We start from the raw sequence: 228,598 nt of genomic DNA on the forward strand, positions 1-228,598 counted from the left end.
TGAAAGTGAAGCCCTTCACTACTAATACACATCACAGTTCGCCGGCTGACTTGTTCGTAGGCGTGACTGCTAATAGCAAATATGGTCTCCGCCCGCTTGCCTGCAGGGGCCTGCTTGTTGACGGCGCTTAGATTTAGCGCCCTATACTGCTTATAGCCCGTACCCGTCGCCTTTCCTGACGAAGCGCAGCAGCATGTCTCACCGAAATTCACTGCTGATACGAGAAAGCCCCGTCAGACCATGCTACACGGAGCTTTCGGGCATTGAAATCGGCTCAGATCCATTCGGAACTGCTTATAGTGCACTCAGCCCCTACTCCTCCGAGTAGAAATCGCCATGATCGAGCGCCTGATATCGAGATAGCTTCCTCTCATAGGCGACCAACGTCCGACGCAGCTGACGATTCTCGCTGGCGATGCTGCGAATCTCAGCAAGACGCTCCTCGACCTGTAAAACGAGGCGACGGTAAGGGAACTTAACAAACTCAAACGAGGAAGCCGGGTATTTGTACTTGCCGTTGCCTTTAGGAATAGTCAGGGGTGCGAAATTATTTTTTTGCCCTTGCAATGGCACCAATCTGCACCAGTAAATCGAGTACGCGTTCGGGCTCGTTTGCTTGATTGACACAGCAGCCACGACAGATTTGACCCCAGTCTTTTTGTATATCTTCATGGACGCTTCGATGTAGCTTGCGGCCAGGCGTCTCGCATCCGCAAGCAGCTGCTCGTACTGCTGATCCAGGAGGGTGACTATCGTTTGTGCTTCTTTACTCATCATTAAGGCTCTCTTCGCTATAAGAGCCAAAATGGTGACCGATCGCTGAGCACGCGGAATTCGATTTCAGACCGTTCTGCCGTCGGAAATCTACCGAAAGGGGGTAGTCTGGCTCAGGCCGTCACCCTACGTCGCGCCAAGATGATAGACGGATGACTACATGTCAGCCGCAGAAAAACATAACGTGCAAATGATGCACAACAGATGACGACGGCAGCCTCGCCCCTGGCGGAACAAGATCAACATGTTGGAAGCAGTCCTTCGATTGCTGTCTGTAGCGCGCTGGAGGCAAATCGAAAGGAACGCTGATCAGAGAGCGAAGTAGGTGTAGAAAAAGAAGTGCAGCTACCACCTAGGTACGTTCAATTACCGGCGCGGTAGGGAGCGCATGTGCATGCACACGGTTTCCCATTGCCCAAACCGGAAACGGTTGTACTGGCGAACCAGGACAACTTTCCCATGATCGGTCATGGCGTATTCTCCATCTGATCTCAGCGGGCCGCTGATAGCCTTTACACACCAAGTGCAAAGCGAGCAGATGAGTGCCAGGCAGGAAGGAGAGCCCTTTGGTGGTAGCTGCAGGCCAAATGCTATCAGTTGATGCCGAACACGGAAAGATCAGCGCTCATCAATTCCGGGCCATCCGGTCGCTCCCGGTAGAAGGAGCGATCACATACGCGTTGACGCAGCCCTCCCAGAATGCATGGTTAGCTATGCCATCATCTTGTCGAAGTGAGATTCGAAATTGGTTCTGATGAACACATCCTTAAAACGCGCGACGAAGATCGCCGGATCGATCTCGCCGAAATCAGTGAGGTTAACCGAGTCAGCATGTGATTCACGGTTGATGTATCGGTAAAGCGCTCTGTACTCTGGATTCTCCTCGCTAAGATCAGTCAACGCCTGGCGCAGGCTGTGCGTCTGATGCACGAAGCTAAAGTAGTACTCTAAGATATTGCGCATCATGTTCGGAATCACATTAGGGGAAGTTCGGCCTTGTAACGCGTCCTTGATGGTTTGCCAGAAGGCTTGGTAGTCGTTCTGGATTTCGCGCTCCTCCATGGCCACGACCGAGCTATATTCGGACTTGGTGATCCGGAACATTGCCAAGGATTTTTCTCCGTCATCCTTCAAGAGCTTGACCATTTCGTGGAAGAAGAAAAGGTTGTGCGTCAGGATGATCACCTGCTTGAACCGGTCTCTCGGGATGAGCACCTGCCGCCTGATCAGCGATGCAATATCATAAACATAGTTATGGGAGAGGCTCGATATTGGGTCATCAATGACGATGACGCGATCACGCTTGAGCCTCCCACTAGCTGTGTCCAGCTCGCCATTGCAGACCTCAAGAAAGTAAAGAAACGAGATCAGCGTTTTCTCGCCCTCACTTAGGGTTCTGAACACCCCTTCAGTCTGGCCAGGGCGCTCAAGACGATACTGCGGCACCAGGCCCTCTTCTTTAATCAGCGCGAAGCCCTTCAGGCCCAGCACCCGCAACCAATTATTGATGCTCTCGACCGACTGGTCGATGTTCGTGATAGCCGCCCTGGATTGGGCAATGATATCGCGTTGTGCTTGAATGCGATCCCGCAGAGACTGAACCTCATCCTTGGCGGCCTGGCGTTGGCGCCCCTGCTGCTTATCGACCTTTTCGAATGCCACGAAAGCCGCTTCGCACGAAGCTCTGTACCAGCTCCAGAAGCGTCGCTTGACGTCCTCCTCATGCTGCTTCTTGTTTTTTATCCTCGCATTGATAACGTCGATTTTCAGTTGCTCAGCCGCGATCTCACTGTTCAACTCGGCTACCAATGTTGCAGTGGACTCCAGCGTAACCGTGAGGGATGGACTGGCGAGCTTCGTAGCAAGGGATTGCAGGTTCTTCTGGAACACAGCGTGAAGCCTGGTGATACGGAGCTTTATGGCTTGCAGCTGATATTCCGGAGCCTCGCACCTTCGCAGGAATTGATCCGCCGCGTCTCGGTATCGGCTTTCGAGTTGTTGCAGCAAACCAAGGCGCTGCTCATAGGTCTTATCGAAAACTTTACGAATTTCAGCATAGAAATCCTGCCCCCGGTGTCAGGATAGTTGTCGCCTCGCCAGATTTACCTGAAACCAGACCCCGGGGGCGGAAAGAGAGCCGTTGTGCCGTACTATTCCTCTGAGCGCAAAGCCGAACTGCTCAAGATGCTGGGTCCTCCACTCAACCTGACGATGGCCGAAGTCGCCAGGCGCGAGGGCGTTACTGAAATGTCGCTGTATACCTGGCGCAAACGAGCCAGTGCCGAAGGATGTGTGGTGGTGACTGATCCCAAACACCCGACCGAGAATTGGTCGGCAGAAATGAAATTCGCAGCTGTAGCCGAATGCGCCAGCTTGTCCGAGATCGAGGTGGGTGAATACTGCCGTCGCAAAGGCTTGTATCCCGAGCAGCTTGCTGCCTGGCGGCAAGCGTTCCTGAGTGGGATGGCCCCTCCAAAAGCGCAGCCTAAGGTTGATCGGGAGCAGGCCCGTTAGGATCAGAAACGCATTAAACAGCTTGAGCGCGAACTGCGCCGCAAGGATAAGGCGTTGGCTGAAACAGCCGCGTTATTGGTGCTGCGAAAAAAGCTCAACGACTACTGGGGAGTAGACGACGAGGACAATTGACTGCTCTGCCGGAACGGCAACTGCTGGTGGCTTGGCTGACTGAGGCGATTAATTCCGGAGCTCGGAAATTGACGGCATGTCAGGAAGTTGGCTTGACGCTCAGAACGTTGCAGCGCTGGACTCAAACGGAAGAAGTGGCGGCGGATGCACGTACAACTACAGTTCGCGCAACCCCACCGAACGCGCTGAGCGAACACGAGCGACAAGCGATTCTCAACCTGTGCAACAGCGCTGAATATGCTCACTTGCCACCTAGCCAGATCGTGCCGAGGCTGGCCGATAAGCAGCTCTATATAGGCTCGGAGTCGACCTTTTACCGGGTGCTTCGGGCTGCTGGACAGCAAGAACGCCGAGGGCGTGCTCAACGCCCTGGGCGTCATGCCGAGCCGACAACGCATGCTGCCTGCGCACCTAACCGGGTGTGGTCGTGGGACATCACATACTTGCCGTCTTCGGTGCGTGGAAAATACTACTACCTGTACCTGATCGAAGACATCTACAGCCGCAAGACTGTGGGCTGGGAGGTACACGAGAACGAAGACGGCGCCAAAGCTGCAGTGTTGCTGCAGAGAAGTGTAATCAGCGAACAGTGCTTGAGAGAGCCGTTGGTGTTGCACTCGGACAACGGCACGCCGATGAAATCGGCCACTTTGCTGAGCAAGATGTACGAGCTGGGCATAACACCGTCCCGTGGCAGGCCGCGTGTCAGTAATGACAATCCATACTCGGAGGCGCTTTTCAGAACATTGAAGTACTGCCCGCAATGGCCGACCAAGGGTTTCGAGACCTTGGATGCTGCACGATGCTGGGTGCGTGATTTTATCCGTTGGTACAACCACGAACACCGACACAGCCGAATCCGCTTCGTCACGCCAGCAGAGCGTCATCGAGGTCAGGACAGGCAAATCCTTGCCCTGCGCCACGAACTCTATGAGCGCGCTCGAAGCAAGAATCCGGAGCGATGGTCAGGATGCACTCGCAACTGGGAGCCGATTGGTACCGTGCTGCTGAACCCTGATCGAGAACAACAGCACGTGAAGCAAGCCGCATAGTTGGATGGTTGACGCGACAACTACCTTGAAAAACGCCGTAAAACAATAGTTTAGTAACGCATTTAAAATCCCCCCGGCTCCACCAAACAACCCTTACAAATCAGGCACTTAGCGATTATCGCAAGTGCCTTTTTTGTGCCTGGATGGGCCGTTTTGGCTGGGGAATGCCAGCTTTATGACAGCCTGCAAGACCACTATTCCAAAGCGGTAAAGCCATGGACGAAATTGGAAATCCACTAAAAGAACTGCATGAGATGATGCGGGCGGCCGTTGCCATGTCGCCTGCGACTACCACTCTGGACGTCTGGGCTGCTGTACTGGAATGCTCGTCCTCGAACTCGATTGAGATGACACAAGGGCTGAACAGAATCATTGCGCTCATAGAGCGGTCCCGCAGAGCGATTTCGTTCATCCCTGGCGACAGGGAAAGGTTCGTGGCGCCGATCCAGAAGCTCGAGACAATGTTCCAATCCCAGAAGCTGTCGAATCAATGGAATGACTACAGGAGTTATCTGGACGCTTCGACCCTGACAGCCCTCGATTTTGGGGGTTATGCACTGTCTCAATTTTCCCCAGGGTCGTCCCCGGAGAAGTCAGCTGCGATAAGTGAGTATATCGAGAAGCTGGACGATCTCCTCGCGGAAGCTTTAGACGCAGACCTCTCGGACCCGATCAAGAAATTGTTCATCAAACACCTTGAGGCGCTTCGCACTGCTCTTCTCCGCTACAGAATGGAGGGACCCGAGGCATTGGAGGCTGCCCTTGACGGTGCCGTTGGAGCCCTTCATCGCAACGGAGCCAGCATCCGAGATGAGCCAGAAGAAGGCCAAGAGCTGTTCCATCGGTTTTGGGACATGCTTCCAAAGGTCAACGAGTTAGCTTCGGGAGTTGAAAATGCGACCGCACTGCTGGGGTTTGTATCCCCACTGTTGCTGCCTCTAATTGCCAGCAGTATCTAGTGAAGGGGCGGCAAATCTTTGCCGCGGGCTTTAGCTATCACCCGAAGCTGGTAGTCGGATACCACCTGAAACAACGACTCGGCCAGTAGGCGCAGGCGCTCGACCTCCTCAGGTGGTGCGCCATTGTCCTGGGCCTGGTGATACTCGCGCATGGCATCGACGGCCTGCTGAATCAGCGGCTCGCCGGCCTCGACCATGCCAATGAAGGTACGCTTGTCCACTGCCCTATTCCTATCACTTGATCAGGGCATTGTAGGACGATTCGCAGGCGAGCCCCGCTATTCGGGCGCGGTCATAAGCTTGCGCCAGGTCTCGATTCGTAGCGACAGACCGTTCGAGCAGGTCGGAGAGCACCATGGCGGCGCGGGTGGCTGCGTGGCCTCTGGCAACAGCGGCGGTATCCGGGCCGTGGCAACTAACGGCGGCGGCGAACTTGGCTCTTTCATCGAGCAGCCGCTGGATAGCAGCGCCAGCATCGGCAACCTTCGTTTATCCATAACCATGAACCCTTTCATCCCACTGGGCCTGGACCCGCCAAGATGCATGTGCGGATTAGCAGGAGTATTGGAAAAGGGGGTTTTAAAGGCTTTCAGGGGCCATAAATCCCCCTGATTCCCCCATAAAAAACCTGTTTGGTACAAAAAGTGGTACGAGCATTCCGCACCACTCATCGCGCATCCAATTCATCTACGGACCTAAAGCCCGGGATTCATTGCGTCACGACCTTGGCTTAACCCGGTCTTCATCGGTTGGCTTCCCGCTGCTTATCGCAGAGGATATTTTCGCCCCGAAGTGGGTGATGAATGTGGCAACCAGATGCCCATGGTAGAAGCCGTAGACCTCCGGAGGGACCTCTTTACCCTTCGGGTTTAGAACGGTAAACGTCAGCTTGCCATCCTTCACTTGAGGCCTCATCCAAGCTTTGCTCTTCCACTGCTCAGCTTTGTGGGTAACATCCCCATCTGAGTCCAAATCCCATGTGGTTATTTTCCCTTCCTGCTCATCTTGTTTAATGCGCTTTTTGAAGTCATTCAGCAATACAGACGGATTGGTAGTAATAAAATCGACTGCCATGTCAGCACCTAGCTCAAAAAATGGAATCAAATTGATATCAACTTTGATCCGGTGCGGTCAACCTCAATGCGCGCCAGCTCATCCGTAGCTGCTCAGTGCTCTGGCGTCGTTTTCCCTCATGGGTTGAGCTTACCTACAAACCGATACAGCGGCCTCAAGTAGCCCCTCATAGCCGATCCGCTGCCGACGCTCTGCCAACAAAGCCCGCACCTTCACCTCCAGGCTGTCGGTCTTGCGCAGGCCGGCAGCAGCCCACGCTGGCGCCGCCACTTCCGACGCGCGGCACGGCACTTGGACGGGCAACTCCACGCGAACATATTGGACGTGCGGCTCGACCTCCCCTGCACGCCCCTACAGGCGAGGTCACGGACTACGTGGCTTGCGACATGGAAACAAGCAATTCCGCAAGGTCGTGCAAGCCAGTGTGGGACATTACAACATCAGCTTCTTGCTGAACTTAGTCTCCATGACAATATGCGAAGCCGTATGGGTCACCCCCTTGATCATGTTGATCCGGGTCAGCTCGGCATTCAGCTCGCCCAAGGTGTGAGTGGTCAGGTGGATGATGAAATCCATTTCTCCCGACACCGCATATACCGCCTGTACACTGTCCATCTTGCGCAGGGTGGTCATCACGTCGGTGTAGCTTTTGTTGCTGCACGAGGTCATGGTGAAACAGTTGATCACCTGCTGCAGCTTGTCCTGGTCAATGCGCACGCTGTAGCCGGTGATCACACCGGCGTTTTCCAGGCGGTTGATTCGTTCCTGCACGGCCGAGCGAGACACGCCGAGCTTTCGCGCCAGCGAGGCTGTGGGCTCGCGGGCATTGGCCTGCAGTAGGGCCAGCAGTTGCCGGTCTTTCTCGGTCAGTTTGAACAGAGCGCCGGGGGGCAAGGCATCCATGGCGATTCCTAGTGAGTGCTAATTATTGTAACGCGCGCGGGCTTCCTGGAACTTGTCCATCAGCTTCAGCCCGGCATACACCGCTTGCGCCGCCGCCGACCCGAACGGCCCACCGTTCCACTCCAGGCCGTAGGCATCGAACAGACGGTAACGGTCGCTATCACCGCAGACCGCTTCGGCGACTACCCGCGCGCCCACGGGCGCGGTGTTCATACCATGGCCCCCAAATGAAGTACAAGCCCACAACCCCGGGCCCAGCGGGCCGATTTGCGGCATCTTATGGCGGGCGTAGCCCATCAATCCGGACCAAGCCTTGGCAATCTTCAAACCCTGCAACTGCGGGTACACGCCTAGGATGTCGCGGGTCAGCAACTGCCCCAGGCGGTGTTCATCCTGCAGGTTGTGCGTGGTGATATGGCCACCCCAGAGCAGGCGGTCGCCCTCGACGATTCGGTAGTAGTCAGAAGCGCGGCGGTTGTCACCGACCGCATCCGGGGTACGTACTACTTCATGCAGCTGTTCACCCAGGTGTTCGGTCAGCACCACATAGGTGGCAATTGGCAGGAAAGCCCGGTGTAACCTGCCAAACTCGGGGCCGCCATAGCCGCCGCAACAGTACACCACATCGTTGCAAATGACCGCGCCCTGGGCGGTGATCACCCGGTGGTGACCGTGCTTGCGCTCAACCCGCAGCATGGGCGACTGTTCATGCAGGCGGCCGCCGGCAAGTTCGACCAGCTCGGCCAAGCCCAGGCAGTAGTTCAAGGGGTGGAAGTGAAAACCATGGCTGTCGCGCAGCCCCTGGAAGTAGCGGTCGGTGTTCAGCCGGCTGCGCAGTGCCTGGGTATCGAGATACTCCATGTTGAAGTCGAAGTCGCGGGCCATGCGGTCGCGGGTGCGCTGCAGGTTGTCGGCGTCATCGTAGCGCACAACGCTGAGCTTGCCGGTGGTGACGGCGCAACCCGGTAGCTGGTGGCGCGCAATGGTGTCGCGGACAATATCGACGCCCTCTAGCGAAAGGCGGAACAGTGCCGCTGCGGTCTGCTTGCCACAGCGGCGCTCGATCGCCGACAGCCCCTCTGACCAGCCCTGCAGCACGAAACCGCCATTGCGCCCGGAGGCACCCCAGGCCACCCGTGCCGCCTCCAGCAATACCACCGAGCGCCCGCGCGCCAGCAGTTCACGGGCCACGCTAAGGCCGGCTAGACCGCCACCGATCACGCAGACATCGGCCCGGGTTTCGCCGCTTAAACTGGCGCGCTGCGGGGCAGGGCGCATGGTTCCGGTGTAGTAGTTGTTGCTGTAGCTGGACATCGGCAGGGTCATCCTCTTACTGGGCGCTGCAGGTTTTGCGGGCATGGGGGTGCCGCACGCCCTTCAGTTAAAGGGCGTTGGCATTCGGGTCCAGGGTTACTGCACTTGCGTGAGGTCGACGCCGTACCACTTCTCGGACAGCTGCTTGAGCGTGCCGTCGGCCTTCATACTTTCGACGGCCTTGGCCAGCGCGGCATTAAAGGCGTCGTCGCCCTTGTCGGTGGCGATGGCCAACGGCTCGTAATAGGCGGGCTTGCCCTGCACCGGGGCGATCGGGTAACCGGCCTTGATTGCCCCCATGATGGTAGGCAGCGCCGACAGGGTGGCGTCCAGTCGAGTGCCATTGCCCATGCGCAGGTCGTCCAGCGGACCCATGCTGTCGCCGTAGGTTTGCACATCGCCCGGCTCGACTTCATAGGTGAAGGCTGGCACGTCCGCAGCGTCGATCTTCAGGCGGCGGTTGATGTAGTCCTCGGAGGTGGTGCCGGCTTCTACGCCGATGGTCTTGCCATTGAGGTCGGCCGCGCTGGCGCCAGCGGCGTCCCTGTGTACGGCGAACACGTACGGGGTGTAATAGTAAATAGCCGGGAAATCGAGCACACGGCCACGCTCGGTGGTGGGGGTCATCGAGCCGACCGACAGGTCCCAGCGGCTGGCCCAGCGCCCGGCGGTGATGATGCCGTACTCGGGAGTGACGAATGCCACCTTGCTGCCCAGGCGCTTGCCAATCTCGTTGGCCACATCGATGTCGAAGCCCTTCAGGGTGTTGTCTTCGCCGAGGAACGACTGCGGTGGCCAGTTGGCGGCGGTGGCCACCTTCATCACCTTGCTCTGGTGGATGCGGTCTAGGGTGGCCCCGGCCCAGGCGGCACCGGCAATCAGCGTCAGGCTGCCGGCAACGGCGGTGAGTGCAAACAAGCGTGCGACTGGGTTCATTCAGTAAGTCTCCGGACTGCGATTGTTGTTTTGGTGTTGGCACAGCGGTAGACACAGACCTCAGTGGCTGAGGATCTGCGAAAGGAACTCTCTGGCGCGCGGATGGCGCGGGTTGTCGAAAAACGCGTTCGGTTGGCCCTGCTCAATGACCTGGCCCTGGTCCATGAAGATGATGCGATCGGCAACCCGGCGGGCAAATCCCATTTCGTGGGTAACGCAGAGCATAGTGATGCCGTCCTGGGCCAGTTCGCCCATCACGTCGAGCACTTCCTTGACCATTTCCGGATCAAGCGCCGAAGTTGGTTCGTCGAACAGCATGATGCGCGGCTTCATGCACAGAGCACGGGCAATGGCTACGCGCTGTTGCTGCCCCCCGGAGAGCTGCCCTGGGAACTTATTGGCCTGGCTGGCGATGCGGACGCGGTCGAGGTACTCCAGGGCCAGAGCGCGAGCCTGGGCCTCGTTCAGCTTGCTGACCAGGCGCGGGCCGAGCATCAGATTTTCCAACACGGTCAGGTGCGGAAACAGATTGAACTGCTGGAACACCATGCCGACCTGGCGGCGGATCGCGGCCACGCTGGCAGCATCACGGTTCAGCGGGTTGCCGGCGATCAGCACCAGGCCTTTCTGGAAGTCTTCCAGCAGGTTCAGGCAGCGGATCAGCGTGGACTTGCCAGAGCCGGACGGGCCACAGACCACCACGATCTCGCCGCTGGCGATTTCCAGGTCGATGCCTTTGAGTACGTGAAACTCGCCGTACCATTTCTCCAGGCCGCGGATCGATACGGCGGCCTGGGTGGCAGCAGGGGTGAAAGGCTGGTTCATCTTCAGGCTCCTCGATCAGCGGTGGGCGCGGTCGAAACGTTTTTCCAGGCGCGACTGCACAGTTTCGAGCAGGATCGACAGTACCCAGTACAAGACAGCGGCGGTGATCAGCATTTCCAGGTGACGGAACTCGGCACGGCCCTGGGTACGGGCGAGGAACATCAGCTCCCACACACCGATCACCGACACCAGCGAGCTGTCCTTGAGCATGGAGATGAACTGGTTGCCGGTGGGCGGGATGATCAGGCGCATCGACTGCGGCAGGATCACCCGGGTCATGGCCTGAAATGGGGTCAGACCAATCGCTCGCGACGCCTCCCATTGCCCGCGCGGGATGCTGCTGATCCCGGCACGGAAGATCTCGGTCATGTAAGCGCCATAGCACAACGACAAGGCCAGGATGCCTGCCGGAACAGCTCCAACCACATAGCCGAGCTGGGGGATACCGAGGTAGATCAGGTAAATCTGGATCAACAGCGGCACACCACGAAAGAACGAGGTGTAGAAGCTAGCAATGGCGATGGCGAAGCCGTTGGAGGACAGCCGCGCAGTGGCCCCCAGTAGCGCAAGGACGAAGGCGATGGCGATCGAAATGGTCGACACATAGACGGTGGTGAACACCCCCTGGGTGATCATGAAGCCGACTTTGCTGGCAATGAAACTGTAGGACAGGTCGAAGGTGTCGAAGAACAGCAGGAACAGCAGCAACAGCTCGCACCACACCGTGATCACCTGGGCCCGCAGCGGGAAGCGGCCAAGGATGAACAGGTTCAACACCAGGGTGACAGCGAGAGTGCCAGCCACGGCGATGTTGCGCAGCAGCGGTGCCTGCAAGTCGAGCACGATCGGGCCCATCAGCTTGGCTAGGCTGCCCTCACCCACGCCATAGAACAGGGCGAGGGCGAAGATCACGGCCGCGACTAGGCACATAAATGCCGGGTTGTCGGTCGCGCGCGGTTTGACAATGTGGTCTCTGTACATGGGGTTCGTGCCTCACGGAGCTGGGCTCGTTTGTTGTTGTGGGGTCATTGTAGGGAGGCGAAGAGAAGGTAAGAACCTGCTGGAATGCAAAAAATGAACGGTTTTTACTGACATTTGAATGGTTTTCATCCCGACAAATGCAGATCGATACCTGGCAGATTGCTGGCCTACTACCGAGTCGAGTACAGATGTAGCAGTCGAGTAACCTTGGGCCCTTGGGTATTTTCTGGCCGGGCCTTGTACGTTCCGTACTCGGCAAATGACGTGACCACGCGCCACCAGACGCTGTCGGTCACTTCGCGGCCCGCAGCGGGCAGCAAGTCGCCCGCCTGCGGGTCCGGTACGGCGCGGCCAGCAGCCGGCACCACGGTGATGCGCTGGGTCATGGTTCGGGATCTCCGGAGAATTTCACTTCGATACGCCCGTCTGGGCCTGGGTACTGCAGGTTGCGGTCAGCCGGGTCGATGCAGTCCATGTTGATGGTGGCCCCGGTGAAGGGTGGCAAGCCGTCGAGCTCATGCTCGAGCCAAGTCTCGGCGGGATCCGTCGACTTGTTGCGACCGAGCTGGAACGCCGCCGAGAAACTGAAGCGGTAGACCACCCGAGCACGATTGATCAGCACCAAGCCGCCGCCGTCGTAGACGATCGGGTCGTATTCTTCTCCCGGTCGCCAGCCGACCAGGGCACGCCATAGTTCCCTGCGGAAGTCGTGCAACAGGTCGCTGGCCTGCTGGCCGCGCTCGTCCTTGGTGTCCATGGCGAGCACCACCTCGAAGCGGTCCTCGATATCCTGAATCACGGCATTCGTAGCCTTATTGTCGCCCGCCTTGTCATCGGCAGCGATCACGTAGGCCGAGGGGTTCTTCAACAGCACCGACTCGCTAACAGCATCCAGGTCGATGCCGCCCGATACCCTGGCAGCCAGGCTCGGGCAGTTCTCGCGCAGGTGCGCGATGATGGGGGAGATTTTCATGGTGAGGTTCCGGCCCGTCGGGCCTGATGGTCAGGGAAGTGCGGCAGCGAACGCGGCGGACAGGATCGCTTGCACCTTGGCCCTCTCATCCTGCAGGGCGTCTTCCATGTAGTTGGCCCGAGGCGCGATGCGCCAACCGCTGGATGCACGTTGTGCCAGGGCTGCGGCCCGCTCTCCTTTGGCGCGGCGCTTGCCAGATGCCAGCCCGCGAACACGCCCACCCTGCTTCACCCCGTAATGCAGGTAAGCCGGGTAGTAATCCTTCATGTCTGGTCTTGTGCTCGTGCACCTCGTCGATCAACGCCATGTGGGGCCTTGGACCAGACTGACCATCGTCCGAACTGATCGGGCGGAAGAATGATCCCGACTTGAGATAAGCCAAGTTCCAGATGTTCTGGCCGGTGCCGCTGCAGACCAGGCGCTTCGTCAACTCCGGCGATTGTTGCACCATCGCCACCGCATCATCGTGCTAGGCGACAAAGGCGAAAAGAGCGCGTTAGCACTGTTCGAAAACTACTCCAACGGTGTGAAAACTCAGCGTGATGCCTGGGCCTTCAATTCCAGCAAAACCAAGCTGGAAACCAACATGAGCAAAATGATCGGCTTTTACAACGCCGAAGTAGAGCGCTTCAATGCGGCTTATCCTGAGCTGGACGCAAAAGTACGCCAGACGAAGGTGGACGGCTTCATCAATACCGACCCAGCTCGTATCAGTTGGACTGTCAATTTAAAGCAGGATTTGGGGAAAAACAGCAGCTATGCCTGCGAAACTGAATGCATTACGCGTAGCTTGTATCGCCCCTTCACTAAGCAATGGCTCTATTACAACCGTCGCCTCAACGAAAGGGTCTACCAGATGCTGCGCATTTTTCCAGGCGCTGGGAGAGACAACTTGGCGATAAATACAACTTCAGCAGGCGGTCTGTTTTCTGTTCTCATAACCGACACCCTGCCAAGCAAATTTGTTGGCGAGGATGTTGCGCAATGGTTGCCACTCTATCTCTATGAAGAGTCCGCAAAGACTGCCAAGGACGAGCTGTTTGCCGAGCCCGTTGAAGGTGGCTTGCGCCGCCGCGATGCCATCACCGACGCTGGCCTGGCCCATTTCCAGAGCGCTTACCCTGGCGAGCAGATCTGCAAGGAAGACCTGTTTTACTACGTTTACGGCATCCTCCATTCGCCGGACTACCGCGAACGCTTTCCCATTTGCGTAATGAACCGCATTGCATTCGAACAGCAGCGAGGCAGTGAGGGGTAGCGCGTTACCGTCACCACCCGCTACGCGACACAGGTACCAGCTAGGTCGACACCTACCAAAGATTATTTTATGAAAGTGAAGCCCTTCACTACTAATACACATCACAGTTCGCCGGCTGACTTGTTCGTAGGCGTCACTGCTAATAGCAAATATGACCTCCGCTCGCCCGCCTGCAGAGGCCTGCTGGCTGACGGCGCGTAGATTTAGCGCCCTACACTGCTTATAGCACGTACCCGTCGCCTTCCCTGACGAAGCGCAGCAGCATGCCTCGCCGGAGTTCACTGCTGATACGAGAAAGCCCCGCCAGACCATGCTGCACGGGGCTTTCGGGCATTGAAATCGGTTCAGATCCGTTCGGCACTGCTTATAGTGCACTCAGCCCCTACTCCTCCGAGCAGAGATCGCCATGATCGAGCGCCTGATATCGAGATAGCTTTTTCTCATAGGCTACCAACGTCCGACGCAGCTGACGATTCTCACTGGCGATGCTGCGAATCTCAGCAAGACGCTCCTCGACCTGTAAAACGAGGCGACGGTAAGGGAATTTAACAAACTCAAACGAGGAAGCCGGGTATTTGTGCTTGCCGTTGCCTTTAGGAATAGTCAGGGGCGCGAAATTGTTTTTTTGCCCTTGCAATGGCACCAGTCTGCACCAGTAGATCGAGTACGCGTTCGGGCTCGTTTGCTTGATTGACACAGCAGCCACGACAGATTTGACCCCGGTATTTTTGTATATCTTCATGGACGCATCCATATAGCTTGCGGCCAGGCATCTCGCGTCCGCAAGCAACTGCTCGTACTGCTGATCCAGCAGGGTAACTATCGTCTGTGCTTCTTTACTCATGGCCAAGGCTCTATTCTCTGTAAGAGCCAAAATGGTGACCGTTCGGTGAGTTCCCGGAATTCGATTTCAGACCGTTCTACCGTCGGAAATAGACCGCCATGGTCAGCGTATTGCGCGCGTCTCGGCGTTATTCAGGCCGGAATGTACGCGTCGATGTTCAAAGCTCTGCAACCAGGCCAGAACGAACAGGCTGTCACGCTCTGCATCGGGCAACATTGAGCGACGGGGTCTGTGGCTTCCGGGTTCTGGAAAACGCCATTTGGGGCGTATCTTGTATGATCAGCTCGGCCGTTGTGACACAGCCCTCTCAACCCTAACGGAAGGACCCTTATGACAAACCCATTCCAGGACCGCGAGCCACACATCGAGAACAACGAACGTATCCGCACCCCCCAGAAGGGTGTTTTCCTCGCCCTGAACGAGGTTTTCGGGGCGGGTGGCGAAGAGCGTGAGTTCGCGGTCATACTGCCGGTCGGATGTGGTAAGTCCGGGAGCATCACGATATCGCCTTTTGCCTTCCGCTCGCGGCGGACGTTGGTGGTCGCGCCAGGCGTGGCCATCGCTCAGCAGTTGGCCAGTGATTTCGACCCGTCCAATCCCAATATGTTCTACCAGAAGTGCGCGGTGCTCGTCGGGGCGCCCTATCCTGAACCTGTCGAAATCCGAGGGATGACGACCAACCGGGCAGACTTGGACGAGGCGCACGTCGTCATTACAAATATTCAGCAGCTCCAGGGCGGCGACTCAAACCGCTGGCTGCGTCAACTGCCGGCCGACTACTTCGACCTGATTCTGGTCGACGAGGGTCACCACGGCGTAGCCGAGAGCTGGCAGGCCCTCAAGGCTCAGTTTCCCGAAGCGCAGATCGTCAACTTCAGCGCGACGCCGATGCGCGCCGATGGCCAGCTCATGGAGGGGCGCGTCATCTACACGTACCCTATCTTCGAAGCGATCCGCGAAGGCTACGTCAAACGCCTTAAGGCCGTGCAACTGAACCCGCGCACGCTCCGTTACGTGCGCCGCGAAGACGGTCAGGAGATCGAGGTAGGGCTTGCCGAGGTACGCAGGCTGGGCGAGGAAGACGCCGATTTCCGGCGCAGCATCGTAACTTCTACCGAAACGCTGAACACCATCGTGGATGCGTCTATTCGTGAGCTACGCCGGCTGCGCGAGGAAACTGGCGAAGTCCGACTGAAGATTATCGCCTCGGCTCTCAATTACGAGCACTGCCGGCAAGTCGTCGAAGCCTACGTCGCACGGGGCCTGCGCGCCAGCTACGTGCATTCGCGAGAGAATGCGCCGGCGAACCAGAGAGTGATGCAGCGGCTGGAAAGCCACGAGCTCGATGTGATAGTCCAGGTGCGCAAGCTCGGCGAAGGGTTCGACCATCCGTACCTGTCCGTGGCCGCCGTGTTCAGCATCTTTAGCAACCTGTCCCCGTTCGTTCAGTTCGTCGGCCGCATCATGCGCGTCATACGGCAGAACGCTCCCGGCGACGTCCTGAACCAGGGCGTCGTCGTATTCCATGCTGGCGCGAACATCGCCAGACGCTGGGCTGACTTCCAGGAGTTCAGCGAAGCCGACCGCGACTATTTCGACCAGTTGCTGCCAGTGGAGGAAGTCGATCCAGATCATGCCCCCGTCGAGCGACAGGTGGAGCCGATTCCCCATGATTTGGACGGCGTGGAGGTGCGCAGCCAGTCCGATGTGCACGTCGAGGAAATTCCACTTCTGCTGGACGATGAGGCTCTGGCGGCCCTTCGCGTGCTGCAGGAGCGCGGATATACAGCGAACGACGTTGCGGCTGCTTACCAGACCCTGCAGCCACTGCCGACAACTCGTGTACGCGAGCGGCAGGCGATGCGTGACGGGCTTCCGATTCGAGTTCGAACGGCAGCTGGACGGATTCTCGGTGAGCGGGACATCAACCCGAATGGTCGCGAGCTCGATATGCGACGTCTCGGTAGGACGAACTTGATCGTTATGATTGCTGCCATCAACAGTCAGGTAAATACCTTTGTCGGTATGGGAACGGGACAACGGCACGAGTTCTCGCGCGAGATGCACGAGCGGATTGACCAAGGATTTGACGGCATCCTCGCGGCAGCCGTAAGGGAGGTGTTCGGTGGCAATTAAGTCGCTCGTTACCCATGTCGAAATAGATACCGCTGGCAAGGCCCATAACTGTCAAGCGAGTGCCAAGCACCGTATCGAGAAGGGCGATGTGCGCCTGAAGGTCAGAAACGGCCGGAGTTGGGATCACTACTGCCTGGACTGTGCGAAGAAAATAATTGGACGGGACATAGAGAAGCTTCAGGCGATCCAAGACATGCAGCCTCCTACCTAGCTGTTATCGAAAGGGGCCGGTTGGAATCGGGGCAACGCATATGGCCTATGACGGCAACGAGAACGGGCGCTATCGGTATCGAGTTGGACCGGCCGGGGACAGGCTGATCCGAAGCGCCATGAGTAGGTTGTCGCACAGCCCAAGTCTGCAGCCCCATCCGCCTACGCGACAAACAGGGGCGCATGACCGATATCCAACTAGCATTGCAGCCGGGCGATATCGCTAACCAAGAGCGATATCGCCAAGGGCCCAAGTCGTGTTCAATCTCATAATCTGGTCATGGCAAGGTTAGCTTGGTTTCGACTGGCAGCCACAGAATTTAGGATGACTGAATCCGTTCTTGACGGCTTCAGTTGCCCGCTACTTGGCAAACTGTCTCGTGAATGGAGGAATGATGACGCATGATATTGACGTAATTGGAGAGTTCGATCCCGAGTCCTCTATTCTCTTCTTAGGCTCTGGGTTCAGTCTCGGCGCGAGCAACATCGCGAATGGTACCCCGCCCAACGGCAGGGGGTTGCGGCGGCACTTTATTGAACAACTCAACCTTCCAGCGGATACCGACTACGATCTACAAGTCCTGAGCGAGGAATTTGCCGAGCATGACTCTGAGAAGCTTCGTGAAGAGCTCTATAGGATTTTTCGGCTGACCGAGCTAACTGCTGGACAAACGGCTGTTTTGAATGAGCCTTGGCGACGCATCTACTCGACCAACTACGATGACGCGGTCGAGTTGCATCGGTTAAAAAAGAAAGTGACGCCGAATGCCTACGATGTCTCGCAGCCAGTTCCGAACAAGCTTCCTCACGGCGCAGTAGTGCACCTCCACGGCAGCATCCGACTGATCACGCCTGATAATGTGATGAAAAGCCTGGTTCTCGGCGAAGGGTCTTACGTGAACCAGTATGTCGTGCGATCACGCTGGTACGACCAATTTCAGCGCGATCTGGCTTTCGCAAGCACCCTGTATATCGTTGGATACAGTCTCGCCGATTATCATATTGCAGGCCTACTGATGGCCAACCCTAAGCTTGCCGAGCGAACTATCTTCATACAAGGGCCCACCGTCGACGAAACGTTCCTGCGACGCACTGCACAGTACGGGCGCACTATGTTTATAGGCACCGACGGCTTCGCCGAGATTCTAGCGCGCGCTCCACGCTCAGTTGCTCCTTCACTGGATAACCTGCGCTCTTTCCGCTCGCTGTCACCCGTACGAGATAAGAAGGCAGTCGCTCGTCCGACCGCTACCGAGGTCTTTGATCTTCTAGTCTATGGCGATTTCGATCCTGGTCGCCTTGCTCGCTCGCAACCCAGTGAGGAGTACGCGATTGCTCGGGCGGATTCAGTGCGCGCGGCGGCGGATACTGTTGAGAGTAAGGCATCGCTCGTTGTAGATGGTCGTCTTGGTAACGGCAAATCGATTTTTCTTCATCTGCTTGCGTTCGAGCTTTCGTCGAGAGGATGGACCTGTCTACAGCTCCAACTCGGCCACCCAGACCTTCAGCGTGAGGTTGCGGCGCTGGCCGGGGTCGAACGATTGGTCGTGTTTGTCGACCAATATTCGGCCGCACAGGACAGTTTGCGCGGCCTTCGCGATGCTCTTCCACAGGCTAAGCTCGTGGTGGAAGTGCGGACGGGGACGTTCGAGGTCCGCTTTCACGAATTCGTAAAGCTTCTGCCCCAACCGTTTGACCGGGTGAGCCTTAACGCTCTCACACGATCCGAAATAGCCTCGTTTGGCCGGTTGTGCGAGAGTGCGGGGCTTCGTGCACCTGATCTCGATCACCGTGGCGATCTACGCGACCTTTTGCTTGATCTTTTCGAAAACGCCGCAGTCCGCGACCGAGTGAAAGAGGCTCTAGCCCCCCTGTTTGAAAATAGGGCTACTCGGCGAATTTTGACTATGACTATGTTGATCGCCACTCATCAAGGCTCCGTCGGTGCCTCATTCGTGAGAAGCGTAGTCGGCGAGGATCCCTTTATGGTGCTCAAACCGCTGGAGGATCTATCGCATGAAATTTTCGAGACGTCAGCTGATGGTTTCAGGGCTCGATCGTCTATCTTCTCCTCGTTTGTGATCGCAGCGTTCATCGGGCCAGAGGAGATCGCTGACGCTGTTGTCGAGGTGACGCTGGCCGCTGCCCAGCGGCGAAGCGAGCGATCGTATCGAATTCTCATGTCGAGCATGATTGCGTATTCGAGCTTGCGGAGAACCCTGCGCGGCAAGGGAGATCCGGACACCCTCATTGCCAGCATCTATGAACGTCTGCGATACGACGAGCGGGTGAATGGTGAGCCGCTCTTTTGGCTTCAGTATGCGATCGCGATGGCGGAAAAAACTCGGCTCGATGCAGCCGACGAATTCATCGCCACGGCCTACAGAAAGGCCGAAGAGCTTCCCGGCTTCCAAACCTACCAGATTGATACCCAAGCTTTCCGCATCGCTCTGATGCGCGCGATAGAGGAGAGCTCGGGTCAGGCTATTTTCAACATTGATGCGGTTCTTCTTGGGATTGAGCGGATTGATGCCATGCTCGGCGACGGGAGCCACCGATTCTACGCTGTGAAAGTGCTTGAATACGTTCAGCCGTTTGTGACGGCACGGCTTGGAGATTTGGTGAATGGCGAGCGGACCGCTTTGCAGTTCTGGCTTCTAAAGGTGGAAAAGTCGCTCTCTTTGCTGCCAGATGACTTCAAGGCAGCAGCTGGTTCTGAGGTAGTCCGCAAGAGCGTCGAGGCGGCTGCCAAGATGTTTATCGACCAACGTTAATCTTATGTGTGTCCGGCAAACCTCGAGTTTTTCTACCACCTTGCGCCGGACGCTCTTTATCGCACCGCCCCGAAAAGGGGACAGATTTTTAAAGGGGTCACAGTCTGCTTTTGGCCGATTGCTGCCTCCCACAGCATGATCACCGGTCAGCAATCAACAAACCAGTTGTAAAAATGGTATCCCGCGCTAACCGACACAGCACATGTGCCCAGCGTCAATAGAGGCCACCGTCCTTCGATACCAAGCCACCACTGCACCTTGAACAGAAGAGCTCCCACCAACACGCAGGCCAGAACACCGAGAGCCAGGCCAACCAAAGCGAACAGCCGAGCCCCTAACCCTGGATTTCCGCCGTGCCAGTTCTCACTCAGGCAAAAGGGGCAATGATTGGACGAAGGCGAATACCCCCAGAAACCACGGCTATATGACGCTCTCGGAACCATCGCTTTGCCACAGTTGTGGCAGGTAACCATCGAGTGTCTCATACCGCACCTCAGCTCAAATCGTCCTAGATGAGCCCATGGTGCGCTGCCGCGGAGAAAACCCAACCGCGTGACCTGACATCTACCCAGCACACGGTCTGAGCTGGACATCAAACCCTCCTGGCCACATAACCGAGGTTATGCTGTACACGACCGACTCTATTGAATGCTCCCTGGTGGGTGGCTGGCGTCGCCCGGTCGCAAAACGAAATTCAGGACGCCAGTTCAACTCCTCAAAAAGCCGCTCATCGGAAATACGTGCACGGGGGCACTTATGGGGGCACTTAAGAATAAACCTATCAATAAACTCATTTGAAACAAGAGGTTATGCATATATTTTCAATCCCCCCGGCTCCACCAAATTCCAAAGAAGAAGACGCCCTCGGGCGTCTTTTTTTGTGCCTGGTTTTTTGAGTTGAGCGAGCCCGGAAAATCAGATTTAACCCCTTCCGCGTAGGACGTTTCCCAAAGATACTCCCAGCGCCTGTTTTCCGTTGCGGTCGTTTTTTCAGAGTTTTAGTCTCGTCGGGTCGTTGTACATCAACGACCAGCTTTGACAGGCTGATGACGACCAAGCACACGGTTTTGCCTATGGCGGCTGTGTGTGGGGCACCTCGTGTGCGCCGGTTTGGTCTTCACCGGTCTGTCAACCCATACACGGCTGCCACCACTTGTTTGACAGCAAGCGCTGGTCGCTCCACTGAGGACCAAAAATGCTGAAAATAGTCCCCGATCCACCCCACCTTCCCCTTTCCTTGGAAGACACCATCATGTTGGCCTCGGACTACGCACTCTGTGCCGAAGCCGTAGCCCGGCAGGCAATGCTGATGCAGCCGCGATCGCCTGCGTCATTGTTGATCATGGCGTCAACGCAAGAGCTTGAAGCTCTGCGCAAACTTCTAGAGTCAGCGCTGGCACACATACACAAGCCAGCGGGCCCGCAAGCCGTGCACTGAATCACTACCAGGGAGATCGATCAATGGACATCGAAGACACCAAATGCACAGTCGGTAAAACCATCTTCTACCAAGGTGAAAACCAGACTCACCCACTGTTCCGCATCGAGTCCGGCATTCCCTGCCAGAACGCCCGCGAGCAAGCTTCGGAACTGATGGGCTATGCGCGGGACCTGACCATCGACGGTTTGATGGAAGACAAGCCAAAACTGATCTGGGCCGCGCATTACCTTTGCGCTTTGGGCAAGGCGCTGCTGGATGATGCGGAGCTGGGCATGATGCGCTAGCCATCTCACTTCAGCCAGCGCAGCTGCAGAGCAACCAGTTCACAGACGGGTTCGCTCATTACCCTGCGGTTTTACTCGCGAATAATCCAACGCGGTACATGGCACCGGCTGCGCCGGTGTTCGCGGATGAAACCGCACAAATTATCCGCCGAACAGTGCGTTATGTGGATTCGGTGACTGATCCGGATAGGTCAGCCGCCGATTGCTTTGCTATGGTTCCCAATTAGCGGGAAAGAGGTCTTAGTCTGCACTGGTGTGCAGCTTTGCTCCCGAATGAGAGAGTGTCCAAATGACATTGGCATTAGTACCTGTCGGCACAGCTTGCTGTGACTACATCGTATAAAAGAGCGAACACTTCGCCGCCATTGACCCCGCGCACCTGTTTTTCTTTGGTAAGAACTGTGGTTACTTTTGTTTGATAGAAGCGCCGTCCTTGGGATACCCGTCGCCCTAGAGCTTAGCGGCACGCTCAGCCAAACCATTCAGCTTTTGCGTGTAATCCAGCAACTCATCAATCTCCGCAAGCTCGACTTCACTCCAGAACTTCATATGCCGACCGTACAAGGTCCATTTGATAGCGTGAGCGCCATTCCAGAAAAGCCCCATCCACGCCGCATAGTTCAGGTTTAAAAGATTTTGCGTGGCGTACATCCGCCCGGCATTCACCGCGCTGCTGGCACCGTAGGCAAGCGCTAACATGATGCGAAAGCGCGGGTTCATTCTTCCGGGCAGCGTGTCCAATAATGCATCTGCAATAGTGGCCCCGTTGACCGCAACCTGTTTGACTACGTAGAACACCCTCATGATGACTTCCATGATCGCAGCCGGGATGCTCGTCACAAGGAACTGTCTGAAATCGTAGCCTTTCACGTACATCCACTCGATCTGCTTGCCGAAGGATTCGCCGTTGATGTTCACGTTCTCGAACATCCGCAGCAGCCCCATGAAGGGGGCCGGTAAGCCCATCCCTCGGTTCCCCTTGGCTGAAGGGGCATTTACATCGGAAAGCAGATGGCCAAACATTCTTCCCAGCAGCTGGAACAGGCCTCCCTCAGTCGGCCCCTTCGTGCTCGGGATCTGGCGTACCTCGCCGTTGACCACCACGGTGCAAGTTCCATGAATCATGTCATACACCCCGTAGAAAAAACCGAGAACGGGGTCATGAGCCAACGAACGAAGTCGGTGGTTGATCGGGTTGAGGACCTTATCCGGGGCACCAATAAGATCAGTCCAGACAGAGCTGTCCGGAGCGCCGATCTTGTATTTCTCACCTAACTTTTTGGAAAGCTCTGGAGGTAGCCAAGTGTTCAAAGTGTCTTGTACCCATTTGTTGAAGGTACCGTCTACCGGCGTATCCCATTTCGTTCCAGGTTTAGGCGGAGGCCGCACAAAAAGCAGATCGAGCACTCCCGCTAATAACCCGCTGCAACCCGCTATCGCATAGTCCCACTCATCGAGATTGTACTTCGCATTGAATGCGCCTAAGCGAGCGGTGAGTCTTGCGTCGATAGCATCAAAATCGCTTTCGTCCAGAACGTCCTTGAGCCTGGCATCCGGATGGTTCTGACGCGCTTGCGCATAGATATCATCCAGTGTGATCGGCTCACTGGAAGCTATAACAGTGAGGGGTATTTCGGTCACGACAGTGTTCAAACTATCAGTCGTGGTATCCAACGTACCGGCAAGTGCCAACAATTGTGCCTGGAGGAGCTGTATATCGGTGGCAATCTCTGCATGTGACGTTTCAATCGCCTGCGAGCGCTGATTCAACAAGGCAAGAGCGCTCAATTCATCCTGATACAGCTCATTACTCACGACGGTTTCTTCCGAGTAAGCATTTCGATGGTTTGCTTGATCATGGCAATTTCAGCCTTGAATGTCTCGGCGTTACTCAGCAAGCGCTCCTGAATGTTATAGAGCTTCGCGATAGCTTCGCCCAAAGACGCCGCAAGCTTCGCGTTTTTACGTTTTTTCATCAGCGCATAACCACCCACACCCAGCAGGGCAATGGGGGCTGCCAATACACCGATACCCGCTACCATCCCACCGCCCACCAAGGCACCTGCAGTAGCAAGGCCGGAGCTGATGCCTGCCGCAGAAAGGCCTGTATAGCCAAGCAAATACAAGGCACCCAGTGAACCTGCAGCACCCGCTGACGAGCCCAGTGCCGCTGCAAGCCCTTCCGTAATCCCTGGATAGTCATTCTCAAGCTGATCCAGAATGTTTTTAACCTGGCGAGAAGCTTCAGTCTTGACTCGATTGATCTCAACGTTGTCCATATGCATCCTTGGCTGAAATGTTGCGGGAGACTAAGAAATACCCTATGGCAAGGCAAAATGCCATCACCCCCTACCATAGAATTGAAAATATGATCCTTTGACTCATCCAAGCCTGTTGATAAGGTCCCTACCCTTTTTCTGCAGCGACTAGGCTCTGCAACAACACCAACTTGCGCTGCAACTGCGCGATGTGCGCCTGGTCGGCACGCCGCGCCGAACGCAGCTCACGGTTTTCCATCTCCCTAATCCGTGCCCATCGTGCGTTGTGACGGCATGCCAGGGCCAGTTGCCAGAGCTCACGCAACTTCATGTACTGCATCAGGAGCACCGCCAGGATTACCCCAATCAACACCAACGCCCCTGTCGAAACCGCTTCAGACATAGTCATGTCCACTTTCCTTTGCTGACTTCAATTCGTTTCAAAGACAGCGACACGATATGTAATGTTAAACGACAGGTCTAGAATGTAGACTTATACAGGTAAAGTAATCGCGCACATGGAGAGGGTATGAAACGCAAGCAATCCATCGAGCAGGTACGCTGGGACCTGGCACTTCGCTATCGCTTGATCGAGACCGTTGCCTGGTGGGAAGGCCGGCTGACCACGGGCCACCTGATACAGAGCTTTGGCATCAGCCGCCAGCAGGCGTCGAAGGACATCAATACCTACATCACCGAACATGCGCCCAAGAACTTGACATATGACAAGCAGCTAAAGGGCTATGTACCGAGCAAGCAGTTCAAGCCGCTGTTCATCGACGACAGCGCCAGCGCCTACCTGCACCTGCTTTATCAGAACAATGAGCGGGCCCCGCACATCGACGGGCTGGCACTGGCCTACGCGCATACCCGGGTGCTGGAAGTGCCGGACCGCCCCATCCGACCAGAAGTCCTGCGTCCCTTGCTCAAGGCCTGCCGTGAAGGCCTGCGCCTGGAAACCGAATACGTGTCCTTCAATACCCCCAACGTGGAAGTGCGCCTCATCGCCCCGCACACGCTGGTCTACACCGGCATGCGCTGGCACGTGAGGGCTTACTGCGAAAAGAACGGCCAGTATCGCGACTTCGTCCTCAGCCGCCTGCGTGGGCAACCAGACTTGCTCGACCAATCGCCGAACACACGCGAGCAGGACGAAGACTGGAATGTCGAGGTGCCGATCATCTTCGAACCTGACGGGCGATTGAACGCGGCGCAGAAGGCAATCATCGAAACCGACTTCGGCATGACGCAGGGGCAACTGGTGGTGCCCAGCCGCAGGGCACTGGTGAAGTACGTGTTGCAGCGTTACCTGATCGACCACCGCAACCTGGCAGTACTCCCCGAGGCGCAGCAACTGGTGGTGAGCAACCTCAAGGAACTGAAGCCATGGCTGTTGAATGACTGATTGTCGAATGCCGCGTCGAGGGGCTTGATGCCCCAGTCGCTGTGTCGTGATGCCCCGCCGCCCGCTTCATGACTGCCTCTCAGCCAGCAACACTTCCGGCACGGCCGGCAGCGACCGGCTCAGCAACACGCCAACCAGCATCGCGAACAGCAGCGCCGCCACACCGGCGACCTGCAACACGGCTTCGAAGCCCCCGATGAACGCCTGGCGGGCCAAGGGTGCCATCGTTTCCCGCAACCTGGGCTCAAGCAACGCCAACGCCGCCTGCAAATCACCCGCAGCAACCCGGGTAGTCATCGCGGCAACCTGGCCCGATTGCCCAGGCGCCACCGCAGCCATTGACTCATACAGCAACTGCCCACTACGCGCAGCCAGCACCCCCCCCAGCCCTCCGATTGCCAGCACAATCGCCCCGAACCGCGTGGTTGTACTCAACCCCGAAGCCATGCCGGTGCGCTCACGCGGCACGCAAGCCATGATGTTCTTCTGCGTATCGCCATTCAGCAGCCCGGCGCCAGCACCCAGCACCAGGCTGGCCAGGGCGAATGCACCGTAACCGCCCTGCTGCGTTGCCCAGGCACACAGCAGGTTACCCGCCCCGACCAAAACCAGGCCTAGCGCGAACACCTGCGCCGGGCTCAAGTGTGCAGCCAGACGCATGCCCAGGCGTGGCGTCAGCAGCATGGCCACGGCAAACGGCAGCATGCCCGCCCCTGCGGCCAGGGCCGACAGCTGCAGGCCGTTCTGCAAGTAAAGCGGTAGCAGGGTCATCATCACCTGGGCGCAGGCAGCATAGGCAAACATCCCCAGCAAGGCGCCAACGAAGCGCCCGCTGCGCATCAGCCGCAGGTCGATCATCGGCCGTTCCTGGCTGCGCTCGACCATGACGAACAGGCCGAACAGGAAGGCGCTGATCACCAGCCGTCCCAGGGTTTGCGCACTGCCCCAGCCCACCTGGTTGGCATCGATCATTGCCCAGATCAGGTAACCCAGGCTGCCGGCGAAAGTCAGGCTGCCCCATGGGTCGAGCCGGGCCGCAGCGGTGTCGCGGGACTCTTCGACACTGCGCAACACCATCACTGCGAGCACTGCCACCAACGGCAGGTTGATGTAGAAGATCCAGCGCCAGCCAAGGGTGCTGGCGATCAACCCGCCCAGCAGCGGCGCAAAGGTGATGGTGGCGCCCATGCAGGTGCCCCAGAAGGCCCAGGCGCGCATGCGTTCCTGGGGTTGGTGGAAGCGGTTGCCGATCGCGGCCAGGGCCGAGGTCAGCAGCAATGCCGCGCCAACGCCCTTGGCTGCCCTGGCCAGGTCGAGGAACAGCAGGTTGGGCGCCGCGCCACAGGCCAGCGAGGCGATGCCGAACAGGGCCAGGCCGAGCAGCAGCATGCGGCGGCGGCCAAAGCGGTCGGCCAGGCTGCCAGCGGGCAGCAGGCAGGCGGCAAAGGCCAGCAGGTAGGCGCTGACCACCCATTCGATATCGGCAAACGAGCCGGACAGGTCGCGGGCGATGCTGGGCAGGCTGACCGCGACGATGTTGGTGTCGAGGATGATCAGGGCACAGACCAGGGAGGCGGTGAGCAGGGTGAAACGCGCAGAGGGCATGGTGAGGCTCCAGATGCAGGGCTGGTTAGTCAAATCGCCGGGGCTGCCTTGCAGCCCATCGCAGGCAAGCCAGCTCCTACAGGGACCGCACCGCCTTCAAGGATTGCGCAATACCTGTAGGAGCTGGCTTGCCTGCGATGGACCGCAAAGCGGTCCCCTGCAATTCCCAGGCAGCCTTTGCCGCCAAGCCACCAGCCTTGTAGTGTTGCCTCACCATAACGCCACCAGCCCCCAGGCTTGTTAGCCACGGCGGCTCGCGTCATTACCCTGCAGGTAACACCCATGGAAATCCGCCATTTCCGCTACTTCCTCTGCGTCGCCCGCCACGGTCATTTCACCCGTGCCGCCGAACAGCTGGGCATCGCCCCGCCCACGCTCAGCCGGCAGATACAGGACATGGAGCGCGAACTGGGCGTGCGCCTGTTCGAGCGCAACCAGCGCGAGGTCAACCTCACCGCAGCGGGCCAGGCGCTTTTGATCGAGGCCGAACATGCCGTGCGCCAGTTCGATGCTGCACAACTGGGCGCGCAACGGGCCGCCCGAGGCGAAAGCGGGCGCATCGAACTGGGCTATGTGGCTTCGGCCGCGTACTCGGGCATGCTCCAGCAGCAAGTCAGCCGCTACAGCGAAACCTGCCCCCGCGTACGCCTGAACATTCGCGAACTGCCCATGGCCGAACTGCCCGGCATGGTCCGCGACGGCCTGCTTGACCTTGCCTATGTGCGCTCACCGATGGAGCTGCCCGAGGAACTCGAAGCTATCGCCTTGCACCAGGAAGGTTTCGTCCTCGCCCTGCCCGCCAGCTCACGGATAAATGAAGTGCCGCAGATCCCGGCCTCGCGCCTGGCCAATGAAACCTTCATCCTGCCCGAACAGATCTCCGGCACGCTGGAAGTGGCAGCACAAGGTGGTTTCGTCCCGAGGCTCGGCCCCCAGCCGGGCAGCCTGGTGGCGGTGATCACCCTGGTGTCACTCGGCCAAGGCATCGCAGTGGTGCCAGAATCGGTGGTGCAGCGCATCAGCCTGCCGCAGGTGCACTACCGGCGTATTGTCGACTGCCAGGCCAGCTCGTGGCTTAGCCTGATCCACCGGCGCTTCGAGAAAGCGCCGGCGGCAATCAGATACATCAAGATGATGAAAGGCTGAAAAAACAAAGGGCACCCATCCACTGGTGCCCTTTGCCCTACCGCCAGGTGAACTCAATCACCCCATCGAACGCACCCCCACAGGCTGCGCATTGCCCCGCGTGGTCACGATCCCCAGGAAGGAAATCACGATCGCCAGGCCCAATGTCGAGCTCACTTCCGCCCGGTGTTCAGGCGTGAACATCATGACCGCCAGTGCCCCGCCAATGAAAAGGATCACCGCCCAGGTCAGGTACGGGAACAGCCACATGCGGAACTTCAGCTCGGTGTTTTCCCGCTCCAGGCGACGGCGCATGCGCAGCTGCGAAATGGCGATGACCATGTACACCAGCAAGGCAATGGCGCCGGAGCTGGCCAGCAGGAACTCGAACACGCCCTTCGGCGCGAAGTAGTTGAGGATGGCAATGGCCGCGCCGATCAACGTGCTGCCGAATACCGCAGCGCGTGGCACACCGACCTTGGAGGTCTTGTTGAGCATGGCCGGTGCGTCACCGCGCTTGGCCAGCGAGTACATCATCCGCGAGGCAATGTAGATCGAAGAGTTCATGCAGCTGGTCACTGCCACCAGCACCACCAGGTCGACCATGAAAGCCGCGTTGGGGATGTTCATGATCTCCAGCGCACGCTGGTAAGAGCCCACCACCGCCAGCTGCGGGTCGTTCCACGGCACCACCGAAATGATCACGAAAATCGACAGGATGTAGAAGGTACTGATGCGCCAGATCACCGAGCGAGTGGCCTTGGCGATGTTGCGCGACGGGTCGCTCGATTCGGACGCGGCGATGGTCACCGCTTCGGTGCCGATGAAGCTGAACATCACGGTGATGAACGCACCAACCACGGCCGACCAGCCCTTCGGCGCGAAGCCGCCGTGCTCGGCCATCAAGCTGCTCAGGCCACTGACCTCGCGGTTGGGCAGCCAGCCCATAAGTGCGGCGAAACCCAGGCCGATGAAACCGAAAATGGCCGTGACCTTGAGAATGGCGAACCAGAACTCGAACTCACCGTACTTGGCCACGCTGAACAGGTTGGTACCAGCCAGCAGCAGCACCGAAGCCAGGGCGAATATCCAGCTGTCCACCTGCGGGAACCAGGCGTTCAGCACATGCCCGGCGGCCAGCGCTTCGATCGGGATTACCAGTACCCAGAACCACCAGTACAGCCAACCGATGGTGTAGCCGGCCCAGCGGCCGATGGCCTGCTCGGCGTAGGTGGAAAACGATCCGGTGTCCGGGTGTGCCACGGCCATTTCGCCAAGCATGCGCATGACCAGTACCACCAAGGTCCCGGCCACGAAATAGGAAATTATGGTAGCTGGCCCGGCTGCCGCGATGGCGTGGCCAGAGCCGACGAAAAGTCCGGCGCCGATGATGCCGGCGATGGACAGCATCGTTACGTGACGTGGCTTGAAACCTTGTGCAAGGTTGCCATCAGATCCCACGGTGTTCATTGATGTTGTTCTCTTTTTACTGACACAAGGATGGACGGGCAGGTGTAGGCGAAAATATCTCCTTTGAAATCAATAAGTCGACACGTTACTCGCGCTCTGTTGTTGATATTTGGCACGCGTCACAGAGCAACGTGTCAGTGCAGGTCGGGCTTCATTTAAGCCCCGCAGGGCTGTGGGAAATTACACGAGAACGCCCCGGAACTGTTCGATCACGACAGGGCATCCCCATTAACGTCAGAAGTCGCGAATGGCATACCCGATCCCGTCACCAGGCCGTCTGGAGCTTTTGTTTTTCATTTGGGTGTGTTGTGGCTGTACGGGCCCTTTCGCGGGCTCGCCCGCTCCCACAGTTACTCCACGCCCCTCAAACCTGTGGTGTACCTGTGGGAGCGGGCAAGCCCGCGAAAGGGCCGGTGCAGCCATCACCACTTTCTGCCAGCCACAAAAAAGCCCCGGTCTCCCGGGGCCTCTGTTGCCAGGCGTCTGCCTACGCCTGCCCGGTACGCTCGAAGCACCGGACTAGCAACAGGAATCGCGAAAGGGCCCTATGCCTCAACGCACCAGGCAAGGCCGCTTGTTATCGAAGCTCCACCCCGGAATCAGGAACTGCATTGCCACGCTGTCATCCCGCGCGCCCAACCCCATGTTGCGGTAGCACTCATGCGCCTTGGCCAACTGGTCTTCATCCAGCTCCACCCCAAGCCCCGGCCGCGCCGGCACGTGCACATGCCCGTCGACGATGCGCAGTGGCTCGCGGGTCAGGCGCTGGCCGTCCTGCCAGATCCAGTGGGTGTCGATCGCAGTGATTTCCCCCGGCGCCGCAGCCGCCACCTGGGTGAACATTGCCAGCGAGATATCGAAGTGGTTGTTGGAATGCGAACCCCATGTCAGCCCCCAGTCGTTGCACATCTGCGCCACCCGTACCGAACCCTGCAAGGTCCAGAAGTGCGGGTCGGCCAGCGGAATGTCCACCGACTGCAACTGGATCGCATGGCCCATCTGCCGCCAGTCGGTAGCGATCATGTTGGTGGCGGTGGGCAGGCCGGTGGCACGGCGGAACTCGGCCATCACCTCACGGCCCGAGTAGCCGTTCTCGGCACCGCATGGGTCTTCGGCGTAGGCCAGCACATCGTGCTTGTCGCGGCACAGGGCAATGGCCTCCTTCAATGACCAGGCACCATTCGGGTCGAGGGTGATGCGGGCTTCGGGGAAGCGCTCGGCCAGCGCCGTTACCGCTTCCATCTCCTCCTCGCCGCGCAACACCCCGCCCTTGAGCTTGAAGTCGCTGAAGCCATAGCGCGCCTTGGCGGCCTCGGCCAGGCGCACCACCGCGTCCGGGGTCAGGGCCTTTTCGTGGCGCAGGCGGAACCAGTCATCCTCGGCATCGGCTTCGTTGCGGTAGGCAAGGTCGGTCTGCTGGCGGTCGCCGATGTAGAACAGGTAACCGAGCATCTTCACCGCCTCGCGCTGCTGCCCCTCGCCCAGCAGTGCCGCTATCGGCACGTTCAGGTGCTGGCCGAGCAGGTCGAGCAGCGCCGACTCTATGGCCGTCACCGCATGCACGGTGATGCGCAGGTCGAAGGTCTGCAGGCCGCGACCAGCCGAGTCACGGTTGGCGAAGGTCTGGCGCATGGCATTGAGCACGCGCTGGTAATGGCCGATCGGCTGGCCGACCACCAGGCTGCGGGCGTCCTCCAGTGTCTGGCGGATCTTCTCGCCGCCGGGCACCTCGCCCAACCCGGTATTGCCGGCGCTGTCACGCAGCACCACTACGTTGCGGGTGAAGAACGGGCCATGGGCACCACTGAGGTTGAGCAGCATGCTGTCGTGCCCGGCGACGGGGATCACGCGCAGATCAGTGACCACGGGGGTGCTGGTGTGAAGGGTCTGCATGTTCATGGTTGTTGTCTCGCAGTCATCAATGGCTCTGACCCAGGGCCGAAGGGGCCTTGAGGTCATCGGAAGGGACGCCCTTTGGGCGAGTGCGTACGAAGAAGATGGCAATGGCCGCCAGCACCGAGGTCACCGCCAGGCCGTACAGGCCGCCCTGGATCGAACCGGTCTGCTGCTCCAGCAGGCCGAAGGTGGTGGGGGCGACGAAGCCGCCGAGGTTGCCGACCGAGTTGATCAACGCGATCACCGCTGCGGCGATGCGGGCATCCAGGTAGCCCTGCGGGATCGGCCAGAACAGTGACGACGCCGACTTGAAACCGATGGCCGCGAAGCACACCGCGACAAAGGCGAACACCGGCCCACCCGTGGTGGACATGAACATGCCGATGGCAGCGATCACCAGCGCACCTGCGACCCAGGCCTGCTGGAACTTCCAGCGCGCCGAGCCGGCGGCGAAGGCATACATGGCCAGGATCGAGATCAGCCACGGGATCGAGTTGAAGAAGCCGACCTGCAGGTCGCTGAGGTCACCCATGCGCTTGATGATGCTCGGCAGCCAGAAGGTCGCGGCGTAGATGGTCAGCTGGATGCAGAAGTAGATCAGGCAGAACAGCAGGATCTGGCGGTCCTTGAGCAGGCTCCAGGCCGATGGCCTGACCGCGCCGACCGCTTCGCGCTCAAGTTGCTCGCGATCGATGGCGGCCACCAGTGCTTCCTGCTCGGCCTGGCTCAGCCACTTGGCGTCCTGCGGCCTGGAGTCGAGCCAGAAGAACACGAAGAAGCACAGCGTCACCGAGGCCATGCCTTCGATGAACAGCATCCACTGCCAGCCATGCATGCCCAGGCCCTGGATCTGCATCAGCGCGCCGGCCAGCGGCCCGGAAATCAGCGACGCCAATGCCGAGCCGCTGAGGAAGATGGCAATCGCCTTGCCACGCTCGGCGGCCGGCAGCCAGCGGGTGAAGTAGTAGATCACCCCGGGGAAGAAGCCCGCTTCGGCAACCCCCAGCAGAAAGCGCAGCACGTAGAACTGGGTTTCGTTCTGCACGAAGGCCATGGCCGTGGCCACCACCCCCCAGGTGAACATGATGCGGGTCAGCCACAGCCTTGCGCCGACCTTCTGCAGCAGCATGTTCGAGGGCACTTCGAACAACGCGTAGCCAATGAAGAACAGGCCGGCGCCAAAGCCATAGGCCGCGGCGCTGATGCCCAGGTCGCTTTCCAGATGGGGGCGGACGAAGCCGATGTTGACGCGGTCCAGGTAGTTGACGATGAACATGATGACGAACAGCGGCAGGACGTGGCGCTTGACCTTGGCCACGGCGCTGGCCAGGGCGTCGCCTTCATTCCGGGCAGACGGAGCGAGGGTATCGTTCACTTGCGGATCTCCCACTAATTGTTTTTGTGCGGGTCGAGGTTGTCTGACATGGCAGTGGGGAGGAGCATATGCGCAGCGAAGTTGTACGACAAGATCAACAACATCGGCAAAATCACAAAATACAAGCTGAAGAAAAGCCTATATGCGCCGATCTTGCAAAAATATACAAACTACTCGCTTGCTTGACCGCAGGAAAAATCGGCAAAAAATATTTTTATCGATTAACTTGTCGTACAAGTACAACAACATTCGGATCACACCATGGCCACCGAACAAGCCCACAAACGCGGCCACAGCCGTGCCCATGACCTGGTCTCCAGCCTGACCCAACAGATCTTGCTGGGTACCTTCAAGCCAGGCGACAAGTTGCCCTCGGAAAACAGCTTGGTGCGCGAGCATGGGGTCAGCCGCACCGTGGTCCGCGAGGCCCTGTCGAAATTGCAGGCCTCGGGGCTGGTGGAGCCACGCCACGGTATCGGTACGTTCGTGATGGAGCGCCAGGCCCACGCCGGCCTGCGCATCGCTGCGGAAAGCGCGGCGAATGTGCGCGACCTGCTGGAGCTGCGCATCGGCCTGGAAGGCCAGGCCGCCGCCTTGGCCGCGCTACGTCGTGATGAGGGGCACCTGAGGCGCATGCGCCAGGCGCTGGATGACTACCAGGACCTGGCCGCCGCTGGCGACAGCTGCATCGAGGCCGACCGGCGCTTTCACCTGTTGATTGCCGAGGCCACTGGCAACCTGTACTTCACTGAAATGCTGTTGCAGCTGGGCAACGGCCTGATCCCGCGCAACCGCATGGCCCTGGCCGAACGCAGCGGGGCGAAGCTGGCGCGGCAGGCGTACCTGGCCAACCTCGAGCATGAGGCGATCCTCAATGCCATCCGCCGGCAGGATCCGGACGCGGCGCGGGCAGCGGTGTGCCTGCACCTGTCCAATAGCCGCGACCGACTACTGCCCGAACAGGCCTGACACGATCCCCTTTAGGAGCGGCCTTGTGTCGCGAAAGGGCTGCACAGCAGCCCCTCGATTTCAGCTACAGAATTGCAGGCCGGGGGCCGCTTTGCGGCCCTTTCGCGACACAAGGCCGCTCCTACAAAGAGAACCGCATCAGGCCCTGTTACCAGGTCAGGCAGATTTTACCGAAATGCCGGTTGCTCTCCTGATAACGGAACGCCTCGACGATCTGCTCCAGCTCGAAATGCTTGTCCACCACCGGCCGCAGGCCGTTGGCATCGATCGCCCGCACCATCGCCTGCTGCTGGGCGCGGCTGCCCACCAGCACGCCTTGCAGGCGTATCTGCCGCACCAGCGCCTGCACCAGCGGCAACTGCCCGGCCACGCCGGTGAGGATGCCGATCAACGACACGTGCCCACCAATGCGCGCGGCAATCATCGATTGCTCCAGCGTCGCCGCGCCACCCACTTCGATCACATGATCGACGCCGCGGTTGCCGGTCAGCTCGCGCACTTTCTCACCCCACGCCGGGACGCTCTTGTAGTTGATCAGGTGGTCGGCACCCAGGGCCTTCAGGCGCTCCAGCTTGGCGTCGCTGGAAGAGGTGGCGATCACCGTCGCGCCGGCCAGCTTGGCAAACTGCAGGGCGAAGATCGACACACCGCCGGTGCCCTGCACCAGCACCGTATCGCCGGGCTTGAGGTGGTCGTCGCACATCAGCGCGCGCCAAGCCGTGAGACCGGCCGTGGTCAGCGTGGCAGCTTCTGCATGGCTGAAGCCCTTGGGCGCCAGGGTGAAGGCGGTGGCGCGAGCGGTGACCTGTTCACGGGCGTAACCATCGATACCGTCGCCGGGCACCTTGGCGAAGCCTTCCACATTTGCCTGGCCGTCGAGCCAGTCGGGGAAAAAGGTACTGACCACATTGTCGCCGACCTGAAACTCGGTGACGCCGCTCCCCACCGCGACCACTTCGCCAGCGCCATCGGCCATGGGGATGCGCCGCTCGCTCGGGCCCCACATGCCGCTGACAACGGCGAAATCGTGGTAGTTGAGAGAGCTGGCGTGCAGGCGCACGGTGATCTCGCCGGCCTCGGGTGAAGAGGCCTCGCAGGTGCCGACCTCGACCTTGTCGTAGCCGCCGCCGGGTTTTACGTAGATGGCCTTGCTGGTCATGGATAGGTCTCCGTTCAGGGAAAAGATTGGGGTTCAGCATAGACAGGTCCGGCCCTATCGCCGGCAAGCAAGCTCCCACAGGTATTACACAAGTCTCAGCTCTAGTGGTGTCCCTGTGGGAGCTGGCTTGCCGGCGATAGGGCCCACATTCCCAACACAAGATTCAGCCCAGCATCACCTTCAGCGCCCGGCAATCGGCCGCATGCCAATCCACCAGCTCCGGCCACGGATTGTCCGGCAGGTTCACCAGCACCGTGCGCGCCCCTGCGGCACGCCCACAGTCCAAATCAAACCGGTAATCCCCCACCATCACCAACTCACCCGGTGTCACACCCCAGGCATTGGCAATCTTCAGCAGCCCATCCGGGCTTGGCTTGGGCGCTGCTTCGTCACGCCCCAGAATGTGCTCCACCGGGAAGCAGTCCGCCAGGCCGATGGCCTCCAGCGTCACATGCGCCAACTCACGGGCATTGCGGGTCAGAATGCCCAGCCGGCAACCACGCTGGGCCAGCTCGCGCACCAGTTCCACCGCCCCGGTGGCCGCCGTGGAGGCAATTGCCAGATCACGCTCGTGCTCCAGCAGCCAGGCATGCTTGGCCGCCGCCTCGTCCGCCGGCAAAGCTGCCAGGTGGGTGAGGATGTCGTGCTCGGCCGGGATATCCAGCGCCACGCGGATGGCGGCAAAATCGTGCACGGCCACGGTCAGGGTGCCGTCCATGTCGAACACCCAGTTGCGCACCTCGCCCAGGCTCATGCCCAGTCCTTGCGGTGGCGAATCAGGCCTTCCTGGCACGACGACGCCACCAGTTGCCCGGCCTGGTTGAAGATGCTGCCGCGGCAGAAGCCACGGGCATTGCCCGCCCAGGGGCTGTCGGTGGCGTACAGCAGCCACTCGTCGGCACGCAGGTTGCCATGGAACCACAGCGAATGGTCGAGGCTGGCGATCTGCATGTCACGCTGCCACACCGATTTGCCATGGGGCAGCAACGCAGTGGTCAGCAGGCCGAAGTCCGAGGCGTAGGCCAGCATGTATTTGTGCAGGGCGGGGATATCGGGCAGGTTGCCGTCGGCGCGGAACCAGGCGTACTTCACCGGGTCGCCAGGCTGGGGGTTGAACGGGTCGCGCTCGGTGACCGGGCGGATCTCGATCGGCTTGGCGCACAGCACCTTGTCGCGAATGCGCTCAGGCAACTGGTCAGCCATGGCCCGGGCCAGCTCGACTTCAGTGGGCAGGTTCTCCGGGCCGACCACCTCGGGCATCTGCGCCTGGTGCTCGAAACCTTCCTCGTCGTACTGGAACGAAGCGCTGCAGGTGAAGATCGGCTGGCCCTTCTGAATCGCAGTCACCCGCCGGGTGCTGAAGCTGCCGCCATCGCGCACGCGGTCCACCGAATACACCACCGGCAGGCTGGCATCGCCAGGGCGCAGGAAGTAGCCGTGCAACGAATGCACATGGCGTGCATCCTCGACCGTCTGGCTGGCCGCCGACAACGATTGGCCCAGTACCTGCCCGCCGTACAGCTGCCGGAAGCCCAGGTCCTGGCTGCGGCCACGGAACAGGTTCTCCTCGATGGACTCGAGGCTCAACAGGTCGACCAGGTCGTCCAACACATGACTCATCGGGGGTTCTCCGTAGGAGCGAGTCTTGCTCGCGATGCGCCGTCCAGGCGGCGCTCGATCTCATAGGCGCTGAACATCTTGCGGCAAGCGCCCTCCATTAGGGAAATGATACAGGGTTTGTCATTCGCGCCGGGCATGGCCATGCATTCAGGCGCGCAGGGTACGCTCCCAGTGAGCTCGATCGATGCGGTACAGCACATGCGGGCGCAGCGGATGGCCCACGGGCAGGCGCGGGTGTTCGAAACTGCCATTCAGGTCCTGCTGCATACCGATGGCCTGCATGACCTTCTGCGAGGGCAGGTTGCTCTCGCTAGTGAACGACACCACTTCCTCCAGGCGCAATTGGGCGAAAGCACAGCGCAGGCATGTCCACGCCGCCTCGCTGGCGAAACCCAGGCCCCAGTGGCGGCGTGCCAGGCGCCAGCCGATCTCCACCGCCGGCGCAAAATCGGCATCGAAGCCCACGTGCAACAACCCGGTCATGCCGATGAAGGCACCACTGTCCTTGCGCTCCAGGGCCCACAGGCCAAAGCCGTACTCATTGAAATGCCCGCGCACGCGGCCGATCAGCGCGGCTGCCTCCAGGCGTGTCAGCGGCGCCGGGAAGTAGCGCATCACCTGCGGGTCGGCACACAGGGCGGCGAACTCGCGCAGGTCGTCGTCGTGCCATTGGCGCAGTACCAGCCGCGCGCTTTCCAGTTGCAGGATAGGGGTCATCGGGCGTGCTCCGGTTTTACCGTCTTGCAGTTTACAGCGTAGGCGCGGGTGCAGGTTTCACCTAGCCGGCGTGCCCGAATGCAATTTTCACACGCCCTTCACCGCCCCCCGACAGGCCTGTTGGCAGGATGCCAGCCAACACCGCCGCGCCAGCCGCGACCATGCCAACGGAGCAACGCATGCTATCGAGCAACACCCTGGGGCACCCTGCCATCCACGCCCGGCGCAAGCGACGCCTGACCCGCAAAGCCCTCGGTGCCGCCCTTGGCCTGTGCATGGTCGTGGCGGCGTTGAGCACCTGGCTGGCGACGAGGACGCACATCGTGGACCTTGGCAACGAACGACAATTGAGTGACAGCGGCCTGCTGCAGGACTGGGCCGACGGTGCGGTGATCGTGATGATCCGCCACGCCGAGCGCTGCGACAGCGCCCCCGGCCCGTGCCTGGGCGACCCCACCGGCATCACCGTGGCCGGTAGCCAGGCCGCCGGACGTGTTGGCCAAGGGCTGCACCAGCTGGGCCTTAACACCGCCGATATGCTCAGCAGCCCGAAACTGCGCACACGGCAAACCGCGCATTTCATCCTTGGCCAGGCGGTGGCCAGTGAGGGCTGGCTGGAAAGCTGTGACAGCCAGTTCGCCAGCGAAGCGCTGGCACACAAACGACCGGGGCATAACCTGGTGCTGGTGACCCACAACGGCTGCATCGACCATTTTGCCCGCCAGCAGAAAGTTGCGGGGGGTGAGCGTGAGAGCGGCTATGCCAGTGCGCTGTTCGTTTCGGTGGATGGCAATGGCAAGACGCGCATCCTCGGCCGCCTGAACGAGCCGGATTGGCAACGGGTGCTGGCCAGTACCACGAAATAACACGCCAATCGTCCAGGTTGTCGCTACTCCGTGCAGGAGCAGCCTTGTGCTGCGAAGAGGCCATAGCCGCCACAGAACATTGTCCTGCATGCCGGCCCTTTCGCAGCACAAGGCTGCTCCTACACGTGATCGGCCAGCAAGCTCATGGCAAGATCAGCACTGGCCCCGATTGCGACCCCACCCATGCCGTTGCCGCTGATCTACCACGAAGACTACAGCCCGGAGTTCCCTGCCGAACACCGCTTCCCCATGGACAAGTTCCGCCTGCTGCACGACCACTTGATCGACAGCGGGCTGACCACCGACCAAGCCCTGCTGCGCCCGGACATCTGCCCCAACGACATCCTCGCCCTGGCCCACGACCGCAGCTACATCGAGCGCTACATGAACGGTGACCTGTCACGCGAGGACCAGCGCCGCCTCGGCCTGCCCTGGAGCGAGGCCCTGGCCCAGCGTACCGTGCGCGCCGTAGGCGGCTCGCTGCTGAGCGCCGAGATGGCGCTGCAGCACGGCATCGCCTGCCACCTTGCCGGCGGCACCCACCACGCCCATTACGACCACCCTGCCGGCTTCTGCATCTTCAACGACTTGGCCGTGATCAGCCGCTACCTGCTGGAGGCTGGCCGGGTACACCGGGTGCTGATCTTCGACTGCGATGTGCATCAGGGTGACGGCACCGCGCGCATCCTGCACGACACACCAGACGCCATCACGGTCTCGCTGCACTGCGAACAGAACTTCCCGGCGCGCAAGGCGCAAAGCGATTGGGACATCCCCCTGCCCCGCGGCATGGGCGACATGGCCTACCTGAAGGTGGTGGACGACGCCCTCAACTACCTGCTGCCACTCTATCGACCCGACCTGGTGCTGTACGACGCCGGGGTCGATGTGCACAAGGACGACGCCCTGGGCTATCTGCAACTGACCGATGCAGGCGTTGCCGCCCGTGACGAAGCGGTGCTGCGCCACTGCCTGGGCCGCGACATCCCGGTGGTGGGCGTGATCGGCGGTGGCTACAGCAAGGACCGCGCAGCCCTGGCCAGGCGCCATGGCATCCTTCATCACAGCGCGGCACGCGTCATCGGTTGTTCACAATGACTGTGGAACCGCTTGTGGATAACCTGCGGGAAAGGCGCTGCAGCCCTTTACAGGCAAGGCCTGCAAAGCTCTGATCATTTTTTGAGCAGTGCTTCCACAGGCCGCGCTGCGCTAGAATGCGCCTCTTTTCCACAGCCTGCTGCCCACCATGCCTGATCTGAGCCCCGCCTCCCCTCCCCTCGCAGTCGTCATTGGCGGCGGCCCAGCCGGCCTGATGGCCGCCGAAGCACTGGCTCAGGCGGGCCTGGCGGTCGAGGTGTTCGATGCCATGCCTTCGGTGGGTCGCAAGTTCCTGCTGGCGGGTGTCGGTGGCATGAACATCACCCATTCCGAGCCCTATCCGGCGTTCGTCAGCCGGTATGCCGAGCGCCAGGGCGAAATCGCCGCGCTGCTGCACGACTTCGATGCCGACGCCTTGCGCCAGTGGATTCACGGCCTGGGCATCGAAACCTTCGTCGGCACCTCGGGCCGGGTGTTCCCCACCGACATGAAAGCCGCGCCACTGCTGCGCGCCTGGCTCAAGCGCCTGCGCGACAACGGAGTAGTTATCCACACCCGTCACCGCTGGCTGGGCTGGAATGCCGAAGGTGCATTGCGGGTTGCTTATCCACAAGGCGAGCGGCTGGTGAAGGCTGCCGTGGTGGTGCTGGCGCTGGGTGGCGGCAGCTGGGCGCGACTGGGCTCGGACGGTAGCTGGCAGCCGCTGCTGGCCGAACGGGCTGTGGATATCTCACCCTTGCAGCCCAGCAACTGCGGTTTTGAAGTGGCAGGCTGGAGCGCGCTGCTCAAGGACAAGTTCGCCGGTGCGCCGTTGAAGAACATTGCCCTTAGCGTTCCTGGCAGCGTGCCGCGCAAGGGCGAGTTCATCCTCACCGCGCAGGGTGTGGAAGGCAGCCTGGTGTATGCATGGTCAGCGCCGGTGCGCGAGGCCATCAACCGTGAGGGCCACGGGGTGTTGCTGCTCGACCTGTTGCCGGACAAGCCTGTGGACAAGATTGCCCAGGCGCTGGCCAAACCACGGGGTTCGCGCTCCATGGCCAAGCACCTGCACAGCCAGCTGGGTATCGATGGGGTCAAGGCTGCGCTGCTGCGCGAGCTGACCGATCAAGCGACCTTTGCCAACCCTGATGCCTTGGCGAAAGCGATCAAGGCCTTGCCGATAACACTGGTACGCACGCGGCCGCTGGATGAAGCGATCAGCAGCGCGGGTGGGGTGCGTTTCGAGGGGCTGGATGAAGGCTTGATGGTCAAGGGGATGCCGGGGGTGTTCTGTGCAGGCGAGATGCTGGACTGGGAGGCGCCGACTGGGGGGTATCTGCTGACAGCGTGCTTTGCCAGCGGCTTGCGCGCCGGGCGGGCGGCGGCGGATTGGCTCAAATCCAAAGGTTGACACTGTCCCCTGTGGGAGCGGGTTTACCCGCGAACACGGGCGAAGCCCGTGCCATGCACCGAGTCGCATTCTTCGCGGGTAAACCCGCTCCCACAGAGACCGCGTACACTTCAAATCTACGGCTTACGCTTGCGCGCCCCACCATTGAAGCTCGGCACCTTGCGCACCGCCTTCACCGCCGGCTCCGCACTGCCTGATTCAGCACTGTCCATCCAGCGCCCCAACCCGCGCTTGGCGCTGTTTTCCTTGGGCTTCTTGGGCTTCTTCGGCTTCTTGATCACCTGGCCACTGGCGTCGGTCATCGGCACCCGGTGGTCAGGGATGAAGTCCGGCTCTTCATGACGCGGCAGGGTCTGCCGCGTCAGCACTTCGATCGCCGCCAGCAGCTGCACTTCATCGGCACACACCAGCGAGATAGCCTCGCCCTTGTTGCCCGCCCGCCCGGTACGCCCGATGCGGTGCACGTAATCCTCGGCAACGATCGGCAGGTCAAGGTTGACCACCAGCGGCAAGTCATCGATATCCAGGCCGCGGGCCGCCACATCGGTCGCCACCAGCACCTGGATTTCGCGGGCCTTGAAGCTGTCCAGCGCGCGCTGGCGAGTGGCCTGCGGGCGGTCACCGTGGATACCGTCGGCATTCACACCCTCGGCCAGCAAGCGCTCCACCAGTTGATCGACGCCATTACGGGTCTTGGCGAACACCAGCACCTGCTTCCAGCGCTGCTTGCGCAGCAGGTGGCAGAACAGGTCGACCTTGCGTTTTTTATCCACAGGCACCAGCCACTGCTTGACGCTGGTGGCCGTGGCATTGCGCGGGCTGACTTCGATGCTCAGCGGGTCGTTCAGGGCCAGCCCCGCCAGCATGCGGATCTGGTCGGAAAAAGTGGCGGAGAACAGCAACGTCTGGCGCTTGCGTGGCAGCGCGGCGTACACCGACTGCAGCTCTTCGGCAAAGCCCAGGTCGAGCATGCGGTCGGCTTCGTCCAGCACCAGGGTCTGCACCTGGTTGAACTTCACGGCGTTCTGCCGGAACAGGTCGAGCAAGCGCCCCGGGGTGGCCACCAGCAGGTCGACGCCACGGCGCAGGCGCATCATCTGCGGGTTGATGCTGACCCCGCCATACACCGCGTAGGTGCTCAGCGGCAGGTTCTCGGCGTACTCGCGCACGTTGTTGTGCACCTGCTCGGCCAGCTCACGAGTGGGCACCAGCACCAGCGCGCGGATCGAGTTGCTGGCCACCTTTTCGCCTTCCAGCGCCAGGCGCTGCAGCACAGGCAGGGCAAAGCCCGCGGTCTTGCCGGTGCCGGTCTGGGCCGCGGCCATCAGGTCGCGGCCGGCCAGCACGGCGGGGATGGCCTTGGCCTGCACCGGGGTCGGGGTGGTGTAGTCCAGTTGCTGCAGGGTGCGCAGCAGCGGTTCGATCAGGCCGAGTTTGGCGAAATTCATGGCAATACCGTCAGGGGGTTCAGCGAAGGCGGCAAGTTTACCGCATCACCCCTGCCTACTTGCAGATTTCGCCTTTCAATGGCTGCGCCGGCTCAGGTGCCTTGCGCCACTGCGGCAGGCCGATCAGCACCACCGCGCCGATGATCACCGCCATGGCCACACACTCTTCGGCACCAATCTGCTCACCGGCAAAGACGATACCCAGCAGCACGGCCACTGCCGGGTTGACGTAGGCATAGCTGGTGGCAGCTGCCGGGCGCACGTGCTTGAGCAGGTACATGTAGGCACTGAACGCCAGGATCGAACCGAACAACACCAGGTAGGCCAGTGCCCCCCAGCCGGCAGCGGTCGGCATCTGCGTCATGCGCTCGCCAGACAGCGCGCTGCCGAGCAGCAGCACAGCGCCACCAACGAGCATTTCCGCGGCGCTGGCCATGGGCCCCTGGGGCAGCGGCAAGGTCTTGCTCCACACCGAGCCGAACGCCCACGACGCCGCCGCAAAGATGATCAGCGCCGCGCCAATCGGGCTTGCCTGAAGGTTGGAGCCCAGGTTCAGCAGGCCGATACCCACCAACCCGAGGGCGATCCCCGCCCACTCCAGCTTCGAATTGCGGTGCCCGAACAGCAGGCCGAACAGCAACGTGAACAGCGGCACCGTCGCCACCGCCAGCGCAGCGACGCCCGAGGCCACACCGGCATGCTCGGCCACGGTCACGCCACCGTTACCACAGCTGAGCAGCAGGAAACCGATCGCCCCCGCAGCCCGCCACTGCGGCCAGGTCGGTGCCGGCACACCGCGCCAGCGCAAGAAGCCATACAGCAGGCCCCCGGCAATCAGGAAGCGCACCCCGGCCATGAGCATCGGTGGCCAGCTCTCGACGCCTATGCGAATGAACAGGTAGGTGGAGCCCCAGACCAGGTACAAAGCCAGGAAAGCGCCAATGAGCAACAACGGGAAGCGACGGGAGGCAGGCATGGGAAACACTCGAAATCCGTTTACGGGTGGCTTAGTTTAGAAAGGCCACCGTGTAAACTTAAGTTACAAAACAGCTTTAAATTACCCGAACACTTTGCATTGCATGGTTATTCGGATGCTTTTCAATCGAATCGAAACCAGGCAGGAATAACCCATGGACAAGTACGACCGCATGCTGCTCGCCGCCCTGCTCGACAATGGCCGCGCCACCTTCGCGCAACTGGCGCGCCAGGTGAACCTGTCGGCGCCGGCGGTGGCCGAGCGGGTGGCCAAGCTCGAGGCCAGCGGGGTTATCACCGGCTACCAGGCCAAGGTCGACATGAGCAAGATCGGCCTGCCGATCCAGTGCGTGATCGAACTGCGCCTGGCCAGCCACGGCAACCAGCAGGCCTACGAAGCGTTGACCCAGATCCCCCAATTGACCGAATGCCACCGGGTAACCGGCGACCCCTGCGTCATCATGCAGGCAGCGGTGGGTTCGATGCCGGAGCTTGAAGAGCTGATCAACCGGGTCGCGCAGTTCGGCTTCAGCAAGACCTCGATCATTCTCTCCAGCGCTGTGGAGCGGCGGGTGCCGCTGGCGCAACTGGAGAAGAAGCCCTAACAGAACCTGGCCAGGGTTTCACGAACCTTGGCGGCCGGGGTTTTCTGCAGGCGGCAGAGCAGGTCGTGCGAGAGTTGCTGTACACCATGGCCCTGGCGCAGCACACCAGCCAGGTGTTGCAGCAGGTTGGCGGCCATTTCGGCATCGGCCATGGCCCGGTGCGCGGTACCGGTATCCGGCAGCCCGGCCCAGCGGGTCAGGGTGCCCAGTTTGTGGTTCGGTGCCGCCGGCAACAGGCGCCGTGACAGCAGCAAGGAGCAGGCGAAGGCCTGGCTGCGGCTACGGCCGATGCGGCCCAGTTCGTAGTCCCAGAACTTCTGGTCGAAGGCGGCATTGTGTGCCAGCAACGGGGTGCCACCAACGAACTCGGCCACTTCGTTCATCACCTTGTCCACCGGCGGCGCACTGCGCAGCATGGCGGTGGTGATACCAGTGAGCCCGGCGACGAATGCCGGTACCGGCACACCCGCGTTCATCAGGCTCTGGTAGCGCTCGACGATGCGCCCGCCCTCCAGCATCACCACCGCCACCTCGGTGGCGCGGCAGCCGGCGCCGGGGCTGATGCCGGTGGTTTCAAAGTCGATGACAGCGATACGTTCCATGCAGGGGCCTCAGTGTTTGAGCAACAGCGCACCCTCGATGGGCACATAACGGGTGGCGGCACGGATCAGCGACAGTGCGGTAAGCCCGGGCACACCATACACCACTGCCTCGGTGCCATGGCGCTGTATCACCCGCTCCAGCAGCAGGTCGAAATCGCCATCGCCGGAGGCCAGTACCACTTGGTCGACGCGGCTGGCGGCGTCGATCACATCCAGGGTAATACCCACATCCCAGTCACCTTTGGCCGAGCCATCGCTGCGCTGGATGAAGGGTTTGAGGCGCACATCGAAACCGAGGTTGCGCAGGATCTGCTGGAACTGTTGCTGTTTGCTGTCGCCACGGTCGATGGCATAGGCCACGGCCTCGACGATCTGACCTTCGCTGCTGACATCGGCCCACAGGGCGGTGTAGTTGAAATGGCAGCCGTGGGCCTGGCGCACGGTGTAGTAGAGGTTCTGCACATCGGCGAACAGCGCGATCTTTTTCACCTTGGAACCCCTTGGTCGGCCTGGAATGCTGGGGGCTGCATTGCAGCCCTTTCGCGACACAAGGCCGCTCCTACAGGGGTTCGCGTACCCTTGTAGGAGCGGCCTTGTGTCGCGAAAGGGGCGCAAAGCGCCCCCAAAATTGCCAGCAGTATGCCAGACCTGTCAGACGTACGAATCGTCGTCCGAGAAGAACCCGCCATCATCGCTGCCATAATCGCTGTCGGCATAACCACCCTGGTCGCTGCCCCAACCACTGTTGTCAGCCACCTGCTGCTGCGCCCCCGAGTCGTTCCAGCCACCGCTGTCGCTGGCCGGCGCCGGCTCTTCCTTGATCACCTCTACCACCTCCTCCGGCTGCGAGTTGTGGTTGAACAGGCTGCTGATGCCCTGCGCCAGCAACACACCACCCGCCACACCGGCCGCAGTCTGCATCGCGCCGCCGAGGAAGCTGCTGGCACCACTGCGGGCCGGCGCAGCGCCAAAGCCAGGCTGCTGCGCTTGTGGCTGGGAGAAGCCCGGCGCCGACGGCTCACGCCAGCCACCGCCAGATGCCACGGGGGCTGCAGCGGGACGCTGCGGTTGCACGGCCGGGGCCGCATTGCGCCCAGACGAACCAAAGATGCTGGACAAGAAACCACCACCGCCATTGCTCGGCGCGCTGCCGGCACGGGCGGCCTCGGCCTGGGCACGGGCCTGCTTCAGTTCGGCTTCCAGTTGCTTGTTCTGCTCGTCGAGGCGCTTGATCGCTGCCTCCTGCACCAGGATCGCCTGGGCCATGTAATAAGGCGCCGCCGGCTGCTGACGCACATGCGCCTCGATGCATGCCTGGGCCTGCGCATCGCGTGGCTGGCTCGGGTCCTCGGCTTGCTTGAGGCGGCCGAACAGGCCGTCGATCAGGGTTTGTTCTTCAGTATTCATGGGGCGACCTCGTGGGGTAGCGGACAACGGACAGCGTCAAAGATGGGGCGTACAGGCGTGGGATTCAATCACCGGCGGCGTGAAACTTTTTTCAGCAAGTGACAGCCCCAGGCCTGCTTTGGGCTAAAGTTATGCCCCTGTTTTTACTGCCATGCGATGTAGACTGATGAATCCGCTGAGCGTCCTGCGCGACTCCCTGTACTTCTTCCGCCGCCACCTGCCGAGCATCCTCCAGCTGTGCCTGCCGCTGGTGGTGCTGGAAGCCTTGCTCACCCAGCTGCTGTACCGGCAGATGGGCGACCAGGCATCGCCGGCCTACGGCATGCTGATCAGCCTGCTGTTCTACCCGCTGTACAGCGCCGCGCTGATCCTGTACCTCGACACCCGCAGCAACGGCCAGGAAATCGCCAAGCGCGACCTGTTCGCCCGCGCCGTGCAACTGTGGCCGCAGCTGGCCCTGCTGATCCTGATCAGCTCGCTGCTGATCATGGCCGGCCTGGCGCTGTTCATCTTTCCGGGCGTGTGGATCATGATCAACCTTGTGTTCGCCGAGTACCTGCTGGTACTTCGCGGCCGGCCGGTGGTGCAGTCGATGCGCGACAGCGCAAGCATGACCACCGGCCACTTCATGCGCATCATGATCTGTGTCGTAGGTGTGCTGGCGCCGATCTGGCTGATCGACGGCCTGCTGCTGATGGCCTTCCCCGAGCCATCGCCCGGCATGGAGCTGGCCATGGACAGCCTCAGCGGCTTCCTGCAGTTGTTCAGCACCTTGGTGCTGTATCGCCTGTTCATGTTGCTGGAAGGCGAAGCCGGGACGTGATGCCCAGGCTCATCGCTTGACCGGGAAACGCTGTTGTCACGTCCCTCGAGGCTTGGCCCGAGCGGTGGCTTCGGCCACAAGCGGATCATCCGGCCAGTAATGCTTCGGATAACGCCCCTTCAGATCTTTCTTCACCTCGGCGTAGGTCGTACGCCAGAAGTTGGCCAGGTCCTGGGTCACCTGCACCGGGCGGCGTGCCGGTGACAGCAGGTGCAACTTGACCTGCTGGCGGCCATTGGCGATGCGTGGAGTTTCGGCCAGGCCGAACAGCTCTTGCAGGCGCACCGCGAGGATCGGCGGGTTTTCGCTGTAGTCCAGGCGGATGTTCGAGCCGGACGGTACCGCCAGGTGCGCGGGGGCCTGCTCCTCCAGGCGCTGCGGCAGCGGCCAGGGCAACAGGTTGCGCAGCATCGACGGTAAGTCCAGTGCGGCGAAATGGCTGAGGCGCGACACCTTGCCCAGGTAGGGCTGCAACCAGTCTTCCAGGCTGGCGAGCAAGGCCTCGTCAGCCAGGTCGGGCCATTCGCTGTGGCCGTCTTTGGCCAGGTCCAGTTGACGCAGCAAGGCCACGCGCGCCTGCCATTGCCGCAGCTCGGGGGTCCAGGTCAGCAGGTTCAGGCCTTTGCGCCGGACCAGCCCAAGCAGTGCGCGAGCCCGCGCTTCGTCATCCAGGCCGGGCAGCGGTTCGCGGCTGAGCACCAGCTCGCCGACTTTGACCTGACGTTCTGCGCGCAACACCTGCTCGCGTTCGTCCCAATCGAGGATATCGACCCGCTCGACCTGCTCGGCCAGCACGCCCTCGAACAGCGCCGGATCGAACTCGGCGGCCAGATAGATGCGTTCTTCGCGCTGGCCCTGGCGGCTACCCAGGTCGGCGATCACCAGCCACGGGCACTTCATCAGTGCATCGACTTCGGCAAACAGCGCCGCCCGGCCGTTGGCCAGCCGGTATTCCGCACCGCCCTCGCGGCGCTGCTGGGCGACGCGGTCGGGGTAGGCCAGCGCCAGCAGCGCGCCCAGCCAGCGCGGGTGATCGGGGTCCGCAACCGGCACGCCTGGTTTGCCACGCAGCATGCCACGGTACTGGCGGGACAATTGGCGCGCACGCTGCACACCACCGTGGCTGCCACGGGCGGTCCTGCTCTCGCCACTGACCAGCGCCAGCCGGCTGTGCAAGTCGGCGCCACCGCCGCGCTGGATATCCCGCTCGCCCAGCAGCGCAGCCACATCACAGGCCATCTGTGCCAGGCCCAGGTCCTGGCCGCGCAACAGCAAATGCGCAATACGTGGATGCGCGGGCAGCTCGGCCATGGCCAGGCCGTGTTCGCTGAGGTTGTCACGGCTGCCGGGCTTGAAGGCATTGAGCCGTGCCAGCAGGTCCTGGGCCTGGGTGAAGGCTGCAGTGGGGGGCTGGTCGAGCCAGCGCAACTGCTCGGGCGTAACGCCCCAGCGTGCCAGTTGCAGGGCCAGGCCGGCCAGGTCGGCCTGCATGATCTCGGCGCTGCCGTGGGCGGCCAGCTGGTCATGTTGGGCCTCGGACCAAAGGCGATAACATACGCCGGGTTCCAGGCGGCCGGCGCGACCGGCGCGCTGGGTAGCACTGGCGCGGGAGATGCGCTGGGTGTCCAGGCGGGTCATGCCGCTGCCGGGGTCGAAACGCGGTACCCGGGCCAGGCCTGCGTCGATCACCACGCGCACGCCGTCGATGGTCAGGCTGGTCTCGGCAATGTTGGTGGCCAGCACCACCTTGCGCAGGCCCTTGGGCGCCGGGTCGATGGCCGCACGTTGGGCGTCGAGATCGAGCTCGCCATGCAGCGGGCAGAGCAGGACCTCGGGACGCTCGCCCAACGCTTCCTGCAGGCTCTGGTGCACCCGGCGGATCTCGGCCTGACCCGGCAGGAATACCAGCAAACTGCCGGTCTGGTCAGCCAGTGCCTGCAACACGCTGTCCACTACCCGAGGCTCGATGAACTCACCCGGCTGGAAAGGCCGCCCCCAACGGATGTCGACGGGGTACATGCGGCCTTCGCTGCTCACCACCGGGGCATCATTCAGCAGCCGCGAAAGGCGCTCGCCCTCCAAGGTCGCGGACATCAGCAAAACCTTCAGCGGCGGGTCGTCCCGCAGCAACTCCCGGCCATTCAGGCTCAATGCCAGGGCTAGGTCGGCATCAAGGCTGCGCTCGTGAAATTCGTCGAAAATCACCAGCCCCACACCCTCCAGCGCCGGGTCGGCCTGCAGGCGGCGGGTGAGGATGCCTTCGGTCACTACCTCGATGCGGGTTTTCGGCCCGACCTTGCTGTCCAGGCGGATGCGATAGCCCACGGTCTCGCCGACCTTTTCGCCCAGCTCGCTGGCCAGGCGCTCGGCCGCAGCCCGCGCTGCCAGGCGGCGGGGCTCGAGCATGAGAATGCTCTGCCCGGCCAGCCACGGCTCGTTGAGCAGCGCCAGCGGCACGCGGGTGGTCTTGCCCGCGCCAGGTGGCGCCTCGAGCACCGCTTCGTCACGGTTTTCCAGGGCCTGGCGCAGGGCGGGCAAGACAGCATCGATCGGTAATGAAATCATGGTGGTCCTCGAACAGTCCCGCGAGTATAACGGCGAACCCAGCCTGCTCTATCATGGTCTTAGCTTCAGGTGCAGGCGCTTCGCTTGCCCTGCTGGATACCTTTTCGGAGATTTACATGCGCATCCCAACCCGCGTCATCGGTGGCGCCCTCATCGTCACCTTGCTGACCCAACTGACCGCCTGCGGCACCATTCTCTACCCGGAACGGCGCGGCCAGATCGGCGGCAAGATCGACCCAGTGGTTGCCGCAATGGATGCGATCGGCATCCTGTTCTACGTGATCCCGGGGCTGATCGCCTTCGGTATCGACTTTGCCACGGGCGCCATCTATTACTCGGGCGGGCGATCCGCCCAGGTCGACCCGGTCAAACTGCGCGAGGCCGTGAGCCCCGATGGCAAGGTCGACAACCTGAAGTTGCAGGCCATTCTGGAAAGCGAACTGGGCCAGCGCCTGCCGCTGAACGACCCACGGCTGATCCAGCATCGCGGCAGCATCGAGCAGTTGGCCAGCCTGGGCCTGGTGCCGGCAGCCTGAAGCACAAGGACACTGCCCACGGATGATGACCACCTCGGCTGAACACCAGCGCCTGCTACGCCTGGCCACGCGCGCATCGCTGGCGGTGGCCAGTATCCTGGTCCTGAGCAAGGCGCTGGCCTGGTGGCTGAGCGGCTCGGTCAGCCTGCTGGCCGGGCTGACCGACTCGGCACTGGATGCCGTTGCGTCGTTCCTCAACCTGCTCGCCGTGCACTATGCCCTGCGCCCGGCCGACGACGACCACCGATTCGGCCATGGCAAGGCCGAAGCCCTGGCCGGTATGGCGCAGGCGCTGTTCATCGGGGTCAGTGCGGTGCTGATCGGGGTGCAGGCGGTTGAACGCCTGCACACCCCGCAACCCTTGGGCGATACCGCCGTCGGTATCGGGGTAATGCTGCTGTCGCTGGTGCTGACCCTTGCCCTGCTGGCACTGCAACACAAGGTCATCCGCCTGACCGGCTCCACGGCGGTGCGGGCCGACTCCCTGCACTACCGCTCGGACCTGCTGCTCAACGGAAGCATCCTGCTGGCCCTGCTGCTGGCACGCTTTGGCTGGCCGCAACTGGATGCGCTGTTCGGCCTGGGCATCGCTGTCTATATCCTTTGGAGCGCGCTGCAGATCGCTCGGGAAAGCACGGCCATCCTGATGGATCAGGAACTGCCCGGCGATGTCGGCGAGGCCATGGCTGCGCTGGTGCTGGCCATTCCCGGGGTCAAAGGCGTGCACGACCTGCGTACACGGGTGTCGGGCAACCAGTGGTTCGTGCAGTTGCATCTGGAGATGCCGGGGCAGTTGCCGCTGCATGAGGCGCATGCCTTGTGCGTGGAGGCCTCGAAGGTGATCCGCCAGCGTTATCCACAGGCGGATGTGATGGTGCACGCGGATCCGGTGTGAACCTGCAAGGGCCCTATCGCCGGCAAGCCAGCTCCCACAAGAACCGCACCGGCCTGAAGGCATGCGCAATACCAGTGGGAGCTGGCTTGCCAGCGATAGGGCCGGGACAGGCAGTTCCAACAGGCACTACACATGGCTTCAGGCCGGTGCAGTTCCTGTGGGAGCTGGCTTGCCGGCGATAGGGCCGGGACAGGCAGCACATCTGGCTCAGTTGATGCTGTAGCCTCGGCCGCTGAAACAAGCGCCCAGCGCCCGCCGGTAGTTGTCCGCCACATTGGCCGGCGGCGCGTAAGCCGCCGTCGCCGGGTCGAAGCCTGACTGGCTCACCGCCCAGCGGTGGCACTGGTAACGGTCCTGGTCCTGCTGCTCCTGCCCTTGCCCATACATCGGGTAGGCCACCACGTCATACCCACCGCCTACAGGTGCCGGCGCCGCAACCGGCGGGTTGACCACCACGTACTCGCGGCTGTCGGCCAGGTACTGGTAATAGGTATCGGCCACCAGGAAGAACAGCGCCCCGCCCAACCAGACTTCCCGCGCATAAGGCGGCAGGTAGTCGACCCGCACGCCGTAGGGCGGGCTCACCACGACATAACGGCCACCATGGGGGCGATACCAGTAACCACCGGAGTAGAAGTAGTCATCGCCACGGTAGGGCACTTTCCAGTAGCGGTCCGGGAAATGATCGATGGTGTGCCCCGGGCGATACTGCGGCCCCGGCCCCCAGCCATTGCCATGACCATCCGGGCGCCCTTGCCAGTCACCGCCGGGCCGTTGCCCCGGGCCACCGGCTTCCCCATGGCGGTTATCGCCATGACGGCGGGGAATATCCTGGTAATAGCCCTGTCGTGGCGGCTGGGTCTGCTGCACTTCGTCACGCGAATTGAGCGAGCGGCCCGGCGCCCCCTCGCCCGGCCCTTCGGCCATGGCCCCAAGGCTGATGCTCAACCCCAACACACCAACACCTGCCAACTGCCAGATGCGCGACTTCATGCTGTTCCTCTCGGTAGAAAATACGGCAACCACAGCCAGTCTACCGCGCCTGTCACGCACGCCAATTAAATTCCGGACATGAAAAAAGGGAGGCCACAGGGCCTCCCTTCAGGAATTGTCGTCCGTGCTCGGCACTTGTGGCGCCGGCTCACCTCACACCGTCTTCTGGAAGGTATGTAGCCCGGGGGCCTGCAGATCCTGTTGGATGGCTGGCCGCGACCGCCCGCCTAGGGCGCGTCGCCGTGGACTGATGTCCGGGCAGTGATTCTGTGGATAAAGATACCGGACAGGTTGCGACAGATGATTGCGAAGATTGCTCAGATAAATAGCACTTGCGCAATTTTTCACCCTGGATTGATAATTCATCGCAATCTGAACAGAAAAGGCATAACCCATGAGCAAACTTGACCGCTACGACCTGAGTATCCTCGCCGAATTGCAGCGCGATGCGCGCATTTCCAACCAGGAACTGGCCGAACGCATCGGCCTGTCGCCTTCGCCATGCTCTCGTCGGGTCAAGCAACTGGAGGACGATGGCTACATCTCGCGCCAGGTAGCCCTGCTCGACCGCAAGAAGCTGGGCCTGAGCCTGACTGCCTACGTGCTGATCGGCATGGACCGCCACACCCCGGAACGTTTCGAAACCTTCGAGGCGGCCATCCGCAACCTGCCACAGGTGCTCGAATGCAGCCTGGTCACCGGCATGGATGCCGACTACCAGCTGAAGGTGGTGGTGCCCGACATGGACCACTACCAGAAACTGCTGCTAGGCAGCCTGACCCGCATTGAAGGCGTCACCAGCGTGCGTTCGAGCTTCGTGCTGAACCAGGTGCTGGCCAGCACCGAGCTGCCCTTGACCCACCTGCGTTAATTGCCTGCGCCAGCAGGCGTATAATCGGACGCTCAACCCGCCTGGAGAACACCGATGGATCCCGCCGTATTCGAAGAGTGGATGATGATCATCCTGGTCACCGTGTTGATCGGTTTCATGGGTTTCATCGTCTGGGACCTGGCGAAAAAGTCCAAGGCCGGGCGGTTCGGGACGCTGATCCTGTTCTTCGTACTGGGGCTGGGGGTGTTGGCCTTTATCATCAAGAGCGTGGTGGTGGGGTTTCTCGAAGGGGTGTAAGGCTCAAGAAAGCCGGGAGCGCTTTGCGCTCCTTTCGCGACACAAGGCCGCTCCTACAGGGATCGCACAATGCCTGAGTTCGCGCTGCACCTGTAGGAGCGGCCTTGTGTCGCGATGGGCAGCAAAGCGGCCCCCGCTAGCGCTGCAACTTCGCCGGGACTTCGCGCCAGCAGCCCTGTTCCAACCCATCCAGCGCCCAGTCGCCAATCCGCACCCGCACCAGGCGCAAGGTCGGCAACCCCACCGCCGCCGTCATCCGCCGCACCTGGCGGTTACGCCCTTCGCGAATAACCAGCTCCAGCCAGCTGGTCGGCACGCTCTTGCGAAAACGCACCGGCGGGTTGCGCGGCCACAGCTCGGGCTCGTCCAGGTGCCGCGCCTCGGCCGGCAAGGTCGGCCCATCGTTCAGTTCCACGCCATCGCGCAAGCGCTGCAACTGCTCCTCGCTCGGCTCCCCCTCCACCTGAACCCAGTAAGTCTTGGCCAGCTTGTGCTTCGGGTCGGCAATGCGCGCCTGCAGGCCGCCATCGTTGGTCAGCAGCAACAGGCCTTCACTGTCGCGGTCCAGCCGCCCGGCCGGGTACACGCCGGGGATGTCGATGTAGTCCTTGAGCGTCGCGCGCCCGTCGCCGTCGCTGAACTGGGTCAGCACGTCGAACGGTTTGTTGAACAGGATCAGGCGCGGCTCGGCCGGTGGCGCCTTGGGCTGGCGACGCGGGCCGGCGGCAGGCCGCGCCTGGGGGCGGCGCGGCTTGGAACGGGGTGGCAGTGACATGGATCCTCAGCGGAACGGCGGCTCATCGAAACTGCGCAGTTTACGCGAGTGCAGCGAGTTGAGCTCGGTGCGCAGCAAGTCGAGGGCGGCAATGCCGATCTTCAGATGCTGGCTGACCGCCCGGTTATAGAAGGCGTTGGCCGAACCCGGCAGCTTGATCTCGCTGTGCAGCGGTTTGTCGGACACACACAGCAAGGTGCCGTACGGCACGCGCAAGCGGTAACCCTGGGCGGCAATGGTACCGCTTTCCATGTCCACCGCCACGGCACGCGAGAGGTTGATCAGCGGCCGCTCCTGGGCCCAGCGCAGCTCCCAGTTGCGGTCGTCGTAGGTCAGCACGGTGCCGGTGCGCAGGCGCTTCTTCAGCTGTTCGCCACGCTCGCCGGTGACCTGCGCGGCGGCTTCCTGCAAGGCCAGCTGCACTTCGGCCAGGGCCGGAATCGGGATGTTCGGCGGCACCACCCGGTCAAGAATGCCGTCACGGCGCATGTAGGCGTGTGCCAGCACATAATCGCCGATGGTCTGCGACTGCCGCAGGCCGCCGCAGTGGCCGATCATCAGCCAGCAGTGCGGGCGCAGCACGGCCAGGTGGTCGGTGATGTTCTTGGCATTGGACGGGCCGACGCCGATGTTGACCAGCGTGACGCCGTCGCCATCAGCGGCGATCAGGTGGTACGCCGGCATCTGGTAGCGGTGCCAGACCACGCTTGCCACCAGGGCCTGGGTTTCACCGTGGTCCATGCCCTTTTCGATCACCACGTTGCCCGGCAGCACCATGCGCACGAAGCGTGGGTCGTCACGCAACTGGTCGAGGCCGTGGCTGATGAACTGGTCGACATAGCGGTGATAGTTGGTCAACAGGATCCATGGCTGCACATGGCGCCAGTCGCTGCCGGTGTAGTGCACCAGACGGCGCAGCGAGAAGTCGACCCGCGCGGCATCGAACAGCGCCAGCGGCAGAGTCTCGGCACTGCCCCAGTCATACAGGCCGTCGGCGATGTTGTCGGTCGCAGCCGACAGGTCGGTGCTGGGGAACACCCGCGCCAGCTGCGCGGCGGTGATGCCGCTGCCGGCCAGTTCGTCGCCCTGGTCGACCACGTAGGGGTAAGGGATGTTCTGTTCACTGACGCCGACCTCTACCGTGACGGTGTAGTCGTGCATCAGCGGGCGCAGTTGCTCCAGCAGGTAGCCACGGAAAGCAGCCGGCTGGGTGATGGTGACGCTGTAGGTACCGGCCACCTGGACCTTGGCGTAGGCCCGCGTGGTAGCGGCGACTTCACCATGGCTGTAATAGGTCAGGCGCAGCGCCGGGTAGCGGAACAGGTCGCGCTCTTCGGCGCCCGGCTCGGTACGGTCCTTCAGGTAACGCTTGAGGGCCTGGCTAAGGGCCCCGGTGGCCTGGTCATGCAGGGCCGCCAGACGGTCGACGGCCTGTTCGGGGGTATCAACGACTACAAAAGCTTGGCTCACACTGTGCTTCCTGTCTGGACATGCATGTGAACCATCTTGCCTGCCTTCTTGGCTAAATACACCCCCATTGATCGGTGTTAATCAGCAGGCCTGCGCTGGTCCCTGTAGGAGCGGCCTTGTGTCGCGATAGGGCTGCAAAGCAGCCCCGGCAATTTGTGCATCTGCGCTGATCCCCTGGGGCTGCTTCGCAGCCCTATCGCGACACAAGGCCGCTCCTACAGGTCCTGTGTTGGCGTAGCCCTGGCCACCAATGCCTCCACATCCACACCCCGCGGCAACGCCCCGTACACGCGCCCGCCCCCCGTCAAGCGGCTGTCGATAAACGCATCACTGACCACCGCATTGCCCGCCTCCAGCAATAGTTTGGCCTGCAGCGCCAGGGCAATATCCTCGGTCAGCTGCCGCGCGCGGTACTGCATGTCGCCAGTGTCGGCAAACGCCCCCTTGAGGTTGCCGATGTGCGCCGCCAGGCGCGGGTCCCCGTGCCCATCGCCCAGCTCGGCAAACAGCGCATCGAGCACCCCCGGCTCCTTGGACAAGGCCCGCAGCACGTCCAGGCACTGCACATTGCCCGAGCCTTCCCAGGTGGAGTTGACCGGCGCTTCGCGGTACAGCCGTGGCAGGATGCTGTCTTCCACATAACCCGCCCCGCCCAGGCACTCGGCGGCCTCGTTGATCATGGCCGGGGCGCGCTTGCAGATCCAGTACTTGCCCACCGCCGTGACCAGCCGGGCGAAATGCGCCTGCTGCGGGTCTTCCAGCTGCTCCAGCGCCTGCCCCATGCGCAGGCTCAGGGCCAGCGCGGCCTCGCTTTCCAACGCCAGGTCGGCCAGCACGTTCTGCATCAACGGCTGCTCGCTCAGCAGCCGCCCGCCGACCTTGCGGTGCGCGCAATGGTGGGTCGCCTGGGTCAGCGCCTGGCGCATCAGGGCGCTGGAGCCGACCATGCAGTCGAAGCGCGTCATGGCCACCATTTCGATGATGGTCGGCACGCCCCGCCCTTCTTCCCCGACCATCCAAGCCAGGGCACCGCGGAATTCCACCTCGCTGGAGGCGTTGGAACTGTTGCCCAGCTTGTTCTTCAGGCGCTGGATATAGAACTGGTTACGGCTGTCATCCGGGCGGTGACGCGGCAGCAGGAAGCAGCTCAGGCCTTTTTCGGTCTGGGCCAGGGTCAGGAAGGCATCGCACATCGGCGCCGAGCAGAACCACTTGTGCCCAACCAGTTCGTAGGCCTGGCCCGGGCCTGCGGCGCCGACTGGATAAGCCCGGGTGGTGTTGGCCCGTACATCGGTGCCGCCCTGCTTCTCGGTCATGGCCATGCCCAGGGTGACTCCGGCCTTGTGACGGTCGCCGACGTTACGCGGGTCGTACTCGCAGGCGAGGATTTTCGGCAGCCAGTATTCGGCCAGTTCGGGTTGCAGCCGCAGCGCTGGCACGGCGGCGAAGGTCATGGTCAGCGGGCAGCCGGTACCGGCCTCGGCCTGGCTGTGCAGATAGGTCATCGAAGCCCGTGCCACATGGGCGCCTGGGCGGGGTTCGGCCCATGGCAGCGACGGCAGGCCGTGCTCGACGGCGGTGCGCATCAGTTCGTGGTAGGCGGGGTGGAACTCGACCAGGTCGATGCGATGGCCGTAGCGGTCGTGGCTACTGAACTCCGGCTTGTGCGCATTGGCCAGAAAGCCCGCCTGCATCAGCGGGCCGCCGGCCAGTGCCCCGTAGGCATCGATCCGCGATTCGGCCCAACCCGCACCGAAACGCCGCGACCATTCCTGTAGCGGAAGGTCGAGACGGTACAGGTTGGCACCGTCGAGGGGCGGTGGCTGGTTGGTGACTTCGTGGGTTTCAGCGTACTGGTGCAGGTTCATCGGGGGCTCCTGGATCCGGGTAGCTTGAGAGCCCCAGTGAAGCACTCCCCGTGGGTCAGTCAAAGTGACATTAATGACTAAACATGTGGTGGGGGGCGCATATGTTGAGGATGCAGCGGGGCTGAGAGGTGTTTGCCACAACCAAATGCCATGCCTTCACAGCGACTGCCGCGCCTGCAGTATGTGCGGGCTCATCTGCACCTGCGCAATAGCCATGTTCAAACTCAACTCGAAGCGGCTGCCCAACCCCCGCGTCGATTCATGCGACAACTTCGCCCCCAGCAACTCCCCCATCTGCCGACAAATCGACAAACCAATCCCCAGCCCGCCATAACGCCGGGTCATCGAGCCATCGACCTGGAAGAAGCGCTGGTACAGGGTCGCCTGATCGAGATCATCGAAGCCGATACCGCTGTCGCTGACCATGAAGGTCAGCGCCAGGTCGTCCGGCCCCACCCGGCGCCCGCGCACCTGGATCATCACCCCGCCCTGGTGGGTGAACTTCAAACCGTTGTCCACCAGGCACCCCAGGCAGCGGGCCAGCTTCTGAGCATCGCCCTGCAACCCGTCCGGCACATCGGCCGGGATGTCCAGGCTCAGGTACAAGCCTTTGCCCAAAGCCTGCCCGGCATAACCGGCACGTACGCCCTGCAGCAGGTCACGCAGGCTGAATGGCGCCGGCTGCGCGCGCAGACGGCCGGCCTGTAGTTCGGAGAGGGTAAGTATGGCATCGACCATATCCATCATGCCCTGGGCCGAGCCCACCGCCGTGCGGTGGTACTGGGCCATCTCGGCCTCCATCGGCAGGGTATGCATCAGCTCCAGCGAGCCGATAACGCCATTCATCGGCGTGCGCAGCTCATGGGTAACGCTGGCCAGGAATTCGTCTTTCAGCCGGTTGCTCCTGGCCAGTTGCAGGTTCAGTTGCTCCAGCGTGCGCCCGGTTTCACGCAAGGCCTGCGCCTGCTGCTCGCGCAGGCTGTTGATGCGGTCAGCCAGCGCCAGCGACAGCAAGGCAACCTCGAGCGCCGACCCCAGCTGGCTGGCATACATGGTGATGAACACGTTCGGCAGGTAGCCCAACACCATCAGGGTGTTGACCAGCCCACCGAGCAGGAACGCAGTCCAGGCGATGATGAACCAGCGTGCCACGCGCAAGCCACGCCACCAGGCATACAGCCCGGCAGCGAAGATGCTCACGGTAAACAGCAACGCCAGCACCGTGGCCATGCGCAAAGCGACACCGTAGCGCATGGTCACCGCCAGCACCATGACCAGCGCGCCACCCAGCATCAGCAACTGCAGCAGCCGATCGAAAGCACGGCTGATGCTGCCAAGTTGCAGGAAATGCCGGGCGAACTGGCAACCGAACAGGCCTGCGGAACCGATGAACAATGGCGTCGAGGCATTTGCCCACCACGGGCTGTCCGGCCAGAAGTAGGCCACACCGGCGCCATTAACCGACACCTGGTAAAAGCCGAACGAGGCGATATAGAGGATGTAGTAGAGGTAGCTGACGTCGCGCACGCTGAGGTAGATGAACAGGTTGTACACCAGCATCACCAGCAACACGCCGTAGATCATCCCCAGCACATACAGGCGCGTGGGCTGCTCCTCCATGTAGGCCTGGGCAGACCAAAGCGCCAGCGGCGCCTGCACCGAGCCCTGGCTGTGCAGGCGCAGGTAGGCGGTGGTCACCTGGCCAGGCTGCAGCTGCAGTTCGAACAGATAGTTGTTCTGCAGTATTTGACGGCTGTGGTAGGGCAAGGCGTCGCCGGTGCGCCGGGCCAGGCGGTAACTGCCGCTGCCGTCGGGCAGGTAGAGCTCGAGGTGATCCAGCGGCGGGTAGGCCAACTCCAGCAGCCATTGCCGTGGGGCGGCGTCAGGCGCGGCGACAGGGCGCAGTTCGACCTTGAGCCAGAACACCGAGGTGGAATAACCGGCGTTCAACACGTCTTTGTGGTGGGGGCGAAAATGCTTGGCGAAATCAGGGGCACTGACCTGGGTGATGCTGGCACTGCCATCAGGGTCTTCATAAACCTGCATGGCCTTGCCCAGCGGAAGATGCCGGGTAGCTGCGTCGAAATCGACTGCCCCGGCCAGCACGGGCAGCAAGCCCAGAAGCACAATCAGCAAATAGCGCATACAGCCCCAGCATGGCCTGTCCAGTCGAGTCGCGGTTGCCTCCCATCCGTTTGAGACGACACGATCCGGCAGAACCCGTTTGTAGAGTTATCCGAGCACTCTAGCATAGCTTCGCAAGCTGGCAATCGACCATATCCAATCACAAAGAAAAGGCTCTAAATCAATACTTTCAGAAATTCAACCGGCAAAAATCTGACCTTATGATCAACAAAACTCATTTGTAGGACGATCCGCCCAAACAGGATTGGTGGTAAGCTCGCCGACCATGAATATCTACAGCTCCCGCCCCGTTGTCCTCTGTCTCTCCGGCCACGACCCCAGTGGCGGCGCCGGCCTGCAGGCAGATATCGAAGCCCTGATCGCCCAAGGCTGTCACGCCGCACCCGCAGTGACCGCCCTGACCGTGCAGGATACCGTCAACGTTTCCGACTTCCGCGTGCTCGACCGCGAGTGGGTGCTGGCCCAGGCCAACGCCGTGCTGGCCGACTCTACGGTGGCCGCCGTCAAGCTCGGCATGCTCGGTTCGATCGAAATGGTCGACACCGTCGCCGAACTGCTGGCCGCCCACCCGCACCTGCCACTGGTCTGCGACCCAGTGCTGCGTGCCGGTGGTGGTGGCCGCCTGGGCAAGGACGAAGTGGGCTACGCCCTGCGCGAACGCCTGCTGCCGCTGGCGACCATCGCCACGCCGAACCTGCCCGAAGCCCGCATCCTTGCCGAACTGCCCGAAGGCACTGCCGACGAGTGTGCCGAGAAACTGTTGCCGTTCTGTAGACACCTGCTGATTACCGGCGGTCACGGCGACGAAGACGAAATTCACAACCGCCTGTACAGCCGCGACGGCCAGCACCACACCTGGACCTGCCAGCGCCTGCCGGGCAGCTACCACGGTTCGGGCTGCACCCTGGCCAGTGCCCTGGCCGGCCGCCTGGCCCTTGGCGAGCAGCTGGAAAGCGCCGTCCGCAGCGCCCTGGACTACACCTGGCGCACCCTGCGTGACGCCGAACAGCTGGGCAAGGGCCAGTTCGTGCCGCGCCGCCTGCCGCTGGATTTCTGCTCCTGACACGAGGCCTCCAATGAAGCTACGCGGTCTGTACGCCATCACCGACAGCCAGCTGCTCGCTGGCCGTTTCCTGTCCCATGTCGAGGCGGCACTCGAAGGCGGCGTATGCCTGCTGCAGTACCGCGACAAAAGTGACGACGCGGCACGCCGCCTGCGCGAAGCTGAAGGGCTTATGCAGCTCTGCGAGCGCTACGGCACTCAGCTGATCATCAACGACGACGCCGAACTGGCCGCGCGCCTGGGCGTCGGCGTGCACCTGGGCCAGACCGACGGCCCGCTGACCCCGGCCCGCGCATTGCTCGGCCGCCAGGCGATCATCGGTTCCACCTGCCACGCCAGCCTCGAGCTGGCCGCGCAGGCTGCCAGCGAAGGCGCCAGCTACGTGGCCTTTGGCCGCTTCTTCAATTCCGTCACCAAGCCGGGTGCACCCGCTGCCAACATCGAACTGCTGGAGCAGGCCCGCGCCCAGGTGAAACTGCCGATCACGGTGATCGGCGGCATTACCCTCGACAACGCCGCCCCGCTGGTCGCCCATGGCGCCGACCTGCTGGCGGTGATCCACGGCCTGTTCGGTGCCGACAGCGCGCAGGAAGTCACCCGCCGCGCTCGCGCCTTCAACGCCTTGTTCGCATCCTGATTCGAGAGAACCCCCATGTCCCGTTCCGAAGCCCTGTTCGCCCAAGCCCAGAAGCACATCCCCGGTGGCGTCAACTCACCGGTCCGCGCTTTCAAGAGCGTTGGCGGCACGCCGCTGTTCTTCAAGCATGCCGAAGGCGCCTACGTCGTTGACGAGGATGACAAGCGCTACGTCGACTACGTCGGCTCCTGGGGCCCGATGATCCTCGGCCACGGCCACCCGGAGGTACTGGACTCGGTACGCAGGCAGCTGGAGCACGGCCTGTCCTATGGCGCCCCGACCGCCATGGAAACCGAGATGGCCGACCTGGTCTGCTCGCTGGTGCCATCCATGGAGATGGTGCGCATGGTCAGCTCGGGCACCGAAGCCACCATGAGCGCCATCCGCCTGGCCCGTGGCTACACCGGCCGTGACGCCATCATCAAGTTCGAAGGCTGCTACCACGGCCACTCCGACAGCCTGCTGGTAAAAGCCGGCTCCGGCCTGCTGACCCAGGGCGTGCCAAGCTCGGCGGGCGTGCCGGCGGACTTCGCCAAGCACACCCTGACCCTGCCGTTCAACGACATAGCCGCCGTCGAGAAAACCCTGGCCGAAGTCGGCCAGACCGTAGCCTGCATCATCGTCGAGCCGGTAGCCGGCAACATGAACTGCGTACCGCCGGCGCCAGGCTTCCTCGAAGGCCTGCGCGAGCAGTGCGACAAGCACGGCGTGGTGTTGATCTTCGACGAAGTGATGACCGGTTTCCGCGTTTCGCTCGGCGGCGCCCAGGGCCACTACGGCATCAAGCCGGACCTGTCGACCTTCGGCAAGATCGTCGGCGGCGGCATGCCGGTCGGCTGCTTCGGCGGCAAGCGTGAAATCATGGGCTGCATCGCCCCGCTCGGCCCGGTCTACCAGGCCGGTACCCTATCGGGTAACCCGCTGGCCATGGCCGCCGGCCTGACCACCCTGAAGCTGATCAGCCGCCCGGGCTTCCACGCCGAGCTGACCGACTACACCAGCCGCATGCTCGACGGCCTGCAACAGCGCGCCGATGCCGCTGGCGTGCCGTTCGTCACCACCCAGGCCGGTGCCATGTTCGGCCTGTACTTCAGCGGCGCCGACGACATCGTCACCTTCGAAGACGTGATGGCCAGCGATGCCGAGCGCTTCAAGCGCTTCTTCCACCTGATGCTCGATGGTGGCGTGTACCTGGCGCCGAGCGCGTTCGAGGCCGGCTTTACCTCCATCGCCCATGGCGACAAGGAGCTGCAGATCACCCTGGATGCGGCTGAAAAGGCCTTTGCAGCCCTGAAATAGCGCGCAGCACCGCGCTTTTGTGGGAGCGGCCTTGTGTCGCGAAAGGGCCGCAAAGCGGCCCCAGCACTTCAGCAGTAATGCACAGATTGCTGGGGCTGCTTCGCAGCCCTTTCGCGACACAAGGCCGCTCCCACAGAGGCCGGCACAGGCAACAAATACCCATGCACAATCAGCTGACTTCCCCAACCAAGCAGAAAATCGAGTAAAACTTTGTAAGGTTGGCGCTGCTTATCCCATAATGTGCCACCAGAGACATTGGCCGCAGCTTTGCAGAGGTAAGTCGATCCCCATGAACCGCACCGGCCGCGCCCTGACCCTGGGCTGCCTGTTGCTTCTTCAGCCCCTGCTGGCCCTGGCGGAGGGCGGTAACTCGTTGCTGATTCCGGCGACGGGCCGCTGCACCTTGAATGTCCAGCCTGAAGACCTGGCAAACGCCCTCAAGGCTTGTGAGCAGACGGCAACGGCGGGGGATGCCCAGGCGCAATTCGAACTGGGCGAGTACTACTACACGCAAACGCCGAAAAACCTGGGCAAAGCCCTGAACTGGTTCGAAAAGGCCTCGCTGCAAGGCCATGCCGAGGCCCAGTATCGCCTGGGCGCCATGTTCTTCCGTGGCGAAGGGGTCAAGGCCAACAATGTGCAGGCCTACATCCTGCTGAAGATGGCCGCGGTCAACGGCGCCGAGGATGCGCTGGACATGGCCGACGAAGTGACCGAGCAAATGCCCCGCGACGAGCTGGAGCATGCCACCCAGGTGCTTGGCCAGATCTTCCGCAAGTACCTGCTGGAACTGCAGAACGCCGAAGGGCGCACGCCGTTCTCGCCACTCCCCTGAGGGTTACTTTTCCGGCATCGGCATGGGGAACGGCATCACGTTGCCGCCGCCCTTGGCTTCGCTGATCTTCGCCGTACCCAGGCGCTCCACCTCGTCTATGCGCACGATCGAGTGCATCGGCACGAAACTGCGGATCACCCCATCGAACTGGCTCTTGAGCTTCTCCTCGCTCGGGTCCACCACCAGCTGCGAACGCTCGCCGAACACGAACTCCTCGATTTCCAGGAACCCCCACAGGTCGCTCTGGTAGATCTGCTTGGCATACATCTCGAAGACCTGCCCCTGGTTGAGGAAGATCACTTTATAGATGGCAGGTTCGCGTTTGCTCATGTTCGTCGGGATAACACATGCGTAAGAAAAGGCGGGCATCATAGCAGACAGGTTTGCTGATCTGTGTTGCCTGTCCCGGCCTGATCGCCGGCAAGCCAGCTCCCACAGGTACTGCGCAAGCTTCAGGCCTGTGCAGTATCTGTGGGAGCCCGGCTTGCCGGCGATAGGGCCGGAACAGGCCATACATACCGTTGAACGTTTCAGTGCTTTCGCCACTGCCATTCAAGGGTTATTCTTGAGTTCACATCCATTGCCGTCGAGCGGCTAAAAACGACCTTGAACGCACCCATACAACCCCATCGCTTCATCCTCGAACCCTTCGAGGCCCACCGTTTCGCCAACTTGTGCGGCCAGTTCGACGAGCACCTGCGCCTGATCGAACAGCGCCTGGCCATCGAGATCCGCAACCGCGGCAATCAGTTCGAACTGATCGGCGAACCCAAGACCACCTCCGCTGCCGAACAACTGCTGCGCCGTCTCTACCGCGAGACAAAGGCCAGCGACCTGTCGCCGGAAACCGTGCATCTGTACCTGCAGGAATCGACCGTCGAGAACATCGACAACTCGGCCGTCAACGAGGTCAGCGTGTCGCTGCGCACGCGAAAGGGCAACATCCGCCCGCGCGGGGTCAACCAGCAACGCTACGTCAAGGAAATCCTGGCCAACGACATCAACTTCGGCATCGGCCCGGCCGGTACCGGCAAGACCTACCTGGCCGTGGCCTGCGCCGTGGACGCGCTGGAACGCGAACAGGTGCGCCGGATCCTGCTGGTGCGACCTGCGGTAGAGGCGGGCGAAAAGCTCGGCTTCCTGCCCGGCGACCTGGCCCAGAAGATCGACCCGTACCTGCGCCCGCTGTACGACGCCCTGTACGAAATGCTCGGCTTCGAACATGTGGCCAAGCTGATCGAGCGCCAGGTGATCGAGATCGCGCCGCTGGCCTACATGCGTGGCCGCACCCTGAACAACAGCTTCATCATCCTCGACGAGAGCCAGAACACCACGCTGGAACAGATGAAGATGTTCCTTACCCGTATCGGCTTTGGCTCCACCGCGGTCATCACCGGTGACATCACCCAGGTTGACCTGCCCCGCGGCACCAAGTCAGGTCTGGCACACGTCATCGAGGTGCTGAAGGACGTTCCGGGTATCAGCTTCACCCACTTCCAACCCAAAGATGTGGTTCGTCACCCACTGGTGCAGCGCATTGTCGAGGCCTACGACCGCTTCGATGCCCGCCAGGCCAAGCCCGAGGCGCCCGGCAAAGATGCTTGAACTCGATATTCAACGGGCCACGGATGCTGCCGCCCCGGATGACACCGCCTTTCGCCGCTGGTGCGAACTGGCCCTGCGCCAGCGCAGCGCCGATTCGGAAATGACCATTCGCCTGGTCGACGAAGCCGAAGGCCGCGAGCTGAACCACACCTACCGGCACAAGGACTACGCGACCAATGTGCTGTCGTTCCCGGCCGACGTCCCCGACGACCTGCTCGATATCCCGTTGCTGGGCGACCTGGTGATCTGCGTGCCAGTGGTCGAGCGCGAAGCCGCCGAACAGGGCAAGTCGCTGGAAGCGCACTGGGCGCACCTGGTCATACACGGTTGCCTGCACCTGCTCGGCTACGACCACATCGAAGATGAGGAAGCCGAGGAAATGGAAGGCCTGGAACGGGAATTGCTGGCAGAACTGGGTCATCCAGACCCGTACGCCGACGATGAAACCGACACCATCACACACTGATACACGAAGGATCACGAGAACCGCCATGAGCGAAGATCGATCGAGCAACGGGCAGAAGTCCTGGCTGGGTAAACTGACCCAGGCTTTTGCCCATGAGCCGAAAAACCGCCAGCAACTCCTTGAACTGCTGCGCGAAGCCCATCAGAACAAACTGCTGGACAGCGAAGCGCTGACCATCGTCGAAGGCGCCATCCAGGTGGCCGACCTGCAGGTTCGCGACATCATGGTGCCGCGTTCGCAGATGATCAGCATCAAGGCCAGCCAGTCGCCCCGCGAGTTCCTGCCGGCGGTGATCGACGCCGCGCACTCGCGCTACCCGGTGATCGGCGAAAGCCATGACGATGTGCTCGGGATCCTGCTCGCCAAGGACCTGCTGCCGCTGATCCTCAAGGAGAATGGCGACAGCTTCAACATCAAGGACCTGCTGCGCCCGGCCACTTTCGTGCCCGAGTCCAAGCGACTGAACGTGCTGCTGCGCGAGTTCCGCGCCAACCATAACCACATGGCCATCGTCATCGACGAGTACGGCGGCGTGGCCGGCCTGGTCACCATCGAGGACGTGCTGGAGCAGATCGTCGGCGACATCGAGGACGAGCACGACGTCGAGGAAGACAGCTACATCAAACCGCTGCCCAGCGGTGACTTCCTGGTCAAGGCGCTTACCCCGATCGAAAACTTCAACGAGTTCTTCGACAGCGAATTCTCCGATGACGAGTTCGACACTGTCGGCGGCCTGGTAATGAGCGCCTTCGGTCACCTGCCCAAGCGCAACGAGACCACCGAGATCGGCCCTTACAAGTTCCGTATTCTCAATGCCGACAGCCGGCGGATACACTTGCTGCGCCTGACACCGATCACCCGTTAAGGACAAACATGCGTTGGATCACCCGCCCCGGCTGGCCCGGTAACCTGCTGGCCCTGGCGGCCGGTGCCTCCACCCTCCTGGCCCTGGCGCCTTTCGACATCTGGCCCCTGGCCGTGTTGTCCATCGCCCTGCTCTACCTCGGCCTGCGCGAGCTCAGCCCGCGCCAGGCCATGTGGCGCGGCTGGTGGTTCGGCTTCGGCCTGTACGGTGCCGGTACCTGGTGGATCTACGTCAGCATGAACACCTACGGCGGTGCCTCGCCGCTGCTGGCGATCCTGCTGCTGCTGGCCTTCTTCGCCGCCCTGGCCTGGTTCTTCGCCCTGCCCACCTGGCTGTGGGCACGCTGGCTGCGCCGCACCGAAGCACCACTGGCCGACGCCTTGTGCTTTGCCGCCCTGTGGCTGCTGCAAGAGGCCTTCCGCGGCTGGTTCCTGACCGGCTTCCCCTGGCTCTACGCCGGCTACAGCCAGCTGGACGGCCCGCTCGCCGGCCTGGCACCGCTGGGTGGTGTGTGGCTGATTTCCTTCGCACTGGCCCTGACCGCTGCCCTGTTGTGCAACGTGCACCGCCTGCGCGCCCGCCCCTCGTTCCTCGCGGTGGGCTGCCTGCTGTTGCTGGCCCCGTGGGTGCTGGGCCTGGCGCTCAAGGGCCATGCCTGGACCAAGCCGGCGGGCGACCCACTGAAAGTGGCGGCCATTCAGGGCAACGTCGAGCAGGACCTGAAATGGGACCCCGCGCACATCGATGCGCAACTGGCGCTGTACCGTGACCTGAGCTTCAGCTCCAGGCCGGTAGACCTGCTGGTGTGGCCGGAAACCGCGGTGCCGGTGCTCAAGGACCAGGCCCAAGGCTATATCGACGTGATGGGCCGGTTTGCCGCCGAGCGGCATTCGGCGCTGATTACCGGCGTGCCGGTGCGTGAAGTGGTGCATCACCAGCGCCGCTACTACAACGGCATCACTGTCACTGGTGAAGGCGATGGCACCTACCTCAAGCAGAAGCTGGTGCCTTTTGGCGAGTATGTGCCGCTGCAGGACATGCTGCGTGGCCTGATCGAGTTCTTCAACCTGCCCATGTCGGACTTCGCCCGCGGGCCGGAAGACCAGCCGCTGCTGCAGGCCAAGGGCTACCAGATTGCGCCTTACATCTGCTACGAAGTGGTCTACCCCGAATTCGCCGCAGGCCTGGCGGCCCGCAGCGACCTGCTGCTGACCATCAGCAACGACACCTGGTTCGGTACCTCGATCGGCCCGCTGCAGCACCTGCAGATGGCACAGATGCGCGCGCTGGAAGCCGGGCGCTGGATGATCCGCGCCACCAACAATGGCGTGACCGCGCTGATCGACCCGTTTGGCCGCATTACCACGCAGGTACCGCAGTTCCAGCAGGCGGTGCTGTATGGCGAGGTGGTGCCGATGCAGAAGCTGACGCCGTACCTGCAATGGCGGTCGTGGCCGCTGGCGATTGTCTGTGCATTGCTGCTGGGTTGGGCGTTGCTGGCTGGGCGAATAGCCAAGACTGTTTAACCAGGCGACGCAGATCACTGTAGGAGCGGCCTTGTGTCGCGATAGGGCCGCAAAGCGGCCCCGGCATTCCCGGCATAGAAGCTGAAATCTGGGGCTGCCATGCAGCCCATCGCGACACAAGGCCGCTCCTACAAGGGATCGCGTAAGCCGGTAAATCAGTAGAACAGCCGATACCCCACCAACCCAGCCACTTCATTGAGCAACTGCCCGCTCTGCCACATCGCCCGGCTCTCCGGCAGCAACCCGCCGAACGGCCGCGCATGATCGCGCCCGAGGAACCCGACTGGCGCCGGCACCACCTCGAACCCCGCCTGCTCGAAGCTCCAGCGCGAGCGCTGCATGTGCCAGGCCTGGGTCACCACGACCACCCGGCGAATCCCCAACGGCTGCAGCACCTTGGCCGTCAGCCGGGCATTTTCCCAGGTCGTGCGGCTGCCCTCCTCTCGCCATTTCACCTCGACACCGAAATCTTCACGCAGGCGATCAGCCATCAACTGCGCCTCGCTCGGCGGCGAGTCATAGTGCAACCCGCCACTGGTCAACACCGGCAAGCCCGAAGCCTTGGCCAGCCGTGCGGCAAAGCGCATGCGCTCCAGCGCCGTGGCTGTGGGCTGGTCGCCACCACCCCAGGCCGGGTCACCCCGCTCACGCCCCGCGCCCAGCACCACAATGGCATCTGCCCGGCTTGCCAGGCCTGTCCAATCGCTTACCGCCAGTGGCGCTTCTGTCTCGAGCACACGAGCGGTTTCCTGCACCACCAGCGGCAGGCTCATCAGCCACAGGCCACCAAGGCCCAGGGCAAAGCACAGCGCTGCCAGCCGGGGCCGACGGCGGCGCAGCCACCATGCCACAAGCAGCAGCAGGAACAGGACGCCTGGCGGCATCAGCCATTGTTTGACGAAGAATCGGATCGACATTGGCCACACCTCCTTGGCAGGCGTGCAGCCTAGAAGGATCGACGCCGGTCAACAAGGGTGTGGCCGGCGCCGATCGTGAGCTGTGCAAAATTTAAGAACCGGCGCGCGATAGCCTGCGCCTGGCGTCCTGAACGGCTAGCGATGCGGCAGCGTCCTGGATCTCGCCGTGCTGGCGGGGCGTTTCTTGTCCTTGAGCCAGATGATCTTGGCCGATGTCGGCTCCGCTTGTGGGTAACTGCCGACACAGGCATTGTGGCGCTCCGGGAGGGAATCCAGGTAGGCCTTGATCAGTTCGAACTCTGCGTGGCTCAGGCCACGCAACTCCAGCTCGGCTGGCATTTCGTCGCGCAATCGCACCGAGGTCCTGGCCACTTCCAGCGCCAGGCCAAGCCGGTCGATCAGGCGTTCGTATAGCTCCGGTCTGATTGCGGGTAGCTGCGTCTCTCCCATCCGTTCACCTCATTGAAGATAAGAATATCTCCCCCCACACCTGAGCTTAGCGTCGTTGAAAAAAGCAGCCGTGTGCCGCGACCAGCGGGCATTCGCAACGAAGGTTTCCCACGATGCGCGGCGCTGCTGTATGCTACGGCGTTCACTCTAAACGACACCGGAGTGCCGGACGCAGCGAGGTTCCGCTGCCTGGAACAAGGTCTCTTCCCTCTCAGCAAAAAGTAGCCATGCACGAACAATACACGCCCCGTGATATCGAAGCCGCCGCCCAGAAGTTCTGGGACGAGCAACAATCGTTCGCTGTTACCGAACAGCCAGGCAAGGACACCTACTACTGCCTGTCGATGTTCCCGTACCCGAGCGGCAAGCTACACATGGGCCACGTGCGCAACTACACCATCGGTGACGTGATTGCCCGCTACCAGCGCATGCTGGGCAAGAACGTCCTGCAGCCGATGGGCTGGGACGCATTCGGTATGCCCGCGGAAAACGCGGCGATGAAGAACAACGTCGCCCCGGCCAAGTGGACGTACGAAAACATCGACTACATGAAGACCCAGCTCAAGAGCCTGGGCCTGGCCATCGACTGGGCACGTGAAGTCACCACCTGCAAGCCCGACTACTACCGCTGGGAGCAGTGGCTGTTCACCCGCCTGTTCGAGAAAGGCATCATCTACCGCAAGAACGGTACCGTGAACTGGGACCCGGCGGACCAGACCGTACTGGCCAACGAGCAGGTCATCGACGGCCGTGGCTGGCGTTCGGGCGCGCTGATCGAGAAGCGCGAAATCCCGATGTACTATTTCCGCATCACCGACTACGCAGACGAGCTGCTGGAAAGCCTGGACGAGCTGCCGGGCTGGCCTGAGCAGGTCAAGACCATGCAGCGCAACTGGATCGGCAAGTCGCGCGGCATGGAAGTGCAGTTCCCGTACGACATGGCCAGCATCGGCCACGAAGGCACCCTCAAGGTGTTCACCACCCGTCCCGATACGCTGATGGGCGCCACCTACGTCGCCGTCGCCGCCGAACACCCGCTGGCCACCCAGGCCGCCCAGGGCAACCCGGCGCTGCAGGCGTTCATCGAAGAGTGCAAGAGCGGCAGCGTTGCCGAAGCCGACATGGCCACCCAGGAGAAGAAGGGCATGGCCACTTCCCTGCTGGTCGAGCACCCGCTGACCGGCGAGAAGCTGCCGGTATGGGTCGCCAACTATGTGCTGATGCACTACGGCGATGGCGCCGTAATGGCCGTGCCGGCCCACGACGAGCGCGACTTCGAGTTCGCCCACAAGTACAACCTGCCGGTCAAGGCCGTGGTGCGCACCAGCGCTGGCGACGAAGTCGGCAGCGAGTGGCTGGCCGCCTATGGCGAGCACGGCCAGCTGATCAACTCCGGCGAATTCGACGGCCTGGACTTTGCCGGTGCCTTCGACGCCATCGAAGCCGCCCTGATCCGCAAGGAGCTGGGCAAATCGCGTACCCAGTTCCGCCTGCGTGACTGGGGTATCAGCCGCCAGCGCTACTGGGGCTGCCCGATCCCGATCATCCACTGCCCGTCCTGCGGCGACGTACCGGTGCCGGAAGACCAGCTGCCGGTCACCCTGCCGGAAAACGTGGTGCCGGACGGTGCCGGTTCGCCACTGGCGCGCATGCCTGAATTCTACGAGTGCAGCTGCCCGAAATGCGGCACCGCGGCCAAGCGCGAAACCGACACCATGGACACCTTCGTCGAGTCGTCCTGGTACTTCGCCCGCTACGCCTCGCCGAACTACGAAGGTGGCATGGTCGACCCGAAAGCGGCCAACCACTGGCTGCCGGTCGACCAGTACATCGGCGGTATCGAGCACGCCATCCTGCACCTGCTGTACGCGCGCTTCTTCCACAAGCTGATGCGTGACGAAGGCCTGGTCACCTCGAACGAGCCGTTCAAGAACCTGCTGACCCAGGGCATGGTGGTCGCCGAAACCTACTACCGTGTGGCCAGCAACGGCGGCAAGGACTGGTTCAACCCGGCCGATGTCGAGGTCGAGCGCGATGCCAAGGCCAAGATCATCGGCGCCCGCCTGAAGACCGACGGCCTGCCGGTGGAAATCGGTGGCACCGAGAAGATGTCGAAGTCGAAGAACAACGGCGTCGACCCGCAATCGATGATCGACCAGTACGGCGCCGACACCTGCCGCCTGTTCATGATGTTCGCCTCGCCGCCCGACATGAGCCTGGAATGGTCCGACTCCGGCGTCGAAGGCGCCAGCCGCTTCCTGCGCCGCGTCTGGCGCCTGGCCCAGGCTCATGTAGCCCAAGGCCTGCCGGGCAAGCTGGATGTCGCCGCCCTGGACGACGCGCAAAAGGTCATCCGCCGCGCCATCCACGCCGCCATCAAGCAGGCCAGCACCGACGTGGGCCAGTTCCACAAGTTCAACACCGCCATCGCCCAGGTGATGACCGTGATGAACGTGCTGGAAAAGGCCCCGCAGGCCACTGAACAGGACCGTGCCCTGCTGCAGGAAGGCCTGGAGGCCGTCACCCTGCTGCTGGCGCCGATCACCCCGCACATCTCCCACGAGCTGTGGCAACAGCTGGGCCACCAGCAGGCCGTCATCGACGCCAGCTGGCCAGCCGTCGACGAGGCAGCCCTGGTACAGGACACCGTCACCCTGGTGGTGCAGGTCAACGGCAAGCTGCGTGGCCAGGTCGAAATGCCGGCCGCCGCCAGCCGCGAAGAAATCGAAGCCGCCGCGCGCAGCAACGAGAACGTCCTGCGCTTCATCGATGGCCTGACCATCCGCAAGGTCATCGTGGTTCCGGGCAAGCTGGTCAACATCGTCGCCAACTGATGGCAACGCCCGCCCGCAGGCACTGCGGGCGGGCGAACAGGCCCACAAGGGAGCAACAACATGATCAAACGCAATTTGCTGGTAATTGGCCTGGCGGTCATGCTCAGCGCCTGCGGTTTCCAGCTGCGTGGCACCGGCTCCACCGAGCTGAGCGTGAAGGAAATGGACGTAAGCGCACGCAACGCCTACGGCCCGACCGTGGTCCAGCTGCGTGAAGTACTGCAGCGTAGCGGCGTCAACGTGCACGCTGGCGCACCGTACCGACTGGTGCTAACCAACGAGCAGGAGCGCGAGCGCTCGGCGACCTACAACAGTGGCAACCGTACCGCCGAGTACGAGCTGACCACCGTGCTGAACTACAGCATCCAGGGCCTGAACAACCTGGAGCTGATGAGCGACAAGCTGGAAGTGCGCAAGATCTACTTGCGGGACGGCTCGAACATCACCGGCTCCGAACAGGAAGCCAACCGCGCCCGCGAAGAAATGCGTCGCGACCTGGTCAACGCCATGGTCGTTCGCCTGCAGATGCTGACCCCGTCCCAGCTGGACGAGCTGCAGCGTCAAGCCGACGAGCGTGCCAAGGCCGAAGCCGCTGCGCTGGAGGCCGCTCGCCGCCAGCAGGCCGAGACGCCTCAGCAGTCGCCACTGGAAGTACCGGGCAACTAAGCCCGAGCGGGGTACCTTCGGGTACCCCGCCTGTTTCCCATGAAGCTCGCTCCCGCCCAACTCAACAAGCACCTGCAAGGCGCCCTGGCACCGGTCTACGTGGTCAGCGGCGACGACCCGCTGCTGTGCCAGGAAGCCGCCGACGCCATCCGCAACGCCGCGCGCCAGCAGGGCTTCGACGAACGCCAGGTATTCAGTGCCGACGCCAACTTCGACTGGGGCACCCTGCTCCAGGCTGGCGCCAGCCTGTCCCTGTTCGCCCAGCGCCGCCTGCTGGAATTGCGCCTGCCCTCAGGCAAGCCTGGTGACAAGGGCGCTGCTGCGCTGATGGAATACTGCGCCAACCCTGCCGAAGACACCTTGCTGCTGGTCAGCCTGCCCAAGCTGGACGGCAGCGCGCAGAAGACCAAGTGGGGCAAGGCCCTGATCGAAGGTCCCCATTGCCAGTTCATCCAGATCTGGCCGGTGGATGTGCACCAGTTGCCGCAGTGGATCAACCAGCGCTTGCAGCAGGCCGGCCTTTCTGCACAGCGTGACGCCGTCGACCTGATCGCCGCACGCGTGGAAGGCAACCTGCTGGCTGCCGCGCAGGAAGTCGAAAAGCTCAAGCTGCTCGCCGAAGGTAACCAGATCACAGTGGAGACCGTGCAGGCCGCCGTCGCCGACAGCGCCCGCTTCGATGTCTTCGGCCTGGTCGATGCCATTCTCAACGGCGAAGCCGCGCATGCCTTGCGCATGCTCGAAGGCTTGCGCGGTGAAGGCGTTGAGCCACCAGTGATTCTCTGGGCCCTGGCCCGTGAGCTGCGCCAGCTGGCCGGGCTGGCCCAGCAGTTCAGCCAGGGTGTACCGCTGGACAAGGCCTTCAGCCAGGCCCGCCCGCCGATCTGGGACAAACGCCGGCCACTGGTCAGCAAGGCCCTGCAGCGCCTGTCGGCGCAGCGCTGGGCGCAGTTGCTGCAAGATGCCCAGCGTATTGATGCACAGATCAAGGGCCAGGCAGAGGGCTCGCCGTGGACCGGCCTGGCGCGCTTGTCGCTGCTGATGGCCGGCCAGCGCCTGGCACTGCCTCCCGAGTAACTGGGGCCGCTGTGGGGGCATGCCCGCGAATCAGGCGACACGGTGGATGGCACCGGCTTCGCCGGTGTTCGCGGGCACGCCCGCTCCCACAGGGCTGCAATGTCCCCAACATCTCGAACCATAAACACAATCAATTGGCCCCACCCTGCCCCAAGCCCTACAGTGCGCCGCGAAACCCACCCAACCCGGGAATCCCGCCATGAGCAAAAAGCCGAAAAAGCACGGCCCCAACAAGGCCAAGTCGATCATCGCCCAACCGCTGTTCCGCTGCCGCCAGGAACAGCCGAACAAGGGCAAAGGCAGCTACCGCCGCGAAGCCTTCCAATCGAGAGATTGGGAGGCTTCCTACTTTTTGGCTGCATGAAAGCATCGAAAGCGCAGGCATGGTATGGTCATCACCTGACCTGCAATTCTGGATCTGTGAATGCTCCTCAGTCTTCTCCCCCGCTGGAAAACCCGTCAGCTGATCGCGGCCTCCAGTTTCATCCTGCTCGTGGCCTGCGCAGAAAAGCCCACCGCCGCCGATGCCCTGCCGCTGGCCCCCGCCCAGCCTGCCCCGGTGGTGACCCTGCCCGGCACGACGCCCGACACCAACACTGAAATCCAGCCTCTGCAAACCTTCGCGCAATGGCAAGCGGGCTTTCGCCAGCAAGCCCTGCAAGCCGGCATTTCGCAGGACACCTTCGACCGCGCCTTCCTCGGCGTCACCCCCGACATGGACGTGATCAAGGCTGATCGCAGCCAGCCGGAGTTCACCCGCCCGGTATGGGAATACCTCGAAGGCGCCCTGTCGCCCCTGCGTGTACGCAACGGCAAGAAGCTGCTGGAGCAGAACGCCGAACTGCTGACCCGCATCGAGCAACGCTATGGCGTCGATCGCCAGGTGCTGGTCGCGGTATGGGGCATGGAGAGCAACTTCGGCCAGTTCCAGGGCAGCAAATCGGTGATCCGCTCGCTGGCCACCCTGGCCTATGAGGGCCGCCGCCCGCAGTTCGCCCAGGACCAGCTGATCGCTGCGCTGCAGATCATCCAGCATGGCGACATCCAGCCTGAGGCCATGCGTGGCTCGTGGGCCGGCGCCATGGGCCAGACCCAGTTCATCCCGACCACCTACAACACCCATGCCGTGGACTTCGACGGCGATGGCCGCCGTGACATCTGGAACAGCACGGCAGACGCCCTGGCATCGACCGCGCACTACCTGCAGAGCTCGGGCTGGAAACGTGGCCAGCCGTGGGGCTTCGAGGTCCAGGTGCCGCCTGGCTTCGATTACTGGCAGGCCGATGGCGCCCTGCGCAAGCCGGTGAGCGAGTGGCTGGCGATGGGCGTGAAACTGCCTGCCGGTACCCAGTTGCCAGTGGGCAGCAACCAGCTGTCTGCCGCCCTGCTGCTGCCAGCGGGCGCGCGTGGCCCGGCGTTCCTGGTGCTGGACAACTTCCGCGCCATCCTCAAGTACAACAACTCGTCATCCTACGCGCTGGCGGTAAGCCTGCTGGGTGATCGCTTCACGGGCTGGGGCTTCATTGCCGGCAGCTGGCCGAAAGAAGACCTGCCGCTCAGCCGCAGCGAGCGCATGGAGCTGCAGAACCTGCTGAACAGCAATGGGCACGAAGCCGGCAATGCCGATGGCATCATTGGCGCCAATACCCGCAAGGCGATCCGCAATGCCCAGCAGGGGCTGGGGTGGCCGGCAGATGGGTATCCGACGCACAAGCTGCTCGAGAGCCTGCGTCAGCAGTGAGAATCTTGGGGCCGCTGCGCGGCCCATCGCGACACAAGGCCGCTCCTACAAGCGATCGCGAACCATCGGGGTAACGCGGTCTCCTGTAGGAGCGGCCTTGTGTCGCGATGGGCTGCAAAGCAGCCCCGACAATCTCAAGCCTGGAAAAGATCCTGCTCCAGCAGCAAGCTCTGCCGATCACTGTCCAGCCTTACACGAGCCCCCAACGGCAAGCACACATTCGGGTCACAATGCCCACTGCGCCACCCGGCCAGCACCGGCACACCCAGCGGCGCGAAGATATCCTCCAGCAGGGGCGTCAACGCCGCAGTGGTAATCCCGGCAAAGTCCCCCACCAGCACACCCTTCACCCCCTCCAGCTTGCCTGCCAGGCGCAGCTGGGTCAGCAAGCGATCCACCCGGTAAAGCGGCTCGTTGACGTCCTCGATGAACAGGATGCAGCCCTGCGTATCCAGCTCGGCAATCGTCCCCAGGGTCGCGCCCAGCATCGACAGGTTGCCGCCCAGCAGCGGCCCGCTGGCCACCCCATGCAGCACGCTGCTCAATGCGAAGTCAGCAGGGTGCACGATCTGCTCACCTGCCCGCACATGCCCACCCAGCTGCGCCAGCAACGAAGTCTCGGTTGGCGGCAACTTGGCCCCCAGCAGGTCGGCATTGAGCATCCCGCCATGGAAGGTGAGCAGCCCGGCATGCCGGTAGATCGCCGTGTGCAGCGCGGTGATGTCGCTGTAGCCGATCAGAGGCTTGGGGTTGCGCCGAATCAGTTCGAAATCGAGCTGGTCGAGCAGGCGCATGCTGCCGTACCCCCCACGCATGCACAGAATGGCGTCGATAGCCGGGTCGGCAAAGGCATCATGCAGGTCCTGTAACCGCTGCCGGTCCGGCCCCGCCAGATAGCCCTGAGCCTGAAGGGCTCCCGGATAGATGCGGCAGCTGTAGCCTCTATCAACGAACCACTGGTTGACCTTGTGCGTATCCAGCCGCGCCGCGCCCGCCGGGGCGACAATGGCAAAACAGGCATCACGCGGCAGCGCGGCTGGCAGGCTGGGTTGGAAGGTTTCGGCGCAATTCATCGCGGCTCCTTGCAGCGCGTGTGGCACAAACAAAAATGCCGATGCGGCCCTTCGGCGCGCATCGGCATGCGTGGCTCTGTGCTTGGCTCAGAGCTTGATCTTGGCTTCGTGAGCCTGCTGGTCAGCGTGGTACGAAGAACGCACCAACGGGCCGGAAGCGACGTTCTTGAAGCCCATCTTGTAACCTTCCTCGGCGAACCAGGCGAAGGTGTCCGGGTGAACGAAACGCTGCACCGGCAGGTGGCTGCGCGACGGCTGCAGATACTGGCCGAGGGTGAGCATGTCGATGTCATGCTCGCGCATGCGGTGCATCACTTCGATCACTTCCTCGTCGGTCTCGCCCAGGCCGAGCATCAGGCCCGACTTGGTCGGTACGTGCGGCACCAACTGCTTGAACTTCTGCAGCAGGTCCAGCGACCAGTCGTAGTCCGAACCCGGGCGCGCGGCCTTGTACAGGCGCGGTACGGTCTCGAGGTTGTGGTTGAACACATCCGGCGGCTCTTGCGCGGTGATCTCCAGGGCAATATCCATGCGCCCACGGTAGTCCGGCACCAGGGTTTCCAGCTGTACGCCCGGCGACAGCGCACGGATTTCGCGAATGCAGTCGGCAAAGTGCTGGGCACCACCGTCACGCAGGTCGTCGCGGTCCACCGAGGTGATCACCACGTACTTCAGGCGCAGGTCGGCGATGGCGATGGCCAGGTTCTTCGGCTCGTCCAGGTCCAGCGGTTTCGGCCGGCCGTGGCCAACGTCGCAGAACGGGCAACGACGGGTGCAGATGTCACCCATGATCATGAAGGTGGCGGTACCACCGGAGAAGCACTCGCCCAGGTTCGGGCAGGATGCCTCTTCGCATACGCTGTGCAGCTTGTGCTTGCGCAGCAGCTGCTTGATGCGGTCTACCTCGGGCGACACCGGGATACGCACGCGGATCCAGTCGGGCTTCTTCGGCAGCTCTTCGGTGGGGATGATCTTCACCGGGATGCGCGCCACCTTTTCGGCACCACGCAGCTTGACCCCGGCTTCCACCTTCTTCGGCGCTGGGCGCGGGGTGGCATCCTGGGTAGGTATCAGGTTCGGCACGGCTTCTTGCACAGTTGTCATATTCAGTCGATTCCGCCCGTGAGGGTCGTCTGCTCAGCGTAGTCGAGGTGCTTGACCAGCTGTCCGCGCAGCCTTGTCCTGACCTCGTCGAGTTCGATCGGACCTGCCAGGTCGCGCAGCTGGGTCATCGCCAGCCCCGCATAGCCGCAGGGGTTGATTCGGCGGAATGGCGCGAGGTCCATGTCCACGTTCAGGGCAAGGCCGTGGAACGAACGGCCGTTGCGGATTCGCAGGCCGAGGGAGGCGATTTTCGCTCCGTCGACATAGACGCCCGGGGCATCGGGCTTGGCCGCGGCCTGGACATCGTAACTGGCGAGCAGGTCGATGAGGGTCTGCTCGATACGGCTGACCAGCTCACGCACGCCAAAGCCCAGCCGGCGCACATCCAGCAGCAGGTAGGCCACCAGCTGCCCGGGGCCATGGTAGGTCACCTGGCCACCGCGATCGGTCTGCACTACCGGGATGTCGCCCGGCACCAGCAGGTGCTCGGCCTTGCCGGCCTGGCCCTGGGTGAAGACCGCGGGGTGCTCGACCAGCCAGACTTCATCCTGGCTGTCCGGGCTGCGCTGCTCGGTGAAGCGACGCATGGCCTCCAGCACCGGTTCGTAGGGCTGCAGGCCAAGCTCGCGAAAACCGAGGCAGGCGGACATCAGAGCACCATTTTCACGATGCCGGTAGCGCGCAGGGCGCTGTTGATATCGTGCAGCTGGTTCTCGCTTTCGGCAACGATGTGCAATTGCACGGTGGTGTACTTGCCTTCCTTGCTCTGGCGCTCGGCCAGGGTGGAAAGGTCGACCTTCGCGTGCTTGCTCAGGATCTCGATCACCGTGTCCTTGAAGCCGACAACGGTGTCACCGATGACCTTGATCGGGTAATCGTCGCAGGGGAATTCGATCTTGTGCGACTTGACGTCTGGTTCGCTCATGGCGGAAACGGCCTCGTAAGCCGTGGCAACAACAACGCCCCCGCTGGATACGCGGGGGCATGCAGGTCACGTATCAGTTGAACAACCCGTAGAAGAATAGACGGATGCTATCCCACATACGGCGGAAGAAACCACCTTCCTCGACGCCATCGAGGGCGATCAGGTCGGCGCTGTGAACCACTTTCTCGTCCAGTTTGACTTCCACTTTGCCGATCACGTCACCTTTGGCGATTGGCGCGGTGAGCTGCGGGTTCATGGTCATCGAAGCCTGCAGGCGCTTCAATTGGCCTTTAGGCATAGTCAGGGTCAGATCGTTGGCCAGGCCAGCTTTCACTTCGCCAGTCGCGCCTTTCCAGACCGGCGACTTGGTCAGCTCGGTACCCTTCTGGTAGAAGGTCTGGGTTTCGAAGAAGCGGAAGCCATAGGTCAGCAGCTTCTGGGTCTCGGCAGCACGCGACTGCTCGCTGTTGGTGCCGAAGACCACGGCGATCAGGCGCTGGCCATCGCGAACGGCCGAAGCCACCATGCAGTAGCCGGCTTCGTCGGTGTGGCCGGTCTTCAGGCCGTCGACAGTCTTGTCACGCCACAGCAGCAGGTTGCGGTTTGGCTGCTTGATGTTGTTCCAGAAGAACTCTTTCTGCGAGTAGATGGCGTAGTGGGCCGGGTCGACATTGATGATCGCACGGGCCAGGGTAGCCATGTCGTGGGCCGACGAGTAATGGTCCGGGTGCGGCAGGCCGGTCGGGTTCATGAAGTGGCTGTTGGCCATGCCCAGGTCGGCAGCGGTCTTGTTCATCATGTCGGCGAAGGCGTCTTCGCTGCCGGCGATGTGCTCGGCCAGGGCGACCGAGGCGTCGTTGCCGGACTGGATGATGATGCCGTGCAGCAGGTCGCTGACGGTCACCTGGCTGCCCACCTTGATGAACATGCGCGAACCGCCGGTCCGCCAGGCGTTTTCGCTGACGGTAACCGGGTCGTTTTCACCGATCTGGCCGCGACGGATGTCCAGGGTGGCGATGTAGGCCGTCATCAGCTTGGTCAGGCTGGCAGGCGGCAGGCGCTCGTCACCGTTGTTCTCGACCAGCACGTTGCCGCTGGACGCATCCATGAGTACGTAGGACTTGGCTGCCAGTTGCGGTGGCGCCGGCGTCATCTGCTCAGCCGCGAAGGCGGCAGGCGTGATCATCAGCAGTACGGGCAGGCAAAGTCGTTTGGCAAGGTTGGTGATGTTCATCCGTCTCTCGAAAATCGCTAATGGTCTGATGTTCCCTGGGCAAGATCATGTGCCCAGCGCCAGTCAGTCTAGTTTTTGCGGCCGTAGGCCTGGCTCGCAATGTGCGGCTTTATGTCGCTGCGGGCAAAAGCCGACATTGTACATGCCCGCGCCCGTCAATTCATGACAAAACCGACAGTTTGGTGTTGCCTTCTTCGCGGGCGCGCCCGCTCCCACAGGGTTTCGCATGCCCTGTGGGAGCGGGCGTGCCCGCGAAGAAGGCAACGCGGTCAGTCAGCTGTGACCAGCTTGGCCTGCCCAAGGTTCGCCAGGCGGATGCTGTCCTGCGCTTGCTGGATCTCGCCCTGGCTGTTGATCGGCCCGAGGCGCACGCGGTGCAGGGTCTGCTGGTTACGCACGATCGAGCTGATGAACACTGGCGCGCTGACCATGCTGCTGAGCTTGGAGCGCAGCAGTTCGGCGGCGTCCGGGTTGGCGAAGGCACCCACCTGCAGGAAGCTGCCGCCACTGCCGGCCGGCACGTTGTTGCCGGCCACCTGCACCGGCACCACCGGCGCTGCATGCTGCTGGGGCGGCGGGGTCCATTGCTCGACGCGCCCGGTACTGGCCGGGATCGCCTGGGTCTGGGCCACCTGGGGCTCCTTCAGCACCATCGGTGGCGTCTGGCCACGCTGGGCCCACCACTGCTGCGGGTCGATACCTTCGACGCGCACGTGCGCGGTGCCAATCTCGGCATAACCGAGCTTTTTCGCCGCGGCATAGGACAAGTCGATGATGCGGTCCGAATAGAACGGCCCACGGTCGTTTACCCGCAAGATCACGCTACGGCCGTTGGCCAGGTTGGTCACCCGCACGTAGGCCGGCAGCGGCAGGGTCTTGTGCGCCGCGCTCATGCCGTACAGGTCGTACAGCTCGCCGTTGGCGGTGTTCTGGCCGTGGAACTTGGTGCCATACCACGACGCGGTACCTTCCGCGCGATAATTGCGCGAGTCCTGCATCGGGTAGTAGGTCTTGCCCAATACCGTGTACGGGTTGGCCTTGTAGTTGCCGGTGTGCACGGTTGGCGTGGCGTCGGGGATCTTGTTCACATCCACGTCCCACCACGGCGCGCCGTCCTTGTGCGCGCGGTTGATGTCCAGGCCCGGCTGGGTGCGCACCACGTTGCCACTGCTTTGCTGGGGCGGGCGGTTGGACGAACAGCTGGCCAGCACCACGCCCACGGCGAGGCAGGTGAGCAGCTTGAAAGATTTGCCAGAGATGATTGCGCGCATTACTTGACGCCCCGTGCTTGAACCAGCTGTTCCGATAGCTGATGCACCGCCATGGCATACATCACGCTGCGGTTGTAGCGAGTGATCGCGTAGAAGTTCTTCAGGCCCATCCAGTACTCGGGGCCATTGTCGCCCTCGAGACGGAAGGCGGTAACCGGCAGATCATCGCGCAACGAATCATGGACCGACCAGCCAAGCGTGCGCAACTCCCCAACGGTTTTTACCGGCTCGATGCCGGTGGTCAGGCCTTCGTCGGCGCGCCCACCGTCCACCCAGGCGCGGCTGACCACACCTTCGCCGGGCACCCAGCCGTGGCGCTTGAAGTAGCTGGCCACGCTGCCAATGGCATCGTCCGGGTTGTTCCAGATATTGATGTGGCCGTCGCCGTCGAAGTCCACCGCGAAGTTGCGGAAGCTGCTCGGCATGAACTGCGGCAGGCCCATTGCACCAGCGTAGGAGCCTTTGAGCGTCAGCGGGTCGAGCTGTTCCTCACGGGCCAGCAGCAGGAACTCGCGCAGCTCCTTGCGGAAGAATTCCGCCCGTGGCGGGTAGTCGAAGCCCAGGGTCGACAAGGCATCGATCACCCGGTAGTTACCGGTGTTGCGGCCAAAGAAGGTTTCCACGCCGATGATGGCAACGATGTACTGCGCCGGCACGCCATATTCCTGCTCGGCACGGGCCAGCACCGCTTCGTGCTGGCGCCAGAAGTCCACACCGCGGGCAATACGCGCGTCAGTGATGAACATCGGCCGGTAGTCCTTCCACGGCTTTACCCGTTCGGCCGGGCGCGAAATGGCGTCGAGGATCGACTGCTTGCGCTGCACCTCCGCGAACACACCCATCAGCTGCTCAGGGGCAAAGCCATAGTCGCGGCTCATTTCGCCAACGAACTGGGCCACCTGCGGCGAGCCCTGATAATCGCCGGCATGGGCCAGCTGTACAGCGCCGAACAGGCCCACCGCGCCGATCCACGGCGCACAACGGGCAGCCCAGTTACGCACTGCTTGCATGAAATTCTTCACCTTATTCAAACCTGAGCGATCCATTTGCGGTGCGTGTGGATCGACATCAGAACGCCAAACGCTGACAGCAGCGTCACCAACGAAGTTCCGCCATAGCTGATGAAGGGCAGCGGCACGCCCACCACGGGCAGAAGGCCGCTGACCATACCGATATTGACGAACACGTACACAAAGAAGGTCATGGTCAGGCTGCCCGCCAGCAGCTTGCCGAACAGGGTCTGCGCCTGGGCGGTGATCATCAGGCCACGGCCGATCAGCAGCAGGTAGACGATCAGCAGCAGGCAGATGCCGACCAGGCCGAATTCCTCGCCGAGCACGGCGATGATGAAGTCTGTGTGGCTTTCCGGCAGGAAATCCAGGTGCGACTGGGTGCCGAGCAGCCAGCCCTTGCCGAACACACCGCCCGAGCCGATCGCCGCCTTCGACTGGATGATGTTCCAGCCAGTGCCCAACGGGTCGCTTTCCGGGTCGAGGAAGGTCAGTACCCGTTGCTTCTGGTAGTCATGCATGACGAAGAACCACATCGCCACCGCCACTGGCACCGCAGCCGCCAGTACGCTGAGGATCCAGCGCCAGCGCAGCCCGCCCATGAACAGCACGAAAGCCCCGGAGGCGAGGATCAGCAGCGCCGTACCCAGGTCGGGCTGGCGCACGATCAGGATGAACGGCACGCCGATCAGCACCAGGCTGATCGCCACATGCTTCAGATGCGGCGGCAACGTGCGCTTGGACAGATACCAGGCGATGGTCGCCGGCATGATGATCTTCATGAACTCCGAGGGCTGGAAGCGGATCACCCCGGGGATGTTGATCCAGCGCGTGGCGCCCATGGCGTTGTGGCCCATCACGTCCACCACCACCAGCAACAGCACCCCGGCCAGGTAGGCCAGCGGCACCCAGCGAGCCATGAAGCGCGGCTCCAGCTGGGCGATGATGAACATCGACACCAGGCCGATGCCGAACGAGGTGGCCTGCTTGAGCAGCAGGTCCCAGTTCTTGCCACTGGCCGAATACAGGACGAACAGGCTGCCGGCCGCGAGGGTCAGCAGAATGATCAGCAAAGGGCCGTCGACGTGGATGCGCTGCAGAAAGCTGGCGCGCCGACGCATCACATCCTCGCTGGAGAGCATGCGATCGAAATTGTTCATCACAGGGCTGATTCCTGGGTAACCGTGGCAGGCGCGAACTCGGGCTTGAGCCGGCCGTTTTCGTCGAGCAACCAGGCGTCCATCACCTGGCGCACCACCGGGGCGGCGACGCCCGAGCCGGACTCCCCGTTCTCGACCATCACCGAAACCACGATCTTCGGGTCCTCGGCCGGGGCGAAGGCGACGAACAGGGCGTGGTCGCGGTGGCGCTCCTGAAGCTTGTTGCGGTCGTACTTCTCGCCCTGCTTGATCGCCACCACCTGGGCGGTACCACTCTTGCCGGCAATGCGATATTGCGAGCCGATGGCCGCCTTGCGTGCGGTACCGCGGGCATTGTGCATCACCTGCTCCATGCCATGGGTAACCTTGGCCCAGTCGGACTTGTCACGCAGTACGATGTTTTCCATGGGGTTGTCATCCACCGGCGGCTGGCCTTCGATGGTCTTGGCCAGGTGCGGGCGGTTCCACAAGCCCTTGTTGGCGATCAGCGCAGTGGCCTGGGCCAGTTGCAGCGGCGTGGCCTGCATGTAGCCCTGGCCGATGCCGAGGATCAGGGTTTCGCCGGGGAACCAGGCCTGGCGGCGGGTGGCGCGTTTCCATTCACGCGATGGCATCAGCCCGGCGGATTCCTCGAACATGTCGAGGGAAACCCGCTGGCCGATGCCGAACTTGTTCATGTAGCTGGACAGCCGATCGATGCCCATCTTGTGGGCGAGGTCGTAGAAGTAGGTGTCGTTGGAGCGCATGATCGCGGTGTCCAGGTCGACCCAGCCATCGCCCGAACGGTTCCAGTTACGGTATTTGTGGTCGTAGTTGGGCAGCTGGTAGTAGCCCGGGTCGAACACCCGGCTGCCGGCATTGACCACGCCGCTGTCCAGGCCGGCGATGGCCACCGCCGGCTTGATGGTCGAACCTGGCGGGTACAGGCCGCGCAGCACGCGGTTGAACAGCGGTCGGTCGATCGAGTCGCGCAGTTCGGCATAGGCCTTGAAGCCGATGCCGGTGACGAACAGGTTGGGGTCGAAGCTGGGCTGGCTGACCATCGCCAGCACCTCGCCGGTACGCGGGTCGAGCGCCACCACCGCACCACGCCGGCCCCCCAGGGCAGCCTCGGCGGCCTCCTGCAGCTTGATGTCCAGGCTCAGCACGATGTCCTTGCCCGGTTTCGGGTCGGTGCGCTTGAGCACCCGCAGCACACGGCCTCGGGCGTTGGTCTCGACTTCCTCGTAGCCCACCTGGCCATGCAGGTCGGCTTCGTAGAAGCGCTCGATGCCGGTCTTGCCGATGTGGTGGGTGCCGCTGTAGTTCACCGGGTCGAGGGTTTTCAGCTCTTTCTCGTTGATCCGCCCCACATACCCCACCGAATGGGCGAAATGCGCGCCCTGCGGGTAATGGCGCACCAGCTGGGCCACCACTTCCACGCCCGGCAGGCGGAACTGGTTCACCGCCACACGGGCGATCTGCTCTTCGTTGAGTTCGAACAGGATCGGCACCGGCTCGAACGGCCTGCGGCCCTGGCGCATGCGCTTCTCGAACAGGGCGCGGTCGTCAGGCGTCAACTCCAGCACTTCGACGATGGTATCCAGCACTTCCTGCCAGTTACCCGCACGTTCGCGGGTCATCGACAGGCTGAAGCTGGGCCGGTTGTCGGCGACGATCACCCCGTTGCGGTCGAAGATCAGCCCGCGGGTCGGCGGGATCGGCTGCACATGCACCCGGTTGTTCTCCGACAGCGTCGAGTGATAGTCGTGCTGGATGACCTGCAGGTAGTACAGACGCGCAATCAGCACGCAGATAAGCAGCATGATCGCGACTGCGCCGACCACGACGCGGTTGCGCACCAGGCGGGCGTCTTTCTCGTGGTCCTTGAGACGGATCGGCTGCGACATCGGACTGCTTACAGGCTCATTTATGGTAAGGATGCCCGGACAGCACGGTCCAGGCGCGGTAGATCTGCTCGCCGATGAGTATCCTTACCAATGGGTGCGGCAAGGTCAGCGGCGACAGCGACCAGCGTTGCTCGGCGCGCGCACAGACCTCGGGCGCCAGGCCTTCCGGGCCGCCCACCATCAAATTCACCGTGCGCGCATCCAGGCGCCAGCGGTCCAGCTCGGTCGCCAGCTGCTCGGTACTCCAGGGCTTGCCATGGACCTCGAGGGTGACGATGCGTTCCCCTGGCTGAACCTTGCTCAGCATGGCTTCGCCCTCCTGACGGATCAGGCGGGCGACGTCGGCATTCTTGCCACGGGTGTTCAGCGGGATTTCCACCAGCTCCAGCGACAGCTCGGCGGGCAGGCGCTTGGCATATTCATGCCAGCCTTCCTCGACCCACTTCGGCATGCGCGAGCCGACCGCGATCAGGCGCAGACGCACAGCGCTTTCCTTATTCCCGGTCCTTGAGCTTATCGGAGTACTCGTGGGCATGGTCCGGGCTGTGGTGCTTGCCATCGGCGGCACGGCTTTGCTCGGCACCCTGCCACAGGCGCTCCAGGTCGTAGAACTGGCGGGCAGCGGCGGTCATCATGTGCACGATGACATCGTTCAGGTCCAGCAGCACCCAGTCGCTGTCGCCCTTGCCTTCTTCACCCAGCGGCTGGGCACCCTTGGCCTTGACCGCTTCGCGGACCTTTTCCAGCATCGCATTGATCTGGCGGTTGGAAGTACCGGTGGCGATGATCATGTAGTCGGTCAGGCTGTGCTTTTCGCGCACGTCGATGACCTGGATGTCCTGGGCCTTGACGTCTTCCAGCGCTGCCTTGGTCAGGGCAACCAGTTCTTCGCCGTGGATTTTCTGCTTGGTCATATAAAACTCGTTCAACTCGTTGGATGAGGCGCCAGAGGCACCGTCAGTTAGGTGCACGATACAGTTCGTGCGCCTCGATGTAGGCCAGTACGGCGTCCGGCACCAGGAACCTCACCGATTTGCCGCTGGCCAGCAGCTGTCGGATCTGTGTAGCCGACACCGCAAGCGGCGTCTGCCAGACGAACGAAATGTTTCCCGCCGGGCCGGACAAGGCGGTGGGATCGCTCTCCGAGCGCGCAGCCAGCAGGTTGCGCAGCTCGTCAGGGGGTTCTACGTCGGCATCCGGGCGTTGCAGCACCAGGATGTGACAGTGTTGCAGCAATTCTTCCCAGCGGTGCCAGCCGGGCAGGCCACAGAAGGCATCCCAGCCCAGCACCAGGAACAACTGGTCGTCAGCGGCCAGTTCGGCGCGGATCGATTCCAGCGTGTCGATGGTGTACGACGGTTTGTCGCGCGCCAGTTCGCGGGCATCCACGCTCAGGCAGGGCACGCCCTGTACAGCGCCTTGCACCATGGCCAGGCGGTCCTGCGCGGCCACCTGCGGGGTGTCGCGGTGCGGCGGCCGGGCGTTGGGCAGCAGGCGCAGTTCGTCCAGCCCCATGAACTCGGCCACTTCCAGCGCGCTGCGCAGGTGGCCGATGTGCACGGGATCGAAGGTGCCGCCAAGAATGCCGATGCGCCGGACTGCCTGGGCCTTGCTCAACTCAGCAGGACTCCTGGCCGCGCAGCTGGCCGTCACCGATCACCACGTACTTCTCGCAGGTCAGGCCTTCCAGGCCGACTGGGCCGCGGGCATGCAGCTTGTCGGTGGAAATGCCGATTTCCGCACCCAGGCCATACTCGAAGCCGTCGGCGAAGCAGGTCGGGGTATTGAGCATGACCGACGCCGAGTCGACCTCGGCCATGAACTGGCGGGCTTCAGCCTGGTGTTCGCTGATGATCGAATCGGTGTGGTGCGAGCCATAGTGGTTGATGTGCTCGATGGCCTGGTCCAGGCCGTCGACCACACGGATCGACAGGATCGCGTCCAGGTACTCGGTGTGCCAGTCGGCCTCGGTGGCCGGTTTGGCCTCGATGATCGCCCGGGTGCGCTCGCAGCCACGCAGCTCGACGCCCTTCTCCTGGAAGCGGCGGGCCATTTCCGGCAGGAAGCGCTCGGCCACCTGCTGGTCGACCAGCAGCGTTTCCATGGCGCCACAGATGCCGTAGCGGTAGGTCTTGGCGTTGAACGCCACACGCCAGGCCTTGTCCAGGTCGGCATGCTGGCTGACGTAGACGTGGCAGATACCGTCCAGGTGCTTGATCACCGGCACGCGAGCATCGCGGCTGATGCGTTCGATCAGGCCACGGCCACCGCGCGGCACGATGACGTCGACGAATTCCGGCATGCTGATCAGCGCGCCCACGGCTTCGCGGTCGGTAGTCTCGACCACCTGCACCACGGCTGCCGGCAGGCCGGCGGCGGCCAGGCCACGCTGGATGCAGGTGGCGATGGCGCGGTTGGAGTGGATGGCTTCGGAGCCGCCACGCAGGATGGTCGCGTTACCCGACTTCAGGCACAGGCTGGCGGCATCGATGGTCACGTTCGGGCGCGATTCGTAGATGATCCCGATCACCCCCAGCGGCGTGCGCATCTTGCCGACCTGGATACCGGATGGGCGGTAGCTCATGTCGCGGATGGCACCGACCGGGTCCGGCAGGCTGGCCACCTGGCGCAGGCCGGTGATCATGCCGTCGATACGCGCCGGGGTCAGCGCCAGGCGGTCGAGCAGCGCGGGCTCCAGGCCATTGGCACGGCCGGCGGCCAGGTCCAGCTCGTTGGCAGCGGTCAGCTCTGCACGAGCGGCGTCCAGCGCATCGGCGGCAGCTTGCAGGGCGCGGTTCTTCTGCGCGGTGCTGGCACGGCCGATCACCCGGGAAGCCTCACGGGCAGCGCGACCCAGGCGGGTCATATAGTCAAGAACGGACTCAGTCATGGGTTCGGTGTCTTGGCGAAGGGGAAATCGGCTGATTATAACTGGCGCGCAGGTGTACGCCCAGCGGCGGGTGGCGGATGGTAGAAAATGGCTGGGGCATTGTGTAGGAAAGATGTAACCGGGGTTATCGAAATTTCTATCTCCTGTCAGTGCCCTTTCACGGGTAAACCTGCTCCCACAGGGATTGCACAAGGCCTGGGACCTCCGAGGTACCTGTGAGCGGGCGAGCCCGCGAAAGGGCCGGCACTGCCAACATCCCACTCGATTCAGCCTCGATTAAGCTATTCATTGCTATCATCCCCGCCGTCCCAGCCACGAACCGCCCGCATGCCAGCCTTGCCCGACAGCTTTTTCGACCGCGACGCCCAGACCCTGGCCAAGGCCCTGCTGGGCAAAGTCATCCGCCATCGCCACGGCGACCTGTGGCTGGCCGCGCGCATCATCGAGACCGAGGCCTACTACCTCACCGACAAAGGCAGCCACGCCTCGCTCGGCTACACCGAAAAGCGCAAGGCGCTGTTCCTCGATGGCGGGCACATCTATATGTACTACGCGCGCGGCGGCGACTCGCTGAACTTCAGCGCCCACGGGCCAGGCAACGCGGTGCTCATCAAGTCGGCCTATCCTTGGCAGGACGCCCGCTCGGGGCCGAACAGCCTGGCACAGATGCAACTGAATAACCCCGATGCCAGCGGCAACCTCCGCCCGCCCGAGCGCCTGTGCGCGGGCCAGACCTTGCTGTGCCGGGCCCTGGGCCTGAAGGTGCCGCACTGGGACGCCCAGCGTTTTGACGCCGAGCGCCTGTACGTGGAGGATTGCGGCAACATCGTGCCACGGGTGATCCAGGCCGCCCGCCTGGGCATCCCGCATGGCCGCGACGAGCACCTGCCCTACCGTTTCGTCGATGCTGAGTACGCCCGTTTCTGCACGCGGAACCCGTTACGTCGCGGCCAAGTCGAAGGCCGCGACTTCTTCATTCTGGAACAAGGAAGCTGAACCATGGGCCAATGGCTCGACAGCCTGACTGGCTGGCTCAGCGCCAACCCGCAGTGGCTTGGCCTGGCGATATTCCTGGTGGCCTGCATCGAGTGCCTGGCCATTGCCGGCATCATCGTGCCAGGCACCGTGCTGCTGTTCGCGGTCGCGGTATTGGCCGGCAGCGGCGCCTTCAGCCTGGGCGAAACGCTGCTGCTGGGCTTTCTCGGTGGCCTGGTGGGCGATGCGTTGTCGTACACGGTGGGCAAGTACTTCCACCAGAACATTCGCAGGCTGCCCCTGCTGCGCCACCATCCGGAATGGATCGGCAGCGCCGAGGCCTACTTCCAGCGCTACGGCATCGCCAGCCTGCTGGTAGGGCGCTTCATCGGGCCGCTGCGGCCTATGCTGCCAATGGTCGCCGGCATGTTCGACATGCCGCTGCCGCGCTTCATCGCCGTCAGCCTGGTGGCCGGTGCCGGCTGGGCAGTGGCCTACCTGCTGCCCGGCTGGGCTACCGGCGCAGCCATGCGCCTGCCCTTGCCGGAAGGCTTCTGGCTGGATGCCGGGATCATCGCCGGCACCCTGGCAGTCATCATCGGGCTGAGCCTGAACACCAGCATTCGTGATCAACGCCACGGCACCCGGCTGATCGCAGGCATGAGTTTCCTGGCCTTGACCGGGGTCTTCCTCGGCTGGCCCTACCTGCACGAGTTCGACCAGGGCGTGATGACACTGGTGCAGGAGCACCGCAGCCAGGCCATCGATGGCGCCGTGGTGCTGGTGACCCGGCTGGGCGATTTCCGCACCCAGTTATTCCTCGGCGGGCTGCTGACGGGCCTGCTGCTGCTTGCTCGGCAGTGGCGGCATGCCATGTTCGCTGCGGGCGCACTGATGGGTACGGCGTTTGCCAACGGCACGCTGAAGTGGCTGTTCGCCCGGGCCCGCCCGGAAGTGCTGAGCGACCCGCTGACCAGCTACAGCATGCCCAGTGGGCACAGTTCGGCGTCGTTTGCGTTCTTCCTGGTAATGGCAGTGCTGGCCGGTCGCGGGCAGCCGCCGCGGATGCGCCTGACCTGGGTGATGCTGGGCTGTATTCCAGCGCTGGCGATTGCCCTGTCACGGGTGTACCTGGGGGCGCACTGGCCGACCGACATCCTCGCCGGGGCCTTGCTGGCGTGCTGTGTGTGCGCGCTCAGCCTGGCACTGGTGCAGCGTCACCAGACCCTGCCAGCCTTGCCGCTGCGGGTGTGGTGGCTGGTGTTGCCGGCGTGTGTCGCGTTGCTGGCGTTCTTTGCCATGCATGCGCTGCCGCAGGCTTTGCTGCGGTATCAATATTGATGTCGCGTTTACCGGCCTCTTCGCAGCACAAGGCTGCTCCTACAGGGCTCTCGTCAGCCTGTAGGAGCAGCCTTGTGCTGCGAAGAGGCCGGCACTGGCAACACAGCAGTATCAGGCAAACAATTCACCCTGAATCCGCTCCAGCAGCTTCTGGATCTCCCCCAACCGCTCCTGCGGCGAGTCGAGGCTCAGCAAATCCAGCTTGTCCTCTTCCATGAACGGCAGCAGGTACGCCAACTGATTGGACAACGCCTGGCGCCCATCCACCGGGCGCGGCATGTCTAGCGCTTCGACCATGGGGTGCTCGCCCAGGGCCACCAGCAACGCCAGCAGGTCTTCGTCCGCCTCCAGCAACGGGCTGTCCGCCTGCTCCGCCAGCCATTGCACCTGCCCCACCAGCAACTGGTCCTTCTGCACCTCGGTACTGTCCAGGTTGAAGCGCCGCACACCTTCGACGCGGATCCCCAGCAAGCCGTTATCCTGCTGCACGAAGTCACGGATCACTGCCTCGCAGCCGATCGAGGCGACCACCGGCGGCGCCTTGCCGACCTGCTCGCCTTCGAGGATGCACACCACACCAAAACCTTCGCCCCGCTTCATGCAGCGCCCGATCATGTCCAGATAGCGTGCCTCGAATATCTGCAAATCGAGGAAACAACCAGGAAACAGCACGGTATTGAGAGGAAACAGCGGTAGCGTCATCACAAGTCCTCAAGCCACCAGGCTGACCGCCAGCGGCAGGAACACCGCCGTGGCCACCCCCATCAGGCTCATCGCCAGCGCGGCAAAGGCGCCGCATTCGTCACTTTCCTGCAGGGCCACCGAAGTGCCCACTGCATGCGCGGTCACGCCCAAAGACATGCCACGGGCCTCGGGGCTATGCACGCCAAAACGGCTCAGCAGCGCCGGACCGAAGATTGCCCCGATAACCCCGGTAATCAGCACGAACACCGCCGCCAGGGCAGCCACGCCGCCAATCTGCTCAGCCACCAGCATGGCGATCGGCGAAGTGACCGACTTCGGCGCCATGGTCATCAGGATCATGTGCTCGGCACCGAACCACCAGCCCAGCAACAGGCAGCACAGCGTGGCGAACAGGCCTCCGACTACCAGCGTAGTAAATGTGGGCCAGAACAGCTGTCGGATACGCCGCAGGTTGAGGTAGAGCGGCACAGCCAGGGCTACGGTGGCAGGCCCCAGCAGGATGTTCATGATTTCGGTGCTCTTGCGATATTCGCTGTAGTCGATGCCACACACCAGCAACACGCCGATCACCAGCAGCATCGAGACCAGTACCGGCTGCAGGAAGATCCAGCGGGTCTTCTCGTAGGCCGCCAGCACCACCTGGTAGGCCCCAAGCGTGATGCCGATACCGAACAAGGGATGATGAACGACCGCATCCAGTGCGCCTTGCCAGTCGAGCATCATGGCTGCTCCTCGCTCCGGCCCTGACGGTGGATGAGCTTTTGCATCAACACGCCGACGAACACCAGGGTCACCAGGCAGGAGATCAGCAAGGCACCGGCAATGGCCCAGAAGTCGGCGGCGATATCCCTGGCATACACCATCACCCCCACCGCTGGCGGCACCAGCAACAGCGGCAGGTAACGCAGAAGGCTGCTGGCGGCCTCGTTCAGCGGCTTGCCCACCTCACCACGGGCCATGAGGAAGAACAAAAGCAGCAACAGGCCGATGATCGGCCCCGGCAGAAACGGCACCAACAGATGGTTGATTGCCGTCCCCAGCAGCTGGAACAGCACCAGCCAGGTCAAACCACGCAACAGCATAAGCATCTCCCTCGGGCATGGCCGCCATTATAAGCATGTGCCGTCATATACCGATATTCGTCGAAAAACGTGCAACTTGACTGAAACGGTTCGCCGTGCTGATCTTGCACTTTCGTACCAACTGACAGCCCGGAGAGTCCGCGATGCCCCATGTACCGGTTACAGAGCTTTCGCAGTACGTTGGTAAGGAACTGGGCCGCTCGGCCTGGCTGAAGATCGACCAGCAACGCATCAACCTGTTCGCCGAAGCCACGGGCGATTTCCAGTTCATCCATGTTGACCCGGAAAAGGCGGCAAAAACCCCGTTCGGGAGCACCATCGCCCACGGTTTCCTGACATTGTCGCTGATTCCCAAGCTGATCGAGGACATCCTGGTTCTGCCGGAAGGGCTGAAGATGGTGGTGAACTATGGGCTGGACAGCGTGCGGTTCATCCAGCCGGTCAAGGTCGACAGCCAGGTACGGCTGAAGGTGGACCTGGCCGAAGTGACGGAAAAGAAACCAGGGCAATGGCTGCTAAAGGCGATTGCCACGCTGGAGATCGAGGGAGAAGAGAAGCCTGCTTATATAGCTGAGTCGCTTTCCCTCTGTTTTGTCTGATGCATTCCGGGGGCGCTTCGCGCCCTATTCGCAGCACAAGGCTGCTCCTACAGGGTTATGTGATCTCTTGTAGGAGCAGCCTTGTGCTGCGAACGGGCTGCACAGCAGCCCAGATCCACAAATCCCCCGCACTCGCGTAAACTGCCAGCCTTCGCGCAGCCTAGGGCTGCCCCTGTCGATTTACCAAAGGTGCCCGCCATGCCCTGGCTGCAAGTACGCCTGGCCATCAGCCCGGAACAAGCCGAAACCTACGAAGATGCCCTGCTCGAAGTGGGTGCCGTCTCGGTCACGTTCATGGATGCCGAGGATCAACCGATCTTCGAGCCAGACCTCAACACCACTCCGCTGTGGTCGCACACCCACCTGCTGGCCCTGTTCGAGGCCGATGCCGATCCTGAGCAGGTATTCGCCCACCTGCGCCTGCTGACCGCTGCCGAACTGCCCGAGCACCAGGCCGAGGTGATCGAGGACCAGGACTGGGAACGCAGCTGGATGGACAACTTCCAGCCGATGCGCTTCGGCCGCCGCCTGTGGATCGTGCCAAGCTGGCACGAGGCCCCGGAACAGGACGCGGTGAACCTGCTGCTCGACCCCGGCCTGGCGTTCGGCACCGGTACCCACCCCACCACCGCACTGTGCCTGGAATGGCTCGACGGCCAGCAGCTCGAAGGCACCCAGGTGCTGGACTTCGGCTGCGGCTCCGGCATTCTGGCCATCGCCGCGTTGCTGCTGGGCGCCCGTGAGGCGGTCGGTACCGACATCGACGTACAGGCCATCGAGGCTTCGCGCGACAACGCCCAGCGCAACGGCATCGCCGACGAGAAGCTGGCGCTGTACCTGCCAGAGAACATGCCGGCCATGCAGGCCGATGTGCTGGTCGCCAACATCCTCGCCGGCCCGCTGGTGTCGCTGGCACCGCAACTGTCCGGCCTGGTCCGCCCAGGTGGCCTGCTGGCGCTGTCGGGCATCCTCGCCGAGCAAGGTGAGGAAGTGGCCGCAGCCTATGCCGCCGACTTCGAACTGGACCCGATCGTCGTTCGCGATGGCTGGGTGCGCATCAGTGGTCGCCGCCGTTAAGCGGGCCTAGAATACTTTTCTGCACAGCTCCCGGATTGCCGCATGACCGACAGTTTCGTCACCCAGTGCCCGCATTGCCAGACCAGCTTTCGCGTCACCCACCACCAGTTGAGCGTGGCCCGCGGTGTAGTGCGCTGCGGCCACTGCCTGCAGGTGTTCAACGCCGCCAGGCAGCTGCTGGAGCAGAACCGCGCCAGCGGAGCCAGCGCACCTGCGGTGCCGATGCCAGCTGCACCTGCCGAACCGCTGGTCGAACCGGCGATCGCACCCCAGCCAGTCGCCAGCGAGCCCAGCGCCCCCTCGGACGAGGACTGGGCGCTCACCACCCAGGCGCTGGAAGCGCTCGACCTCGACATGGAACTGGAGCGCCTGGAGCGCCGCGGCCAACCGGCCTCGGCTCGCCCGGCAAGCCAGGACGACGGCCTGCAGGCGAGGCGTGACGAACTGCACCCGGACGAACATGCCGACGACCTGTTCGGTACGGCAACCGATGAGCCGTTCGAGCCGCAACAGGCAGTAGAACCCACGCCCGTGCTGCGGGAGCCGGAGCCCCTGGAGCTGGACCTGGAACCCGCCCCAGGCGCGCGTACCGAGCCGACGTTAGGTGGCAATCTTGACCTGGACATCGACGACGAACCACCGGTACACCGTACCGCCGCAATCGATGACCACCCCGAATTCAACGAACCGCTGCGGGCCGCCGATGATGAGGCCCCTGTACGGGGCCTGAGCGCCCGCGACGACGAGCCACTGGAGCTGCACCTGTCAGCGCGCGACGACGAACCTGTCGAGCCGCTGCCCGGCGAACGTCTTGAACCAGGCCTAGCCGGCAAAGCCGAGCGCCCGGCGCGCAAGGAGCCGCTGGTAGATGTGGTCGACGACCCCCTGCAACTAGGCTGGGAACAGCCCGCACCCAACTGGGGCAAGCGCTTGTTGTGGGGCTTCCTGACACTGCTGGCCGCTGGCTTGCTTGCGTTCCAGTACGTCTGGTTCCATTTCGACGAAATGGCCCGCCAGGACCAATACCGGCCGATCTTCCAGCAAATCTGCCCGTTGGTCGGCTGCGAGGTGCCGACCCGCGTCGATATCGCCCGAATCAAGAGCAGCAACCTGGTGGTTCGTAGCCACCCGGACTTCAAGGGCGCTCTGATCGTCGATGCGATCATCTACAACCGCGCGCCGTTCGCCCAGCCGTTCCCGCTGCTGGAGCTGCGCTTCGCCGACCTCAATGGCCAGCTGATCGCCAGCCGTCGCTTCAAGCCCAGCGAATACCTGTCCGGCGAACTGGCCGGGCGCGGCGAAATGCCAAGCCAGACCCCGATCCATATCGCCCTGGACATCCTCGACCCAGGGCCGAAGGCCGTTAATTACAGCCTGAGCTTCCGTTCGCCGGAATAACCAGCAGCCCTGTGGGAGCGGGCGTGCCCGCGAACACGGGCGAAGCCCGTGCCATCCATTGCGCCGCCTGCTTCGCGGGCAGGCCCGCTCCCACAGGGGCCGCGCAAGGTCCTGGACCTCACCCATACCAAAAGTCATAAGCCGACAACTGTTCAGATTTTATCCAAATCCATCTTTATCCGGTCACCGAGAGCGGGTATCATGCCAACCCTTTTTCGAACTCCAAGATTCGGCCCCACAACAGGGATCACCTATGTCGGCGGTACGCATCGGCCCATACACACTACGCAACAACCTGATCCTCGCGCCCATGGCCGGGGTCACGGACCAGCCTTTCCGTACACTTTGCCAGCGCCTGGGCGCCGGCATGGTGGTGTCGGAAATGGTCTCCAGTGACATGAGCCTTTGGAACAGCCGCAAGTCGAGCCTGCGCCGCATCCATGAGGGTGATCCCGAGCCACGCTCGGTACAGATCGCCGGTGGTGATGCGCAGATGATGGCAGCGGCGGCAAAGGCCAACGTCGAAGCAGGCGCCCAGATCATTGATATCAACATGGGCTGCCCGGCAAAAAAAGTCTGCAACAAAGCCGCAGGCTCTGCTTTATTGAGAGATGAAGCCTTGGTCAGCGAGATTCTCCACGCCGTGGTCGGCGCCGTGGACGTCCCGGTGACCCTGAAGATCCGCACCGGCTGGGACCGGGCGAACAAGAACGGCCTGAACGTGGCGAAGATTGCCGAGCAGGCCGGCATCCAGGCGCTGGCGGTGCATGGCCGCACACGCGCCGACCTGTACACCGGCGAAGCCGAATACGACACCATCGCTGCCATCAAGCAGGCGGTGTCGATCCCGGTTTTTGCCAACGGCGATATCACCTCGCCAGAAAAGGCCCGGGCGGTGCTGGACGCCACCGGGGTCGATGGCCTGTTGATCGGCCGGGCCGCCCAAGGGCGGCCATGGATCTTTCGCGAGATCGAGCATTACCTGCGCACTGGCGAACACCTGCCAGCGCCGCAGCTGGAGGAAGTGGAACGCATCCTGCTGGAGCACCTGGCCGCGCTGCATGCCTTCTATGGCGATGTGATGGGCGTACGTATCGCCCGCAAGCACGTTGGCTGGTACCTGGCAACACGACCCGGCGGCAAGGAGTTTCGCTCCCGGTTCAACGCTTTGGAAGACACACAAGCGCAGTGCGCCAACGTTCGCGCGTTTTTCAGCGAACGTCGACAGAGCCTTGAGACAGAGGACGGACAAGGGGTGGCCGCATGACGATGATGACCGAGACATTTGTGAGTGGAACAACGCCCGTGAGCGACAACGCCAACCTGAAACAGCACCTCAACACGCCGAGCGAGGAGGGCCAGACCCTTCGCGACAGCGTCGAGAAGGCGCTGCACAACTACTTCGCCCACCTGGAAGGCGCGACCGTGACGGACGTGTACAACCTGGTGCTCTCCGAAGTCGAGGCGCCCCTGCTCGAAAGCGTGATGAACTACGTGAAGGGCAACCAGACCAAGGCCAGCGAGATGCTCGGGCTGAACCGAGGCACCCTGCGCAAGAAGCTCAAGCAGTACGACTTGTTGTAAGCCAGAATCCCAACCAGAAAAGGCGGCTCCCTGAACAGAGGCGCCTTTTTTGCTGACTCCACCGCGTTATTGGAACCCGAAATGACCGACCAGACTACCCGCCTGCCAGTCCGCCGCGCCCTGATCAGCGTCTCCGACAAGACCGGTATCCTCGAATTTGCCCGTGAGCTGCAGCAGCTCGGTGTCGAGATCCTGTCCACCGGCGGCACCTACAAGCTGCTCAAGGACAACGGCGTCAACGCGGTGGAAGTGGCCGACTACACCGGCTTCGCCGAAATGATGGATGGCCGGGTCAAGACCCTGCACCCGAAAATCCACGGTGGCATCCTCGGCCGTCGCGGCACCGACGACGCCATCATGAATGAGCACGGCATCAAGCCGATCGACCTGGTAGCAGTCAACCTGTACCCGTTCGAAGCCACCATCTCCAAGCCTGGCTGTGACCTGCCGACCGCCATCGAGAACATCGATATCGGCGGCCCGACCATGGTCCGCTCGGCTGCCAAGAACCACAAGGACGTGGCCATCGTGGTCAACGCCAGCGACTACGCCGGCATCATCGAAGGCCTCAAGGCCGGTGGCCTGACCTACGCCCAGCGCTTCGACCTGATGCTCAAGGCGTTCGAGCACACTGCTGCCTACGACGGCATGATCGCCAACTACATGGGCACCATCGACCAGGCCAAAGAAACCCTGAGCACTGAAGGCCGCAGCGAGTTCCCGCGCACCTTCAACAGCCAGTTCGTCAAGGCCCAGGAAATGCGTTACGGCGAAAACCCGCACCAGAGCGCGGCGTTCTACGTAGAAGCGAAGAAAGGCGAAGCCAGCGTTTCCACCGCCATCCAGCTGCAGGGCAAGGAACTGTCGTTCAACAACGTGGCCGACACCGATGCCGCGCTGGAGTGCGTGAAGAGCTTCGTCAAGCCGGCCTGCGTCATCGTCAAGCACGCCAACCCGTGCGGCGTGGCCGTGGTACCTGAAGACGAAGGCGGCATCCGCAAGGCCTACGACCTGGCCTACGCAACCGACACCGAGTCGGCGTTCGGCGGCATCATCGCCTTCAACCGCGAACTGGACGGCGAAACCGCCAAGGCCATCGTCGACCGCCAGTTCGTCGAAGTGATCATCGCCCCGAAAATTTCCCAGGCTGCCCGCGAAGTGGTTGCCGCCAAGCAGAACGTACGCCTGCTGGAGTGCGGCGAGTGGCCTGCCGAGCGCGCTGCCGGTTGGGACTTCAAGCGCGTCAACGGTGGCCTGCTGGTGCAGAGCCGCGATATCGGCATGATCACTGCCGATGACCTGAAGATCGTCACCAAGCGTGCGCCAACCGAGCAAGAGATCAACGACCTGGTGTTCGCCTGGAAAGTGGCCAAGTTCGTCAAGTCCAACGCCATTGTCTACGCCAAGCAGCGCCAGACCATCGGCGTCGGCGCCGGCCAGATGAGCCGCGTCAACTCCGCGCGCATTGCTGCAATCAAGGCCGAGCATGCCGGCCTGCAGGTGCAGGGTGCAGTCATGGCGTCGGATGCGTTCTTCCCGTTCCGTGATGGCATCGACAATGCGGCTAAAGTGGGTATCAGCGCCGTGATCCAGCCGGGTGGTTCGATGCGTGATGCCGAGGTGATTGCTGCCGCTGACGAAGCCGGCATCGCCATGGTCTTCACCGGTATGCGCCACTTCCGCCACTAAACAGATGCAGGGCCGATCGCCGGCCCTTGTAGGAGCGGCCTTGTGTCGCGATAGGGCCGCAAAGCGGCCCCAGCAATTTCTGCTGTGAAGCTGAAAACCTGGGGCCGCTACGCGCCCCTTTCGCGACACAAGGCCGCTCCTACAGGAAGCGGGATCGGCCAGACAAAATTCGAGGTTTTGACATGAAAGTTTTGATCATCGGCAGCGGCGGCCGTGAGCACGCCCTGGCCTGGAAAGTCGCCCAGGACCCACGCGTCGAGAAAGTCTTCGTTGCCCCGGGCAACGCCGGCACCGCCATTGAAGCCAAGTGCGAGAACGTCGCCATCGACGTGTGCGCCCTGGAGCAACTGGCTGACTTCGCCGAGAAGAACGTCGACCTGACCATCGTCGGTCCGGAAGCACCGCTGGTCATCGGCGTGGTCGACCTGTTCCGCAGCCGCGGCCTGGACTGCTTCGGTCCGACCAAGGGCGCGGCCCAGCTGGAAGGCTCCAAGGCTTTCACCAAGGACTTCCTGGCGCGACACAAGATCCCGACCGCCGACTACCAGAACTTCACCGAAATCGAGCCGGCGCTGGCCTACCTGCAGGAAAAAGGCGCGCCGATCGTGATCAAGGCCGATGGCCTGGCCGCGGGCAAGGGCGTGATCGTCGCCATGACCCTGGAAGAAGCCGAAGCCGCCGTGCGTGACATGCTGGCCGGCAACGCCTTCGGCGATGCGGGCTCCCGCGTGGTGATCGAGGAGTTCCTCGACGGCGAGGAAGCCAGCTTCATCGTCATGGTCGACGGCCAGAACGTGCTGCCCATGGCCACCAGCCAGGACCACAAGCGCGTCGGCAACCAGGACACCGGCCCGAACACCGGCGGCATGGGTGCCTACTCCCCTGCCCCGGTGGTCACCGCCGAAGTGCACCAGCGCGTGATGGACCAGGTGATCTGGCCGACCGTGCGCGGCATGGCCGAGGAAGGCAACGTCTACACCGGTTTCCTCTACGCCGGCCTGATGATCGACAAGGCGGGCAACCCCAAGGTCATCGAGTTCAACTGCCGCTTCGGCGACCCTGAGACCCAACCAGTCATGCTGCGCCTGGAGTCTAGCCTGGTACTACTGGTAGAGGCCGCCTTCGCCAAGGCGCTGGACAAGGTCGAAGCACAGTGGGACCCGCGCCCGAGCCTGGGCGTGGTACTGGCTGCCGGCGGCTACCCGGGCGACTACGCCAAGGGTGACGTGATCAATGGTCTGGACGCTGCTGCGAAGATCGAAGGCAAGGTGTTCCATGCCGGTACCGCACTCAAGGATGGCAAGGTGACTACCAACGGCGGGCGCGTGCTGTGTGCCACCGCCATGGGCAGCACCGTTGCCGACGCGCAGCAGCAGGCTTACCGCCTGGCCAAGGAAATCAGCTGGAACGGCAGTTTCTACCGCACCGATATCGGCTACCGGGCCATCGCCCGCGAACGCGGTGAGCACCAGCAGTAAGTTGTACCGGGCTGCCGCAGTGCGCTCCAGCACCTTGCGCCTGCGGCATCCGGCTCGTCGACAGGGCCCAAAGGGGCCTTGCCTTCGACTTGGCGCGCCGCGCATAGTTAATACCCGGCACCTAGGCTAAGAAGGGATTTCGTAGTGCGTCGGCTTCGGATTGCCTCAGCTCTGATCGTCAGCTTGCTGACCTTGCTCTGCATGTTCCCGGCGGCGGCCGAACATGACGGAGGCTGGGCCGTTATGCTCGACGAACAGGCCAACCTGCAACTGAGCGACGTGCGCTCCGAACGTTACCGCAACCAGTTCAGCCCGCTGGTACTGGCCGACCTGGATGCCGCTCCTGCGGAACAGGCCCTGTGGCTGCACTACCGCCTGGAGCCCGGCGAGCAGGAAAAACTGCTGCGGGTTTTCGCCCCAGACCTTTCTGGCCTGGACCTCTACGCCCTCGAGGGCGACAAGCTTCTGCGTCAGCTGCACCACGGGCGCCAGGCCGGCAATGCCAGCCCGACCCTGCGTGGCAGCGACCATGTACTACCCCTGCCCAACAGCAAGCAACCCCTGGATATCTACCTGCGCCTGGTTTCCGAGCACCAGCTGCGCCCGGCCATCAGCCTGGAGCCTGCGGCCGTGGCAGCCTCCGACCAACGCCAGCCACTGCTGTTCGGCATGCTGTTCGGCGGCCTGGTGATGCTGATCATGCACAACCTGATCCGCTTCCTCTACAGCCGCTCCAGCACCACCCTGATTCTGGCGCTGTACCACGGCCTGATGCTGCTCAGCGGCCTGATCCTGCTGAACCTCAGTGGCCCCTGGTGGCACGTTTGGCATAGCGCGCAAACACCCGCCGCATACCTGACGCTGGTCCTGGCCGGCCTGGCGGGGCTGGGTTTCACCCAGCATTTCTTCTCGCCATGCAACTCGCCACGGCTAAACCGTCTGCTGCAGGGCGAGATGCTGCTGGTCGGGGTGAGCGGGTTGGTGCTGCTGTTCGTCGACACCCTGCCCCTCAACCTGATGACCTACGCCCTGATGGCCCTGGGCAGCGTGAGCATGCTGCTGGTCAGCAGTTACCACTGGTACAGGGGCTATGCGCCCGCACGTCTGTTCAGTCTGGCCATGGTGGTGTTCAACCTCGGTGGCCTGGTGCTGCTGCCAGCGCTGCTGGGCCTGACCCGTACCTCGACGCCCTGGCTGCTGTGCATCCTGCTGGGCCTGACCGTGGCCAGCGGCCTGCTGCTCAACCTGGCCGTCAGTGAACGCCTGCGGCGCATTAGCGAGGAGCGCTTCAGCGCCAGCCGCGCACTGGCCGCCAGCGATGCCGAAATCAACGCCAAGGCCGAGTTCCTGGCCAAGATCAGCCACGAAATCCGTACCCCCATGAACGGTGTGCTGGGAATGACCGAGCTACTTCTGGGCACGCCGCTGTCGGTCAAGCAACGCGACTACGTGCAGACCATTCACAGCGCCGGCAACGAACTGCTGACGCTGATCAACGAGATTCTCGACATTTCCAAGCTCGAATCCCGGCAGATCGAACTCGATGACGTGCAGTTCGACCTCAACGCGCTGATCGAAGATTGCCTGAACATCTTCCGCGCCAAGGCCGAACAGCAGAACATCGAACTGATCAGCTTCACCCAACCGCAGGTACCACGGGTGATCAGCGGCGACCCGACGCGCCTGCGCCAGGCCTTGTCGAGCCTGCTGGAGAATGCCCTGAAAAACACCGACCAGGGCGAGATCCTGCTGGTAGTGGCGCTGGACCAGCGCGGCGAGGTACCGCGCCTGCGCATCGCCGTGCAGGACAGCGGCGAACCGTTGCCGGCCGCTGACCGCGAAGCCTTGCTGCAGGCCGAGTTGCACAGCCACCACTTCCTGTCCAGCAACAAGCTGGGCGGCCACCTGGGGCTGGTCATCGCCAAGCAGCTGATCGGGCTGATGCAGGGCGAGTTCGGCATCAAGAGCAGCAGCGGCATGGGCAATACCCTGTGGCTGACCCTGCCGCTGGACCCTTCGCGCCTGGAACAGCCACCGGCCGACCTCGACAGCCCGCTGCGTGATGCTCGCGTACTGGTGGTGGACGACAACGACACCTGCCGCAAGGTGCTGGTACAGCAGTGCAGCGCCTGGGGCATGAACGTCAGCGCGGTCCCGTCGGGCAAGGAAGCACTGGCCCTGCTGCGCACCAAGGCCCACCTGCGCGACTACTTCGATGCCGTGCTGCTGGACCAGAACATGCCGGGCATGACCGGCATGCAGCTGGCCGCCAAGATCAAGGAAGACCCGAGCCTGAACCACGACATCCTGGTGGTGATGCTCACCGGTATCAGCAACGCGCCGAGCAAGGTCATTGCGCGCAACGCAGGGGTCAAGCGGATCCTCGCCAAGCCGGTGGCCGGGTACACACTGAAAACCACCCTGGCCGAAGAGCTGGCCCAGCGCGGCCGCGAGCAAGCCGTACCGGCCAGTTTGCCTGGCATCCCCCAGGCACTGGACCTGCCCGACGACTTCCGCGTGCTGGTCGCCGAGGACAACAGCATCTCGACCAAGGTGATCCGCGGCATGCTTGGCAAGCTCAACCTCGAGCCCGACACCGCCAGCAATGGTGAAGAGGCCTTGCAGGCGATGAAGGCGCAGCGCTATGACCTGGTGCTAATGGACTGCGAAATGCCGATACTCGACGGTTTCTCGGCCACCCAGCAGCTGCGCGCCTGGGAAGCCGCCAACCAGCGCCAGCGCACCCCGGTGGTGGCGCTGACCGCGCACATACTTGCCGAACACAAGGAACGCGCCCGCCTGGCGGGCATGGACGGGCACATGGCCAAACCGGTGGAACTGTCGCAGTTGCGAGAGCTGATCCAGTACTGGGCCAACCACCGGGAAGCCAAGGTGGATCCGGTGCATAGTTCCTGACCTGTACTGCCTGTACTGGCCTCATCGCCGGCAAGCCAGCTCCCACACCGACCGCACCGATCTCAAGATATGCACAGTACCTGTGGGAGCTGGCTTGCCGGCGATTAGGCCAGTGAAGACAACCACGATCCTACTGATACACTTCCCCTCACCTTTCCTGCCAGGGGCTTCCCCATGCTCCATGAGTTGTTCAGCGTCTACCTGAAAATGCTCGTGCTCTACAGCCCGTTCTTCGTGCTGTCGTGCTTCATCAGCCTGACCCGCGGCCATTCCAGCAAGGAGCGCAAGCAGCTGGCATGGAAGGTGGCCATCGCCGCACTCATCGCCAGTGTCCTGCTGTACCTGTTCGGTCGGGCGATCTTCGGCATCTTCGGCATCACCGCCGACGCCTTCCGCATCGGCGCTGGCAGTGTGCTGTTCATTTCGGCACTGGGCATGGCCCAAGGCAAGTCTGCGGTACAGGCCGACAACGTCCAGCAGGATGTCACCATCGTGCCGCTGACCATCCCGCTCACCGTCGGCCCGGGCACCATCGGTGCACTGCTGGTAATGGGCGTCGGCCACCCGCACTGGGACGACAAGCTGTTGGCCATCATCAGCATCGCCCTGGCCAGCTTCACCGTCGGCCTGGTGCTGTACTTGTCGCACCGTATCGAGCGCATACTAGGCGACCAGGGACTGCAGATCGTCAGCCGGCTGATGGGGCTGTTCGTCTGCGCCCTGGCTGCGCAAATCATCTTTACCGGTATCAAAGGCTACCTGGCGCCATAGCCATTGCCTAATGCAGGTCGAACCGATACTCCCCTTGTGCATCCTTGGTTTTCATCAATGCCTCCAGCTCATCTCGCTGGTGTTGGAAACGCCCGTTATCCAGCTGCAAGGAAACGCCATTGAACCCGGCTTCACCCTCCAGCGCCTTTTCGACCAGCAGCATGTCCTGGGGTATGCCGGCGATCGGTGCGTCGAATTGGAAGGTAATACTGCAAAGATCGAGGACCGGGCCCGGCTTGAGCAAGCCAAGCTCGATCACCAGTTGCGAACCCTGCGTGCTGAACTTCAGCTGGTGACGAAAACCTTCGATCGATCGGCCCAGGCCACTTCTTACTGCAGCCAGCACAGCCTCATGACGGATCGAGCGCATCTTCAGCCACGCCTCGAGTGGCTGTATCTGCGCGCTGCGCGCGGGCTGCCCCAGCTGTTTCAAGTCATGCGTACTGGCCAGCTTGATCCAGCCCAGTTGCCGGTATGCCTCGCGATAGGCGTCATACCAGGCTTCATAGTTGTCAAAGCGTGACCCCGCATTCCTGTTGGCCACCAACTGGGCGTAAAGGATGGAGTCGAAGGCAGCCTGGCGTTGAATCTGGCCAGCGTCCGCGCGATACAGTAATGCCGTCCCGCCAATCAACATCAGTTGTTCAGCTGTTCTGTCCATTGCATTGCCTCGTCACAAAGAGCCGAACAAGGCGGCGTTGCAACAACGCCGCCCTGCAATCAGATGTCGTACTGGAGAACGTTCTCGACGCTGCGCACGCCGAGTTTGTTTTCCACGGTTTCGCGGACCTTGTCGTAGACGAAAGTGTTGAGGGTGAGCACAGCCATGCCGGCGTAGTACTCGGTCTTTTCCAGCTTCCACTGGATACCCAGGATGTCATCCTCCAGTTTGGGGGCAGAAGCCTGGATGCAGCTCACCACCATGACCACATCGTTGTTGTCGGTTTCGACGCAGGCGGCCATCCCGACCATGCCCCTGACCTTGTTCTTGCGCTTGTGATCGACCACCTTGACGTCATTTTCGACGGTGGTGAGTTTGTCGAAAGCCGCCTTGGCCAGCACACCCAACTTGGTACCACCCAGCACTGCATTGCCGACCGCACCGATCGCCCGTATAGCGACAGCGCCTATGGTGACAGACAACTCGGCAGAGGTTTCCAGCTCGAAGGTGCGACGAGGGATGGTAAAGCCAAGATCACGCATGACATCGATGAACCGGTCGTACCACTCCCTGCTCTGTTTTTCGGCATCGAAGGACTTGTCAGCCACCAAGGTGGCAAAGTGGAAGGCGTTCTTTACGTCATGACGGCTTTGCGAAGACATGCCTGCGCCGCAGGCCAGCAGGTTGCCTTCGACCAGGATGGCTGTGTCGGTCGCAGTGACTTGTGTTTCTGTGGACATGTGGAAACTCCTAGATGGTTGCCCCCCGAGTCAGGGGCGACCACCTTAGCCAGCGCGCCCAGGATGCAGCGCGCTGAAGGGTTTCCGGTGCAACTAGTCAGCCGACGGGTACCAACGCGGGGTGTAGGCCCACGCCCCGCCCGACAAGCGAGGAAACACGCAGGTTGTAGATGAGCCGACAAGCACCATGGTGCGCATGTCGACCATTTCCGGCAGCAGTTCGGCCAATGTGACGACCTTCAGCGTCTGCCCCGGCCTACCGATGTCACGGCCAAGGACTACAGGCGTGTTACCCTCGCGGTGCCGGCGCACGACCTCCAGCGCTACCCCGAGCTGGTGCGGCCTTGCCTTGGAAATCGGGTTGTAGAACGCCAGCACCAGGTCAGCCTGGGCCGCCAGGTCCAGGCGCTTTTCAATGATCGACCACGGCTTGAGGTTGTCCGACAGCGACATCACGCAGAAGTCATGCCCCAGCGGCGCACCCGCCTGGGCGGCGGTCGCGAGCGAGGCCGACACCCCCGGCAGGATCTCGAGATCCACCCGGTGCCAGGCCGGGTCCGTGGACGCGTGCAACGCTTCAAGTACCGCAGCTGCCATGGCGAACACACCCGGGTCGCCCGACGACACCACCACCACCGAACGGCCCTGGGCCGCGAGTTCGAAGGCATGCCGGGCACGCTGCATCTCTTCACGGTTGTCGGTGCAGTGCAGCACCTGGTCGTCACGGAACGGCCCGGCCATGCGCACGTAGGTTTCGTAACCGAGCACATCCTCGGCTTGCGCCAGCTCGGCCTTGACCGCCGGCACCATCAGCTCGGCTGCACCCGGCCCCAGGCCGATGACCGCCAGACGACCCCGACGACGACCGATCTGCGCCACCTCGACCGGGGCAGGCGCCACCGCGATGACCACGTCTGCCACCTCGATCAGCTGCGCAGCAGGCAATGCCGCAGCAACCATCCCGGCCAGATCATGCGTCCTGGCAGCAAAGCGCAAGGCAACACCCAGGGTCTGTGCGGCCTCATGCAGGGCGCTGTCGGCCATGGCTTGCTCATCGGCCAGCAGGCAGGCCACTGCAGGCTCGGCGATGCCGGCCTGCTGCAATGCCGCCCGGATACTGGCCAGGCTACCGCCAGCAACACCCACTACCACCGAACGCGGGTGGATCAGCAGCTCGTCGCGGCTGGCCGGGCGGGCCTGGTGCCCCACATGGATGGTACGCCGAGCCGCCTCGCTGGCAGGCAACTGCGCCTGTTGCAGCCACGGCGCGTCACCTTCGATGCGCACCGCCTCGCCAGCCAGCAGGTCGGAGACAAAGCGCTTGCCTTGCTCGATATCCGCCAGCGCATAGCCCTGTGGCGGGTTCAGCAGACAGGTGCCGAAACGCAGCTCGCCACTGGTGGTGATGGCCGCAGCAACGCCCAGTGCTTCAGCGATTTCGCGCGCCATCACGTTCACACCGCCAAGGCCACCAAGCAACGGCACTACGGCACTGCCGTCTTCGGCCACGGCCAGTACCGGTGGCTCGACACCTTTCTCGCTGAGCAGGCTGGCCAGGCTGCGGATGACGATACCCGCCGCGCACAGGGCGATGATCGGCGTGTTCTGCTGGTACAGCCCACGCAGGGTATCGCCGAACGCGGTGTAGCAAAGGTCGGCACCCTCGACCCGGCCTTCCAGGCCATGGATCGATGCTTGTGGATAACACTGCTGGATACGCTGCGCCGTGGCCAGGCTGCCCTGGCCAAGGATGACGATCGCCGGTGCCTGGTGCATGTTCAGCCTTGCCATTTTTCACCCGGCACGATGATCAGCGAGAAGTACGGCGACGACTGTGGGTCGACCTGGTCCAGCGGCACGATCTTCTGGTTGGCCATGGTCGCCCGCTCCACATACAGCGCACGCCCGTCCAGGCCCAGTTCGGCCAGCACTTCGCGCACCTTGGGGAAGTTGCGGCCAAGCTTCATGATCACCGCCGCGTCGGCGTCGGCCAGGCGACGCTTGAGCTCTTCGGCCGGCAACACGCCAGACAGCACCGACAGGCTCTGGTTGCGGTACACCAGCGGCGCGCCCAGTACCGAGGCGCCACCGAGCATCGAGCAGACGCCGGGGATCACTTCGGCCTCGTAGCGCTGCGCCAGGCGGTCGTGCAGGTACATGTAGGAACCATAGAAGAACGGGTCGCCTTCACAGATAACCGCCACGTCGCGGCCGGCATCCAGGTGCTCGGCTACCTGCACGCTGGCCTCGTCGTAGAAGTCGCTGATCACCTGTTCATAGGACAGCGGCGCTGGCAGCGCTTCGGTGGTTACCGGGTAGACCAGCGGCAGCAGGGTCTGCTCGGGCTGCAGGTGCGCCTCGATGATGCCGAAGGCGTTGCCGCGCTTGCCCTTGGCCACGAAGTAGCCAACCACTGGCGCTTCACGCAGCAGGCGCAGGGCCTTGAGGGTAATCAGTTCTGGATCGCCAGGGCCCACGCCCAGGCCCAGCAGACGTCCACGCGGCGCCATCATTCCACCTCCGTGGCCAAGGCGTTGACCGCAGCTGCGGCCATCGCGCTGCCGCCCAGGCGGCCCTGCATGATCACGAACGGCACGCCACGGCTGTCGGCGGCGAGCATCGCCTTGGACTCGGCGGCACCGACAAAGCCGACCGGGAAGCCGAGGATCAGTGCTGGTTTCGGGGCGCCGGCGTCGAGCATTTCCAGCAGATAGAACAGTGCGGTAGGCGCATTGCCGATCACCACCACACTGCCTTCCAGGTGCGGCCGCCACAGTTCCAGGGCCACGGCGGAACGGGTGTTGCCGGCGTCTTTCGCCAGGCCCGGTACGCTCGGGTCGCGCAGGGTGCAGATGACCTTGTTGTCGGCGGGCAGCCGGGCGCGGGTGATGCCTTCGGCGACCATGTGCGCATCGCACAGGATCGGCGCGCCGTTCAGCAACGCCTCGCGCCCGGCCCGGCCGGCGCCTTCGGAGAACTGCAGGCCATCGATGGCGTCGACCATGCCACAGGCGTGGATCACGCGCACGGCGAGCTTTTCGAGGTCTGCGGGGATCCGCTCGAGTCGGGCTTCCTCGCGGATGATCCGGAAGGAATTGCGATAGATCTCCTGACCATCGCGGATGTAGTCAATCATCAAGGTGCTCCGTCGGCAGGTCGAGCATGGCGCCTGCTTCATTCAAGGTAAGGTCGGTGGCGCGCAGGGCGCCGAAGCCCGGCTGGCGCGCATCACGCAGGTACAGGTCGTAACGGCCCGGCGCGCGGGCCAGCAGGGTGGCCGGGGCAACATGGGCCACGGCGCAGGATCGGGGGCAACCGGACAAGTGCACGCTGCCGGGCACACCAGGGCCGAGCAGTGCGGCCAGGGTGACGGCGTCGGCCTTGGTCTCGCCCAGGGCCTTGGCACAGCCACTGGCGCCGGTACAGGCGCTTATGCGTGCCAGTGGCTCATGGTCATGGCATAGCAGGCCCAGTGCGGACAACCCGGCCTGGGCGTGGTCGATGTGTTGCGCTTGCAGGTTGGTCAGCACCAGGCTTTGCCAGGGGCTCAGGCGCAGGCTGCCATCGCCATGTTCACGGGCAACGCGCGCAGCGCCACGCAGCATGGCCGGGGTCAGGCGCCCCTGCGGCGGGGCAACGCCCAAGGCGATGCCCTGCGCCTGGGGCAGAACGCCCAGCCACGAGGCGCTGCGCGGTTCACGTCGCCATGCGAGCACGGCGGCATCGCGGCGGATGGCCAGGCCGAGCCCGTCGATGAAATCGGTTGCCGAACATACCTCGAGCAACTGGCGCATGCGCGACTGTGCCGGGGTGGCCAGGTCGAGGAAGCGCTCCAGCACCGCACGCACCAGCACCAGGCCTTGGTCCGCCGGCACCGCACCGAGCACCTGGCCGTCTGCCGGGCAACCTGCCAGGCCAAACGCCAGCCAGGTCTGCTGCCCCAGGCGCAGGGCAGACAGCCACAGGTCATGGGGGTGTTCGAGCATGGCCAGGTTTTCGCCGGCATCCAGCTGCACGGCGAACTTGGCCGACAACTGGTGAAAACGCGGGGTGCCCTCCAGCAGGTCGAGGATCTGCCCGGCCAACGGTCGAGCGTCCAGCAGCATCGCCGGGTCATGCCCGGCCAGCGGGCTGAGCATCAGGTTGCGCACATCGTCACCGGCGGCATCACGTGGGCCCAGGCCGGCAGCGAGCAGTGTCTCGACCAGGCCGCGATGGTCGCTGCCGATGCCGCGAATCTGCAGGTTGCCGCGGTTGGTGGCCTCGATCACGCCACCGGCGAAACGCTCGGCAGCCGCCGCCACTGCGTCGGCCTGGTCGGCCAGCAGCAGGCCGCCCGGCAGCTTGATGCGGCAGATGCCGCCATCACGGGCACTGACGATGCGCCACAACCCCGGGCAGGCCGAGGGACGGGGCGATACATGGGAGGCATGGGCCTGGGTCAAAGGGGCGTCCGGCAATCTGTGAAAATGCGCTTGAGTGTAGAAGGCGCGGTATTATGCCTGCTTTGTCCGGCGGCATGAAAAGCCGGTGGTCGAGCATCATTCGAGTTTGAGCAGAAATTTTGGGGGCGCTGCACACCCCATCGCGACACAAGGCCGCTCCCACAGGGATCACCATTCCCTGTGGGAGCGGCCTTGTGTCGCGATGGGCTGCACAGCAGCCCCAGGGTCTTGAAGAGGTATCCATGGCACCCTGGCTGACAGTAGTAGGTATCGGCGAAGACGGCTTCAGCGGCCTGGGCAAGCAAGCCCGGCGCGCGCTGCTGGGCGCTGCGCGGATCTTCGGCAGCCCGCGCCAGCTGGCCTTGCTGCCACGCTGCGTGGCCGGCGAACGGCTGGGCTGGCCAAGCCCGTTCTCGCTGGCCCCGGTCCTGGCTCTGCGCGGTGAGCCAGTATGCGTGCTGGCCAGCGGCGACCCGATGTTCTACGGCGTCGGCGCCAGCTTGGCGCGCCAACTGCCCGCCGCTGAAATACGCGTGCTGTCGATGCCCTCCTCCTGCGCCCTGGCCGCCGCCCGCCTGGGCTGGCCACTGCAGGACGTGCAGGTGGTATCGCTGGTCGCTCGGCCCCTGGCTGCGCTCAATGCCCACCTGCACAGCGGCGTGCGCCTGCTGGTGCTGAGCAACGACGGCGACAGCCCGGCAGCAATTGCCACGCAGCTGCGCGAGCGGGGCTTCGGGCCAAGCCGCCTGCGAGTCTTCGAACACTTGGGTGGCGTGGACGAACGTGAGTTGGCCGGCACCGCCCAGGACTGGCCGCACAGCGATGTCGCCGCGCTCAACCTGGTAGCCATCGAGTGCCTGGCCACGCCCGAGGCCCCGCGCCTGCACCGACTGGCCGGGTTGCCGGACAGCGCCTTCCGGCATGACGGCCAACTGACCAAGCGCGATGTCCGCGCCATCACCCTGGCCCGCCTGGCACCACAGCCCGGCGAGTTGCTGTGGGACGTGGGCGCCGGCTGCGGCTCGATCGGCATCGAATGGATGCGCGCCCACCCGGCCTGCCGCGCCTTGGCCATCGAGGCCGACGAAGGCCGCCAGGGCTTCATCGAACACAACCGCGATGCGTTGGGTGTACCCGGCCTGCAACTGGTCCGCGGCAAGGCACCAGCGGCGCTGGAAGGCCTGGAGCAACCGGATGCGATCTTCATCGGTGGCGGCGTCACCCGCGAAGGTGTGCTCGACCTGTGCTGGGCAAGCCTGCGCCCCGGCGGCCGGCTGGTAGCCAATGCGGTGACCCTGCAAAGCGAACTGGCCCTGGCGCATTTCCGTGAACGCCACGGTGGCGAGCTGACCCGCATCCATGTCGCCCATGCCCAGCCATTGGGCTCGTTCGACACTTGGCGCCAGGCGCTGCCGATCACCTTGCTGGACGTGGTGAAACCCGCCGATGCGTGAAGAAACCCGCGAACAGCCCGCCCCCCTGCGCAGCGGCCTGACCACCGGCAGCTGCGCCACTGCCACCAGCCTGGCGGCAGCGCGCTTGCTGCTGGGAGGCGAGAGCAGCGACGCCGTCAGCATCACCCTGCCCAAGGGCAAGGTGGTGCAGATGCGCCTGGAGTTCTGCCGCCTCACCAGCCAAGGTGCCGAAGCGGGCACGCTCAAGGACGCCGGCGACGACCCGGACGTGACCCACGGCGCCCTGCTCTATAGCCAGGTGCGCCTGCTGGCCGAACCTGGCATCCGTTTTGTCGCCGGCACCGGCGTCGGCACCGTGACCCGCCCGGGGCTGGTGCTGGCGGTGGGTGAGCCGGCCATCAACCCGGTGCCACGGCGCATGATCAGCGACCACCTGCAACGCTTGGCAGACGAATGCAGCTACCCCGGCGGTTTCGAAGTCACGGTCAATGTGCAGGGCGGCGAGCAACTGGCCCTGAAGACCATGAACCCGCGGCTGGGCATCCTCGGCGGTCTGTCGATCCTCGGCACCAGCGGCATCGTGCGGCCGTTTTCCTGCGCGGCCTACATTGCCTCGATCCACCAAGGCATCGATGTCGCCCACACCAACGGCTACACGCATATCGCCGCATGCACCGGGAACGCCAGCGAAGACACCATGCGCCGCGTCTATGGCCTGCCGGAAATAGCCCTGATCGAAATGGGCGACTTCGTCGGTGCGGTGCTCAAGTACCTGCGCAAGGTACCGGTGCCACGCCTGACCCTGTGCGGCGGTTTCGGCAAGATCAGCAAACTGGCTGCCGGGCACATGGACCTGCACAGCCGTCATTCCAGCATCGACCTGCCGCAACTGGCCGGCTGGGCGGCGGACATCGGCGCCGACGCAGCGCTGCAGGCATCGATCATTACTGCCAACACCAGCCAACAGGCCCTGGCACTGGCCCATGCAACCGGCATTCCCTTGGGTGACGCGGTGTGCGCCTACGCCCTGGCCTTCGCCCGCAGCGTGGTGCCGGCGCAGGTGCAGGTGGAGGTGTTCGCCATCGATCGCCAGGGTGGCATCGTCGGCCGGGCGGGTGTGCAATGAACGGGCGCATCCTGCTGCTGGGCGGCGTCACCGAAGCCCTGGCCATCGCTCGCCGCCTGGGCCCGCAGCATGTCTACAGCCTGGCGGGCATCGGCCGGGTGCCGCAGGACCTGCAATGCCAGGTTCGGGTCGGCGGCTTTGGCGGTGCCGAAGGGCTGGCGAACTACCTGCACGATGCAGGCATCACGTTGCTGATCGATGCTACCCATCCCTATGCCGCGCAGATCAGCCGCAACGCGGCCAACGCCGCACGCTTGGCCGGTATTCCGTGCTGGGCCTTGCGCCGCCCGGCCTGGCAGACACAAGCGGGGGACGACTGGCGCGAAGTCGAGAATTGGGCGGGGTTGATCGAGGCACTCAAGCCGTTTCGCAGGCCATTGTTCACGCTCGGGCGTGAGCCGCTGCAACATCTGGACGAGATACCGCTGGAGCAGTTCTGGACCTTGCGTGCGTTGGAAACGTGCCCTGGCAACGATCGCTGCGAAGTGATTGGCGCGCGCGGGCCGTTCCATATCGAGGATGAGCGGGCGTTGTTCCAGCGCCGCAAGATCGATGTGCTGATCAGCAAGAACAGCGGCAGCGTAGCGACCGAACCGAAGCTGGAGGTGGCGCGGGAGCTGGGGATACCTGTGCTGATCCTGAAGCGACCGGCTTTGCCGGATGTGGACCGGGCATTCGATTCGCCAGCCGACCTGGCTGCGGCACTCGACCTGCAGTAACAAATGTCGCAAGCACACTGCAGCCCCCCTGTGGCCTACAGTATGTTCGGACTTTTCTTGCAAACCATGAAGTGGCCATGTGCCGCACTGCTGCCTTAAACTCGGCACTCTCCCCCGGAAGGCGCTACCCATATGGAAATGCAATGGTGGATCTGGCTGGTCTTCGGCATCGCGCTGATCCTGCTCGAACTGGTCCTGCCGACGTTCTTCATCCTCTGGTTCGGCATCGGCGCCGTGCTGGTATCGCTCATTTCGCTGGCCGCCCCAAGCCTGCAACTGGACATGCAGGTGCTGCTGTGGGTTTTGATGTCGTCAGTCACCACGGCACTGTGGTTCAAGCTGTTCCGGCGCAAGCAACCAGACGTGCGCTGGACCGCAGAAAGCGTGATCGGTGAAGTGGGGCTGCTGACTGCTGGTGTCTCGGAGTTCCAGAAAGGCCGTGTGCGCTTCCAGAAGCCTATCCTCGGCAACGAGGAATGGACCTGCATCGCCGACAGCGAGATCGCGGCCGGCGAGCGGGTACGCCTGACCGCCATCGAAGGGAACACCGCCCGGGTCATTCGGGCCTGAATCCGCACTAAAAGGAATTTCGCATCATGACCAGCCTCATCGTCGTCGTCGCCATCGCCCTGTTCGTCCTGATCACCGTGTTCAAAGGGGTGCGCATCGTGCCCCAGGGCGAAGAATGGGTCGTCGAGCGCCTGGGCCGCTACCAGAGCACGCTCAAGCCCGGCCTGAACATCGTCATCCCGTACATGGACGTGGTCGCCTATCGCCTGCCTACCAAGGACATCATCCTCGATGTGCAGCAGCAGGAAATCATCACCCGGGACAACGCCGTGATCGTCGCCAACGCCCTGTGCTTCGCCAAGGTGGTCGACCCACAGAAGGCCTCCTATGGCGTGCAGGACTTCTCGTTCGCCGTCACCAGCCTGACCATGACCTCGCTGCGCGCCATCGTCGGGGCCATGGACCTGGACGAAGCGCTGTCCAGCCGCGAGCAGATCAAGGCGCGCCTGCGCGAGGCGATGTCCGAGCAGACCGAAGACTGGGGCGTGACCGTACGCTCGGTGGAAATCCAGGACATCAAACCCTCGGAGAACATGCAACTGGCCATGGAGCGCCAGGCGGCAGCCGAGCGTGAGCGCAAGGCCGACGTGACCCGTGCCGAAGGGGCCAAGCAGGCGGCGATTCTGGAAGCAGAAGCACGCTTGCAGGCTGCCAGGCTGGATGCCGAAGCGCAGATCAGCCTGGCCGAGGCCTCGGCGCGGGCGATTTCGCTGGTCAAGGACGCGGTCGGCAACGAGACCGTGCCGGCGATGTACCTGTTGGGCGAGCGCTATGTGGGGGCCATGGAGAACCTGGCGGGCAGCAGCAATGCCAAGGTGGTGGTGCTGCCGGCAGACCTGCAGGAGACCGTGCGTGGGTTGATGGGCCGCAACAAGGCTTGAGGGTACCTTGATCTTCATCGCCGGCAAGCCAGCTCCCACAGGTTTAACACAGGCCCTGAAATCTGTGCGGGTCCCTGTGGGAGCTGGCTTGCCGGCGATTGGGCTGCAAAGCTGCCCCTCGAAGGGCCCGGCCTGCGTCACTTCACCGCACCCCGCCATTTTTACCTATACTCCGCCTTACAATACCCACCACGATTCCTGACCGGATCTCTCCATGCCCCCACGTCGGCACATCGCCTGGATAGCCTGCCTTGCAGTGCTGTTCAACCTGCTGGCCATGCCGCTGTCTTCCGCCGCGCCCAAGGGCCCGGCCGAGCAGCTGCTGTGGGGGGCCTTCTGTTCCAGCATGGCCAACAAGGCCAAGGTCGACGTCCAGGCCCTGGCCAAGATCGACCTCGGCCCGCAAAGCGACGACAGCGCCAGCATGATGAATTGCTGGTGCTGCTCCGGTGCCGCGCCACTGCTGGCCTTGCCCGGCTACCCGCCGCAGCTGCACAACCCGCCGATACTGCTGGCCGGCCTGCCGCCACCACCCGCCGACTACCACGCCACGCCGCGCCAACTCTGGCCGGCGCTCAACCCCCGTGCCTCTCCGCTGGCCTGAGTTCTTCACGCTGTCTGCCTGAACCTGAACAGAAACGGAGATTCACCATGCTCAAGCACGCCCTCGTCATGGCCGCCCTGTTGCTGCCCGGCGCCTTTGCCAATGCCCACGAATACAGCGTGGGTGACCTGCACATCGCCCACCCCTGGTCACTGCAACTGCCCCCCAACGCCCCCAACGTCGCGGCGTATTTCGTGGTGCACAACAATGGCCAGGCCGACGACCGCCTGCTCGGTGTCGACAGCCCCATCAGCGATGACGCACAACTGCACGAGCATGCCATGAGCGCCAGCGGTGCCATGAAGATGCAGCAGATACCCAGCGTGGTGGTGCCCGCCGGCAAGGACTTGACCTTCGCCCCCAGCGCCTACCATGTGATGCTGATGCAGCCCAAGGACCGCAGCCTGCTCAGCGACGGCAAGCGCTTCCCGTTGACCCTGCACTTCGAAAAGGCCGGCGATATCACCGTCGATGTGGCCGTGCAGAAGCAGGCGCCGACGGACCAGCCGCAAGCCCACGAACACGCGCACTGATCAGCCGCTGAAAGGCACTCGCCATGAGCCTGCCGCGCAACAGCATCAGCCGTACCACTCGCCCTGACCGCAGGCGCGCCGGTGGCGGATGGCTGAGCCTGTTCGCCATGTGGATGATCTTCATCGGCCCGCTGATTTCCCAGTCGATGCCGATGGACCACCACGCCGGCATGAGCATGCCGATGGACATGCCGATGGCCACCGCCCATCAGCATGGCGGCGACACCCATCACGGCCAGACTGGCGATGGCCAGCTGCATGTGATGTGGGAAAAGTGCGGTTACTGCAGCCTGTTGTTCAACTGCCCGGCCCTGCCCCAGGCCCTCAGCCCGCTCAGTGCCAGCAGCGTCGTACCCACCACCCACCTGTTCGCACCCACGCGCCAGGGCCATGCCCGGCAGGCTGTATTCCCCGGCGCGCGCAGCCGCGCCCCACCTTCCTCGATCAACGTCTGAACCCACACTTTTTGCGCACGAAGCCAGGAGGCTTCGCGCTGACTCATGACTGATCGACTGGAATCATTATGTCCGGCTGCACCCCTGTTTTTGCCTTGTCCCTGCGTGGGACCATCGCCGCCGTGTGCGGCTCGCTGCTCGCGCCCGTGGCCCTGGCCGCCGACCCAGGCCATGAAGGCCATGCACACGACGCCCCCGAGCTGAGCCCGACGGTGATCACCGCCGTGGCCCCGAGCTCGCCGCTGACCGTGGTCACCAACCCGAAAGACCCGCGCCAGCCGGTGCCGGCCAGCGACGGCGCCGACTACCTGAAGACCATCCCCGGCTTCTCGGCCATCCGCGCCGGCGGCACCAACGGCGACCCGGTACTGCGCGGCATGTTCGGTTCGCGCCTGAACATCCTCACCAATGGCGGCCTGATGCTGGGCGCCTGCCCCAACCGCATGGATGCCCCCACGTCGTACATTTCGCCGGAAACCTACGACCGCCTGACCGTGATCAAAGGCCCGCAAAGCGTGATCTGGGGCCCGGGCGGCTCGGCGGGCACCATCCTCTTCGAGCGCGAGCCGGAGAAGTTCGGCACCCTCGGCAGCCGGGTCAACGCCAGCCTGCTGGCCGGCTCCAACGGCCGCTTCGACAAGGTGCTGGACACCGCCGCCGGCAACGACCAGGCCTACGCCCGCTTCGTCGGCAACCAGTCGCGCTCGGACGACTACCATGACGGCGATGACAACACCGTGCCGTCACGCTGGGACAAGTGGAATGGCGATGTCGCCCTCGGCTGGACCCCCGACCAGGACACCCTGCTGGAACTCACCGCCGGCAAGGGCGATGGTGAGGCCCGCTATGCCGGGCGTGGCATGGACGGCTCGCAGTTCAAACGCGAAAGCCTGGGCCTGCGTTTCGAAAAATCCAACCTCGGCGAGGTGCTCGACAAGGTCGAGGCGCAGGTCTACTACAACTACGCCGACCACGTGATGGACAACTACAGCCTGCGCACGCCTTCGGGCAGCGGCATGATGGGCATGCCGATGGTCAGCAACGTCGACCGCCGCACCATGGGCGCACGCATCAAGGCCACCTGGCGCTGGGCTGATGTGCAACTGATCGGCGGCATCGACGCGCAGACCAACGAACATCGCAAACGCGGCGGCATGGGTGTGGACGCGCACAAGGGCCAGGCCTGGACCAAGGACGCCGACTTCCACAACTACGGTGCCTTCGGCGAGCTGACCTGGTACGTCAGCGGTGAGGACCGCATGATTACCGGTGCCCGCCTGGACCGCGCCTCGGCCCGCGACTTCCGCGCAACCAGCGCCACCAACGGCGACACCCGCGCCGATACCCTGCCCAGCGGTTTCGTCCGCTACGAGCACGACCTGGCAGCCATCCCGGCCACCACGTACATCGGCCTTGGTCATGCCCAGCGTTTCCCCGATTACTGGGAGCTGTTCTCGCCCAAGCTGGCACCACCCGGTGCGGCCAATGCTTTCGACGGTATCAAACCAGAGAAGACCACCCAGCTCGACTTCGGTGTCCAGTACCGTGACGAGCGCATGGAAGCCTGGGCATCTGGCTACATCGGGCAGATCCGCGACTACATCCTGTTCGACTACCAGGGAATGAGCTCCCAGGCTCGCAACATCGACGCCCGCATCATGGGCGGCGAACTGGGCGCGGCCTACCAGCTGACGGAAAACTGGAAGGCCGACGCCACGCTGGCCTACGCCTGGGGCAAGAACAGCAGTGACGGCACAGCACTGCCGCAAATGCCGCCTCTGGAAAGCCGCCTGGGCCTGACCTACAGCCGCGATGTCTGGAGCGTCGGCGCATTGTGGCGGCTGGTGGCGGCGCAGAACCGCATCGCCGAGAACCAGGGCAACGTGGTCGGCAAGGACTACGACAACAGCGCCGGCTTCGGCGTGTTCTCGATCAATGGCGCCTACAAGGTAAGCAACCACCTCAAGCTCAGCGCGGGGGTCGACAACCTGTTCGACAAGACCTACGCCGAGCACTTGAACCTGGCCGGGAACGCCGGGTTCGGCTACCCGGCTAGCGATCCACAGCCGGTCAACGAGCCAGGCAGGACCTTCTGGACCAAGGTCGACTTCAGCTTCTGACAACAACAACGGGCGCGGCGCAGGTCGCGCCCATCTGCTGGTCAAACAGGAGGTTCCCATGAGAGGAACACGCATCAACTTCTACAACCTGGCCTGGCGTTGGCACTTCTATGCGGGGCTGTTCGTGGCCCCGTTCATGATCCTGCTGGCAATCACCGGGATCATCTACCTGTTCAAGCCGCAGCTCGACCCGCTGCTGTACCGCGAGCTGATGGTGGTCGAAGCCGGCCACCACCGACAGGGCGCGGACACGATGCTGGCCGAGGTGCGCAAGGCCTACCCCAAGGGCCACGTTGGCCAGTACCTGCCGCCGCTGGACGCCGAACGCAGCGCACAATTCGTGGTGCATGACGCCGGGCGCGAACTGAACGTGTTCGTCGACCCCTACAGCGGCAAAGTCCTCGGCGAACAGGATGGCAAGCAGAACCTGCAGGCCATCGCCCGCGCCCTGCATGGCGAACTGATGGTCGGCACGGTCGGTGACCGCCTGGTAGAACTGGCCGCGGGCTGGGGCATCGTGCTGGTGGTGTCGGGCCTGTACTTGTGGTGGCCACGCGGGCGCAATGGCGCTGGCGTGCTGTGGCCACGGCTGTCGGCACGCGGTCGACTGTTCTGGCGCGACCTGCATGCGGTGACCGGTTTCTGGGGCTCGGCCTTGTTGCTGCTGATGCTGGTCAGCGGCATGACCTGGACCGGCCTGTGGGGCAAGCAGTACGCCGACTTGTGGAACCGCTTTCCGGCGGCCATGTGGAACGACGTACCCAAGTCGGACCAGCAGGCGGGTGAACTCAATAGCTCGCACCGCCAGACCGTGCCCTGGGCGATGGAAAACACGCCGATGCCGCAGTCCGGTGCACACGCCGAACATGCCGGGCATCACATGATGTCGAGCGCGCCGGCAGCGCCACAGATAAGCCTGCAGCAGGTCGAAGATATCGCTACCGCGCGCCAGGTCGAACCGGGTTACAGCATCACCGCGCCGACCACGGCCGATGGCGTGTTCACCATCGCCGTATTCGCCGACGACCCGCGCAACGACGCCACCCTGCATGTCGACCAGTACACCGGCAAGGTGCTGGCCGATGTGCGCTGGCAGGACTACAGCCCGGTCGCCCGTGCCACCGAGCTGGGTGTGATGCTGCATGAAGGCAAGATGTTCGGGGCGTTCAACCAGATCATCATCCTGCTGGTGTGCCTGATGATCTTGCTGGGCTCGGTGAGCGGGCTGGTGATGTGGTGGAAGCGCAGGCCGGCCGGCGGGTTGGGTGTGCCGCCGCTGCGCCATGACCTGCCGCGCTGGAAGGTAGCGGTGGGGGTGATGCTGGTGCTGGGGTTGATGTTCCCGCTGGTGGGGGTGTCGATGGTGGTGATGTGGCTGGTGGATAGCCTGGTGGTAAGGCGCGGCCGGGTGCTGGCCAGCGCTTGAGCCTTGCTTCGTCTGTGCCGGCCCTTTCGCGGGTAAACCCGCTCCTACAGTTTCTGCGCCAAGCCTGAGGGCAGCGCGGTCCCTGTGGGAGCGGGTTCACCCGCGAAGAGGCCGGCACAAGCACAACTCTGCTCCCCAAAAGTCGAGTCGATCTGTCGCGCCCCGAACTGGAACGCGCGTGTTAGCCTAGCCGGCTACCTCTGACAAGACGACCGTCCAAGGGAATGCAGCCTATGACGCAAACCTCACCCACAGCGCCAGATGAACAGCATCTGCAGCGCAACCTGACCAACCGCCACATCCAGCTGATCGCCATCGGTGGCGCGATCGGTACCGGCCTGTTCATGGGCTCGGGCAAGACCATCAGCCTGGCCGGGCCGTCGATCATCTTCGTCTACATGATCATCGGCTTCATGCTGTTCTTCGTCATGCGCGCCATGGGCGAACTGCTGCTGTCGAACCTCAACTACAAGTCGTTCATCGATTTTTCCGCCGACCTGCTCGGCCCCTGGGCAGGCTACTTCACCGGCTGGACCTACTGGTTCTGCTGGGTGGTCACCGGCATCGCCGACGTGGTCGCGATCGCGGCGTATACACAGTTCTGGTTCCCCGAACTGCCGCAGTGGATACCGGCGCTGACCTGCGTAGGGCTGCTGCTGTCGCTGAACCTGGTGACGGTGAAGATGTTCGGTGAAATGGAGTTCTGGTTCGCCCTGATCAAGATCGTCGCCATCATCGGCCTGGTCGCCACCGGCCTGTACATGGTCATCACCGGCTTCACCTCGCCCAGCGGGCGCACCGCACAACTGGCCAACCTGTGGAATGACGGCGGCATGTTCCCCAATGGCCTGATGGGCTTCTTCGCCGGCTTCCAGATCGCCGTGTTCGCTTTCGTCGGCATCGAGTTGGTGGGTACAACCGCCGCCGAAGCGAAGAACCCGGAGCGCACCCTGCCGCGGGCGATCAACTCGATCCCGGTACGCATCATCGTGTTCTATGTGCTGGCGCTGATCGCGATCATGGCCGTGACCCCATGGCGCGACGTGGTGCCAGGCAAGAGCCCGTTCGTGGAGTTGTTCGTGCTGGCCGGCCTGCCGGCGGCGGCGAGCATCATCAACTTCGTGGTGCTGACCTCGGCGGCTTCGTCGGCCAACAGCGGCGTGTTCTCCACCAGCCGCATGCTCTACGGCCTGTCCCAGGAAGGTGACGCGCCCAAGGCCTTCGAAAAACTGTCGAGCCGCTCGGTACCTGCCAACGGCCTGTATTTCTCCTGCACCTGCCTGCTGCTGGGTGCAGTGCTGATCTATTTGGTGCCGAACGTGATCGAGGCATTCACCTTGGTCACCACCGTTTCGGCGGTGCTGTTCATGTTCGTCTGGACGCTGATCCTGCTGTCGTACCTGCAGTACCGCAAGCACCGCGCGGCACTGCACCATGCGTCGAAGTACAAGATGCCCGGCGGGCGTTTCATGTGCTACGTGTGCCTGGTGTTCTTTGCCTTCATCCTGGTGTTGCTGAGCCTGGAAGACGATACCCGCGCGGCATTGCTGGTGACGCCGATCTGGTTTGTGCTGCTGGCGGTGACCTATCAGGGGGTGCGCAGCAAGCGTCATCCGCGCACGGCTGTGCGTAACGGCTGATGCCCCTGGGGGCTGCTCTGCAGCCCTTTCGCCGGCAAGCCAGCTCTCATAGAACAACACATGACTCATTGGTTCGGCGAAGTCCTGTAGGAGCAGCCTTGTGCTGCGAAGAGGCCGGGGCTGACAAAGCCTGTCTATTGGCTTTACCGGCCTCTTCGCAGCACAAGGCTGCTCCTACAAAGGACGCGTCAGACGAGCGATATTGGTTCTCTGCGCGACAGCGCAGCCCAAAGGGCTGGGCAATCTCCCACAGGGACAGCGCATGGCTCGAGGCCGATGCGGTCTAGGTGGGAGCTGGCTTGCCGGCGATGGGCCGCGCAACGGCCCCAATCCTGTGCACATAAATCCATCAGGCACCAACCTGGATCCAGCCAACGCCCCAACACCTCGCACAACCCCTCTATTGCGCACCTTCCGCCGTTAGGCACACCCCTTGCAACACCCCTCCCCGCTTGCCCAACACATAAAAACTCAGCGGAGAGAGCACATGAAGCGACGCAGTCTGATCAAGGCCTTCACCCTTAGCGCATCGATCGCCGCAATGGGCCTGAGCTGGAGCATCCAGGCCGCCGAAACCATCAAGGTCGGTATCCTGCATTCGCTTTCGGGGACCATGGCCATTTCCGAGACTTCGCTCAAGGACATGGCGCTGATGACCATCGAGCAGATCAACGCAAAGGGCGGCGTGAACGGCAAGCTGCTCGAGCCGGTGGTGGTCGATCCGGCCTCCAACTGGCCGCTGTTCGCCGAAAAGAGCCGCCAGCTGCTAACCCAGGACAAGGTGGCAGTGGTGTTCGGTTGCTGGACCTCGGTGTCGCGCAAATCGGTGCTGCCAGTGTTCGAAGAGCTCAACGGCCTGCTGTTCTACCCGGTGCAGTACGAGGGTGAAGAGATGTCGCCGAACGTGTTCTACACCGGCGCCGCGCCCAACCAGCAGGCCATCCCGGCCGTTGAGTACCTGATGAGCGAGGACGGCGGCAGCGCCAAGCGCTTCTTCCTGCTGGGCACCGACTACGTCTACCCGCGCACCACCAACAAGATCCTGCGTGCCTTCCTGCACAGCAAGGGCGTGGCCGACAAGGACATCGAAGAGGTGTACACCCCGTTCGGCCACAGCGATTACCAGACCATCGTCGCCAACATCAAGAAGTTCTCTGCTGGCGGCAAGACAGCCGTCATTTCCACCGTCAACGGCGATTCCAATGTGCCGTTCTACAAGGAGCTGGCCAACCAGGGCCTGAAGGCCACCGATGTGCCAGTGGTGGCCTTCTCGGTGGGCGAGGAAGAACTGCGCGGCATCGACACCAAGCCTCTGGTGGGCCATCTGGCGGCGTGGAACTACTTCGAGTCTGTGGATAACCCGGTCAACCAGAAGTTCGTCGCCGACTGGAAAGCCTACGCCAAGGCCAAGGGCCTGCCAGGCGCCGACAAGGCGGTGACCAACGACCCGATGGAGGCCACCTACGTGGGCATCCACATGTGGGCGCAGGCGGTGGAAAAAGCCAAGTCCACCGATGTCGACAAGGTGCGCGAGGCACTGGCCGGGCAAAGCTTCGAGGCGCCGTCCGGTTTCACCCTGACCATGGACAAGACCAACCACCACCTGCACAAGCCGGTGATGATCGGCGAGATCCAGGATGACGGGCAGTTCAGCGTGGTGTGGGAGACCGAGCAACCGCTGCGGGCGCAGCCATGGAGCCCGTTCATTCCCGGCAACGACAAGCGCCCTGATTACGCCGTGAAAGGTAACTGAGTGCACTGGGGCTGCTTTGCAGCCCATTCGCGGGCACGCCCGCTCCCACAGGGACCGCACAATTTTCAAACTGTGCACCGTACCTGTGGGAGCGGGCATGCCCGCGAAGAATCCACCGCCGATTTCCAGGATTACCCGCATGCTCAGACTGCTGCTCACCCTGCTCCTGCTGATGCCCTTGGCAACCCAGGCCAGCGAGGGCGAATTCTTTCTCGCTGCCAAGCCCGCCGAGCAAGCCAGCCTGCTCGAAGGCTGGGCCGCACAACCCGATACCGCACGCCTGGCCCTGTTGGACAACCTGCGCCAAGGCCGCATCGCCGCCGACGACACGCGCAAGGTGCGCCTGAACAACCGCCTGCGTGGCCTGATCGACAATGCCTTGGCCAGCCACCAGTTGCTCAGCGACAACAGCGACATCCGCCTGGCCGCTGCCCAACAACTACAGAAAAGCGCGCAACCGGCGCAAATGGCCTTCCTCGACCGGCGCTTCGCCAGCGAACCGGATGCCGCCGTGCATGCCGCCCTCGGCCTGGCCCTGGCCAACCTGCAGCTGGGCGCCAGCGAACCGGCAGTACGCCTGGCCGCCGTTCGCCTGCTCGGCGAAACCGGTGACCCGCTGGCCCGCACCCGCCTCGAAGCCTTGCTGCAACCCAACGCGGAAACCGACCCGGGCGTGCGCACCGCCGCCGAAACCAGCCTGGCCCAGGTGCAGCGCAAGCTGCTGGCCGGCGAACTGCTCGGCCAGGCCTTCAGCGGCCTGTCGCTGGGCTCGATCCTGCTGCTGGCAGCCCTTGGCCTGGCCATCACCTTCGGCCTGCTCGGGGTGATCAACATGGCCCACGGCGAAATGCTGATGCTCGGCGCCTACAGCACCTACATGGTCCAGGTACTGCTGCAACGCTACGCCCCTGGCGCCATCGAGTTCTACCCACTGATCGCCCTGCCGGTGGCCTTCACCGTCAGTGCCGGCGTCGGCATGGCGCTGGAGCGCACGGTAATCCGCCACCTGTATGGCCGCCCTCTGGAAACCCTGCTGGCGACCTGGGGAATCAGCCTGATCCTGATCCAGGCCATCCGCCTGCTGTTCGGCGCGCAGAACGTCGAAGTCAGCAACCCGGCCTGGCTGTCGGGTGGCATCCAGCTGCTGCCCAATCTGGTACTGCCATACAACCGCCTGGTGATCATCGGCTTCGCCCTGGCCGTGGTACTGCTCACCTGGCTGCTGCTCAACCGCACGCGGCTGGGCCTGAACGTGCGCGCGGTCACCCAGAACCGCAACATGGCCGCCTGCTGCGGCGTGTCCACCGGGCGCGTCGACATGCTCGCCTTCGGCCTCGGCTCGGGCATCGCCGGGCTTGGTGGCGTGGCCCTGAGCCAGGTCGGCAACGTCGGCCCGGACCTGGGCCAGAGCTACATCATCGACTCGTTCCTGGTGGTGGTGCTCGGCGGCGTCGGCCAGTTGGCCGGCAGCCTGTGGGCAGCCTTCGGCCTTGGCATCGCCAACAAGCTGCTGGAGCCGCAGATCGGCGCCGTGCTCGGCAAGATCCTCATCCTTGCGTTGATCATTCTGTTCATCCAGAAGCGCCCGCAAGGCCTGTTCGCCCTCAAGGGACGGGTAATCGACTGATGAACCAGCCACTGCTTGTCACCGCTACGCAAAAGGCCGGGCCACGCCTGACCCTGGCCATCGGCGCCGTCGTCGTCCTGTTGCTTGTGGCCCTGCCGCTGCTGTCGCTGCTGCCGGCGGACCATGCCCTGCAGGTGTCGGCCTACACCCTGACCCTGGTCGGCAAGATCCTCTGCTACGCCATCGTCGCGCTGGCCCTGGACCTGGTCTGGGGCTACGCCGGGCTGCTGTCGCTAGGCCACGGGCTGTTCTTCGCCCTCGGTGGCTACGCCATGGGCATGTACCTGATGCGCCAGGCCGCGGGTGACGGCCTGCCAGGGTTCATGACCTTCCTGTCGTGGAGCGAGCTGCCGTGGTACTGGGCTGGCACCCAGCATTTCGCCTGGGCCCTGTGCCTGGTGGTGCTGGCGCCCGGGCTGCTGGCGCTGGTGTTCGGCTGGTTCGCCTTCCGCTCGCGGATCAAGGGCGTGTACTTCTCGATCATGACCCAGGCGCTGACCTTCGCCGGCATGTTGCTGTTCTTCCGCAACGAAACCGGCTTTGGCGGCAACAACGGCTTTACCAGCTTCCGCTCCATCCTTGGCTTCGACATTGCCGCCCAAGGCACCCGTGCAGTGCTGTTCCTGCTCACCGTCGGCCTGCTGCTGGCCAGCCTGTACCTGTGCTGGGGCCTGACCCGCAGCAAGTTCGGCCGCCTGCTCACCGCCGTGCGCGACGCCGAAAACCGCCTGATGTTCTGCGGCTACGACCCACGTGGTTTCAAGTTGCTGGTGTGGGTGCTCAGCGCCGTACTGTGCGGCCTGGCCGGTGCGCTGTACGTACCGCAGGTGGGCATCATCAACCCCAGCGAGATGTCGCCGACCAACTCCATCGAAGCCGCCGTGTGGGTGGCCCTGGGCGGGCGCGGCACCTTGATCGGCCCGCTGCTCGGCGCCGGTCTGGTCAATGGCATGAAAAGCTGGTTCACCGTGGCCTTCCCGGAGTTCTGGCTGTTCTTCCTCGGCGCGTTGTTCATCCTCGTCACCCTGTACCTGCCCAAGGGCGTGGTCGGCCTGTTGAAGAAAAGGAGCCAGCCATGAGAGGCGTGCCCCCGGTACACCCGGAATTCATGCTCGAACCGGTGTTCGACAACCTCGGCGCCAGCCGCGACGCCATCGGCCTGGGCCAAAGCCGCAAGACCGGCCTCGACACCCGCCACGGCACGGTGCTGAGCCTGGAAGACATCAGCGTCAGCTTCGATGGCTTCAAGGCGCTGAACGCGCTGAACCTGTACATCGGCGTGGGCGAGCTGCGTTGCATCATCGGCCCCAACGGTGCCGGCAAGACCACGATGATGGATGTGATCACTGGCAAGACCAGGCCTGACAGCGGTACGGCCTATTTTGGCGACACCCTCGACCTGACCCGCATGAGCGAATACCAGATCGCCCAGGCCGGCATAGGCCGCAAGTTCCAGAAGCCCACGGTGTTCGAGGCGCTGACGGTGTTCGAAAACCTGGAGCTGGCGCTGAAGACCGACAAGTCGGTATGGGCCAGCCTGGCAGCGCGCTTGGGTGGGGAGCAGCGCCAACGCATCGAGGAGGTGCTGGGCACCTTGCGCCTGCTGCCGCTGGCCCAGCGCCAGGCGGGCTTGCTGTCGCATGGGCAGAAGCAGTTCCTGGAGATCGGCATGCTGCTGGTGCAGGAGCCGCAACTGCTGTTGCTGGACGAACCGGTAGCGGGCATGACCGATGCCGAGACCGAGTTCACCGCCGAGCTGTTCAAGGGGCTGGCTGGCAAGCATTCGCTGATGGTGGTGGAGCACGACATGGGGTTTGTCGGCAGCATTGCTGACCATGTGACCGTGCTGCACCAAGGCAGCGTGCTGGCGGAAGGGTCGCTGGAGCAGGTGCAGGCGGATGAGCGGGTGGTCGAGGTGTATCTGGGCCGCTAGACATGGATACCTGCGCCGGCCTCTTCGCGGGTAAACCCGCTCCCACAGGTACGGCACAGGCCTGAAGAGCTGCGCGGTCCTTGTGGGAGCGGGTTTACCCGCGAAAGGGCCAGCACAGGCAAAGCAGATTTCCCAGGAACCACACATGCTGAAAATCGACACCCTGCACCAGTATTACGGCGGCAGCCACATCCTCCGGGGCCTGTCCTTCGAAGCCAAGGTCGGCGAAGTCACCTGCCTGCTGGGCCGCAACGGCGTGGGCAAGACCACCCTGCTGCGCTGCCTGATGGGGCTGGTCCCGGCCCGCGACGGCAGCATCGAATGGGAAGGCAAGCCGATCACCAGCCTCAAGCCCCAGCAACGGGTCCACGCCGGCATCGCCTACGTGCCCCAAGGCCGCGAGATCTTCCCGCGCCTCACCGTCGAGGAAAACCTGCTGATGGGCCTTTCGCGCTTCCCCGCCCGTGAAGCTCGGGAGGTACCGCCCTTCATCTACGAACTGTTTCCCGTGCTGGAACAGATGAAGCAACGCCGTGGCGGTGACCTGTCCGGCGGCCAGCAGCAACAGCTGGCAATCGGCCGTGCCCTGGCCAGCCGCCCGCGGCTGCTGATCCTCGATGAGCCCACCGAGGGTATCCAGCCTTCGGTCATCAAGGAAATTGGGGCTGTCATCCGTCGCTTGGCAGAGCGCGGTGACATGGCCATCCTGCTGGTGGAACAGTTCTACGACTTCGCTGAGGAGCTGGCCGACCAGTACCTGGTGATGGCCCGTGGCGAGATCATCCAGCGGGGCCGTGGCGAAAACATGCAAGCCGAGGGTGTGCGTGGGCTGGTAACCATTTAATCTGCAAGCAACGACCCTGCGAGACGCTGTCATGAGTCATGAAATCCGCGACGCCCTGCCTACCGACGTGCCAGGCATCCTCGACATCTACAACGACGCGGTGCGCAACACCACGGCGATCTGGAACGAAACCCCGGTGGATTTGGCCAACCGCCTGGCCTGGTTCGCCGCACGGGCGCAGCAGGGCTACCCGATCCTGGTGGCAGTGGATGGGAGCGGTGTGCTGGGCTATGCGTCGTTTGGCGACTGGCGGCCGTTCGAGGGCTTTCGCAACACCGTGGAACACTCGGTGTATATCCGTGGCGATCAGCGCGGCAAGGGATTGGGGCCAGTGCTGATGGCAGCGCTGGTCGAGCGTGCGCGCGAGTGTGGCAAGCATATGATGGTGGCGGCCATCGAGAGCGGCAATGCAGCGTCGGTGCGCCTGCACGAGCGGCTGGGCTTCGTGGTGACCGGGCAGATGCCGCAGGTGGGGGTGAAGTTTGGCCGGTGGCTGGACTTGACCTTCATGCAGCTGGTGCTGAACCCGGGGGCAGAACCCAGTTGAGAAACCAGGCCTCACACGATCCCTGTAGGAGCGGCCTTGTGTCGCGATGGGCTGCGAAGCGGCCCCAGATCTTTGCTTCATCTCAAGATTGCCGGGGCTGCTGCGCAGCCCATCGCGACACAAGGCCGCTCCTACAGGGGTTAGCCGCAACGGCCTACATCTGGGTAAACCTGCCCAACCGCTGCCTCAGCATGCTGTTCTCGCTGCGCAGCTGCCGCACTTCCTGCAGCAGCTCCAGCGCAAGCGCCACCCCTTCCCACTCCAGTTCCAGCTCCTGATGCAGCTTCGCCGCGCGTTTGGCCAGCAACGGCGCCTGATCGTCGAACAACCAGTCCTCCGGCGTTCGCCCGGAAGGTTCGACAATGCCGTGCTCGACGATTTCGATCACGCAGTCAGCCGTGAGATCGGCCTCCTGACACAAGGTACGCATGTCCAGTTGAACGATCAGGGTGCTGCTCATGATCACTTACTCCATTGTGTCCTCGGGTTGAACGCAGCCTTCTCGGAAAGCTTGGTCCACAGTTCGCGGGCAGACTCGTCGGATGCTGGTGGCATGACCACTTTCAGTTGCGCGTAAAGGTTGCCACGCTCGCCACTCTTGTTGGCCAAGCCCTTGCCCGGTACGCGCAGGCGCTGGCCGCTCTGGCTGTCGGGGCGGATGGTGAGGTTGATCTTGCCGTCCAGGGTCGGCACGGCCACCTTGGCGCCCAGTGCTGCCTCCCACGGTGCCAGCGGCACGGTGATGATCAGGTCATGACCTTCGACATCGAACAGCGGGTGCGGTGCCATGCGAATGGTCAGGAACAGGTCGCCATTGGCCCCGCCACCACTACCCGGCGCGCCCTGGCCCTTCAGGCGGATACGCTCGCCGTCGGTCACACCGGCCGGGATCTTCACGTTCAGGGTCTTGGTAGTGAAGCCGGTGCGCTGGCCCATGGCATTGGTCTGCGGCACCTGGAAGCTGATCTGCTTGGACTCCTTGCTCAGGGTCTCTTCAAGGAATACCGCCAGTTCTAGCTCCACGTCCTGCCCCCGCCTGCCGGCGCTGCGTTGCTGCTGCCGGGCACCACCGAACGGGTTGCCCCCCCGGCCACCAAAGATCGAGCTGAAAAAGTCGGAGAAATCGCCGCCTTCGAAGCCGCCACCACCGCCACGGTTCTCCCAGCCCGGTGGCGCCTGGAACGGCCGGCCATGCTGGCCACCGTACTTGCGGATTTCATCGTACTCGGCACGTTTCTGCGCGTCGCCCAGCACTTCGTAGGCCTCGTTGGCCTCCTTGAATTTTTCCTCGGCGTCGCGCTCCTTGCTGACATCGGGGTGATACTTGCGCGCCAGCTTGCGGTACGCGGCCTTGATCGCCTTTTCGTCCGCCGCGGGCTCTACGCCGAGTATCTTGTAATAGTCTTTGAAGTCCATCTATGGATCACCAATGTGAATGTGCGTGTTGCAAGAGAAGATAGGGGTCAAGCATAGCCTTTCAAGACCACCTTGGGGTTGCTCCATGGCAGACGATCGGTCTTGATTCTGTAGCCAACTGGCATACACTGCGCGGCCGTTTTGCCTCCGGAAGCTCATTCCCCATGTCTGACGTATCCCCGGCCCGCGCCCTGGGCATCGACTTTGGCACCTCCAACTCCACGGTCGGCTGGCACCGCCCAGGCGCCGAGTCGCTGATTGCCCTGGAAGACGGCAAGATCACGTTGCCCTCGGTGGTGTTCTTCAACATCGAGGAGCGTCGCCCGGTATATGGCCGCCTGGCACTGCACGAATACCTGGAAGGCTACGAAGGCCGCCTGATGCGTTCGCTGAAAAGCCTGCTGGGCTCCAAGCTGATCAAGCACGATACCAGCGTGCTGGGCAGCGCCCTGCCGTTCAAGGACCTGCTGGGCATGTTCATCGGCGAGCTGAAAAAACGCGCCGAGGCCGCTGCTGGGCGGGAGTTCGAGCAGGTGGTGCTGGGCCGTCCGGTGTTCTTCGTAGACGAAGACCCAGCAGCCGACCAGGAGGCCGAGGACACCCTGGCCGAAGTGGCGCGCAAGATCGGCTTCAAGGATGTGTCCTTCCAGTACGAGCCGATTGCCGCGGCCTTCGACTACGAGTCGAGCATCAGCCGCGAAGAGCTGGTGCTGATCGTCGACATCGGCGGTGGTACCTCGGACTTCACCCTGATCCGCCTGTCGCCCGAGCGCCACCTGATCGCCGAGCGCCAGAGCGACATCCTCGCCACCGGCGGTGTGCACATTGGCGGTACCGACTTCGACAAGCAGCTGAGCCTGCAGGGCGTGATGCCGCTGTTCGGCTACGGCAGCCGCATGAAGAGTGGCGCGCTGATGCCGACCAGCTATCACCTCAATCTCGCCACCTGGCACACCATCAACGCCCTGTACTCGCAGAAGTCGCAGCTGGCGCTGGGCAGCATGCGCTATGACATCGAGGACACGTTGGGCATCGACCGCCTGTTCAAACTGATCGAAGAGCGTGCTGGCCACTGGTTGGCGATGGAAGTGGAGGCCAGCAAGATCGAGCTGACCGAACAGCAGAGCCGCCACGTCGACCTAGGCCGCATCGAGCGCGATCTGGGCGTGGACCTGTCCCGAGCGCTGTTCGAGGGGGCTATCGAAGGGTTGCTGGAGCGGGTGCGTGGTAGCGTGAGCGAACTGCTGGCCAAGGCTGGAGTGAGCGAGACCCAGGTCGATACGGTGTTCTTCACCGGCGGTTCCAGCGGGATTCCGGCGCTGCGCAACAGCGTGTCGGCGATGCTGCCGAATGCGCGGCATGTGGAAGGCAACATCTTTGGCAGCATTGGTAGCGGGTTGGCCATCGAGGCGCGCAAGCGCTACGGCGTAGCCTGAGCCATCCCTTTCACCAGTACCGGCCTCTTCGCGGGTTTACCCGCGAAGAGGCCGGTACTGGTCAATAAAGAATCAGACCAGTTCGGCCCGCTTCAGCTCACTCTTCAGGTAGGCATAGTAGATCGGCCCCGCCACCACCCCCGGCAGCCCGAATGCCGCCTCGAACACCAGCATCGCCAGCAGCAGTTCCCAAGACTTGGCACTGATCTGCCCGCCCACGATCCGCGCGTTGAGGAAGTACTCGACCTTGTGGATGACGATCAGGTAACCCAGCGCCGCCGCCGCCACCCAGATCGACAGCGACAGGCCGACGATAGTGATCAGGGTATTCGACATCAGGTTGCCGATCACCGGCAGCAGGCCCAGCAGGAAGGTCAGCACGATCAGCGTCTTGGTCAGCGGCAGGTGCACGTCGAACATCGGCAGCACCACGGCCAGGAAGATGCCCGTGAACGTAGTGTTGAGCAGCGAAATCTTGATCTGCGCGAAGACGATGTTGCGAAACGCCTTCACCAGCAGGCTCAGGCGCTCGAACAGCGCCGCTGCCAGCGGCTTGCGCCGGGATATGTCGGGGATGCGCTGCAAGGCGACTATGGCACCGAGGATCATGCCGATCAACAAGGTGACGAACATGTGCGCCATACCCTTGCCCACCAGCTGCAGGTCGCTCAGGTGGCTCTTGATCCAGTCACCGATGGCCACCTTGAACTCCGCCGCACTGGCCGGCAGGTAGCCTTCGATGAACGGCGGCAGCTGGCTACGGGCGCGCTCCACCAGGGCCATGAACTTGTCCAGCGAGGCCCCGGGGTTTTCCGCCTCGTGCAGCAAAAAGCTGAAGGCACCGGCAAACAGCAGGGTCAGGGTGCTGACCACCAGCGTGCCTAGCAGCGCCACAGCCAGCCAGCGGGCGCGCTGCCCGGCGAGCAGCGGCTGCAGCCGCGGCGTGAGCATGTTGACCAGCTCGAACACCAGCAGGCCGGCCAGCAGGCTTGGCAGCAATTTCAGGGGCAACGCCAGCAACAGGCCGGCAAATACGATGATCCAGCTGGCCAGGGTGACCTGGCGGGGGGTGAAGGTCATACAGCCTCAACGGCAGACAACGGGAAAGACCCGCAGTCTGCCAGCCTTACGTCTGCAGGCATAGGCGCAGGTCATTTCTTCTTCAGGCAGTCGCTCATGAACGCTTTGCGTTCGTCACCTTTGAGGGCCTTGGTGGTGGCGTCGGCGTTGCAGGTTTTCATCTTCTCTTGCTGGGTTTGTGGCACATCCTTCTTCAGGCAGGTGCTCATGAAGGCTTTGCGCTCATCGCCCTTGAGGGCCTTGGCGGTGGCGTCGGCGTTGCAGGTTTTCATCTTTTCCTGCTGCGCGGTATTGGCGGCGAAGCCTTGTGCGCTGAACAACACCGCCAATACCAGTAAGGGGATTTGCAGCACTTTCATGGAGTATCTCCTTGGCTCCGCGCCCGATGCACGGGGGTCGAGCTGAGTGTAGCCAAGAATTCTCAACGCCCTGCCCGTGCCTGGCGACGGTATTGCTCGGGCGTGCACTGGGCCTGGCGCTGGAACATGGCGATGAACGCCGAGGCACTGCTGTAGCCGAGGTCGAAGGCGATGGCCTGGATCGGCTGGCCGGCTTCAAGCGCCTCGATGGCGCGCAAAAAGCGCAGGCGCAGCCGCCATTCACCAAAACTGATGCCCAGCTCGCGCAGGAACTGCCGGGCCAAAGTACGTTCGCTGACATGAATCTGGGCGGCCCATTCGCCCAGCGGGCGGTTGTCGCCCGGCTCGGCACCAAGGGCATCGAGCACCTGGCGCAAGCCCTCGCTGTGGGCAAACGGCAGGTAGCAGGCCTGGGTGGGCGCCAGCAGCAGTTGGTCGAGCAGCACCTGCGCCAGGCGCTGGTCGCGCTCGCCCTCGGCCACCCGCAGGTCGCGCCGGGCGAAGTCGGCGAGGATGGCCTTGAGGATGTCGCTGATCATCAGGCTGCACGGTTGCTGCGGCAGTGCGGCGCACAGGCTGCGGTCCAGGTAGACCGAACGGTAGACGATAGCCTGCGGGTTGTAGCAACCATGTTCGGTGTCGGGCGGTACCCACACGGCGTATTGCGGCGGCGACAGGAAGTGCTGGCCAGCTACTTCCAGGTGCATCACGCCGTGGGCGGTGTAGTTGAGCTGGCCCCAGGCGTGGCGATGCAGGGCGCTGCGGGTGTCGGCACCGAACTCGTCGTGGCGGAAGTACACCGGGGCCGGGAGCCGGGTGAACTGGGGAATATCGAGGTATTTGCGCGGCATGCTGTCTGCTTTGCGGGGTGGGTTGTCTGGATAGGAGTATAGGCTTTTGGACAGACAGTTGATAATGGCTGCTATCGGGGCCTGCTGCGCAGGCCTTCGCGGGCTCGCCCGCTCCCACAGGATCCGCGCCAGCTTTCAGGCCTGTGATATCCCTGTGGGAGCGGGCAAGCCCGCGAAGGGCTGCAAAGCAGCCCCAATCCAAGCCCCAACGAGTAACCTGCTACATGAACTACCTGTTCCCCCTGACCGCCATCCTGATATGGGCCGGCAACACCGTGGTCACCAAGATGTCCGCCGGCGCCATCCACCCCGCCGAGATCGGCTTCTACCGCTGGCTGCTGGCCGCGCTGTTGTTCACCCCGTTCCTGCTGCCCGCCGTGTGGCGCAATCGCGCGGCCATTCGCCCGCACCTGGGCAAGGTTTTCGTGCTGGGCGTGCTGGGCATGGCGCTGTACCAGAGCCTGGCCTACTTTGCCGCCGGCATCACCAGCGCCACCAACATGGGCATCATCCTTTCGCTGATGCCACTGATGTCACTGGCATTGTCCATCGCCTGGCTGGGCCAGCGCCTGAGCTACGGTGCCCTGCTGGGCGCGCTGGTGTCATTTTTCGGCGTGCTTGAAGTGGTCAGCGCCGGCCACCCCGCCAGCCTGCTGCAACAAGGCCTGAACAGCGGCGACCTGCTGATGCTGGTGGCCACACTGGCCTATGCGCTATACAGCTTCCTGCTGAAGAAATGGCAGCTGCGCCTGCCGCCGATGCAGCTGCTGTACCTGCAGGTGCTGGTAGCCATCGTCGTGTTGCTGCCGCTGTTCCTGCTGTCGGACAAGACTGGCCTGAACAGCCGCAACGTCGGCCTGGTGCTGTACGCCTGCGTGCTGGCCTCGATGATCGCGCCCCTGGTGTGGATGCAGGCCGTGCACCGCCTGGGGCCCAGCCGCACCACGCTGTTCTTCAACCTGCTGCCGCTGGTCACTGCACTGATCGCCGCCGTGGTGCTCGACGAGCAGCTGGCCCGCTATCACCTGGTCGGCGGCCTGCTGACCCTGGCGGGCGTGGTGCTGGCCGAGCGCTGGACCACACCGATCCGTCGCTAGAGCCCTGCCGCCTTGAGCCGGGCGGCATGTTCGGTGAACAGCCGCACCGGTTCGGCACCCTTGCCCACCGCACCAAGCGACTGGTTGACGATATCCAGGTGGTCGAGCGGGTAATCGTCGCCGATCACCTGCCCCAGGTGCGAACTGAAGCGCCCGACCATTCCGTCGCAATAGCCCTTTTCCTTGACAAAGCTGCGCGCGAACAGGCGGCAGAAGTGGCTGCTGCCGTCGAAACGGTTGCGCCGCTGGTCGGTCAGGCCGGGCTGCAAGGTGCCGGACCAGGAGTAATAACGCACGCCATCGACCTCATAGGCCCCCTCCCCGCCCCAGGTGTCTGGCAACCCCTGTGGATAAGCCTGGTTGAACAGCGCCACACCTGCACTGGTCAGTGACTGGTGCGAGGCATGTACATCCACCGGCAACGGGTCACGGCGCCAGCCGGTTTCCAGCCACACCAGCAGCACGGCCAAGCCATGCAGCACGGCCTTCAGGATGCGCCCCTGCGGGGAATCGCCCGGTGCCGTGCGTTCCAGGTAGTCGGCCAGTTCCGAGCCATGGTTGGGCCCCGCCACCGAAGTGACCGAAGCCACCCGCCCAGGCCGCCTGGCAGCCGCGTAGCGCGCGCTCAGGGCGCCCTGGCTGTGGCCGATGAGGTTGACCTTTTCCGCTCCGGTACGCAGGCAGATGTCTTCGATGATCGCCAGCAACTGCTCGCCGCGCACCTCGCTGGAATGCAGTGGCGAAACCTGCACCGGGAACACCTGCGCCCCGCCCTGGCGCAGGGCCGGCACGATGCCGAACCAGTAGGGGTAGAGCACTACCCGGACAAAACCGAGCATGCCCGGCACCAGCACCAACGGGTATCGCGTGGCCAATTCCTGCTGCATTGCCCCAGCCCCTTTCCGTGGACGACCGGCCAACACTACAGCGGCCTTGATGACCATCGCAATCGAACTCCCGGCGCGCGCTGCGGTTCCAAACCACACAGACCCTTTGCAAGGAGCGGGACCATGTACAAGCAGACCCTGGCAATCCTTCTGGCAAGCGCCACCCTCGTCGCCTGCGGCAGCCGCCCGGAAAACCCGGTGGACTACGTCACCTACCGCGACGAACCGCTGGTCAAGCAGGTGGAAAAAGGCATGACCATGCAGAAAGTCATCGCCATCGGCGGCAGTCCGTCCAACGTCATCGACCTCCCCCATGGCGGCACCTGCAACGACTACATCCTCAACCACGATGGCCACCAGCAGCCCTACTACGTGCGCTTCGACGCCACCGGCCATGTCGACGCCAAGGGCTTCAAGACTTGCAAACAACGCGAAGAAGACAGCGACGCCGTCCACGGCGCCTAAGCCTTCCAGGCCATATCCATGACCACCCTGATGTTCCAGGAGATGAACATGAATGCGAATGAACTGACCGATGTACAAACCCTGCGCGAACGTGCCCGTCAGCATGTCGAGCAAGGTGCGGTGACCGAGGGTTACGATGCTGATCGCCAACAGATCCTGCGCCTGCTCAATGATTCACTGGCGACCGAACTGGTCTGCGTGCTGCGCTACAAGCGTCACTACTTCATGGCCAGCGGCATCAAGGCCAGCGTGGCTGCCGATGAATTCCTCGAGCATGCCAATCAGGAAGCCGAGCACGCCGACAAGCTTGCCGAACGGATCGTGCAGTTAGGTGGAGAGCCGGATTTCAACCCGGACAACCTGAGCAAGAGGTCCCATGCCCAATATGTGGCGGGCACTTCATTGAAAGAGATGGTGCTGGAAGACCTGGTGGCGGAGCGGATCGCCATCGATAGCTATCGCGAGATCATTCGGTACATTGGGGATAAAGATCCGACTACGCGGCGGATTTTTGAAGACATCCTCGCGCAGGAAGAAGAGCACGCGGACGATATGTCCGACCTGTTGCAAGGCTTGTAATTGCTGGGGGCGCTTTGCGCCCCATCGCGACACAAGGCCGCTCCTACAGAGGGATCGCGTCTCGGCAGATTTGCGCGATTCCCTGTAGGAGCGGCCTTGTGTCGCGATGGGCCGCGAAGCGGCCCCCTGCTATTTCCGCTCTTTCACCACCGCCGGCGCCTTGCCCGCCTTCATCTGCTGCAACAGCGGCGTGCACTGGTTGGGATCATCCCCGCTGCTAGGCGCAATCAGCGCCAGCAACCCCGCCGCCGGCCCGGCAACCACGCCCAACGCCACCATTCCCGCTCCGCGCAATGCCAGCGGCACCGCCTGCACCCCGGCACTGGGCTTGGCGAACGGCCCGCGCACATACAGCGGCGAACGCAGCGAGAACAGCCGCAACCCTTTCGATTCGGGGGTAATTTTCAGGTCCAGCTGCTCCGTGGCGAAATTGGCCGTGCCGTTGATGTAGATGATCGCGTTCTCGGTATCGAAGATGAACAGGCGCGTGGTCGCCAGGCCATCCTTGATACCCACGTCAGCCGCCGCGCAGTTGATCTTCACATCCTCATCGCCAAACAGCTTGCCGACCACATAGTTACCCACGTTCAACCCGGCAATCTCCATCAGGCTGCGGCTGATGGCACCATCGTTGATCAGCATGCGCAGGTCGCCATTGGCCGTGCCCAGCAAGGCGGCCACCGAGTTGCCCCGGCCAGTGATATCGGCATCGCCATTCAACTCACCGAAGCTGGTCTGCATCGGCGCAAAGGAGGGGAACAACTGCTTGAGCTTGAAGCCCCGCGCCGTCAGCCGGGCACGCCCCTGCAACGGTACGTTGCGGCCATCCAGGCGAATCCTGGAAGCCAGGTTGCCGCCAGCCACGCCAAAACGCAGGGGCTCCAGGCGCAGCAGGCCGTCCTCCAGTATCACGTGGGCCGACAGGTCGTTGAACGGCAGTTGCGCGCTGTGCACGATGCGCTTGCCGGCGAAGGTGACGTCGGCGTCCATCGTGCGCCAGCGCTCGGTGCGGAACTCTTCCACCGGCAGCACCTTGCCCGCCGGCTGTTTGCTGGCACCCCCACGGGCCTTCTGCTCGGCGTTGGAGTCGGCGCCGATCAGCGGCGCCAGGTCCTTGAACAGCAACTGGTTGGACACCAGGTTGCCGGACAGCTTGGGCCGTGGCTGGCTGGCAACGAAGGCCAGGTCGCCGTGGATATCGCTGTCACCGATCTTGCCGTTGAAGCCCTGGTAGTTGAAGGTCGCCCCTTGCGCCGCGTGCAGGTTGGCGCTGAGGTGGCCGTCGGTGGAGTAGGCCGGGGTGTCGGGCAAGGTTACGCCGGTCAGCGGGTAGAGGTTGCCCAGGCTGGCCCCGGACAGGCGCAGGCGCAGGTCGAGGGCGCCGAGGTTGCGCGGGTCGGTCAGGGTGCCGGCAAGCACCACATGGGTGTCGGCGATGCGCACGTCAGCCTGCAGCGGGAACGGCTGGCTGGCGTCCTGCAGGGCCAGCAGGCCGCCGATCTTGCCGGTACCGGAGACCGGCTGGCCTTTGTAACGGCCCTGGGCCTTGAGCCCGAAGGCGTAGTCCTGCGCGGCACCGGCCTTCTCGGCGCTGGCCTTGCCGACGATGTCGCTGAACGGGACAGGCTTGCCCAGCGGGTCGATCTGCACCTTCATGCTGGTTTTCAGGGTTTGGTCATCGAAGCTGACATTGCCCTGGTCGAAGCCGATGGCGCCAATGTCCAGCTGCCATTTGGAAGGCTCTGCGTTTTCATCCTTGGGGCCGAAGTCGAAGGCCCAGTTGGCGCGGCCATCGGCCAGGCGGGTGAGGCTGGCTGTGGGCTTGGTCAGGTCGATGCGCGGGATGCTGATCTGCTGGAACAGCAGCGGCAGCGGCGCCAGGCGGAACGCCACGCGCTCCAGGCCGACCATCTTCGGTTCCTTGAACCACTCGGGGTTGCCCAGGGTCAGGTCTTCGGCAATGAAGTGCGGCCAGGGCACCCAGGCACGCCAGCCCCCCTCTTCTGGTTCGGTGCGCCAGTCCACGGCAAGGTTGCCATTGATCGCGAAGGGCCGCTGCAGGGCCTCGGAGACTTTCTCGTTGAGCAGGGGCTTGACGCGGTTCCAGTCGAAGGTGGCAATCACCACCACCAGGATCGCCAGCAGGGTCAGCAGGCTGGTGAAGGTCCAGACGAGGATTCTGGCGGGACGCGTCATTGCGTGATTCTCCTTGCGGTATGGCACAGAACAGGTGCAGCGGTGGCACTCAATATCTCGGACTGATGAAAACCCGTGGGGTTTTATCGATGGCGCCATGATAGCGAAGTTTTTCCTGGCCTTTTGCTCAGCAAATCGTCGCGCCAGACCGTGCGTGTTACCTGCAAAAAGCACCATCAAATTGCCATCTAACGGCCTGTAAAGTGCTTTCTAGAGCAGTTTCAAATCTCTATCAATACGGTCGATTGTTACCATTACCCGTATGAACTTCTCTCTGGCGTTACGCGGCGTAGCATTGGCTCCGTACCCACTTTCCAGCCCCCGAGAGGAGCACCGAAATCATGAAACGCCATCTGCTGACCCTGACCCTGTCCATCCTGGCTGCCAACGCTTTTGCCCTGCCAGCCGACGAGCAACACCTGACCGCCGAATCACGCTCCAGCGCTGCTGAAATCGCCCAGCCGCTGAAGACCGTTGCTGAAGGTGGTGCTGATCGCCTGATCGAACGTAGTGCCCGCGTTGCCGAAGGTGGCTCCGATCGCCTGATCGAACGTAGTGGCCGCGTTGCCGAAGGTGGCTCCGATCGCCTGATCGAACGTACTGGCCGCGTTGCCGAGGGTGGCTCCGATCGCCTGATCGAACGTACTGGCCGCGTTGCCGAAGGTGGCTCCGATCGCCTGATCGAACGTACTGGCCGCGTTGCCGAAGGTGGCTCCGATCGCCTGATCGAACGTACTGGCCGCGTTGCCGAGGGTGGTTCCGATCGCCTGATCGAACGTACTGGCCGCGTTGCCGAGGGTGGTTCCGATCGCCTGATCGAACGTACTGGCCGTGTTGCCGAGGGTGGTTCCGATCGCCTGGTTGAAATCAGCCGTGTGAGCTGATCGCCATGACCGAAAAGAACAATCTATGTCACAACGCCAGCTCCCCTCCAGGCCCGGTCCATTGACCGGGCTTTGTTTTTTTCACTAGAGTGCCCTGCCTTACCGCCATAGAAACCCGCACCATGCTGCCGCGCGCCGAACAGAAGCTACAGACCCGCCAGGCCCTACTCGATGCTGCCTGCCAGCTCATGGAGAGTGGCCGTGGTTTCGGCAGTATCAGCCTGCGCGAAGTGGCAAAGACGGCCGGCATCGTACCCACCGGCTTCTACCGGCATTTTTCCGACATGGACGCCCTGGGCCTGGCCCTGGTTGCCGAGGTCGACACTACCTTCCGCCAGACCATCCGCCTGGTGCGCCAGAACGAATTCGAACTGGGCGGCATCACCGACGCCTCGGTGCGCATCTTTCTCGATGTGGTCGCCGCCCACCGTGCGCAGTTCCTGTTCCTCGCCCGTGAGCAGTACGGCGGTTCACAGGCCGTACGCCAGGCCATTGCCCGCTTGCGCCAGGACATCAGCGACGACCTGGCCACCGACCTGGCGCGGATGAAGCGCTGGCAGCACCTGGACAGCGCCGCGCTGGCGGTGATGGCCGACCTGGTGGTGAAAACCGTGTTCGCCACCCTGCCAGAGCTTATCGACAGCCCCGAAGCGGGTTATCCACAGGTGTTGACGCCCCAGGAAAAGATCACCCAGCAGTTGCGCTTCATCTTCGTGGGGGCGCGGCATTGGCAGGGGCTCGGCAACCCGAGCTGATCGGTAGCCTGTACTGGCCTCTTCGCGGGCATGCCCGCTCCCACAGGTACCCCACATTGCTCGAGCCTGTGGTGATCCTGTGGGAGCGGGCGTGCCCGCGAAGAGGCTGGCACAGGCTACCCACAACCCAGTTCTGCTACCATGGCGCCCTGCCCGACAGCGACGAGCGCCGAAATGTCCGACCCCCGCCCCACCCTGCCCGAACTGGCCCGCTTCAACCAGCACTTCGCCGAACGCATCGTGCCGTTGTGGCAAGGCCCGGGCTGGAACGCCGACATGGCCCTGCCTTACGAGGCACTGGATGCCCAGCACCAGCCATTGCCGGTGCAGCGCTACCGGGCCATGGCCTGCGCAAGGCAGCTTTACCTGTTCAGCAGCCGCATCGGGCAACCGGGTGCAGCCGAGCGTGCGGCCGCCTTGTTCCGCTCGCTGCAGAAGCACTTCCACGACGCCGAACACGGCGGCTGGTTCTATAGCATCGACGCCCAGGGCAAACCGCTGGACCGACGCAAGGACCTCTACACCCACGCGTTCATCGTCTTCGCCTGTGCGCACTACTGGGGCAAGGTGCGTGAAAACCTGGTGGAGTCCACGCTGAACGCCGCGCTGGACATCATCGACCAGCAGTTCGCCCGCGACGACGGCCTGTACGAAGCCAGCCTCGCTGAAGACTGGGCAGACCTTGGCAGCGGCCCGCTGCAAAACCCGCAGATGCACCTGGCCGAAGCCTTCCTGCAGGTGCTGGCGGTGCGTGACGACAAGCATGCCCAGCAGTCGTTGCTGCACCTGTGCGACGCGCTGCAGGAACACTTCATCGACCCCGCCCACGGCCTGATGCTGGAAAAGCCACGCGGCACTGTGGATAACTGGTTCGAGCCGGGGCACCAGTTCGAGTGGTTCTACCTCCTGCATACCTCGCCACTGCTGCGAGATACGCCGCTGCATGCGTCCATCGACCGGGCTTTCGGCTACGCCGAGCAATACGGGGTGAAGGATGCCGCTGTGCTGGCGATGCTGGATGTGGATGGCCGGGTGCTCGACGCCACCCAGCGGATCTGGGCACAGGCGGAATACCTGCGGGCGCTGGTGTTGCGGACAGGGGGCGAGAGCAAGCTTGCCGGGCAGTTGCAGGCTCTGGAAACGCGGTTCCTGCGTGAGGCGGGCTGGTATGAGTGCCGGGATGGGCAAGGCAGTGTCAGCCGGCATGATATGCCTTCGACTACTCCCTACCACTTGGCGACTTGCCTGGAAGGGTTGCAGCGCCTGGGCTGACGCTTTCGCAGCACAAGGCTGCTCCTACAGGGAAAGCGGCGCACCTGAAACCAGTGCCAATCCTGTAGGAGCAGCCTTGTGCTGCGAATGGGCCGCAAAGCGGCCCCGCCTTTTGATCAGGCCTTGGCCGACCGGTCGATCGAGAACCCTGCCCAGTCCTGGCTCACCGGCATCAGCTCGAGGCTGTTGATATTGATATGCGCCGGCTGGTTGAGGATCCAGAAGATGGTCTCGGCAATGTCCTGCGGCTGGATCGGCTCGGCACCGGCGTAGGTGGCGTCGTATTTGGCCTGGTCACCGCCAAAGCGCACCAGCGAGAACTCGCTCTCGCACAGGCCCGGCTCGATATTGCTCACGCGCACGCCCGTACCCCGCAGGTCGCAGCGCAGGCTCAACGAGAACTGGCCGACGAAGGCCTTGGTGCCGCCATACACGTTGCTGCCTGGGTACGGGTAGTTGCCCGCCACTGAACCTACGTTGAGGATCGACGCCCCACGGCCATGGGCGATCAGCCGTGGCAGCAACAAGCGGGTGGTGTACATCAGGCCCTTGATGTTGGTGTCGACCATGGTTTCCCAGTCGTCCAGGCTGCAGTTCTGCGCCGCGTCCACACCCAGCGCCAGGCCTGCGTTGTTGACCAGGCCGCGCAACTTGTCGAAGCCAGCTGGCAAGTTGGCGATGGCCTGCTCCATGGCTTTGCGGTCACGCACGTCGAGTACCAGGCCGTGTACTTCGGTCTTGGCCGACAATTCGGCGCACAGGGCGTCCAGGCGCTCCTTGCGGCGGCCAGTGAGCACCAGCTTCCAACCAGCTTCGGCAAAACGGCGGGCAGTGGCCTCACCAAAACCGGAAGTCGCGCCAGTGATGAATACGGTGGACGTCATGCTCTGTTCCTCACGGTGGATTGTCATCGGCAGTCTTGCAGCATGCCCGCGCCGCGTGCTTGCAGCAACCCGCCCGGGATACTGTTCATTTTTTGATCATATGTGGCAAACCCTTACAGCAGACGGCTCGGCACCAGCTATGCGCACGTTATCCACAAGGCTTTCCCCACGGATTGGGGGCAACTTGTCCACGGTACGGAACCCTTTCAGCGACTTATGGTCGGTGGATATCTTTTCGGTGATGGCGCAAGGCTTTCAAGCATGCCGTCTGCAGCGGTCTGTCCAAGGCTTTTTCACAGGGTTATCCACAGGCTTTTCGCAACGCCTGGAATGAATGCAGGGCTTTGAAAAACCTTGGAAAATAATCCACAAGGTGCAATTGATCAAAAAACGATAATGACTCTGCAGGGCTTGGTATCAAAGGGTTTGAGCGAGATGCCACCATGTTTTCCACAGGCGGTTCCACATTAACCGTGGAAAAGATCGGGCCTGTGGAAACAAGGGCTTGCGAAGGGATGCTGGAGTGTATGGAGGCAGGCCCGCTACAAGTTGTCCACATTTGGAATCGGGCTGCTTTGCAGCCCATCGCGACACAAGGCCGCTCCTACAAGGGGCCGCGATACCACATGAAATCGCAGATTGCCTGTAGGAGCGGCCTTGTGTCGCGATGGGCCGCAAAGCGGCCCCCGAATGCAACTCAATGCCCGCCGAGATAGGCGTTGCGCACTTCTTCGTTGACCAACAGCTCCTGACCCGTCCCGCTCATGCGAATCTGCCCGTTGACCATCACATAAGCCCGGTCCGACAGTTTCAGCGCATGGTTGGCGTTCTGCTCCACCAGGAAGATGGTCATCCCAGTCTTGGCCAATTCACGTAAGGTCGAGAAGATCTGTTTGACCACGATCGGCGCCAGCCCCAGCGATGGCTCATCCAGCAGCAACAACTTCGGCCGGCTCATCAGCGCGCGGGCAATTGCCAGCATCTGCTGCTCGCCACCAGACATGGTCATGGCCCTCTGGTTACGCCGCTCTTTCAAGCGCGGGAACAGCTCGTACATGCGCTGCATGTCTTCGTCGGCATGCTTGTCACCGATGGGGATGGTACCCATCATCAGGTTCTCCTCGACCGTCATGTCGGGGAACACCCGGCGCCCTTCCGGCGACTGGGCGATGCCGTTGGAGGCAATGTAATGCGACGACTTGCGAGTGATGTCGGTGCCGCGGTACACGATATGCCCCGACGCCGCCCGCGGCTGGCCGAAGATCGACATCAGCAGGGTCGACTTGCCAGCGCCGTTGGCGCCGATCAGGCTGACCGTCTCACCTTCATTGATGTGCATCGAGACTTTCTTCAGCGCCTGGATAGGGCCGTAGAACACGTCCAGGTCCTTCAATTCCAGAATGGGTGCACTCATACCAGTTCCTCTTCATCTGCACCCAGGTAGGCGGCGATCACCGTCGGGTTGTGGCGGATATCCTGCGGCGCGCCTTCGGCAATCACGTTGCCGTGGTCGAGCACCACGATATGATCGGAAATGCTCATGACCATGCCCATGTCGTGTTCGATCAGCACCACGGTAATGTCGTGCTCGTCGCGCAGCACGCGGATCATGCGGCTGAGGGCCTCGGTTTCCTGTGGGTTCAGGCCAGCCGCCGGTTCGTCCAGGCAGATGATCTTCGGCCGCGTGCACATGGCCCGGGCGATTTCCAGGCGGCGCTGCTGGCCGTACGACAACTCGCCAGCCAGGCGGTTGGCGCAATCGACCAGGTCGACCACTTCCAGCCAGTAGAACGCGTGGTCCAGCGCGTCGCTCTCGGCCTTGCGGTAGGCCTTGGTGTTGAGTACCCCGGCCAGCAGGTTGCGGTTGACCCACATGTGCTGCGCCACCAGCAGGTTCTCCACCACCGACATTTCCTTGAACAGGCGAATGTTCTGGAAGGTGCGTGCCAGGCCGGCGCGGTTGACCAGGTGGGTACCGCCGAACATCTTGTAGTACATGCGGTTGGCGAAGCGCGCCGGGGAGACGAAGTCTGCCGCCTGGAAGCGCTCGCCGAGCAGCTGGATGACGTTGGTGTGGCTACCGCGCACGTTCAGCTCGATGCGCCCGCCACTGGCCTTGTAGAACCCGGTCAGGCAGTTGAACACGGTGGTCTTGCCCGCACCGTTGGGGCCGATCAGGGCGAAGATCTGGTTGCGCCGGACCTTCAGGCTGACATCGCTGAGCGCCTTGATGCCGCCAAACTGCATCATCAGGTTGTCGACCGAGAGAATGATATCGTCGCTCATGGCGCCACTCCTTTACGCGGGGTCACACCGGTACGGCTGATGCGGATCAGCCCACGCGGTCGCCAGATCATCATCAGCACCATCAACACACCGAACAGCAGCACGCGGTATTCGGAGAAGCTGCGCAGCAGCTCGGGTGCCACGGTCAGCACGAAGGCGGCAATCACCACGCCTACGGTCGAGCCCATACCACCGAGCACGACGATGGCCAGGATCAGCGCCGACTCGAAGAAGGTGAACGACGACGGGTTGACGAAGCCCTGGTAGGTGGCAAAGAACACCCCGGCCAAGCCGGCGGTGGAGGCACCCAGGGTAAACGCCGAGAGCTTGACCAGTACGTGGTTCAGGCCCATCGAGCGGCAGGCGATCTCGTCTTCGCGTAGCGCTTCCCAGGCACGGCCGACCGGCATGCGGGTCAGGCGATGCTTGATGTAGAGCACTGCAAGCACGACGATGAACAGCACCGCGTAGATGAACACGAACTTGAGGTTGGCGTTGTAATCGAAGCCGAAGAACTCGTGGATAGGTACCCCACCGTCCTTGGCCCTACGGCCGAACTCCAGGCCGAAGAAGGTCGGCGCCGGTGCCGGCATGCCGTTGGGGCCGCCGGTGAACGACAACCAGTTGTTCAGCACCAGGCGGATGATCTCGCCGAAGCCCAGGGTCACGATCGCCAGGTAGTCGCCGTGCATCCGCAACACCGGGAAACCGAGTATGCACCCCGCCAGCGCCGCAGCTATGGCCGCCAGTGGCAGCACGCTCCAGAAGCCCAGGCCAAGGTACTGATAACCCAGCGCCAGGCCATATGCGCCGATGGCATAAAACGCCACATAGCCCAGGTCGAGCAGGCCGGCCAGGCCGACCACGATGTTCAGCCCCAGGCCCAGCAGCACGTAGATCAGGCCGAGGATGACGACGGTCAGCAGGTACTTGTTGGCGAAGATCGGGAAGACAATGGCGATCACCACCAGCGCCGGGATGATATAGCGCAGCCGCGATACGTAGTTCGGCGCGCGCACATGCACTCCCGAGCCACCGCTTTCGAAGCCCTGGAGCATGCGCGAGCCGGCGGCCGTCTGCAGGTACAGGCTGAGCAGGAAGCGCCCCAGCATCACCCCGCCAACCAGCCAGGCCACACGCCGCGGCTCGGCGTTGAAGGTGTAGCCGTCGAGCACCACGCCAACGACAGGACCGAACACGATGAGTGCCAGCAGGCCGGCGACGATGGTCTCCAGCAGGCTGCGTTTGATATCGAAACTTTTGGTTTCAGGAACAGAGGCAGTTTTGGCAATGGACATGTTCACACCTTAGCCACGAGCGGGCGACCCAGCAGGCCTTGTGGGCGGAAGATAAGGATCATCACTAGCAGCGAGAAGCTGAACACGTCCTTGTAGTCGGAGTTGATCAGGCCGGAGAACAGCGACTCGGAAATGCCCAGGATGATCCCGCCGAGCATGGCGCCTGGCAGCGAGCCGATACCGCCGAGCACCGCGGCGGTAAACGCCTTGATGCCGATGATGAAGCCGGCGTAGAAGTCGAAGGTGCCGTAGTTCATGGTGATCAGCACGCCGGCCAGGGCAGCCATAACCGCACCGATGACGAACACGTAGGAAATCACCCGGTCGGTGTTGATGCCCAGGATCGAGGCCATCTTGCGGTCTTGCTGGGTGGCACGGCACATGCGGCCGAGCTTGGTGTACTTGATCACATAGGTGAGCAGGCCCATGCCAACGAAGGCTGCCACCAGGATGAAGATCTTGGTGTAGGTAAGTTGCACGAAGCCGGTGCCCACTTCGACACGCCAGGCGCCTTCCAGCAGGGTTGGCACGCCTTGCTGGCGGGCGCCCTGGCTGATCTGCGCGTAGTTCTGCAGGATCAGCGAGATGCCGATGGCACTGATCAGAGGTGCCAGGCGGGTGGAGTTGCGCAGGGGTTTGTAGGCGATGCGTTCGATGGTGAAGCCGTACACGCCGGTGACGACGATGGTGAACAACAGGGTGCCCAGCATCAACAGGGGGAACGACTCGATACCGAAATAAGCCAGCAATGCCAGGCTGATCGCCGCGAGGTACGCGGAAATCATGTACACCTCGCCGTGCGCGAAGTTGATCATGCCGATGATGCCATAGACCATTGTGTAGCCGATGGCGATCAGGCCATAGACCGACCCGAGGGTCAGGCCGTTGACCAGTTGCTGCAGGAAAATACCATCCATAACGCAATCTCACCTGATTGAGATTGCACGAGCGCCGACCACGGCGGGCCTGGAACAGGCGGCCCTCGCAGCGCAGTACTGTGCAGATCTACGGATAAAGACAGGTACCGCGGGGCTTTGGCCCGGGGGCTGACGCGCCCGGGCCGTGGGCCGTTGTTATTTTTGTTTTTCCAGCTGGTGGTACTTGCCTTGGGCATCCCACTGGTAGACCACGTAGTCGGACACGGTCAGGTCACCCTTCGAGTCCCACTTTTTCTCGCCCATGACGGTCTGCACCGGGTTGGCCTTGAGCCACTTGGCAGCGTCCTCGCCCTTGTTCGACTTGGCGCCGTTGAACGCGGCAGCCAGGGCCTGCAGCGAGGCATAGGCGTACAGGGTGTAGCCTTCAGGTTCGGTACCGGCCTTGCGGAACTCCTCCACTACCGCCTTGCTGTCCGGGAGCAGGCGCGGGTCGGCGCCGAAGGTCATGTACACGCCATCGACGTATTGCGCGCCGCCAGCGGTGGACACCAGTTCGTCGGTGACGATGCCGTCATCGGACATGAACTTGACGTCCTTCAGGCCCTGCTCGCGCAACTGGCGTACCAGCGGGCCGGCTTCCGGGTGCAGGCCGCCGAAGTAGACAACGTCGGCACCGGTGGAACGGATCTTGGTGACCACGGCACTGAAGTCCTTCTCGCCGCGGGTCAGGCCTTCGTACAGCACCGGCTTGACGCCGCGTTTTTCCAGCTGTGCCTTGGTCGCGTCGGCCAGGCCTTGGCCGTAGGTGTCCTTGTCGTGCAACACCGCGACTTTCTTGCCCTTGAGAACGTCGACGATGTAATCGCCGGCGACGATGCCCTGCTGGTCGTCACGGCCGCACATGCGGAACATGGCGCCCAGGCCGCGCTCGGTAACCTGTGGGTTGGTGGAGCCCGGGGTGATGGCGATGACGCCAGCCTCGTCATACACCTCGGAGGCCGGGATGGTGTTGGAAGAACAGAAGTGGCCTACCACGCCGATCACCTTGTCCTGGTCGACCAGGCGGTTGGCCACGGCCACGGCCTGTTTCGGCTCGCAGGCGTCATCGCCCTTGACCAGCACGATTTTCTCGCCATTCACGCCACCGGCGGCGTTGATCTTGTCGGCCGCTGCCTGCGCACCTTTCATGTACTGCTCGCCAAACGCTGCGTTAGCCCCGGTCATCGGGCCCGCTACACCGATCTTGACGTCGGCCTGAACATACGAAGAAACACCCAGTGCCGTAGCTACGGCCAGAGCCAGGAAACCTTTCTTGTAAAACGTCTGCGACATGAGGTGGTGCTCCTAGAGTTTTTTTGGTTGGCACTACAACTTCTCAGCCCTGTGCTCAGAGCAAGGGCCGTGCCATAGGTTTTGTCTTCCGGCAAAACACACTGCGCAGGTTGCCTGCAGGCGACCGACGGCCTTTTCTTTATTGAGCGTGCAACCGTCTGCCACGCGGCAGGCGCCACCAGACGTACAGACAAGGAGCAACCGTCGAGTGCCATCATTGCAACCCTGGCAAGTGTTTACGTGCAACCACCCTGTAACAGCGGACGTCACCGAACTGCACACAGCTGGTGCGCGACTGCTACAGGCGGCACCGTTTCAAGGCTAGCTGGTGCACAAAAAAACACCTCTGTTTTGGCAGTTCCGGCCCTATCGCCGGCAAGCCAGCTCCTACAGGAACACTGCAAATTCCGGCCCTGTGGGTTACTTGTGGGCGCTGGCTTGCCGTCAATAAGGCCGTAACAGGCACAACAAGGCCAAAAAGGCTGGCACAATGTCCGCCATTCGCCGCTTCCGGAGCCCCATTGATGAGCGAGAGCGCATTCGCCGAGCGCATCGTGCACAACCTGCTCGACACCGACTTCTACAAACTCACCATGATGCAGGGCGTGCTGCACAACTACCCGGATGCCGACGTCGAATGGGAATTCCGCTGTCGCAACGGCGAGGACCTGCGCCCATACCTCGGCGAGATCCGCAACCAGCTAGAACTGCTCAGCGACCTCACCCTGGATGATGGCCAGCTGGCCTTTCTCGAACGCATCAGCTTTCTCAAGCCAGATTTCCTGCGCTTTCTGCGCCTGTTCCGCTTCAACCTGCGCTACGTACGCCTGGGGATAGAAAACGACCAGCTGTTCCTGCGCCTGAAAGGTCCATGGCTGCATGTGATCCTGTTCGAAGTGCCGCTGCTGGCGATCATCAGCGAAGTGCGCAACCGCCACCTGCACCCGCGCATGCGCCTGGCCGAGGCCCGCGACCAGCTATACCGCAAGTTCGACTGGCTGTGCGCGCATGCCAACGAAGATGAACTGGCCGAACTGCAGGTGGCCGACTTCGGCACCCGCCGGCGCTTTTCCAGCCGCGTGCAGGAAGAAGTGGTGCGCGTGCTGCGCGACGATTTCCCGGGCCGCTTCGTCGGTACCAGCAACGTCGACCTGGCATGGAAACTGGATATCAAGCCGCTGGGTACCATGGCTCATGAATGGATCATGGCCCACCAGCAACTCGGCCCGCGACTGATCGACAGCCAGATCGCCGCGCTGGACTGCTGGGTGCGCGAGTACCGCGGCCTGCTCGGTATCGCCCTGACCGACTGCATCACCATGGATGCCTTCCTTGGCGATTTCGACCTGTACTTCGCCAAGCTGTTCGACGGCCTGCGCCACGACTCGGGCGAACCGGTGGCCTGGGCGGAAAAAGCCATTGCCCATTACCAGAAACTGGGTATCGACCCGATGACCAAGACCCTGGTGTTTTCCGACGGCCTCAACCTGACCCGCTCGCTGGAAATCTTCCGAGCCCTGCGCGGTCGCATCAACGTCAGCTTTGGCATCGGCACCAACCTGACTTGTGACATCCCGGGTGTGGCCCCGATGAGCATCGTGCTTAAAATGACCGACTGCAACGGCGCACCGGTAGCCAAGATCTCGGACGAAGCCGCCAAGACCCAATGCCGCGACGAGAACTTCGTCGCCTACATGCGCCATGTATTCAAAGTCCCCAGCAAGGAGTAACCCATGCAAGCGGTTCAGCAAGAGATTGCCCAGGCGCTGAAGGTACAGCCGCCGTTCGCCGACGCCGCCGCGCTCGAGGCCGAAGTCGCCCGGCGCGTGGCGTTCATCAAGGATTGCCTGGCCAACGCCCGGCTCAAGACCCTGGTGCTGGGCATCAGCGGCGGCGTCGACTCACTGACCGCCGCCCTGCTCGCTCAGCGCGCCATCAACGAGCTGCGCGCCGAAACCGGTGACAAGGCCTACACCTTCATCGCCGTACGCCTGCCGTACCAGGTCCAGCATGACGAGCATGACGCCCAGGCGTGCCTGGAAGTGATCAAGGCCGACGAAGTGCACACCGTGGATATCGCCCCGGCAGTACGGGCGCTTGCGGCTGAAGTGGTGGAGTTGAAGAACGGCTCGCCGACGCTGGTGGACTTCGTGGTCGGCAACGTCAAGGCACGCACCCGCATGGTCGCCCAGTACACCATCGCCGGTGCCCGCGCAGGCCTGGTGATCGGCACCGACCACGCCGCCGAGGCAGTGATGGGCTTCTTTACCAAGTTCGGTGATGGTGCCTGCGACCTGGCGCCGCTGAGCGGGCTGGTGAAGAACCAGGTGCGGGCGATTGCGCGCAGCTTCGGTGCGCCGGAGTCACTGGTGGAGAAGGTGCCGACTGCGGACCTGGAAGACCTGGCACCGGGCAAGCCGGACGAAGCCTCCCATGGCGTGACCTACCAGCAGATCGATGCCTTCCTGCATGGGCAGCCGGTTGACCAGGAAGCGTTCGATATCATCGTCGCTACCTACCGCAAGACCCAGCACAAGCGCGAACTGCCGTTCGCCCCTTGATCAGGCTGTAGAAAGACCTGTGGGAGCGGGTTCATCGGGGCGCCGAACCCGCTCCCACAGGGTTCACCGTCAGCCTTTGATTACTTGACGACGACCTTGCCCTTCATCATCGAGATGTGGCCCGGGAAGGTGCAGAAGAAGCTGTAGTCGCCACCGGCTTCCAGCTTGGTAGCATCGAACTTCACCTCGGTCTCCTTCTCAGGAGCACCAATCATCTTGGTGTGGGCGATGATCGCGGCGTTGTCAGCCTTGATGTAGTCCTTTTCCAGACCCTGGCTCATGCCTTCGGTGGCAATGCCCTGCATATCGGCAGTCTTGCTGATCACCAGGTTGTGGCCCATGACGTTCTTCGGCAGGTTACCGGAGTGGGTCAGTTTGACGGTGAATTCCTTGCAGCTCTTGTCGACGGTGATTTCCTTGGTGTTGTAGGACATCTGGTCGGTGGAGTCGACAGTCACCGAGCACTCGGCTGCGAAGACAGAAGCGCTGGCGAGGGTCAGCAGGGATACCGCTACAGCTTTCGCAAACATCATGAATCTCCTTGGCAGGGTTTTATCAATTGCGAGACTGCCTGAAACCGTTCAGCCCCTTGCTGATATGGGTCAAGGGGCTGTCAAGAGGCCAGCCAGTAGAATTGTTCAATGGATTGTATACAACCAATTCAAGGGCACATCATGCCCTTTTATTGGACGATGGGACAACCTCTCATTTAGGAGCAATACGAAATGACCCTTGGTAGCCTGATGAACAGCCTGCTGGCGGCCTACGCCCATGGAGCGACCGGCGCCATCTGCGAATTCTCCCGACCGGAGTGAAACCAGCCTTGGAACTGTAGGACATGGGCCTTACCCTGTCAGCCTGAGTGACTGGAGATGAGCAATGCCCGTACGTTCCGTTTGTGTGTTCTGCGGCGCCAGCATTGGTGCCAACCCCGCTTACCGTGAAGCGGCCATCGCGCTGGGCCAGGCGATAGCCCGTCGCGGCCTGACCCTGGTCTATGGCGGCGGCGCAGTTGGCCTGATGGGCACCGTCGCTGACGCGGCCATGGCGGCCGGTGGCGAAGTGATCGGAATCATCCCCGAGAGCCTGATGAATGCCGAAATCGGCCACAAGGGCCTCAGCCGCCTGGAAGTGGTCGACGGCATGCACGCGCGCAAGGCACGCATGGCCGAACTGAGCGACGCCTTTATCGCCCTGCCCGGTGGGCTGGGTACGCTGGAGGAGTTGTTCGAGGTATGGACCTGGGGGCAATTGGGCTATCACGCCAAGCCGCTGGGGCTACTGGATGTGAACGGTTTCTACGAGAAGCTGGGCGGGTTCCTCGACCATATCGTCGAAGAAGGCTTCGTGCGGCAGCAGCATCGGGCGATGTTGCTGCTGGGGCAGCAGCCCGATGAGCTGCTGGACGGGATGGACAGCTTTGTTGCGCCGGTGGCGCCGAAGTGGGTCGACAAGAAGCCTGACTGAAGCTGAGATTTTTAGGACCGCTTTGCGGTCCATCGCGACACAAGGCCGCTCCTACACCGACCGCGAGCCCCCCGGAATTGTCGGGTTTGCACGGTCATTGTAGGAGCGGCCTTGTGTCGCGATGGGCTGCAAAGCAGCCCCAAGAATCGCCCAGTTAACGCGGGATCACTGGCTGACGCGGCTTCTTGTTGCCTTTGCCACCCTTGGCCGCTTCCTTGCGCTCCTTGGCCGCCTGCTGGTTACGCGCAAACGCTTCGGCCTTGGCTTTTTCACGCTTGTCCCACGGTTTGCTGCCATCACTGCCACGCGGCGGCAGGCCGGTGTGCTGGGTAAGGACCTTCTGCTCCTTGCCCACCTTGTGGCTACCCGCCGGGGTCGAGTTCTTGCGGCGCGCACTCTGGTAGGTATCGGTCTGCGGCTGGTGCAGCGGGATCAGCTGGTGCTTGCCCGGCCCGATCAGGTCGGCACGGCCCATGCGCTGCAGCGCCTCACGCAGCATCGGCCAGCCCTTCGGATCGTGGTAACGCAAGAACGCCTTGTGCAGACGACGCTGCTCCTCGCTCTTGACGATCTCCACACCTTCGCTCTTGTAGGTCACCTTGCGCAGCGGGTTCTTGCCCGAGTGGTACATGGCCGTGGCCGAAGCCATCGGCGACGGGTAAAACGCCTGCACCTGGTCGGCACGGAAGCCGTTGCCCTTCAGCCACAGGGCCAGGTTCATCATGTCTTCGTCGGTGGTGCCTGGGTGGGCGGCGATGAAGTACGGGATCAGATACTGCTCCTTGCCCGCCTCTTTCGAGAACTTCTCGAACATGCGCTTGAAGCGGTCATAGGTGCCAATACCCGGCTTCATCATCTTGTCCAGCGGGCCACGCTCGGTGTGCTCAGGGGCAATCTTCAGGTAACCACCGACATGGTGGGTGACCAGCTCCTTGACGTACTCCGGCGACTCCACCGCCAGGTCATAACGCAGGCCAGAGGCAATCAGGATCTTCTTCACACCCGGCAGGGCACGAGCCTTGCGGTACAGCTCGATCAGCGAGCTGTGGTCGGTGTTGAGGTTTTCGCAGATGCCCGGGAATACGCACGACGGCTTGCGGCAGTGCTTCTCGATGTCATGGCTCTTGCAGGCGATGCGGTACATGTTGGCAGTCGGGCCGCCAAGGTCGGAGACCACGCCGGTGAAGCCCGGCACCTTGTCACGCATCTCTTCGATTTCGTGCAGGATCGACTCGTGCGAGCGGTTCTGGATGATGCGGCCTTCGTGCTCGGTGATCGAGCAGAAGGTGCAGCCACCGAAGCAGCCACGCATGATGTTCACCGAGAAGCGGATCATCTCGTAGGCCGGAATGCGCTCCTTGCCGTAGGCCGGGTGCGGCACACGGGCATAGGGCATGCCGAACACGTAGTCCATTTCCTCGGTGCTCATGGGGATGGGTGGCGGGTTGAACCACACATCCACTTCGCCATGCTTCTGTACCAGGGCGCGGGCGTTGCCCGGGTTGGTCTCCAGGTGCAGCACCCGGTTGGCATGGGCATAGAGTACCGGGTCGTTACGCACCTTTTCGAACGACGGCAGGCGGATCACCGACTTTTCCCGGGTCATGCTCGGGCTGTCGAGAATCTGTACGACCTTGGCTTCGTTCGGGTCCTCCTGGTCGCCCTTGGCCTGCTCGATGGCACAGGCCTGGGTGTCCTGGGTATTCACGTACGGGTTGATGATCTTGTCGACGCGGCCCGGGCGGTCGATGCGGGTCGAATCGATCTCGTACCAGCCCTGAGGCGTGTCGCGACGCACGAAAGCAGTGCCGCGCACATCGGTGATGGTCTCGATCTTCTCGCCGTTGGACAGGCGCTGGGCCACCTCGACCACCGCGCGCTCGGCGTTGCCGAACAGCAGGATGTCGGCGCTGGCGTCGATAAGGATCGAGTGGCGGACCTTGTCCTGCCAGTAGTCGTAGTGGGCGATGCGGCGCAGCGAAGCCTCGATACCGCCCAGTACGATCGGCACGTGCTTGTAGGCTTCCTTGCAGCGCTGGCTGTACACCAGGCTGGCACGGTCCGGACGCTTGCCGGCCAGGCCACCAGGGGTGTAGGCGTCGTCGGAACGGATCTTCTTGTCCGCGGTGTAGCGGTTGATCATCGAGTCCATGTTGCCCGCGGCCACACCGAAGAACAGGTTCGGTTCGCCGAGCTTCATGAAGTCGTCTTTCGACTGCCAGTTCGGCTGGGCGATGATGCCCACGCGGAAGCCCTGGGCCTCCAGCAGGCGGCCGATGATGGCCATGCCGAACGACGGGTGGTCGACGTAGGCATCACCGGTCACAATGATGATGTCGCAGGAATCCCAGCCGAGCAGATCCATCTCCTCCCTGCTCATCGGCAGGAAAGGTGCTGGCCCGAAGCATTCGGCCCAGTACTTGGGATAGTCGTAGAGTGGTTTGGCTGCTTGCATGTCAGTGACCGGTTCTGGTGTGCAGGGAAATCGCGGGCGCGGAATATAGCACAAATTTTGACCAAATCCGACGATGGTTGTCGGATTCATGGCTTGCCGGCGATGAGGCCGGTGGCTTATTCGTCGTCGTCGAAGTTGTACATGCCCGGCGCAAGGTTCTCGAAGCGGGTGTACTTGCCGATGAACGCCAGGCGCACGAAGCCGATGGGGCCGTTACGCTGCTTACCGATGATGATTTCCGCCACGCCCTTGTGCTCGGTCTCAGGGTGGTACACCTCATCGCGGTAGACGAACATGATCACGTCGGCGTCCTGCTCGATCGCACCGGATTCACGCAAGTCAGAGTTCACCGGGCGTTTGTTCGGGCGCTGTTCCAGGGAGCGGTTCAGCTGCGACAGGGCGATGACCGGGCAGTTGAATTCCTTGGCCAAAGCCTTGAGCGAGCGGGAGATCTCGGAAATCTCGTTGGTCCGGTTGTCACCGGCCGAACCCGGGATCTGCATCAGCTGCAGGTAGTCGACCATGATCATGGCGATTTCGCCGTGCTCGCGGGCCAGGCGACGGGTACGCGCGCGCATTTCAGAGGGGCTGATACCGGCAGTATCGTCGATGAAAAGCTTGCGGTCGTTGAGCAGGTTCACAGCCGAGGTCAGGCGCGGCCAGTCATCGTCGTCCAGCTGGCCGGAACGCACCTTGGTCTGGTCGATACGGCCAAGGGACGAGAGCATACGCATGATCAGCGATTCACCTGGCATCTCGAGGGAGAACACCAGTACCGCCTTGTCGGTACGCAGTACGGCGTTTTCCACCAGGTTCATGGCGAAAGTGGTCTTACCCATCGACGGTCGGCCGGCGACGATGATCAGGTCGGCTGGCTGCAGGCCGCTGGTCTTCTCGTCGAGGTCGGTGAAACCGGTCGATACGCCGGTGATGTCACTGTCGGAGTTGAACAGCGTGTCGATGCGGTCGATGGCCATGGTCAACAGTTCGTTGACCCCCACCGGGCCGCCGGTTTTCGGGCGAGCCTCGGCAATCTGGAAGATCTGCCGCTCGGCGTCGTCGAGAATTTCTTCGGCGTTGCGCCCTTGCGGGTTGAACGCGTTGTCGGCGATATCGGTACTGATGCTGATCAGCTGGCGCAGGGTGGCGCGCTCGCGAATGATCGCGGCGTAGGCCTTGATGTTGGCCACCGACGGGGTGTTCTTGGCCAGCTCGGCCAGGTACGCCAACCCACCGACTTGCGAAGAAAGGCCTTCCTTGTCCAACTGCTCGTGCAGGGTCACCACGTCGAATGGCTGGTTGGCGTCGGCCAACTTGTGCACGGCACGGAAGATCAGGCGGTGGTCATGCCGGTAGAAGTCGCCATCCGATACCTGGTCCAGCACCCGCTCCCAGGCGTTGTTGTCCAGCATCAGGCCACCGAGCACGGCCTGCTCGGCCTCGATGGAATGCGGCGGCACCTTCAGGGCTGCGGTTTGCAGGTCAAGCTGTTCGGAAGTGGTGATCTCGTTCATGGCCACGAAAGAATTCTGGAGGATGAAAAAGACAAAGGGCACGGCCTGTCGAAAACAGGACCGTGCCCGATGTTAACCGCCTGCCCCACAAGGAGCCAGACAGTCAGCGCAGCTTAGGCAGCTACGACGACCACGCGTACGGTGGCTTCAACGTCGCTGTGCAGGTGCACGGCTACGTCGTATTCGCCAACCTGACGGATGGTGCCGTTCGGCAGACGAACTTCAGCCTTGGCCACTTCAACGCCGGAGGCGGTCAGGGCGTCAGCGATGTCGTGGGTGCCGATCGAACCGAACAGCTTGCCTTCGTCGCCAGCGGTGGCAGTGATGGTCACTTCCAGCTCGGCCAGTTGGGCAGCGCGGCTTTCAGCCGAAGCTTTCTTGTCAGCAGCTGCTTTTTCCAGCTCGGCGCGACGCTCTTCGAACGCAGCCAGGTTGGCGGCGTTGGCAACGGTGGCCTTGCCGAATGGCAGCAGGAAGTTACGGCCGTAACCAGCCTTAACCTTTACTTTGTCGCCCAGGTTGCCCAGGTTAGCGACTTTTTCCAGCAGGATCAGTTCCATTTGGTAAAACCTCTTAACTTTTAACCTTCACCGTTCGCGGAGTCATTCCCCTTGGGGGACTTGCGACCGCGAAAATCAATCAGGCTGTCGACAATGGCCAGAACCACCAGCAACGGATAAATCAGCTGCATGATCAGCGGCAGCGTCACGTACATGCCCACCAGCCAGAAACCGGCCAGTCGACCCTGTGCCACCAGCCCATGCATCAAGGCGATGCCGGCCAGCACCAGTACCAGGCTCGAGGCCGATGCCAGGACGATGAACTGCGGCCCGATGAACGGGGCCACCACCATCACTGCCACCAAGACCGCCATGGTCTGTTTCGGCAACTTCAGGGCGCGAAACTCGCGACCGAAGCCTCCAGGGTTGTACAACGCTGCCTGCCAGTAGCGCGCCAGCACCAAGGCCAGCACACTGAACAATTGCACCGTCACTGCTGTGGAAGCGACCAGCACAGGGCGGATCAGCTCACCGGAGAGCACCGGCTGCCCCTCGATTTTCGGCATGGCTTCGGCAAAGGCCTTGGCCAGTACATCGAAGGTTTGCGCCAGCGCCAGATCGAGCACGAGGCTGAAAGCCACGGCGAACACGGCACTGACCAGCAACACCCGGCTCCAGGGATGCTCGGCGCGCAACAGCGCAGCCAGGCCCAGGGCACCCGCGATCACCAGAAAGGTGATGGGATCGCCCATGACCCACACGGCCAGCCCGGCCAGCAGGCCGCCGGCGATGACCGTTGTAGCATCCTTGAACCCACGCCGCAGCAGCACAAGGCTGCCGGCAGCGGCACTCAACCAGAACAGCAGCGGCAGTACCGCGCTGATGACCACCACCAGGGTGGCCTGCACACGACCGCGCATGATGAAACTTGCTAACGCTCGCATGCTAATCCCTTACTGCTTGTCGACGACCCGGTCTCAGCGGCCGTGGCTGTCGGTGTAGGGCAGCAGGGCCAGGAAGCGGGCGCGCTTGATAGCGGTAGCCAGCTGACGCTGATAACGAGCTTTGGTACCGGTGATACGGCTTGGAACGATCTTGCCGGTTTCGGATACGTAAGCTTTCAGGGTGTTGAGATCTTTGAAGTCGATCTCTTTCACGTCTTCAGCAGTGAAGCGGCAGAATTTACGACGACGGAAGAAACGTGCCATTTAATAGGCTCCTCTAAAGGTCCGTGGATTACTCGTCAGCGTTATCGCTGGAGTCGCTGTCATTGCTGTCGTCGCCGTCGGCGGATTCAGCATGCTCAGGACGCTCACGACGCTCACGGCGCTCGCTGCGGTTTTCTTCAGCCTTCAGCATCTCGGACTGGCCGGTAACGGCTTCGTCACGACGGATGACCAGGTTACGGATAACGGCATCGTTGTAGCGGAAGTTGTCTTCCAGCTCGGCCAGGGCCTTGCCGGTGCACTCAACGTTCAGCATCACGTAGTGAGCCTTGTGAACATTGTTGATTGCGTAGGCCAGTTGACGACGGCCCCAGTCTTCCAGGCGGTGGATCTTGCCACCATCTTCTTCGATCAGCTTGGTGTAACGCTCAACCATGCCGCCGACTTGCTCGCTCTGGTCCGGGTGAACCAGGAAGATGATTTCGTAATGACGCATGAATGCTCCTTACGGGTTAGTAGTCTGCCAGCGAATCTGGTCAGACAAGGAGTGAATGACACTGTATGTCTTGCACGGAGGGGAGGCACATGCGCGCCTGCCAGCTCGGCAAGGGGCGCAATTGTAGAGAAGGCGAGGCGTACAAGCAAGGTGATTGGTGAATATTTGAACAGCCTGAAACACATTATTCCTGCACTGGCCCTATCGCCGGCAAGCCAGCTCCCACAGGATCGCCACAGGTGCTGAACCTTGTGGTGCACCTGTGGGAGCCGGCTTGCCGGCGATAGGGCCGGTACAGGCCGAAGATCAGCGCTTGGCCTGACGCTGACGCACAGCCTCGAACAGGCACACGCCAGTCGCCACCGACACGTTCAGGCTGCTGACACTACCGCCCATCGGCAACTTCACCAGGAAATCGCAATGCTCGCGGGTCAGCCGGCGCATGCCCTTGCCTTCCGCGCCCATGATCATCACCAGCGGCCCGGTCAGGTCCTGCTGATAGATCTCCTGCTCGGCCTCGCCGGCGGTACCTACCACCCACAGGCCACGCTGCTGCAGTTTCTCCAGGGTACGCGCCAGGTTGGTCACGGCCACCAGCGGAATCACCTCCGCAGCGCCACAGGCCACCTTGCGCACGACCGGTGTCAGGGTTGCAGACTTGTCCTTGGGCACCACCACTGCCGTGGCGCCGGCGGCATCGGCGGTACGCAGGCAGGCGCCAAGGTTGTGCGGGTCGGTCACACCGTCCAGCACCAGGATCAGCGGTGGTGTTTCGGTGCGTTCGAGCAATTCCTCGAGCATCAATTCGCCCCAGACCTGGCTCGGGCTCACCTCGGCGACCACACCCTGGTGCACGCCTTCTACCCAGGCATCCATCTCACGACGCTCGGCCTGGCCGACCGCCACGCGATTTTCCGCAGCCAACGCCAGCAACGCCTGCAGGCGAGGCTCGCTGCGCCCTTCCGACAGCCAGATCTGCTTGACCCGCTTCGGATGGTGCTGCAGCAATGCCTGCACGGCGTGCACGCCGTAGATCTTTTCCAGCTGACTCATGACTTGCTCTTGCTCTTGCGTGGCGCGCCGGACTTCGACGGGCCTTTACGGTGCTTGGTCGGCTTGCCGGAGGCCTTGCTGCCCTTTTCCGACTTACTGCTGGCATGGCCGCCACTGCGCGCCTCGCTCATCAGTGCCTTCTTCATTTCGCGGCTCTTGCGCACTTCGGCGTTACGCTGCACAGCGTCTTTCGGGAAGTACGCCTCGGCGGTCTCGCTCTTGCGGCTGCGCGGCTTCGGTGTGGCCTTGGCCTCGACCGGGGCCTGCTCGGCCTGGCCGGCAGCCGGTGCGGCACCACGCTGCTTGCGGCCGATCGGGGCGGCGAGGGTCTTTTCCGACACTTCGAAGTCGATCTTGCGTTCGTCCAGGTCGACGCGCATGACCTTGACCTCGATCGTGTCGCCCAGTCGGAAGCTGCGACCGGTACGCTCGCCAGACAGGCGGTGGTGCACCGGGTCGAAGTGGTAGTAGTCGCCCGGCAGCGCACTGACGTGCACCAGGCCTTCCACATAGATATCGGTCAGCTCGACGAACAGGCCGAAACCGGTTACCGCAGTGATCACACCCGGGAAGGTTTCGCCGACGCGGTCCTTCATGAACTCGCACTTGAGCCAGTTGACCACGTCACGGGTGGCTTCATCGGCCCGGCGCTCGGTCATCGAGCACTGCTCGCCGAGCTGCTCGAGAGTGTTCTCGTCGTACGGGTAGATACGCGCCTTGGGAATGCTCATGGCGCCAGCACGCTTGACGTGCGGGGTGTCGACCCTGGAACGGATGATGCTGCGGATGGCGCGGTGCACCAGCAGGTCCGGGTAGCGACGGATCGGCGAGGTGAAGTGGGTGTACGCCTCGTAGTTCAGGCCGAAGTGGCCGTTGTTGTCGGTGCTGTACACCGCCTGGCTCAACGAACGCAGCATCACGGTCTGGATCAGGTGGAAGTCCGGGCGCCCGGCGATGCTCGCCAGCAGTGCCTGGTAATCCTTCGGCGACGGGTCCTTGCCCTTGTGCAGGGTCAGGCCCAGTTCGCCCAGGAAGGCGCGCAGCTTTTCCAGACGCTCCGGCGGCGGGCCGTCGTGCACGCGGTACAGGGCCGGCACGCCATGCTTCTGCAGGAATTCGGCGGTGGCCACGTTGGCCGCCAGCATGCATTCCTCGATCAGCTTATGGGCGTCGTTGCGCACGGTCGGGCGGATTTCCGCGATCTTGCGCTCGTCACCGAAGATGATGCGGGTTTCCTGGGTCTCGAAGTCGATCGCGCCACGGGTGTGACGGGCCTCCACCAGCACCTTGTACAAGTTGTACAGGTTCTTCAGGTCCGGCACGACTGCCTTGTACTCCTCGCGCAGCGCCTTGCCCTCACGGGTGCGGGAGTGCTCGAGCATGCTGCTGACCTTGTTGTAGGTCAGGCGGGCGTGGGAGTGGATGACGCCTTCGTAGAACTGGTAGTCGACCATCTGGCCGGCTTTGTTAATGGTCATTTCGCAGACCATGGCCAGGCGATCGACATGCGGGTTCAGCGAGCACAGGCCGTTGGACAGCTCTTCGGGGAGCATCGGTACCACGCGCTCGGGGAAGTACACCGAGTTACCGCGCTGCTGGGCCTCGACGTCCAGGGCCGAGCCCAGGCGAACGTAGCTGGACACATCGGCAATGGCCACATACAGGCGCCAGCCACCGGAGAACAGGCGCAGCTTGCCCAGCGGTTCGCAATAGACCGCGTCGTCGAAGTCGCGGGCGTCCTCGCCGTCGATGGTGACGAACGGCAGGTGGCGCAGGTCGACGCGCTTCTCCTTGTCCTTCTCTTCGACTTCGGAGCGGAACTTGCGCGCCTCCTTGATCACCTCTTTGGGCCAGACGTGCGGGATATCGTAGCTGCGCAGCGCAACGTCGATTTCCATGCCCGGCGCCATGTAGTTGCCGATGACCTCGACCACATCGCCTTGCGGCTGGAAGCGCGGCGTCGGCCAGTGGGTGATCTTGATCTCGACGAACTGGCCGATCTTGGCCCCGCCGTTACGCCCGGCGGTGACCAGCACTTCCTGCTGGATCTTCGGGTTGTCCGGGGTAACGTAGCCGATACCGCCTTCTTCGAAGTAACGGCCGACCACGCTTTCGTGGGCGCGGGAGATGATTTCGACCAGCACGCCTTCACGGCGGCCACGGCGGTCGACGCCAGAGACGCGGGCCAGGCCGCGGTCACCGTCGAACACCAGGCGCATTTGCGACGGGCTGAGGAACAGATCTTCGCTGCCGTCGTCCGGAATAAGGAAGCCGAAGCCGTCGCGGTGACCGGAGACGCGGCCGCAGATCAGGTCCAGCTTGTCTACCGGGGCATAAGTGCCGCGCCGGGTATAGATAAGCTGGCCATCGCGCTCCATGGCACGCAGGCGGCGGCGCAGGGCTTCGATCTGGTCTTCGTCGTAAAGACCGAACTCGGCCGCCAGCTCCTCGCGTGCGGCCGGTTCGCCACGGTCGGCGAGGCGCTGCAGGATCAGCTCACGGCTGGGAATAGGGTTGTCGTATTTTTCCGCTTCGCGAGCGGCCTCGGGATCGAGGGATTGCCAATCGGCCATCAGAAGGGGTTCACCTTGGGGTATATAGATAGGAATTCTGGCATAGGCGTATTGAAACCGGAAATGTCAGCCTTGGACAGCCCCAACGGCGTGTCTGGCGAGGACGAATAGGCCTGCGGAATCAACAAGTTGAATTTTTTGAAATTTTTTTTGCTTGGGGGGTTTACAGCCCCCCGGACCGTCCGTATAGTGCGCACCACAACGACGGACAACCCCGAAGTTGTAGTAGAGATGAGCGGCGCTGTAAAGCATCAAGTAATCTCGAATGTGTGCCCAGGTGGCGGAATTGGTAGACGCGCTGGTTTCAGGTATCAGTGGCTTAACGGCCGTGGAAGTTCGAGTCTTCTCCTGGGCACCAAATATTTTCAAGTAACAGATGACCAAGGATCTGTTACTACTGTGTGAAAGCGAACGATAGTCGCCTTCCTCAGATGATGCAAAGCTTTGCCCAGGTGGCGGAATTGGTAGACGCGCTGGTTTCAGGTATCAGTGACTTAACGGTCGTGGAAGTTCGAGTCTTCTCCTGGGCACCATACAAAAACCCACTAGCCTTGCTAGTGGGTTTTTTCTTGCCTGCGATTTTTGTATCCCTCCTCTTTCGGTCATAGGTGCAAACCTGTGCCGGCCTCTTCGCGGGCGCGCCCGCTCCCACAGAATCATCACAGGCCTTCCGGCTAGTGAAATACCTGACACCTTCAGACTCTTGCACCTTGGTCTGACCATGAATTTCTCGTCACCCGGCCACTTGAGAAACGATTTCGTTTACCATTGTTTCCAAATATGTAGCCGTAAGCGAGGAAGTACCCGCATGACGATCCGCCCGCAACCGCTGATGCGTACCTTGGCCGCCGCCGTGCTGAGCCTGGTCGTTGGCGCTCCGGCCGCCATGGCAGACGCACCGGTCACCCTGACCATGTACAACGGTCAGCACAAGGAAATCGGCGAGGCCATCGCCAAGGCCTACGAGGCCAAAACCGGCGTCCACATCAATATTCGCAAGGGCAGCAGCAACCAGCTGGCCAGCCAGATCATCGAGGAAGGCGAACGCTCGCCGGCCGACATCATCTACACCGAAGAGTCCCCTCCCCTGAACAACCTGGGCGAACTGGGCCTACTGGCAAAGATCGATGACGCCACCGCGAACATGATGCCCAAGGAGTATGTAGGCGCCAACGGCACCTGGATGGGCATCACCGCCCGTACGCGCATCGTCGTCTTCAACCCGAAGAAGGTCGACGAGAAAGACTTGCCGACCACAGTGATGGACTTTGCCAACCCCGAGTGGGAAGGCCGCGTCGGCTATGTGCCCACCAGCGGCGCCTTCCAGGAACAGGCCGTGGCCATCCTGAAGATGCACGGGCGAGAAGCCACCGAAGAATGGCTGACCGGCCTGAAGGCATTCGGCAAGACCTACACCAACAACATGGTCGCCCTCAAAGCCGTGGAAAAAGGCGAAGTGGCTGCGGTACTGGTGAACAACTACTACTGGTATGCGCTGGAGCGCGAGCGCGGCAAGCTGGACACCAAGCTCTACTACCTGGCCGATGGCGATGCCGGCAACCTGGTCACCATTTCCGGCGCAGCCGTGGTCAAGGCCAGCAAGCACCCGAAAGAAGCCCAGGCCCTGCTCAACTGGATGGCCAGCGAAGAAGGCCAGCGCGTGATCACCCAGACCACCGCCGAGTACCCGCTGCACAAAGGCATGGTCTCCGACCGTGGCCTGAAACCGTTCGAAGACCTGCGCCCGCCGAAGATCTCACCAGCCGACCTGGGCAATGCCGAGGAAGCGATCGAGCTTGAGCGCGAGGTCGGCCTGCTCTGATGACTGCCGCCCTGTCCGAGCCGGTGCCGGTACGCTTCGTACCGCGCCGCAAGCGCCCCTCCGTCTGGGTGGTGCTGCCTGTGCTGTTCCTGGTAGCGATGAGCTTGCTGCCTTTGCTGTACGTTGCCATGAAAGCCTGGGAGGCCGGCTGGCGCGAAGCCTTGCACCTGCTGTGGCGGCCGTTTGTCTGGGGGCTGATGCGCAACACCCTGATGCTGATGGTCGGGGTGACGCTGACCTGCATGGTGGTCGGCTTGGCCCTGGCCTGGCTGCTGGAGCGCAGCAACCTGGCCGGCCGCCGGTTGTGGGGCGTGGTGCTGTGCCTGCCGTTCGCCGTGCCGTCGTTCGTCAGCAGCTTCACCTGGGTGTCGCTGAGCTCGGACTTCGAAGGGCTGGGCGGGGCGATCATGGTCATGGCCCTGTCCAAGTACCCACTGGTGTTCCTGCCGGTGGCCGCGACCCTGCGCAACCTCGATACCTCGCTGGAGGAATCGGCACGTACGCTGGGCTGCAGCCGCTGGGGCGTATTCATCAAGGTCACCCTGCCGCTGCTGTGGCCATCGATGCTGGGCGGCGCGCTGCTGATCGCCCTGCACATGCTGGTGGAGTTCGGCGCTTTGTCGATCCTCGGCTTGCAAACCTTCACCACGGCGATTTACCAGCAGTTCGAACTGGAGTTCAGCAATGCCAACGCGGCCATGCTGTCCGCCGTACTGTTGGCGATGTGCCTGGTGATGCTGTGGCTTGAACTGCGGGTACGCGGCAAAGCCCGTCATGTGCGCATCGGCCAGGGTGTGGCGCGGCGAGCACAACCGGTGCGGCTGCGTGGCTGGGCAGTGCTGGCGCAACTGTTCTGCGTGGGCCTGGCGGTGTTGGGCAGCGGTATTCCGCTGGCCATGCTCGGCTACTGGTTGAGCGTGGGTTCATCGGCGGCATTCCCCGTGGCAGCCATTTCCAAGGCGCTGTTCACCTCGTTGTCGGTGTCGCTGGGTGGTGCCGGTTTCTGCGTGTTGCTAGCCCTGCCAATCAGCTTCCTGGTGGTGCGCTACAAGGGCCGCCTGGCAATCTGGGCCGAGCGCCTGCCATACCTGTTGCACGCCCTGCCCGGCCTGGTGATTGCCCTGACCCTGGTGTTCTTCGCCCTGCATTACGTGCCGGCTCTGTACCAGACCACGGCACTGTTGCTGCTGGCCTATGCGCTGCTGTTCCTGCCGCTGGCGCAGTCGCCGGTGCGCACCGCACTGAACAAGGCTTCACCTACCCTGGAGGAAGCGGCACGGACCTTGGGCGCGAGCAGCTTTGCCGCGTTCTGCCGGGTGACCCTGCCGATCATCTTCCCGGCCATGGCGGCAGCCTTTGCCCTGGTGTTCCTGGATGCCATGAAGGAACTGACAGCTACCTTGCTGCTCAGCCCGACCGGCATGACCACCCTGGCCACCGAGGTGTGGGCGCACACGGCCAACGTCGAGTTCGCGGCGGCAGCGCCTTATGCGGCGTTGTTGATTGTGGTTTCGGGGTTGCCGGTTTATCTGCTTACAACGCGGATGTATTTGAACAAGGCTTGAAAGCTTGCCCAGGCCGCCATGCGGCCTGGGCATTAAGCCACTTGGGCAACTCACTTCTTGGACATGATTCGCAAGACCCGCAGAAACAGATTGATAATGTCTAGATACAGCGATGCAGCGCTGTCTATTGCATTATCCACGGTACGCTCAATCTGGTTCGCACGCCCCCCAATCAACCCCGATATAGCCACAGAAGATCAGTGCAGTGATCCAATCCATTACCCCGAGATGGATACCGAATAACCAAACCTGCGCCAATTCAACGAAGATCACAGCTATCAAAGCTATGCATAATGACGCCTTGATGCGCTTGAAGAAGCGGGGGAATACAGACCCCAGCAACATCATGGCAACGGTTAGCAAGACGGTCGCTTGCAAGGCATTCACGATGTTTTCATGTGAGTACTTTGGGAGGACGATGACAAGCAGCAACCCGACCGGAATCACGATCCGGTTGTAGCCGAGGAAACTGTACAACGGCTTTTCAGATTTGAAGATGATCGCGACACCCGCTAACGCGGTGATCAAGTAGCCAACCAGGAACAGCATCATGGGGATGGAACGAACAATATCGGGCGGCACCGTGATTACCAGATACCAGTTGACGAAGAAGCCCCACAGCAGTACTGCGCCGAGGATCAGATTGTAGATGCTCGCCGATATTTTATGATTGGTTCCGAGTCGATTGAAGGTTTCGTTCTCCAGCATGTCTGTTATGCCCCCTGGCGTCTATGCTTGTAAATACTGCCCGCGATAACGTGCGCTCAACGCCACCCGGCTAACCAACTGCTGTTTCGCTGCGGCGGCGCCTTATGCGGCGTTGTTGATCGCGGCATCGGGTTACCGGTGTATTTGCTGACTATACGGATGTATTTGAATAAGGCGGAGAGCGGGTCCAGACTGGTGACCAACCCGGATTTCATTAATATAAACCCGTCATCTCAGAAACCTTATCCAAACACAGAACATAGCCAGCAAGACAAAAAGCAGCACGTGAGCATGCCATAACCAAACCAGTAGTTTTTTAAGGCTTTGAGGGGCATTGCGGACATCTTCACTGTCCAACATACCTTTGCGAATGCAAAAAGCCTTCATTGATAGCATCGCGGAAACTGACCCCAAACGCATAATCTGCCCAAGCATACCAGCACGGGCATACATTGCTTTGCTTCCCACAACCATGGGACTATTTGAGAAGCTTGCCTCGACCTTATCAAGGAAGCGGTATGCAATTACAATCCACGTTCCAAACATTAAAAATGGTGATGCAAACAAACACACTCCGAGCACCGCGACCTGCACATTGGTCATTGCAGCACCTCATATAAAACTTCTCCATGAAACTCGCCACCCATTTCTCCTAACGCCCCACCTACACTACCTCCAGCCACTCCGCCGAGCAACACGCAAGCGACAGTCCCTGCACCTGCTGTGATGCAGTTGATCAATCTCCTCTAGCGTTTTCTTGATAGCCTCAAGATGCTTGTTCCAGGCATCACTGGCTGCACCTGCACCTATAGACGCACGGGTCAACAAGCTCTGCAACAGGTCATAGTTCTCTAGGAAGAATCCATCGATTCCCCCTCCGTTCAACTCGATATCAAGGTGTATCCCAGCCGCCTTACCCATGAGAAAAGCTTCATGACTAGTGCAGGAGGGGGTGCTTGGATCACCCACGATCACGAGTTCGCCAGGGAAAACGACGCTATTGGCAATATGCGCATTCAACACATCAAACTTGACCCGCTGATTGGCCGACATCGGCGTGCCGGCCTTCAGCGACTCATACGATTGCGCCTGGAGATTGCACTTGCTCCACCGCCGCCGGCACCGTGCTGCCCGCGATCGGCGCAAACTCGCCTACCCACACACCAAATTAATAGCCTTCCAATTTCAACCAACTCCAAAGACCTATGAGCGACAAAAAAATAGCGACATGAACAAACCACAAGCCCACAAGCATACGGCGCAAACCACCAGGAAATTTCTTTACATCCTGAAGATCCAAAAGGCCTTTACGAATGCAAATCGCCCTCATCGACAACATTACGGATGCGGAGCCGGTACGCATCACTTTACCCACCAAACCCGCCTGACCAAAAATATTTTTATTACCAGAAACCATTGAACTATTAGAAAGCAACGACTCTATGTAACTCACATAGCGAACTGAAATATAAACCCATATAAATATGACCATGAACATAGCCATCATTAAAGGAAGACCTAACCACCTGGCGTCGAAGCCAATCATTGCGTCACCTCATATAACAACTCACCAAACATCTCACCGATATCACCTACGACCGAACCGCCTGCAGCACCACCCACGGCGCCTCCAATGACAGTACACGCGAGGGCCCCCGGACCGCCTGTCGTCACTCCGAGGAAAAGTACGCATCCAGTTCCCCCTAGAAATCCACCAATAGACCCGCCCGCGATCGAGCCCCCCGTACTGCCGACCAGAGAGACTCCTTCCACATACTTGGCCTTTCTGCAATCTTCAGAGCGTCCAAAGGTACATGCATGATGGATACTTAGCCCTGTTGAAGCCACGTCGAGCCCCAAGCCGATATAAGTGCCCTTCTTAATCAGACTTGCCGCTTTCGAGACGCCAGCAATCTTTTCGGCATATCCAGCAATCTCACCTGTATGTAGGTAGCTCTTGGTAGATATCTCGAGCGCTCTTTTCACCGATCCCTTATTTTTCAGGCCCGAACCATACGCAGCCATGTTGTTCAACTGCCCTTCCAACTTCATAAACAATGCCATTCTCTTGGCATAAAATTCGTCACGCGCTTTTAGCGTGCCGTTTTTCAAATACTCCCGATGTAATATCTCGATTTCTTCCAACGTCCTCTTGATCGCATCGAGGTATCTGCTCCAACCATCGCTCACAACGCCTGCCCCCATGGAGGTATGAGAGAGCAAGCCTTTCAACATCTCATAGTTATCCAGAAAGAAGTCATCCACCCCAGCGCCATTGATCTCAAGCTGATGGTGTATCCCCGCCGCCTCTGCCATCAAATATGCTTCATGGCTCGTACACGATGGGGTACTGGGATCTCCAACAATCACCAGCTCCCCTCCGACAACCACGCTATTGACGATATGCGCATTCAACACATCAAACTTGGCCCGCTGATTGGCCGACATCGGCGTGCCGGCCTTCAACGACTCATAGGATTGTGCCTGGGGATTGATGAAGCTACGTGCCTCGGACATGGTCGCACCTCACGCATATTTCTTGTTGCTGATGCGATCCCAGCCGCCGGTCACATTGCCGCCGGCACTGCCATCGAGGCGTTTCTGACGCGTGTAGGTGGTCTTGATACGGCCATAGTTCAGTTGCACCACCTCCATCGGCACGCCAGCACTGGCGCTCTGGGTGTAGTCGGCGATGATCACTTCTTCGAGGACGACCTCGTAGTACTTGAGCTTGTCGCCACCCGCACGACACAGCACCAACTTCACTTCTTTCAGGTGCTGGCCGGCACAGCTGGCTTCCAGCAACTTGCAGCTGGCGCTGTCCAGGTGCTTGGTGAAAGAGAAGTTGGTGAGGGTGGTGCGACCTGATGATGCGCCGCCCGCAGAACTGGCGGTGGCAGAGGTGCTCTGGTTGGCACCAAACTTATAGCCAGCGATCTCGATCCAGTTAGTGAACTGCTCGTCCAGCGCTTCACCAGCGATTTCGGTGATTTGAGTATAAGCATCGAAAGCCATGCTTACCTCTCCCTGGTAATGTTTGGGCTGATAACGACAACGCTCTGACATTGTCGTCTTGCGGTTGTGCCTGAAAAGCTCACGGCGGATTAGCGCTGTCGCCTCAAGGCCCGGTTGACACTAGTTCCCTGTGCCAAGCCACGCAATAGCACGCGCTCACCAAGGCAAACTTTGGGAAGTTACCTACAACATCAGGTAAAAATTCTGATTTATCAGGTAAGAATCTGCTGCTTATCGACGCTCGAAACGATGGCCCTGCAAGTTGCTCAGCATCCGCCGCACGATCACGCCATGAACCCATCCAACCGGTACCATGTACAAACGCCCAAAGGTGTTGAAGCACTTCACCGAGGTGGTCACGTTCAACTGCGGGAAGCCGCACTCCCCTGTCGACACATCCATGCAGACCATGACGGCCAAGTGCGTATCGCGCGAGGTCAGCACCAGTTGCTGGTCGCTGATGGCCTCGACAGTGAAGAAGTCCAGACCCTCGCCGACGGCTGGTACATGCTCTGGATCGCGGCGAGTGAAGCCGTGGATATCGGCGACATTGAAACGACGTGAGATGTAGTCGCGAATTTGAAAAGCCAAGGCCAGCCAGCCGGGGACGTCCGAGGTCATGGCGCAGTAGGCTTGCAGGGCGGTCAGCGGTACCGTCAGCTGCACGCTGTCAGTGTGGAGAAAATCAAGGCATGCCTTGGCGGCGACCAGTTGGGCGGACATGAGCAACTCCCTTTGTCATGTGTCGCCGACAGCTTAGCAACATGACTCGCTGTAGGAGCGGCCTTGTGTCGCGAAAGGGCTGCGCAGCGGCCCCGGCAATTTCAGCGTTCAAGCAGATATCCCGGGGCTGCTGCGCAGCCCTTTCGCGACACAAGGCCGCTCCTACAGGGACCGCATCAAGCTCTGAATTGGCCCAGGCTGGCACGCAGCTGTGCCGCCAGGTCATCCAGCACCTTGCTACTGGCCGTTGTCTGCATCACCACCTCGGCCGAGCGTTCGGCCTGGGCGTGTATGGTTTCCACCCGTCCACGCACTGCCTGCGCCCCGCTCGCCTGCTGCTCGGCCGCGCGGGTGGCCAGGCCGATGGCTGCATGCACCTGCTCCACCGCCGCCTGCACCGACTGCTGACGGCGCTCGTTGTCACGCAGCACCAGCAGCCCTTCGCTGGCCTTGAGCCCGGCCTGGCTGATGGTGGCCACGGCCTCCTTGGCCCCCTTCTGCAGCGCGGCGATATGCGCCTGGATATCTCCTGTGGAACTTTGCGTCTTGCTCGCCAGCGCCCGCACCTCATCGGCCACGACGGCAAACCCGCGCCCGGTTTCGCCGGCACGGGCGGCTTCGATGGCCGCGTTCAAGGCCAGCAGGTTGGTCTGTTCGGCGATGCCGTGGATAACCGTCAGCACCACTTCGATCTGCTCGCTCTGCTTGGCCAGGCGCTCGATCACCTGGGAGCCGGCCTCCACCTGCCCGGCCAGGTTCTCGATCAAACCGGCTAGCTGGGTTGATGTGCGGCTGTTCTCGTCAGTTGCCTGGCGGATATCCACCACCTGCTGCAGGGCTGCCTGCATCGCGTGGCTTTCAGCCTGGGCCTCGTCGGCCATGCTTGACAGGTCGCGCAGGCTGGCCGCCACTTCATCGCGTTGCAGTGCAGCGGCAGCATCGGCGCCGGCATTGCGCTGGGCCATTGCGCCAATCTCAACGCCGGTACGCTGCGCTACCTCGCCGGCCTCGCGCACGATGGGCTGCAGCTTGTCGACAAAGCGGTTCACCGCCGAGGCCATGTCGCCAATTTCATCGCGGCTGTCGAGCAGCACGCGCTTGGTCAGGTCGCCTTCACCGGCAGCGAGGTCGTCGAGTGCAGCGATCAGCAGGCGCAGCTTGCTCAACACCCGCCGGCCAAGCACCACGGCTACCACCAGCAGCACCCCAAGGCCGACCAGCACCAGCCCCAGGCCGATGCGCCAACGCAGCTCTGCAGCAGCATCGCGAACCGTCTGTGCTGTATTGGCCTGCATCGCGGCGGCGCTGCCCTGGGCCTTTTCCAAACGCTCGCGCAGGGTGTTGCCACTCTCGGCCGCAGCACCGACCAGGCTGTCACCGACCAGTTGCTCACCACTGGTGATAAGGGCGGCGAAGCGCTGGTCGAGCGCCTTGAGCTCCTGGTCGATGCCAGCCGTGGAAACACCCATCACCACCTTGCCGATTTCCGCACCATTGGGGCTGATCGAGGCCTCGACGAAGTACACCGCCGGGTCCCGCCGTGCCGCGTCGATTACCTTGTCCAGCGCACGCTCACCCTGACCTTTTTCCATCAACGCCTGGTTGATCGGGTTCTGCCGGTTCAGGTAGCGGGTAAGGTGCTGGCCCTGAGCGTCGTCGTAAACCACAAACAGCACGTTGGGGTTGCGCTGGGCGCGGCGCGCGAAGTCGGAGAGCACCGGCACATCGTTGTCCCAGATCGCCCGCGGTGCGACCGACGCCAGCAGCTCGGCCATATCGTTGGCGGAGTCCTTGAGGTTCTTCTCCAGCGTGCTGCGCAGCTGCTGCTGCTCGCTTTGCAGGCGTGCCGACAAACCTGCACTCAGGCGCTGGCGGGTGCTGCTGGAGAGGCCGTCGAGGCCTGAGCGCACATCTTGCCCGGCTTGCTCCAACTCACTGGCGAGTTGGCGGCTGTCATTGCCCAGGCGTTCACCCAGGTCGGCTTCCAGGGCGGTGACCGTGCTTCGGGTAAGCGCAACGGCGACCAGCACCTGCACCAAAAGAGCGATACCAAGGGCAACAAACACAGGCCGCAAAAGGCGGCTTCGTAACAGTGAGAGGATGGCAGACACGGTGAACCCTCGTGTTTTCTGGCGCCACTATTCTGATGGCATCTACAGAAACTTCTTACAGCAAGGGTTGTGCCGGAGGCAGCAGGGATAAATGCCAAGGTTCAGCAGTGTGCTTGCCTGCACCGGCCCTATCGCCGGCAAGCCAGCTCCCACAGGTTCACCACAAGTCTTGGGGGTTGCGAGGTCCCTGTGGGAGCCGGCTTGCCGGCGATAGGGCCAGTACAGGCATACCCCACAAATGAAAACGCCGCAGCCCCTTTCAGGGCCACGGCGTCAGATCAGCCTGGAAGGCAGATCAGGCGAACGGATGACGCAGCACGATAGTCTCGTTGCGGTCCGGGCCGGTGGAGATGATGTCGATCGGCGCGCCGATCAGCTCTTCGATGCGCTTGATATAGGCGCGAGCGTTAGCCGGCAGTTCTTCCAGGGTTTTCACGCCCAGGGTCGATTCGCTCCAGCCTGGCATCTCTTCGTACACCGGCTCCAGGCCGATGTAGCTGTCGGCATCGGAAGGCGCGTCGATGACGGCACCGTTCTCGTTCTTGTAGCCAACGCAGATGTTGATGGTTTCCAGGCCATCCAGTACGTCCAGCTTGGTCAGACAGATGCCCGAGATGCTGTTGACGTCGATGGCGCGACGCAGGATCACGGCATCGAACCAGCCGCAACGGCGCGCACGGCCGGTGGTGGAGCCGAACTCATGGCCACGCTTGGCCAGGGTAGCGCCAGTCTCGTCGAACAGTTCGGTCGGGAACGGACCGGAACCTACGCGAGTGGTGTAGGCCTTGGTGATACCCAGGATGTAGTCCAGGTACATCGGGCCAACGCCAGAACCGGTGGAGATACCGCCAGCGGTGGTGTTGGAGCTGGTGACGTACGGGTAGGTACCGTGGTCGATGTCCAGCAGCGAGCCCTGGGCACCCTCGAACATGATGTCCTTGCCGGCGCGACGCAGGTTGTGCAGCTCGGCGGTGACGTCGAGCATCATCGGCTTGAGCTGTTCGGCGTAGGCCATGCATTCGTCCAGGGTCTGCTGGAAGTCGATGGCCGGCTCTTTGTAGTAGTTCACCAGCTGGAAGTTGTGGTAGTCCAGCAGCTCACCCAGCTTGGCGGCGAAACGCTCGCGGTGGAACAGGTCGCCCACGCGCAGGCCGCGGCGTGCGACCTTGTCTTCGTAGGCTGGGCCGATACCACGGCCGGTGGTACCGATCTTGGCTTCGCCGCGGGCTTTTTCGCGGGCCTGGTCCAGGGCAACGTGGTACGACAGGATCAGCGGCGCAGCCGGGCTGATGCGCAGACGCTCGCGCACCGGCACGCCCTTCTCTTCCAGCTTGGTGATTTCACGCATCAGGGCATCCGGGGCAACGACCACGCCGTTGCCGATCAGGCACTGTACGCCTTCACGCAGGATGCCGGACGGAATCAGGTGCAGAACGGTCTTTTCACCGTTGATCACCAGGGTGTGACCCGCGTTGTGGCCACCCTGGTAGCGCACTACGGCGGCAGCATGTTCGGTCAGCAGATCGACGATCTTGCCTTTGCCCTCATCACCCCACTGGGTGCCCAGGACGACGACATTCTTACCCATTACATTGGTCCTCATTCACGCAAACTTGGTTGCCGGCCTACTGCCGGCGCAGAAACTCACTGGGCCAGCGGCAGAACCTGCCAGCGCCCGTCTTGCTGAATCAATTGCCGATCACAATCCGCCTCGAGAGCAGCACTCAACGGCTGGCCAGGCAGGGCCTGGACCACACGCTGGCCCTCGTTGCGCAACTGGCAGACTTGCTGCCAGAGGGCCGCGTCGCCACTGTCCGGCATCCAGATGCCGCCAGTTGGCAATACGACCTCCGCTCGCCCCAGTGTGACCAGGGTCTTCAAATCCGTGGAGAAACCGGTGGCCGGGCGGGCCCGGCCGAAATCGGCGCCGATGTCGTCATAGCGCCCGCCCTGGGCGATCGATTGGCCTTCGCCCGGCACGAACACGGCGAACACCACGCCTGTGTGATAGTGGTAACCGCGCAGCTCGCCGAGGTCGAAGTACAGCGGCAGGTCCGGGAAGCGCGACGCCAGGCGATCGGCGATCGCCAGCAGGTCGTCCAGCGCCGCCAGCACGCTGGCCGGGGCTCGGCCCAGGCGCACGCGGGCTTCGGCCAGCACTTCGCGGCCACCGCACAGTTCCACCAGCGCGCGCAGCATGTTGCCCAGGTCCTTCGGCAGGTCGGCGGTCAGCACCTGAACCTCATCCACGGCCTTGCGCTGCAGGGCGTCGAACAGCTGCTGCTCGACCGCGCCGGACAGGCCGGCAGCACGGGCCAGGCCGCGGTAGATACCGACGTGGCCCAGGTCCATGTGCACATCTGGCACATCGGTCAGCTGCAGCGTGGCGAGCATCAGGCTGATGACTTCGACATCGCTGGTGGGGCTGGCGTCGCCGTACAGCTCGGCACCCAGCTGGATCGGGCTACGCGAGGTGGACAGGGCACGCGGCTGGGCGTGCAGCACGCTGCCGGCATAGCACAGGCGGCTCGGGCCTTCACGGCGCAGGGTGTGGGCGTCAATGCGCGCCACCTGCGGGGTGAAGTCGGCGCGGAAGCCCATCAGGCGACCGGACTGCGGGTCTACTACCTTGAAGGTGCGCTGATCCAGGTCCTGGCCGGCGCCGGTGAGCAGCGACTCCAGGTACTCGATATGCGGGGTGACGACCAGCTCGTAGCCCCAACTCTGGAACAGGTCCAACACCTGGCGGCGCGCGATCTCGATGCGCGCGGCCTCAGGTGGCAGTACTTCCTCGATGCCATCTGGCAGCAGCCAGCGGTCTACCGTTGCCATTACGCCATTTCCCCTCTGGTCCGGGCGGCTTGCCAGCAGGCGAGCCGTCAGTAAAGCCGGTATCGCGCACAGCAGCGGGCAGCACTGATCCCAGCGCAGCCACCGTACCCGACACCCTCGAATTGCCTTGCGACCTGACCAATCCGCCAACTGGCGGTTTGCCAATCAACCTTGCAGACGCAAAAAAGCCGGGAAATTTCCCGGCTGCCTCATCATACACCCCTTTTCATTAAGGATGCACCCCGCCTGGCGTTTTAGCTGCCAGGCGGGGCGCCGCCGCATGAAAATCAGGGCCTGAGCATCACGGCCTGCTCTTGTCCAGGAAGCGGAAGAACTCGTTCTTCGGGTCCAGGACCAGCACGTCGCTCTTGCTCGAGAAGCTCTCGCGGTACGCCTGCAGACTACGGTAGAACGCATAGAAATCAGCGTCCTGGGTGTAGGCCTTGGCGTAGATGGCGGCCGCCTGGGCGTCGCCGTCACCGCGGGTTTCCTCTGCTTCGCGATAGGCCTCAGCCAGCAGTACGCGGCGCTGACGATCGGCATCGGCACGGATACCTTCAGCCAACTCGTTACCCTTGGCGCGGTGCTCGCGGGCTTCACGTTCACGCTCGGTGCTCATGCGGTCGAACACGCTGCGGTTGACTTCCTTCGGCAGGTCGATGGCCTTGACGCGCACGTCGACCACCTCGATACCCAACTCCTTGGCGGCCATGCGGTTCAGCGAAGCAGTGATGTCAGCCATCAGCGCGTCACGTTCACCGGAAACCACTTCATGCAGGGTACGTTTACCGAACTGGTCACGCAGGCCGCTTTCCAGACGACGCGACAGACGCTCGTCGGCGATCTGTTTCATGCCGGATGTGGCGGTGTAGAAACGTTCGGCGTCCTTGACGCGCCACTTGGCGTAGGCGTCGACCATCACCGCTTTCTTCTCCAGAGTCAGGAACCGCTGGGTCGGGGCGTCGAGGGTCATCAGGCGGGCGTCGAACTTGCGCACCTGGTTCACGTACGGAATCTTCACGTGCATGCCCGGCTGTACATCCGCCTGGACTACCTTACCGAAGCGCAGCAATACCGCACGTTCGGTCTGGGACACGATGTAGAAGCTGTTCCAGGCCACGATGGCCAGGACCACGGCGGCGATCAGGGCGATCAGCGATCTGTTGCTCATCAGCGGCTCTCCCTAGTACGCAGCGGCTGCTGTTGCTGTTGCAGGTCCTGCGCCGCACGGGCGGCCGCATCGTTGACCGATGGCGACACGCTGGTGGTCGGCGCGGACGAGTTGCGGCTGCCTTCGACCATCTTGTCCAGCGGCAGGTAGAGCAGGTTGTTCTGCCCGTCCTTGGTTGCCACCATGACCTTGCTCGAATTGCTGTAGACCTCTTGCATGGTCTCCAGATACAGGCGCTGACGGGTCACGTCAGGTGCCTTGCGGTACTCGGCGACCAGCTTGGTGAAGCGATCGGCCTCACCCTTGGCGCGGGCAATGACTTCGTCGCGGTAACCGTTGGCGTCCTCGATGATGCGCTGGGCCTGACCACGGGCTTCCGGTACCACGCCATTGGCGTAGGACTCGGCCTGGTTGCGGGCACGCTGCTCGTCTTCACGGGCTCGGATCACGTCGTCGAAGGCTTCCTGCACTTCACGCGGTGCAGCCGCGCTCTGTACGTTGACCTGGGTGACAGTGATACCGGTACGGTAGGTGTCGAGGAAACGCTGCAGGCGCTCGCGGATATCCACGGCCATCTGCTCACGACCTTCGGTCAGCACCTGGTCCATCGAGGTGGAGCCCACCACATGGCGCAGGGCACTCTCGGTCGCGTGCTGCAGGCTGACCTCAGGCTGGTCGACGTTGAGCACGAAGTCCTGCAGGTTGCTGATCTTGTACTGGACGGTCAGCGGTACCTCGACGATGTTCTCGTCTTCGGTCAGCATCTGGCCCTGCTTGGTATAGGCACGCTCGCGCGTGACGTTCTCCATGTACTTGCGATCGATCGGCGGGAAGTAGATGTTCAGGCCGGGGCCGACCGTCTCATAGTACTTGCCGAAGCGCAGCACCACGGCCTGCTCCTGCTCGTCGACCACGTACACGGCGCTGTACAGCCAGATAGCAGCCAGCACCGCCAGGCCGATGCCCAGCAGGCCCAGGCCACCGCCCTTGCCGACATTGCGGCCACCGCCGCCACGTTTCTTGCCACTGCCGAACATGCCGTTCAGGCTGTCCTGCAATTTGCGGAAGGCCTCGTCCAGGTCCGGTGGACCTTTCTTGTCACCACCGCCGCCACCGCCATTCCGGCGACCGCCCCAGGGATCCTGATTGTTCGAGTTGCCACCCGGCTCGTTCCAAGCCATAGCGCTCTCCATCTGATAAAGCAAAGACGCGCCCACGGCGCGCCGTCCAATGCTACAGAATGCCTGTCACTGCTGCCCGGCGACCTCGACGAGCATTTATTGCAAAGTGTGTTGCTCGACAAACACTTGCGGCTCCATGCCTTCGCGGCTGACCAGGCGATTCAGTTCGACCATGGGCAGTCGCACGCTCAGCAGGCTGCGCCCTTCTTCATCATGCTCTTCACTCTGCACGGCACCCAAGGCAAAGAATTGCGCGCGCAAGCGGGCAAAACGCTGCTCCAGACACAGGGTACCGACAAACAGATCATCCCCCAGCAACTCGGCAATCGCCTGGCCGACCAGCTCCAGGCCACGCCCATCGCGTGCCGATACCCAGACCCGTTCCGGCTTGCCATCGGCATTGCGCTGGATCTGCGGCTCGACATCTTCGAGCAAGTCGAGTTTGTTATACACCTCGAGGATCGGCAACCCTTCGGCGCCAATCTCGCCCAACACCGCCAGCACCTGCTCGATCTGCTCCATGCGCTCCGGCTCATGGGCATCGATCACATGCAGCAACAAGTCGGAATTGCTCGACTCTTCGAGCGTAGCCCGAAATGCCTCGACCAGCTTGTGCGGCAGGTGGCGAATGAAGCCCACGGTGTCGGCCAGCACGATCGGCCCCAGGTCGTTCAGCTCGAGCCGGCGCAGGGTCGGGTCGAGGGTGGCGAACAGCTGGTCCGCGGCATACACCTCGGATTCTGTCAGGGCGTTGAACAGCGTGGACTTGCCGGCGTTGGTATAACCCACCAGCGATACCGACGGAATGTCCGCACGCTTGCGCCCGCGGCGTGCCTGCTCGCGCTGGCTGCGCACCTTCTCCAGGCGTGACTTGATCTGGCGAATGCGCACCCGCAACAGGCGGCGGTCGGTTTCCAGCTGGGTTTCACCCGGGCCGCGCAGGCCGATACCACCCTTCTGTCGCTCAAGGTGGGTCCAGCCGCGCACCAGCCGCGTGCTCATGTGCTCGAGCTGGGCCAGTTCGACCTGCAGCTTGCCTTCATGGGTACGCGCCCGTTGGGCGAAGATATCGAGGATCAACCCGGTGCGGTCGAGCACACGACACTCGAACACACGCTCGAGGTTGCGCTCCTGACTGGGCGTGAGGGTGTGATTGAAAATCACCAGGTCTACCTGCTCGGCATGGACCAGGTCGTGCAACTCTTCGACCTTGCCACTGCCAATCAGGTATTTGGCGGAAGGCTGATGCCTTGCCACCGTGACCAGCGAGACGATGTCGGCACCGGCCGACAATGCCAGTTCCTGAAACTCCTGCGGGTCTTCGCGCGCCTCAGGGTTCTGACCTTCCAAGTGAACGAGCAACGCCCGCTCACCACCACCGTGGCGCTCAAAGAACAATGCAGGCTCCTATCAGGCGTTGCCTGGCTCGCTGTCGCCGTGATCGGAATCGGACGGGCTTGGCAGGCGAACCGGACGGGCAGGAACCACGGTCGAGATGGCGTGCTTGTAGACCATCTGGCTGACGGTGTTCTTCAGCAGTACCACGAACTGGTCGAAGGACTCGATCGAACCCTGCAGTTTGATGCCGTTGACCAGATAGATGGATACCGGGACCTTTTCTTTTCTCAAGGTGTTCAAGTAAGGGTCTTGTAGCGAATGCCCTTTTGACATATGCCGCACTCCTGTAAGGATCAATAATAGAAAATCAAGAAAATCGATAAATTAGGCCGCCCCTTCGCAAGAATAGACGGCAATCAGCAGGGACTCAGCTCAATATGGAGATGGCCCCAAGGTATTTCAAGGTGCGGGACAGATTGTCGCAGGCCAGGCTGTCAAGCCAGTGTACTTCAGGCCAGCCACGCAACCAGGTGAACTGCCGCTTGGCCAGCTGCCTGGTGGCAATGATACCGCGTTCACGCATCTCATTCTCAGTCAGCTTGCCGTCCAGGTAATCCCAGACCTGCCGATACCCCACTGCCCGTATAGACGGCAGCCCGGCGTGCAAGTCACTTCTGGCTCGCAGCGATCGGACCTCGTCGACGAAGCCCTGTTCCAGCATCTGTGAAAATCGTAACGCAATTCGCTGATGCAAAATGTGACGATCTGTAGGAGCAATCGCCAAACTCGCGACAGTATAGGGCAAATGTCCGCCAGCGCCTGCGTCTGCGCCGCGACTTTCCGCGAATTGACGCTGTCGATGTGCCGTCATGCTCTCGCCACTCACCCGGTAAACCTCCAACGCCCTGATCAATCGCTGCGGGTCGTTGGGGTGGATACGCGCCGCCGACTCAGGGTCAACCTCGGCCAACTGGCGGTGCAACTCGGCCAGCCCCAGCGCTTCGGCCTGGGCTTCCAGCTCGGCACGCACCGCGGCATCGGCCGCCGGCATATCGGCCAGGCCATCGATCAACGCCTTGTAATAGAGCATGGTGCCGCCCACCAGCAACGGGATCTTGCCGCGTGCGGTGATCTCGGCCATGGCTTCCAGGGCATCGGCACGGAACTGCGCAGCCGAATAGCTTTCGGCCGGGTCGCGAATGTCGATCAGCCGGTGCGGGTGGGCGGCGAGGATTTCTTTGGAGGGCTTGGCCGAACCGATGTCCATGCCGCGGTAGACCAGCGCCGAATCGACGCTGATCAGCTCGCACGGCAGTACTTTGGTCAGCTCGATGGCCAGGTCGGTTTTGCCGGCCGCCGTCGGGCCCATCAGGAATATTGCAGGGGGCTTGCCGCTCATTTCATCGACCGCGCAGGAAGAGTTTGTCCAGGTCGTCCAGGCCCATCTGGGTCCAGGTGGGGCGACCATGGTTGCACTGGCCGCTGCGCTCGGTGTTTTCCATGTCACGCAGCAGGGCGTTCATCTCGGGGATCGCCAGGCGCCGGTTGGCGCGCACGGCACCGTGACAGGCCATGGTACCGAGCAGCTCGTTGAGGTGCGCCTGGATACGGTCGCTGGTGCCGTATTCCATCAGGTCGGCGAGTACATCCTGCACCAGGCGGTTGGCCTCGGCCTGCTTGAGCAAAGCCGGGATCTGGCGGATAGCCAAGGTCTCGGGGCCCAGACGCTGCAGTTCGAAACCCAGCCGTTGGAACCACTGCGCGTGCTCTTCGGCGCAGTCTGCTTCACGCTGGCTCAGGGCCAGGGTCTCGGGCACCAGCAGCGGCTGGCCGCTGAGGCCTTCGCTGGCCATGGCCACCTTGAGGCGCTCGTACATGATGCGCTCGTGAGCGGCGTGCATGTCTACCAGCACCAGGCCAATGGCATTCTCGGCCAGGATGTAGATACCCTTGAGCTGCGCCAACGCGTAGCCCAGCGGTGGAACATCGCCCTGGCTTTCAGGCAGCGTCGTCGGCACCGCGCCGTCATCCAGCGGTTTGTAAAATTCGCGATACACCGCCTGTGCCTCGGCGGCCGGCAGCGGCTGCGAGGGGCGCGGCGTGTACTGGTACTGGTAACCCGCACCACTACCACCGCTGGAGAATGACTGCTGCGGGCCACGCGGCTGCTCGAGCACCGGCGAGGCCAGGCGCATTTCGCCCTGGGGGCCGAACTCACCGGCCTGCGGGCCCGTGGGGCGGACCACTTCGGGTACGGCAGCTGGCGCCGCCAACTGGTCTTCCGGGCGCACATCGGCCAGCGCGCGATGCAGGGTGCCATACAAGAAGTCGTGCACCGAGCGCCCCTCGCGGAAACGCACCTCGTGCTTGGTCGGGTGCACGTTGACGTCGACGCCGTTAGGCTCCAGCTCCAGGAACAGCACAAAGGTCGGGTGCCGACCATTGAACAGCACGTCGCGGTAAGCCTGGCGCACGGCGTGGGCGACCAGCTTGTCGCGCACCGCACGGCCGTTGACGAAGAAATACTGCAGGTCTGCCTGGCTGCGCGAGAACGTCGGCAGGCCGACCCAGCCCCAAAGGCGCAGGCCGTTGCGTTCCACGTCGATCGGCAGCGCCTGCTCCATGAAGCCCGGGCCGCAGATGGCGCCCACCCGCCGCGCACGGGCGGTTTCATCGTGGGCCTCGTGCAGGCTGAGGATGCTCTTGCCGTTGTGGCGCAGGTGGAAGCCGACATCGAAGCGCGCCAGCGCCAGGCGCCTAATCACTTCCTGCAGGTGATCGAATTCGGTTTTCTCGGCCTTGAGGAACTTGCGCCGGGCCGGGGTATTGAAGAAGAGGTCGCGCACTTCCACCGAAGTACCCACCGGGTGCGCCGCCGGCTGCACCCGCGGGGTCATGTCGCGGCCTTCGGTTTCCACCTGCCAGGCCTCGGTAGCGCTGGCGGTACGCGAGGTAAGGGTCAGGCGCGCCACCGAGCTGATCGAGGCCAGGGCCTCACCACGGAAGCCCAGGCTCAATACCCCTTCCAGGTCTTCCAGCTCGCGGATCTTGCTGGTGGCGTGACGGGCCAGGGCCAGCGGCAGGTCGTCGGCGGAAATGCCGCTGCCATCGTCACGCACCCGCAGCAGCTTGACGCCGCCCTGCTCAACTTCCACGTCGATACGCCGGGCGCCGGAGTCCAGGCTGTTCTCCAGCAACTCTTTGGCGACAGAGGCCGGCCGCTCGACAACCTCGCCGGCGGCAATCTGGTTGGCCAGCCGCGGGCTGAGCAGCTGGATGCGCGAACCGCCAGTCATTGCGAGGCCAACGTGGTAGCGGGGATATCGAGGCGCTGGCCGACCTTCAGTTCATCGGTCTTGAGGCTGTTGGTGCTGCGCAGGCTGGTCACGCTGACCTGGTAGCGCACGGCAAGCATCGCCAGGGTCTCGCCAGGGCGTACCGTGTGCTCACGCGGGCCAGCGGCGATCTTGCCGGTGTCGCGCAGCCAGGCGATGTAGGTGCCCGGCGGTGGGTTCTGCTGGAAATACTGGCGCACACCAGTGTGGATCGAACGGGCCAAGGCCTGCTGATGGCTGGCGGTGGCCAGCTTGGCGGCTTCGTTGTTGTTCGAGATGAACCCGGTTTCAACGAGGATCGACGGAATATCCGGCGACTTCAGCACCATGAAACCGGCCTGTTCCACCCGCTGCTTGTGCAGGGAGGTAATGCGGCCCATGTTGCCCAGCACCTTCTGCCCGACATTGAGGCTGGAGCTGAGCGTGGCGGTCATCGACAGGTCGAGCAGCACGCCGGCCAGCATGCGGTCCTTGTCGTCGAGGCTGACGTTACCGGCACCACCGATCAGGTCGGAACGGTTTTCCGTGTCGGCCAGCCAGCGCGCAGTCTCCGAGGTGGCGCCGCGGTCCGACAGGGCGAATACCGAGGCACCAAAGGCGGCGCGGGACGGCGCGGCGTCGGCGTGGATCGAGATGAACAGGTCGGCGCCCTTCTTGCGGGCGATTTCCGTGCGCTTGCGCAGCGGGATGAAGTAGTCGCCCGTACGGGTCAGCTCGGCCCGGAAGCCTTTCTCGCTGTTGATCTGGCGCTGCAACTCCTTGGCGATCTGCAGCACGATGTCTTTTTCATGCTGGCCACGCGAGCCGGACGCACCCGGGTCCTCACCGCCGTGGCCTGCATCGATGGCAACCACGATGTCACGCTTTCCGCTGGGTACCGGCGGTAGCTTGATGGCAGGCTGGGCCGGGCTCACCGGCACCGCCGGCGTGGTTGCAGGCGTTGGTACCGGGGCGGGTGCCGGAGTCGGCGCGCTGGCCGCAATTGCGTCAGCCTCCTGATCGTACAGGTCGACCACCAGCCGGTTGCCGTATTGGGCATTGGGCGCCAGGGTGAAGCTTTTCGGGGTCACCGACTTTTTCAGGTCGACCACCACGCGCAGGTCGGTCGGGGTGCGCTGAGCCGAACGCACGCTGCTGATCGGCGTATTGGAGGTAGCCACGTTCAGTGGCGCGGCCAAGGTCGCGCCATTGATGTCGATAACCAGGCGATCAGGTGCACTCAGGGTGAAGACGCTGTGTTGCACGGGGCCAGACAGGTCAAAGACCAGCCGCGTGTTGTCCGGCGCGCGCCACAGGCGCATGCTCTTGACTTGAGTGACGGCCAGAGCGTCAACGGTCACCGTTGTCAGCAGCAGCCCAACGATGGCGACCAGTGCGCGTATGCGCATACCTACCCCACTTACTGTTTATAGTGTTCGGCCAGTGCCACGCACCAGGCCTCGCCGCGAGCCCCCTGCGGCGAAAGGTTCAGCGAGCGTCCGCCCGCTTGGGGGCTTATGGTAATGGTCAGGTCGGGCTTTGGCAAAACGCCCGCACCCTTTTGTGGCCACTCGAACAGGCACAGCGGGTCGCCCTCGAAATAGTCACGAATACCCATGAACTCCAGCTCTTCCGGATCGACCAGGCGATACAGGTCGAAATGGAACGCCCGCACATCACCAATTTCGTATGGCTCGACCACAGTGAAGGTCGGGCTTTTCACTGCACCAGTATGGCCCAGGCCACGAATCAGACCACGCGACAGGGTGGTTTTGCCCGCACCCAGGTCACCTTCCAGAAAAATAACGCCGTGACCGCCGGTCACCTCGGCCAGTTGTGCGCCAAATTTGACCGTGGCCGCTTCATCGGCCAGAAACAGGTTTAAGCCAGACACGCAGAATGCTCCTCCAACAACTCACGAATGACCGGCGCCAGATCGCTGGCAGCCAGGCCTCTACCTTTTACGCCCAGACGCTCGCCGGCACAGGCGTGCAGCCATACCCCCAGCCCCGCGGCGTGCCAGGCATCCAGGCCTTGGGCCAACAGCGCCGCCAGCACGCCGGTCAGCACATCGCCAAGGCCGGCACCGGCCATGGCCGGGTGACCACGTTCGCACAACAGCAGTTGCCCGGCCGGGTCGGCTACCAGAGTGCCGGCCCCCTTGAGCACGCAGACGCTGTTGTAACGGCGCGCCAGCTTGCGTGCAGCGCCCGGGCGATCCGCCTGTACAGCCTCGGTGGAAATGCCCAGCAGCCGCGCCGCCTCCCCGGGGTGCGGGGTAAGGATGCTGCCACTGGGCAGGGCCAGCGGGGTGCGCGCCAGCAAGTTCAGGGCATCGGCGTCCCACACCTGCGGGCGTTCGGCATTGGCCACCGCCGACAGCAGGCTGCGACCCCAGGCTGCCTGGCCCAGACCAGGGCCGACCACCAGCACCGAAGCGCGCTCCAGCACGCCCATCAGCTGGTTGGCCGAACTGGCGCCCAGGCACATGACCTCCGGCAGGCGCGCCAGGCTGGCAGTCACGTGTTCGGGCCGGGTCGCCACACTGACCAGCCCCGCGCCACAGCGCAGGGCGGCTTCGGCACTGAGCAGCACAGCGCCTCCGGTACCAAGGTCGCCACCGACCACCAGTACATGGCCGAAGTCGCCTTTGTGGGCATGCGCATGACGTGCCGGCAGGTGCGCGACAGTCACGCTGCTGAGCAATTGAGGGGTATGGCTGGGGTGTTTGGTCTGCGGCATGGGGTCAAAGGCTCCAATGTCTGGCAGAATTATACGCACCTGAGCCCGTATTGCCTTGCCCATCCATGTCCGTCTGTACGCCTGACCTCGCCCAACTGGCCCAATCGATCAAGATTTGGGGCCAAGAACTCGGTTTTGCCCATGTTGGCATCGCCGGGGTAGACCTTGGCGAACACGAACACCACCTGCAGCGCTGGCTCGACGCCGGCTACCAGGGCGAGATGGATTACCTGGGTGCCCACGGCAGCAAGCGTGCACACCCAGAGCAATTGATCCCTGGCACGGTACGCGTGGTATCGCTGCGCATGGACTACCTGCCCGGCGACACACAGATGGCGCAGCGCCTGGCACAGCCCGAAAAAGCCTACGTATCGCGCTACGCCCTGGGCCGGGATTACCACAAGCTGGTGCGCAAGCGCGTGCAGTTCCTGGCCGATCGCATTCAGGAAGCCATCGGCCCGTTCGGCTACCGCGCCTTCGTCGACAGCGCTCCGGTGCTGGAAAAGGCCCTGGCCGAGCAGGCCGGGCTGGGCTGGATCGGCAAGAACACCCTGCTGCTCAACCGCAAGGCGGGCAGTTATTTCTTTCTCGCCGAGCTGTTCGTCGACCTGCCACTGCCGGTGGACGAAGCCACCACCAGCGAACATTGCGGGCGCTGCCAGGCCTGCCTGGACATCTGCCCGACCCAGGCCTTCGTCGGGCCGTATGTGCTGGATGCTCGGCGCTGCATCTCCTACCTGACCATCGAACTACGGGGGCCGATCCCCGTCGAGTTACGTTCGAAGATGGGCAACCGGGTGTTCGGTTGCGATGACTGCCAGATCGTCTGCCCGTGGAACCGCTTTGCCAGGCACAGCCAGGAGCAGGATTTCCAGCCACGACACGGGCTGGAGAATGCCGAGTTGGCGGAGATGTTCCTGTGGGATGAAAGGACCTTCCTGCGCAAGACCGAAGGCGGGCCATTGCGCCGGGCCGGGTATGAGCGCTGGTTGCGCAACCTGGCGGTGGGGCTTGGCAATGCGCCATCGACAATCCCGGTGATCGAAGCGCTGAAGGCGCGGCGCGAGGATGCCTCGGAGCTCGTGAGGGAGCATGTGGAGTGGGCGCTGGCGCAGCACGGCGTTTCGTAGCCAGACACACCTTGTGGGAGCGGGTTTACCCGCGAAGAAGCCACCGCGGTGGATGGCACGGGCTGCGCCCGTGTTCGCGGGTGAACCCGCTCCCACAGGGATCGCATGTCAAGGTCACTGCTGGTCGTTGTAGTGGAACTTGGGCATTTCCCAATGGAACCGAATCGCCAGCAGCCGCACCAGGAACCCGCCAAACAAGGTCAGCAGCATCGCCTGCTCCGCCGGCACCTTGAAATACACGCACCCCAGGTAGAACCACGCCGCGGCAAATGACACGCTGGCGTACAGCTCGCGGCGGAACACCAAGGGAATGTCGTTGCAGAAGATATCCCGCAGGATCCCGCCGAATACCCCGGTGATCACCCCGCTGATCGACGCCACCAGCATGCCCTGCCCCATCTCCAGCGCAGTCATGCAGCCAATCAAGGTAAAAGCCACCAGCCCCAGGGCGTCGAGCACCAGGAACAGCGAGCGCAGGCGGCGCATCATCGGCGCGATGAAAATGGTCAGCAGCGCCGCACAGCTGGTCAGCACCAGGTATTCAGGATGCTTCACCCAGGTCAGCGGGTAATGCCCGAGAAGCACGTCACGCACCGAGCCGCCACCCAGGGCGGTAACGCAGGCAATCAGCACCACGCCGAACCAGTCCATGCCGCGGCGGCCTGCAGACAACGCGCCGGTCATGGCTTCGGCGGTGATGGCGATTAGGTAGAGCATCAACAACATGGTGCGGGGTCCGTGCGGGCGTGCGAGAAAGGCGCGCAGTCTAACCAGTTGCCCATGGCACCAAAAGAGGGCGCAGATACAATATCTGCGCCTTTTCGGCTCATACCTTGATGAAGTGCTCGCGATAGTGGCGCAGTTCGGCGATCGATTCGCGGATGTCGTCCAGCGCCAGGTGGGTATTGCCCTTCTTGAAGCTGTCGCGCACATCAGGTGCCCAGCGTGCAGCCAGTTCCTTCAGGGTCGAAACATCGAGATTGCGGTAATGGAAGTAGTTTTCCAGGTTGCGCATGTGTCGGTACAGGAAACGGCGGTCCTGGCAGATGCTGTTGCCACAGATCGGGGACTTGCCTTTCGGTACCCACTGCTCAAGGAAGGCAATGGTCTGCGCCTCGGCTTCGGCCATGCCGACCTTGCTCTCGCGAACGCGCTGGGTCAGGCCCGAAGCGCCATGGGTGCGGGTATTCCACTCGTCCATGCGCGCCAGCACTTCGTCATTGTGGTGGATGGCAATCACCGGCCCTTCGGCCAGGGTGTTCAGTTCGCTGTCGGTGACAATGGTGGCCATCTCGATGATGACGTCGCTGTCCGGATCCAGGCCGGTCATTTCCAGGTCGATCCAGATCAGGTTCTGTGGGTTTTGCATGCGGGGGCTCCTCGTATAGGCCGTCATAGTAGCGTAGTGGCCAAGGCACGCCCATTCACGGTGCGAAGGTAAGCCAAATGGTCCGGCGCCTGGCGTGCTAAACTGCCTGCCGTTTTCAACCTGCCCCCACGCACGGAACCTTCATGGCCAAACGCCAGCTCAATCGCCGCCAGAACTGGCGCATCGAAAAAATCCAGAACGAGCGCGCCGCGCGTGCGGCCAAACGCGAACAGCACGTGCTGCAGGAACTGGAGGGTGGCGACCTTGGGCCAGAGCAGTTGGGCCTGGTGATTGCGCACTTCGGTGTGCAGGTAGAAGTGGAAGCCCAGGACGGCGAAGCCGCGGGCCAGGTGTTCCGTTGCCACTTGCGCGCCAACCTGCCGGCGCTGGTTACCGGCGACCGCGTGGTATGGCGGGCGGGCAACCAGGGCATTGGTGTGATCGTCGCGCAGATGCCGCGCAGCACCGAGCTGTGCCGGCCTAACAACCACGGCCAGCTGAAGCCGGTGGCGGCCAACGTCGACCTGATCGTGATCGTCTTTGCCCCCGCGCCCGAACCGCACCCCAACCTGATCGACCGTTACCTGGTGGCCGCGGAGCACGCCGGCATTCGCCCGCTGCTGCTGCTGAACAAGGCCGACCTGATCAACGAAGAGAACGGCCCGGGCCTGCATGCGCTGCTGGAGGTTTACCGCGAGCTCGGCTACCCGCTGCTCGAGGTCTCGGCACATCACGGTGATGGCATGCAACGCCTGCAGCAGATGCTCGACGGCCACATCAGCGTGTTCGTCGGCCAGTCGGGGGTGGGCAAGTCGTCGCTGGTCAACAGCCTGCTGCCGGAGGCCGGCACCCGTGTCGGCGACCTGTCGGAATGGTCTGGCCAGGGTACCCACACCACCACCACCGCGCGGCTGTACCACTTCCCCAATGGTGGCGACCTGATCGACTCACCGGGCATCCGCGAGTTCGGCCTGGGTCACGTCAGCCGCAGTGATGTGGAGGATGGTTTCATCGAGTTCCGCGACCTGTTCGGCACCTGCCGCTTCCGCGACTGCAAGCATGATCGCGAACCGGGCTGCGCGCTGCTCAAGGCGCTGGACGAGGGGCGTATCAAGCAGCAACGGATGAACAGCTACCGCTCGATCATCGCCAGTTTGCCAGAAGACGCTTACTGACCCCCTGTGGGCGCGAGGCTCAGCTGCAGCACGCGCCTGTAGGAGCGGCCTTGTGTCGCGATAGGGCCGCAGAGCGGCCCCAGCAATCTTTGCAAAAATGCAGAAATCCGGGGGCCGCCTTGCGGCCCGATCGCGACGTAAGGCCGCTCCTACAAGGACCGTGCAGGGCGCCCCAAGAACCTACTGGTCCTTGGCCTCATCCATCTTCAGCGTCCCCTCTTCGAAGATGTTCAGCTTCTGGCGCAATTCACGCGGCTGCATGGGGGCCTGCCCGGCCTCCCCTGGCACCGCCGGTGCCGCAGCGGCCGGCGGCGCGGGCTCGGCAGCCGGTGCTTCCGGCGCGCCCTGCTCGCCTTCGATATTGCGCTGGGCTTTTTTGGTCAGCACGATGATGTCGATGCGGCGGTTGACCGGGTTGAACGGGTCCTTGCGGTCGAACAGCGACGACGAGGCATAACCCACCACCCGCGCCACCTGGCCATCCGGGTAGCCGCCAGCCACCAGTGCACGGCGCGCGGCGTTGGCGCGGTTGGCCGACAATTCCCAGTTGCCGAACTCGCCACTGCCGGCATAGGGCTTGGCGTCGGTGTGGCCACTGATGCTGATCTTGTTCGGCACCGCCTTGATGGTGTCGGCCATCGCCAGCAGGATGTCCTCGAAGTACGGCTGCAGGCGCGCGCTGCCAATGTCGAACATTGGCCGGTTCTCGGCGTCCATGATCTGGATGCGCAGGCCGTCCTGGGTGATCTCGAACAGGATCTGGTCCTTGAACTTCTGCAGTTGCGGGTTCTCTTCCACCTTGTTCTGCAGTTCCTGCAGCAGCAACTCCAGGCGCTCACGCTCGACCTGCTCGGCCATGGTCTCCACCTGGTCCTTGTCCAGCTGAATGCTGGTATCAGGCGTCGGCTCCGACTTGGCTTCGGGGTTGATGGTCTTTTCCGGCGCCAGCTGAGGCGAGCCGCCCAGGTCGATGACGTAGGGCGTTCCGCTTTCCGAGAAGCCGATCGGGTCCTTGAAGTAGCCGGCAATGGCGATCTTCTGTTCCGGGGTGGCCGTGGACAACAGCCACAGCACCAGGAAGAACGCCATCATCGCCGTGGCGAAGTCGGCGAAGGCGATTTTCCAGGCGCCGCCGTGGTGGCCGCCGCCAAAGCGCTTGACGCGCTTGACGATGATGGGCTGATTGTTCTCCATGACTCAGCGACCGCGAACCGCTTGTTCCAGTTCGGCGAAGCTTGGGCGGTGCTTGGGGTACAGCACTTTGCGCCCGAACTCGACCGCCAGCGAAGGCGGCATGCCCGAGGCCGAGGCCACCAGCGAGGCCTTGATCGATTCGTAGAGGTTCAGCTCTTCCTTGGCATCGTGCTCCAGGCACTTGGCCAACGGGCCGAAGAAGCCGTAGGCCGCCAGAATACCGAAGAAGGTACCCACCAGCGCCGCACCCACATGGAGGCCGATGGAGGCCTGATCACCATCGCCGAGCGAGGCCATGGTCACCACGATACCCAGTACCGCCGCAACGATACCGAAGCCGGGCATGCCGTCGGCGATGCCGGTCACCGCATGGGACGGGTGCTCCAGTTCTTCCTTCATGCTCAGCAGTTCCATGTCGAACAGGCCCTCGAGTTCGTGCGGGGCCATGTTGCCGGTGGACATGATGCGCAGGTAGTCGCAGACGAATGCGGTCATGCGTTCATCTGCCAGCACCGTCGGGTACTTGGCGAAGATCGGGCTGGCGGCGGCATCCTCGATATCGGCCTCGATGGCCATCATGCCTTCGCGCCGGCTCTTGTTGAGAATCTCGTACACCAGGCCCAGCACTTCCAGGTAGAAGGCATGAGTGAAGCGTGAGCCGAACATCTTCATCGACTTCTTGATGACGTGCATGGTCATGTGGCCAGGGTTGGCCTGCAGGAATGCACCAAAGGCCGCACCGCCGATGATCAGTACTTCGAACGGCTGGATCAGTGCCGCGATCTTGCCGTGGGAAAGCACGTATCCGCCGAGCACGCTCGCGAATACGACGATGATGCCGATAATTTTAGCCATAGGTTCAAAGCACTTGCTGTCGTGGTCAGGGGAAGAGACGGGAGCTTTAAAACTCTTCTTCTACTTATCGGCAGAACTGCGCCAGACTATAGCCACTCAATGCGAAAAGCCAGTTCGGACTGATGTCAAAATGCCAATTGAAACCAAGGTGCCCGCTCAGGCTCCACGTACGCTAGAGGCCTGGGTAAAGCTGCTCGAGAGTGTTCGCATCCCCGTGCCGAAGCACAGCTACGACCGGGTCATGGCCGCCATCCACGATAGCCGCCGCTCACTGCGCGATATCGCCGAACTGATGCAGGATAGCCCGGCGCTGGTGCTGTCGGTGATGCGCGAAGCCAATCACCCCACCAATGCCAGCCTGGCAGAGCCCGCCGAAAGCCTGGAAGTCGCCCTCAACCGCCTGGGCCTGGAGCGCAGCGAACAGCTGCTCAAGCGCCTGCCAGCAGTGCCCGTCGAAGAGATCCCGCCGGTACTGTGCCAGTTCCAGCTGATCAGCCAGCACGCCTCGCAGCAGGCCAGCGGCCTGTTCGCAAGCCGCCTGGCACGGCTGTGGCAGGAAATCCACTGGGGCAGCCTGTTGTTCCTGTCGCCACTCTGGCCGCTGGCGCTGGCCTACCCCAAGCTGCTCGATACCTGGGAGCTGCGGGTTATCCACAAGGGCGAAGACGCCGCCCATGTCGAGGAAGAACTGTTTGGCGTGCGCATCATGGAGCTGTGCCAGACCATGGCGGAGTACTGGCGCCTGCCACAATGGGTGACCCAGGGTTACCGCCTGCTGCTGGAAGAGCGCGAACAACTGGCCCAGGTGCTCAGTATCGCCCGCGATCCGGACCTGCTCAGCCAGCAACACCGCCTGGACGCCGAGCCTGGCCTGCGCCGCTGGTTCAACCAGCCGGCCAACACCGTGCTGCTGGCCAACAACCTGGCCCTGGCGGCACAAGTGGGCTGGGACAACCCGCACCTGTTGCGCTGGCAGCTGCTGACCGCACTGTACCTGCAGACCTCGCTGGACGACGTGCAGCAGCAGGTGCACCAGCAGGCTGCGGCCAGCGCCCGCCGCCATGCCCAGCATGCCTTGTTCCACCCGGCCGAAGCGCTGATCTGGCCCTGGCACCAGCGCCGTCCGCACCCAGACATGCTGGCTCCGCCACCGCCCACCAGCGACGAACTGACGCGCTGGCGCAAGCTGTGCCAGGACCTTCTGGCCCAGCCCAGCCCGTTCACCAACAACGTACACCTGGCCACGCAGGTTATCGAGGCCCTTCTGGCCTCTGGCATGCAGCGGATCCTGCTGCTGAGCCTGGACAAGGCCAACGACCAGCTGCGCGTGCAGCAGATGGCCGGCCTGCCAAAGGAAGCCGGGGCGCTGGTACTGCCGGTGGCGCAGAACAAACTGCTGCAAAAGCTGCTGGCCAAGGCCGGGCAATTGCGTATCACCCCGGAAAACCACAGCCAGCTCTCGACCCTGCTGCCGGCTCCGCTGCGTGCCTTGTTCCGCAGCGAGCACGTGCTGCTACGCTCGCTGGCGGTGGCGGACCAGGTGCTGATGCTGATGGTGGCTGACCAAGGCTGCCGGCCGCTGGCCGATATCAGCGTGCAAGCCTTCGGCAAGACCGCACAGTGCACCGAACGGGCGCTATCGGTGTTTGCCAACCGCAAGGCCTGAGCCTTGCGCTACAATCGCCCCTCTTTCCACACTGGAGACCGTGGATGACTGACTTTTCAGGCCTGCCCCTGGTGATCGAAGCCGCGGACCTGCTGCCGCGCCTGGATTCGCCACAGCTGATCCTGATCGACCTGAGCAGCGCCAACCGCTATGTCAGCGGGCATATCCCCGGCGCCCGCTTTGTCGAAGGCAAGCGTACCCAGCTCGGCCAGCCCCCCGCGCCCGGCCTGCTGCCGGCCCTGGGCGAGCTGGAAAAACTGTTCAGCGAACTCGGCCACCGCGACGATGCCGTGTATGTGGTGTATGACGATGAGGGCGGCGGCTGGGCCGGGCGTTTCATCTGGTTGCTCGACGTGATCGGCCACAAGCGTTACCACTATCTCAATGGCGGCATCCAGGCCTGGCCCGCCGACAAGCTCTCCACAGAAGTGCCCGCCAGCGGCAATGCGCCGGTGCACCTGCGCATCGACACTTCGCCAACCGCCACCCGCGAGTACCTTCAAAGCCGCCTGGGCGCCGACGACCTGGTCATCTGGGACGCCCGTGGCCCGCAGGAATTCAGCGGCGAGAAAGTACTGGCAGCCAAGGGCGGCCACATCCCCGGCGCGATCAACTTCGAGTGGACCGCCGGCATGGACCTCAACGACCACCTGCGCATTCGCCAGGACATCGCCGAAGTCCTGAAGAACCTGGGCATCACCCCCGACAAGGAAGTGATCACCCACTGCCAGACCCACCGCCGCTCCGGTTTCACCTACCTGGTGGCCAAGGCCCTTGGCTACCCGCGCGTCAAGGCCTACGCCGGCTCGTGGAGCGAATGGGGCAACCACCCGGACACGCCTGTAGAAGTCTAAGGAACCTGCATGAAATCCCGTTTGTTCATCATCAGCCAGTACCTGCTGCCGCACCACTTGCTGTCGCGGCTGGCCGGCTGCATAGCCGAGTGCCGCGTGCGCTGGTTCAAGAACGCCTTCACCGCCTGGTTCGCCAAGCGTTACCAGGTCAACATGAGCGAAGCGCTGGTCGAGGACCTGAGCGCCTACGAGCACTTCAATGCATTCTTCACCCGCGCCCTTAAGCCGGGTGCCCGCCCGCTGGACGAGACCCCGGGCGCCATCCTTTGCCCGGCCGACGGTGCCGTCAGCCAGCTTGGCCCGATCGAGCACGGCCGCATCTTCCAGGCCAAGGGCCACGGTTTCAGCGCGCAGGAGCTGCTTGGCGGTGACCCGGCCATGGCCGCGCCGTTCATGGGCGGCGAGTTCGCCACCATCTACCTGTCGCCCAAGGACTACCACCGCGTGCACATGCCGCTGGCCGGCACCCTGCGTGAAATGGTCTACGTGCCGGGCCGCCTGTTCTCGGTCAACCAGACCACCGCAGAGAACGTCCCCGAGCTGTTCGCCCGCAACGAGCGCGTGGTCTGCCTGTTCGATACCGAGCGCGGGCCGATGGCCGTGGTGCTGGTGGGCGCGATGATCGTCGCTTCGATCGAAACCGTGTGGGCCGGGCTGGTGACGCCACCCAAGCGTGAACTGAAGACCTTCCGCTACGACGAAGCCAGCCGCGCGCCGATCCACCTGGAGAAAGGTGCCGAACTGGGCCGCTTCAAGCTGGGGTCGACTGCTATCGTGCTGTTCGGGCCGGAGCAGGTGAAGTGGGCGGAGAACCTGGGTGCGGGTTCAGCGGTGCGCATGGGGCAGCAGTTGGCGGCGCCTGTGCAGGCTTGATTGCCTGATGGAACCTGGGGCCGCTTTGCGGCCCTTTCGCGACACAAGGCCGCTCCTACAGGAGATAAGCGATTCCCTGTAGGAGCGGCCTTGTGTCGCGAAAGGGCTGCGAAGCAGCCCCGGATTCTCAAATCAGCCGCGCGCGTCGCGGTCGCGCAGGCCCAGCAGATACAACACTCCATCCAATCCCAGGGTAGAAATCGCCTGCTTGGCCGACTGGCGTACCAGCGGCTTGGCACGAAACGCCACACCCAGGCCGGCCAGCGACAGCATCGGCAGGTCGTTGGCACCGTCACCCACGGCAATGGTCTGCTCCAGCTGCAAGCCTTCTTCGCTGGCCAGCTTCTGCAGCAGCTCGGCCTTGCGCTGGGCATCGACGATCGGCTCCACAGCCACGCCGGTCACCTTGCCATCGACCACTTCCAGCTCGTTGGCGAATACATAGTCGATACCCAGGCGCGCCTGCACCTGGCGGGCAAAGTAGGTAAAGCCGCCAGACAGGATCGCGGTCTTGTAACCCAGGCGCTTGAGCTCGGCAAACAGGTTCTCGGCACCTTCAGTCAGACGCAGCGACGCCCCGATCTCATCCAACACGCCCACATCCAGGCCCTTGAGCAGCGCCATGCGCTCCTTGAAGCTGGCGCGGAAGTCCAGCTCGCCGCGCATGGCGCGCTCGGTGATGGCAGCAACCTGCTCACCCACGCCAGCGGCCTTTGCCAGTTCGTCGATGACCTCGGCTTCGATCAGCGTCGAGTCCATGTCGAAGACCGCCAGGCGACGGTTGCGGCGGAACAGGTCGTCCTTCTGGAAGGCAATGTCGATGCTCAGCTCTTCGGCCAGGGCGAAGAAGTCGGCACGCAGAGCCTCGGCATCGCTCGGCACGCCGCGCACAGAGATCTCGATGGCCGCCTTGCCCTTGTCGGTCTCCGCATCCAGCGCCACACGGGCCGACAGGCGCTCGATGCGCTCGATGGTCAGGCCGTACCGGCTGATCACCGCACTCACCCGCTGCAGTTGCTCTGGAGTGATCTTGCGGCTGAGCAAGGTGACGATGTGGCGCGCCTCGCCCTGGCCATCGGCCCAGTGCTGGTAGTCCGCCTCGGAAATCGGCGTGTAGCGGGCCTGCAGGTTCAGTTCGTGGGCCTTGGCCTGCACGCTCTGCAGCAGGGAGGTGGCCACTTCGTTGTCCGGGATATCGACCAGGATGCCGAACGACAAGGTACCGTGCATGACTGCCAGGCCAATGTCGAGGATGCTCACACCGCCCTGCAGCAGGACGCCGGTGATAGCCGCAGTGAGACCGGGACGGTCCTCACCGGTGATGTTGATCAGGACGATTTCACGCACAACCTGGCTCCGACTTCGATGAAAAATGCGCATTCTACCGATTTTCCGTGACCGTCGGGCGCCAACGATACTTTGCCGACAAAACCCGGCTCGCTATACTGCCCCACACTTTCATGCCATTAAGAGCCGAGCTCAGTGAACCGGCCCACGCCCGTCAAAGCAGACAACTTCTTCCTGATGATCTATCGCGCCCTGAGTCAACGTCGCGTGCCGCTGGCACTACGCATCGCCTGCACCAACATTTTCCTGGTGGCGCTGGCGTTGGTGATCTACGCCTGCGTGATGGGCCTGCAGTTCAAGCAGGCCATGCACGAGCAGGCCGATGCCCTGGGCCAGAGCCTGACCACCCAGACCGCCACCTCGGCGACCGAGTTGCTGGTGGCCAACGACATCCTCAGCCTCAACGTTCTGCTCGGCAACCTGGTGAAAAACCCACTGGTGGCCCATGCGGCGATCTACAGCGTGGACAACCGCATCCTCGCGGAAGCCGGCCAGCGCCCGCGCAACAGCCTGCTGGGCGAGGCCGAAGGCCTGTACCAGACCAAGATCACCTTCCAGGACGTGACCGCCGGGCAACTGCGCATCAGCCTGGACATGAGCCAGTTCCAGCAGCCGATGCTGATCAGTCTGCAGAGCATGGGCATCCTTGCCGCCATCCTGCTGGTGCTGGCGCTGACCCTGAGCCTGCGCCAGGGCCGCTTCATCACCCTGCCGCTGCTGCAACTGCGGGTGTGGCTGCGCGACCCGCAACCCTATACCCCGGCCACCGACCGCCAGGACGAGATCGGCGACATCGCCCGCCAGCTGCACGCGCGCCTGGCTCCGCCCCCGCCACCTGAGCCGGAGCCCGAAGAAGAAGACGACGAGCAGTTCGACGACCTGCACGACGCTGCCCCGGCAGCCAAGGTCGCACCGCGCGCCAAGCTTGCCGCCCAGGCGGACGAGGATGACGATGAAGCCTTCGCCGGCCTGCTGGACGACGAAAGCGCGCCCAAGGCCGCCGTGGTCGAATCCGACGAGCCGCAGTACAGCGCCGTGCTTGCCGTGCAACTGGGCTCGCAGGAGCAGCTGCGTCGCCTGCCGCGCACCCGCCTGACCGAACTGACCGAGCGCTACCGCGATTGCCTGGAGCATGCCGCCTCACTCTACGACGGTGAAACTCACACGCTCAACGACGGCAGCACCCTGGTGCTGTTCCACAGCCGCGACTGCGGCGAGGACTACCTCACCAACGCCATCTGCTGCGGCGAGCTGTTGCGCGCCTTGGGCCATGCCCTGCAGATCGAGGTAGCGGACAGCGGCATTACCCTGCAGCTGCAGCTGGGCCTTGCCCTGGGTAACGACCTGCAAGGGCTGGAGCTGGTAGACCTGCTGATGGCCGAAAAGGCCCAGGACGCTCTGGCACTGTCGCAGCACAGTCGCAACTTGTTGCTGGTAGAACGGCAGATCAGCGATGACACACTGATTCGCCAGCGCGCCCGCATTCGCCCGATTGCCAGCCCCGAGGGTGCCTGCTGCGTGGAGCGCCTGATGGAGCCCTACCCGTCGATGCTGGAGCGGCAGCTGGCGCGGATGCACGAACGCCGGGCCTGATACCGGGCTGGCCTCTTCGCGGGTAAACCCGCTCCCACAGGGCCTGCGCCAACCTGTAGGAGCGGGTTTACCCGCGAAGAGGCCAGCACAGACAGTACAAAAACAGCAGATACGAAAAAGCCCGCAATGATGCGGGCTTTTTCGTATCTGGCAGTTAGATCAGAACCGGTAGACTTCCATATCGGTTCGAATCGGCGCAGCCATCGGGATCTTGGATTTCTCAGGCGTCTTCTTCACCTGCACCGGAGCAGCCGATTTTTTAGGCGACTCTTCGGCAATCGCCGGCTGGTTAGCCAGAGGCTTGACCGCTGTGCTCAGCTGTTCGGCCAGTTTCTGAAGCAACTGGCCCTGGGCCTGCACCTGCGACGCCTCGCTGCCCGCGTGTGGCTGTTCGAGGTGAACGATGCGGTTGTCACGCACATGGCCACGGCGGTCCAACAGGCGCCACTGGGCATCCAGGACAGCCGGCTGGTCCTTGCCCGAGTCCAGGCGAGTGATCGACAGCAGCACTTGTACATCCGGGTTGAACCCGGCAGCCGCCGGGGCCAGCACCACGCGCTGGCTGTCCAGGCGCCAGGCGAGCTGGCGCACCAGCAGCTGGTCGATATCCGACGAAAGGCTGCCGGCCCAACGACCGTCGGTCGCCGAACTCAGGCTGCCATCGGCCTGACGCTGCAGGAACGTCTCACGTTGCAGGTAATCGGCAACCGATACCGGACCGAGCACCACGGCCATGCCCGCACTCTGCGAAGGCTGGCCAGGATCACCACTGTCGAGCTGGTACAGGGCAACCGGCTGATGCATGGTGCACCCGCCAAGGCCCAGCAGGCCAGTCATCAACAGCGCAAATGGAAGGCGCAGAAATTTCATCATCCCATCCAGGCGGTCGCCAAAAGGCCAACCGCAGTGATACATATAAATTCAAACGGGCACACGGCCACGCCGGCACCGCAAGGGCCATATCATCCGCGAAATAACCGTCCGACTCCAGCATTTCTGCCCGGAACGACGCTGAAATTGCCGCTCCAGACATTTCAACCGCTTACGCCGGCACTTCCACCTGCAACCCATCGACCCGCTGGAACCCGCGTGGCAGCTTGCTGCCGCGCCGTCCGCGCTCGCCCTTGTAATGCTCCAGGTCGTCCGCTTTCAGAGATAGGGTACGCTTGCCGGCTTGCAATACAAGCGTCGCGCCATCTGCTATCACGGCCAGATCGGTAACAAATTCTTCACGGCTCGCCACCCGGTCGCCCGGCACCCCGATAATCTTGTTGCCCTTGCCTTTGCCCAACTGAGGCAGGTCGCTGACCTTGAATACCAGCAGACGGCCTTCGGTGGTAACCGCCGCCAGCCAGTCCTGCTCGCGGTTGGCCACCGGGCGCGGGGTCATGACCTTGGCACCGTTGGGCAGGCTGAGCAAGCCCTTGCCGGCCTTGTTCTTGGCCTGCAGGTCTTCACCCTTGACCACGAAGCCATAGCCGGCGTCCGAAGCCACCACGTACAGTGCATCGTCGTCCGGCAACAGCACACACTCGAAGGTGGCCCCCGGTGGTGGCGTCAGGCGGCCGGTCAGTGGTTCGCCCTGACCACGCGCCGACGGCAGGCTGTGGGCGGCTAGCGAGTAACTGCGGCCAGTAGAATCGATGAGCACGGCAAACTGGTTTGAGCGCCCGGCAGCAGCGGCCTTGAAGCCATCGCCGGCCTTGTACGACAGGCCGGTGGCATCAATGTCGTGACCCTTGGCGCAGCGCACCCAGCCCTTCTCCGAGAGCACCACGGTGACCGGCTCGGTCGGCATCAGCTCGTTTTCCGACAGCGCCTTGGCCTCGGCACGCTCGACGATCGGCGAGCGGCGGTCGTCGCCATAGGTTTCAGCATCCTTGATCAGCTCGCTGCGTACCAGCTTGCGCAGCTTGGCATCGCTGCCCAGCAGGGCGAGCAGCTTGGCCTGCTCCTTCAGCAATTCATCCTGCTCGCCGCGGATCTTCATCTCTTCCAGGCGTGCCAGCTGCCGCAGGCGGGTCTCGAGAATGTAGTCGGCCTGGATTTCGGTCAGGTCGAAACGGGCGATCAGGGCCTGCTTGGGCTGGTCTTCGGTACGGATGATGTGGATAACTTCATCCAGGTTGAGGAACGCGGTCAGCAAACCTTCCAACAGGTGCAGGCGCTTCTCCACCTTGTCCAGGCGGTGCTGCAGGCGGCGACGGACGGTAGCGGTACGGAACTCCAGCCATTCCAGCAGCAGCGCTCGCAGGTTCTTCAGCTGTGGCCGGCCGTCCAGGCCGATGATGTTGACGTTGACCCGGTAGCTGCTCTCCAGGTCGGTCGTGGCAAACAGGTGCTGCATCAGCTCATCGGCATCCACACGGTTGGAGCGCGGGATGATGACGATGCGGCACGGGTTCTCGTGGTCCGACTCGTCACGCAGGTCGGCGACCATAGGCAGCTTCTTGGCCTGCATCTGCGCAGCGATCTGCTCCAGCACCTTGGCCCCGGAGACCTGGTGCGGCAGCGCGGTGACGACGATGTCGCCATCCTCGACGCGGTAGACGGCGCGCATACGGATGGAGCCGCGACCGCTTTCGTACATCTTGAGGATTTCTGCCCGCGGCGTAACGATCTCGGCCTCGGTCGGGTAGTCCGGCCCCTGGATGTGCTCGCACAGCTGCTCGATGGTGGCCTTGGGCTCGTCGAGCAGGCGCACACAGGCCGTGGCCACTTCACGCAGGTTGTGCGGCGGTACGTCAGTGGCCATGCCAACGGCGATACCAGTGGTGCCGTTGAGCAGGATGTTGGGCAGGCGCGCAGGCAGCACGGCCGGCTCCTGCAGGGTGCCGTCGAAGTTGGGCACCCAGTCCACGGTGCCCTGGCCAACTTCGCTGAGCAGCACTTCGGCGTAGCGCGAAAGACGCGCTTCGGTATAACGCATGGCGGCGAACGACTTCGGATCGTCCGGCGCACCCCAGTTGCCCTGGCCGTCGACCAGCGTATAGCGGTAGCTGAACGGCTGGGCCATCAGCACCATGGCCTCGTAGCAGGCCAAGTCACCGTGGGGGTGGAACTTGCCGAGCACGTCACCGACGGTACGCGCCGACTTCTTGTGCTTGGCATCGGCATCGAGCCCCAACTCGCTCATGGCGTAGACGATGCGTCGCTGCACCGGCTTCAGGCCATCGCCGATGTGCGGCAAGGCGCGGTCCATGATCACGTACATGGAGTAGTTGAGGTAGGCCTGTTCGGTGAAGTCAGCCAGCGAGCGGCGTTCTACGCCATCCAGGCTGAGTTCCAGTGAGTCGCTCATGCGGGCCTCGTCATTTCAGGTTCTGGCGCAGCAGCATGGTGCCGCCGCGCTGGGTAAATTCAAGTTGTTTCAGGGCACTCATGCCCAGCAATACGGTCTGCCCGTCCAGGCCCGGCACCACGATGGCGCGCACGTCCTGCAGGCGGATATCCCCCAGCTGCAGGCTGGTCAGGCGCGTACGGTAGCCTTCGGTACGGCCGTTGGCGGTACTGAGCTGCACCGGGCTGCCACGCTCCAGGCCCAGCTCGCGGCTCAGCGCCTCGGGGATGGCCACGTCGGTGGCACCTGTGTCGAGCATGAAATGCACCACCTGGCCGTTGATTGCGCCATCCATCACGAAGTGGCCCTGGCCGTTGCCCAGCAGGCGCACCTCGATAAAGCCTTCGCCATGCGTCGACTGCACCTGGGCATTGGGGTTGCGCTGGCTGTCTTCCCATTGGCCGAAAAAACGCGTGGCAAGGAACAGCGCCGCCGCCCAGGCGACGATCATCAATACCTTGCCAGCCCGCTTGCCCGGTGCCTGGCTCATGGCTTGGCGCTCCATCCGCCTTCCGGCGCATCGAAGCGCCAGACGATCGGGCGTGCTTCGCCATCGGCGCGGGCGCCGTTGTTGTTGTCCACGCCTATCCAGGCGCCCTTGGCATCGATCACCAGGGCCTCGGCCAGACCGAACGGCTGCTGGTAGCGACGCGACTCGACCAGGGCATCGGCAGCGAACGACCAGCAGCGCTCGACCATGCCGCTGTCGGTATCCCGACGACAGACGCGGTAGGCATTGCGTTCGAGAGTGAACAGCTTGCCTTCGAACCAGGCCAAGTCGGCGAAGTCGCGCGACAGTGCCTGGGCATTGGGCATCTGTGCCGGCTGCATTTCGACCCCGGCCTCGCTCAGCAACACGCAGCTGCGGCCGCAGGTCCACACCGACTGCTGGCGCTCGATAGCCACCAGGCCACGGCGCTCGCGCTCGGCGGCCAGCCACAGGCGGTCACCCGCCGGGTTGATCGCCAGACCTTCGAACAAGGCGTTGAAGTTCAGCAGCATGCCGCTGGCCCGGGCCTGACGAACCATGGCCGGGTCGATCTTCAACCAGTCCGCCTCGCCTTCCAGCGGCAGTTGCAGCACAGCGGCATGAGCTTCGCTGACCAGGTACAGGTTGCCCGCCTGGTCACAGCTGATGCCTTCGAAATCCAGTTCGCCACCACGAATATACGACGCCGCCCAGTTGCGCGACTTCAGGCCCCACGGCAGGCCACTTTCCGGCACCGCTGGCGGGGTGAAGGTGAGCGGCTGCGCGCGCCAGGTCGGGTTTTGCTGGTCGAAGCGGTAGATGCGGTCGTCGTCGCGGTCGGATACGCCCCACAGCCCGCCCCGGCATTCCACCAGGCCAGACAGGTTGCCACCGCGCATGCCTTCGATCGGGTGCTCGGCGCTCAGCTTCAACTCTGGCCAGTTGCCCGCCAGGCTCGGCAGGGCAACCAGCGCCAGGCAGGCAGCCAGAAGCCGCCGAATCAAACCATGACCTCGGCCAGGTTGCCCTTGGTTTCCAGCCAGCTCTTGCGGTCGCCCGCGCGCTTCTTGGCCAGCAGCTTGTCCATCAGCTCGCAGGTGGCCTGCACGTCGTCCAGGGTCAGTTGCACCAGGCGCCGGGTATTCGGGTCCATGGTGGTCTCGCGCAGCTGTGGCGGGTTCATCTCGCCCAGGCCCTTGAAGCGTGTGACCTGTGGCTTGCCGCGCTTCTTCTCGGCCACCAGGCGATCGAGGATACCGTCACGCTCGGCCTCGTCGAGGGCGTAGTAGATTTCCTTGCCCAGGTCGATGCGGTACAGCGGCGGCATGGCCACGTACACATGCCCGGCCTCGACCAGGGCGCGGAAGTGCTGGACAAACAGTGCGCACAGCAGCGTGGCGATGTGCAGGCCGTCGGAGTCAGCGTCGGCGAGGATGCAGATCTTGCCGTAGCGCAGCTGCGCAAGGTCGGTGGCACCCGGGTCGACGCCAATGGCCACGGCGATGTTGTGCACTTCCTGGCTGGCCAGGACTTCGCCACCGTCCACTTCCCAAGTGTTGAGGATCTTGCCACGCAGCGGCAGGATCGCCTGGAATTCCTTGTCGCGAGCCTGCTTGGCCGAGCCACCTGCCGAGTCACCCTCGACCAGGAACAGTTCGGCGCGCATCGGGTCCTGGCCGGCGCAATCGGCCAGTTTGCCGGGAAGTGCCGGGCCTTGGGTTATGCGCTTGCGCTCGACCTTCTTGCTGGCCTTCAGGCGGCGCCCGGCGTTGCTGATGGCCAGCTCCGCCAGCTGCATGCCCAGCTCGGGGTGGGCGTTGAGCCACAGGCTGAACGCGTCCTTGACCACGCCGGAAACGAAGGCAGCCGCCTCGCGCGACGACAGGCGCTCCTTGGTCTGCCCGGAGAACTGCGGGTCCTGCATCTTCATCGACAGCACGAAGGTGATGCGCTCCCAGACGTCTTCCGGCGCCAGCTTCACGCCGCGCGGCAGCAGGTTGCGGAACTCGCAGAATTCACGCATGGCATCCAGCAGGCCCTGGCGCAGGCCGTTGACATGGGTGCCGCCTTGGGCGGTAGGGATCAGGTTGACGTAGCTTTCCTGGATGCTGTCGCCGCCTTCGGGCAGCCACAGCAAGGCCCAGTCCACCGCCTCCTTGTTACCGGCCAGGCTGCCGCAGAACGGCTCGTCGGGCAGGCGCTGGAACTCATTGACGGAATCGACCAGGTAGGAACGCAGGCCATCCTCATAGTGCCATTCGACCTTCTCGCCGCTGGCCTTGTCCTCGAAGCTGACCAGCAGGCCCGGGCACAGCACGGCCTTGGCCTTGAGCACATGCTTGAGGCGGCTGATGGAGAATTTCGGCGAATCGAAGTACTTGGGGTCGGGGCTGAAGTACACGCTGGTGCCGGTGTTGCGCTTGCCGACCGAGCCGACCACTTCCAACTCGCTGGCCTTGAAGCCATCGGCGAAAGTCATCTGGTATTCGTTGCCGTCACGTTTCACGCGCACGCGCACCTGGGTCGACAGGGCGTTGACCACAGAGATGCCCACGCCGTGAAGGCCACCGGAGAACTGATAGTTCTTGTTGGAGAACTTGCCGCCGGCGTGCAGCTTGGTGAGGATCAGCTCGACCCCGGACACGCCCTCTTCCGGGTGGATGTCCACCGGCATGCCGCGGCCATCGTCGCTGACTTCAAGTGAGTGGTCGGCATGGAGGATGACCTGTACCGAACGGGCATGACCGGCCAGGGCTTCGTCGACACTGTTGTCGATGACTTCCTGGGCCAGGTGGTTGGGGCGGCTGGTATCGGTGTACATGCCCGGCCGCTTGCGGACCGGGTCAAGGCCCGAGAGGACTTCGATGGCGTCTGCGTTATAGGCGCTAGCGCTGGGAGTGGCCATAGGGTCTCGTCGTCAGTCTGGTGAATGCAAAAAAGTCAAAATACAGAAAAATCGAGCGCTGCGTACTGCCCACGGGCAATGCCGGCGAAAGCCAGCAGTGCCGGCAGGCGCTCGGCGAAGCCCTGGAAGCTGTGGTCGCCACCGGCCTGGATGCGCAGGGCACAAGCACGGTAATAGCGCTCGGCATGGCGATAGTCCAGGGTTTCATCGGCGGTCTGCAGCCACACTTGATAGCGGCTGGCGTCCACCGGGGCTGGTACTTCCAGCTCGGCCAGGGCCTGCACGTGATCGTGGGTCAGCTCCCAGGCTTCACCGGTGTAGTGATTGTGCTGGGTGCCCAGGTAGCCGTCGAAATGCTTGTGCGGTGTTACCGCCGGGTTCACCAGCAAGGCCTTGAGGCCGTGGCGCTCGGCCAGATAGGTGGCATAGTAGCCGCCGAGCGAACTACCTACCAACAATGGTGCGCCCAGTTCGGCGATGGCCGCTTCGAGCTGGGCGATGGCCTGCCGTGGGTGGTGGTGCAAGGCGGGCACCCGCAGTTGGGCCGACAGGCCCAGTTGCTGCATCACGGCCTCGAGTTGGCGCGCCTTGGTCGAAAGTGGCGAGCTGTTGAAGCCATGGATATAGAGGATGGAACCCGACATGCTGCCCCCGGAATCTGTGGCTTCGCGCCCGGTGATATGGGCGCAGGGACGCGCAGTGTAGCGCGTTCGCCGGGTTTTGACGCAGTGTCACGGGTTTCGCAACAATTTCTTCACCGAAGGCGCAACCACAGTTCCCTGTAGGAGCGGCCTTGTGTCGCGATGGGCCGCAGCTCAATAGCCAGGGCTATCGAAGTCGAGCTTCACCTGGAAATCCACTGCCCGCTCCACCCCGGTCTCCAACCGCCCGTCGGCGTGGAGGCGCAGCCAGCGGTATCCAGGCTGCTCCTCGCTCACCTTGAAATCCTCGCTGCGCGCCGCGAACTGGATACAGGTCGACGGAGTGGCCAGCAGGCGACGGCCGTCGCGCACTTCATCCCATTCCTGGTGCACATGCCCCCACAGCAGCGCCCGCACCTGTGGGTACCCCTCAACGATATCGAACAGCGCCTGGGCATTGCGCAAGCCGATCGGCGCAATCCAGGCACAGCCGATATCCACCGGCTGATGGTGGAAGCACACCAGGCAATGCCGTTCACCCGCCTCTCGCAAGGCCGCTTCCAGCACTGCCAGCTGATCGCCCTCCAGCAGCCCATGCGTCGCCCCGGGTACGGCTGTGTTGAGCATGACGATGCGCCACGCACCGATATCGGTCACCGCCTGTACCAGCTCCGGCGCCACTTGCGCCATGACTCGGGCCTCGTCATGGTTGCCAGGCAACCAGCGGGTGGGCACGGCAAACGGTGCGGTCAGCTCACGGAACGCTTCATAGGACGCCACGCTGGCGTCCTGGGACAGGTCGCCAGTGCACAGCAGCAGGTCGACAAGCGGTTGCTCCCGCCGCACCTGGGCCACTACATGGCGCAGGCTGTCACGGGTATTGAGGCCCAGCATGCTGCCGGCCGAGTCGGCGAACAGGTGGGCATCGGTCAGTTGCACCACATGCACGGGGCGCGATTGGTCTGGCTGCGGCAACGGCCGTCTCCTCGAACGGATTCAGCGCGAATTATGGCTGTACAACGGGTGCGAGCAAACACCCGTACCCAAACCACGTCACAATTCAGCGAACGCTTGCCAGCTCGTGGCCACAGGCCAGGCAATGGCTCAGCCATTCACCGAGGAACAGGTTGAGCTGGGCCTTTTCGTCCGGCTGGTGCATGGCTTCGTTGGGATAGGGGTATATGCTGCGCAGGCGACGGGTGTGTTCGGCACTGACCACTTCGGCCATGCGCGCATCGTGGTACACCTGCACTTCCAGGTGCGGCACCGGCAACCATGGCAGGCTGTGCTCCTGGCGCACGTGCAGGGTGGTGGTGTACGGGCAGGCCAGCACCACGTCGAGCACCAGCACGCCAAGCATCTGGTCGCCTTGGGTCATACCGATGCGGCGCGAGCTCTGGGTGGTGCGCATGTCGGGCAACAGGCGCATCAGCCGGGCGTAGTTGGCCTCGCAAGCTGCCTGCAGCCCGACCAGGTCGACCCGATAACGCTCGCGCAGCAGGTTCACTTCCACATACCTCGTACTTCATCACGGTTCAGCGCCAGCCATTGCAGGCCGATGATGGTCGCCGCATTGCAGATGCGCCCGTCGCGCACCGCCTGCATGGCATCCTCGAACGACCACACGCGCACGCGAATGTCCTCGCCCTCTTCTTCCAGGCCATGCAGGCCGCCCGCCCCTTCACTGCTGCAACGGCCGAGGAACAGGTGAACATATTCGTCACTGCCGCCGGGCGACGGGAAGTAACGGGTCATCGGCCACAGGGCGCTGAAGGCCAGGCCGGCTTCTTCTTCGGCTTCGCGGTGGGCGACTTCCTCGGGTTGCTCGTCCTTGTCGATCAGCCCGGCCACCATCTCGATCAGCCAGGGGTTGTCGACCTTGTCCAGTGCACCGACGCGGAACTGCTCGATCAGCACCACTTCATCGCGCAACGGGTCGTACGGCAGCACGCACACCGCATCATGGCGCACGAACAATTCGCGGCTGATCTCGCGGCCCATGCCCCCGGCAAACAACTCGTGGCGCAGACGTAGCTTGTCGAGCTTGTAAAAGCCCTGGAAGCAGTTGGCCCGCTCAATGATTTCGAAGCCCTTGGGCACTGAGTTCAACGCGTCTGACATGGAAATCCTCATTACCTCGAATACCGCATCGCGCCATCCTACTCTGCACGCCTGCCGGTTTCACCCCTTTCCGGCAACCGTTCGCGCACTCGGGACAGCGCGCCTTCTCTCTGTTAGCTTAGTGGCGAACTGAAGGCCGCGCAGACGGTCAAAGGCCGACTTTTCCCTGTTCTGCAAGGATCCTCATGACACTTGTCAAACTGACTTCCGTGGCTGTGCTGGCCCTGGCCCTGGGTGCCTGCCAAAGCCTGTTCACGCCCAACTACCGGGCGCCGCTCGAGGTCAAGCGCGATGCCTGGGAGCATGTCAAACCCGGCTGCAGCGAAAGCGACTGCCCGCTGGTGAACATCGACATGATCCACTTCCCGGCCTTGCCCAAGCTCGATGGCATCGTCGAGAAACGCCTGCTGCAACTGACCGAAGACAACCAGCGCGGCAACGCACCGACCACCCTGCAAGCCTACGAGCAGCAGTACCTGGCCAGTGCCGACAGGCGCAACAGCAGCTACCTGCAGGCCAAGGTACGCGAGCAGCATGACGGACTGGTGATCATCGAATTGTCCAGCTACCTGGACAGCGGCGGCGCCCACGGCATGCCCGGGCGTGGCTTCATCAACTATTCGCGCAAGCTGGACAAGGTGCTGACCCTGCAGGACATGCTGGTGCCCGGCCAGGAAGACACCTTCTGGAAAACCGTCGAGGAATCGCACCGCGCCTGGCTGATCAGCGTAGGCATGGACAAGGATGCCGAGTTCATCAAGACCTGGCCGTTCAAGCAGTCGCCGCACGTCGCCCTGACGTACGGCGCGGTGGTGGTCAAGTACGAGGTCTATACCATCGCGCCCTACTCCATGGGCCACGTGGAGTTGAAGATCCCCTACCCGCGCCTGAATGGCGTGCTCAAGCCCGAGCTGTTTCCCGGCCGCGGCTGAAGCTCAGCAGCCCGTGCAGTAGCCCTGCCAGCAGCAATGCCGGCAGGGTCGCACCCAGGTCCGGCGCTTGCGCGGCGATCAGATGGTACGCGGCAACGCCCACCGCCCAGGCCAGCAGTGCCTGCCAGTGCAAGCCATGCACCTGTGCTGGCAAGCGGCGGCGACGGATCACGTAATGGTCCATCAATACCACACCGAACAGCGGTGCAAACACCGAGCCGATCAGCAGCAGGAAGTTCTCGTACTGTGCCAGTGGTGCCAGCAAGGCGATCAGCGTGCACAGCACGCCAATGGCCAGCGCCAGGTGCTCGACCTTCAGGCGCACCAGCACGCCGGTGGAAACGGCCGCCGAGTGAATGTCGGCAAAAGCCTTTTCCGACTCGTCCAGCAGAATCAGCAGCAGTGGAATGCCCATGCCGGCGCCCGCCAGGGCCAGCAGCAGGGCGTTGGCTTCGCCACTGTCGGCGAAGGCCAGGGTGTAACCCACGCCCAGGCTCATCAGCCAAGTGTTGCCGATGAAGTAACCCAGCACCGTACCACCGAATACATGTTTGCCGTTACGGGCAAAACGCGAGTAGTCGGCGATCAGCGGCAACCAGGACAGCGGCATGGCGATGGCGATGTCGAAACCCACAGCCAGCGACATCGATCCGTCGCCGGCGCGGTTCCACAGTGCCGCAAGGTCGGCCTTGGCGAACAGGTTCCAGGTCAGCCAAAGGCAAGCGCCCAGCAGCAGCCAGATACCCCAAGTGCGTAGCACCTTGCGCACGAACGCCAGCGGCCCACCGACTGCGAGCAAGGTGGCCAGGGCGCCGAAGCATAGGGTCCAGAGCACAGGGCTGTTCCAGGCGCTGGCTTCGCCGAACGCCCGCGCGCCCAGCAGGCTGGCGGCATCGCGCATCACGATGATCTCGAACGCACCCCAGCCCACCAGTTGCAGCAGGTTGAGCAGCGCCGGCAAGCGAGCGCCATGGCCACCCAGGCTCAGTTTCAGCGTGCCCATGGCCGACAGGCCGGTATCGCTGCCGATGACACCGGCAGCCCCCAGCAGCAGCACACCCACACCGGTGCCCAGGGCGATAGCCAGCACCGCGCCGGCAAGGCCCAGGCCAGGGGCCAGCATGGCGCCGACCTGCAGCACCATCAGGCCGATGCCGAGGGAGAACCATAGCGAGAACAGGTCGCGGGCGCCGAAGATGCGCTGGGCGGTGGGGACCGGGTGGTCGGGGGAGAATTGGCTGGGGGTGGTCATGCTTTGACACTCGGCAAGGTATTGGATTGGACGCGGTCGCTGTAGGAGCGGCCTTGTGTCGCGAAAGGGCCGCAAAGCGGCCCCAGGTTTTCAGCTTCGCGACTGAAATTGCCGGGGCCGCTTCGCGGCCCATCGCGACACAAGGTCGCTCCTACAGGGGTCAGCGCTGCGACTTAGACTTTGTGATACAGCTGGCTGCCTTCCTGCCGGAACCGCTCGGCCTGCTCACGCATGCCTTGCTCTACCGTCACATCCACGGTTTCGATCTTGGCGGCGTATTCACGCACTTCCTGGGTGATCTTCATCGAGCAGAACTTCGGCCCGCACATCGAGCAGAAGTGCGCGACCTTGGCCGATTCCTTAGGCAGGGTCTCGTCGTGGTAGGCACGGGCAGTGTCCGGGTCCAGGCCGAGGTTGAACTGGTCTTCCCAACGGAACTCGAAGCGTGCCTTGGACAAGGCGTTGTCACGGATCTGCGCACCCGGGTGGCCCTTGGCAAGGTCGGCGGCATGAGCGGCGATCTTGTAGGTGATGATGCCGGTCTTCACGTCATCCTTGTTTGGCAGGCCCAGGTGTTCCTTGGGCGTGACGTAGCAGAGCATCGCGCAACCGAACCAGCCGATCATAGCCGCACCAATGCCCGAGGTGATGTGATCGTAGCCAGGAGCGATATCGGTGGTCAGCGGGCCGAGGGTGTAGAACGGCGCCTCGTCGCAGCATTCCAGCTGCTTGTCCATGTTCTCCTTGATCAGTTGCATCGGCACGTGGCCGGGGCCTTCGATCATGCACTGCACGTCGTGCTTCCAGGCGATCTTGGTCAGCTCGCCGAGGGTCTCCAGTTCACCGAACTGCGCGGCATCGTTGGCGTCGGCAATCGAGCCGGGACGCAGGCCGTCGCCCAGCGAGAAGCTGACGTCGTAGGCCTTCATGATTTCGCAGATTTCTTCGAAGTGGGTGTACAGGAAGTTTTCCTTGTGGTGTGCCAGGCACCACTTGGCCATGATCGAGCCACCACGGCTGACAATACCGGTGACACGCTTGGCAGTCAGCGGCACATAACGCAGCAGTACGCCGGCATGGATGGTGAAGTAGTCCACGCCCTGCTCGGCCTGCTCGATCAGGGTGTCGCGGAACAGCTCCCAGGTCAGGTCCTCGGCCACGCCGTTGACCTTTTCCAGGGCCTGGTAGATGGGCACGGTACCAATCGGCACCGGCGAGTTGCGGATGATCCACTCACGGGTTTCGTGAATGTGCTTGCCGGTGGACAGATCCATGACCGTGTCCGAACCCCAGCGGATGCCCCAGGTCAGCTTGGCCACTTCTTCCTCGATCGAGGAACCCAGGGCGCTGTTGCCGATGTTGCCGTTGATCTTCACCAGGAAGTTGCGGCCGATGATCATCGGTTCCACTTCCGGGTGGTTGATGTTGGCTGGGATGATCGCGCGGCCACGGGCGATTTCCTGGCGGACGAACTCAGGAGTGATTTCTTTCGGGATGTTGGCCCCGAAGCTATGGCCGGCGTGCTGCTCGTCAAGCAGACCAGCGGCACGTGCCTCTTGCAGCTTCATGTTTTCGCGGATGGCCACGTACTCCATCTCGGCAGTGATGATGCCTTGGCGGGCATAGTGCATCTGCGAGACGTTGGCACCAGCCTTGGCCCGACGCGGGTTGCGCACGTGGGCGAAACGCAGCTTGGCCAGTTCGGCATCGTTCAGGCGCTGCTGGCCGAAGTCGGAGCTCAGGCCGGCCAGGCGCTCGGTGTCACCGCGTGCCTCGATCCACGCCGAACGCACATCGGCCAGGCCCTTGCGCACGTCGATGACAACGTTGGGGTCGGTGTACGGGCCGGAAGTATCGTAGACCAGCACCGGGGCATTGGACTCGCCACCGAAATCGGTAGGGGTGTCGTCCAGGCTGATTTCACGCATGGGCACGCGGATGTCCGGGCGCGAGCCTTCGACATACACCTTGCGCGAACGCGGGAATGGTTGCACGGACTGCTGATCGACTTGTGCCGATTCGCTGAGGTTGATCGCTTTTTCTTGTTTGGTCATCACAGGCTCTCCAGACGGCTTCCTAGCAGTGGAATGTCGGGGTGAACCTGAAAGGCGCGGACGCACCCTTGATGGGTGCAGTGCCGGATATGGGGGTGCCTGAAGCTGCATGCAGCTGCGACATTCCCGGACCTGGCACAAGAGGCTCCCCGGGAAGGCGAGCAATCTTGTTCCCTACGCAGGCGCTAACCTGATCAGGTTCAACGGGATCCGCAACTTTGCGATCTCAGCCTTTGCTTCAAGGCACCCCGACAAGAACATGCGCAGTCTAGACTGGAGTGGTCGGCAAAGCCAAGCAGGTAAATGCGCGGATGATGAAAGGCACCCCGAGCGATTGTTGCCGGGTGCGCATGGCACTACACTGGCCCGTCGCTCGATACTCAACAGTTCAGTAATTAAATTTCGTACAAGGATTGCCTCTATGCTGCGCAAACTCTCACTGGCAATAGCCGTGTCTTGTGCGTCCAACGGAGTGGTCTGGGCAGCGGACGTGCCCACTACAGTGAAAACCGACCTGGTCAGCGTCTATCAGGAAGCGGTCGACAACAACGCTGACCTGGCTGCGGCCCGCGCCGATTACGGCGCCCGCCGCGAAGTGGTACCGCAGGCTCGCGCCGGGTTGCTGCCTAACCTGTCGGCCGGTGCCGAAATGCTGAACACCCGCACCAAGCTGGACGAACCATCGGCCACCAGCAACCGCAGCGGCAACACCTGGAGCGCAACCCTGGCGCAACCTATATTCCGCGCTGATCGCTGGTTCCAGTTGCAGGCGGCCGAGGCGGTCAACGAACAGGCGGCGCTGGAGCTGTCGGCGACCGAGCAGAACCTGATTCTGCAAACCGCACAGAACTACTTCGCCGTGCTCCGTGCCCAGGACAACCTGGCCGCGACCAAGGCCGAGGAAGCGGCCTTCAAGCGCCAGCTGGACCAGTCCAACGAACGATTCGACGTCGGCCTCTCCGACAAGACCGACGTGCTGCAATCCCAGGCCAGCTACGACACGGCGCGGGCCAACCGAATCATTGCCGAGCGCCAGGTACAGGATGCCTTCGAGGCCCTGGTGACCCTGACCAACCGGGAATACACGTCGATTCAAGGCGTGGTCCATACCTTGCCAGTGCAGGTGCCTACGCCCAACGACGCCAAGGCCTGGGTCGAAACCGCCGGGCGCCAGAACCTCAACCTGCTGGCCACCAACCACGCGGTCGTCGCTGCCGAGGAAACCCTGCGCCAGCGCAAGGCCGGCCACGCGCCGACCCTTGACGCAGTTGCCAAGTACCAGAAGGGTGACAACGACAACTTCGGTTTCACCAACCCCGCGCCGGCCCCCGTTACGCGCTATAGCGGCGACGTCGAGCAGACCAGCATCGGCCTGCAGTTGAACATCCCGATCTACAGCGGCGGCCTGACCAGTTCGCAGGTGCGCGAGGCCTACCAGCGCCTGAGCCAGACCGAGCAGCAGCGTGAAAGCCTGCGCCGCCAGGTGGTGGAAAACACCCGCAACCTGCACCGCGCAGTGAATACCGACGTGGAACAGGTGCAGGCGCGCAAGCAGTCGATCATCTCCAACCAGAGCGCGCTGGAAGCCACCGAGATCGGCTACCAGGTGGGTACCCGCAATATCGTCGACGTGCTTGACGCCCAACGTCAGCTGTACACCTCGGTGCGCGACTACAACAACAGCCGCTATGACTACATCCTCGACAACCTGAGCCTCAAGCAGGCAGCCGGCACCTTGAGCCCGCAGGACCTGCAGGACCTCAAGCGGTACCTCAAACCGGACTACAACCCGGACAAGGACTTCCTGCCGCCGGACCTGGCGGCTGCAGCGGCGAAGAACTTCGAGCGCAGGCCTTGAGATAGGTGTTGGACCAGTCGCGGGCAAGCCCGCTCCCACCGCGGGGTAACCTGGGGGAGTTGGCGTGCCGGCGATAGGGCCATCAAATATCACTCCAGCCGCTACAGGACAGCGACTAGGCCGCTACGGCAATCGTCGAGTCGATGCGTTGAACCGACATATCCCCGATCAGCGCAGAGCCAGCGGGCTCAGGGGCAAACGCAGCCATTGCATCAACTAGATTTCCCAGGCTCGGCAGCGAGTGCTCGACAACAAACAGAGATGCCCCCGCTGAAAGGGCCAAGGCCTCAGGCATGGCAACCATTTCAGAGGTGACTATTGCCGGCTGCGCAAAGATGAAGTCCTCCGCTGTCACTTGCGCAACTTCGAGCGCATCCAGATACAGTATATTCACGATACCTTCCTGCCCCGGCACTGCCTGGGTATCAACGGCCACACCATGAATCTGTGCAAAGTCATTAAGCATGAAGCGCTCGACTTTGCTGACCTGCAGATCCTCGAAGCGACTGATGCCTACCTGGCTGAGGTCAATCTTGTCGATACCGTGCCGGAACCCCCGCAGGGTGTTTTTGTAATCGCTCACACCTTCTTGTTTTGTCACCAGGAACACGCTGGGCGCAACCGTTGGCGGGGCATAGATCGTGCCTGCCAGAGAAGCCACCAACTGCCCCGATTCGTCGCTTGTAAGCGACACGCCATCTGCACCACCGGTAAGCAGAACATTCGCGTTGACAGGCGGAGGCGCCTGCACTTCAGGGCTGCCCTCGAAGTAACCTGGCGCAGCAGTGAATGCGTCAAGGAAGCGGAAGTTCGCTGGCTGCAGTTCGGCGATCGGTTTGCCCGCAAGCGTCAGCTTCTGCCCATCGCCAAGGTCTAGCACAGCCGCATTGCCGTCCTGTCGCATCTGCAGGTCAGCAAACCCTAAACCACCAAAACCGACCAGATCGATCACTTCACGCGAAGTTTCGAATTGCTCGAGTACATCGTTTCCGGCTGCACGCCTGTGGATAACATAGCGGTCAGTACCCTCCCCGCCCTTGAGCAGGTTGTATCCACGGCCACCATCCAGTAATGCCCCGGCGGGCCCAGCGATCAAGGTATCGTCGCCGTCGCCACTGATGAGGTTCTGCACCGAACCAGAGGCTATGGTCAGCGCCACTCCGGCGATATTGGCACTGCCACTGGCCAAATCCACCGAAATACTGCGACTTACCGCAGCCGCATTCAACGTATTACGCCCGCCAGCGGTGCCGCTGATTGCGTCGTCAAGCAGCGCTCGCCCGGCGTTTTCTGCCACCAGGTTCGCATAGTCATCGGTGAAGTAATAAGTATCATCGATGGTGCCGGGGCTGCCAACGAGGCGCAACGTCCAGCGATCGAGTGTCAACGGCAAACCAGCATCGGCATTGCGCACCTCGAGTTTCCACTCCCCTGCTGAGCGCTCTGCGCGATGATGGGTCGACATGAACCCATATTTGAACGCTCCTGAGCGCGAATCGCCCAGATCGTCATCACCGGAGCCCGGTGCCTTGCCCGTGCGATCGAGCAGCACACTCCGCGTGCCGCCAGGCGACACCAGCGTGAGCGTCATGTCACCCAGACGGCCCACCATCGAATGGATATCGACCTCCACATGCTCCACCAGCACATCAGCCGGCAGGGTCAAGGACAAAGTCGCGACCTGCCCCGCCGCAACTTGGTGGGCAAGCGGCTCACTGGCAGCGGTCAGCACCCGTTCATTGGCCTTGGTCGCCTGGCTACCCCATGACTCGGCAAGACGCACAGCCGCACGGGCGTCGACCATACCAAAACCGTAGTCGTGACTGGTGTGCATGCCACCGCCGTTCCAGTTGCGCCCTGCGTTGTAGGCCCATTGGGTGGATGCGTCATCCACCTTGCGCGCAGACAGTGCGAGGATCTGCTGGACGTCCCGATAACCGAGCCCCGGATTGGCCTGCAGCATCAACGCCACCACGCCTGATACAATCGGCGCAGCGAAACTGGTGCCCTGGGTCGTGCTATAGGCGCTGCCCACCGATGCACCGCGCTCCGCTTCAAGGCTGACGCCAGTGGACAACACATGGCTTCCTGGTGCAGCGACCAGCAAGCTGGAACCTGGGTTGGAAAAGGGTGCAGTGGCAGCTTGCAGCACCGAGAGGTCTGCCTTTGCATTGATCGCCGCTACTTCGATGGCGTGGCGGTTGTTGTTGGTCAGCGAGCCCTGGGCACTACCACCTTTGTCGCGCTGGTTGCCGCCAGAGGCGACGACGATGGTGCCAAGCCCGCCACGACCATTGGTGGCCGCAAGCGTAGTACTGAAAGCGAGCGCCAGAGCGGTATCGACCTTGCCTTCCGGAACATTCCCCAATGCGAAGTCCTTTTTGAACCCCCAACTGTTGTTGGCAATGTCGTAGTTGACCATTTGCCCCAGGTTGGTCAGGTCGTCGCCTTTGTTGGCCAGGTAGTGCCCGCCGATCTTCGCATCGTATGCAATGCCGATTCCCCCTTGATCATTGCGCGCTCCAACCATGACACCCGCCACTTGGGTGGCATGATTGGACGCCAGGGCAGCCAGCGTGCCATTGGTACGTTGGGTTTGCAGCCAGATGGGGTCGATATTCGGCTTGAGATCGGGGTGCTCGATATCGAAGATTTCCGGCGCGACGGCAAATTCACCGCCAGGCTCGAACTGCCCGATCCTCACGCCCTTGCCCGTGAAGTCACGCCATACTGGCGCGACATCGATCTCGTCCAGATACCACTGCCGCCCAGAGAGCGGGTCACCAGGTGATTGCTCATGGCGCAACGTTACCGTCGCGCGCAAGGGTGCCGATGCACCGCTGCCCACCTCGGTAACACTCATGGAGGCGTTGCCGGCCGCATCGACCAGGTCGTAGCGGAAACTGACATCACCGTCATGGCCAGGCAACGGCGTGACCTCCACATCACCCTGCTCGTTCAGCCGCACTGTAGCGCCCTTGCCAGCATTGACCGACGCGATGCGCAATGGCCCACTGCTGTTGAATGGCTGGTCGTTGGCCAGCAGCGCCGTCGCAGGGACTATCAGCGCGGTGTCAGTGGTGGTGAAGGTAGCCAGTTGCTCAGGCGAGAGCCTGTCGCCGATTGGCATGGCGCCCGCGCCGAGAAGATCGATAGCGGCAATATCGGCGAAGCTGAGCTTCTGGATGTTGCTCAGGGTCAGGCGGCCGTCTCGCCCCGCCACGGTGTCGGTGATCTGGTGACCCGATTCGGTACGCGTGATCAGGTACTCGTCGTGTGCACCATGCAAGCTGACCAAGTTGGTTCCCGCGCCTCCATCGATCGTGGCATCGCCCCGACCGGCTTCGATCACGTCATCGGCCGCCCCACCCGTAATCCGATCCGCCCCACCACCAGCGTAAATAATGCTGCCGCCCGCCGAGGCCTGGATGCGATCCCCATTTGGACCTGCGTAGATAACGGACTTGCCGGTACCACCAATGATGTCGTTGCGGCCGCTGCCACCGACGAGCACATCGTCGCCACCACCACCGATCAGCAAGCTATCGCCCGAGCCGCCCTTGATGAAAACTCCGCGTTGACCGCCGCTGGCGATGATGTCCCTACCCCGCCCTCCTTGCGCGATGGTCAACCCGGCCTTGGCCATGTTCAGCCCAACGCCCTGCTCCCCCACGATCAGCGCCGTGTCACGCCCGCCATTGCCGTGCATGTTCGCCCAGTCGTCACTGGCACTGATCACGAATACATCATCGCCCGCCCCGCCGTGATAGGTATTGCTGCCAGCGCCGCCAACCAGCCAGCTGCCGCCCGGGGCTGCGGTCAAGACATCATCGCCTGCGGCGCCGTGCAGCGTGTCCACGCCGAGCGCGGCGGCGTCCAGAGTGCTGCCTTGAGGACTCTGGCTGATGTAAGCCCGTCGGGAAGTGGGCCCGCTTGATGAAGTCAGTACCGTACCGCCACCTTGAGCCTCGATCCGATTGCCGACGGTATCAGCGAGGAACTTCACCGCCAGTACTTCCCGGTCCTCGCCATTGATGGTGAATGTACTGCGGGAGAGGACCTGGTTACCCTGACGTGCTTCCCCCACCGGCTCGACCTGACCGAGCTTGATTTGGCTGATGCCATGCTCCTTCAATGCCTTCAATTCTCCGGCATCGGCACGCCCGTCATGGTTGCCATCGACCCACACCTTCAATTGTGCCCAGACAGCATCTTCAACGTTGATAGCGCCATCGGCGTTGGCGTCCACGCTTGCCAGGGCGGCGAAGCCATCTTTGAACGGTGTTTCGCCGGAGTTGCCATCGCTACCGGTTTTGCCTCCGTAGTATTCGGAAAACAGTTGGCTGATGTTGCTCACCTGCCCGGTGCCTTTGTCATGTACCAGCATCCCGGTCACACGATCTGCCCAGCCTGTACGACGTAACATACCGCTGTTATCGACATCGAACAGCACGCCGTCCTCGATACCTGCCAAGCCCACACCTTGCCCGCTCAGATCGAGTAACAGAGGGTCGACGAAGGTGTTCACCGTAGTCATCGCCGCCAGCCCGTTGAGCACCACTGCGTTACGCAGGCTGAAGTCCGGCTGTTCGCTACCCTCCCGATAGAACTCGGCCAGGTGCTGGTTCGGCCGCACGTTGGGGTCGAGCTGGATCTCGCCGGGGCGGATACCACCGGTGGCCAGGCTGCCCAACTGGGCGGAGGTGAAGTCGGTGTTGTCGAGGGTGCTGTCGGTGAAAGCGATGCTGTGGGTCAGGCGGCGGTTGACGTAGCCGCTGGAGACGTCGTTGCGGATGTCGTCTTGGCCTTGCAGGTCGCGACGGGATTCGGTTGCGGGGGTAATTTCGATATTCAAAACTGGGAGTGCGGGCTCTTTCACACCCAAATCAATGAGATCGGAAATTACGTCCGCGATGTTCTTTCCCGTGACTTCAGCTAAAGAAAAGAGGAAAGACCCTACTCCTCCTGGTGAATCAATGCGCGCTTTCCAATACTTGGCCACGGGACGCATTTGGTCTGGACCAATCGCCGCTGAAAGAGCGACATCCTTATCCGTAATTATAGACAACTTTATCTCTTCCCAAAGGTCCCCCGCTGAGCCAAGCACATCTTGCCAGTATTTTTCACGAGCATCACTCCTCATCAATTCAAACACAGAATTAAGAGTCCATGCATCTTTCGACCTACCTAGCTTCTCAAATACGTCACTGTGAAATTTCCAAACTTCCAGATGGCCAAGATCACCACCAATCGTCCCTTCTTTCACCCTCCGCTCTTGAAGGTCCAAATAGGCTTTACCCATCTCCAACCTTACTTTTTCAACATCTTCCGCACTCATAGGCCGCCCGGCATCCGCTTCGGTTCGCCGCATGAAATCTATAGCAGCCAGCCCTGCTATGGAATTACCTTTAGCGACACCATTAGCAAGCACCGCATACCGATCCCCTTTCATAGCCATATAGTCATACATCTCGCCAACACCCTGGAACTCAAAAATTTTCCGGGCATTTTTTACATCTTCTTCAGTCAATCCAGACATCTAGAACCTCACTTTCGACTATTAATCAAAAACTGTTCCAACGAGCGTTTCACTTCCATCCATCGTCCTAATTTGTCAGGACGCATTATTACCTTAACCAGCACATCTCCGAGTGCAACAAAAGTCATTTCACACGAATAGTAGTTAGGCTTCCGCGGCCGCCAACTGCAATAACCCACAGAAGAAATGTCATCTAACCTACCGCTCCAGTAGATAAGTTTTTTATGGCTTTCAAATACTGCGTCACGCCCCTCAACGCGATAGAGGCTGCTTGACTCATCGTACTCAGCAAGCGCGAATATTCCATTAGGGCTCTTCCTCAACAGAAATTCGAGTTGAAGTCGTAAATCTCCCTCTCTAGCGGTTACAGGTGATACCGCAACCAACAAACCTTCATGCTCCAAGCCCTGCTGAAATACCAACCTATCATCAGCCGGTACAAGCCCCGGCCAAGTCATTGACAACAAAACAGATACAAGATTTGCGTCACAGCCTTTCTTGTTATTCACAAACCCGGAGTCAAAAGAACTTTTGCCTTCGTATTCTGGCCAGAACGGAAAATACGACCTAGGAAATTCATATACCACCCCCGATATTTTTCCGCATACTATCGGATCTGCCGTTATCCTCTCTCGCCTATTCCAAGGCTCACCTTGCCAAACCATATCAATTACAGCCAACACAGGAACCAGCAAGAGCACAGCGGCACAAACTCTTAGAGAACTCCAAACCAACACATACAAGCAATAGAACAGTCTCTTGATATTCATTCAGCGCTCCGTCAAACTTTCCTGCACATGCCGCTGCAAAGGACTTAGGAAGTAACTTATAATCTTGCGCTTATCTACAATAACCTCCGCACGCACTGACATACCCGCCGTCAACGGCATATCCTTTTTCCCTACACGCAATATTTCTTTACCCAGACGGACTCGGGCGCTATAAACCAACCCCCGCTTCTCATCTTCAATGGCATCATCAGAAACACTCTCCACCACCCCCGGCACAACCCCGTACTTGGTAAACGTGAACGTCTCGACTTTCACTTCCACCGGCTGCCCCGGATATACAAAGCCGATATCCTTGTTCTCGACTTTCACTTCCACTTCCACCGGCTGGCCCGTTGGCACAATGACCATCAATGTCTGCGCGGGTGTAACCACACCACCTTGGGTATGGATGGCCAATTGCTGGACGGTACCGTCAACGGGTGATGTCAGAACCTTGAGGCGATGGCGCTGCTCGGCCTTGTTCAATTCCTGTTCAAGGGTTGCAATGCGCCGCTGCGCATCACCGTGAAGATCGAGCATGGCTCTGCGCAGTTGGGCAATGGCACCGCTTCGACGGTGCTGAGCGGCAAGCCGTGCAGCGTTCAACTCGTCGATGCGTGAGCGCTGGAGTGCCAGTTCGCGCTCTTGCTCCAGGCGGGCCTGTTCCTTTTCCAGGTAGGTGTGCTTGGCCACGGCCGATTCACTGAACAAAAGCTTGTAATCCGCCGTCAGTTGGCGGGTGATAACCAGCAGTTGCCGGAGCGCGTCAGCCCGGCCCTGGGCAGAACGGATTTCGGCAGCGCGTTGACCGATTTCGGCATCAGCCTGCTCCAACGTGGCCTGAAGCTCGAGGTACTGCCCTTCCAGCCAGCGTTGCGCGCTTGCCTGCTGCGCGGCCGTGGCCTGCGGTATCAGTGGTGCCAGGGAAGCAGGCGCGTCATCGCCGTCCAGCGCACTCAGCAGTGTGCTGGCTCGTGCCTGGTCGATCCGCGCCGCCAGCAGTTCACTGCCCAAGCGCTTTACATCGGCCTCGGTCAACTGCCCTTCCAGCTCGACCAACGCATCGCCTTTGCGCACTGCCTGGCCATCGACGACATGGATCGCCTGCACCACGGCGACCTCGCTGGCCTGAATCAGCTTGCTCCTGCCGCTGGGTACGATCTTGCCCTCGGCACTGGCAACGACGTCGATCTCACCGATGCAAGCCCAGACAAGTGCCAGCCCGATGAACGTCAGCAGGCTCCACTGCAGGTAGCGCGGCAAGGGATGTACTGGTGTTTCCTGCAGGGACAGTGCCGCAGGCAAAAAGGCCAGCTCATCCGGCTCATGGATGGGGCCATCCATGCGTCGGCGCTGTCGCCAGGCCCCTCGCCACGCTTCCCGATAGCGCTCGAAAAGCTCCTTGAAGGCCGTGCTCATACGGCAGCCCCAAGTTGCAGCCGATACAGATAGGCGTAGGTGCCTTGTGGCTTGCCCACCAACTCGTCATGAGGCCCTTGCTCGATGATCTGCCCGCGCTCCATGACCACGATACGGTCGGCGTGACGTACAGCCGAAAGCCGGTGGGCAATTATGATCACCGTGCGCTGTGCGCAGATCCGCGCCATGTTCTGCTGGATGATCCGTTCGGACTCATAGTCCAGCGCGCTGGTGGCCTCGTCGAAAATCAGGATGCGTGGGTTGCCGAACAGCGCCCGGGCGATGGCAATGCGCTGTCGCTGACCACCTGACAGGCTGGCACCGTGCTCGCCGACCAAGGTTTCATAGCCATCCGGCAATTCGAGGATGAACTCGTGGGCCCCCGCCAGCGTCGCTGCGGCGATGACCTCTTCAAGCGGTGCCGCCGGGTTGCCAAGGGCGATGTTCTCGCGCACGGTGCGCCGAAAAAGCACGTTCTCCTGCAGCACCACACCGATCTGCCGACGCAGTGAAGCCACATCGGCTACCGCCAAGTCAGCACCGTCGAGCAATACCCGCCCCCGCTCGGGTGAGTACAACCTCTGGATCAGGCGTGTCAGCGTGCTCTTGCCTGACCCCGAGCGACCTACAATGCCAACCACTTCTCCGGCAGCAATCTTCAGACTGACATCGCGCACGACTTCGCCCCCGTCCGGCCGGTAGCGAAAACACACACGGTCGAGCTCGATCTGCCCGGCGAGTGTTGGCAGCACCGTACCCTTGCCCTGGTTGACCTCGGTACGGGTGTTGAGAATGTCGCCCAAGCGTTGAATCGATACGCCTGTCTGCTGGAAGCTGGTCCAGAGTTGAGCCAGCCGGATAATGGGTTGCGAGACGCGGCCTGCCAGCATGTTGAAGGCGATAAGCTCGCCCACCGTGAGTTCGCCGTCGATGACCAGGCGAGCCCCCAGCCACAACGTGGCGACCGTGACCAGCTTGCCGATCAGGCCTACGCTCTCATTCGCGAGGTTGGAAAGGTTCTGGGTCTTGAAGCTGGCCGATACATAAGCAGCCAACTGATTGTTCCAGCGCCGGGTAATCTGCGGTTCCACGGCCATCGACTTCAGCGTATCGATGCCGTTCACCGCCTCCACCAGAAATGCTTGATTCTCGGCGCCGCGCTGGAAACTCTGGTCGATCCGCGCCCGTAGCAGTGGGGTAACGACCAGAGATACGAGAAAATATAGAGGCAATGAGCCGACGACCACCAACGTCAACCAACTGCTATAAAGGAACATGACAGCGATGAAGACCACCGTGAACACTACATCTAGCAACAGCGTGATACTGTTGTTGGTCAGGAAACTTCTGATGTTCTCCAGTTCGCGTACTCGGGCAACCGAGTCACCGACTCGCCTGGCCTGAAAGTAGGCGGCGGGAAGATCGATCAAGTGCCTGAACAGTCTTGCACCTAGTTCGACATCAATCCTTGATGCTGTATGAGCTGCCACATAAGTACGCAAACCACTCAGCAATGTTTCAAATAGAACCACGACCAACAAGCCCAGGGCGATAACATCCAGTGTGGTCAACCCACGATGCACCAGTACTTTGTCCATTACCACTTGGAAGAACAGAGGTGTCAGCAACGCCAATATCTGAATGACCAAGGAGACAACAAGCACTTCGCCAAATAGCCGCCTGTACTTCACCACGGCTGGAATGAACCAGGTCAGATCGAAACGCGACAGCCCATGCGGCAACTGGGCATCGGAGCGAACCAGAATGAGTTCTCCCGACCAGCGCATGGCAAGTTCTGCCGAGGTCAGCGCTTGCGGTGCACGGGAACCTGGGTCTTGCACCAGAACCTGCTCACCTTCCGCGCGAGCGATGATGAAATACTCACCACGCGTATCCACGGCAATGGCAGGCAATGGCGCATGCTTAAGCCGATTCGGATCGATGCTGCAATGCTTGGCCTTGAGACCTAGTTGCTGAAATGCCCGGAGTATTGCGCCAGTCGAGAATCGCTCACCCGCCGGTGCATGGTCGTGCTGCAACTGCTCGGCAGAGACGGCTATATCATGATAACGCGCCAGCGTAATCAGACAGACCAGCCCACTTTCAATAGCGCTGGTATTACACCCATAAGTCAAATCAGGCACCACGCCACCTCATATAAAAACTGAACATGAGGCGATACTAGCCTGAAACAATAGGACAAGCGTCCTACAGGGCTCCGACAGATGCGTGGGACACTTCTGACTTTAAAGCAATATTCGTAGGAAATTTCCTATCGACGAAAAATTCAATGTAGGAAGTTATACCTAGTGTCGTAGGAAAGAATGACTAAAATTAATCATATCCACTCTAGAATGGGCATTTGAGTGGATATGTCGGAAATCAACGGATCAAGGCACCCAGCCCATCGAGCAACCGCTGCAAAGCCCCTTGATTGGCCCACATTACCGCCCTGCCCGCCTCGCCCATGCGCTGTGCATCCTGCGGCAACTCGACCAGCCGCCGCACCGCTTCGGCCAGCCCGTCGGCATCGTCCACCTGCTGCAACGCCCCTGCCTCGCGTAGCATCGCGCTGATTTCGAGGAAGTTGAACACATGCGGCCCCATCAGCACCGGCAAGGCCAGCGCCGCGGGCTCCAGCGGGTTGTGCCCGCCGGTCGCCACCAGGCTGCCACCGACAAAGGCAATGTCGGCCAGGGCATAGAGGAACAGCAGTTCGCCCATGGTATCGCCGAGCAATACGCGAGTCTGCGCATCAACCGGCGTGCCGGCAGAGCGCCGCACGGTGGTGAACTGTTCGCTGCACAGCGCATGCACCGCAGCGAATCGCTCGGGGTGGCGCGGCACCAGGATCAGCAGGGCATCACCATGCACCTGCAACAATTGCCGATGTGCCTGCAGGATCAACGCATCTTCACCTTCGTGGGTGCTGGCCGCGATCCACACCGGGCGCTGTGCAGCCCCCCACTGTTCACGCAATGCCTTGGCACGCGGCAACAGTTGCTCATCGATCTTCAGGTCGAACTTGATCGAACCGGTGACCTGTACGCAATCCGGACGCGCGCCCAGGTCACGGAAGCGCTGGGCCTCGGTTTCGGTCTGCACGGCAATCAGGCTCATCTCGGCCAGCATCGGCCGGGTCAGCCTGGCAAAGCGCCCATAGCCACGGGCCGAGCGCTCAGACAAGCGTGCGTTTGCCAGCGCTACCGGAATGCCGCGCTTCGCACACTGGTGGATGTGGTTGGGCCACAGCTCGGTTTCCATGATGATGCCCAGCTTCGGCTGCACATGGTCGAGAAAGCGCCCTGCCGCCCAAGGCAGGTCGTAGGGCAGGTAGCAATGCTGCACGCGTGGTTCGTCGGCGAACATGGCGCGAATACGCTCTGAACCGGTGGGGGTCATGCAGGTAAGCGTGATCGGCAATTCCGGGTAGGCCTTGAGCAAGGCGCGCACCATCGGTGCCGCCGCAATGCTCTCGCCCACCGATACCGCGTGCACCCAGATGCCGCCCCGGCGCATGGGCGGCAGCCTGAAAGCAAAGCGCTCGCCAATGCGTTGACCATAGGCCGGCGCCTTGCGCGCGCGCAGATAAAGGCGCAGCGCAACCAGCGGCAGGCCCAGGTGAAACAACAAAGTAAAGAGAGTTCTGTTCATGGCCGCGGAGTTTACCCGATCGCGCGCAGGTGCACCGCAAAGCGCTCGGCCAGCCACTGCGCAGCAGGCCCCAGCGGCTCGTCGCGACGCCAGGCCAGCTCCACCACCAAGGCCGGTGGCCGCCACTCGCTGTCCAGTTCGACCATGTGCGCCTGGTAGGTCGGGTACTGCACCACGTGCCGCGGCAGCCAGGCCCACCCCAGGCCACGCATCAGCAGTTCGGCCATGGCGTAGAAGCTGTCGGCGCGCCACACCTGCGGGCTGATCGCTTCGCCGCCGGGGTAGCCGCTTTGCTGCGGGGCAATCAACAATTGTCGGTGGCGCGCCAGTTGCTGCCGGGTAACCCGGCCTTCGCCGGCGAGCGGGTGACCGACCGCGCATACCGTGACCATTTCGACGCTACCCAAGGCGCGCCGCTCCAGCGAGGCCGGGATGCTCTCGTGGTGGAAGAACAGTCCAAGATCGGCGCGCCGCTCCACCAGCTTGCGCGCCACATCGCCCTGGGCACCGCTGGCCAGCTGCACCTCCAGGAACGGGTAGCGGCTGGCCAGTTCGTCGAGGCTGTCAATGACCGGCTGATAGGGCATGGCTTCGTCCTGGGCGACCCGCAACAAGGCCTCCTGCCCGCGCATCAGCGCCAACGCACGGCCATCCAGACGCTCGCACTGGCGCAACAGTTCGCGGGCATCTTCCAACAGGGCGCTGCCGTTCTCGGTCAGCTTGGGTTGCCGGCCACTGCTGCGCTCGAACAAGGTTACCCCCAGGTCGGTTTCGAGCAGGGCGATCGCGCTGCTGATTGCCGACTGGGCCTTGCGCTGCTCGCGGGCCACGGCAGAGAACGAGCGCAGTTCTGCAACGCGCAGGAAAGTACGCAACTGTTCAAGGTTCCAGTGCTCGGCCATCAACCTATCTCGCATAGTGATAGGTAATGACTTTACCCCATTCGGGGTGGGACTAGAATCTGCGGTCAGCTAACGGAGGATCTCGCCATGAATGCCTACACCTACCTCGCCATCGCCATCTGCGCCGAAGTCATCGCCACCGCTTCCATGAAAGCGGTGAAAGGCTTGAGTACGCCCTTGCCGTTGCTGCTGATGGTGGTTGGTTACGGCATTGCTTTCTGGATGCTGACCCTGGTGGTGCGCAGCATTCCGGTGGGGATCGCCTATGCCATCTGGTCGGGGCTGGGGATTGTGCTGATCAGTGTGGCAGCGCTGGTGATCTATGGGCAGAAGCTGGATGTGCCAGCGATGCTGGGGATGGCGATGATTGTGGGTGGGGTGGTGGTGATTCAGCTGTTTTCGAAGACTGCTGGGCATTGATGTTTGCCTGATGGATTTTGGGGCCGCTTCGCGGCCCTATCGCGACACAAGGCCGCTCCTACAGAGACCGAGGCATGCGCGGGGCCTGTAGGAGCGGCCTTGTATCGCGATAGGGCTGCGCAGCAGCCCCAGGAACGCAAAGCCCACATCGGCCCGACCCTGTATACTTGCCAGCTGTCCCAGTCTTCGAGGTACCGCCATGCCATCTGCCATTTCCACTGACGTGCTGATCGTCGGCGCCGGGGTCGCAGGCCTCTGGCTCAATGCCCGCCTGCGCCGACTGGGCTACTCGACAGTACTGGTGGAACGCGCCAGCCTTGGCGGCGCGCAGACCATCAAGTCTCAGGGCATCATCCATGGCGGCACCAAGTACGCCCTGCATGGCGCCCTCACCGGCGCTTCGGAAGCCATCGCCGACATGCCGCGACGCTGGCGCGAAGCGCTGAGCGGCAGCGGCGAGCTGGACCTGACCCGCACTCGCCTGCTGTCCGACGCCCATTACCTGTGGTCGCCTGGCACCCTGGCCGGCAATCTCACCAGTTTCTTCGCCAGCAAGGCCGTGCGCGGCCGGGTCGACCAGGTGAAGGGCGAGCAACTACCGCCCGCGCTGCAGGACCGCGCCTTCAAGGGCAAGGTCTATCGCCTGGCCGAGCTGGTCATCGACGTGCCCAGCCTGCTGGCCAACCTGGCCGAGCTGGCAGGCGACAGCCTGCTGGCCGGTGAGCACATCGAGCCGCTGCGCGAGGGCGAAGACCTGGTTGGCCTGCGCGTCGACGAGCGCGACATCCGCGCACAGCGTATCGTGCTCAGCGCCGGCGCCGGCACCGAGCAGCTGCTGCATGCCCTGGGCCTGAACCAGCCAGCCATGCAGACACGCCCGCTGCATATGGTGATGGCCAAGGGTGCCAACCTTAAACCGCTTTACGCCCATTGCCTGGGCGGCGGGCCGAAGCCACGGGTGACGGTGACCACCCACCCGGCCGCCGATGGCCAGTGGGTCTGGTACCTGGGTGGCGACCTGGCCGAAGCCGACGGCGTTGCCCGCGAGCCGGCTGCGCAAATCGCCGCGGCACAGAAAGAAATCGCCAGCCTGCTGCCATGGGTCGACCAGAGCCAAGTGCGCTGGGCCACCCTGCGGGTCGACCGAGCGGAACCGGCGCAATCGGGCCTGGTACGCCCGGACAACGCCTTCCTCGCCGACCAGCAACGCCTGCTGGTGGGCTGGCCGACCAAGCTGGCCCTGGCACCGGACTTCAGCGACCGGGTCATCAGCCACCTGGAGCGCGACGGTATCCGCCCACAGGCGCAGGCCGACCTGGCTGACCTGCCACGCCCACCGCTGGGCGTACCGGCCTGGGAGCAACTGCTGCCATGAGCCTGCCGACCCTGCACGACTTCCATCGCCCCTTGGGCAGCACCGGTTTAAAGGTTTCGCCGCTGGGCCTGGGCACGGTCAAGCTGGGCCGCGACCAGGGCGTCAAGTACCCTACCGGTTTCACCATCCCCGGCGACGACGAAGCCCGCCTGCTGCTGGCCCAGGCCCGCGAGCTGGGTATCAACCTGATCGACACCGCCCCAGCCTACGGCCGCAGCGAAGAACGCCTGGGCCCGCTGCTGCGCGGCCAGCGCGATGAATGGGTGATCGTCAGCAAGGTTGGCGAAGAATTCGACAACGGCCAATCGCACTTCGATTTCAGCGCCGCCCATACCCGCCGCTCGGTGGAGCGAAGCCTGCGGCGCCTGGAAACCGACCGCATCGAATTGGTGCTGGTGCATTCGGACGGCAACGACCTGGCGATCCTCGAACAGCAGGAGGTTTACCAGACCCTTGCCGAGCTCAAGCAGGAGGGCAAGATCCTCGGCTTCGGCCTGTCTGGCAAGACCGTCACCGGCGGCCTGAAGGCACTGGAGCAAGGCGACTGCGCCATGGTCACCTACAACCTCAACGAACAGGCAGAACGCCCGGTGCTGGACTACGCTGCCGAACACGGCAAGGCCATCCTGGTGAAGAAGGCACTGGCCAGTGGGCATATCTGCCTTGCCCTGGGCGTTGACCCGGTACAAGCCAGTTTCGAGCTGCTGTTCGCCCACCCGGGCGTGAGCAGTGCTATCGTCGGCACCATCAATCCGTTGCACCTGGCCCACAACGTGGCCACCGTCGCCCGTATTCTGGGCCAGCATTGAGTTGCCCCGGGCCCATGGGCCTGGACTGACCCGACGCAAGGAGGAGCCTCGTGGCGCGAACGCTGATCCGCAAGAACCCGAGCAACTTCAAGACACTACCGCTACATGTCGAGGCCACGCCCGAAGGTCTGATCTACCAGAGCATCGGGATGCCGCTGAATTTTGCCCAGATCCAACAGCGGCGCAAGGCTATCCAGTTGCCCGACGTGCAGCGCTTCGTGGTCGAACTGGCCAACCTGGGCGTGTCGGTACGGCTGACCCTGCATTGGCAGAACCGCGATTACTGGGTGCTGGTACGTCAGCGCCGGCAAGACCGTGGCGATGTGGTCCTGAAACTGATTTCCGGCTATGTGCCGGCGCAAGAACTGAACCTGCCATTGCACACGGCTGTGCAGGAAGTGGCCGAGGAATGCTTGCTGGAAACCCCGGAAGGCTGGCTGGGCGGGCGCTTCAATGACACCTGGCTGCCGATTCCCTACGCTGCCGCCCTGCACTACCGCGAAACGCCGCACTTCGTGCTGGCCCCGGAGTCGGGTGCCGCGCGCCCGGTGCACTGCGGCAAGCTGATGCTGCTGGAACGGCCGCGGGCGTATGTGCACTTGCCCACCGCCTCGCTGCAACTGATCTACGATATGCGCCTGCAGGTACCACGGGACGCCAAGAAGCTCAGCCTGTTCCACGTTGATGAGCGGCTGGAGGGCGACCAACTGGTGGCGCGGCTAAATCGCAAACGACCAGACCTGTACCTGATGCCATTGAAGGACGGCCAGCCACTGGCCGAGCTGTATACCGTGAAGAAGGACGAACTGGTGCCGGCAAGCACGCGCGGGCTGTACCTGGCCGAAAGTTTTGCCCGGCAGGATGGCTGGGTGGTCACGGACGAGCGGGTGCGCTGGAAGGATTGGGTGAAGCAGCAGGGATTGGTGGAGAACAAGCCGGTGCGGGCTTCACACCTGCAGCGGTTTGGCGACAAGGCTCGAGAACTGCTGGAGCGGGCGCGTACTTCGCTGCACAAGTAAGATTCCGAGGCCTGTGCCGCCCCTGTAGGAGCAGCCTTGTGCTGCGAAGAGGCCGGTAGAGCTAAAGAAATGCTTTGCCCTACCGGCCTCTTCGCAGCACAAGGCTGCTCCAACAGGTAATGAGGCAGCCTCAGCGGCTCGATCAGTTCTTGCGAATCTTCTCGACGATTGCTGTAGTCGAGCTGTTTTCGACCAGCCCCAGCACCTTCACGGTACCGCCATAGGCCTTGACGATATCGGCCCCTACCACCTGGTCGATACCATAGTCGCCACCCTTGACCAGCACGTCCGGCTTGACCTGGCTCAGCAGGTTCTCCGGTGTACCCTCGGGGAAGCTGATGACCCAGTCCACCGCCCCCAGCCCGGCCAGCACGGCCATGCGCCGGTCGACGCTGTTGATCGGCCGGCCCGGCCCTTTCAGGCGGCTGACCGAGGCATCGTCGTTGACCGCGACGATCAGGCGATCACCCTGGGCCCGCGCCTGCTCCAGGTAGGTGACATGCCCGGCATGCAGGATGTCGAAGCAGCCGTTGGTGAAGACGATCTTCTCTTTGTGCGCCCGCGCGTCATCAATGGCCAGCAGCAGTTGCTCCAGGCCGAGCACGCCGCGCTCGGAGCCTTCCTCACGCTGGATCGCCCGGCGCAGCTCGGGGGCGCTGATCGCAGCCGTACCCAGCTTGCCGACCACGATGCCCGCTGCCAGATTGGCCAGGGCCACCGCGTGGGGCAGGTCCTCGCCGGCAGCGATGGCCGCGGCGAGGGTGGAGATGACGGTATCACCGGCACCGGTCACATCGAACACTTCACGCGCCCGCGCCGGCAGGTGCAGCGCCGGCTGCCCGGTGCGCAGCAGGGTCATGCCGTGCTCGCCACGGGTCACCAACAAGGCGCCCAGGTCCAGGTCCTGCAGCAGCTGCAAGCCCTTGGCTACCAGCTCGGCCTCATCGGCGCAACGGCCGACGATGGTCTCGAACTCGCTGAGGTTGGGTGTGATCAGGCTGGCGCCACGGTAGATGGAAAAATCCTTGCCCTTGGGGTCGGCCAGCACCGGAATACCTTTGGCCCGCGCCACCTGGATCAGGCTCTGGTGGTTTTTCAGTGCGCCCTTGCCGTAGTCGGACAGGACCAGCACCTTGACGCCCTCGAGCAGGCTCTCGACCTCCGCACCCAGCGACAGCGGGTCGGTGGCGAATGGCTCTTCAAAATCGATGCGCAGCAACTGCTGGTGACGGCTCATTACCCGCAGCTTGACGATGGTCGGCTGGTGCGCGATGCGCTGGAACACCGAGCGCACGCCTGCAGCTTGCAGGCTGTTGGCCAGGCTGTCGGCGGCCTCATCCTGGCCGGTGACGCCAATCAGCGAAGCCGGTGCACCCAGGGCGGCGATGTTCAAGGCAACGTTGGCCGCGCCGCCGGGGCGATCCTCGATCTGATCGACCTTGACCACCGGGACTGGCGCTTCAGGCGAGATACGTGAAGTACCGCCATGCCAGTAGCGGTCGAGCATGACATCGCCGACCACCAGTACCGGGGCTTGATCGAAACGCGGCATGGACAACTTCATGGGCAACCCATATGGAAATAATGAACAGGGGCAGGATATTAGCACAGGGTAGACGACGGCTTTATGGCCAGATCACCCCAGGAAAATTCCCGTGACAATCGGGGCCGCGATGGCCCCGATCAACGAGGGTTCAGGTGATATCGGCCTTGGCCGGCTCATCCAGGCCCATGGCATGCAGGCGGGCATAATGGCCATTGGCCGCAAGCAGCTCGGCATGGGTGCCGCGCTCGACCAGGCGCCCCTGGTCCATGACCAGGATCTGGTCAGCTTTCTCGATGGTCGACAGACGGTGGGCGATCACCAGCGTGGTACGGCCCTGCATCACATGGTCCAGGGCAGCCTGGATATGCCGCTCGGACTCGGTATCCAGCGCCGAGGTGGCTTCGTCGAGGATCAGCAGCGGCGCATTCTTCAACAGTGCCCGGGCAATCGCGAGGCGCTGGCGCTGGCCGCCGGAGAGCAGTACGCCGTTC

General features: G+C 62.6%; 206 protein-coding genes, 2 tRNA genes, 6 pseudogenes and 1 riboswitch (1 of these 215 only partly in view). Of the genes and pseudogenes, 86 read left to right on the forward strand and 128 right to left on the reverse strand.

The window, feature by feature from the left end; translation table 11 throughout:
* Positions 1-312: 312 nt before the first annotated feature.
* On the reverse strand, positions 313-777 hold the full coding sequence (gene mobI / locus GEV38_RS23860; protein WP_240523156.1) for a conjugative transfer protein MobI(A/C): 465 nt from the start codon (positions 775-777) through the stop codon (positions 313-315).
* Positions 778-1,485: 708 nt separating this feature from the next.
* Entirely contained in the window at positions 1,486-2,781 is a 1,296-nt protein-coding gene (locus GEV38_RS23865; RefSeq protein ID WP_253249155.1) for an AAA family ATPase, read from the reverse strand.
* 135 nt (positions 2,782-2,916) lie between these two features.
* Here GEV38_RS23865 and GEV38_RS23870 point away from each other — a divergent pair.
* Both GEV38_RS23870 and GEV38_RS23875 read left to right on the forward strand, forming a co-directional pair.
* A pseudogene (locus tag GEV38_RS23870) lies at positions 2,917-4,472 on the forward strand (IS3 family transposase).
* Between the two features lie 215 nt (positions 4,473-4,687).
* A complete protein-coding gene (locus tag GEV38_RS23875; protein ID WP_144000390.1) occupies positions 4,688-5,431 on the forward strand; it encodes a hypothetical protein in 744 nt (247 codons plus the stop codon).
* Here GEV38_RS23875 and GEV38_RS23880 read toward each other — a convergent pair.
* The 12 genes and pseudogenes from GEV38_RS23880 to GEV38_RS23930 form a co-directional block, all read right to left on the reverse strand.
* Positions 5,428-5,652, reverse strand: coding sequence for a hypothetical protein (locus GEV38_RS23880; RefSeq protein WP_144000391.1), 225 nt, complete (start codon positions 5,650-5,652; stop codon positions 5,428-5,430). The genes GEV38_RS23875 and GEV38_RS23880 overlap by 4 nt on opposite strands.
* Before the next feature lie 13 nt (positions 5,653-5,665).
* A pseudogene (locus GEV38_RS23885) lies at positions 5,666-5,914 on the reverse strand (DUF2514 family protein); the annotation flags it as partial.
* Positions 5,915-6,148: 234 nt separating this feature from the next.
* A complete protein-coding gene (locus tag GEV38_RS23890; RefSeq protein WP_173896035.1) occupies positions 6,149-6,505 on the reverse strand; it encodes a hypothetical protein in 357 nt (118 codons plus the stop codon).
* A 129-nt stretch (positions 6,506-6,634) separates the two neighbouring features.
* A pseudogene (locus GEV38_RS27850) lies at positions 6,635-6,856 on the reverse strand (hypothetical protein); the annotation flags it as partial.
* Between the two features lie 81 nt (positions 6,857-6,937).
* Positions 6,938-7,408, reverse strand: coding sequence for an Lrp/AsnC family transcriptional regulator (locus GEV38_RS23895; RefSeq protein WP_084850298.1), 471 nt, complete (start codon positions 7,406-7,408; stop codon positions 6,938-6,940).
* An 18-nt stretch (positions 7,409-7,426) separates the two neighbouring features.
* Entirely contained in the window at positions 7,427-8,722 is a 1,296-nt protein-coding gene (locus GEV38_RS23900; protein ID WP_173896037.1) for an FAD-binding oxidoreductase, read from the reverse strand.
* 96 nt (positions 8,723-8,818) lie between these two features.
* On the reverse strand, positions 8,819-9,658 hold the full coding sequence (locus GEV38_RS23905) for an ABC transporter substrate-binding protein (RefSeq protein ID WP_084850296.1): 840 nt from the start codon (positions 9,656-9,658) through the stop codon (positions 8,819-8,821).
* Between the two features lie 60 nt (positions 9,659-9,718).
* Complete coding sequence (locus GEV38_RS23910; RefSeq protein WP_084850295.1) at positions 9,719-10,483, reverse strand: amino acid ABC transporter ATP-binding protein; 765 nt, start codon at positions 10,481-10,483, stop codon at positions 9,719-9,721.
* Positions 10,484-10,498: 15 nt separating this feature from the next.
* Complete coding sequence (locus GEV38_RS23915; protein WP_173896039.1) at positions 10,499-11,464, reverse strand: amino acid ABC transporter permease; 966 nt, start codon at positions 11,462-11,464, stop codon at positions 10,499-10,501.
* A gap of 170 nt (positions 11,465-11,634) precedes the next feature.
* A complete protein-coding gene (locus GEV38_RS28115; RefSeq protein WP_084850293.1) occupies positions 11,635-11,850 on the reverse strand; it encodes a DUF2635 domain-containing protein in 216 nt (71 codons plus the stop codon).
* Positions 11,847-12,437, reverse strand: a complete 591-nt coding sequence (locus tag GEV38_RS23925; protein WP_084850292.1) for a hypothetical protein — start codon at positions 12,435-12,437, stop codon at positions 11,847-11,849. The genes GEV38_RS28115 and GEV38_RS23925 overlap by 4 nt, the downstream gene beginning before the upstream one ends.
* A 30-nt stretch (positions 12,438-12,467) precedes the next feature.
* Complete coding sequence (locus GEV38_RS23930) at positions 12,468-12,704, reverse strand: hypothetical protein (RefSeq protein WP_143514716.1); 237 nt, start codon at positions 12,702-12,704, stop codon at positions 12,468-12,470.
* Positions 12,705-12,879: 175 nt separating this feature from the next.
* On the opposite strand from GEV38_RS23930, the gene GEV38_RS23935 reads away from it, so the two are divergent.
* Positions 12,880-13,695 carry a type ISP restriction/modification enzyme gene (locus GEV38_RS23935; protein ID WP_084850291.1) on the forward strand — a complete coding sequence of 272 codons (816 nt, stop codon included), beginning with the start codon at positions 12,880-12,882 and terminating at the stop codon, positions 13,693-13,695.
* 382 nt (positions 13,696-14,077) lie between these two features.
* Here GEV38_RS23935 and mobI (GEV38_RS23940) read toward each other — a convergent pair whose 3' ends face one another.
* A complete protein-coding gene (mobI, locus tag GEV38_RS23940; RefSeq protein ID WP_084850290.1) occupies positions 14,078-14,539 on the reverse strand; it encodes a conjugative transfer protein MobI(A/C) in 462 nt (153 codons plus the stop codon).
* A 330-nt stretch (positions 14,540-14,869) separates the two neighbouring features.
* Here mobI (GEV38_RS23940) and GEV38_RS23945 point away from each other — a divergent pair, with 330 nt between their 5' ends.
* From GEV38_RS23945 to GEV38_RS23955, 4 genes are all read left to right on the forward strand, one after another.
* Positions 14,870-16,675, forward strand: a complete 1,806-nt coding sequence (locus GEV38_RS23945; RefSeq protein ID WP_069868783.1) for a DEAD/DEAH box helicase — start codon at positions 14,870-14,872, stop codon at positions 16,673-16,675.
* Between the two features lie 605 nt (positions 16,676-17,280).
* Positions 17,281-19,659 (forward strand): SIR2 family protein, encoded by a 2,379-nt coding sequence (locus GEV38_RS23950; RefSeq protein ID WP_172402788.1) that lies wholly within the window; start codon positions 17,281-17,283, stop codon positions 19,657-19,659.
* Positions 19,660-20,854: 1,195 nt separating this feature from the next.
* The gene (locus GEV38_RS27860) at positions 20,855-21,097 is read left to right on the forward strand and encodes a hypothetical protein (RefSeq protein ID WP_054573620.1); all 243 of its coding nucleotides are present in this window, start codon (positions 20,855-20,857) and stop codon (positions 21,095-21,097) included.
* A gap of 23 nt (positions 21,098-21,120) precedes the next feature.
* The gene (locus GEV38_RS23955; protein WP_054573619.1) at positions 21,121-21,384 is read left to right on the forward strand and encodes a DUF3077 domain-containing protein; all 264 of its coding nucleotides are present in this window, start codon (positions 21,121-21,123) and stop codon (positions 21,382-21,384) included.
* Positions 21,385-21,834: 450 nt separating this feature from the next.
* On the opposite strand, the gene GEV38_RS23960 is transcribed toward GEV38_RS23955, so the two are convergent.
* From GEV38_RS23960 to GEV38_RS23970, 3 genes are all read right to left on the reverse strand, one after another.
* A complete protein-coding gene (locus tag GEV38_RS23960) occupies positions 21,835-23,199 on the reverse strand; it encodes a hypothetical protein (RefSeq protein WP_054573618.1) in 1,365 nt (454 codons plus the stop codon).
* The gene (locus GEV38_RS23965) at positions 23,196-23,663 is read right to left on the reverse strand and encodes a hypothetical protein (protein ID WP_054573617.1); all 468 of its coding nucleotides are present in this window, start codon (positions 23,661-23,663) and stop codon (positions 23,196-23,198) included. The genes GEV38_RS23960 and GEV38_RS23965 overlap by 4 nt, the downstream gene beginning before the upstream one ends.
* Positions 23,664-23,790: 127 nt before the next feature.
* Positions 23,791-24,051, reverse strand: coding sequence for a hypothetical protein (locus GEV38_RS23970; protein ID WP_054573616.1), 261 nt, complete (start codon positions 24,049-24,051; stop codon positions 23,791-23,793).
* 120 nt (positions 24,052-24,171) lie between these two features.
* Between GEV38_RS23970 and GEV38_RS23975 the strand changes: the two genes are divergently transcribed.
* Positions 24,172-25,047 (forward strand): WYL domain-containing protein, encoded by an 876-nt coding sequence (locus tag GEV38_RS23975; RefSeq protein WP_054573615.1) that lies wholly within the window; start codon positions 24,172-24,174, stop codon positions 25,045-25,047.
* Between the two features lie 66 nt (positions 25,048-25,113).
* Here the strand turns inward: GEV38_RS23975 and GEV38_RS23980 are convergent, their stop codons facing one another.
* The gene (locus tag GEV38_RS23980; RefSeq protein ID WP_054573614.1) at positions 25,114-26,652 is read right to left on the reverse strand and encodes an MFS transporter; all 1,539 of its coding nucleotides are present in this window, start codon (positions 26,650-26,652) and stop codon (positions 25,114-25,116) included.
* Between the two features lie 282 nt (positions 26,653-26,934).
* Between GEV38_RS23980 and GEV38_RS23985 the strand changes: the two genes are divergently transcribed.
* On the forward strand, positions 26,935-27,798 hold the full coding sequence (locus tag GEV38_RS23985; protein ID WP_054573613.1) for a LysR family transcriptional regulator: 864 nt from the start codon (positions 26,935-26,937) through the stop codon (positions 27,796-27,798).
* 57 nt (positions 27,799-27,855) lie between these two features.
* Here the strand turns inward: GEV38_RS23985 and gabP are convergent, their stop codons facing one another.
* The 3 genes from gabP to GEV38_RS24000 form a co-directional block, all read right to left on the reverse strand.
* Positions 27,856-29,247: a GABA permease gene (gene gabP / locus GEV38_RS23990; protein WP_054573612.1), complete on the reverse strand. Its 1,392-nt coding sequence runs from the start codon at positions 29,245-29,247 to the stop codon at positions 27,856-27,858.
* Positions 29,248-29,799: 552 nt separating this feature from the next.
* Positions 29,800-31,146 carry a glucarate dehydratase gene (gene gudD, locus GEV38_RS23995; protein ID WP_054573611.1) on the reverse strand — a complete coding sequence of 449 codons (1,347 nt, stop codon included), beginning with the start codon at positions 31,144-31,146 and terminating at the stop codon, positions 29,800-29,802.
* Positions 31,147-31,165: 19 nt separating this feature from the next.
* The gene (locus tag GEV38_RS24000) at positions 31,166-32,518 is read right to left on the reverse strand and encodes an MFS transporter (RefSeq protein ID WP_015271909.1); all 1,353 of its coding nucleotides are present in this window, start codon (positions 32,516-32,518) and stop codon (positions 31,166-31,168) included.
* Between the two features lie 261 nt (positions 32,519-32,779).
* Between GEV38_RS24000 and GEV38_RS24005 the strand changes: the two genes are divergently transcribed.
* Positions 32,780-33,487 (forward strand): FadR/GntR family transcriptional regulator, encoded by a 708-nt coding sequence (locus GEV38_RS24005; protein ID WP_054573610.1) that lies wholly within the window; start codon positions 32,780-32,782, stop codon positions 33,485-33,487.
* A 148-nt stretch (positions 33,488-33,635) separates the two neighbouring features.
* On the opposite strand, the gene GEV38_RS24010 is transcribed toward GEV38_RS24005, so the two are convergent.
* The 4 genes from GEV38_RS24010 to GEV38_RS24025 all read right to left on the reverse strand — a co-directional run bounded on the left by GEV38_RS24010 (position 33,636) and on the right by GEV38_RS24025 (position 36,983).
* Entirely contained in the window at positions 33,636-34,646 is a 1,011-nt protein-coding gene (locus GEV38_RS24010; protein ID WP_054573609.1) for an NAD(P)-dependent alcohol dehydrogenase, read from the reverse strand.
* Positions 34,647-34,809: 163 nt separating this feature from the next.
* A complete protein-coding gene (locus tag GEV38_RS24015; RefSeq protein WP_013974314.1) occupies positions 34,810-35,400 on the reverse strand; it encodes an HAD family hydrolase in 591 nt (196 codons plus the stop codon).
* Positions 35,397-36,266: an acyl-CoA thioesterase II gene (gene tesB, locus GEV38_RS24020; protein WP_025340733.1), complete on the reverse strand. Its 870-nt coding sequence runs from the start codon at positions 36,264-36,266 to the stop codon at positions 35,397-35,399. Before tesB ends, GEV38_RS24015 begins: the two co-directional genes overlap by 4 nt.
* A gap of 147 nt (positions 36,267-36,413) precedes the next feature.
* Positions 36,414-36,983: a GNAT family N-acetyltransferase gene (locus GEV38_RS24025; RefSeq protein WP_013974316.1), complete on the reverse strand. Its 570-nt coding sequence runs from the start codon at positions 36,981-36,983 to the stop codon at positions 36,414-36,416.
* 179 nt (positions 36,984-37,162) lie between these two features.
* Here GEV38_RS24025 and GEV38_RS24030 point away from each other — a divergent pair, with 179 nt between their 5' ends.
* From GEV38_RS24030 to GEV38_RS24040, 3 genes are all read left to right on the forward strand, one after another.
* Positions 37,163-37,849, forward strand: coding sequence for an Ais protein (locus GEV38_RS24030; RefSeq protein ID WP_054573608.1), 687 nt, complete (start codon positions 37,163-37,165; stop codon positions 37,847-37,849).
* A gap of 183 nt (positions 37,850-38,032) precedes the next feature.
* Positions 38,033-38,947 carry a histone deacetylase gene (locus tag GEV38_RS24035; protein ID WP_054573607.1) on the forward strand — a complete coding sequence of 305 codons (915 nt, stop codon included), beginning with the start codon at positions 38,033-38,035 and terminating at the stop codon, positions 38,945-38,947.
* Between the two features lie 148 nt (positions 38,948-39,095).
* Positions 39,096-40,337 (forward strand): TIGR03862 family flavoprotein, encoded by a 1,242-nt coding sequence (locus GEV38_RS24040; RefSeq protein WP_054573606.1) that lies wholly within the window; start codon positions 39,096-39,098, stop codon positions 40,335-40,337.
* A gap of 116 nt (positions 40,338-40,453) precedes the next feature.
* Here GEV38_RS24040 and GEV38_RS24045 read toward each other — a convergent pair whose 3' ends face one another.
* Entirely contained in the window at positions 40,454-41,785 is a 1,332-nt protein-coding gene (locus GEV38_RS24045) for a DEAD/DEAH box helicase (RefSeq protein WP_013974320.1), read from the reverse strand.
* A 55-nt stretch (positions 41,786-41,840) separates the two neighbouring features.
* Positions 41,841-42,761: a drug/metabolite exporter YedA gene (gene yedA, locus GEV38_RS24050; RefSeq protein WP_054573605.1), complete on the reverse strand. Its 921-nt coding sequence runs from the start codon at positions 42,759-42,761 to the stop codon at positions 41,841-41,843.
* Between the two features lie 154 nt (positions 42,762-42,915).
* On the opposite strand from yedA, the gene GEV38_RS24055 reads away from it, so the two are divergent.
* Positions 42,916-43,365 carry an Lrp/AsnC family transcriptional regulator gene (locus GEV38_RS24055; RefSeq protein ID WP_015271918.1) on the forward strand — a complete coding sequence of 150 codons (450 nt, stop codon included), beginning with the start codon at positions 42,916-42,918 and terminating at the stop codon, positions 43,363-43,365.
* On the opposite strand, the gene GEV38_RS24060 is transcribed toward GEV38_RS24055, so the two are convergent.
* The 3 genes from GEV38_RS24060 to GEV38_RS24070 all read right to left on the reverse strand — a co-directional run bounded on the left by GEV38_RS24060 (position 43,362) and on the right by GEV38_RS24070 (position 45,374).
* Complete coding sequence (locus tag GEV38_RS24060; RefSeq protein WP_039613572.1) at positions 43,362-43,967, reverse strand: PolC-type DNA polymerase III; 606 nt, start codon at positions 43,965-43,967, stop codon at positions 43,362-43,364. The two genes, GEV38_RS24055 and GEV38_RS24060, sit on opposite strands and share 4 nt — an antisense overlap.
* A 9-nt stretch (positions 43,968-43,976) precedes the next feature.
* Positions 43,977-44,456, reverse strand: a complete 480-nt coding sequence (locus GEV38_RS24065; RefSeq protein ID WP_015271920.1) for an NYN domain-containing protein — start codon at positions 44,454-44,456, stop codon at positions 43,977-43,979.
* A 162-nt stretch (positions 44,457-44,618) separates the two neighbouring features.
* Entirely contained in the window at positions 44,619-45,374 is a 756-nt protein-coding gene (locus GEV38_RS24070; protein ID WP_054573604.1) for a DUF2076 domain-containing protein, read from the reverse strand.
* A 166-nt stretch (positions 45,375-45,540) separates the two neighbouring features.
* Between GEV38_RS24070 and GEV38_RS24075 the strand changes: the two genes are divergently transcribed.
* Positions 45,541-46,197, forward strand: coding sequence for a YciC family protein (locus GEV38_RS24075; protein ID WP_173896041.1), 657 nt, complete (start codon positions 45,541-45,543; stop codon positions 46,195-46,197).
* A gap of 36 nt (positions 46,198-46,233) precedes the next feature.
* Here GEV38_RS24075 and hrpB read toward each other — a convergent pair whose 3' ends face one another.
* Positions 46,234-48,762: an ATP-dependent helicase HrpB gene (gene hrpB, locus GEV38_RS24080; protein ID WP_054573602.1), complete on the reverse strand. Its 2,529-nt coding sequence runs from the start codon at positions 48,760-48,762 to the stop codon at positions 46,234-46,236.
* Between the two features lie 116 nt (positions 48,763-48,878).
* On the opposite strand from hrpB, the gene GEV38_RS24085 reads away from it, so the two are divergent.
* Both GEV38_RS24085 and GEV38_RS24090 read left to right on the forward strand, forming a co-directional pair.
* Positions 48,879-49,298: a hypothetical protein gene (locus GEV38_RS24085; protein ID WP_013974328.1), complete on the forward strand. Its 420-nt coding sequence runs from the start codon at positions 48,879-48,881 to the stop codon at positions 49,296-49,298.
* 22 nt (positions 49,299-49,320) lie between these two features.
* The gene (locus tag GEV38_RS24090) at positions 49,321-50,193 is read left to right on the forward strand and encodes a cation diffusion facilitator family transporter (RefSeq protein ID WP_015271925.1); all 873 of its coding nucleotides are present in this window, start codon (positions 49,321-49,323) and stop codon (positions 50,191-50,193) included.
* Between the two features lie 207 nt (positions 50,194-50,400).
* Here the strand turns inward: GEV38_RS24090 and GEV38_RS24095 are convergent, their stop codons facing one another.
* Positions 50,401-51,186: a DUF6515 family protein gene (locus GEV38_RS24095; protein ID WP_015271926.1), complete on the reverse strand. Its 786-nt coding sequence runs from the start codon at positions 51,184-51,186 to the stop codon at positions 50,401-50,403.
* A gap of 394 nt (positions 51,187-51,580) precedes the next feature.
* Here GEV38_RS24095 and GEV38_RS24100 point away from each other — a divergent pair, with 394 nt between their 5' ends.
* Positions 51,581-52,057 carry an Lrp/AsnC family transcriptional regulator gene (locus GEV38_RS24100; RefSeq protein WP_003249795.1) on the forward strand — a complete coding sequence of 159 codons (477 nt, stop codon included), beginning with the start codon at positions 51,581-51,583 and terminating at the stop codon, positions 52,055-52,057.
* 54 nt (positions 52,058-52,111) lie between these two features.
* Positions 52,112-52,315: a DUF2788 domain-containing protein gene (locus GEV38_RS24105; RefSeq protein WP_013974331.1), complete on the forward strand. Its 204-nt coding sequence runs from the start codon at positions 52,112-52,114 to the stop codon at positions 52,313-52,315.
* Between the two features lie 136 nt (positions 52,316-52,451).
* Here GEV38_RS24105 and GEV38_RS24110 read toward each other — a convergent pair whose 3' ends face one another.
* The 4 genes from GEV38_RS24110 to GEV38_RS24125 form a co-directional block, all read right to left on the reverse strand.
* Positions 52,452-53,090: a pseudouridine synthase gene (locus GEV38_RS24110; protein ID WP_015271927.1), complete on the reverse strand. Its 639-nt coding sequence runs from the start codon at positions 53,088-53,090 to the stop codon at positions 52,452-52,454.
* Between the two features lie 6 nt (positions 53,091-53,096).
* Complete coding sequence (amn, locus tag GEV38_RS24115) at positions 53,097-54,560, reverse strand: AMP nucleosidase (protein ID WP_015271928.1); 1,464 nt, start codon at positions 54,558-54,560, stop codon at positions 53,097-53,099.
* 215 nt (positions 54,561-54,775) lie between these two features.
* Positions 54,776-56,428, reverse strand: a complete 1,653-nt coding sequence (locus GEV38_RS24120) for an acyl-CoA dehydrogenase family protein (RefSeq protein ID WP_054573600.1) — start codon at positions 56,426-56,428, stop codon at positions 54,776-54,778.
* Between the two features lie 156 nt (positions 56,429-56,584).
* Complete coding sequence (locus GEV38_RS24125; protein WP_054573599.1) at positions 56,585-58,573, reverse strand: hybrid sensor histidine kinase/response regulator; 1,989 nt, start codon at positions 58,571-58,573, stop codon at positions 56,585-56,587.
* A gap of 265 nt (positions 58,574-58,838) precedes the next feature.
* Here GEV38_RS24125 and GEV38_RS24130 point away from each other — a divergent pair, with 265 nt between their 5' ends.
* From GEV38_RS24130 to GEV38_RS24145, 4 genes are all read left to right on the forward strand, one after another.
* Positions 58,839-59,636, forward strand: coding sequence for a hydroxymethylpyrimidine/phosphomethylpyrimidine kinase (locus GEV38_RS24130; protein ID WP_015271931.1), 798 nt, complete (start codon positions 58,839-58,841; stop codon positions 59,634-59,636).
* Positions 59,637-59,649: 13 nt separating this feature from the next.
* Entirely contained in the window at positions 59,650-60,273 is a 624-nt protein-coding gene (thiE, locus tag GEV38_RS24135; RefSeq protein WP_054573598.1) for a thiamine phosphate synthase, read from the forward strand.
* A gap of 15 nt (positions 60,274-60,288) precedes the next feature.
* Positions 60,289-61,572, forward strand: a complete 1,284-nt coding sequence (gene hemL, locus GEV38_RS24140; protein WP_013974339.1) for a glutamate-1-semialdehyde 2,1-aminomutase — start codon at positions 60,289-60,291, stop codon at positions 61,570-61,572.
* Positions 61,573-61,861: 289 nt separating this feature from the next.
* Positions 61,862-62,407: a tetratricopeptide repeat protein gene (locus GEV38_RS24145; protein ID WP_003257587.1), complete on the forward strand. Its 546-nt coding sequence runs from the start codon at positions 61,862-61,864 to the stop codon at positions 62,405-62,407.
* Positions 62,408-62,410: 3 nt separating this feature from the next.
* Here the strand turns inward: GEV38_RS24145 and GEV38_RS24150 are convergent, their stop codons facing one another.
* A complete protein-coding gene (locus tag GEV38_RS24150; protein ID WP_013974341.1) occupies positions 62,411-62,737 on the reverse strand; it encodes a DUF1820 family protein in 327 nt (108 codons plus the stop codon).
* A gap of 276 nt (positions 62,738-63,013) precedes the next feature.
* Between GEV38_RS24150 and GEV38_RS24155 the strand changes: the two genes are divergently transcribed.
* Genes GEV38_RS24155 through lnt form a run of 4 tightly spaced genes read left to right on the forward strand, consistent with a single transcriptional unit; the run spans position 63,014 to position 66,869 of the window.
* Positions 63,014-64,012: a PhoH family protein gene (locus tag GEV38_RS24155; protein WP_054573597.1), complete on the forward strand. Its 999-nt coding sequence runs from the start codon at positions 63,014-63,016 to the stop codon at positions 64,010-64,012.
* Positions 64,005-64,478: an rRNA maturation RNase YbeY gene (gene ybeY, locus GEV38_RS24160; protein WP_015271932.1), complete on the forward strand. Its 474-nt coding sequence runs from the start codon at positions 64,005-64,007 to the stop codon at positions 64,476-64,478. Before GEV38_RS24155 ends, ybeY begins: the two co-directional genes overlap by 8 nt.
* A 25-nt stretch (positions 64,479-64,503) precedes the next feature.
* Positions 64,504-65,343, forward strand: a complete 840-nt coding sequence (locus tag GEV38_RS24165; protein ID WP_003257584.1) for an HlyC/CorC family transporter — start codon at positions 64,504-64,506, stop codon at positions 65,341-65,343.
* Between the two features lie 8 nt (positions 65,344-65,351).
* Positions 65,352-66,869, forward strand: coding sequence for an apolipoprotein N-acyltransferase (gene lnt / locus GEV38_RS24170; RefSeq protein WP_013974344.1), 1,518 nt, complete (start codon positions 65,352-65,354; stop codon positions 66,867-66,869).
* 155 nt (positions 66,870-67,024) lie between these two features.
* On the opposite strand, the gene GEV38_RS24175 is transcribed toward lnt, so the two are convergent.
* Both GEV38_RS24175 and GEV38_RS24180 read right to left on the reverse strand, forming a co-directional pair.
* Positions 67,025-67,786: a YdcF family protein gene (locus GEV38_RS24175; protein WP_054573596.1), complete on the reverse strand. Its 762-nt coding sequence runs from the start codon at positions 67,784-67,786 to the stop codon at positions 67,025-67,027.
* A gap of 135 nt (positions 67,787-67,921) precedes the next feature.
* Positions 67,922-68,236 (reverse strand): hypothetical protein, encoded by a 315-nt coding sequence (locus GEV38_RS24180; protein WP_003257582.1) that lies wholly within the window; start codon positions 68,234-68,236, stop codon positions 67,922-67,924.
* A 227-nt stretch (positions 68,237-68,463) separates the two neighbouring features.
* Here GEV38_RS24180 and leuS point away from each other — a divergent pair, with 227 nt between their 5' ends.
* From leuS to GEV38_RS24205, 5 genes are all read left to right on the forward strand, one after another.
* Positions 68,464-71,070 carry a leucine--tRNA ligase gene (gene leuS, locus GEV38_RS24185; protein WP_054573595.1) on the forward strand — a complete coding sequence of 869 codons (2,607 nt, stop codon included), beginning with the start codon at positions 68,464-68,466 and terminating at the stop codon, positions 71,068-71,070.
* Between the two features lie 60 nt (positions 71,071-71,130).
* The gene (gene lptE / locus GEV38_RS24190) at positions 71,131-71,736 is read left to right on the forward strand and encodes an LPS assembly lipoprotein LptE (protein ID WP_003257580.1); all 606 of its coding nucleotides are present in this window, start codon (positions 71,131-71,133) and stop codon (positions 71,734-71,736) included.
* A gap of 39 nt (positions 71,737-71,775) precedes the next feature.
* On the forward strand, positions 71,776-72,813 hold the full coding sequence (gene holA, locus GEV38_RS24195) for a DNA polymerase III subunit delta (RefSeq protein WP_054573594.1): 1,038 nt from the start codon (positions 71,776-71,778) through the stop codon (positions 72,811-72,813).
* A 199-nt stretch (positions 72,814-73,012) separates the two neighbouring features.
* On the forward strand, positions 73,013-73,177 hold the full coding sequence (gene arfA / locus GEV38_RS24200; RefSeq protein ID WP_003257578.1) for an alternative ribosome rescue factor ArfA: 165 nt from the start codon (positions 73,013-73,015) through the stop codon (positions 73,175-73,177).
* 60 nt (positions 73,178-73,237) lie between these two features.
* On the forward strand, positions 73,238-74,554 hold the full coding sequence (locus tag GEV38_RS24205) for a lytic murein transglycosylase (RefSeq protein ID WP_015271937.1): 1,317 nt from the start codon (positions 73,238-73,240) through the stop codon (positions 74,552-74,554).
* 134 nt (positions 74,555-74,688) lie between these two features.
* On the opposite strand, the gene GEV38_RS24210 is transcribed toward GEV38_RS24205, so the two are convergent.
* The 13 genes from GEV38_RS24210 to GEV38_RS24270 all read right to left on the reverse strand — a co-directional run bounded on the left by GEV38_RS24210 (position 74,689) and on the right by GEV38_RS24270 (position 87,110).
* Positions 74,689-75,627, reverse strand: coding sequence for an LD-carboxypeptidase (locus GEV38_RS24210; protein WP_054573593.1), 939 nt, complete (start codon positions 75,625-75,627; stop codon positions 74,689-74,691).
* A gap of 87 nt (positions 75,628-75,714) precedes the next feature.
* Positions 75,715-76,731, reverse strand: coding sequence for a lipoyl synthase (gene lipA / locus GEV38_RS24215; RefSeq protein WP_003257574.1), 1,017 nt, complete (start codon positions 76,729-76,731; stop codon positions 75,715-75,717).
* Between the two features lie 2 nt (positions 76,732-76,733).
* Positions 76,734-77,381 (reverse strand): lipoyl(octanoyl) transferase LipB, encoded by a 648-nt coding sequence (gene lipB / locus GEV38_RS24220; RefSeq protein WP_013974352.1) that lies wholly within the window; start codon positions 77,379-77,381, stop codon positions 76,734-76,736.
* Positions 77,381-77,656 (reverse strand): DUF493 domain-containing protein, encoded by a 276-nt coding sequence (locus GEV38_RS24225; protein WP_003249736.1) that lies wholly within the window; start codon positions 77,654-77,656, stop codon positions 77,381-77,383. The genes lipB and GEV38_RS24225 overlap by 1 nt, the downstream gene beginning before the upstream one ends.
* Before the next feature lie 73 nt (positions 77,657-77,729).
* Positions 77,730-78,890, reverse strand: a complete 1,161-nt coding sequence (locus GEV38_RS24230; protein WP_013974353.1) for a D-alanyl-D-alanine carboxypeptidase family protein — start codon at positions 78,888-78,890, stop codon at positions 77,730-77,732.
* A 269-nt stretch (positions 78,891-79,159) separates the two neighbouring features.
* Positions 79,160-80,161: a septal ring lytic transglycosylase RlpA family protein gene (locus GEV38_RS24235; protein ID WP_013974354.1), complete on the reverse strand. Its 1,002-nt coding sequence runs from the start codon at positions 80,159-80,161 to the stop codon at positions 79,160-79,162.
* Positions 80,161-81,171, reverse strand: a complete 1,011-nt coding sequence (gene mltB / locus GEV38_RS24240; protein ID WP_015271940.1) for a lytic murein transglycosylase B — start codon at positions 81,169-81,171, stop codon at positions 80,161-80,163. The genes GEV38_RS24235 and mltB overlap by 1 nt, the downstream gene beginning before the upstream one ends.
* Before the next feature lie 17 nt (positions 81,172-81,188).
* Positions 81,189-82,292, reverse strand: a complete 1,104-nt coding sequence (rodA, locus tag GEV38_RS24245; protein WP_015271941.1) for a rod shape-determining protein RodA — start codon at positions 82,290-82,292, stop codon at positions 81,189-81,191.
* A 38-nt stretch (positions 82,293-82,330) separates the two neighbouring features.
* Positions 82,331-84,220 carry a penicillin-binding protein 2 gene (mrdA, locus tag GEV38_RS24250; RefSeq protein WP_173896043.1) on the reverse strand — a complete coding sequence of 630 codons (1,890 nt, stop codon included), beginning with the start codon at positions 84,218-84,220 and terminating at the stop codon, positions 82,331-82,333.
* A gap of 16 nt (positions 84,221-84,236) precedes the next feature.
* Positions 84,237-84,704, reverse strand: coding sequence for a 23S rRNA (pseudouridine(1915)-N(3))-methyltransferase RlmH (rlmH, locus tag GEV38_RS24255; RefSeq protein WP_003249722.1), 468 nt, complete (start codon positions 84,702-84,704; stop codon positions 84,237-84,239).
* Between the two features lie 10 nt (positions 84,705-84,714).
* A complete protein-coding gene (rsfS, locus tag GEV38_RS24260; protein ID WP_013974359.1) occupies positions 84,715-85,134 on the reverse strand; it encodes a ribosome silencing factor in 420 nt (139 codons plus the stop codon).
* Between the two features lie 43 nt (positions 85,135-85,177).
* The gene (nadD, locus tag GEV38_RS24265) at positions 85,178-85,837 is read right to left on the reverse strand and encodes a nicotinate-nucleotide adenylyltransferase (protein ID WP_039613553.1); all 660 of its coding nucleotides are present in this window, start codon (positions 85,835-85,837) and stop codon (positions 85,178-85,180) included.
* A 1-nt stretch (position 85,838) separates the two neighbouring features.
* Positions 85,839-87,110 carry a glutamate-5-semialdehyde dehydrogenase gene (locus tag GEV38_RS24270; RefSeq protein ID WP_015271944.1) on the reverse strand — a complete coding sequence of 424 codons (1,272 nt, stop codon included), beginning with the start codon at positions 87,108-87,110 and terminating at the stop codon, positions 85,839-85,841.
* 327 nt (positions 87,111-87,437) lie between these two features.
* Here GEV38_RS24270 and GEV38_RS24275 point away from each other — a divergent pair, with 327 nt between their 5' ends.
* Entirely contained in the window at positions 87,438-88,106 is a 669-nt protein-coding gene (locus tag GEV38_RS24275; RefSeq protein ID WP_015271945.1) for a DNA-3-methyladenine glycosylase, read from the forward strand.
* Positions 88,107-88,109: 3 nt separating this feature from the next.
* A complete protein-coding gene (locus GEV38_RS24280) occupies positions 88,110-89,426 on the forward strand; it encodes a bifunctional DedA family/phosphatase PAP2 family protein (protein WP_061303521.1) in 1,317 nt (438 codons plus the stop codon).
* Between the two features lie 111 nt (positions 89,427-89,537).
* On the opposite strand, the gene GEV38_RS24285 is transcribed toward GEV38_RS24280, so the two are convergent.
* From GEV38_RS24285 to GEV38_RS24295, 3 genes are read right to left on the reverse strand one after another with little or no spacing between them, the layout of a single operon-like run.
* Complete coding sequence (locus GEV38_RS24285) at positions 89,538-90,128, reverse strand: LON peptidase substrate-binding domain-containing protein (RefSeq protein WP_054573591.1); 591 nt, start codon at positions 90,126-90,128, stop codon at positions 89,538-89,540.
* Positions 90,129-90,137: 9 nt separating this feature from the next.
* Positions 90,138-90,854: an LrgB family protein gene (locus GEV38_RS24290; protein WP_013974365.1), complete on the reverse strand. Its 717-nt coding sequence runs from the start codon at positions 90,852-90,854 to the stop codon at positions 90,138-90,140.
* Positions 90,851-91,213, reverse strand: coding sequence for a CidA/LrgA family protein (locus tag GEV38_RS24295; RefSeq protein ID WP_003257558.1), 363 nt, complete (start codon positions 91,211-91,213; stop codon positions 90,851-90,853). Before GEV38_RS24295 ends, GEV38_RS24290 begins: the two co-directional genes overlap by 4 nt.
* A 143-nt stretch (positions 91,214-91,356) precedes the next feature.
* On the opposite strand from GEV38_RS24295, the gene GEV38_RS24300 reads away from it, so the two are divergent.
* From GEV38_RS24300 to GEV38_RS24340, 9 genes are all read left to right on the forward strand, one after another.
* Positions 91,357-91,812 (forward strand): MaoC family dehydratase, encoded by a 456-nt coding sequence (locus tag GEV38_RS24300; RefSeq protein ID WP_054573589.1) that lies wholly within the window; start codon positions 91,357-91,359, stop codon positions 91,810-91,812.
* A 198-nt stretch (positions 91,813-92,010) separates the two neighbouring features.
* Entirely contained in the window at positions 92,011-92,889 is an 879-nt protein-coding gene (gene prmA / locus GEV38_RS24305) for a 50S ribosomal protein L11 methyltransferase (RefSeq protein WP_015271949.1), read from the forward strand.
* A gap of 42 nt (positions 92,890-92,931) precedes the next feature.
* Complete coding sequence (locus GEV38_RS24310; protein WP_054573588.1) at positions 92,932-94,287, forward strand: DUF3426 domain-containing protein; 1,356 nt, start codon at positions 92,932-92,934, stop codon at positions 94,285-94,287.
* A gap of 253 nt (positions 94,288-94,540) precedes the next feature.
* Positions 94,541-95,554, forward strand: a complete 1,014-nt coding sequence (gene dusB, locus GEV38_RS24315; RefSeq protein ID WP_015271951.1) for a tRNA dihydrouridine synthase DusB — start codon at positions 94,541-94,543, stop codon at positions 95,552-95,554.
* Positions 95,551-95,871, forward strand: coding sequence for a DNA-binding transcriptional regulator Fis (gene fis / locus GEV38_RS24320; protein WP_012274390.1), 321 nt, complete (start codon positions 95,551-95,553; stop codon positions 95,869-95,871). The genes dusB and fis overlap by 4 nt, the downstream gene beginning before the upstream one ends.
* A gap of 81 nt (positions 95,872-95,952) precedes the next feature.
* The gene (gene purH, locus GEV38_RS24325; RefSeq protein ID WP_015271952.1) at positions 95,953-97,560 is read left to right on the forward strand and encodes a bifunctional phosphoribosylaminoimidazolecarboxamide formyltransferase/IMP cyclohydrolase; all 1,608 of its coding nucleotides are present in this window, start codon (positions 95,953-95,955) and stop codon (positions 97,558-97,560) included.
* Between the two features lie 182 nt (positions 97,561-97,742).
* Positions 97,743-99,038, forward strand: a complete 1,296-nt coding sequence (gene purD / locus GEV38_RS24330) for a phosphoribosylamine--glycine ligase (protein ID WP_015271953.1) — start codon at positions 97,743-97,745, stop codon at positions 99,036-99,038.
* Between the two features lie 144 nt (positions 99,039-99,182).
* On the forward strand, positions 99,183-101,954 hold the full coding sequence (locus GEV38_RS24335; RefSeq protein WP_015271954.1) for a hybrid sensor histidine kinase/response regulator: 2,772 nt from the start codon (positions 99,183-99,185) through the stop codon (positions 101,952-101,954).
* Between the two features lie 174 nt (positions 101,955-102,128).
* Entirely contained in the window at positions 102,129-102,725 is a 597-nt protein-coding gene (locus GEV38_RS24340; RefSeq protein WP_013974374.1) for a MarC family protein, read from the forward strand.
* Positions 102,726-102,732: 7 nt separating this feature from the next.
* Here GEV38_RS24340 and GEV38_RS24345 read toward each other — a convergent pair whose 3' ends face one another.
* The 6 genes from GEV38_RS24345 to cobG form a co-directional block, all read right to left on the reverse strand.
* A complete protein-coding gene (locus tag GEV38_RS24345; protein ID WP_043935938.1) occupies positions 102,733-103,386 on the reverse strand; it encodes a hypothetical protein in 654 nt (217 codons plus the stop codon).
* A 59-nt stretch (positions 103,387-103,445) separates the two neighbouring features.
* On the reverse strand, positions 103,446-104,126 hold the full coding sequence (locus GEV38_RS24350) for a hypothetical protein (protein WP_015271956.1): 681 nt from the start codon (positions 104,124-104,126) through the stop codon (positions 103,446-103,448).
* A gap of 93 nt (positions 104,127-104,219) precedes the next feature.
* Positions 104,220-105,917: a precorrin-3B C(17)-methyltransferase gene (cobJ, locus tag GEV38_RS24355; protein WP_081014012.1), complete on the reverse strand. Its 1,698-nt coding sequence runs from the start codon at positions 105,915-105,917 to the stop codon at positions 104,220-104,222.
* Positions 105,905-106,639 carry a precorrin-2 C(20)-methyltransferase gene (locus tag GEV38_RS24360; protein ID WP_016712210.1) on the reverse strand — a complete coding sequence of 245 codons (735 nt, stop codon included), beginning with the start codon at positions 106,637-106,639 and terminating at the stop codon, positions 105,905-105,907. Before GEV38_RS24360 ends, cobJ begins: the two co-directional genes overlap by 13 nt.
* Positions 106,636-107,262, reverse strand: coding sequence for a precorrin-8X methylmutase (locus tag GEV38_RS24365; protein ID WP_003257545.1), 627 nt, complete (start codon positions 107,260-107,262; stop codon positions 106,636-106,638). Before GEV38_RS24365 ends, GEV38_RS24360 begins: the two co-directional genes overlap by 4 nt.
* Complete coding sequence (cobG, locus tag GEV38_RS24370) at positions 107,255-108,586, reverse strand: precorrin-3B synthase (RefSeq protein WP_170977521.1); 1,332 nt, start codon at positions 108,584-108,586, stop codon at positions 107,255-107,257. The genes GEV38_RS24365 and cobG overlap by 8 nt, the downstream gene beginning before the upstream one ends.
* Before the next feature lie 227 nt (positions 108,587-108,813).
* On the opposite strand from cobG, the gene GEV38_RS24375 reads away from it, so the two are divergent.
* The 17 genes from GEV38_RS24375 to GEV38_RS24455 all read left to right on the forward strand — a co-directional run bounded on the left by GEV38_RS24375 (position 108,814) and on the right by GEV38_RS24455 (position 126,764).
* Positions 108,814-110,025 (forward strand): bifunctional cobalt-precorrin-7 (C(5))-methyltransferase/cobalt-precorrin-6B (C(15))-methyltransferase, encoded by a 1,212-nt coding sequence (locus GEV38_RS24375; protein WP_015271960.1) that lies wholly within the window; start codon positions 108,814-108,816, stop codon positions 110,023-110,025.
* Positions 110,018-111,112, forward strand: coding sequence for a cobalt-precorrin-5B (C(1))-methyltransferase (locus GEV38_RS24380; RefSeq protein ID WP_173896045.1), 1,095 nt, complete (start codon positions 110,018-110,020; stop codon positions 111,110-111,112). Before GEV38_RS24375 ends, GEV38_RS24380 begins: the two co-directional genes overlap by 8 nt.
* Positions 111,109-111,831, forward strand: coding sequence for a cobalt-precorrin-6A reductase (locus tag GEV38_RS24385; protein WP_015271962.1), 723 nt, complete (start codon positions 111,109-111,111; stop codon positions 111,829-111,831). The genes GEV38_RS24380 and GEV38_RS24385 overlap by 4 nt, the downstream gene beginning before the upstream one ends.
* 132 nt (positions 111,832-111,963) lie before the next feature.
* Positions 111,964-112,401: an NfeD family protein gene (locus GEV38_RS24390; protein WP_003257542.1), complete on the forward strand. Its 438-nt coding sequence runs from the start codon at positions 111,964-111,966 to the stop codon at positions 112,399-112,401.
* Positions 112,402-112,427: 26 nt separating this feature from the next.
* Complete coding sequence (locus GEV38_RS24395; protein WP_013974384.1) at positions 112,428-113,282, forward strand: SPFH domain-containing protein; 855 nt, start codon at positions 112,428-112,430, stop codon at positions 113,280-113,282.
* A 214-nt stretch (positions 113,283-113,496) separates the two neighbouring features.
* Positions 113,497-113,886, forward strand: coding sequence for a DUF2946 domain-containing protein (locus GEV38_RS24400; RefSeq protein WP_015271963.1), 390 nt, complete (start codon positions 113,497-113,499; stop codon positions 113,884-113,886).
* A gap of 47 nt (positions 113,887-113,933) precedes the next feature.
* Positions 113,934-114,419: a copper chaperone PCu(A)C gene (locus GEV38_RS24405; protein WP_054573584.1), complete on the forward strand. Its 486-nt coding sequence runs from the start codon at positions 113,934-113,936 to the stop codon at positions 114,417-114,419.
* 23 nt (positions 114,420-114,442) lie between these two features.
* Positions 114,443-114,874: a DUF2946 domain-containing protein gene (locus GEV38_RS24410; protein WP_015271965.1), complete on the forward strand. Its 432-nt coding sequence runs from the start codon at positions 114,443-114,445 to the stop codon at positions 114,872-114,874.
* Positions 114,875-114,942: 68 nt separating this feature from the next.
* Positions 114,943-116,994, forward strand: coding sequence for a TonB-dependent copper receptor (locus tag GEV38_RS24415; protein ID WP_054573583.1), 2,052 nt, complete (start codon positions 114,943-114,945; stop codon positions 116,992-116,994).
* A 58-nt stretch (positions 116,995-117,052) separates the two neighbouring features.
* Positions 117,053-118,420, forward strand: coding sequence for a PepSY domain-containing protein (locus tag GEV38_RS24420; protein WP_054573582.1), 1,368 nt, complete (start codon positions 117,053-117,055; stop codon positions 118,418-118,420).
* Between the two features lie 233 nt (positions 118,421-118,653).
* Positions 118,654-120,060, forward strand: a complete 1,407-nt coding sequence (cycA, locus tag GEV38_RS24425) for a D-serine/D-alanine/glycine transporter (RefSeq protein WP_015271968.1) — start codon at positions 118,654-118,656, stop codon at positions 120,058-120,060.
* A gap of 487 nt (positions 120,061-120,547) precedes the next feature.
* Positions 120,548-121,813 carry an urea ABC transporter substrate-binding protein gene (urtA, locus tag GEV38_RS24430; protein WP_013974390.1) on the forward strand — a complete coding sequence of 422 codons (1,266 nt, stop codon included), beginning with the start codon at positions 120,548-120,550 and terminating at the stop codon, positions 121,811-121,813.
* Positions 121,814-121,910: 97 nt separating this feature from the next.
* Positions 121,911-123,440, forward strand: a complete 1,530-nt coding sequence (urtB, locus tag GEV38_RS24435; protein ID WP_015271969.1) for an urea ABC transporter permease subunit UrtB — start codon at positions 121,911-121,913, stop codon at positions 123,438-123,440.
* Complete coding sequence (gene urtC / locus GEV38_RS24440; RefSeq protein ID WP_054573805.1) at positions 123,440-124,519, forward strand: urea ABC transporter permease subunit UrtC; 1,080 nt, start codon at positions 123,440-123,442, stop codon at positions 124,517-124,519. The genes urtB and urtC overlap by 1 nt, the downstream gene beginning before the upstream one ends.
* Positions 124,516-125,373, forward strand: a complete 858-nt coding sequence (gene urtD / locus GEV38_RS24445) for an urea ABC transporter ATP-binding protein UrtD (protein WP_023660839.1) — start codon at positions 124,516-124,518, stop codon at positions 125,371-125,373. The genes urtC and urtD overlap by 4 nt, the downstream gene beginning before the upstream one ends.
* A 145-nt stretch (positions 125,374-125,518) precedes the next feature.
* A complete protein-coding gene (gene urtE / locus GEV38_RS24450; protein ID WP_013974394.1) occupies positions 125,519-126,217 on the forward strand; it encodes an urea ABC transporter ATP-binding subunit UrtE in 699 nt (232 codons plus the stop codon).
* Positions 126,218-126,248: 31 nt separating this feature from the next.
* On the forward strand, positions 126,249-126,764 hold the full coding sequence (locus GEV38_RS24455) for a GNAT family N-acetyltransferase (protein WP_054573804.1): 516 nt from the start codon (positions 126,249-126,251) through the stop codon (positions 126,762-126,764).
* 154 nt (positions 126,765-126,918) lie between these two features.
* Here GEV38_RS24455 and GEV38_RS24460 read toward each other — a convergent pair whose 3' ends face one another.
* On the reverse strand, positions 126,919-127,224 hold the full coding sequence (locus GEV38_RS24460) for a chaperone modulator CbpM (RefSeq protein WP_015271974.1): 306 nt from the start codon (positions 127,222-127,224) through the stop codon (positions 126,919-126,921).
* 2 nt (positions 127,225-127,226) lie between these two features.
* A complete protein-coding gene (gene cbpA / locus GEV38_RS24465; RefSeq protein WP_013974397.1) occupies positions 127,227-128,180 on the reverse strand; it encodes a curved DNA-binding protein in 954 nt (317 codons plus the stop codon).
* 164 nt (positions 128,181-128,344) lie between these two features.
* On the opposite strand from cbpA, the gene GEV38_RS24470 reads away from it, so the two are divergent.
* Positions 128,345-129,616, forward strand: coding sequence for an Hsp70 family protein (locus tag GEV38_RS24470; protein WP_054572743.1), 1,272 nt, complete (start codon positions 128,345-128,347; stop codon positions 129,614-129,616).
* 72 nt (positions 129,617-129,688) lie between these two features.
* Here the strand turns inward: GEV38_RS24470 and GEV38_RS24475 are convergent, their stop codons facing one another.
* From GEV38_RS24475 to GEV38_RS24485, 3 genes are all read right to left on the reverse strand, one after another.
* Entirely contained in the window at positions 129,689-130,696 is a 1,008-nt protein-coding gene (locus GEV38_RS24475; RefSeq protein WP_015271976.1) for an AI-2E family transporter, read from the reverse strand.
* 71 nt (positions 130,697-130,767) lie between these two features.
* Positions 130,768-131,055 (reverse strand): PsiF family protein, encoded by a 288-nt coding sequence (locus tag GEV38_RS24480; RefSeq protein ID WP_003258250.1) that lies wholly within the window; start codon positions 131,053-131,055, stop codon positions 130,768-130,770.
* A 62-nt stretch (positions 131,056-131,117) separates the two neighbouring features.
* On the reverse strand, positions 131,118-131,906 hold the full coding sequence (locus GEV38_RS24485; RefSeq protein ID WP_003258248.1) for a helix-turn-helix domain-containing protein: 789 nt from the start codon (positions 131,904-131,906) through the stop codon (positions 131,118-131,120).
* A 224-nt stretch (positions 131,907-132,130) separates the two neighbouring features.
* Between GEV38_RS24485 and GEV38_RS24490 the strand changes: the two genes are divergently transcribed.
* A complete protein-coding gene (locus tag GEV38_RS24490) occupies positions 132,131-133,003 on the forward strand; it encodes a DMT family transporter (RefSeq protein WP_054572742.1) in 873 nt (290 codons plus the stop codon).
* Here GEV38_RS24490 and GEV38_RS24495 read toward each other — a convergent pair.
* Positions 133,000-133,890 (reverse strand): triacylglycerol lipase, encoded by an 891-nt coding sequence (locus tag GEV38_RS24495; RefSeq protein ID WP_015271979.1) that lies wholly within the window; start codon positions 133,888-133,890, stop codon positions 133,000-133,002. The two genes, GEV38_RS24490 and GEV38_RS24495, sit on opposite strands and share 4 nt — an antisense overlap.
* A 123-nt stretch (positions 133,891-134,013) precedes the next feature.
* Here GEV38_RS24495 and osmE point away from each other — a divergent pair, with 123 nt between their 5' ends.
* Together osmE and GEV38_RS24505 are read left to right on the forward strand one after the other, a co-directional pair.
* Positions 134,014-134,355 (forward strand): osmotically-inducible lipoprotein OsmE, encoded by a 342-nt coding sequence (gene osmE / locus GEV38_RS24500; RefSeq protein WP_003258245.1) that lies wholly within the window; start codon positions 134,014-134,016, stop codon positions 134,353-134,355.
* Positions 134,356-134,403: 48 nt separating this feature from the next.
* A complete protein-coding gene (locus tag GEV38_RS24505) occupies positions 134,404-134,934 on the forward strand; it encodes a bacterioferritin (protein ID WP_015271981.1) in 531 nt (176 codons plus the stop codon).
* A 129-nt stretch (positions 134,935-135,063) separates the two neighbouring features.
* On the opposite strand, the gene GEV38_RS24510 is transcribed toward GEV38_RS24505, so the two are convergent.
* The gene (locus tag GEV38_RS24510; protein ID WP_054572741.1) at positions 135,064-137,130 is read right to left on the reverse strand and encodes an AsmA family protein; all 2,067 of its coding nucleotides are present in this window, start codon (positions 137,128-137,130) and stop codon (positions 135,064-135,066) included.
* Positions 137,131-137,471: 341 nt separating this feature from the next.
* Between GEV38_RS24510 and GEV38_RS24515 the strand changes: the two genes are divergently transcribed.
* From GEV38_RS24515 to GEV38_RS24525, 3 genes are all read left to right on the forward strand, one after another.
* The gene (locus tag GEV38_RS24515) at positions 137,472-138,014 is read left to right on the forward strand and encodes a phage infection protein (RefSeq protein ID WP_173896047.1); all 543 of its coding nucleotides are present in this window, start codon (positions 137,472-137,474) and stop codon (positions 138,012-138,014) included.
* Positions 138,015-138,136: 122 nt separating this feature from the next.
* Complete coding sequence (gene fabR / locus GEV38_RS24520; RefSeq protein WP_054572215.1) at positions 138,137-138,769, forward strand: HTH-type transcriptional repressor FabR; 633 nt, start codon at positions 138,137-138,139, stop codon at positions 138,767-138,769.
* A gap of 174 nt (positions 138,770-138,943) precedes the next feature.
* A complete protein-coding gene (locus GEV38_RS24525; protein ID WP_015271985.1) occupies positions 138,944-140,041 on the forward strand; it encodes an AGE family epimerase/isomerase in 1,098 nt (365 codons plus the stop codon).
* 116 nt (positions 140,042-140,157) lie between these two features.
* Here GEV38_RS24525 and GEV38_RS24530 read toward each other — a convergent pair whose 3' ends face one another.
* From GEV38_RS24530 to GEV38_RS24555, 6 genes are all read right to left on the reverse strand, one after another.
* Positions 140,158-140,925 (reverse strand): SDR family oxidoreductase, encoded by a 768-nt coding sequence (locus tag GEV38_RS24530; RefSeq protein WP_003259040.1) that lies wholly within the window; start codon positions 140,923-140,925, stop codon positions 140,158-140,160.
* Positions 140,926-141,622: 697 nt separating this feature from the next.
* Positions 141,623-142,339, reverse strand: a complete 717-nt coding sequence (locus GEV38_RS24535) for an ABC transporter ATP-binding protein (RefSeq protein WP_015271986.1) — start codon at positions 142,337-142,339, stop codon at positions 141,623-141,625.
* Positions 142,336-143,211, reverse strand: coding sequence for an ATP-binding cassette domain-containing protein (locus GEV38_RS24540; RefSeq protein ID WP_010955466.1), 876 nt, complete (start codon positions 143,209-143,211; stop codon positions 142,336-142,338). Before GEV38_RS24540 ends, GEV38_RS24535 begins: the two co-directional genes overlap by 4 nt.
* Entirely contained in the window at positions 143,208-144,509 is a 1,302-nt protein-coding gene (livM, locus tag GEV38_RS24545; protein WP_015271987.1) for a high-affinity branched-chain amino acid ABC transporter permease LivM, read from the reverse strand. The genes GEV38_RS24540 and livM overlap by 4 nt, the downstream gene beginning before the upstream one ends.
* 2 nt (positions 144,510-144,511) lie before the next feature.
* Positions 144,512-145,426, reverse strand: coding sequence for a branched-chain amino acid ABC transporter permease (locus tag GEV38_RS24550; protein WP_013974411.1), 915 nt, complete (start codon positions 145,424-145,426; stop codon positions 144,512-144,514).
* Positions 145,427-145,582: 156 nt separating this feature from the next.
* Positions 145,583-146,719 carry a branched-chain amino acid ABC transporter substrate-binding protein gene (locus GEV38_RS24555; protein ID WP_015271988.1) on the reverse strand — a complete coding sequence of 379 codons (1,137 nt, stop codon included), beginning with the start codon at positions 146,717-146,719 and terminating at the stop codon, positions 145,583-145,585.
* A gap of 524 nt (positions 146,720-147,243) precedes the next feature.
* Here GEV38_RS24555 and pncB point away from each other — a divergent pair.
* Together pncB and nadE are read left to right on the forward strand one after the other, a co-directional pair.
* On the forward strand, positions 147,244-148,449 hold the full coding sequence (gene pncB / locus GEV38_RS24560) for a nicotinate phosphoribosyltransferase (RefSeq protein ID WP_054572214.1): 1,206 nt from the start codon (positions 147,244-147,246) through the stop codon (positions 148,447-148,449).
* Positions 148,450-148,452: 3 nt separating this feature from the next.
* Positions 148,453-149,280 carry an ammonia-dependent NAD(+) synthetase gene (nadE, locus tag GEV38_RS24565; protein ID WP_013974414.1) on the forward strand — a complete coding sequence of 276 codons (828 nt, stop codon included), beginning with the start codon at positions 148,453-148,455 and terminating at the stop codon, positions 149,278-149,280.
* Positions 149,281-149,360: 80 nt separating this feature from the next.
* Here nadE and azu read toward each other — a convergent pair whose 3' ends face one another.
* On the reverse strand, positions 149,361-149,810 hold the full coding sequence (azu, locus tag GEV38_RS24570) for an azurin (RefSeq protein ID WP_015271990.1): 450 nt from the start codon (positions 149,808-149,810) through the stop codon (positions 149,361-149,363).
* A gap of 349 nt (positions 149,811-150,159) precedes the next feature.
* On the opposite strand from azu, the gene GEV38_RS24575 reads away from it, so the two are divergent.
* Positions 150,160-150,747: a TIGR00730 family Rossman fold protein gene (locus tag GEV38_RS24575; protein WP_054572151.1), complete on the forward strand. Its 588-nt coding sequence runs from the start codon at positions 150,160-150,162 to the stop codon at positions 150,745-150,747.
* Positions 150,748-150,901: 154 nt separating this feature from the next.
* Here the strand turns inward: GEV38_RS24575 and GEV38_RS24580 are convergent, their stop codons facing one another.
* From GEV38_RS24580 to rnr, 8 genes are all read right to left on the reverse strand, one after another.
* Entirely contained in the window at positions 150,902-153,202 is a 2,301-nt protein-coding gene (locus tag GEV38_RS24580) for a YgiQ family radical SAM protein (protein WP_013974417.1), read from the reverse strand.
* A gap of 116 nt (positions 153,203-153,318) precedes the next feature.
* Positions 153,319-154,716 carry a replicative DNA helicase gene (gene dnaB, locus GEV38_RS24585; RefSeq protein ID WP_015271992.1) on the reverse strand — a complete coding sequence of 466 codons (1,398 nt, stop codon included), beginning with the start codon at positions 154,714-154,716 and terminating at the stop codon, positions 153,319-153,321.
* A 113-nt stretch (positions 154,717-154,829) separates the two neighbouring features.
* Complete coding sequence (gene rplI, locus GEV38_RS24590; RefSeq protein ID WP_003249568.1) at positions 154,830-155,276, reverse strand: 50S ribosomal protein L9; 447 nt, start codon at positions 155,274-155,276, stop codon at positions 154,830-154,832.
* Positions 155,277-155,296: 20 nt separating this feature from the next.
* The gene (locus GEV38_RS24595; RefSeq protein ID WP_003259010.1) at positions 155,297-156,160 is read right to left on the reverse strand and encodes a hypothetical protein; all 864 of its coding nucleotides are present in this window, start codon (positions 156,158-156,160) and stop codon (positions 155,297-155,299) included.
* 33 nt (positions 156,161-156,193) lie between these two features.
* Positions 156,194-156,424: a 30S ribosomal protein S18 gene (rpsR, locus tag GEV38_RS24600; protein ID WP_003249563.1), complete on the reverse strand. Its 231-nt coding sequence runs from the start codon at positions 156,422-156,424 to the stop codon at positions 156,194-156,196.
* Between the two features lie 28 nt (positions 156,425-156,452).
* Complete coding sequence (gene rpsF, locus GEV38_RS24605) at positions 156,453-156,878, reverse strand: 30S ribosomal protein S6 (RefSeq protein WP_013974420.1); 426 nt, start codon at positions 156,876-156,878, stop codon at positions 156,453-156,455.
* Positions 156,879-157,184: 306 nt separating this feature from the next.
* Positions 157,185-157,931 carry a 23S rRNA (guanosine(2251)-2'-O)-methyltransferase RlmB gene (gene rlmB / locus GEV38_RS24610; protein ID WP_003259007.1) on the reverse strand — a complete coding sequence of 249 codons (747 nt, stop codon included), beginning with the start codon at positions 157,929-157,931 and terminating at the stop codon, positions 157,185-157,187.
* A complete protein-coding gene (gene rnr, locus GEV38_RS24615) occupies positions 157,928-160,504 on the reverse strand; it encodes a ribonuclease R (protein WP_054572152.1) in 2,577 nt (858 codons plus the stop codon). The genes rlmB and rnr overlap by 4 nt, the downstream gene beginning before the upstream one ends.
* A 271-nt stretch (positions 160,505-160,775) precedes the next feature.
* Here rnr and GEV38_RS24620 point away from each other — a divergent pair.
* The 4 genes from GEV38_RS24620 (at position 160,776) to GEV38_RS24635 (ending at position 163,891) form a co-directional block, all read left to right on the forward strand.
* A tRNA-Leu gene (locus GEV38_RS24620) sits at positions 160,776-160,862 on the forward strand.
* An 88-nt stretch (positions 160,863-160,950) separates the two neighbouring features.
* Positions 160,951-161,037: transfer RNA gene (locus GEV38_RS24625), tRNA-Leu, on the forward strand.
* A gap of 275 nt (positions 161,038-161,312) precedes the next feature.
* The gene (locus tag GEV38_RS24630; protein WP_054572153.1) at positions 161,313-162,326 is read left to right on the forward strand and encodes an extracellular solute-binding protein; all 1,014 of its coding nucleotides are present in this window, start codon (positions 161,313-161,315) and stop codon (positions 162,324-162,326) included.
* Positions 162,326-163,891, forward strand: a complete 1,566-nt coding sequence (locus GEV38_RS24635; protein ID WP_013974423.1) for an iron ABC transporter permease — start codon at positions 162,326-162,328, stop codon at positions 163,889-163,891. Before GEV38_RS24630 ends, GEV38_RS24635 begins: the two co-directional genes overlap by 1 nt.
* Positions 163,892-163,941: 50 nt before the next feature.
* On the opposite strand, the pseudogene GEV38_RS24640 reads toward GEV38_RS24635, so the two are convergent.
* From GEV38_RS24640 to GEV38_RS24725, 20 genes and pseudogenes are all read right to left on the reverse strand, one after another.
* A pseudogene (locus tag GEV38_RS24640) lies at positions 163,942-164,599 on the reverse strand (Bax inhibitor-1 family protein).
* 228 nt (positions 164,600-164,827) lie between these two features.
* Positions 164,828-165,202, reverse strand: a complete 375-nt coding sequence (locus tag GEV38_RS24645) for a hypothetical protein (RefSeq protein ID WP_054572154.1) — start codon at positions 165,200-165,202, stop codon at positions 164,828-164,830.
* Positions 165,203-165,325: 123 nt separating this feature from the next.
* Positions 165,326-165,745 (reverse strand): annotated as a pseudogene (locus tag GEV38_RS27865) (hypothetical protein); the annotation flags it as partial.
* A gap of 22 nt (positions 165,746-165,767) precedes the next feature.
* Positions 165,768-166,145, reverse strand: coding sequence for a hypothetical protein (locus GEV38_RS24650; RefSeq protein ID WP_054572156.1), 378 nt, complete (start codon positions 166,143-166,145; stop codon positions 165,768-165,770).
* Complete coding sequence (locus GEV38_RS24655) at positions 166,142-167,116, reverse strand: hypothetical protein (protein ID WP_100413019.1); 975 nt, start codon at positions 167,114-167,116, stop codon at positions 166,142-166,144. Before GEV38_RS24655 ends, GEV38_RS24650 begins: the two co-directional genes overlap by 4 nt.
* Positions 167,117-167,125: 9 nt before the next feature.
* Positions 167,126-167,614 (reverse strand): type VI secretion system tube protein Hcp, encoded by a 489-nt coding sequence (locus GEV38_RS24660; RefSeq protein WP_054572157.1) that lies wholly within the window; start codon positions 167,612-167,614, stop codon positions 167,126-167,128.
* Between the two features lie 231 nt (positions 167,615-167,845).
* A complete protein-coding gene (locus GEV38_RS24665) occupies positions 167,846-168,337 on the reverse strand; it encodes a DUF2867 domain-containing protein (RefSeq protein ID WP_015272002.1) in 492 nt (163 codons plus the stop codon).
* A gap of 176 nt (positions 168,338-168,513) precedes the next feature.
* On the reverse strand, positions 168,514-169,398 hold the full coding sequence (locus GEV38_RS28120) for a methyl-accepting chemotaxis protein (RefSeq protein ID WP_371034222.1): 885 nt from the start codon (positions 169,396-169,398) through the stop codon (positions 168,514-168,516).
* 21 nt (positions 169,399-169,419) lie between these two features.
* Positions 169,420-170,112: pseudogene (locus GEV38_RS28125) on the reverse strand (methyl-accepting chemotaxis protein); the annotation flags it as partial.
* Positions 170,113-170,743: 631 nt separating this feature from the next.
* A complete protein-coding gene (locus tag GEV38_RS24675; protein ID WP_013974430.1) occupies positions 170,744-172,036 on the reverse strand; it encodes an adenylosuccinate synthase in 1,293 nt (430 codons plus the stop codon).
* A gap of 56 nt (positions 172,037-172,092) precedes the next feature.
* Entirely contained in the window at positions 172,093-173,280 is a 1,188-nt protein-coding gene (locus GEV38_RS24680) for an ATP phosphoribosyltransferase regulatory subunit (RefSeq protein ID WP_013974431.1), read from the reverse strand.
* Between the two features lie 301 nt (positions 173,281-173,581).
* Positions 173,582-174,451: a protease modulator HflC gene (hflC, locus tag GEV38_RS24685; RefSeq protein WP_013974432.1), complete on the reverse strand. Its 870-nt coding sequence runs from the start codon at positions 174,449-174,451 to the stop codon at positions 173,582-173,584.
* A complete protein-coding gene (gene hflK / locus GEV38_RS24690) occupies positions 174,451-175,632 on the reverse strand; it encodes an FtsH protease activity modulator HflK (RefSeq protein ID WP_015272004.1) in 1,182 nt (393 codons plus the stop codon). The genes hflC and hflK overlap by 1 nt, the downstream gene beginning before the upstream one ends.
* A gap of 96 nt (positions 175,633-175,728) precedes the next feature.
* Positions 175,729-177,030 carry a ribosome rescue GTPase HflX gene (gene hflX / locus GEV38_RS24695; protein WP_015272005.1) on the reverse strand — a complete coding sequence of 434 codons (1,302 nt, stop codon included), beginning with the start codon at positions 177,028-177,030 and terminating at the stop codon, positions 175,729-175,731.
* 12 nt (positions 177,031-177,042) lie between these two features.
* Positions 177,043-177,303 carry an RNA chaperone Hfq gene (hfq, locus tag GEV38_RS24700; RefSeq protein ID WP_015272006.1) on the reverse strand — a complete coding sequence of 87 codons (261 nt, stop codon included), beginning with the start codon at positions 177,301-177,303 and terminating at the stop codon, positions 177,043-177,045.
* A 94-nt stretch (positions 177,304-177,397) separates the two neighbouring features.
* On the reverse strand, positions 177,398-178,369 hold the full coding sequence (miaA, locus tag GEV38_RS24705; RefSeq protein WP_013974436.1) for a tRNA (adenosine(37)-N6)-dimethylallyltransferase MiaA: 972 nt from the start codon (positions 178,367-178,369) through the stop codon (positions 177,398-177,400).
* 1 nt (position 178,370) lies between these two features.
* Complete coding sequence (gene mutL / locus GEV38_RS24710) at positions 178,371-180,266, reverse strand: DNA mismatch repair endonuclease MutL (protein ID WP_054572158.1); 1,896 nt, start codon at positions 180,264-180,266, stop codon at positions 178,371-178,373.
* Entirely contained in the window at positions 180,263-181,693 is a 1,431-nt protein-coding gene (locus GEV38_RS24715) for an N-acetylmuramoyl-L-alanine amidase (protein WP_015272008.1), read from the reverse strand. Before GEV38_RS24715 ends, mutL begins: the two co-directional genes overlap by 4 nt.
* Before the next feature lie 11 nt (positions 181,694-181,704).
* The gene (gene tsaE, locus GEV38_RS24720; RefSeq protein WP_015272009.1) at positions 181,705-182,178 is read right to left on the reverse strand and encodes a tRNA (adenosine(37)-N6)-threonylcarbamoyltransferase complex ATPase subunit type 1 TsaE; all 474 of its coding nucleotides are present in this window, start codon (positions 182,176-182,178) and stop codon (positions 181,705-181,707) included.
* Positions 182,166-183,026 (reverse strand): NAD(P)H-hydrate dehydratase, encoded by an 861-nt coding sequence (locus tag GEV38_RS24725; RefSeq protein ID WP_015272010.1) that lies wholly within the window; start codon positions 183,024-183,026, stop codon positions 182,166-182,168. The genes tsaE and GEV38_RS24725 overlap by 13 nt, the downstream gene beginning before the upstream one ends.
* A 65-nt stretch (positions 183,027-183,091) precedes the next feature.
* Between GEV38_RS24725 and queG the strand changes: the two genes are divergently transcribed.
* Positions 183,092-184,156 (forward strand): tRNA epoxyqueuosine(34) reductase QueG, encoded by a 1,065-nt coding sequence (queG, locus tag GEV38_RS24730; RefSeq protein ID WP_015272011.1) that lies wholly within the window; start codon positions 183,092-183,094, stop codon positions 184,154-184,156.
* Positions 184,157-184,270: 114 nt separating this feature from the next.
* Here the strand turns inward: queG and GEV38_RS24735 are convergent, their stop codons facing one another.
* Both GEV38_RS24735 and orn read right to left on the reverse strand, forming a co-directional pair.
* Positions 184,271-184,882, reverse strand: coding sequence for a trimeric intracellular cation channel family protein (locus GEV38_RS24735; protein WP_013974442.1), 612 nt, complete (start codon positions 184,880-184,882; stop codon positions 184,271-184,273).
* A gap of 100 nt (positions 184,883-184,982) precedes the next feature.
* The gene (gene orn / locus GEV38_RS24740; protein ID WP_015272012.1) at positions 184,983-185,525 is read right to left on the reverse strand and encodes an oligoribonuclease; all 543 of its coding nucleotides are present in this window, start codon (positions 185,523-185,525) and stop codon (positions 184,983-184,985) included.
* A gap of 143 nt (positions 185,526-185,668) precedes the next feature.
* Here orn and rsgA point away from each other — a divergent pair, with 143 nt between their 5' ends.
* Complete coding sequence (gene rsgA, locus GEV38_RS24745; protein WP_013974444.1) at positions 185,669-186,700, forward strand: small ribosomal subunit biogenesis GTPase RsgA; 1,032 nt, start codon at positions 185,669-185,671, stop codon at positions 186,698-186,700.
* Positions 186,701-186,880: 180 nt separating this feature from the next.
* On the opposite strand, the gene motB is transcribed toward rsgA, so the two are convergent.
* Together motB and motA are read right to left on the reverse strand one after the other, a co-directional pair.
* Positions 186,881-187,894: a flagellar motor protein MotB gene (motB, locus tag GEV38_RS24750; protein WP_015272013.1), complete on the reverse strand. Its 1,014-nt coding sequence runs from the start codon at positions 187,892-187,894 to the stop codon at positions 186,881-186,883.
* A gap of 3 nt (positions 187,895-187,897) precedes the next feature.
* On the reverse strand, positions 187,898-188,749 hold the full coding sequence (motA, locus tag GEV38_RS24755) for a flagellar motor stator protein MotA (protein WP_015272014.1): 852 nt from the start codon (positions 188,747-188,749) through the stop codon (positions 187,898-187,900).
* A 130-nt stretch (positions 188,750-188,879) separates the two neighbouring features.
* Here motA and GEV38_RS24760 point away from each other — a divergent pair, with 130 nt between their 5' ends.
* Genes GEV38_RS24760 through asd form a run of 3 tightly spaced genes read left to right on the forward strand, consistent with a single transcriptional unit; the run spans position 188,880 to position 192,142 of the window.
* Positions 188,880-190,415, forward strand: coding sequence for an HDOD domain-containing protein (locus GEV38_RS24760; protein WP_054572159.1), 1,536 nt, complete (start codon positions 188,880-188,882; stop codon positions 190,413-190,415).
* Between the two features lie 44 nt (positions 190,416-190,459).
* Positions 190,460-191,269, forward strand: coding sequence for a rhodanese-like domain-containing protein (locus GEV38_RS24765; protein ID WP_013974448.1), 810 nt, complete (start codon positions 190,460-190,462; stop codon positions 191,267-191,269).
* Between the two features lie 9 nt (positions 191,270-191,278).
* A complete protein-coding gene (asd, locus tag GEV38_RS24770) occupies positions 191,279-192,142 on the forward strand; it encodes an archaetidylserine decarboxylase (protein ID WP_013974449.1) in 864 nt (287 codons plus the stop codon).
* A gap of 132 nt (positions 192,143-192,274) precedes the next feature.
* Here asd and serB read toward each other — a convergent pair whose 3' ends face one another.
* Positions 192,275-193,489, reverse strand: coding sequence for a phosphoserine phosphatase SerB (gene serB / locus GEV38_RS24775; RefSeq protein WP_015272016.1), 1,215 nt, complete (start codon positions 193,487-193,489; stop codon positions 192,275-192,277).
* Between the two features lie 135 nt (positions 193,490-193,624).
* Here serB and GEV38_RS24780 point away from each other — a divergent pair, with 135 nt between their 5' ends.
* Positions 193,625-195,082: an AhpA/YtjB family protein gene (locus tag GEV38_RS24780; RefSeq protein WP_054572160.1), complete on the forward strand. Its 1,458-nt coding sequence runs from the start codon at positions 193,625-193,627 to the stop codon at positions 195,080-195,082.
* A gap of 159 nt (positions 195,083-195,241) precedes the next feature.
* On the opposite strand, the gene GEV38_RS24785 is transcribed toward GEV38_RS24780, so the two are convergent.
* The 9 genes from GEV38_RS24785 to GEV38_RS24825 all read right to left on the reverse strand — a co-directional run bounded on the left by GEV38_RS24785 (position 195,242) and on the right by GEV38_RS24825 (position 204,558).
* The gene (locus GEV38_RS24785; protein WP_031324184.1) at positions 195,242-195,952 is read right to left on the reverse strand and encodes a membrane integrity-associated transporter subunit PqiC; all 711 of its coding nucleotides are present in this window, start codon (positions 195,950-195,952) and stop codon (positions 195,242-195,244) included.
* A 172-nt stretch (positions 195,953-196,124) separates the two neighbouring features.
* Entirely contained in the window at positions 196,125-198,383 is a 2,259-nt protein-coding gene (gene parC, locus GEV38_RS24790) for a DNA topoisomerase IV subunit A (RefSeq protein ID WP_015272018.1), read from the reverse strand.
* 10 nt (positions 198,384-198,393) lie between these two features.
* A complete protein-coding gene (locus GEV38_RS24795; protein WP_054572207.1) occupies positions 198,394-198,912 on the reverse strand; it encodes a TIGR02281 family clan AA aspartic protease in 519 nt (172 codons plus the stop codon).
* Positions 198,909-199,895 (reverse strand): esterase-like activity of phytase family protein, encoded by a 987-nt coding sequence (locus GEV38_RS24800; protein WP_013974455.1) that lies wholly within the window; start codon positions 199,893-199,895, stop codon positions 198,909-198,911. The genes GEV38_RS24795 and GEV38_RS24800 overlap by 4 nt, the downstream gene beginning before the upstream one ends.
* Entirely contained in the window at positions 199,892-201,796 is a 1,905-nt protein-coding gene (gene parE, locus GEV38_RS24805; RefSeq protein WP_015272020.1) for a DNA topoisomerase IV subunit B, read from the reverse strand. Before parE ends, GEV38_RS24800 begins: the two co-directional genes overlap by 4 nt.
* A gap of 35 nt (positions 201,797-201,831) precedes the next feature.
* Complete coding sequence (locus GEV38_RS24810; protein WP_003258136.1) at positions 201,832-202,440, reverse strand: YqiA/YcfP family alpha/beta fold hydrolase; 609 nt, start codon at positions 202,438-202,440, stop codon at positions 201,832-201,834.
* Between the two features lie 171 nt (positions 202,441-202,611).
* Positions 202,612-203,412 carry a 3',5'-cyclic-AMP phosphodiesterase gene (cpdA, locus tag GEV38_RS24815; RefSeq protein ID WP_015272021.1) on the reverse strand — a complete coding sequence of 267 codons (801 nt, stop codon included), beginning with the start codon at positions 203,410-203,412 and terminating at the stop codon, positions 202,612-202,614.
* Positions 203,413-203,497: 85 nt separating this feature from the next.
* Positions 203,498-203,950, reverse strand: coding sequence for a DUF1249 domain-containing protein (locus GEV38_RS24820; protein ID WP_016501905.1), 453 nt, complete (start codon positions 203,948-203,950; stop codon positions 203,498-203,500).
* Positions 203,941-204,558, reverse strand: coding sequence for an NUDIX domain-containing protein (locus tag GEV38_RS24825; RefSeq protein WP_015272022.1), 618 nt, complete (start codon positions 204,556-204,558; stop codon positions 203,941-203,943). Before GEV38_RS24825 ends, GEV38_RS24820 begins: the two co-directional genes overlap by 10 nt.
* A gap of 185 nt (positions 204,559-204,743) precedes the next feature.
* Here GEV38_RS24825 and GEV38_RS24830 point away from each other — a divergent pair, with 185 nt between their 5' ends.
* Positions 204,744-205,490 carry an RsiV family protein gene (locus tag GEV38_RS24830; RefSeq protein ID WP_015272023.1) on the forward strand — a complete coding sequence of 249 codons (747 nt, stop codon included), beginning with the start codon at positions 204,744-204,746 and terminating at the stop codon, positions 205,488-205,490.
* Here the strand turns inward: GEV38_RS24830 and cytX are convergent.
* Both cytX and thiC read right to left on the reverse strand, forming a co-directional pair.
* Positions 205,459-206,742: a putative hydroxymethylpyrimidine transporter CytX gene (gene cytX / locus GEV38_RS24835; protein ID WP_015272024.1), complete on the reverse strand. Its 1,284-nt coding sequence runs from the start codon at positions 206,740-206,742 to the stop codon at positions 205,459-205,461. The two genes, GEV38_RS24830 and cytX, sit on opposite strands and share 32 nt — an antisense overlap.
* Positions 206,743-206,915: 173 nt before the next feature.
* Positions 206,916-208,796 (reverse strand): phosphomethylpyrimidine synthase ThiC, encoded by a 1,881-nt coding sequence (thiC, locus tag GEV38_RS24840; protein ID WP_015272025.1) that lies wholly within the window; start codon positions 208,794-208,796, stop codon positions 206,916-206,918.
* A gap of 154 nt (positions 208,797-208,950) precedes the next feature.
* Positions 208,951-209,057: riboswitch (TPP riboswitch) on the reverse strand.
* Positions 209,058-209,217: 160 nt separating this feature from the next.
* On the opposite strand from thiC, the gene GEV38_RS24845 reads away from it, so the two are divergent.
* Positions 209,218-210,654, forward strand: coding sequence for a TolC family outer membrane protein (locus GEV38_RS24845; RefSeq protein WP_003258125.1), 1,437 nt, complete (start codon positions 209,218-209,220; stop codon positions 210,652-210,654).
* 115 nt (positions 210,655-210,769) lie between these two features.
* On the opposite strand, the gene GEV38_RS24850 is transcribed toward GEV38_RS24845, so the two are convergent.
* The 6 genes from GEV38_RS24850 to GEV38_RS24875 all read right to left on the reverse strand — a co-directional run bounded on the left by GEV38_RS24850 (position 210,770) and on the right by GEV38_RS24875 (position 222,938).
* Positions 210,770-215,665 carry a S8 family serine peptidase gene (locus GEV38_RS24850; RefSeq protein ID WP_236222123.1) on the reverse strand — a complete coding sequence of 1,632 codons (4,896 nt, stop codon included), beginning with the start codon at positions 215,663-215,665 and terminating at the stop codon, positions 210,770-210,772.
* 536 nt (positions 215,666-216,201) lie between these two features.
* The gene (locus GEV38_RS24855) at positions 216,202-216,963 is read right to left on the reverse strand and encodes a hypothetical protein (protein ID WP_137137739.1); all 762 of its coding nucleotides are present in this window, start codon (positions 216,961-216,963) and stop codon (positions 216,202-216,204) included.
* The gene (locus GEV38_RS24860) at positions 216,964-218,382 is read right to left on the reverse strand and encodes an HlyD family type I secretion periplasmic adaptor subunit (RefSeq protein WP_054572162.1); all 1,419 of its coding nucleotides are present in this window, start codon (positions 218,380-218,382) and stop codon (positions 216,964-216,966) included.
* Positions 218,379-220,526 carry a type I secretion system permease/ATPase gene (locus tag GEV38_RS24865; RefSeq protein ID WP_054572208.1) on the reverse strand — a complete coding sequence of 716 codons (2,148 nt, stop codon included), beginning with the start codon at positions 220,524-220,526 and terminating at the stop codon, positions 218,379-218,381. Before GEV38_RS24865 ends, GEV38_RS24860 begins: the two co-directional genes overlap by 4 nt.
* A gap of 238 nt (positions 220,527-220,764) precedes the next feature.
* Entirely contained in the window at positions 220,765-222,036 is a 1,272-nt protein-coding gene (gene waaA, locus GEV38_RS24870) for a lipid IV(A) 3-deoxy-D-manno-octulosonic acid transferase (protein ID WP_054572163.1), read from the reverse strand.
* 11 nt (positions 222,037-222,047) lie between these two features.
* A complete protein-coding gene (locus tag GEV38_RS24875; RefSeq protein ID WP_013974467.1) occupies positions 222,048-222,938 on the reverse strand; it encodes a LysR family transcriptional regulator in 891 nt (296 codons plus the stop codon).
* An 87-nt stretch (positions 222,939-223,025) separates the two neighbouring features.
* Here GEV38_RS24875 and GEV38_RS24880 point away from each other — a divergent pair, with 87 nt between their 5' ends.
* The 4 genes from GEV38_RS24880 (at position 223,026) to GEV38_RS24895 (ending at position 226,561) form a co-directional block, all read left to right on the forward strand.
* Positions 223,026-223,358 carry a multidrug efflux SMR transporter gene (locus GEV38_RS24880; protein ID WP_008095055.1) on the forward strand — a complete coding sequence of 111 codons (333 nt, stop codon included), beginning with the start codon at positions 223,026-223,028 and terminating at the stop codon, positions 223,356-223,358.
* 199 nt (positions 223,359-223,557) lie between these two features.
* The gene (locus tag GEV38_RS24885) at positions 223,558-224,733 is read left to right on the forward strand and encodes an FAD-binding oxidoreductase (protein WP_015272027.1); all 1,176 of its coding nucleotides are present in this window, start codon (positions 223,558-223,560) and stop codon (positions 224,731-224,733) included.
* The gene (locus tag GEV38_RS24890; RefSeq protein ID WP_054572164.1) at positions 224,730-225,542 is read left to right on the forward strand and encodes an aldo/keto reductase; all 813 of its coding nucleotides are present in this window, start codon (positions 224,730-224,732) and stop codon (positions 225,540-225,542) included. Before GEV38_RS24885 ends, GEV38_RS24890 begins: the two co-directional genes overlap by 4 nt.
* A 50-nt stretch (positions 225,543-225,592) precedes the next feature.
* Positions 225,593-226,561, forward strand: coding sequence for a hypothetical protein (locus GEV38_RS24895; RefSeq protein ID WP_054572165.1), 969 nt, complete (start codon positions 225,593-225,595; stop codon positions 226,559-226,561).
* A gap of 142 nt (positions 226,562-226,703) precedes the next feature.
* On the opposite strand, the gene hldE is transcribed toward GEV38_RS24895, so the two are convergent.
* Entirely contained in the window at positions 226,704-228,125 is a 1,422-nt protein-coding gene (gene hldE / locus GEV38_RS24900; protein ID WP_015272030.1) for a bifunctional D-glycero-beta-D-manno-heptose-7-phosphate kinase/D-glycero-beta-D-manno-heptose 1-phosphate adenylyltransferase HldE, read from the reverse strand.
* A gap of 130 nt (positions 228,126-228,255) precedes the next feature.
* Positions 228,256-228,598 carry the end of a lipid A export permease/ATP-binding protein MsbA gene (gene msbA / locus GEV38_RS24905; RefSeq protein ID WP_013974473.1) on the reverse strand. Its footprint extends 1,466 nt past the window's final position, so the window shows 343 of its 1,809 coding nt (coding positions 1,467-1,809); the start codon falls outside the window, past its right edge; it ends in the stop codon at positions 228,256-228,258.

Origin of the sequence: Pseudomonas sp. 13159349 (genome assembly GCF_013305685.1) — a bacterium.
Classification (GTDB): Bacteria; Pseudomonadota; Gammaproteobacteria; order Pseudomonadales; family Pseudomonadaceae; genus Aquipseudomonas; species Aquipseudomonas asiatica.

What these genes read in the sequence shown, in the direction of transcription:
- mobI (WP_240523156.1), bottom strand. Translation starts at nt 777, where the DNA reads ATGATGAGTAAAGAAGCACAAACGATAGTCACCCTCCTGGATCAGCAG.
- GEV38_RS23875 (WP_144000390.1), top strand. Translation starts at nt 4,688, where the DNA reads ATGGACGAAATTGGAAATCCACTAAAAGAACTGCATGAGATGATGCGG.
- GEV38_RS23890 (WP_173896035.1), bottom strand. Translation starts at nt 6,505, where the DNA reads ATGGCAGTCGATTTTATTACTACCAATCCGTCTGTATTGCTGAATGAC.
- GEV38_RS23895 (WP_084850298.1), bottom strand. Translation starts at nt 7,408, where the DNA reads ATGGATGCCTTGCCCCCCGGCGCTCTGTTCAAACTGACCGAGAAAGAC.
- GEV38_RS23900 (WP_173896037.1), bottom strand. Translation starts at nt 8,722, where the DNA reads ATGTCCAGCTACAGCAACAACTACTACACCGGAACCATGCGCCCTGCC.
- GEV38_RS23905 (WP_084850296.1), bottom strand. Translation starts at nt 9,658, where the DNA reads ATGAACCCAGTCGCACGCTTGTTTGCACTCACCGCCGTTGCCGGCAGC.
- GEV38_RS23910 (WP_084850295.1), bottom strand. Translation starts at nt 10,483, where the DNA reads ATGAACCAGCCTTTCACCCCTGCTGCCACCCAGGCCGCCGTATCGATC.
- GEV38_RS23915 (WP_173896039.1), bottom strand. Translation starts at nt 11,464, where the DNA reads ATGTACAGAGACCACATTGTCAAACCGCGCGCGACCGACAACCCGGCA.
- GEV38_RS28115 (WP_084850293.1), bottom strand. Translation starts at nt 11,850, where the DNA reads ATGACCCAGCGCATCACCGTGGTGCCGGCTGCTGGCCGCGCCGTACCG.
- GEV38_RS23925 (WP_084850292.1), bottom strand. Translation starts at nt 12,437, where the DNA reads ATGAAAATCTCCCCCATCATCGCGCACCTGCGCGAGAACTGCCCGAGC.
- GEV38_RS23930 (WP_143514716.1), bottom strand. Translation starts at nt 12,704, where the DNA reads ATGAAGGATTACTACCCGGCTTACCTGCATTACGGGGTGAAGCAGGGT.
- mobI (WP_084850290.1), bottom strand. Translation starts at nt 14,539, where the DNA reads ATGAGTAAAGAAGCACAGACGATAGTTACCCTGCTGGATCAGCAGTAC.
- GEV38_RS23945 (WP_069868783.1), top strand. Translation starts at nt 14,870, where the DNA reads ATGACAAACCCATTCCAGGACCGCGAGCCACACATCGAGAACAACGAA.
- GEV38_RS23950 (WP_172402788.1), top strand. Translation starts at nt 17,281, where the DNA reads ATGACGCATGATATTGACGTAATTGGAGAGTTCGATCCCGAGTCCTCT.
- GEV38_RS27860 (WP_054573620.1), top strand. Translation starts at nt 20,855, where the DNA reads ATGCTGAAAATAGTCCCCGATCCACCCCACCTTCCCCTTTCCTTGGAA.
- GEV38_RS23955 (WP_054573619.1), top strand. Translation starts at nt 21,121, where the DNA reads ATGGACATCGAAGACACCAAATGCACAGTCGGTAAAACCATCTTCTAC.
- GEV38_RS23965 (WP_054573617.1), bottom strand. Translation starts at nt 23,663, where the DNA reads ATGGACAACGTTGAGATCAATCGAGTCAAGACTGAAGCTTCTCGCCAG.
- GEV38_RS23970 (WP_054573616.1), bottom strand. Translation starts at nt 24,051, where the DNA reads ATGACTATGTCTGAAGCGGTTTCGACAGGGGCGTTGGTGTTGATTGGG.
- GEV38_RS23975 (WP_054573615.1), top strand. Translation starts at nt 24,172, where the DNA reads ATGAAACGCAAGCAATCCATCGAGCAGGTACGCTGGGACCTGGCACTT.
- GEV38_RS23980 (WP_054573614.1), bottom strand. Translation starts at nt 26,652, where the DNA reads ATGCCCTCTGCGCGTTTCACCCTGCTCACCGCCTCCCTGGTCTGTGCC.
- GEV38_RS23985 (WP_054573613.1), top strand. Translation starts at nt 26,935, where the DNA reads ATGGAAATCCGCCATTTCCGCTACTTCCTCTGCGTCGCCCGCCACGGT.
- gabP (WP_054573612.1), bottom strand. Translation starts at nt 29,247, where the DNA reads ATGAACACCGTGGGATCTGATGGCAACCTTGCACAAGGTTTCAAGCCA.
- gudD (WP_054573611.1), bottom strand. Translation starts at nt 31,146, where the DNA reads ATGAACATGCAGACCCTTCACACCAGCACCCCCGTGGTCACTGATCTG.
- GEV38_RS24005 (WP_054573610.1), top strand. Translation starts at nt 32,780, where the DNA reads ATGGCCACCGAACAAGCCCACAAACGCGGCCACAGCCGTGCCCATGAC.
- GEV38_RS24010 (WP_054573609.1), bottom strand. Translation starts at nt 34,646, where the DNA reads ATGACCAGCAAGGCCATCTACGTAAAACCCGGCGGCGGCTACGACAAG.
- GEV38_RS24015 (WP_013974314.1), bottom strand. Translation starts at nt 35,400, where the DNA reads ATGAGCCTGGGCGAGGTGCGCAACTGGGTGTTCGACATGGACGGCACC.
- tesB (WP_025340733.1), bottom strand. Translation starts at nt 36,266, where the DNA reads ATGAGTCATGTGTTGGACGACCTGGTCGACCTGTTGAGCCTCGAGTCC.
- GEV38_RS24025 (WP_013974316.1), bottom strand. Translation starts at nt 36,983, where the DNA reads ATGACCCCTATCCTGCAACTGGAAAGCGCGCGGCTGGTACTGCGCCAA.
- GEV38_RS24030 (WP_054573608.1), top strand. Translation starts at nt 37,163, where the DNA reads ATGCTATCGAGCAACACCCTGGGGCACCCTGCCATCCACGCCCGGCGC.
- GEV38_RS24035 (WP_054573607.1), top strand. Translation starts at nt 38,033, where the DNA reads ATGCCGTTGCCGCTGATCTACCACGAAGACTACAGCCCGGAGTTCCCT.
- GEV38_RS24040 (WP_054573606.1), top strand. Translation starts at nt 39,096, where the DNA reads ATGCCTGATCTGAGCCCCGCCTCCCCTCCCCTCGCAGTCGTCATTGGC.
- GEV38_RS24045 (WP_013974320.1), bottom strand. Translation starts at nt 41,785, where the DNA reads ATGAATTTCGCCAAACTCGGCCTGATCGAACCGCTGCTGCGCACCCTG.
- yedA (WP_054573605.1), bottom strand. Translation starts at nt 42,761, where the DNA reads ATGCCTGCCTCCCGTCGCTTCCCGTTGTTGCTCATTGGCGCTTTCCTG.
- GEV38_RS24055 (WP_015271918.1), top strand. Translation starts at nt 42,916, where the DNA reads ATGGACAAGTACGACCGCATGCTGCTCGCCGCCCTGCTCGACAATGGC.
- GEV38_RS24060 (WP_039613572.1), bottom strand. Translation starts at nt 43,967, where the DNA reads ATGGAACGTATCGCTGTCATCGACTTTGAAACCACCGGCATCAGCCCC.
- GEV38_RS24070 (WP_054573604.1), bottom strand. Translation starts at nt 45,374, where the DNA reads ATGAATACTGAAGAACAAACCCTGATCGACGGCCTGTTCGGCCGCCTC.
- GEV38_RS24075 (WP_173896041.1), top strand. Translation starts at nt 45,541, where the DNA reads ATGAATCCGCTGAGCGTCCTGCGCGACTCCCTGTACTTCTTCCGCCGC.
- hrpB (WP_054573602.1), bottom strand. Translation starts at nt 48,762, where the DNA reads ATGATTTCATTACCGATCGATGCTGTCTTGCCCGCCCTGCGCCAGGCC.
- GEV38_RS24085 (WP_013974328.1), top strand. Translation starts at nt 48,879, where the DNA reads ATGCGCATCCCAACCCGCGTCATCGGTGGCGCCCTCATCGTCACCTTG.
- GEV38_RS24090 (WP_015271925.1), top strand. Translation starts at nt 49,321, where the DNA reads ATGATGACCACCTCGGCTGAACACCAGCGCCTGCTACGCCTGGCCACG.
- GEV38_RS24095 (WP_015271926.1), bottom strand. Translation starts at nt 51,186, where the DNA reads ATGAAGTCGCGCATCTGGCAGTTGGCAGGTGTTGGTGTGTTGGGGTTG.
- GEV38_RS24100 (WP_003249795.1), top strand. Translation starts at nt 51,581, where the DNA reads ATGAGCAAACTTGACCGCTACGACCTGAGTATCCTCGCCGAATTGCAG.
- GEV38_RS24105 (WP_013974331.1), top strand. Translation starts at nt 52,112, where the DNA reads ATGGATCCCGCCGTATTCGAAGAGTGGATGATGATCATCCTGGTCACC.
- GEV38_RS24110 (WP_015271927.1), bottom strand. Translation starts at nt 53,090, where the DNA reads ATGTCACTGCCACCCCGTTCCAAGCCGCGCCGCCCCCAGGCGCGGCCT.
- GEV38_RS24120 (WP_054573600.1), bottom strand. Translation starts at nt 56,428, where the DNA reads ATGAACCTGCACCAGTACGCTGAAACCCACGAAGTCACCAACCAGCCA.
- GEV38_RS24125 (WP_054573599.1), bottom strand. Translation starts at nt 58,573, where the DNA reads ATGCGCTATTTGCTGATTGTGCTTCTGGGCTTGCTGCCCGTGCTGGCC.
- GEV38_RS24130 (WP_015271931.1), top strand. Translation starts at nt 58,839, where the DNA reads ATGAATATCTACAGCTCCCGCCCCGTTGTCCTCTGTCTCTCCGGCCAC.
- thiE (WP_054573598.1), top strand. Translation starts at nt 59,650, where the DNA reads ATGAAGCTACGCGGTCTGTACGCCATCACCGACAGCCAGCTGCTCGCT.
- hemL (WP_013974339.1), top strand. Translation starts at nt 60,289, where the DNA reads ATGTCCCGTTCCGAAGCCCTGTTCGCCCAAGCCCAGAAGCACATCCCC.
- GEV38_RS24145 (WP_003257587.1), top strand. Translation starts at nt 61,862, where the DNA reads ATGAACCGCACCGGCCGCGCCCTGACCCTGGGCTGCCTGTTGCTTCTT.
- GEV38_RS24150 (WP_013974341.1), bottom strand. Translation starts at nt 62,737, where the DNA reads ATGAGCAAACGCGAACCTGCCATCTATAAAGTGATCTTCCTCAACCAG.
- ybeY (WP_015271932.1), top strand. Translation starts at nt 64,005, where the DNA reads ATGCTTGAACTCGATATTCAACGGGCCACGGATGCTGCCGCCCCGGAT.
- GEV38_RS24165 (WP_003257584.1), top strand. Translation starts at nt 64,504, where the DNA reads ATGAGCGAAGATCGATCGAGCAACGGGCAGAAGTCCTGGCTGGGTAAA.
- lnt (WP_013974344.1), top strand. Translation starts at nt 65,352, where the DNA reads ATGCGTTGGATCACCCGCCCCGGCTGGCCCGGTAACCTGCTGGCCCTG.
- GEV38_RS24175 (WP_054573596.1), bottom strand. Translation starts at nt 67,786, where the DNA reads ATGTCGATCCGATTCTTCGTCAAACAATGGCTGATGCCGCCAGGCGTC.
- GEV38_RS24180 (WP_003257582.1), bottom strand. Translation starts at nt 68,236, where the DNA reads ATGGGAGAGACGCAGCTACCCGCAATCAGACCGGAGCTATACGAACGC.
- leuS (WP_054573595.1), top strand. Translation starts at nt 68,464, where the DNA reads ATGCACGAACAATACACGCCCCGTGATATCGAAGCCGCCGCCCAGAAG.
- lptE (WP_003257580.1), top strand. Translation starts at nt 71,131, where the DNA reads ATGATCAAACGCAATTTGCTGGTAATTGGCCTGGCGGTCATGCTCAGC.
- holA (WP_054573594.1), top strand. Translation starts at nt 71,776, where the DNA reads ATGAAGCTCGCTCCCGCCCAACTCAACAAGCACCTGCAAGGCGCCCTG.
- arfA (WP_003257578.1), top strand. Translation starts at nt 73,013, where the DNA reads ATGAGCAAAAAGCCGAAAAAGCACGGCCCCAACAAGGCCAAGTCGATC.
- GEV38_RS24205 (WP_015271937.1), top strand. Translation starts at nt 73,238, where the DNA reads ATGCTCCTCAGTCTTCTCCCCCGCTGGAAAACCCGTCAGCTGATCGCG.
- GEV38_RS24210 (WP_054573593.1), bottom strand. Translation starts at nt 75,627, where the DNA reads ATGAATTGCGCCGAAACCTTCCAACCCAGCCTGCCAGCCGCGCTGCCG.
- lipA (WP_003257574.1), bottom strand. Translation starts at nt 76,731, where the DNA reads ATGACAACTGTGCAAGAAGCCGTGCCGAACCTGATACCTACCCAGGAT.
- lipB (WP_013974352.1), bottom strand. Translation starts at nt 77,381, where the DNA reads ATGTCCGCCTGCCTCGGTTTTCGCGAGCTTGGCCTGCAGCCCTACGAA.
- GEV38_RS24225 (WP_003249736.1), bottom strand. Translation starts at nt 77,656, where the DNA reads ATGAGCGAACCAGACGTCAAGTCGCACAAGATCGAATTCCCCTGCGAC.
- GEV38_RS24230 (WP_013974353.1), bottom strand. Translation starts at nt 78,890, where the DNA reads ATGAACATCACCAACCTTGCCAAACGACTTTGCCTGCCCGTACTGCTG.
- GEV38_RS24235 (WP_013974354.1), bottom strand. Translation starts at nt 80,161, where the DNA reads ATGCGCGCAATCATCTCTGGCAAATCTTTCAAGCTGCTCACCTGCCTC.
- mltB (WP_015271940.1), bottom strand. Translation starts at nt 81,171, where the DNA reads ATGCAAGCAGTGCGTAACTGGGCTGCCCGTTGTGCGCCGTGGATCGGC.
- rodA (WP_015271941.1), bottom strand. Translation starts at nt 82,292, where the DNA reads ATGCGTCGGCGCGCCAGCTTTCTGCAGCGCATCCACGTCGACGGCCCT.
- mrdA (WP_173896043.1), bottom strand. Translation starts at nt 84,220, where the DNA reads ATGTCGCAGCCGATCCGTCTCAAGGACCACGAGAAAGACGCCCGCCTG.
- rsfS (WP_013974359.1), bottom strand. Translation starts at nt 85,134, where the DNA reads ATGACCAAGCAGAAAATCCACGGCGAAGAACTGGTTGCCCTGACCAAG.
- GEV38_RS24270 (WP_015271944.1), bottom strand. Translation starts at nt 87,110, where the DNA reads ATGACTGAGTCCGTTCTTGACTATATGACCCGCCTGGGTCGCGCTGCC.
- GEV38_RS24275 (WP_015271945.1), top strand. Translation starts at nt 87,438, where the DNA reads ATGCCAGCCTTGCCCGACAGCTTTTTCGACCGCGACGCCCAGACCCTG.
- GEV38_RS24280 (WP_061303521.1), top strand. Translation starts at nt 88,110, where the DNA reads ATGGGCCAATGGCTCGACAGCCTGACTGGCTGGCTCAGCGCCAACCCG.
- GEV38_RS24285 (WP_054573591.1), bottom strand. Translation starts at nt 90,128, where the DNA reads ATGACGCTACCGCTGTTTCCTCTCAATACCGTGCTGTTTCCTGGTTGT.
- GEV38_RS24290 (WP_013974365.1), bottom strand. Translation starts at nt 90,854, where the DNA reads ATGATGCTCGACTGGCAAGGCGCACTGGATGCGGTCGTTCATCATCCC.
- GEV38_RS24295 (WP_003257558.1), bottom strand. Translation starts at nt 91,213, where the DNA reads ATGCTGTTGCGTGGTTTGACCTGGCTGGTGCTGTTCCAGCTGCTGGGG.
- GEV38_RS24300 (WP_054573589.1), top strand. Translation starts at nt 91,357, where the DNA reads ATGCCCCATGTACCGGTTACAGAGCTTTCGCAGTACGTTGGTAAGGAA.
- prmA (WP_015271949.1), top strand. Translation starts at nt 92,011, where the DNA reads ATGCCCTGGCTGCAAGTACGCCTGGCCATCAGCCCGGAACAAGCCGAA.
- GEV38_RS24310 (WP_054573588.1), top strand. Translation starts at nt 92,932, where the DNA reads ATGACCGACAGTTTCGTCACCCAGTGCCCGCATTGCCAGACCAGCTTT.
- dusB (WP_015271951.1), top strand. Translation starts at nt 94,541, where the DNA reads ATGTCGGCGGTACGCATCGGCCCATACACACTACGCAACAACCTGATC.
- fis (WP_012274390.1), top strand. Translation starts at nt 95,551, where the DNA reads ATGACGATGATGACCGAGACATTTGTGAGTGGAACAACGCCCGTGAGC.
- purH (WP_015271952.1), top strand. Translation starts at nt 95,953, where the DNA reads ATGACCGACCAGACTACCCGCCTGCCAGTCCGCCGCGCCCTGATCAGC.
- purD (WP_015271953.1), top strand. Translation starts at nt 97,743, where the DNA reads ATGAAAGTTTTGATCATCGGCAGCGGCGGCCGTGAGCACGCCCTGGCC.
- GEV38_RS24340 (WP_013974374.1), top strand. Translation starts at nt 102,129, where the DNA reads ATGCTCCATGAGTTGTTCAGCGTCTACCTGAAAATGCTCGTGCTCTAC.
- GEV38_RS24345 (WP_043935938.1), bottom strand. Translation starts at nt 103,386, where the DNA reads ATGGACAGAACAGCTGAACAACTGATGTTGATTGGCGGGACGGCATTA.
- GEV38_RS24350 (WP_015271956.1), bottom strand. Translation starts at nt 104,126, where the DNA reads ATGTCCACAGAAACACAAGTCACTGCGACCGACACAGCCATCCTGGTC.
- cobJ (WP_081014012.1), bottom strand. Translation starts at nt 105,917, where the DNA reads ATGGCAAGGCTGAACATGCACCAGGCACCGGCGATCGTCATCCTTGGC.
- GEV38_RS24360 (WP_016712210.1), bottom strand. Translation starts at nt 106,639, where the DNA reads ATGATGGCGCCGCGTGGACGTCTGCTGGGCCTGGGCGTGGGCCCTGGC.
- GEV38_RS24365 (WP_003257545.1), bottom strand. Translation starts at nt 107,262, where the DNA reads ATGATTGACTACATCCGCGATGGTCAGGAGATCTATCGCAATTCCTTC.
- GEV38_RS24375 (WP_015271960.1), top strand. Translation starts at nt 108,814, where the DNA reads ATGGCACCCTGGCTGACAGTAGTAGGTATCGGCGAAGACGGCTTCAGC.
- GEV38_RS24380 (WP_173896045.1), top strand. Translation starts at nt 110,018, where the DNA reads ATGCGTGAAGAAACCCGCGAACAGCCCGCCCCCCTGCGCAGCGGCCTG.
- GEV38_RS24385 (WP_015271962.1), top strand. Translation starts at nt 111,109, where the DNA reads ATGAACGGGCGCATCCTGCTGCTGGGCGGCGTCACCGAAGCCCTGGCC.
- GEV38_RS24390 (WP_003257542.1), top strand. Translation starts at nt 111,964, where the DNA reads ATGGAAATGCAATGGTGGATCTGGCTGGTCTTCGGCATCGCGCTGATC.
- GEV38_RS24395 (WP_013974384.1), top strand. Translation starts at nt 112,428, where the DNA reads ATGACCAGCCTCATCGTCGTCGTCGCCATCGCCCTGTTCGTCCTGATC.
- GEV38_RS24400 (WP_015271963.1), top strand. Translation starts at nt 113,497, where the DNA reads ATGCCCCCACGTCGGCACATCGCCTGGATAGCCTGCCTTGCAGTGCTG.
- GEV38_RS24405 (WP_054573584.1), top strand. Translation starts at nt 113,934, where the DNA reads ATGCTCAAGCACGCCCTCGTCATGGCCGCCCTGTTGCTGCCCGGCGCC.
- GEV38_RS24410 (WP_015271965.1), top strand. Translation starts at nt 114,443, where the DNA reads ATGAGCCTGCCGCGCAACAGCATCAGCCGTACCACTCGCCCTGACCGC.
- GEV38_RS24415 (WP_054573583.1), top strand. Translation starts at nt 114,943, where the DNA reads ATGTCCGGCTGCACCCCTGTTTTTGCCTTGTCCCTGCGTGGGACCATC.
- GEV38_RS24420 (WP_054573582.1), top strand. Translation starts at nt 117,053, where the DNA reads ATGAGAGGAACACGCATCAACTTCTACAACCTGGCCTGGCGTTGGCAC.
- cycA (WP_015271968.1), top strand. Translation starts at nt 118,654, where the DNA reads ATGACGCAAACCTCACCCACAGCGCCAGATGAACAGCATCTGCAGCGC.
- urtA (WP_013974390.1), top strand. Translation starts at nt 120,548, where the DNA reads ATGAAGCGACGCAGTCTGATCAAGGCCTTCACCCTTAGCGCATCGATC.
- urtB (WP_015271969.1), top strand. Translation starts at nt 121,911, where the DNA reads ATGCCCGCGAAGAATCCACCGCCGATTTCCAGGATTACCCGCATGCTC.
- urtC (WP_054573805.1), top strand. Translation starts at nt 123,440, where the DNA reads ATGAACCAGCCACTGCTTGTCACCGCTACGCAAAAGGCCGGGCCACGC.
- urtD (WP_023660839.1), top strand. Translation starts at nt 124,516, where the DNA reads ATGAGAGGCGTGCCCCCGGTACACCCGGAATTCATGCTCGAACCGGTG.
- urtE (WP_013974394.1), top strand. Translation starts at nt 125,519, where the DNA reads ATGCTGAAAATCGACACCCTGCACCAGTATTACGGCGGCAGCCACATC.
- GEV38_RS24455 (WP_054573804.1), top strand. Translation starts at nt 126,249, where the DNA reads ATGAGTCATGAAATCCGCGACGCCCTGCCTACCGACGTGCCAGGCATC.
- GEV38_RS24460 (WP_015271974.1), bottom strand. Translation starts at nt 127,224, where the DNA reads ATGAGCAGCACCCTGATCGTTCAACTGGACATGCGTACCTTGTGTCAG.
- cbpA (WP_013974397.1), bottom strand. Translation starts at nt 128,180, where the DNA reads ATGGACTTCAAAGACTATTACAAGATACTCGGCGTAGAGCCCGCGGCG.
- GEV38_RS24470 (WP_054572743.1), top strand. Translation starts at nt 128,345, where the DNA reads ATGTCTGACGTATCCCCGGCCCGCGCCCTGGGCATCGACTTTGGCACC.
- GEV38_RS24475 (WP_015271976.1), bottom strand. Translation starts at nt 130,696, where the DNA reads ATGACCTTCACCCCCCGCCAGGTCACCCTGGCCAGCTGGATCATCGTA.
- GEV38_RS24480 (WP_003258250.1), bottom strand. Translation starts at nt 131,055, where the DNA reads ATGAAAGTGCTGCAAATCCCCTTACTGGTATTGGCGGTGTTGTTCAGC.
- GEV38_RS24485 (WP_003258248.1), bottom strand. Translation starts at nt 131,906, where the DNA reads ATGCCGCGCAAATACCTCGATATTCCCCAGTTCACCCGGCTCCCGGCC.
- GEV38_RS24490 (WP_054572742.1), top strand. Translation starts at nt 132,131, where the DNA reads ATGAACTACCTGTTCCCCCTGACCGCCATCCTGATATGGGCCGGCAAC.
- GEV38_RS24495 (WP_015271979.1), bottom strand. Translation starts at nt 133,890, where the DNA reads ATGCAGCAGGAATTGGCCACGCGATACCCGTTGGTGCTGGTGCCGGGC.
- osmE (WP_003258245.1), top strand. Translation starts at nt 134,014, where the DNA reads ATGTACAAGCAGACCCTGGCAATCCTTCTGGCAAGCGCCACCCTCGTC.
- GEV38_RS24505 (WP_015271981.1), top strand. Translation starts at nt 134,404, where the DNA reads ATGAATGCGAATGAACTGACCGATGTACAAACCCTGCGCGAACGTGCC.
- GEV38_RS24510 (WP_054572741.1), bottom strand. Translation starts at nt 137,130, where the DNA reads ATGACGCGTCCCGCCAGAATCCTCGTCTGGACCTTCACCAGCCTGCTG.
- GEV38_RS24515 (WP_173896047.1), top strand. Translation starts at nt 137,472, where the DNA reads ATGAAACGCCATCTGCTGACCCTGACCCTGTCCATCCTGGCTGCCAAC.
- fabR (WP_054572215.1), top strand. Translation starts at nt 138,137, where the DNA reads ATGCTGCCGCGCGCCGAACAGAAGCTACAGACCCGCCAGGCCCTACTC.
- GEV38_RS24525 (WP_015271985.1), top strand. Translation starts at nt 138,944, where the DNA reads ATGTCCGACCCCCGCCCCACCCTGCCCGAACTGGCCCGCTTCAACCAG.
- GEV38_RS24530 (WP_003259040.1), bottom strand. Translation starts at nt 140,925, where the DNA reads ATGACGTCCACCGTATTCATCACTGGCGCGACTTCCGGTTTTGGTGAG.
- GEV38_RS24535 (WP_015271986.1), bottom strand. Translation starts at nt 142,339, where the DNA reads ATGAGTGCACCCATTCTGGAATTGAAGGACCTGGACGTGTTCTACGGC.
- GEV38_RS24540 (WP_010955466.1), bottom strand. Translation starts at nt 143,211, where the DNA reads ATGAGCGACGATATCATTCTCTCGGTCGACAACCTGATGATGCAGTTT.
- livM (WP_015271987.1), bottom strand. Translation starts at nt 144,509, where the DNA reads ATGTCCATTGCCAAAACTGCCTCTGTTCCTGAAACCAAAAGTTTCGAT.
- GEV38_RS24550 (WP_013974411.1), bottom strand. Translation starts at nt 145,426, where the DNA reads ATGGATGGTATTTTCCTGCAGCAACTGGTCAACGGCCTGACCCTCGGG.
- GEV38_RS24555 (WP_015271988.1), bottom strand. Translation starts at nt 146,719, where the DNA reads ATGTCGCAGACGTTTTACAAGAAAGGTTTCCTGGCTCTGGCCGTAGCT.
- pncB (WP_054572214.1), top strand. Translation starts at nt 147,244, where the DNA reads ATGAGCGAGAGCGCATTCGCCGAGCGCATCGTGCACAACCTGCTCGAC.
- nadE (WP_013974414.1), top strand. Translation starts at nt 148,453, where the DNA reads ATGCAAGCGGTTCAGCAAGAGATTGCCCAGGCGCTGAAGGTACAGCCG.
- azu (WP_015271990.1), bottom strand. Translation starts at nt 149,810, where the DNA reads ATGTTTGCGAAAGCTGTAGCGGTATCCCTGCTGACCCTCGCCAGCGCT.
- GEV38_RS24575 (WP_054572151.1), top strand. Translation starts at nt 150,160, where the DNA reads ATGCCCGTACGTTCCGTTTGTGTGTTCTGCGGCGCCAGCATTGGTGCC.
- GEV38_RS24580 (WP_013974417.1), bottom strand. Translation starts at nt 153,202, where the DNA reads ATGCAAGCAGCCAAACCACTCTACGACTATCCCAAGTACTGGGCCGAA.
- dnaB (WP_015271992.1), bottom strand. Translation starts at nt 154,716, where the DNA reads ATGAACGAGATCACCACTTCCGAACAGCTTGACCTGCAAACCGCAGCC.
- rplI (WP_003249568.1), bottom strand. Translation starts at nt 155,276, where the DNA reads ATGGAACTGATCCTGCTGGAAAAAGTCGCTAACCTGGGCAACCTGGGC.
- GEV38_RS24595 (WP_003259010.1), bottom strand. Translation starts at nt 156,160, where the DNA reads ATGCGAGCGTTAGCAAGTTTCATCATGCGCGGTCGTGTGCAGGCCACC.
- rpsR (WP_003249563.1), bottom strand. Translation starts at nt 156,424, where the DNA reads ATGGCACGTTTCTTCCGTCGTCGTAAATTCTGCCGCTTCACTGCTGAA.
- rpsF (WP_013974420.1), bottom strand. Translation starts at nt 156,878, where the DNA reads ATGCGTCATTACGAAATCATCTTCCTGGTTCACCCGGACCAGAGCGAG.
- rlmB (WP_003259007.1), bottom strand. Translation starts at nt 157,931, where the DNA reads ATGAGTCAGCTGGAAAAGATCTACGGCGTGCACGCCGTGCAGGCATTG.
- rnr (WP_054572152.1), bottom strand. Translation starts at nt 160,504, where the DNA reads ATGGCCGATTGGCAATCCCTCGATCCCGAGGCCGCTCGCGAAGCGGAA.
- GEV38_RS24630 (WP_054572153.1), top strand. Translation starts at nt 161,313, where the DNA reads ATGACGATCCGCCCGCAACCGCTGATGCGTACCTTGGCCGCCGCCGTG.
- GEV38_RS24635 (WP_013974423.1), top strand. Translation starts at nt 162,326, where the DNA reads ATGACTGCCGCCCTGTCCGAGCCGGTGCCGGTACGCTTCGTACCGCGC.
- GEV38_RS24645 (WP_054572154.1), bottom strand. Translation starts at nt 165,202, where the DNA reads ATGACCAATGTGCAGGTCGCGGTGCTCGGAGTGTGTTTGTTTGCATCA.
- GEV38_RS24650 (WP_054572156.1), bottom strand. Translation starts at nt 166,145, where the DNA reads ATGATTGGCTTCGACGCCAGGTGGTTAGGTCTTCCTTTAATGATGGCT.
- GEV38_RS24655 (WP_100413019.1), bottom strand. Translation starts at nt 167,116, where the DNA reads ATGTCCGAGGCACGTAGCTTCATCAATCCCCAGGCACAATCCTATGAG.
- GEV38_RS24660 (WP_054572157.1), bottom strand. Translation starts at nt 167,614, where the DNA reads ATGGCTTTCGATGCTTATACTCAAATCACCGAAATCGCTGGTGAAGCG.
- GEV38_RS24665 (WP_015272002.1), bottom strand. Translation starts at nt 168,337, where the DNA reads ATGTCCGCCCAACTGGTCGCCGCCAAGGCATGCCTTGATTTTCTCCAC.
- GEV38_RS28120 (WP_371034222.1), bottom strand. Translation starts at nt 169,398, where the DNA reads ATGGCCTCGGCGGTGAACCGCTTTGTCGACAAGCTGCAGCCCATCGTG.
- GEV38_RS24675 (WP_013974430.1), bottom strand. Translation starts at nt 172,036, where the DNA reads ATGGGTAAGAATGTCGTCGTCCTGGGCACCCAGTGGGGTGATGAGGGC.
- GEV38_RS24680 (WP_013974431.1), bottom strand. Translation starts at nt 173,280, where the DNA reads ATGGCAACGGTAGACCGCTGGCTGCTGCCAGATGGCATCGAGGAAGTA.
- hflC (WP_013974432.1), bottom strand. Translation starts at nt 174,451, where the DNA reads ATGAGCAACAGATCGCTGATCGCCCTGATCGCCGCCGTGGTCCTGGCC.
- hflK (WP_015272004.1), bottom strand. Translation starts at nt 175,632, where the DNA reads ATGGCTTGGAACGAGCCGGGTGGCAACTCGAACAATCAGGATCCCTGG.
- hfq (WP_015272006.1), bottom strand. Translation starts at nt 177,303, where the DNA reads ATGTCAAAAGGGCATTCGCTACAAGACCCTTACTTGAACACCTTGAGA.
- miaA (WP_013974436.1), bottom strand. Translation starts at nt 178,369, where the DNA reads ATGAGCGGCAAGCCCCCTGCAATATTCCTGATGGGCCCGACGGCGGCC.
- mutL (WP_054572158.1), bottom strand. Translation starts at nt 180,266, where the DNA reads ATGACTGGCGGTTCGCGCATCCAGCTGCTCAGCCCGCGGCTGGCCAAC.
- GEV38_RS24715 (WP_015272008.1), bottom strand. Translation starts at nt 181,693, where the DNA reads ATGCGCATACGCGCACTGGTCGCCATCGTTGGGCTGCTGCTGACAACG.
- GEV38_RS24725 (WP_015272010.1), bottom strand. Translation starts at nt 183,026, where the DNA reads ATGCCGCAGACCAAACACCCCAGCCATACCCCTCAATTGCTCAGCAGC.
- queG (WP_015272011.1), top strand. Translation starts at nt 183,092, where the DNA reads ATGTCCGTCTGTACGCCTGACCTCGCCCAACTGGCCCAATCGATCAAG.
- GEV38_RS24735 (WP_013974442.1), bottom strand. Translation starts at nt 184,882, where the DNA reads ATGTTGTTGATGCTCTACCTAATCGCCATCACCGCCGAAGCCATGACC.
- orn (WP_015272012.1), bottom strand. Translation starts at nt 185,525, where the DNA reads ATGCAAAACCCACAGAACCTGATCTGGATCGACCTGGAAATGACCGGC.
- rsgA (WP_013974444.1), top strand. Translation starts at nt 185,669, where the DNA reads ATGGCCAAACGCCAGCTCAATCGCCGCCAGAACTGGCGCATCGAAAAA.
- motB (WP_015272013.1), bottom strand. Translation starts at nt 187,894, where the DNA reads ATGGAGAACAATCAGCCCATCATCGTCAAGCGCGTCAAGCGCTTTGGC.
- motA (WP_015272014.1), bottom strand. Translation starts at nt 188,749, where the DNA reads ATGGCTAAAATTATCGGCATCATCGTCGTATTCGCGAGCGTGCTCGGC.
- GEV38_RS24760 (WP_054572159.1), top strand. Translation starts at nt 188,880, where the DNA reads ATGCCAATTGAAACCAAGGTGCCCGCTCAGGCTCCACGTACGCTAGAG.
- GEV38_RS24765 (WP_013974448.1), top strand. Translation starts at nt 190,460, where the DNA reads ATGACTGACTTTTCAGGCCTGCCCCTGGTGATCGAAGCCGCGGACCTG.
- asd (WP_013974449.1), top strand. Translation starts at nt 191,279, where the DNA reads ATGAAATCCCGTTTGTTCATCATCAGCCAGTACCTGCTGCCGCACCAC.
- GEV38_RS24785 (WP_031324184.1), bottom strand. Translation starts at nt 195,952, where the DNA reads ATGAAATTTCTGCGCCTTCCATTTGCGCTGTTGATGACTGGCCTGCTG.
- parC (WP_015272018.1), bottom strand. Translation starts at nt 198,383, where the DNA reads ATGAGCGACTCACTGGAACTCAGCCTGGATGGCGTAGAACGCCGCTCG.
- GEV38_RS24795 (WP_054572207.1), bottom strand. Translation starts at nt 198,912, where the DNA reads ATGAGCCAGGCACCGGGCAAGCGGGCTGGCAAGGTATTGATGATCGTC.
- parE (WP_015272020.1), bottom strand. Translation starts at nt 201,796, where the DNA reads ATGGCCACTCCCAGCGCTAGCGCCTATAACGCAGACGCCATCGAAGTC.
- GEV38_RS24810 (WP_003258136.1), bottom strand. Translation starts at nt 202,440, where the DNA reads ATGTCGGGTTCCATCCTCTATATCCATGGCTTCAACAGCTCGCCACTT.
- GEV38_RS24825 (WP_015272022.1), bottom strand. Translation starts at nt 204,558, where the DNA reads ATGTCAGACGCGTTGAACTCAGTGCCCAAGGGCTTCGAAATCATTGAG.
- GEV38_RS24830 (WP_015272023.1), top strand. Translation starts at nt 204,744, where the DNA reads ATGACACTTGTCAAACTGACTTCCGTGGCTGTGCTGGCCCTGGCCCTG.
- cytX (WP_015272024.1), bottom strand. Translation starts at nt 206,742, where the DNA reads ATGACCACCCCCAGCCAATTCTCCCCCGACCACCCGGTCCCCACCGCC.
- thiC (WP_015272025.1), bottom strand. Translation starts at nt 208,796, where the DNA reads ATGACCAAACAAGAAAAAGCGATCAACCTCAGCGAATCGGCACAAGTC.
- GEV38_RS24845 (WP_003258125.1), top strand. Translation starts at nt 209,218, where the DNA reads ATGCTGCGCAAACTCTCACTGGCAATAGCCGTGTCTTGTGCGTCCAAC.
- GEV38_RS24850 (WP_236222123.1), bottom strand. Translation starts at nt 215,665, where the DNA reads ATGCGTCCCGTGGCCAAGTATTGGAAAGCGCGCATTGATTCACCAGGA.
- GEV38_RS24855 (WP_137137739.1), bottom strand. Translation starts at nt 216,963, where the DNA reads ATGAATATCAAGAGACTGTTCTATTGCTTGTATGTGTTGGTTTGGAGT.
- GEV38_RS24860 (WP_054572162.1), bottom strand. Translation starts at nt 218,382, where the DNA reads ATGAGCACGGCCTTCAAGGAGCTTTTCGAGCGCTATCGGGAAGCGTGG.
- waaA (WP_054572163.1), bottom strand. Translation starts at nt 222,036, where the DNA reads ATGAACAGAACTCTCTTTACTTTGTTGTTTCACCTGGGCCTGCCGCTG.
- GEV38_RS24875 (WP_013974467.1), bottom strand. Translation starts at nt 222,938, where the DNA reads ATGGCCGAGCACTGGAACCTTGAACAGTTGCGTACTTTCCTGCGCGTT.
- GEV38_RS24880 (WP_008095055.1), top strand. Translation starts at nt 223,026, where the DNA reads ATGAATGCCTACACCTACCTCGCCATCGCCATCTGCGCCGAAGTCATC.
- GEV38_RS24885 (WP_015272027.1), top strand. Translation starts at nt 223,558, where the DNA reads ATGCCATCTGCCATTTCCACTGACGTGCTGATCGTCGGCGCCGGGGTC.
- GEV38_RS24890 (WP_054572164.1), top strand. Translation starts at nt 224,730, where the DNA reads ATGAGCCTGCCGACCCTGCACGACTTCCATCGCCCCTTGGGCAGCACC.
- hldE (WP_015272030.1), bottom strand. Translation starts at nt 228,125, where the DNA reads ATGAAGTTGTCCATGCCGCGTTTCGATCAAGCCCCGGTACTGGTGGTC.